Origin of the sequence: Microbacterium sp. SSM24, assembly GCF_025989145.1 — a bacterium.
GTDB lineage: Bacteria > Actinomycetota > Actinomycetes > Actinomycetales > Microbacteriaceae > Microbacterium.
On record NZ_JAPDNQ010000001.1, the window covers coordinates 961,950 to 1,192,073 of the forward strand.

Genomic DNA, 230,124 nt, shown 5'->3' on the forward strand with positions numbered 1-230,124 from the left:
GTCGATGACGTAGCCGAAGTCGAATCCGATCGAGGTGCCGGGGCGCAGCGGAGCCGTCTCCGAATGCCCCGCGATGTCCTCGCTCTCGGGCGCGCCCGTGTTGACGTACCGCGCCGTCGGAGGAAACGGCAGGTCCAGCAGCCGGCCTTCGCGAGCGACATCGATCATGGCATCCTCCACCTCGCGGGAGGAGATGCCGGGACGCAGGATCTCGACGATATCGGCCATCACGTCGTCCGTGAACGTCGCCACCCGACGCAGCCGCGCGATCTCGTTCTCGTCTTTGATCACGCGCAGCCGGTTGCCGTAGTCCTCGGCGTCGACGGCCGGGATCTCAGGGTTGATCTGACGGATCTGGCTGACGAGGAACGGCGCGCAGCTCTGGCCGTAGCCGACGCGGCGGTCCTTGAGGTAGGGGATGAGCCGGTCGGGGAACTCGGCGAAGAACGCGATGTCCTTGCGCACATCGATGTGCCCCATGTCACGCAGTCGCTCCCACGTGAGCAGCAGCACCGGCTCGTCGTCGACGGGGACGATCAGCAGGGCGTCCGGCAGGTTCATCATGTGCCCGTTGAAGGTGGGGTCCTCGAACAGGGGAAGGCCGCCGGTGTACATCGTCCGCTGCCAGAAGAAGGACGAGTCGTCGAGGAAGTACTGCAGGTTCGCGCTCGTCGCGTAGACGGCGACTTCGACCCCATCCGCGTGCATCAGGTCCTGCAGACGGCTGATTCGTTGCTTGTTCACGTCGATCTCAACTTTCTCTTGTAATACGTGCGCTCCGCGGACGAGGTGTCAGCGGGCATCCTGAAGGCGGCGGAGGAAGCCCGCCAGGAAGAGGCAGACACGTTCGAAGGATGCGACCTCCATCGCCTCGTCGAAGGTGTGGGCGCCGGTGATGTAGGGGCCGAGCGCCACCGTCTCGAGCCCGGGAAGGTTCGCTGCGAAGTATCCGAGCTCGACGCCGGCATGCGCCGCGAGCATGTCGATGTCTTTGCCCCACAGCTCTCGCATCGCCTCGGCGTAGCTGTCGCGGAAGGGCGAGACCGGCCGGAACGACAATGCCGGGTGGCTGGGACCGGCTTCGGCGTCGAATCCGAAGAGACGTGCGATGCGCACGACGTCGCTGACCACGTCGTCGAGCTGCGCCTCGACAGAACTGCGGGTCGAGACGATGATGCTGGTCTCGCCGGCTTCGGCATGGACGGCCGCCAGGTTGCAGCTGGTCTGCACGGCGCCCGCGAATGTCGGGCTCATCTGCAGAACTCCACTCGGGATCAGCAGGATGGCGGCGCAGAGCTCGGCCGTTACCGCGTGGGACATGACGTCTCGGCTCTGCTCGTCGACGTCGAACTCGATGAGCATGTCGGGATCCGTTGCCGTTCGCTGTCCTGTCTGAGCGTCGACGGCAGCGGCCAGAAGCGCACGGAGGCTCTCCTCAGGTACGCCGTCGGCGACGAAGGCGGCACGGCTCGCGCCGGGGATCGCGTTGCCTGCGTCGCCGCCATCGAGCTGCGCAAGGCGGATGTGGACTCCGTGCGCACGCAGGTGATCGAGGATGCGAGCAACCACTTTCACCGCGTTCGCGCCGCCCTTGTGGATCTCCACGCCGGGGTGCCCGCCGACCAGACCTGAAACCGACAGCGTCACGACGGTGCCCGCGGCCTGCTCCGGAACCCACTCGTGGGAGAGGGTGAAGCGGCGGCCGCCGGCGGTGGCGACGAGGCATTCGGCCTCGTCCTTGGCATCGAGCCCGACCATGCGGCGTCCGCGCAGCGACGAGTAGTCGAATTGGGCCGCGCCGCCCATTCCCGACTCCTCCTCGACAGTGAACACGCATTCGAGCGGGGGGTGTTCGAGGGTCGGGTCATCGAGAATGTAGAGCATCGCGGCGACACCGCAGGCGTCGTCCGAGCCGAGCGAGGTCCCCTCGGCCCGCAGCCATCCGTCTTCGACGCGGAGCTTCAGCGGCTCGGTTGCGAAGTCGTGCTCGACGCCCTCGCGCTTCACGCAGACCATGTCGGTGTGCCCCTGGAGGATCACCGGCGCCGCGCCCTCGTACCCGGGCGAAGCATCCTTCTCGATCACCACGTTGTTGATCGCATCCCTGCGGTGGCGAAGGCCCCGCTCACGGGCGAAGTCCACGATGTACTCGCTCACGGCTCGCTCATCGCCGGAGTTGCGGGGGATCGCGCTGATCTCCTCGAAGAATCGGAAGTACGGCTTGCTGTGATCCAGCACATTCGGCACGGCGGTCACCTTTCTCTGCAGACGGTCCGCCGGGCGGCGGAGGCGGATGGACGAAGCGGCTCTGAGGAGCGGGGCGACGGGAGGGCTGCCCGGACGCGGTCAGTACGCGAGCACGCAGGACACGACATGGCCGGGCTCCACCTCCACGGGTCTCGGGGTCTCGACGCGGCAGAGCTCCGTCGCGAACGGGCAGCGACCGGCGAAGCGGCATCCGACGGGTGGATCGATGGGCGAGGGGATGTCGCCGCGCAGGACCATGCGCCCCTCTGCGGACTTCTCGTCCGCCGTGAAGGCGGGAACCGCGGACAGCAGGGCCTGCGTGTAGGGGTGGCGGGCATCTCCGAAGATCTGATCGTTCGTCCCGCGCTCGATGATCTCGCCGAGGTACATCACCAGGACTTCGTCGCTGACGAAGCGCACGACGTTCAGATCGTGCGAGATGAACAGATAGGTGAGCCCCATGTCCTCCTGCAGGTCCTTGAGGAGGTTCACGATCTGGGCCTGAACCGACACATCCAGCGCCGAGACCGCCTCGTCGCACACGATGAACTCCGGGTTCGTCGCAAGCGCGCGAGCGATCGCTATGCGTTGCCGCTGCCCGCCGGAGAACTGATGAGGGTACTTGGTCGAGGCCTCCGGCCCCAGGCCGCATCGGACGAGCAGCTCGTCCACCATGTCACGCAGCTCGCTGCCACCCCTCGCCATGCGGTGGGCTGCGAGTCCCTCGCCGACGATCTCACGCACGCGCATGCGGGGATTCATCGAGGAGAACGGGTCCTGGAAGACCATCTGGCGTCGGCGAGTGAGCTCGAACGTTTCGCTGCGGCTGGCGTTTGCCACGTCGCGGCCGCCGAACGCGATCTCGCCGGAGTCCGAGGCGAGGAAGCCCATGAGGAGGCGGCCCACGGTCGACTTGCCCGATCCGGATTCCCCGACGAGGCCGAGGACCTTGCTCTTGGGGATCTGGAACGACACGTCGTCGACGGCGTGCACGAAGCTGCCGGACCTGCGGAACAGTCCGTCGCCGACCGGGAAGTGCTTGACGAGGTTCGAGGCGCGGACGAGAGGCTCGTCGGCGGCGGACGGCAGCGCCTCGCCTGCGGGGAGAACCGTCCGCTCGTGCGCGCGCAGGATGCGGATGTCGTCGGCGCCGGCCCTGCCGCCGGCGACGCCGAGGTCCACACCGGCTTCACCTCCGTGGGTGCGCAGATCGACCCCGGCCGGGCCGCCGTCGACGGCGTCCACGATGCGCACGAGCTCCGCGCTCGACGCGAACTCGGTGCTGCGCATGAGCTCGGGGCTGAACTCGAGGTCGACAGCGTGCATGAGCTCCGCCCCGAAGTCAGGCTCCGCGCTCTCGTCCCACTCGACGGCGAGGTCGGAGTCGGCCACGACCATCTCGGCCGGATCGTCGGCACGGGCGACCGCATCCAGGTTCCAGCACGAGACGACGTGCTCGCCGCCGAGATCCGTCGGCTCGGGGAACTCCTCCGCGCACTGCGCGGTGGCGAACGCGCAACGGGTCTGGAAGGGGCATCCCCCCGGCATGTTCGCGAGGGACGGCACCGTGCCGGGGATCGTCTTGAGCCGATCGCCCGACTGCGAAGCCCCCGGATGGGAATCGATGAGGCTGCGCGTATAGGGGTGGCGCGGATCGGCGAACAGCTCGGCCTTCGGCGCGGCCTCCACGATCCGTCCGCCGTACATGACGAGCACACGATCGGCCATCTCGTTCATCGCGCCGAGATCGTGCGAGATGAAGATGATGGAGCAGCCCTCCTCGTCCTTGAGCTCATTGAGCATGTCGAGGATCTGCGCCTGGATCGTCACGTCGAGGGCGGTGGTCGGCTCGTCGGCGATGATCAGCTTCGGCCCGGCGATGAGGGCCATAGCGATGACGACGCGCTGGCGCATGCCGCCCGAGAGGGTGAAGGGGTACCGCTTCATCACCAGTTCGGCGTTCGGGATGCCGACGCGCGACAGGTAGCCTACGGCGCTCTCCCATGCGGCAGCCTTACTCACTCTGCGGTGCAGATGAAGAGCCTCGGTCAGCTGGTCGCCGATCGTGAAGAGCGGGTTCAGGGCGGTCATGGGCTCCTGGAAGATCACGGAGATCTCCCCGCCGCGCAGTTGCTGAAGGCGCTTGCCCTTCATCGTGAGGGTGTCCTCGCCCTCGAACAGCGCAGTGCCGCCGACGATCTTGGCCGGCGTGTTGTTGAGCAGTTGCACGAGGGACATGCAGGTGACGCTCTTGCCACTGCCCGACTCGCCGACGATGCCGAGTGTCTCGCCGCGCCGCACGGTGAACGATACGTCGTTCACCGCTCGGTGCTCGGCGCCGTCGACATAGAAGTACGTCTTGAGGTTCTGTACGTCGAGAACCGTCTCTACCGGGGTGGAATACACAGGACCTCTACCTCATCCGGGGGTCGAAGGCGTCGCGGACCCCGTCGCCGACGAGATTCATGGACAGCGCGGCGAGCGTGATGGCGCCGCCGGCGAAGAAAAGAAGGTGCGGTGCTCGGCTGATGTACTCCGTCGCCGCGTTGAGCATGCTCCCCCACTCGGGGGCGGGCGGGTTCACCCCCATGCCGATATACGACAGCCCCGCCGCTCCGAGGATCATCGCGGCGAGCGCCATGCTCCCCTGAACGATGATCGGGCCGGCGGCGTTGGGGATCACGTGCTTGAAGATGATCCCGACCTGGTTGGTACCTGCGCCGCGCGCGGCGACAATGAAGTCCTGCTCGGATATGGAGAGGATCACGGAGCGGATCATTCGCGTGAACTCCGGGCTGCTGGCGACGGTCATCGCGATCATGAGGTTGAGCATGCTGGGGCCGAGCGCAGCCACGATCGCGAGCGCGAGGAGCAGAAAGGGGATCGAGGAGAGGATGTCGCACGTGCGCATGATCACGGTGTCGATCGCGCCGCCGTAGAGTCCCGCGATCGCCCCGAGGATCGTGCCGATGAGGAGCGAGATCGCGGTCGCACCGATCCCGATGGCGATCGACGAGCGGGCTCCATGGACGATACGTGCGAAGACATCCCGTCCGTACTCGTCCGCTCCGAACAGGTGCTCGAGGCTCGGGCCCTGGAGCCGGATGGCGGCGTTCTGCGTGATCCCGCTCTGGTACGGGACGATGAGGTCGGCCAAGAGGGCGACCATGATGACGATCCCGAGGATCACCAGGCCGACCACCGCGGGGCGATTCTTGCGGAACGCCCGGATGACCTGAGCGGCCACGCTCTGGCGGGCACCGTCGGTCTTGGGGACGCGAGTGCTGCGAGGAGATGTCACGCCTGTCTCCTGTTCTGGTAGCGCTGGCGCACCCGCGGATCGACGACGGCGTGCAGGATGTCGACGAGCAGCATGACGATGCAGAAGAAGACGGCGAGCACGACGGTGCAGGAGAGCACGATGGGCATGTCCTTCGCACGGATCGCGACCAGGAGATAGTTGCCGACACCCGGGAGATTGAAGATGTTCTCGACGATGACGCTTCCGCCGACGACGGCGCCGAAGCTCACTCCGACGAGGGTGATGATCGGAATCAGTGCGTTCTTGAGGGTGTGCTTGAGGATGGTGCGCGCCTCCGACGCTCCCTTGGCGCGTGCCGTGCGCACGTAGTCCTGTCGGATGGCGTCGAGCATCGTGGTGCGCGCGAAGCGCATGACGACGGCGACCGTGCCGGCGGTGAGCGTCAGCACCGGGAGGATGTATCCGGCCGGACTGCTCACTCCGCTCGCGGGCAGCCAGTGGAGGGTGACGGCGAAGACATAGATGAGGAGCAGGCCGACGAAGAAGGTCGGCACCGACGCGAAGAGGAGAGCGGTCACCGTCGACTGGACATCCAGAGCGGAGCCTTGCTTGACCGCGGCGAGCACGCCGATCAGAACGCCGATGATCGTCGACACCGCAAGCGCCCACAACCCGAGGGTGAGAGTGACCGGCAGGCGCGAGAACAGGTCGCCGGTGAAACTGGTGCGGGTGCGGTAGGACACCCCGAGGTCGCCTTGCGCGAGGTTGGCGAGATAGTCGAAGAACCGGATGAAGAACGGTCGGTTGTAGCCGAGCTCCTCATTCATCGCGTCGACAGCGGACTGGTCGGCGCTGAGGCCGAGCAGGAGCCGGCCGGGGTCGCCGGGGGTGAGCGACATGATGCAGTAGACGATGAACGCCACACCGACCACCGTCGGGATGATGTACAGCGATCGCCTGATCGCGTAGATGCCCATTCGCCCTCATTCTCGTGAGGATCGCTCTCCGCCGATGCGGCGAGCGATCCGGGGCCCGACCCGGCGACGGGTGCGTCTGCACTCATCGCCGGGTCGGGCGCGTGCGGTTCTCAGTTCCAGGAGAGGTTCTTCAGCTCCACCTTGAGGACTTCCGGCGTGGAGTAGTCCAGGTCCGCCTTCTTGACGATGGCCGTCTGCTGCGAGAGCACGGAGACGATCGGCTGGAGGTCGAACAGGTCGGTGTACGCCTCGGTGTACAGTTCGCGACGCTCGTCGAGATCAGTCGACGCTGCTGCACGGTTGAGCAGATCATCGAGCTCGGGGGTTCCGAAGGATCCCGTCGGGAACGGCATGCTGTCCGCGGCGGGGCTCATGAAGAAGCGCGCGGGGTAGGACATGTCGTAGATCTCGGTCGAGAGGGCGAACGGCAGGAGCTGGTAGTCCATCGCGAAGATCTTGTCGTAGAGCGCGTTCTGCTCGAACGTCTCGATCTCGAAGTCGATCCCGATCTCGGCCAGCTGCTGCTGAATGGCGACGGCGTACCCGTCCAGGCCCACCATGGTGGGAACGGGGCTGGTCAGCGTGATGCCGTCCGGGTAACCGGCCTCGGCGAGGAGTTCCTTGGCCTTGTCGACGTCGTACTCGTAGTGCGGGAGCGCCTCGTAGTCGGGCGCGCCGGCGGCCTTCTCCGAGTAGAAGTGGTCCCATGGGACATCCTTGCCCTCGCTCACCAGCGCGTTGACGCCCTCACGGTCGATGCCATAGGCGACCGCCTGCCGGACGAGCGGGTCGTCGAACGGCGCGACGTCCGTGTTCATCAGAGCGAGGTACACCGAGTCGGAGTCGACGTAGTCGACGGTGAAGTCGGGGTTGTCCTCGAACTGCAGCGCGCTGGACGCGTTGAGCTTCGCGACGAGGTCGAGTTCTCCCGCGGCGAGCGCGAGCGACATCGACTCCTCATCGGCGAACACCTTGTAGGTGGCCGTCTTGATGGGCGCCGGCTCTCCGTCCGCCCATCCGAAGTAGTCGTCGTAGCGCTCGAGCTCGATGGTGCCCGTGCCGTCATAGGACACGAACTGGTACGGACCGGTGCCCACCGGGAAGAACTGCTCGTCCGCCCCGTGCTCCTCGATGGCCTCCTCGTTGATCACCTCGGTGCCGGAGAGGACCACGAGGTTGTACGCGGTGGCCGCCGTGGTGTGGACGGCGACGGTGTACTCGTCGATCACCTCCGAGCTTGCGATGTAGGAGGAGTTCTCCTTCCAGAACGGGAAGTCCGGCATGCTGTCGAACGTGTACTTGACATCGTCAGCGGTGAGCTTCTCGCCGTTGTGGAAGGTCACGTCGTCGCGGAGATGGAAGGTGTAGGTGAGCTGATCGTCTGAGATCTCGTAGCTCTCCGCGAGCGAGGGAACGTACTCGCCGTCCTGGTACTCGACGAGGGTGTCGAAGATGTTGCCGATGACGACCTGCTCCTCGCGCGAGAACGCGCTCATCGGCTGGAGCGACGCCAGCGCGACGTTCAGGCCGATGGTGACGCTGTCGCGAATCTCCTCGCTGCCGCCGTCGTCGCCACCCCCTGTCGCACATCCGGTCACCAGGGCCGCGGTCGCGGCGAGCGCGATCACGGCTGATGCATGAGTTTTCTTCACGACTTCCTCCTGTAGTGCGGTCTGTACTGCGAATCGATCTGCCATGGATCACCGGCGTCTCGCCGGGCGGTTGCGCCCACACCGCCCCGCGCGGGTGAGCGGAGTGGATAGCCAGAAGCTACTCTCAAACTTTTACGGGTCACACGTGTGCAGCGTAATTTTCGCACGATTGTTGCGCAACTGAAACATTGGTGAGCGAAGCGCGGATCCTCGGACGTGCACGGAGTGGGTGCGATGATGAGTGGCGGTCACAAGACCTGACCTTCCGGAAGGGGACGGTGAACCTTTGCCAACGACGACGAGCTCGCGCGATCTCCTGCTGGCCCTGCCGGGGGCGCACCGGCATCAGGTGCCTGGCACTCTGATCCGCACTGAGCGCCTCATCCGGCTCCTCGGCGATCTGGGCATGACGCAGAATTCGGCGCAGGTGTACATCACTCGACTGGCCCAGTCGGGTCTGGTCACCCGACGGCCTCTCGAGGGGAGCCCCGCCGTCGCACTCACCGCCGTCGCGCACCGCCTGCTTCAGCGGATCGAGGAGCGCGTCCGGGAGTTCGGCCAGGAGTCCGCGGCCGATGGCAACTACACGTTCATCTGGTACGCGCTGCCGAAGTCGAAGCGCGCCGAGCGTTCGCGCCTGGTGCAAGAGCTGCGAACGCAGGGCTTCGGTTCGCTCCAGGACTCGACCTGGCTCGCGATGCACGATCGCCAGGTGACCATGATGGCGGTCATCGACGAACTCGGTCTCACCGGCGAATGCTCACTGCTGGTCGGCCGTCAGAGCGCGATGTCCAATCCGGCACTGCTCATCGAGCGCGGGTGGGACCTCGGCGCGCTGCGCCCGGCGTACGACGACTTCATCCGCGAGTACCGCGACTATGCCGCGCCCGCCGCCATCAGCGACCGGGACGCATTCGTCGTTCGGGTGCAGATGCTGGAGGCCTTCAAGTCGTTCTTCGGCATCGACCCCGAGTACGGTGACGTCGAAGTGGGCGAGCGCCGCCGCGAGGCGACGAGCCTGTTCTGGACCGCATATCGTGCGCTGGGACCGAGCGCAGAGGCCCACTTCGCGTCAGTCGTCCTCGACGACTGACGCGACATCCGGCGTCAGTCGATGACCAGGGTTTCACCGGTGTCGCCGAACGCGCCCCACCCCGGCTGATCCTCGCGGACGAACGCGCCGATCGCCCCCCTGAACCGCCCTGTCGCCGCTGTCAGCCGATCGACGTCGATGCCGTCGATCACCAGCGCCCCGGCGAACCGCTCGCGTCCGAACAGGAGGGGGAGGTCGATGCAGTGGCACGCGCCGACGGGGCCGGCCAGATCGACCCGGTACGTCCATGCCGCCCGAGCGACGCGGGCAGCGGCGAGCGAGGGCGCTGCGATGCCCGCGTGGGTCACCGCCTCGGTGATGAGGCGAGGGACGGGTGCCGAGCGATCGGCCGATTCGAGCCTCCGGTACGCATCCGCGCCCCCGGTGACGAACTCCTCGGCGAGGGCGGCGCCCTTGCCGCGCGGGGTCCCAGCGATCCGCTCATCGCCGTCGAAGAATGCACGCGTCTCATCGGCGTTCGATCCGATCAGCAGGCGTGTCGTCGCGGGGAACGCGGCGACCGCTTCGGGCAGGGACTGCCACCGCAGGGATCCGGCCACCGTCGGCCGGAACGGGGGCAGCAGGGACCCGGTGCTCCTCGGGTGCCGCATCGCGGTTGCGTGAGCACCCAGGATGTCGGGGATTTCGGCGGCACGCGCCACCAGATGCGGCGCGGGGTGGTCTCCGTCGAGGCCCAGCGCCTCGAAGAACACGGAGGTCGTTTCCGAGATCTGGTGCTCGGCGGGCTGCGCCCAGCCGGCTGGCGCGCTCTGGGCGATGACTCCGGTGATCAGATCGCGCGTCTCGGGCAGGGCGCCCAGGTGGATGGCGGCTTCGGCTCCCGCGGACTGACCTCCCACCGTGATCCGGTTCGGGTCCCCGCCGAAGTCGGCGATGTTCTCGACGACCCACTCCAGAGCCATCACCTGATCGGCGAGCCCGAGCGCGGATGCCGCGGGTCCGGATGCATCGGCGAGCCCGAGCCGCGCCGAGTGGAGGTAGCCGAGCGCGCCGAGGCGGTAGTTCGCCGTCACGACGACGATCCCTTCGGCAGCGGTGAGCGCCGCGCCGTCGTAGCAGTCCCAACTCGCTGACCCGGTAGTCCAGGCGCCTCCGTGGAACCAGAGGAGCACGGCTCTCGAGCCGGTGAGCCCCGGTGTCCAGACGTTGAGGTGGAGCGAGCCCGCCTCGGCAGTCGGGGTTGGCGTCTCCCCTGTGATGCGCCGGAGCCGGGAGGGGGGCTGGGGCACGGCGGGCCCGATCCGGGTGGCGTCTCGCGGTGCGTCCCATCTCGGCGCTCGCCGAGGTGCGGCCAGTCGCTGGCTGCCGGTGGGATCGACGGCGAACGGCAGACCTCTGGCGGCGATCACCTCGTCGTGCCGCACGGCCACGACCGGCCCGACCGCAGCATCGATGACTATCGTGTCGACGGGTGCGGTCGTGCGCCCGCCGCGATGCTCTGTGGTTCGCTTGCTCGTCATCGGTGCTCCCTCGCTGTCATCTTCGCATTCGGATCGTTCGCTTGGCATAGACGATCCGCGGTGGCCGTCGTGCATGAAGCACAGTCGTTCTTCGAGTCTCGCGCGTCCATCGCTTCTAAGGCCCCAGTCTGATGGGCCGCTGCGTTCTTGCGTATGTGTAACGGACGTCGTGAACACTCGATTCATCTCACAGAGGATGCCTGCCATTTCCAGCACTTACGCATTACCGGTTTAGCGTGTAATCTTCCATCAATCCACCCCGACGACACGGCGGGACGCACCCGAGAGGTACGTCCTGGACGGGAGCCCGATATGTCCCTCACTGCTGCGGAGACACCACACGTCAGTCCTCTGGACATGCGCACGGCCATGGCGTACATCCCGACGCCGGTCACGGTGGTCTCCGGAATGACCGTCGACGGCCCCGTCGCGATGGTCGTCGGGTCCTTCGTCTCGGTCTCGCTCGATCCGCCCCTGATCGGGTTCTTCGTCACGCACGGTTCGATGAGTTGGCCGGCGCTGCAGCAAGCCCACCGGCTGGGCGTCAGCGCGCTCGCGTCGCACCACGACGACCTCGCACGCAAGCTCAGCCGGCGAGCCCCCGACCGCTTCGCGCGCGCCCACTGGCACTACGAGGAAGGCATGCCGCCGTTCATCCGCGACGCGGTCGTGACCCTCACGTGCCGCGTCGAGTCGGTCACGCCGGCGGGCGATCACCGGTTTGTGCTGTGCCATGTCGAGAGCCTCGCGTCCGACACGAGCGCTCCGGGAATGGTCTTCCACGACAGGGCCTTCGCTCAGCCCGGACCTGTCACCGCGCGGCGGACTCCGGCGCGTGTGAGCTACCTCACCCCCCTCGAAACCACCGACTGACAGTACGTATGCACGTCCACAGTCGCCGCAAGGCGACAGCCGCATCACCCATCAGAATGCAGAGAAAGGATCCAGCGAGATGACGAATGACGCCGCAGCATCCACCGCTCCCCCGACCAACACCGTCGTGGTCACGGAGAGCGAACGCAAGAGCCTGTGGTTCCTGACGAACCTGGTTCGTGAGATAGCCACCGGTGCCGACACCAACGGCGCCTACTACCTGGCAGAGGTGACGGCGCCTCCCGGAGACCAGGCGCCGCTGCACATGCACACGCGCGAGGAGGAGGCGTTCCTGCTCCTCGAGGGCCAGGTCACCCTGTGGGTCGGCGACGAAGTCAAAGTCCTGAACCCCGGCGACTTCGGCCTCATGCCGAGGATGGTCCCCCACTGCTACGGAGTGACGTCCGACGTGGACGCGCGGTGGCTGATTCTGACCTCGCCGGCCGGGTTCGAGGGCTTCGTGCACGCGGTGTCGGTCCCTGCGGAAGAAGACCGGATCCCCGACGCGCAGGCACCCACGCCGGAGCAGGCCGGCGTGCTCGCCGCCATCGGCGCGAGCTTCGGCGTCGAGATGCTCGGCGCGCCGGGCATGCTCCCGACCGACCTGAAGGCGACGGACCAGTCATGACCGAGGTGCTGAACGCCGCCGACATCGATGAGATCCGGGGAAAGGCCTACGATCTGGTGCCCCTCCTCGCCGACCACGCCGCCGAGATCGACCGTTCCCGGCACATCCCGGATTCAGTGATCGACGCGCTCACCGAGGCGGGAATCTTCCGCATCGGTGTTCCGAAGCGCTTCGGGGGGCTCGAGTCCACGGTTCGGGCTCAGCTCGACGTGAACGCGATCCTCGCGCGAGGTTGCCCCTCCACTGCGTGGGTGGTGCAGAACATCAACGCGTCTGCGATCTTCGCCGGCAAGTACAGCGCGCAGGCGCAGCAGGACGTGTGGGGCGAAACCCCCGACGCCCGCGTCGTGAGCTCGCAGACTCCGGTGGTCGGCGTGGTGCGCGTGGAGGGCGGCTGGCGTCTGACCGGCCGCTGGGGATATGTCTCCGGCGTCGAGCAGGCGCAGTGGGCATCGCTGCAGTTCATGCACTTCGACAATCCCGGCGAGCCTCCGACCCCGCGATTCGCACTCGTGCCGATCGCGGACGGGGTCATCGAAGACACGTGGCATGTGGTGGGCATGCGCGGAACGGCGAGCAACACACTGGTTCTCGACGACGTGTTCGTCCCCGACTACCGCACGATGGACTTCCTGCCCGCGATGTTCGCCGGCGTCGAGCCCACCGAGTTCCAGGACGAGACGCTGTACCGCACGCCCATCGTCTCGCTGCTGACCACGGTGCTCGCGAGTTCGCCCGTCGGCATGGCGCAGGCCGCGTGGGACTATGTCGCTGAAAAGGCCGCAAGCCGCGTCCTCTCCTACAGCACCTACCCGACGCAGGCCGAGGCCGAGGTGTTCCAGGCGCAGATCGCACGTGCATCGCTGATGATCGAGGCCTCGCGCGCGATCATGGAGCGGATGGGCGACCTGCTGGATCAGGCGGCTGCCGACGGAGGCGTACTGGATCCGCTGGGCCGCGCCTACGTCCGCGGTGCCGTGGGCTACCTCTGCGAGAACCTCACCGACGCCGTGCAGATCCTGCTGGACGCGCACGGGACCTCGGGGATGGCCGACTCCAGCCCGCTGCAGCGGATCTGGCGCGACATCAACACGGCATGCCGCCACGGCATGCTCGTACCGGGGCTGGGCTACGAGGTGTACGGAAAGGCTCTGCTCGGTCGCGCGGAGCAGGCGACGATGGTCCTCTGACCGACGCCGCGCAGCCGGCGCGGCAGGCGCCGCGAAAGAGAGATCGGGATTCGCGTCCCGGTCTCTCTTTCGTTGCGCCGGCGTTCGAGAGGTGCGATGCGGCAACCTTCGCCCGGAATCGCCGACGAGGTGTGCCGCACTTCGCACCCGGCTCGCGCGAACGCGCACACACGCGCGACCGCCGGTCGCCTCTGAGGAGACGACCGGCGGCGCGATGTGCCGGAACCCGGGCTCAGCTGCCGACGACGGGGACCCGTCGGTCGTCATCATCGCTCTCGGCGGCCGCGGGAGCGGAGCCCTGACGGTCGACCGAGATCAGGGACTCGGCATTGGGTGCGACCTTGCGCTTGATCGCGTAGGCGATCAGCAGCAGCACGGCCCAGATCGGGCCGAAGATCAGCGCCGACTGGAACGGGGGGAGGAAGTACATCGCCACGATCACGCCGAGGAAGCAGATCGCCGCGAAGATGTTCGAGTACGGGTACCACGGCATCTTGAAGGTCAGCTTCGATACTGCGTCCGGGCCGATCGCCCGCCGGAAGTGCACCTGGGTGCGCAGAATGATCAGCCAGGTGACGATGGCTGAGAACAGCGTGACCGAGGCGAGCGTGAGGAACGGGTTCCCGGGGATCGTCAGCGCTCCCAGAAGTCCGATTCCGATGACGATCACCGAGGTCAGGATCGCGCGCGTCGGCAGACCCGACTTGCTCACCCGGGCGAGCGCCTTCGGCGCGTTGCCCTGCAAGGCGAGGCCGTGCAGCATCCGGCCGATGCTGTACAAGCCGCTGTTCATGGCAGACATCGCCGCCGTGAGCACGACGGCGTTGACGATCGAGGCGGCGGCGGGGATTCCCACGGCAGTGAACACCTGGACGAAGGGGCTGCCTTCGAGGCCGATCGTGCTCCACGGGACCACCAGCAGGATCACGCCGATCGCTCCCACGTAGAAGACGAGGATCCGCCAGACGACACCGTTGACCGCTTTGGGAATCGTCTTCCCCGGGTCCTCGGTCTCGGCGGCGGCGATGCCGACCATCTCGACCCCGCCGAAGGAGAACATCACGACGGCGACCGAGAGCAGGAGTCCACCGATCCCGTTCGGCATGAAGCCGCCGTCGGCGAAGAGGTTCGTCAGCCCGAGCGGATCACCGTCGTTGCCCACGCCGAACAGCACCATCGAGAGACCGAAGATGATGAAGAACAGGATCGTTGCGACCTTGATGCCGGCGAACCAGAACTCCGACTCGCCGAAGATCCGCACGGTGGCGATGTTCAGCGCCGTCAGGAGCGCGAGTCCCACGAGACCGGTCAGCCACAACGGCACGTCGGGCCACCAGAAGTTGACGTAGATGCCGACCACGCTGAGTTCGGCCATCACCGCGACGCTGTACGCGAACCAGTAGTTCCAGCCGGTGAAGAACCCCGGAAGGTTGCCCCAGTACTTGTACGCGAAGTACGTGAACGAACCGGGTCCCGGATCGGCGGTCGCCATCTCGCCCAGAGATCTGAGCATCAGGAAGATGATGCCGCCGCAGATCAGATTGGCGATCAGCACGGACGGGCCCGCAAGCTGAATCGCGAACGCCGATCCGTAGAACAGACCGGTGCCGATGGCGCCGCCGATGGCGATCATCTGCACGTGCCGGTTCTTCAGCCCGCGATGGAGCTGAGTGTCGACTGCCTTCGTTGCCATATCGAACGTCTCCTTCTCTTGGTTACTTGATGAGTTCGTAGTCGGACGTGAAGTGTGCGGTGCTGCGGACCTGGCCGCTGGTCACCTTGCGCACACCGTGGAAGTCGATCCCCGATGCGCGGATGGCGCCGAGACCCTCGGCGATCACATCCATGTGGCTGTTCGTGTACACCCGGCGAGAGATCGCCACGCGAACCAGGTCGATGCGCGGATAGTGCGTCACACCCTCGTCGTCGACATAGGTGAATGCGCTGGTGCCGAGCTCGACGCACCGCACGCCCGTGCGGATGTAGAGCTCGATCGCGAGCGCGACGCCCGGCAGGTTGCCCTGCGGGATGTCCGGGAAGAAGCGCGTAGCGTCGAGATACACGCCGTTGCCCCCGACGGGCTCGACGAACGGCACTCCGTATGCGCGAAGCTGCTCGGCGAGGTACTCGACCTGTCCGATGCGCCCCTCGAGATAGTCGAACTCCACGCCCTCCTGGATGCCCACCGCGATCGCTTCGAGGTCGCGTCCGGCGAGACCGCCGTACGTCTTGTACCCCTCGTACGCCATGACGAGCTCGGACGCGACGGCATACACCTCGGGGCTGTTCGTGCAGAGGAATCCGCCGATGTTGACCATTCCGTCCTTCTTCGCGCTCATGATGGCGCCATCCGCCAGCGAAAACATCTCGCGCGCGATCTCCTTGACGGTGTGATCGGCGTAGCCCTCCTCGCGCTGCTTGATGAAATACGCGTTCTCCGCGAAGCGGGCGGCATCGATGTAGAACGGGATGCCGTGGGCGCGGCAGATCTCCGACAGCCCACGAATGTTCGCCATCGAGACCGGCTGACCGCCGTTGTTGTTGCACGTCACCGTGATCATCATCACGGGGATGTTCTCGACACCCTCGGTCGCGATGAACTCCTCGACCTTGTCCAGGTCGATATTGCCCTTGAAAGGGTGATCCGTGACGGTGTCGTAGCCCTCCTCGGCGAGGAGGTCGACCGCACGCACCTGCGAGAACTCGGCGCGCACCCGCATCGAGTCGAAGTGCAGGTTGCCGCCGATGGCCTGACCCGGACGGAAGAGGATGTTCCCGAGCAGGTTGTCTGCGCCGCGCCCCTGGTGCGTCGGGATCACGTACTCGAATCCGAAGACGTCCCGGACGCTCTCTTCGAAGCGGTAGAAGCTCGTGGATCCGGCATACGACTCGTCGCCGAGCATGATGGCCGCCCACTGTGCCGAGCTCATAGCCGTCGTGCCGCTGTCGGTGAGGCAGTCGATGTACACGTGCTCGGCGCGGAGCTTGAAGAGGTTGTAGCCGGCTTCGGCGATCCACTCACGCCGTTCTGCCTCGGTGCTCTTCCGCAGCGGCTCGACCACCTTGATGCGGAAGGGCTCAGCGTACTTTGCGCTGGTCATCGGGAAGGTTCCTCTCGATCATCGCCCTTTTCCGCGTGCTCGGGCAGCACGGGTGGGGCCGGATATCTGTATGCAGAGTGTTTGACGTACGTCCCGTTCAGGCTATGATCCGTCGCAAAGTCACACGAGGTGCGTGGCGCCCCCCGGGTGGTGAATATCGGACAGATCGAGGAGAACGTGGACACTCGGCACACCGTAGACGTCGCGGAGATCTCGATCCTCGACTACCCGCCGACCTCGGAGATCGCGCTCAACGGCACCGACCTCACCGGCCGCGTCCGCCTGGAGGCACACCTCCTCCTCTTCATCGAGCACGGCGAGGCGTCGGTCGAGATCGAACTGGAGCAGAGGCGCCTGGCACGCGGCTCCTTCGCCTGGCTGCACCCGGGCGAGTGCGTCCAGGTCTCTCTGGACGATGGGGCGCACGCGGTCCTCGTCCTGGCGAGCCAGTCGATCGTCACGCACGCGACAGCCGGAGTGTCCCGCGTGGACGACCCGCTGCTGCCGAGCGTATGGGCCCTCGACGACGCGCAGTACGACGACATCCACGCGGCCATCCGGCATCTCCAGCACGAACTCACCGCGACGGGCCGGCCCGAGACGGCCCGTGCGCGCATCCTGCTCCACCTGCTCGCGGTGCTGATGATCCAGCTCGCCCTGCTCGGGGAGCCGCTGCCTGAGCGCGACGGCGATGTGAACGCCATCTTCCGCAGCTTCCGCGGCCTGGTCGAGGAGCACTACCGCGAGCGCCTCGCCGTGAACACTTATGCAGCGCGCATGGGCTACTCGCCCCGCACGATCACCCGCGCGACCTCGATCGCGGCGGGCGTGAGCGCCAAGGAGTTCATCGACCGGCGCCTCTACCTCGAGGCCAGGCGTCTGATCGCCTACACCGACGACGCCGTGGGATCCATCGCGGTGTCTCTCGGCTTCGACGACGCCACGAACTTCACGAAGTTCTTCCGACAGCGCTCCGGCGCCACCCCGACGCAGTTCCGCAGCGAGCACACCCTCCGCTGGTCGTAATCCGACAACGCACTCATCGAAGATTCGTATCGCAGCTGCACTCGTCGTCTCCAACACGATATGCACGTTCGCGAGAGGTGGGCTCTCAGGTAGGCTCCAGACATGGCGCCGCCCTTGACGAACGATGCTGACGGGCGGCGTCAGCCGGATGCGGGGCTGGCGCCGCTGATCGTCTCCCTCTTCGCCCTGTACGCGAGACCCGAGGGCAACTGGTTGTCGATCTCGGCCGTCGTCGCGCTGATGGCCGATCTGGGCGTCGACGCCCAGGCCGTGCGATCGGCCATCTGGCGACTCAAGCGGCGAGGCATCCTGCTGAGCGAACGCCGCGCGCGCGCCGCGGGCTACTCGCTCGCCACGTCCACGCTGGAGATCATCTCCGAGGGCGACGTGCGCATCTTCGAGAGGGCGCGCGCGACCGTCGACGACGGATGGGTGCTGGCAGTGTTCTCGGTGCCGGAGTCCGAGCGCCAGCGCCGCCACGAGATCCGCGTCGAGCTGACCCGACTCGGATTCGGCACCGTCTCCCCCGGCGTCTGGATCGCGCCTGCGACTCTCGTCTCCGAGGCGGATCACTCGCTGACCCGACGCGGGCTGTCGTCATACGTGGACCTGTTCATCGGCAGCTATGCCAAATCCGGCAGCCTGCGCGGGAGTGTCGACACCTGGTGGGATCTCGACGAGCTGCGAGAGCTGTACGGGGACTTCCTCAGCGCCTACCGCCCGGCCAGGCGGCGCATGTCGGCGAGGGCGTTCACTCCCCGGGAGGCCTTCGAGATCTATGTGCCGCTCCTGACGGACTGGCGTCGCCTGCCATACCGCGATCCCGGCCTGCCGCTCTCCCTCCTGCCGCCGAACTGGAAGGGCGAGATCGCGTCGGAGCTCTTCGTCGAGATGAACACGACCCTGCGGCCGCTCGCGCGAAAGCATGCCACCGCCCTGATCCACGGCACAGCCAAGGCGCCGCCCCTCGAAGCGAGCACGTAGCCGATTCAGCAGGGCCGCCCGCGCTGCGCAGCTGGATCCCGCACAGAGCGATCCATCGCAGCGCGGCCACGAGCCGTCCGCACGGTGTTCGCCGGTAAGGACGCCGCCCCGACTGAGCGAGCGGGCCAGCAGCCTTTCGGGACTGCTGGCCCGCTCGTCACGCTGGGCGACAAGGCCGAGATCACGGCTCGATCGGGGTCTCCTTGAAGTCGAACGTCTCCCACAGCGCATCCATCTCGTCCGGTGTGAACCGGCCATCCCCGCCCTCGAGCGTGACAACGTCGAACCCGGTCGCCGTCAGGTCGGAGAAGGTCGCGTCGTGACGGACGATCTGGTCGAGCACCTGGACGCCCTGATATCCCCAGCCGTAGTACTTCTGGCCCACCAGTGCATATGCGAGTCCATTGCGAACAGCATCCATCTCCGGCTGGATCGTGTCGAACGCGACGACCGTGATCTCGCCCGCTTCGGCCTTTTCGACCAGTGTGGGCAAGTTGGACTGGTCGACCAGGAAGGGCCAAGGTCCGTCGAAGTAGAAGCCATTGATCGTGGGATCGCCGCGCAACGTCGACTCGACTGCGTCGACAGACTTGGCGACATCGTCGTTTCCGGGCACCGTCTGGACGATGGTGAAGTCCACACCTGCTTCCTCGAGCGCATCCGTGAAGCCCTCGTCGCGCTGCGTGAGGTTCTCCGTTCCGAGCACACCCGTGAGGATGGCGATGCGCTGCGGCGTGGTGTCGCCTTCGATGGCCTCCGCATACAGTTCGCCGGCCAGCTGGCCGCCCGCGTAGTTGTCCGACCCGACATACGTGAGCCGATCGCTATCGGGGCAGTCCGAGTCGAAGGTGATCACCGGCGTGCCGGCAGCGATCGCCTGGTTGATCGCCTCGCAGACGGCGGGGCCGAGGCTGGACACCATGAGGCCGTCGACGCCGCGCTGCACGTACGACTCGATCAGCTGGACCTGCTGTGCGGCATCGGGAGTGGTCGGCGCGGTGACCTCGACCTTGATGTTTCCGATCTCCTCGGCGCGGGCTTCCATGCCCGTCTGCGCGGCGGTCACACCAGCGTTGCCGAGTGCCTTGAAGATGGCGACGAAGGTGAGTTCCTCATCCGCAGGATCACCGCCCGAGGACGCCTGGCCACCGGCACAGCCGGTGAGCAAGAGGCCTGCGACGATGCCGGCAGCGAGGGCGACGCTGCGAATGCGCCGCGGACTTTTCCCGCTTCTGATCATGGTGATGCTCCTTTGAATCGCTGTGTTGGAGTTGACCGGCCAGGGAAAGCCGGACAGTGGTGGCGGCGTCATCGGCTGACCGAGCGCGTTCGGAGCTTGTCGATGATCACCGCGAGGATGATCACAGCGCCGATGACGACTTGCTGCCAGAAGCTGTCGACGCCCAGCAGCGCCATGCCGTTGCGCACGATCCCGAGCAGCGCGGCGCCCCAGATGACACCGACGACACTGCCGATGCCGCCGAAGAAGCTGGTGCCGCCGATGACGGCGGCCGCGATGATGTCGAGTTCATAGCCGAAGCCGATCGTCGCGTCCGCGACGCCCAGCCGGGCAGTGAGAAGGATCCCCGCGATGCCGGAGAACACGGCCGACAGGATGAAAGCGATGGCGATGATGCGGCGCACCTTCACGCCCGAGAGCCGGGCGGCCTCTTCGTTCCCGCCGATCGCGTACACCTGGCGACCGAACACGGTGCGCGTCATGACCCACCACATCACGAGGGCAAGGATCAGCATGATCCAGACCGGCAGCGGAACGCCGAGGAAGAACCCTTGGCCGAGGTACTTGATCGCCGGGTCGATATTGGAGATCGGGTATCCGCGAGTGAGGGCGACGTCCAGGCCGCGGACGACGTTCAGCATGCCGAGGGTCACCATGAACGACACCAGGCCCAGGCCGGCGATCAGGGACCCGTTGGTCAGTCCGACCAGGAAGCCGGCCGCGAGACCGCCGAGGATCGCCAGGGGTGCAGGCACGCCGATGCTGGACAGAAGTGCCGTGACGATGCCGGTCAGGCCGATGACGGAGCCCGAGGAGATATCGATCCCTCGCGTGAGGATGACCACGAACTGGCCGATCGCTGCGATCGCGATGAACGAGAAGCTGCGCGCCACGTAGGTGAGATTCTCCACGGTGAGGAACTGCGGGCTCGCGAACGCCAGAAAAGTCGAGACGACGACGACGGAGATCACCGCGCCCGAAGAGGGCAGCGAGAAGAACCATCGCACCGCGCCAGATGCGCGGCTTCCTTTCGACATCGCGGCTTGAGGGCCGCGCGTCGTCTGCGTGTCGAGCATCATGCTTCCTCCAGTTGGCTCGCGAGCGCGAAGATGCGCGCCGCACTCACTTCGTCCTGTTCGAGTACGCCCCGTATGCGTCCCGAGGCCATCACGGCGATGCGATCGCTCATGCCGATGAGCTCTTCCATGTCGCTCGAGATCAAGAGAATGGCCACACCCCGACGAGCGATCTCATCGATCGTCCGGTAGATCTCCTGCCTCGCGCCGACGTCGACACCGCGGGTCGGCTCGTCGAGGATGATCGCCCGGCGTTCGGTCATCATCCATTTCGCGAGCACGATCTTCTGCTGATTTCCGCCGCTGAGGGTTCCGACCTCTTGGCGGTGAGTCCGCGTGCGCACACGGTACGAAGTGATCGCTTCTGTCGCCTTTCGGGCGAGTTCCCTGAGCGAGACCACGCCGAACCGGCTCCACTGCGGGAGGTTGGGGAGTGAGATGTTCTTCTCGACATCGAAGCCGAGGACGAGGCCGTCTCGCTTGCGATCCTCGGGGATGAAGCCGAGCCCGGCGGCCATCGCCTCGCCGGGACTGCGGATGGTCTTGTCCGCACCGTCAATCCTGATCCGCCCCGCGGTCTTGGGGTCGCATCCGAAGATGAGGCGGGCCAGCTCCGTGCGCCCCGCCCCGACCAGCCCACCCAACCCCAGGATCTCGCCTCGGTGGACGACCAGAGCGGCGTCTTCGACGATGCCGCCTGAGTAGCCCTCGACCTCGAGCACCGGATCGCCCCGGTTGCTGCGCTTGTCGGGAAAGAGCGCGTTCAGCTCCCGTCCGATCATCGCGGCGACGACGGCCTCCTTCGTCGCCTCGGGGTCATCAGCGAAGAACTCGACGACCTTGCGCCCGTCTCGCATGACGACGATCCGGTCCGCAACGGCGAAGGCCTCGGGGATGCGATGCGTCGTGATCACGATCGCGTAGCCGGAGTCGCGAAGTCGCCGAATGAGGTCGAGCAGCTGATGAGTCTGTTCCTCTGTGAGTGAGCTCGTCGGCTCGTCCATCAGAAGTACGCGGACCTCGTCCTGCGCGAGCGCCTTTGCGATCTCGACGAGCTGCTGGTCGGCGATGGAGAGGCCGCGAACGATGGTGCGCGGATTCTTCGTGCAGCCCACTTGCGCGAGCGCGAGCTCGGCCTGATCGCGGCTGCTGGCACGGTCCACAACCCCGATGATGTTCCTCGGCTCGCGGCCGAGTGCGATGTTCTCGCTGATCGAGAGGTTCTCGACCAGGTTGAGTTCCTGGTGGACCATCGCAATACCGTGACCGCGGGCATCGCTCACGGACCGGATGTCAACGGGATGGCCGAGAACGCTGATCTCCGCGTGATCGGGGGAGTACACACCTGCGATCACCTTCATCAGCGAGGACTTGCCCGCCCCGTTCTCCCCGAGCAGGGCGACGACCTCCCCTGGCCGCAGATCAAGATCGACAGCCGACACGACGGGAATCCCGCCGAACGAGACGGTGATCTGACGAGCGTCTACGAGCGACGTGGGTGCGGGCTCAGGCATCGACGTCATAGCTCACACCCACTTGCCGGCGGATCTCATCCATGATCCGGAGCGTCTTGATCGTGAGGGAATGGGGGACGACGGGACTTTCGAGCTCGCCGGCGGCGACTCGGCGGGCAACCTCGAGAGCTTCGAAGCGCCACCCGAGTCCGCCGTCCACACCGCCGTCGAAGTGGGTGAAGTCCACCCCGGCCGCGGGATTGCCGTCGCCGAACGTGACGACGCGCAGATCCGTCGGGATCATGTAGTTGTAGCCGAGTTCGATGCGCCCCTTCGTTCCGTTCACGCTCGCCCTATTGGGCAGCTCCGACGAGAGGGTGGTCACGATGGATCCGTGACGGCCCTGGCTGTCGCGCATGACGGCCGAGGTGACAGCATCGACGCTCGTGCTCGTGAGCGTCCCGAGCGCGGCGATGTCCAGATCGTCGTCGAGGAAACTGGCGACGAGCGACACGGCATAGATGCCGAGGTCGAGCAGCGCCCCACCGCCGAGGGCTGGGTCGTACAGACGATGCTCGGGGTGGTCTGGGTCGAATCGAAGCCCATGCTCGGCGATAACCGAGACGACCTCCCCGATGGCGCCGCTGTCCACGACGCGCCGGAGCTCGACCATATGAGGGAGGAACCGCGACCAGATCGCCTCCATCACGAAGACGCCCTCGCTCTCGGCGAGATCCAGTAGGCGCTGCGCGTCGGTGGCGTTGAGTGCGAACGGCTTCTCCACCAGAACCGGCTTTCCGGCACGGACCGCCAGCTCGGCCGCTCGCATGTGCTCACTGTGCGGCACGGCGACGTAGACGAGATCGACGTTCGGGTCGTTGACCAGATCCTCGTAGGAGCCGTGGGCCGCGGGGAGTCCGTGGCGTTCAGCGAAATCCTGCGCGCGCTCCGACGTGCGCGAGCCCACTGCGACGACGGACACCTCATCTGTGAGCGCAAGATCCTGTACGAACATGCTCGCGATGAATCCGGTGCCCAGAACACCCCAACGGTTAGACGACATCTGTCGATCTCCTTTGATCTCTTGCGGCCCTGGCCGGCCAGGCCGATCGGAAGTCTGTTATCTGGAATTGTCGCGGGTGCAGCATGCGTCGTCTTGCAGGGGGACGACTGCGGATTGACAATTCGTGTCACCTCGGTGGCACGCTCGGTCCCGCATGAGGTGCGATCGTCCGCCATCTCGCCCCGCAGGCCGACCACCAGCGGAAGTCGGCTGCCTCGATGAGCGGGAAGTGCTAGCTACGAGGCCCGCGCCTGCGTGCAGCGCGACTGACGGCGGGGCGGTCTCGGATATCGATCCGCGGAGGGTCGGGAACACCGAGTTGCACGTGACGAAGCGCTGAATCGGCCCGAACGGAGTCGGGCCGATTCAGCAGGTCGAGTCCAGCTGCTCAGAGTGAGAGCGAGATGCGCTCTCCGAACGCGCGTGAGCAGCAGGTCATCATCGTGCGACCGTCGGCTTTCTCGGCGTGGGACAGGACCACGTCGCGGTGGTCGACCGTCCCCGCCACGACCCGCACTTCACAAGCCCCGCAGAGGCCCTCCTCGCAGTCGCTCTGGACGTCGATGTTGGCCTCACGCAGCACCTGGAGCACCGTGCGATCCCGCGGCACGAGGAGCGTCTGGTTCGAGTCCACGAGCTCGATCTCGAATTCGTGCTCGTTGTCGGGGTCGAGCAGTGTTCCGGCTGACGCGAAGTGCTCGGAGTGCAGCGAGCCTTGCGGCCACGCCGCCATCGCGTCCTCGAGCGCACTGAGCAGCCGCTGCGGGCCGCACGCGTAAACCTGCGTACCGGGATGGGTAGTCCCGAACAGCTCCTCGACGGGCATCCGCGTGCCTTCGTCCCCGATATACAGGTGCACTCGGCCGGGGTGCTCCTCCAGCAGTTCGCCGACGAAGGGCATCGTCTGCCGGCTTCGGCCGGCGTAGAGAATGCGGTAGTACTTTCCCAGCCGCCGCGCTTCGCGCGCGAGGGCCATGACGGGAGTGATGCCGATGCCGCCCGCGACGAAGATGTACGACCCCGCCGACGGGTCAAGCCGGAAGTGGTTCCGCGGGCCTCGGACGACGACCTGGTCACCGGCCTTCAGCTGAGAATGCACCCATCGGGAGCCGCCGCGACTCTTCTCCTCCATACGGACCGCGACCCTCAGCGACTCCCTGTCTTCGGGGTCGCCGCACAGCGAGTATTGGCGCGAGAGCTCGCCGCACTCCAGGTCGATATGTGCGCCGGGACTCCACGCGGGGAGCCGGGAGCCGGGAGCAGGAACGAGCGTCAGCGCGACGACGCCGGCTGCGACCTCGGCTCGATCGGCAACGGTGAGCCTGTGACTCAGGAGCCGGCTCGAAGGCACGCCGATCTGGAGCTCGAATCGTCGGTCGCGGATGCGCGGGTCGGTGCGTTCGGGGTTGGCCTCGGGGTCCCACTCGACCCAGAGGTGCTCCGGCCCGCGGAACGACGTGTTCGGGAGATAGGTGAACTCCTGCTCGGCGATCCTCAGATGCGGGAGACGCGTCGTGAGTTCCTCGAGGAAGATCTGCATCTCCATCCGTGCGAGGTTCTTCCCCATGCACTGATGGCTGCCGAACCCGAAGCTCAGATGATCCCCCGCGTTCGGGCGACGGATGTCGAGAGTGTCGGGGTGGTCGAAATGCCGGTCGTCGTGGTTGGCGGAGGCTTGGACGATCAGAAGCTTGGCGTCCGCAGGAATCGGGACGCCGCCGATCGTGGTCGCGACAGTCGCCTTCCGCCTCCACGCGACGATCGATCCGGAGTGCCGCAGGCATTCCTCGACCGCGTTGGGTATCAGGGAGGGATCGCGACAGATGTCGTCCCATGCCTCCCTGTTCTCCAGCAGAACCCGGATGGCGTTCGCCGACGCATTCGCCGTCGTCTCATGCGCCGCGACGATCCCCGCCATCATGATCGAATGGACGTACGAGTCGGTCACGACATCCGGCATGAGCGCGTTCTGCCGGATGCTGTAGCGCATCCAACCCGGACCCTCCGGGTCGACTCGGATCTTGTCGACGATCTCGCCCGACAGCTGCCAGAATCCGCCCACCGCTTCGGCGACGGCCACCTGCTGCTCAGGTGCTGGGCGACCCCACGTGTTCACGGTGTGTGCCACGGAGTAGCGGCGCAGCCGCGGCATGTCATCCTCGGGCACGCCCAGGAAGTGGAGAGCGACGGTGAGCGGAACCTCCCAGAGCATCTGGTCCACGAGGTCGGCGCGCCCGGAGTCGACGAACCTGTCGACATACTCGCGCGTGATCCGGCGCACCATGTCCTCGTGGTGCGCAAGCTCGGCGGGTATGAACGATTCCATGAGCGCGCGGCGACGCGGCATATGTGCCGGCTCGTCCTCGTTGACCAACGTCCGTGACATCGCGTATCCGTAGGATTCGAGCACTTCTTCGGCCTCACGGCTGGTCGCGGTGATCTTCTCCAGCGCGATCGATGGGGAGAATGTGACGTTGTCGCGGAAGACTTCCTTCACATCGTCGTAACGGGTGACGACCCAGTAGCCGATCTCCGGGCTGAAGAACACGGGCTCATCGTCGCGCGACCACCTCAGTGATCCGGCGGGGTCGTTGAGGTAATCCGGGGAGAACGGGTCGAAGGCGGCGGCCGCCCCGGTGACAGGGCAGAGGGACGGCGCGCCCCCGGGGCTACCCACGATGGGGCATCCGCTCACGGCGTCGACTCCATCGGTCGCCGCCCGCCGGACCACGCCCACGCGTACATTCCGTCGTCGGTCGCGCGCCCGGCCTCTCCCAGCTCCAACGGACGGAACGTGTCGACCATGACCGCGACCTCGTCGAAGTACTCCGCGCCGAGCGACGCCTCGATCGCTGACGGCTGGGGTCCGTGCGCATGTCCACCCGGGTGGAGCGAGATCGACCCGCGCGCGATCCCGGAGCCCTTTCTGGCCTCGTAGTCGCCGTCGACATAGAACATGACTTCGTCGGAATCGACGTTGGAGTGGTAGTACGGGACCGGAACCGCGAGCTCGTGGTAATCGACCTTGCGGGGAAGGAAGTTGCAGATCACGAAGTTGTTGCCCTCGAATACCTGGTGCACCGGGGGCGGCTGGTGCAGCTTGCCTGTGATGGGCATGTAGTCGGCGATGTTGAACGCGAACGGATAGAGGCAGCCGTCCCACCCGATCACATCGAACGGATGCGTGTCGTAAACCAGGATCGATCCCACGATGCCGAGCGGCCCGTGGCCGCGGTGCTTCACGTAGACGGGGACGTCGGCACCCTCCTCGACGATGAGCTCCGACGGACCACGCAGGTCGCGCTCGCAGTAGGGCGCATGTTCGAGGAGCTGACCGAACTTGGACAGATAGCGCCGGGGCGGCACGATATGGCTGTTGGCCTCGATCGCGTACAGCCGGCTCTTCTGTGCGGGTACCCATCGATGAGTCGTCGCGCGAGGAATGACGATGTAGTCTCCCGCCCCGTATTCGAGCGCGCCGAACACCGTCTCCACGACGCCCGATCCTGCTTCCACATAGACGCATTCGTCGCCGATCGCGTTGCGGTACAGCGGCGACGCGACATCGGCGACCACATAGGAGATGCGCACGTCGCCGTTGGCCAGCACCAGGCGCCGCCCGCGGACCGCGTCGACGGGACCCGACGCGTCCGTGAACAGGTCGTGCAACCGGAGATGGATCGGGCGGAGCGGATGGTTCGCGACGGTGCTGAGATCGCCGAGTTCCCAGGCCTGGCTGTCGACGATTCCCGACGGCACACCCGTGTGATACAGCAGCGAGGAGTCCGAGGAGAATCCCTCTTCACCCATGAGCTCCTCGTAGTACAGGGCCCCATCGTCCGAACGGAACTGGGTGTGTCGGTGGCGAGGGACCCGCCCCATTTCGCGATAGAACGCCATTGTCTGCTCTTTCCACTATGTGCAAGTGCACGTTCACTATGCGTAAATGATCCGCTACGATTGTGCACATGTCAACCCAGGCGCCTCCCTTCCTCCGTGGCCTCATCGACGATGCCGCGATCTTCCCGCCGGGCGAGCTGCCCCTGGCCGACGCCGTGATCGCCCACGCCGCCTATCGCGCCGATCCGTGGCTGACGTCGATCGTCGGCCCCCTCACCGTTCCGACCGCCGCCCTGCACGACGCCGCCCTTCACGCGAGCGCCCTCGACGACCCGATCGACGTCAGCGTGATCGCCTCCACCGGTGTCGGCGCGGCGCTGCTCGAGGTGATGAGGCACCCGCGGCTCACCCTCGCCGCAGTCGAGCTGCCCACCGGTGTGCGGGCGTGGCGTGAAGCGGTGACCGCGATCGTCGACGCGCGCGATGCGCTCGACCGTCGAGAACCTGCGGGCCCGGCGCCGTCTCTCTTCGTCGAGCCGGGCTGGCCTCTCCTGCACGAGGCGCCCACGGCGACACTGGGCGCCCTCACGGACGCCCGCGCAGCCCTGAAACTTCGCACGGGCGGACTGGTGGCCGAGGCGTTTCCCTCCGTGGACGACCTTGCCGCCGTGATCTGGCGCGCCAATGCGCAAGGCGTGGAATTCAAATGCACGGCGGGACTGCACAGCGCGATTCGCCACCGCGACGATCGAACGGGCTTCGAACATCACGGCTTCCTCAACATCCTCTGGGCGGCGGCGGTCGCCCGAGACGGCGGGGACGTATCGGACATCGCGGCGGCGCTCTCACGGAAGGATGCTGCCGCCGTGGCATCCGCGGTGCGCGAGCTCGACCCTGGGGACGTGTCCGGCGCTCGAGCGCTCTTCGTGTCTTACGGCTCGTGCAGCATCAGTGAGCCGCTCGACGATCTGCGCGCACTCGGACTTCTCGACGAGGAGGTGGCGGCGTGAGCGATCCGACCTGGGTCCCCGGCGCGAGCGGATCGGGATTCGGGAGCGACCACCTCCCGTTCGGGCGATGGGCTCTGCCCTCGGACGAGGTGCGCGTCGGTGTCAGGGTCGGCGACTTCGCCCTCGATGCGGCCATCGCACTGACGGGAACCCCGTGGGAGGAGCTCTTCACGGAGCCGACGCTGAACCGCTTCCTCGAGGCGGGCACGCGCACATGGAGCGACGTGCGGGCGACACTTCGCCGAATCATCGCCGACGCCGACGAAGCACTTCGGCTGGAACCGGAGCTGATGCCCGTCGACGATGTGACGATGCTCCTCCCCGTCGATGTTCCCGACTACGTCGACTTCTACGCATCGCTTCATCACGCCGCGAATGTCGGTCGGCTGTTCCGCCCTGACCAGGAGCCGCTACTGCCGAACTGGCGCCATCTGCCGGTGAGCTATCACGGTCGATCGGGCACCATCGTTCCCAGCGGCACCCCGATCGTGCGTCCTCGAGGCCAGCGCAGAGGTCCGGACGGACCGATATTCGGCCCGTCCGAGTCGCTCGACATCGAGGCTGAGCTGGGGTTCGTCGTCGGCGTTCCGAGCGAACTCGGCCAGCGTGTATCGGTGGATGAGTTCGATCAGCACGTCTTCGGCGTCGTCGGAGTCAACGACTGGTCGGCGCGCGACATCCAGGCGTGGGAGTACGTGCCCCTCGGTCCCCACCTCGGCAAGTCCTTCGCGACCACGATCTCGACGTGGATCACGCCGATGGAGGCTCTGCTGGCAGCACGCTGCGAACTGCCCGACCAGTCTCCGGATCCGCTTCCCCACCTTCGAGGCACCGACGACGGCGGCCTCGATGTCCGGGTGTCCGTCGAGATCGGCGGTCACGTCATCTCGCAGCCGCCCTACCGTGAGATGTACTGGTCTCCGGGCCAGATGCTCGCCCACATGACCTCCAACGGAGCCTCACTCCGAACAGGCGATCTGTATGCCTCCGGCACCATCTCGGGTCCCGACCGCGACCAGCGCGGCTCTCTCCTGGAGTTGAGCTGGAACGGAGCGCATCCCTGGCCATCGGCAGGCGCCGACCGGTCATTCCTCCTGGACGGCGACGAGGTCGTGCTGCGCTACCAGGCACAAGGCGAGTTCGGAGGCATCACACTCGGAGAGGTCCGCGGCACGATCGTTCCGGCCGTCTGACGGCGGATGAGCGGATTCAGGTCAGGGCGGCGGACTCGCTCGCGGCGGTGAGCACCGCCGCAGCAGCGGCTGCGACGTCGATCCCCTCGAGTGCGACGATGCCGATGCTCAGTTCGGGGACGGTTTCCTCCCGACGCACGATCCACGTCGCGACGCCGACGGCACCCGGCTGCAACTGGCCCCGCGTCACACTGAATCCGTCGAGCCTCGCAGCCCGAACCGCGGCTGCATCGTCGGGCCCGGCAGGGCGTCCCGCAAGGATCGCGACGCCCGCAGCACCACGGTCGAGGGGATGCCGGCTCCCGACGCGATATCCGACTCGGAGGATCGGCTTGGACGGTTCTGCCGTTGCGACGACGATGCAGTCCCGGCCTTGAGCGATCGAAAGGAACGAGGTCGCCCCCGATGCCTCCGCGAGAGACTGAAGGACGGGGCGCACCTGCTCCAGGAAGCCCGGCCAGAACGCCGCCGCCAGCAGCGTGATGGACCCGCCGAGTCGGAGCGCACCATCCGCACCCCGACGGATCAGGCCATGTGCTTCGAGCGTGTTGACGATGCGATACGCGCTCGCCCGAGGGACATCGAGCTCGGATGAGAGATCGGCGATCGATATGCCGTCCGGGCGGGAGGCGATCACGAACAGCGCGGTGATGCCCCGGTCAAGGGTCTGCAGTGTCGACATCCGCCCTCCGCGTCCGACTCTACCGGCCGCGTGAAGCGCGGTTCGATCGCCGCGATCATCCCGCACCGGCGTCGGCGAGCAGCGCGAGTGTCGGGAGCAGCGCCAGCAGCACCGGGCTGGCGCCAGGCGCGGCGGGAAAGACGTTCGTGGTGAACGCCACCGCCAGCCCCGTCCGCGGATCGGCGAATGCCACGCATCCACCCGCTCCCTCGTGTCCGAACGAGGAGGGGCCGGTCATGGGGAGCCTGGCGAACGGCAGCTGTGGCCCGAGCCCGAACGCGGTGTCGACTCCGAGCACCCGATCGGTGCCCCACGACTGCGGTGCGGTCATGTCTGCGAGGGCGCGATCGTCGAGCAGACGGAATCCGTCGACCTCCCCCATGGTCGAGGCCATGAGCCGCGCGAGAGCGTCGGCTGAGGTCACCACCCCCATCGAGGGCAGTCCCGCGGCGAGGAAGCCGGCCGAGTTGAACGTCTGAGGATCGGACGTGAGCGCCTCGAGAAGTCCGTCGCGCAGCCCGATTCCGCGGAACTGCGCGATTGTCTCAACCGGCTGGGCGAATCTGATCGGCTCGACTCCCTCCGGTCCCGCCCCCAGCTGAATGCCTTCCCCCACGGGCCCGAGCTCCCGCGCGAGCCACTCTCCGACCTCCAGCCCGTAGCGAGCCTCGAGGACAGCGCCCATCAGCGTCCCGAACGTCACGGCATGGTAGCCGTGATCACGTGTCGCGCGCGCGAAGGGCGCGGCTGCGAGGACGGCCGCGCGGTCGCCGCCATCGAGGATCTCGGTGAGGGCCATGTCGACGTCGAGTGCGGCGAGCGATGTGCGGTGCGCCAGTACATCGCTGATGCGGATGCCGCGCCCTCCAGCATCCGCGAACGATCGCCAGATCGAGCCCACGTCTTCATTGAGGTCGAGATCTCCTCGGGAAACGGCCCGGTGCACCGCAAGCGAAAGGATCAGCTTGGAGACCGAGAAGACCACGAGGCGCGTCGCCGTCGACATCCCGCCGACACCCAGCCGCACCACTTCCCGACCGTGCTGGTAGACGCAGAGCGCGCCGCCCGACTGGGGATGTGACGCGGAGAGCCGGGCGAACACGTCGGCGATCGGCCCGTACTCGGCTTCGACGAAGCCGTCGACGACAACGACCGTCATCGCGATCTCACCCGTAGATCGGCGCGAGTTCGCGGTCGAAGAACTCGATACCCGCGCGGATCTCAGCGATCGGATCCGGGGACATGTCGATCTCCGCGATTGCCCACCCGCGCCATTGCGCACCCTTCAGGATCCGTTGCCACTCATGCCAATCCACACGCCCCTGCCCGAGGACGCGGAAGTAGGTGAGCATCACCGCGTGGCGCTCCATGATGGGGCCTGTGAGCGACGCGCCATCGAGCGGTGCCACGCAGTCCTTCCAATGCATGATGGGCACACGATCCACATGGGCTCGCAGTGTCGCGACCGCATCGGATCCGTCGAGCGTGAGGTGGCCGGCGTCGACGCACAGACCGACGTTCTTCGGCGACGTCCCGGCCAGGATCACATCGATGTCCTGCGGGCGGTTGCAGACGGAGTAGGCGTCGGTATGCAGGGCCAGGCGGACACCCGCCCTCGCCACCGCGCGCCCGAGGTGCTCGATCTCGTCGGCGACGCGCGCGATGTCGGCGCGCGCCACCTCGCCGTTGGGGTCACCGCCGGTGAAGTAGGTCCTCGGCACCGAACCGAGGACGATCACGTCCGCCCCGAGCGTGGCCAAGGTGTCGGCGTGACGTCCGAGCGCCGCCTCGCCGTCCGCCCGACGGGCACGATCCTCGAGGGCGGCCACGATGTGGGGGCCGCCGAAATCGAAGCTCGAACTGACGACGAGTCCGCGCGTCGCGAGGGCATCGGCCAGCGCCTCCACCGTCCCGAAGGCAGCGACCGCGGTCTCCAGGCCGCCGGGAGGCGGAGCGAACTCGATACCCTCGACTCCCGCCTCGACGCACCCGTCCAGCATCCTCTCGAAGTACAGTCGCGGGTTCGCCTCGACGATCGCGACCCACTCCTCGTAGCTCTTCGAAGGTTCGATGCCCCAGTAGGCGAGATCGAAGAAGGTGATGAGGTCGGTGCCCAAGCGGATGCGGCGCGGCTGCTCGGAGGACATCAGATCCTCGCGAGCTGGGACGGAATGACGACCCAGGCGTCCGACTTCGCCGCGAGCTCGACGGCATCGACCACCTGCTGAACGCGCACAGCCTCGCTGAAGTCGGGGTGCGCATCGCCGCCGGATGCAACCGCGTCGAGGAATCGGCGCAGCTGGGTGGCCATGCCGTCGATATACCCCTGCCCGAGGCCGGGCACGCCGTACCAGATCTCGGGCTGCTCGCTCTGGCTGATCTCGACCGTACGAGGTCCGGCCAGAGATGGATCGTCGTCGATCATGTCGATGATGAGCTGATCCGGGTTGTTCCAGTCGAAAGCGACGGAACCGCGCGTCGCATCGATCTCGAACGTGAGGGAGTTCTTCTTGCCTGGCGAGAAGAACCCGGCGGAGAACGTTCCGATCGTGCCGTTCTCGAACTCTCCGAGCCACGTGGCCGCTTCGTCGAGTCCCCCGCCCTCGCCGGCGCCGTCTCCGTCGAGCCACCCCGCGTCCGCGCTCGACCGATCGCGCGCCACCTGCAGTCCGCAGACTCGGCGGATGGGCCCGCACAGGTACTCGGCGATGTCGATCAGGTGCGACCCGATGTCCCCGGTCGCACCGGATCCGCCCGTGGCCTTCGACCCGCGCCATCCGAAGTCCTCGATGAAGAAGAGCGCATCGTGGAGGTAGGTCCCGCGGAACTGCAGGGGAGCGCCGAGCACTCCCGACTCGAGCAGCTTCCTCGCGTGCGAGATCGCGGCGATGTGACGGTAGTTGAAGCCCACCTGGTTGGTCACGCCCGCAAGACGCGCGCTGTCGGCCATCTCGATCGCGCCGGGCACGTCGTTCGTGATCGGCTTCTCGCAGAACACGTGCTTCCCGTGCGCGATGGCCGCGAGCGCGATCTCCTTGTGCAGGCCCGGCGGCGTGACGATGTCGATGACATCGATGTCGTCGCGTGCGATAACCGAGCGCCAGTCGCTGGCCGATGACTCCCACCCGAGCTGTTCTGCGGCGTGCGCAGCGCTCTGGGGATCGACGTCGACGAGCACGGCCTTGCGCACACGGAAGCCCGCCGTCGACAGTAGCGGAGCGACGGCGTATCCGAGACTGTGGGCCCGGCCCATGAATCCGCCGCCCCCGATGAGCGCAACGCTGATCTCCTTCATCGTGACCCCTTCTCTGTGTCGATCCCACGATCCCTCGTCGGCGCCGTCGGCTCTTGCCGTATCTCGCCTACTTCTTGAGAACGGGCGACCGCCCTGCGCTCGGCCTCATCGATGACCCGACCCACCGCGGTCGGATCGTGCCCGAATCGGCCCAGAAAGATGCCGTCGGCATCGGCACCGAGGAGTTCGAGCAGCCCCGGTCCCGCGCTTCCCCCGTAGATGAGAGCGGATTCAGGGAACCGGGACTTGATACCGCCCAGGACCGCGCGGAGATAGGCGACCGAGGGTGGCGCCTCGGCACCGATGGCCCAGACGGGCTCATAGGCGATGGTCGATTCCGATCCCACCGACCCGATGGCGGCGAGCTGCCTCGCACAGTGATCGAGCGCATCCGCGACCCCGCGAGCTTCGGGCTCACCGATGCAGATGACTGGCCGCATGCCTTCGTCGCGGAGCATACGTACTTTCTCGGCCACCACGGCGTCGTCTTCCCCCGCACGGCGCCGCCGGTCCGCGTGCCCCACGATGACCTTTCGGGTCCCCAGTTGAATCAGGTCCTTGACACCCACTCCCCCGGTGAACGCCGGCCCTTCGATCCGGTCGACGTTCTGGGCCGCGAGTATGACGGGCGAGCCGCGCAGCGCCTCGGCGACCGGAGCAAGGTACGGGACCGCCGGCGCTAGCCAGACTTCGACCGTGCCGTTCGTCACCGCCTCCCGCTGCAGGGCGATCGTCGCGATGGCGCTCGCGTACTCGCGCGTGCGCTGGAGATCGAAGTACAGCTTGAGGTTGATCCCCACCTGCACCGGTGTCACCGACGCATCCAAGGTCTACCGGACCTCCCCGATCTGAGCGACCTTCTTCGCCGAGGGCGAGTCGGCATCGAACTCGTACTCGAGCCATTCGCTCACGAGGCGGCGCGCAAGCTCCACGCCGATGACACGCTGTCCCATCGTGAGCACCTGTGCATCGTTGCTGAGAACGCCCCGCTCGACCGAGTAGGAGTCGTGGGCGGTGACAGCCCGGATCTTCGCGACCTTGTTCGCCGCGATGGCGACCCCGAGTCCGGTCCCGCAGATCAGGAGTGCGCGATCTGCTCCGCCCGACGCCACGATCTCCGCAGCGGCCCTGGCCACCGATGGGTAAGCCTCAGCGACGTCCGTTCCTGAGGAGACTCCGACGTCGACGACCGACGCCACGCGCGGATCGCCCTCGAGGTCGCGCTTCAGTATCTCCTTGTAGTCGTACCCCGCGTCGTCGGATCCGACGACGATCCTCCACTGCTTCATGTGTGTGCCTCCCACCAATCGGCGATCGCGTCGGCGATCGCGGCGAAGGACACGGCGCCGGGATCGGGGCTGCCGAGGCTTCGCGACTCGTGCGTCCGTGCCCGCCCGAGTCCGGGCTTCATCATTGCGGTCGCGCGAGCAGCTTCGTCGGCCGCAGCCGCGGCGGCTCGAAGGGCCGCTGCTGCTCCTCTCGGCGCTTCCCTAGCGAAAGTCGCCACGTAGGGATCCAGTGCATCCACCATCGTCTTGTCCCCGGGGCGCGCGCCACCCTTCGAAGGGATCGTGGCGGCCGCGATCGCCACGATCTCGGCGAACTGCTCGCAGCTGTCAGCGCCACTCTCCCGCATGCCCCGGGCCAGCTGCGAGAGCCCGGTCGCCCAGAGGGCACCGGACGTGCCGCCTGCTTTGTCTCCCCAAGCGTCCGCGGCGGCGGCCAGAGTCTCCGCTGCACTGAGCCCGGCACGGGCCGCACCCCGCGCTGCACTCGCGGCGGCGAAGGTGCCGCGGCGCATCCCGATTCCGTGATCGCCGTCACCCGCGACCGCGTCGAGTCGACCCAGCAGCTCCTCGATCGACGCGACTCGCTCATCCACGACCATCGCGATCGCGGCGACTGCGGAGGCAGCAGGATCGACCTGTGCAGCGTCGGAGTTCGCCGCCGCCGCAGCCGTATCGTCAGGTGGCGATCCTGTCGCGCGTTCCCGTGAGTCACCGACCGCCCCGCGTCGGAAGGCGGGGGCGGCCGCAGGGGCGAGCCAGAGGTCGAGCAAGTCCGGTGCCAGCCAGCTCAGAGTCAGGCTCACCCCTGCCATGTCGAAGCTTGTGACGAACTCTCCCACCTCGACCGACGCAACCTCCACGCCTGCAGACTCCAGCTCCCGTTCGACTGCGGCCCACAGAACGAAGAGTTCCTCGCTCTTCGTCGCTCCGAGCCCGTTGAGCAGTGCCACGACAGGACGACCTTCGGCCTCCGCCGGTCGCTCCGTGAGAAGGGACGTCACGAGGAGCTCACCGAGTCCCTCCGCATCGAGAGCCGCGACCTCCCTGACTCCGGGCTCGCCGTGGATGCCCATGCCCACAGCCATCACACCCTCCGGGATCTCGAAGAGCGGCTGGTCGGCTCCCGGGAGCGTGCACCCTCCGAAGGCGACTCCCAGGGTGCGGGTCGATGCGTTCGCCCGGGCCGCGGCATCGGCGACGCCCGCCAGCGACATTCCGCTCCACGCTGCGGCGCCGGCGACCTTGATGACGACCAGGTCCCCCGCGACTCCGCGGCGCCGATCCGTGACCGTAGCGGGCCCGCTCGACACGTCGTCGGTCACCCGTACGGTCGCGGCCGCAATACCCGTCGAACTGATGCGGGCCTGCGCGTCATCGAAGTTCAGCACGTCGCCGGCGTAGTTGCCGTATACGAACAGCACGCCGCGCCCTTCGTCCGCCGACCGGGCGACCGCCTCGATCTGACGGGTCGAGGGTGACGCGAAGACGTTGCCCAAGGCAGCTCCGCTCGCCATCCCCGGACCCACGTATCCCGCGAACGCCGGGTAATGGCCGGACCCGCCGCCGACGACAACGGCGACCGCCGGGGCGGGAGGGACACGTGCGCTCACGAGGCCGCCGACGACAGACACGACGACGTCGGAGTGCGCGGAGGCGAAGCCCCTGGCCGCCTCGTCCGCGAACGCGGTGGGATCGTTTGTCAGTCGCCGCATGCGCCCATGCTCCAGTACGCGGCCACTCCCCTCTTGCGCGTGCCGGACCCGAAGTTGGATCCGCTCGCCAGTGCGTACTTCAGGCGGAGGTGCGTCTGACAAGGCGCAGAATCTCGCCCGCTTCATGAGGCTCATCCGCAACTCCGAGGCGGTCGAGCACGCGCTTGGTGATCCTGGCCGCCACAGCATCCGCGAGCAGGGCGACCGTGGTGAGTTCGAGCTGCGCCAAGGGCACATCGTCGGAGCCGATGACGGCAAGATCCTGGGGCGCGGCTCCGCCCGAGGCGCGGAGCGCCTCGAGGATCATCAGAGCGACATCGTCGTTGTGACAGCACGCCCCGGTCACCCCCGCATTCCGCAGGTGCGCGACCGCGGCCCGGCTGCTCTGGAGATCGTCATGGACGGTAGCGACCTCGGGCGCCGCGATGAGAGCGTCGGCGCACGCTTCGCGCACTCCCGCCAGTCGATCGAGCGCATACGCCCGAAGGGCCGGATCCGCCGGCATGACATAGCCGAGACTCCGATGCCCAGTGGAAATGAGATGCTCAGCCTGCAGCCTGCCGATGCGATGATGCTCGACGATTCCGTAGTCGCTGACGACTGCTGCAGGAGCGTGCCGCTCCAGCAGTTCCGTCTCGCTGGGCGGAAGTCCCCCGATCGTCACGACGAGCTTCGGAGTCAGATACGCCCAGAGATCGCGGACCGTGGGCGCGTCGAGGCGATCGGCCGCTCGATGCACGAGGAGAGTGAATCCTCGAGAGCCCAGCTCTCGGGTGAGGGAGTCGAGCGATCGGTCGAACACGAAGCCGAGCGTCAACGCGGGAACGATGCACAGAACGATGTTGCTGCTGCCGGTTTTGAGAGCCTTCGCCTGCGGGTTCGGCACATGCCCGAGTCGGCGGGCGGTCTCGATCACCAGTTCGCGAGTCTTCAGCGAGATCTGCTTGTTCGGTGTGTCGTTCAGGACGTAGCTCACCGTCGCGCGCGACACGCCCGACTCCCTCGCCACATCTGCGCTGGTGGCTCGTCGCCCCGTGTGATCGGTACCGCTCATCGGCGCCCCTTCGCGCAATCGTCCCGCACACCAGCCTACGGATTCGGTGACCGCAAACGTGTGCAGGGGTGCCTCGAACTTGGATCCGCCGGTCCGCAGAGAGGACTTGACAAAGCAGGTTACTCGAGTAATGTCGAAACCAGGTTACTCCAGTAACCCACTACGAGGAAGTAGGGATCGACATGACGCACAGCAACATTGCTCAGTTCGGTCGGGGAGCATGGGCCTTGTCCGCAGACGACGGCGAGAACGCCGCACGGGTCATCCTCGTCGAAGGATCCACGGTCTCGGTTCGCGCACAGGGCCGGGCCGTCGATGTCGCCGCGGACTCTCTCCTCGTCTCACGCACAGCCTCGCCGGCCGCCCTCAGCATTCCGGACACCGGGCGCGCATTCGTCCTCACCATTCCCCTCACGGCTGCCGAGCGATCCGGGCTCGGGGAGGAGCTCATCGTCGAGATCGCACGTGACAGGGTGTCGGGAATCCTGGCTCACGTGATCCGCGGAATCGCCGCCGATCATGGCGGCGGAGCAAGCGCACCCTCCCGCCGCGTCCGCGATCAGCTGGCGGACATGGTGCGGGCGATGTGCACCGATGAGTCGCGGAGCGGCACCTTCGACCTGTCCACGATCTTCGACGCGGCGACCGACTGCCTCTACCGTCGCCTGTGGGACGCCGACATCAACTCCGAAGCGCTCGCACGGGAGTTGAATGTATCGACCCGCACCCTTCATCGCGCGTTCCGGGCAGCAGACACCACGGTCGGCAGCTGGACACGAGAGCGTCGTCTCGAGAAATGCCGCGACGACCTCATTGATCCCGAGCTGTGGCAGCTCGCCGTCAGCGCCATCGGCGCACGATGGGGACTGCCCGATGCGGCTCACTTCAGCCGACTGTTCAAGGCGAGGTTCGGCGTCTCTCCGCGCCGATACCGTTCCGACGCGAAGCAAGCGTCGACGTTCCCCGCGGCTATCGCCGTGCTGGCCGAGGCCGCGTAACCAGCAGGCCGCGGATCGCGGGGCAGTCGCCGGCCTGTCGATCTTCGCCGGCGACGATGGCGAAGCAGTCCCGCGAGGCTCGGCGCGCATCCGCGATTCGACTCTGCACGCCCGTTCGGCGCTGTCCGGACGGGCGAGCGGCACGCAAGACGTCCGGACCCATCGGGTGCCCTCGTTGACGGCCCCGAATCCCACGTGCTACAAATATGGGCCAACAGGCTCTTTTTTGTTACATGTGTCGTCTCTATCGCGATGAAGCGGAGGCGTGTGAAATCCACGGCACGTGATGAGTGCGGCGGGCCCGAATCCCGCCGTCCTCATGCTTCACGCATCGGGGCCCCTGATGCGGGGGGCGAGCCGAACCTCCGCACGATCCGAAGTGCACAGGGCCACGTCTTGGTCAACCACCACATCCCGGCGCCCTAGGGGTGGAACAACACGAGAAAAGGAAGATCGCAATGAAGCTTTCTCCACCGCTTCGAGTAGCAGCCGCGGCTGCTGTCGGTGTCACCGTCATCGCCTTGGGGGGATGCTCGCTCGGCGGGAGCTCCTCGGGATCCGACGGAGACACGATCAAGATCGGCTACGTCACTCCCGAGACGGGCTCGCTTGCAGCGTTCAGCGAGTCCGACGATTTCGTCCTCGAGCAGATGACGGCGTACTTCGACGAGAACGGCATCACACTCGCCGACGGCTCGAAACACGACGTGGAAATCATCAAGAAGGACACCCAGTCGGACTCGAAGCGTGCGGCAGATGTCGCCAGCGAACTCATCCTCGAGGACGAGGTGGACATGATCCTCGTCTCCTCGACGCCTGAGACGAACAACCCGGTTTCGGACCAGTGCGAAGCCAACCAGGTCGTCTGCATCTCCACGGTCGCCCCCTGGGAGACCTGGTACTACGGACGGGGCGGTACCGACACCGAGAGCTTCAAGTACACCTTCCACTTCTTCTGGGGACTCGGCGACGTCCTGCCGGTGTACGAAGACATCTGGAAGAAGGGCGCTCCCGGCGAGACCAACCTCGGCGCACTGTTCCCCAACGACGGCGACGGCGCCGCCTGGGCCGGAGCCGTTCCTCCGTTCGCAGAAGCCGCCGGCTACACGGTGAACAACCCCGGCGCATTCCCCAACGGAACCACGGACTTCTCGTCGCAGATCGCATCCCTCAAGCAGAACGATGACAGCATCCTCGTCTCGATCATGGTCCCGCCCGACTTCATCACCTTCTGGAAGCAGGCGGTTCAGCAGGGATACCAGCCGAAGGTCGCCACTGTCGCAAAGGCCATCGAGTTCCCCTCGGTCGTCGAGGCACTGGGCAACCTCGGCAACAACCTCTCGACCGAGGTCTGGTGGTCGCCTTCCTACCCGTTCTCGAGCAGCCTGACGGGTGAGTCCAGTGCTGAGTTCGCGGAGAACTACGAGACTGCCTCAGGAAAGCAGTGGACGATGCCGCTCGGCTTCGCCGAGGCACTGTTCGAGGTCGCCAACGCCGCCTTCTCGCAGTCCGAGTCCACGAGTTCCGAAGACCTCGCTGCGACCATGTCCACGCTCGAGGTCGACACGATCGTGGGCACCCTCGACTGGGCGAACGGCCCGATGCCCGGTGTCGCCATCTCGCCGGTGACCGGAGGCCAGTGGCGTCTGACCGGTGACGCCGAGTACACCATCGAAATCGTCTCGAACGTGGGCCACCCGGAGATCCCCACGACGAGCGAGGTCGAGCCGATCGACTGGCCGAAGCAATAATGTCCACCGAGCTGCTCGCCGCCAAGGGAATCGATGTTCGGTTCGGGCGCCTTCAGGTTCTCGTCAATCTCGATCTGACCGTCTACCGCGGCGAGCTGCTCGGCATCATCGGCCCTAACGGAGCGGGAAAGTCCACGCTGCTGTCCGTCCTGGGGGGAACGACTTCCCCCCAGGGCGGCACGATCGTCCTCGACGGTGTGGACATCACATCGAAGAGATCGAGCTGGAGATCTCGGCAGGGCGTGGCGACCAGCTACCAGATTCCTCGCCCCTTCCTGGGGATGACCGTCTACGAGAACGCCCTCGTCGCCGCGCGTTTCGCAGGCAACCTGAAAGGCCGCGACGCGCAGCGGTCCGCAGCCGAGGCGGTCTCCCTCGCCAACCTCGAACAGCTCGCCAACGTGCAAGGGAGAGACCTGCGTCTTCTTGACCGCAAGAGGCTCGAAGTCGCTCGCGCCCTCGCCTCCAAACCTCGCCTCCTCCTTCTGGACGAGATCGCCGGCGGATTGACGGAGAGCGAGGTTCCGGAGCTGCTCGATCTCGTGCGCGGTGTCCTCGACGCCGGCGTCACGGTGGTGTGGATCGAGCACGTCGTGCATGCGCTCCTGTCCGTCGCGACGCGCATGGTGTGCCTGACCTACGGCAGCATCCTCGCCGAAGGCGACCCCCACGAGGTGATGGCCTCACCCGAGGTCCGGCAGGTGTACCTCGGCATCGAACCCGACGACGACATTCTCGGTCTGGACGGATCGGACGACAGATGACACTCGTGGTCAAAGACCTCTCGGCGGGCTACGGCCAGCTGACCGCGCTGCGGAACATCTCGCTCAGTGTGGAAACCGGCGAGATCCTCGCCATCATCGGTGCCAACGGCGCCGGCAAGTCGACACTCCTGAAGACCATCGCCGGTCAGCTCAAGGCACTCACCGGCTCGGTGACCCTCGATGGTGAGGACGTGACCGCTCTCTCTGCGAGTGCCCGCGCCCGCCGAGGGATCCTCATGGTTCCGGAGGGCCGGCGTCTCTTCCCCTCACTGACCGTGAAAGAGAACCTTCAGCTGGGCATGTCGACCGGACGGAAGGGTCACTGGAATCTCGACACCGTGTGCGAGCTGTTTCCGCTCGTCGCCCAGCGCTTGAACCGGGTTGCAGGGCAGATGTCCGGGGGCGAGCAGCAGGCGACGGCGATCGCCCGTGCTCTGGTGGGGAACCCCGAGGTGATCATGCTCGACGAGATAAGCCTGGGACTCGCTCCGGCGATCGTGGTGGAGTTCTATGACCGTCTCGCTGAGATCACCCAACGGGGAACAGCGGTCCTCCTCGTCGAACAGGACGTGAGACGCGCTCTCTCTGTCGCCGACCAGGTCCACTGCCTGCTCGAAGGACAGACCTCTCTCGCCGGGACCGACCTCGACTTCGCCGATATCTCGGCCGCATACTTCGGGACGGGGGAACGGTGAACCTTCTGGATGCTGTCGCCCAGGGCCTGATGCTGGGGGGGCTCTACGCCATCTTCGCCGCTGGGCTGTCGCTCATCTTCGGCGTGATGAAGATCGTAAGCCTGTCCTACGGCGCCTTCGCCGTCATGGCGGCGTTCCTGGCACTTCACTTCACAGAGGCGACCGGGTGGTCTCCCGTCCTCTCGCTGCTGGTCGTCGTGCCGCTCATGGGAGCCTTCGGATGGGCCTTGCAGCGCTTCGTCCTGCAGCGCACGCTCGGCGACTCGGCGCTTCCGTCGATCCTCGTCACTTTCGGAATAGCGATCATCATCGAGAATGTGCTGCTCGTCACCGAATCGGCGGACCAGAAGCGCATGACGCTCGGTTGGATCGACACCGCCGCCTTGGACCTCGGTGTCATCCGACTCGGGGTCTATCCCCTGGGGCTGTTCATACTGTCGCTGCTGATTCTGGGCGTTCTGTCGCTCGTGATGGCGAAGACACAGTTCGGTCGAGCGGTGCGCGCGATCAGCGAGGATGCACCCACAGTCGAGCTCCTGGGCATTCGGCCCAAGGCGATCTATGCGTGGGCCGGTGCGATCGCGCTGGCGCTGGCTGCCATCGGGGGCGTCGCCTCGGGGATCCAGACGTCTTTCAGCCCGACCTCCGGCGGCATCCTCCTCATCTTCGCGTTCGAAGCCGTCATCATCGGTGGAATCGGCAGCCTGTGGGGAACATTCCTGGGGGCTCTCGTCCTCGGTGTCGCACAGACCGTGGGCGCCAGCTACTTCCCTTCGCAGGGGATTCTGATCGGAAACATCGTGTTCCTCATCTTCCTGGCGTTCCTGCCCCAGGGACTGAGCGGAAAGGTGAAGCGCTCATGACCGCCACCAGAACCGAGACGGCCCCGGTGACCATCAGCCGGTGGACCCGCACATCGAGATTCGGGACTCCCGCAGCGGTGGTGCTCTTCGCGGGCCTGTTCGCCCTGCCGTTCCTGACGGCTCTGTCGAACGTACGCTCCGTGACCGACCTCCTCGTGCTGATCATCCTGGCATCGATGTGGAACCTGATGGCCGGCTACGGCGGGATGGAGTCAGTGGGCCAGCAGGCATACATCGGCCTCGGGGCCTACGGGCTCGTCGTCCTGGCGGACCAACTGGGAATCAACATCTTCCTCGCTGTGCCCCTCGCGGGGGCGATCGCCGGCGTGATCGCCTTTCTGATCTCGTTTCTCGCGTTCCGGCTCATCGGGGGGTATTTCGCCATCGGAACGTGGGTCATCGCGGAGGTCGTCAAGCTCATCATCACGCAGTTCCCTTCTCTGGGATTGGGCAGCGGCATGTCCCTCTACGCGATGTCGCCCTTCGACAGGGATCTGCGGATCGCGGTCAGCTACTGGATCGCGCTGGGAGTCACCGTGCTCGCGCTCGTCACGTGCGTCTTCCTCGTTCGCTCCGGCTTCGGCCTCGGGCTGACCGCTGTCCGCGACGACCCCACCGCAGCTGCGACATCGGGGGTGGATGTGAACCGGGCCAAGCGGCTCGTATTCGTCATCTCAGGCATCGGAACGGGGATGGCGGGCGCCATCATCGCCATCTCGACGCTCCGGGTCCAACCGGATTCGCTGTTCTCGGTCCAGTGGTCCGTACTCATGATCTTCATGGTCGTCATTGGAGGCGTGGGTTCCATCGAAGGCCCCGTCATCGGCGCGATCATCTTCTGGGGCCTCCGGGAAGTTCTCGCCGACTACGGCTCGCTCTACTTAATTCTCCTGGGAGCCGTGGCCATCGTGTTCGCGCTGTTCTTCCGAGGCGGAGTATGGGGGCTGATCCAGAGGCGCCGGCGATTCTCCATCTTCCCCGTCGGCTACTCGGCCTCCTTCCGCACCTCCGAATAGCACAGCGGACCTCCGTCGCGCGCTCGATCCGTTCGCGGTAGACTGTTCGCACAGCGTACGTGCGTTCGCAGAGCGAACACCTTGGAGGTGGCTGAGTGATCGACAAGACCGTAGGGTCCGTCGATGAGGCTGTGGCCGGCATCCATGACGGAGCCGTCGTCATGATCGGCGGGTTCGGCCGAGCCGGACAACCCGTCGAGCTCATCGATGCGCTCATCGCGCAGGGCGCGCGCGACCTCACGGTTGTGAACAACAACGCAGGCAACGGCGATGCCGGGCTCGCCGCGCTCCTCGCGAGGAAGCGTGTGCGCAAGATCGTCTGCTCCTTCCCACGCCAGCATGACTCGTGGGTGTTCGACGGGCTCTACCGCGCAGGCGAGATCGAACTGGAGCTCGTCCCGCAGGGGAACCTGGCCGAGCGCATCCGCGCAGCGGGTGCCGGCATCGGCGCCTTCTATTCGCCGACCGGCGTCGGCACGCAGCTCACCGAGGGCAAGGAGATCCGAGTGATCGACGGACGCTCGTTCGCCCTGGAGTACCCGATCCGTGCCGACGTCGCGCTCGTGAGCGCGTACCGCGGCGACCGGTGGGGAAATCTCGTCTACCGAGAGACAGCGCGCAACTTCGGGCCGATCATGGCGGCGGCCGCCACGACGACCATTGTTCAGGTCGACACGATCGTGCCCCTCGGGTCGCTCGACCCGGAGACGGTAGTCACGCCCGGCATCTACATCGACCGCGTCGTCGCGGTCGGTGAGCGCCCCTGGCTGCAGGACGGCGTGTTCATCGGCGGAGTGGATCTCGAAGGTCAGCCGCTCGACGCGGGCGCCGCCTCAGGGACCGAGGTCGACCAATGAACGCCGAGGCAGAGCGGGTCACCCGGATCTCTCGAGAACAGCTTGCCAGGCGCATCGCCCGCGACATCCCGGAGGGGTCATTCGTCAATCTCGGCATCGGCGCACCCACGCTCGTTGCCGACTACCTTCCCGACGATCAGGAGATCATCCTCCATACCGAGAACGGCATGCTCGGAATGGGCGCCCGACCCGCCCTGGGCGAGATCGATCCGGACCTCATCAATGCGGGCAAGCAGCCGGTCACCGCCCTCGCGGGCGCCGCCTTTTTCCACCACGCCGACTCCTTCGCAATGATGCGCGGCGGACATCTCGATGTGTGCGTGCTCGGCGCGTTCCAGGTGTCGCAGTCGGGTGACCTGGCGAACTGGTCCACCGGAGCACCCGGCGCCATCCCCGCGGTCGGCGGAGCGATGGACCTCGCCATCGGCGCGAAGCAGGTCTACGTGATGACGGATCTGCTCACCAAGACCGGAGAGCCCAAGCTCGTCGAGGCATGCACCTACCCGCTCACCGGTATGGGTTGCGTGACACGCGTGTACACCGACCACGCCGTCTTCGATGTCACGCCGGAGGGCTTCTCGGTGCGCGAGGCATTCGGCGAGAACTCGGTCGAGCTCCTCGCCCGGCTGACCGGCCTGAGGTTGACGGATGCCGCGCTCAGCGGCATCCGGGAAGGCGAATGACGATGACCACCTTTGTGTACGACGCCGTCCGCACGCCCTTCGGCCGTGCCGGCGGCGCCCTGGCCGCAGTGCGTCCAGACGACCTGGCGGCAGTGGTGATGAAGGCGACGGTCGAGCGGACCGGCCTGGATCCCGCGCGAGTCGATGATGTGATCTTCGGCGACGCGAACCAGGCCGGCGAGGACAACCGCAACGTCGCGCGCATGGGCGCGCTGCTCGCAGGGTTTCCGACCACGGTGACGGGCGTCACGGTCAATCGGCTTTGCGCCTCGTCGGTCGAGGCGGTCATCCAGGGCTCGCGCGCCATCGACTCGGGCGACGTCGACCTCGTGCTCGCCGGCGGCGTGGAGTCGATGAGCCGTGCACCCTACGTCGTCGAGAAGTCGCCGCGTCCGTGGCCGAGCGTCGGCAATCAGACACTGTGGAACACGGCCATCGGATGGCGCATGACCAACCCGAGGCTGCCGGAGGACTGGACCATCTCCAACGGTGAGGCCGCCGAGCTGATTGCCCGCGAGTGGGGCATCACGAGAGATGCGCAGGACGCCTTCGCCGTGCGCTCGCACCGACTCGCGGCAGCCGCCTGGGCAGAGGGTCTGTACGACGCCGAGACCGTGCAGGTGCCCGGCATCGTACTCGCCCGCGACGAAGGCATCCGCGACGACACCTCGATCGAGAAGCTCGCCGGGCTGAGGGCGCTCTTCGCCGATTCTGAGGGCACCGTCACCGCAGGCAACTCATCGCCGATCAACGATGGCGCCTCCGCGGTGCTCCTCGGCCGCGAGCATGCGCTGACGGCCGAACCGCTGGCCCGGATCACCGGCCGGGCGTCGCACGGCGTCGATCCGGACAGATTCCCGATCGCGCCGATCGAGGCGGCGAACAAGGCTCTGACGCGGGCCGGCCGCACCTGGGCAGACGTGGACTTCGTCGAGCTCAACGAGGCATTCGCGTCGCAGTCGCTGGCCTGTCTGGCGGGCTGGCCCGAGCTCGACCCCGACAAGCTCAACATCCATGGCGGTGCACTCGCGATCGGACATCCGCTCGGGGCCTCGGGCGGGCGCATCATCGGCCACGCGGCGCACGAACTCGCACGTCGCGGCCGCGGCATCGCGGTCGCCGCGATCTGCATCGGCGTCGGGCAGGGCCTCGCCGTTGTGCTCGAACGCTGAACGGCCGACGCGCGGGTGGATACGGTGAGTCGGTGACCGAGAACAGCGAGAATCCTGGCGCAGGAGCGGGGAGAGACACCGTTCAGTCCCTGGTTCGCGGGCTTGCCGTGATACGCGCGTTCGATGCGGAGCATCCCGAACTCACGCTGAGCGAGGTGGCGCGCCGCGCGGGGATCACGCGCGCCGCCGCCGGACGGTTCCTGCGCACCCTCGAGCAGGTGAGCTACGTCCGCGGCTCTGCCGAGCCCGCGGGTGGAAGGACCTTCGCCCTCACTCCGCGCGTGCTCGAGCTCGGGTTCAGCTTCCTCTCCGCGCTGTCGATCCCGGACGTCGTGCAGCCCCACCTGGAGTCGCTGTCACGCGAGGTCGACGAGAGCGTGTCGGCCGCGGTGCTCGACGGCGACAGCATCGTCTACGTCGCTCGCGTGCCGACTCGGCGAATCATGAGCGTGCGAATCACGATCGGAACACGGTTCCCCGCCTTCGCGACCTCGATGGGGCGCGTCCTCCTGTCGTCGATGACGGAGTCCGCGCAGATTGCGCTGCTCACAGCATCCGTTCGCCCTGCCCTGACTGAGCGCACGGTGACCGACGTCGATGAGCTGCGGGCCGAGCTCGAGCGGGTGAGGATCAAAGGCTGGGCCCTCGTCGACGGGGAGTTGGAGCTCGGCCTGCGTTCGGTTGCCGTGCCGCTGCACGATAGTCGCGGCGCTGTCGTGGCCGCCATCAATGTGTCCACGAGCGCCACCCGTGACTCCGTCGAGCATGTGGTCGGGCAGCACCTCCCCCTTCTGCAGCGCACCGCCGCCGCGATCGAGGCCGAGCTCCGTCTCGTGTGAGATCGGCGTGCAGAGCATGGTGGAATCGACGGCCGGCCAGACGTGCGGGGAAGGAATGAGACGTGATTTCGATCACACGACGCCGCAGCAGCGGGTCGTTTTCGCACAGGGCCAGGCCGCCGCACGCACGCGATCGACGATCGACGAGAGCGAGGGGAGCCGTGTGCTCCTCATCGCGTCTGCGTCCTCACGCGCCCTCGCGGACTCCGTTGCCGGACACAGCCGGGTGGTCGCGCGAATCGACCAGGTGGCGCAGCATGTTCCCTCGGTCACGGCGGCTGCTGCGGTGAGCGCGTCGATCTCGAACAGCGTGGACACGGTGGTCGCCGTCGGGGGCGGGTCCGCGATGGGACTGGCGAAGATCGTCGGGGTGCGAACGGGCGCGGCTATCATCGCGGTCCCGACGACCTACTCAGGTTCGGAGGCCACCGATACCTGGGGAATCACAGAGAACGGTCGCAAAGAGACCGGAGCCGACCCTCGAGCGTTGCCGCAGATCGTGATCTACGACAGCATTCTCCTCGCGAGCCTGTCACCGCGGCAGAGGGGGATGTCGGGCGTGAACGCGATCGCGCACGCGATCGACTCTCTGTGGGCGCCGCGCGCAGACCCGATCAATCGCGCGCACAGCGCGGAGGCGCTTCACCTGCTCCTCGCCGGGCTGCGCGCGACGGCATCCCTGTCGGACGACGCTGCCGTTCGCGAGTCCATGCTCTGCGGCGCATATCTTGCGGGGGTGGCATTCGCATCCGCCGGCGCTGGCCTGCACCACAAGATCTGTCATGTGCTGGGCGGCATGTTCGACCTTCCCCACGCGGAGACGCACGCGGTGATCCTGCCCTACGTGGTCGAGTACAACGCCCCCGCGGCACCCGAGGCCGCAGCCGTGATCTCCCAATCGCTCGGGGGCACCGGTGCCGCGATCGGCCTGTGGCGGTTGCGTGGAGAGCTGGGAGGGCCGCCCTCACTCCGCTCGCTCGGCCTCGGCGAGTCTCAGATCGCGCGCGCCGTCGAGGCTGCCGCGGAAGCCGCCCCTGCATCCAATCCTCGCCCGGTGACGGCAGACGACCTGCGGATCCTGCTCCGGCGTGCCTGGCGCGGCGACCCGGTCGTGTGACTGCGCTGCGCCGACGGGCCGCCGACGCTCCTCGTGTGGCTTCTCAGCGGGTCAGCCGCGGGGAGAGGTCGAGTCGATGCCCCCGAGAAAGGCGTCGATCTCGTGCGCTGTCGCGCGCGGCTGTTCCGCCGGGGGGAGATGCGCCGCTTCGCCGATCCGCGCGATCCGCCCGTTCGCGACGCCGCGGGAGACCTCGTCCGCAGCCGCAAAGGGGGTGACCAGATCGTGCTCACCCCACACGGCGAGCACGGGGGCGGTCACCGAGGGGAGGCGCTCGCGCACGTCGTAGTCGGCGAGCGCCTCGCAGCATCGTGCGTAGCTTTCATCGTCGGCCTGCCGAAGCGACTCCAGCAGTGCTCGGCGGACATCCGGGTCCACGCGCGATCCGCCGTGAGCGAACCAGCGTTCGGTCGATCCCTCGACCAACTCGGAGGTCGACGTCGCACGCACCAGGGCCGCTCGCTCGTGCCATGCCGGCGCGGTACCCAGCCGGGCCGCGGAGGCGATGACGACGAGCGCCGCGACGTCATCCGGATAGCGCAGCGCCAGCTCGAGACCCACCGCCCCGCCGAGTGAGACCCCCGCGTAGCGGAACGACTCGACACCGATGCCGCGGAGGGCGCCGTGCACGGCATCCGCGATCTCACCGACCGTGAACGGACCGTGCGCGGCCGGCGATCGACCGTGTCCCGGCAGATCCCACATCACCAGTCGATGACCTGCGAGCTCCGCAGCGGCACGATGCCAGAGCGCCTCGGCAGAGGTGCCCAGCGACGGCCCCAGCACCAGCCAGGGGGCGTGAGCGGGTCCGAGCGGCGCTGACAGCGCGACAACCGGTCGGGTCATGCCATCCTTCCGAGGGAGAGCACGGGTGCGACGCGAAGGCGACGCACCCGTGCGGGTGTCACTCCGGGTCGAGAACGAAGTCGTAGTCGACCTCGTACCCGTCACCGCCGGCGCGCGGCCGCGGCGCGAGGATGAGTTCCGGCTTGACCGCCCCGGCGATGTCGTCTTCGTTGTGCGGGTCGCCCGGGAAGTAGAGCTGGGTGGTGAGCAGCTCGTGACCCGGGTGCGACACCTTCAGGTGGAGATGCGCCGGCCTCCAGGCGTGCCAGCCTGCCGCGGCGATCAGCTGCCCGCAGGCGCCGTCCGTCGGAATCTGGTACGGCGCCGGCTCGATCGTGTGGATCTCGAAGCGACCCTCGTCGTTGGCGATGAACGTGCCGCGCAGGTTCCACTGCGGAACCCCCGGCGCGAACTGGGAGTAGAAGCCGAGATTGTCGGCGTGCCAGAGCTCGACCTTCGCGCCCGCCAGTGGTGCGCCGTCCACCGCGCGCACCTGACCCTGGAACAGCAGCGGTCGACCGGGCTCGTCGTCGCGCATCGGAATCGTGCCGTTCCACGGTTCCGTGGGGGCATCCGGCACATAGTAGGGGCCCTCGATCGTGCCCTTGCTGCCGGAGCGGTGATCGTTGGCGACCTCCTCGACGGAGTGCTCGACCCACACGTCCATGAACAACGGCCACTCGCCGTCCTCCCCCACCTTGATGAGCCACGCCTTCAGGGCGTTGTACTCCTCGTAGGTGACGCGCTCCTCGATCACGGTCTCGTTGATCGCCTTGATCACTCGCGAGGCCAGCAGATCGACGCGCGCCTGATCGGTAGCGCCGCCTCCGCCGAGGCGCTGACGGAACTGCTCGGTGGCGGTCCGTCCTGATTCGGCAGCGCGCGCCGCCACTTCATCGACATAACTGGTGTCGCTCATTCCAACTCCTTCGTTGTTCCTTGGGGTGGTGCCCCGGCCGGCTGATCCGGTGGGGAGATGCGGGACGGATGCTGCGCCAACGGCGTGACGCGGATGCGCATGTAGGGGAAGAGGGGCAGCGCGCTGAGCAGCTCCTGCAGTTCGTCATTGCCCGAGACGTCGAAGATCGAGATGTTGGAGTACTCGCCGACGACGCGCCACAGTTCACGCCACCGACCGTCGCGCTGCAGCTCCTGGGAGTAGGCGCGCTCCCGATCCTTGATCTCCTGCGCGGTTGCGGGATCGAGATCGACCGGCAGATGCACATCCATCCGCACGTGGTACAGCATGATCAGGCCACCCGCGCATCGAGTCGGTAGAACGCGAGCTTGTCCTCGTCGATCCCCGCACCGACGCCGGGCACCGACGGCGCTTCAACGCGTCCGCCCGAGATCCGCAGCGGTTCGGCGATGAGGTCGTCGGCCATGTCGAGGAAGTTCGACAGCTCCGCCGCTCTGCGCGATGAGTGCGAGAACGCGGCGCCGAATGCCACCGTCGCGGTGCTGCCGATCTGAGTGTCGATCTGATTGCCCATGATGACCTCGATGCCGAGGCCCTCGGCAAGCGCCAGGATCTGCTGCGACTGGGTGAATCCGGTGCGCGCGGTCTTGATACTGAGCGCACTCGCCCCGCCGGTCATGAGCTCGCGCGCGGCATCTCCGAGCGTCGGCACGCTCTCGTCCGCCACGATCGGGATGCGGGAGTGCGTGACCAGACGCCGGCGTCCGAGCACCTCGGCGGCGTCGCAGGGCTCTTCGAAGAAGGTGATCCCGAGGTCGGCCGTGGCGTCGAGCACTTCCATCGCCTCCACTGCGGTCCAGCCGCGATTCGCGTCCAGGTACAGTTCGACGTCCGGGCCCAGCGCTTCTCTGAGGGCTCGGCACGCGTCGATGTCCAGCCGCAGCGGCCGGCGTCCCACCTTCACCTTGAAGACCTCGATGCCGTAGCGATCCCTGTGCTCGATGGCCTCGGCGACCATCTCCGGTCCGCTCGCGAATCCCACCATGTGCGACACCCGCAGCGAATCGGAGTGGCCGCCGAGCAGGCGGTGAACCGGCTGGCCCAGCGACGTGCCGATCAGATCCCACAGCGCGATGTCCACCCCGCCCTTGGCTGCGACGTTGCCCACCGTCCTGTGCAGCCGGGCATGGATCTGCCCGCGATCGAGCGGGTTCGAGCCGATCAGCGCGGGCGCGAAGACCGTCTCGATGACGGCCGCGACGGATGCCTGCGTCTCCCCGTAGGTGTAGGGACGCGGTGGGATGTCGGCGACACCGACGATGCCCTCAGCGGTGCCGATACGAAGAAGCACATGCTCCAGCTCGAGCACTTCTCCGCTGGCGAAGCGCAAGGGCTTCCGCATGGGGATCCGGTAGGGCACAGCCTCGACTCGGTCGATGATCATCGGATGCCCTTCTGCGACGCGAGAATGACTTTCTGAAGGAACGGGATGTAGCGCTGGAGCACGGGTGACTCGTCGCCCGTGCGCCAGGCGATCGCGAGCTGGACGGAGGGAGCATCGACGATCTCGCGGAACGACGTGTGCCCGAGGCTGAGCGCTGTGGCGGATTCCGGCACGATCGCGCTTCCGACGCCGGCGGCGACGAGCGAGAGCAGCGTCGAGGTCTCGGAGACCCTCTGGTCCACCTTGAGCGCGATCCCGCGGCGCAGGCACTCGGCGGCGACGGTCTGCGAAACGGACGATTCTTCCGGATAGCCGACGAGCGGGTGAGACGCCAACTCCGTCAGCGACAGCCTCTCCCGCCTGCTCATCGCCGACCGCGACGGGATGGCGGCGATCAGTCGTTCTTCGAGGATGGGCGACCAATCCACCCCCGCCGAGTCCACCGGCGGTCGGAGCACCGCGACGTCGAGGCGGTGATCCACGAGCCGCTGCGTCAACTCGGGTGTGAGCAGTTCACCGACCACCTCCAGAGCCAGTCCGTCGAAGGCGGATGCCGACTCCCGGAACACACGGGGCATGAGCCCGTAGGTCGCGGACCCGGTGAAGCCGATGCGCAGTGTGCCCTGAAGCCCCTGCCCCATCCGGCGTACGTCGGTTTCCAGCCGTTGAAGATCCTCGAGGAGTCGCCGGCCGCGGACGAGCAGGACCTCACCTGCTGCCGTCATGTCCACGCTCCTCGTTGTGCGATTGAGGAGTTTCGTCCCCAGCGAGTTCTCGAGCCGCCGAATCTGCTGCGAGAGGGGAGGCTGAGCCATCATCAAGCGCTCGGCCGCCCGTCCGAAGTGGCGTTCCTCAGCCACGGCGATGAAGTACCTCAGCGCCCTGGTGTCGAGGAGGGGAACAGCGACTCGTCCCGACGACTGCAACGGTAGGCCGTCACCCTCGGGAGCAGAAATACCGAATGAGTCACGTTTCATATTCAGAGAGTATCGATCCAGGACAGCAGCCGCTCCGGCGAGAAGACCTCCGCCCCGGCACCAGCGGGCGCCGGGCGGAGGCATCCACTGGGGGCGTCAGCGGACTCGCGCCTCGCCGGTCAGCCGGATGTCGTCGGACGATGAGCCGACGTACACCGGGAGCCGCCCGGACGGAGTGCGCCAGCGATCGCGGTCCACGTCCCAGTACGACAAGGATTCCGGCGAGAGCGTCACCGTCACGCGTCGGCGTTCTCCGGGTCGCAGTTCGACCTGTGTCCAGCCTGCGAGCGCCTTCCCCGCCGTCTCGACCTGACGCGTGGGGAGATGGCCGACGTAGACCTGCACGGTCTCGATTCCGGCAACCTTCCCGGCGTTGCGAACGGTCACCTCGACCTCCAGCTTCTTCCCCTTGCCATTCGATCCCTTCGAGGCCTTCACCTGCAGGTTCGCGTACTCGTAGGTGGTGTACGAAAGTCCGTGACCGAACGCGTACTGCGGCTCGATCCCGAATTCCTCGTACCCGCGATAACCGACGAAGATCCCTTCGGTGAACTCCTGATTCACGCCGTCTCCGGGATACTGCTCCGGCGAGCTGACCGGAGTGCTGCCTTCGTCGACCGGGATGGTGATCGGCAGGCGGCCGGACGGATTCACGTCACCGAACAGGATCCGCGCGATGGCGTTGCCCTGCTCCTGCCCGCCGTACCAGGCCTGCAGGATCGCCGGCACTCCGCTCTCCCACTCGGATGTCTGGATCGCCGCGCCCGAGGTGAGGACGACGATCGTGCGGGGGTTGGCCGCCGCGACCTGCCGGATGAGCTCCTCCTGACCGTTCGGCAGATCAAGATCGGGCCGGTCCCCTCCCTCGCTGGAGTAGTCGCGGACGACCACGATGGCCGCCTGCGAGTCGCGGGCGAGCGCCGCCGCCGCGACAGCCTGCGGCGCCACGACGCCTTCGGGCGGAGTCCAGCCGAGTTGGAACGTGGGTCCCGCGTCGGGCACCCCCGACTCGACGGGGTAGGCGAACTCCACTCGCAGGTCGTACTCGGTGCCGCCGGTCAGGTCCACCCTCGCGGTCGTGACCTGGGTCGTCGGGGTGCCGACCGTGGTCGCGACCGGCTCGTCGTCGAGGAACACGGTCGAGGACCCGTTGGTCGCGATGGACAGCTCGTACATGCCGTCGACCGGGGGCGTGAGCGTGCCCGTCCACCGCACCGAGGAATTGCCGTTGATCGACGCCGGTGGCGGGGACAGGTGCGGGGAGTTCGCGTTGAGCCCGCCGAACAGGAAGAAGCCGCCGTACAGGCCGGCATAAGGCTCGATGCGATCGAGAGCCGGTGTGCCGGAGAGCTCCGTGTTGAGGAAGTACTCCACCCGGAGGCCGTCACCCGTTCCGCTGGGCGGCGTCAGGTAGTCCGACGCAATCGGGTCCGGTCCCGGAAGCAGGGCGGCGGATGTGACCGGATCGGTGCCCGGAAGATGGTTCACTGCGACGCCGTCCGCTACGCGCGACTGGATTCCCTCGAGCGGACTCACGGTGTATGTCGGCTTGACGGCTGAGCTTCCGCCTCCTTGAACGACGACGTCGGCATCTGCACCGATGACGGCGATCGACCGCACCCGATCGTCGAGCGGGAGCGCGCTTTCGTTCTTCAGCAGAACCATCCCGCGTTCGGCGATGGCGCGCGCCTCGGCGCCATGCTCCGCCTCGGGCAGTGGTTCGATCACCGGCGGCAGATCGAACAGGCCCAGTGCGTACATCGGCCGCAGGATTCGCAGCACCGCATCATTGATGCGGGACATCGGCACCTCGCCCGCGTTGACCGCGGCAATGAGCGGTCCGCAGAAGAAGCAGTTGCCGGGCTGTTCGTTCGGACTGAAGTTCCCCGGCATCTCCTGGTCCATCCCGCCGAGAATGGCGGGCACAGTGCTGTGAGTTGCGCCGTAGTCGCTCATCACCCAGCCTTGGAACTTCAGCTGCTGCTTCAGGATCATGTTGAGCAGTTCGTCGTTCTCGCAGGCGTACGTTCCGCCGACCTTGTTGAACGAGCACATCGCCGATCCCGGTCGACCATCTCGGACTCCGATCGCGAACGGCCTCATATAGATCTCCTGCAGCGTGCGCTCGTCGATGACGGCGTTGCCGCCGAACAGCCGGTTGGTCTCCTGCGTGTAGACGTTGTAGTGCTTGATGTCGCCGATGACCGGATTGGACTGGATTCCCCGCAGTTGCGCGGCGCCGGTGGTTCCACTCAGCAGCGGGTCCTCGCCGAACGCCTCGAACGCTCGGCCGGCCTGCGCCACCCGCGCGATGTCGACGGCCGGTGACAGCAGCACGTTGTGACCCGTGCTGAAGGCCTCTTCGGCCGCGAGATCGCCGTACTGTTCGGCGAGCGCGGGCGCCCACGTGGCTGCCAGCGAGATGGGGGACGGCAGCTGTGTCGCGCGCTGTCCGTTCACATCCGGGTTGCCGATGCGGGTTCCTGCCGGGCCGTCCGCCATCGTGAGCGCCGGGATGCCCAGGCGTTCGATCGGTGCGTTGTAGAAGCCGAAGAAGTTGTTCAGCTCGCCGTGCAGCATGTCGACCTTCTCCTCGAGGGTCATCCGCTGCAGCATTGCCCGCGCTCGACGAGTCGCCTGCCGGTCCTCGTCCCAGCGGTCTCCCGGGGGCAGGGCCTGAGTGCGGCCGTCGATGAGCTCCTGAGAGGTGCTGGTTTCGTCGGGGGCCGTGTCGTCAGCGGCGATCGAGGCCGTCGGCAGACCCAGAACAGCGGCGGTGCACAGAGCCAGCGCGACGGTCGATCCGCGAGTGGAGGCGCGCAATCTCGATCGCCTTCTGAGCGGGGGCGCCGCCGTGTGTGCGCGTGCGGAATCGTATGAGAGCCTCATCGTCTCGTCCTTCCTTCTGCATGCACACCTGGGGGTGGTGCGCATTACATATGAGGAATAGGCGAGTATTCGATTCGTTGAGGCTCGTCGGGTTCTCGACTCGTGCGCGAGTGTACGCCGATCGGGCGAGACCGCAATCCCCCTGGACGACGCGACGAGGCACCGCGTGCTTCCGATGGGGCATCGGGCTGTCACGGAACTGCGGTCCGCCCACCGGCCCTACGTCCCGGCGCGCTTGTAGCGTGGGACCCATGACAGCTCGGGAGTATGACGTCGTCGTGATCGGAGCCGGCCCGGTCGGCGAGAACGTTGCGGACCGCGCAAAGCACGGCGGTCTGTCGGTCGTCATCGTCGAGAGTGAGCTGGTCGGCGGCGAGTGCTCCTACTGGGCGTGCATGCCGTCGAAGACCCTGCTGCGCAGCGGCGCCGCTCTGCGCGCCGCCCGCGATGTCGACGGCGCCCGTCAGTCGGTCATCGGATCCGTCGATGTGGCGGCCGCCCTTCGCCGGCGCGACGCGATCGTGCACGATTGGGACGACACGTCGCAGGTGGACTGGCTCGAGAAGTCCGGGATCGACCTCGTGCGAGGACACGGTCGCCTCACGGGAGAGCGGGAGGTCTGCGTCCACGGCGGCGACGGCACGGAGTCGATCACCCTCACGGCACGGCATGCAGTCGTCGTGTCGACGGGGTCGGCGGCGTTGCTTCCCGACATCGAAGGCCTGAGGGATGCCGCGCCCTGGACGAGCCGCGATGCCACGGCGGTGCGGGCGGTGCCGTCCTCCCTCGTGATCCTCGGCGGCGGCGTGGTGGGCTGCGAGATGGCGACGCTCTTCTCGTCGTTCGGATGCGCAGTCACCGTGATCGCACGCTCGGGCCTACTCGGCTCGATGGAGCCTTTCGCGGGCGAGGCTGTCGCCCGGGCACTGCGTCAGGTCGGAGTCGACGTACGTACAGGCGTCGATGTCGTGGCGGCATCGCGCGAGCCAGGGGGCGACGTCGAACTCACGATGTCCGACGGATCCCGGCGGCGCGCGGCCGAGGTCCTCGTGGCGACCGGGCGCGTTCCGCGGACAGCTGACCTGGGGCTCGAGAGCATCGGGATTGCTCCCGGATCATGGCTGGGTGTCGACGACACACTCCGCGTACGGGGTGTCGACTGGCTGTACGCCGTCGGAGACGTCAACCACCGCGCGCTCCAGACACACCAGGGCAAGTATCAGGCCCGCGCTGCGGGTGACGCGATCGTGGCGCGCGCCCGCGGAGCGGAAGTCGATGATGCACGATGGGGCAGGCACGTCGCCACCGCCGATCACGCCGCCGTGCCGCAGGTGACCTTCACCGATCCCGAAGTCGCCTCGGTCGGCCACACCGAGTCTTCGGCGCGCGCAGCCGGACTCGACATCCGCGTCCTCGACTACGACCTGTCGTGGGTGTCGGGCGCGAGCACTCACGCCGACCACTATCAGGGACGGGCTCGCGCGATCGTCGACACGGGCAGACGAGTTCTCGTCGGCGCGACCTTCGTCGGGCCCGATATCGCAGAGTTGCTGCACTCGGCGACGATCGCGATCGTCGGCGAGGTGCCGATAGATCGGCTGTGGCATGCCGTTCCCGCGTATCCGACCGTCAGCGAGGTGTGGCTGCGCTGGCTCGAAGAGCTCGGGCGCGAGCGCTGAACAGCGGTGGGTCGCCGTCTCCGGCACCCGCGGCCGTCGTGAAGCCTTCCTAGATGGCCGCGACACCGACGGTGAGACCGCCGCACACGTAGAGGGTCTGCCCCGTCACGAACCCCGAACGCCCGTCGAGGAAGTAGCCCGCGGCGTGCGCCACATCTTCGGGCGTCCCCAGCCGCCCCACCGGCACCGACTCGACGATCGCTCGCGTGCGCGGGGAGTCGGACGGGTTCGCCTTCATGAAAAGCTCGGTTGCGATCGGGCCGGGGCCGATCGCGTTGACGGTGATTCCGCGCGCACCCAATTCCAGAGCCCACACTCGCGTGACGCCGATCAGTCCGGCCTTCGCGGCGGCATAGGCGGTGCGCAGTTCCTTCCCGAGAACTGCGCGGGAGGACATGTTCACGATCCGCCCGAACCCCGCCGCGGCCATCCCCGGCACGAGCGCCTGGGTGCATTGGATCGCTGCTCGGAGGTTGAGCGCGAACGAGCTGTCCAGGTCTTCCAAGCTCTGGCTCTCGAGGGATGCCGGGAACACAGCCCCGACGTTGTTCACCAAGCGAGTGACCGGACCGTCCTCCAGCGTCTCCTTCAGCGCGGCCGCTGTGCTGTCGCTATCCGACAGATCCGCGATCACCGACCTGCCTGCGACGGAGGCGACGCGGTCGATGACCGTGACATCCCACCCCTGCGCGAGGCCGTGCCGAGCGATCGCGAGGCCGATGCCCGCGGCTCCACCCGTGACCAGCAGTCGCTCCACCATGTCAACACGCCCTCCTCGCGAACCGCCCTGTCCTGGCGGAAACGCTAGCCCGTTGTCCCAACCGAACCAGTGCACTCGTCGCTCGTCAAATACCAGTGGTCGCGGCTTTGATACGCGGGGGATAATAATGTCGACCGAATCGGGGAGGATCCGACGTGGAATTGCGAGACATCGAGGCATTCGTCGCGGTCGCCGAGGAACTCCATTTCGGTCGTGCTGCGGCCCGCCTGCACATCTCGCAGCCGCCCTTGAGCAATCGCATCCGACAGCTTGAGGCCGACCTGAAGGTCTCGCTCTTCACTCGCAGCACTCGCAGCGTCACCCTCACGGATGCCGGGCAGCGACTTCTCGGCCCCGCCCGGCAGGTCCTGACCCAGCTCTCCCTCACTCGCGCCGTCGCAGAGGCGATCGTCGCCGGCGAGACCGGCCGGGTCCGCGTCGGATTCGCCGGCGCCTCGACACAGCGATCCCTCCCGATCCTGAGCCGTGCGATTCGAGAGCTCCACCCGGGGATCGAGCTGCAACTGCAGTCGCAGGCGTACGTCTTCACAGCGATGGAGATGCTCCGAGACGGGTCACTGGATCTCGCCTTCGCCCGGTTGCCCTCCCCCGACCCCGACCTCGATTTCCGGGTGATCGAGGTGGAGGAGATCGTCTGCGCATTGCCGACGGGCCACCGCCTGGCACGGCGGGAGAGCGTGCGTCTGACGGACCTGCGCAACGAGGGCTTCATCAGCCTTCCCGACGACCAGGGCTCGATCCTCCAGGCCACGATGTCCGCGCTCTGCGTGACAGCCGGCTTCACTCCGCGGGTGACGCAGTACGCGCCTGACTCCGCGACGGCACTCGCACTCGTCGCCGCGGGGGTCGGCGTCACGATCACGCTGAGCACGGTGCAGCCCGTCCAGCCGATGGAGGTCGTGTACCTTCCGCTGGAGGACATCAGTCCCAGCCACATGTTCGCCACTCTCGCGTGGCGACGCGCGGATCCGTCCCCGGCGCTTCGCACCGTGCTCAAGGCTTCGGAGGGCTCACTGCCGACGCCTGACCTTTCCCGCTTCGCTAATAATCCCTTCCTTATCGGTATTGGACAGGAATAGATGAAGGTCCTTATTCTCGGGGGGAAGCAGCGGAGATCTCCGACTCGAGGACGAGGCGCCTGACGACGCATGGACTTTCGGGCTCACGGTCAGCTGCACGCGCGAGCACATCAACGGATGCGATCGGATCGCACCGAAAGGACACACCATGGCCACTCTGCGTCTCCATCACGTGAACGTCACCTCTGACGACATGAGTATCCTCACGAAGTTCTATGGGGAGGCTCTAGGCCTCACGCTTCTCCCGTCGCCGCCGATGATCGCCACCTCCGCGAGCGGTACCGACGACGGAGACGCAGCGTGGGACGACAGCGCCAAATTCTTCGAGGCCGGCGATCCGACGGAGCTCCAGATCCACGCCACCAAGCGCCAGCCGTACCTCGCCGCCCAGGAGGGGCATTCGGTCAACCCTCTCATCCAGGGCCACTTCGCGTTCCGCACCGACAACATCGAAGAGATCAAGCAGCAACTGACCGACAACGGCATCCCCTTCGACGACTGGGGGATCTGGTCGGTCGAGGGCTGGCACCAGATCTTCCTCACCGATCCTGCAGGCAACATGATCGAGATCCATCAGGTCATGCCTTCCGCCGGCGACACCGAGCCCGGGTGACGCCGGTCGCGCACGATCCGCCATGCCCTCCGACCAGTTCCCCTCCTACCGCGAACTCGGCGACCGCTCGGGCGCCCTCCGCGGCACGGCGTGGGGACTGTTCGGCGAGGGTGACCAGGTCGGCACGCTCAATTTCCTGACATCCGAGCGGGTTCGCGCCGCGCTCGGCTCGGTGCGCAAGGGGCTGCTCCTCAACCTGAACCTTCCGCTCGACGCGTTCGACCCGCCGCTCATCGCCCACCGGGGGGCGATCGAGCACCACGTGTTCGGGTTGAACGAGTTCCACCGGGACGAACGGATCGACAACCTGTTCACGCAAGCCTCGACGCAGATCGACGGGCTGCGGCATTTCGCCCACCCCGATCACGGGTTCTACAACGGCGTCCCGGGTGATCGCCTGATCGCCGGAACCGGGGACCTGGGAATCCAGGCGGTGGCGCAACGGGGAATAGTCGGCCGCGGAGTCCTCGCCGATGTCGCGCGCTACCGTGATGCCGCGGGTCGGCCGATCGAGCAGGATTCCCCCGAGCCCATACCCGTCTCCGACCTCACGGCAACCCTGCGCGAGCAGGGCACGACGCTGCTCCACGGAGACATCCTGCTCATCCGCACGGGGTGGCTCGAACACATCCGTCGCGCCGGGGCGACCCGCGCTGATCCCCTGGCGAGTCCGGGGCTCGCGGCACAGGAGGAGACGGCAGCCTGGCTGTGGGACAACCAGATCGCCTTGGTCGCCGCGGACAACATCGCGCTCGAGCCGTGGCCCGCCACGGAGTCGGCTCTGACGACCATCGCGGAGCAGACCGGCCGTCTCGCCCGGTCCTCGCACACCGGCATGCTCCACCGCATCCTGATTCCCCTGCTCGGGCTGTCCATCGGGGAGCTGTGGGATCTGGACGCGCTCGCGACCGAGTGCGCGGGCTCCGGGCACTACGACTTCCTCGTGACCGCGGAGCCGCTCAACCTCACCGGCGGGGTGGGCAGCCCCGCGAACGCCCTCGCTATCGTCTAACGCAGGCGCCGCACTCTCGGACGGCCGGCGTTGATCCTCGAAGCGCGCTCACGACTGCCGCGGCAGGACGGTCAGCACTCGCTGGATGTGGTCTCGGAACTCGGCCATGTAGTCGCGGAGGAACGCTTCGGTGCCCGCGTTGCGCACGGTGCCGTCCGCGCCGAACACCTCGGCTGAGAAGTGGATGTAGGCCTCCGGGGCGGTCATCTGACGTGCATTGCAGAAGCTGAGCACACCGCGAAGGCTCTGCTGTGCGACGGCCGTGCCGATCTGCCCGACGGATGCTCCGATCACTGCCGCGGGGATGTGATCGAACGAGTTCTTCCCCCATGGTCGCGACGCCCAGTCGATCGCGTTCTTCAATCCGCCGGGAATGGAGCGGTTGTACTCCGGAGTGACGAACAGCACAGCATCCGACCCCTCGATCGCACGCTTCAGGGCGACCGCCTCCGGCGGGAAGTCCTCGTCGTAGTCCTGGCTGTAGAGGGGCAGATCGCGGATCGGGATCTCCGTGAACTCCAGTTCCTCGGGCGCGAGCTTCATGAGCGCGATCGACAGCACCCGATTGATCGACGTCGAGGAGAGGCTCCCGACGAAGTATCCGACCTTGTAAGACATGTGATGCTCCCATCGCGACGTGATCTGACCAGAGTCGTGGCCAGTGTGCGCCGCTTCCTCCGAGTGCGCCACCCTCTTGCGTATCGCGTGCCGGTCACTCGTGTCGAGGTCGGGCGAACACGCTCCTCATCCCGCCCGGTCGTCGATGACGACGACCCCTTTGCCGCCGACCCGGCCCGCTTCCATGTCCTCGTGCGCGGTGACGATGTCGTCGAGGCGGTAGGTCTTGCCCACCGGGATCACCGCCCTCCCGGCCGCCACGGCGTCGAGGAAGTCCTGGAGCGTCTCCGGGGCGAGGTCGGCCGCCTCGCCGGAGTACGCCGTCAGGCGCACGCCGTTGGGGATCCAGTCCATCGGGTAGAAGTTCGGGATCGCCCAGTGGTTGGAGAGCATTCCCGTGAAGCACACGACGCCGCCGGGGCGTACCGCGCGCAGGGTGTCCTTCATCACGTCGACACCCACGAGCTCCACTGCTCCGTCGACCCCGTCGGGACACAGCCGGCGCACCTGAGCGGCGATGCTCCCGTCGTCGATGAGCACATGATCCGCACCGATCGACCGGAGCCGCGCGACCGCCTCCGGCCGGCGGGTCGTGGAGTAGACCGTCATGCCCCGCATCTTGGCCAGGACCGTGAGGGCCAGTCCGATCGACGACGTTCCGCCTCGGATGAGTAGCGACTGCCCTGTCTCCGCCCGGAGGCCCACTCTCAGAGATCCATCGGCAGTCTGGAGCATCTCCGGAACGGCGCCGAGCTGCGCCCACGGCAGAGCACTGGTGAAGGCGATCACCTGGGCGGCCGGGACCGTCACGTACTCGGCGTAGCCGCCGTCGAAGGAGCGCCCCATCCCCCCCATCATCGTGACCACCTGCTCCCCCGGCGCGAACTGGCCACCGGGGGCGGACTCGACGATCCCGGTCGCTTCGATTCCGGGAATCCGCGGGAACGAGCCGCTCGACGCGACGCCGCTGCGGAAGTGTATCTCCGAGCGGTTCAGACCGAACGCCTTCACACGAATCAGCACCTGACCGCTCGACGGCTCCACGATGGGTGCGTTCCTGAGCTCGAGGACACTCGCGGGACCGGGCTCCGGCGCGACGACGGCGCGCATCGTGCGACTCATCGACCCGTCGCGATCGTCGTGCTGGCATCGACCAGACGCTTCTCCAGCTGCGCAAGGGTCGCCTCGGCCGCTGCGAGGTCCTCCGGACCCGGCAGGAGTTCGCCAAGGACGGGATCGACCACCTGGACCGCTTCGTTCAGCGCTCGGCGACCGGCTTCCGTGAGCGTGATCAGAGACGACCGCCGGTCTGCGGGATGAGGGCGCCGCAGGGCGAGACCCGACCGCTCCAGGCGGTCTGTGAGCTTGCTCGCAGCACCCATCGTGATTCCGAGTTCGTCACTGAGTTCGTGGACTCGCCCGCGACCCCCGTGACGATCCAGGATGCGCAGGGCCATCACGTTCGCCATCGACTCGCCACCCGCTGCGATCAGGGCGCGCTCGAGCCGATTCCACAGGTGAGTTTCGTAGCTGACGAGGCGAGAGAAATAGTCCATGGACATGGCGAACCTCCCGATGCCCGAAGTGTATTCCTCGGAACCAACTTCCGGGAAGAGCTCGGTCGCTCCTATGATTTCAATGTCGGGGAAATAGGTTCCAGGGAATGAATCTGACTCCCGCCCCGTTTGGAGTGAGCATGCAGCCTGCTGTATCCCCCGCGATCCGCTACGACCATCTGAGCGTGAGCTATGGCACGCAGCCGATCCTGCAAGACATCGATCTCACCATCGAGGGTGGCAGCTTCGTCGTGCTCCTCGGACCCTCCGGCTCCGGCAAGACGACGCTGCTGCGCACGGTCAACCGCATGGTCGAGCCGTCCGAGGGTCGCGTTCTGCTGGGCGGCACGGACGTCCGAGAGCGCAACCCCGTCGAACTCCGACGGGAGATCGGATACGTGATGCAGGCCAGTGGCCTGTTCCCGCATCGCACCGTCGCGGAGAACATCACGACCGTCCCCCGGCTGAATGGCATGAGCAGGAAGGATGCCGCCCAGCTGGCGACGACGATGCTCAGCCGGGTCGGACTCGACAGCGAGCTGGCGTCGCGGTACCCCGCACAGCTGTCGGGAGGTCAGCAGCAGCGCGTCGGTGTCGCCCGCGCACTGGCAGCCGACACGCGGGTCCTGCTGATGGACGAACCGTTCGCAGCCGTGGATCCGATCACCCGTCGTGCTCTTCAGCGCGAGACGCTGGCGCTCCATCAGCAGACCAAGGCCACCATCCTGTTCGTCACGCACGACGTGGACGAGGCTCTGGCCCTCGGGGATCGGATCATCGTGCTGGCGCAGGGCGGTCGGATCGCGCAGGACGGCACTCCCGGCGAGCTGCTCACGGCGCCGGCCGACCCCTTCGTCGCGGATCTGCTCGGCATCGCCACCGGCGACCGCAGCCTGCACGTGCGAGGGGACGCCGGCTCCGAGCTGGTCGTCGATGGCAGCGGCCGACCGATCGGGATCCTCGAGCGATGAACTGGATCTCGCAGAATCTCGCGCAGATCGGCACGCTCCTCGCAGCGCACCTCGCCATCAGCATTCCCGCGATCCTGCTGACGGTCCTCATCGCCGTTCCTCTCGGCAGGTTCGCGCAAGCCTCGGGACGCGGTCGCGGTGCGCTGCTGGCTGTCACCGGGATCCTCTACGCGATTCCCTCGCTTCCTCTCCTCATCGTCATCCCGATCATCACCGGGCTGCCACTGCGCTCGGCGGCGACGATGATCCTGGCGCTCACCGTCTACGGGGTGGCCCTCCTCGCACGAACGACGGCGGACGCATTCGCGGCCGTTCCCGCCGAATCACTCGAAGCGGCCACGGCCACAGGTCACAACCCGACGGCCCGCTTCCTTCGCGTCGAGCTGCCCCTGGCCGCACCCGTCCTCGTGGCCGGCACCCGAGTCGTGGCGATGAGCACGATCGGTCTCGCGACGATCGGCGCCCTGATCGGCATCCCGTCACTCGGCACCCTGTTCACCGACGGATTCCAGCGAGGGATCGCCGCGGAGGTCGCCACGGGAATCGTCCTGACTCTGGTCGTCGCGCTCGTCGTCGACGCGATCCTGCTCGGTATCGGCCGTGCGACGCAGCCGTGGACCCGCACACTTCGGCGCGAGGGAGCATTCGCATGAATCTCTTCGCCGAGACGATCGCCTGGTTCGCCGATCCCGCGCACTGGGTGGGGCCGTCCGGGATTCCCGCCCGAACCGCTCAGCACATCGCGGTCACCCTGATCGTGACGGTGATCGCGATCATCGTCGCCGTGCCCGCCGGCGCATGGATGGGCCACAGCCATCGCGGACAGGGCACCGTCGCGGCGATCGCCAATGCCGCGCGAGCGCTTCCCACTCTCGGCCTCGTCACCGTGTTCGCGCTGTGGCTCGGGATCGGCCTGCGGGCTCCCCTCATCGCGCTCGTCATCCTCGCCGTGCCCTCGATGCTGGCTGCCTCATACTCCGGCGTGGCCAATGTGCCGCGGTCGACCTCCGATGCCGCTCGCGCGGTCGGCCACACGTCTGTGCAGACGCTGACGAAGGTCGAGCTGCCACTCGCACTCCCGGTCATCGGAGGCGGCATCCAGTCCGCACTTCTTCAAGTCGTGGCCACCGCGACCGTTGCGGCGTACGTCGCCGACATCGGCCTTGGTCGGTACATCTTCGCCGGACTGAAGTCCAGGGACTATCCCGAGATGCTGGCCGGCTCCATCCTGGTCATCCTCCTCGCACTCTCGTTCACCGCGGCCGCGACCGGCCTCGGGAAGCTCCACCGCCATATCATCCGCACACAAGGAGACACCGCATGATCCGCCGTCGTCCGACAGCTCTCGCCATCCTCGTCCTCGGCACCGCTGCCATGCTCGCGTCGTGCGCGTCGGCGGACCCGCTCGGCGCGGGATCCGAAGAGGACGCGGCGATCGTCATCGGCTCGCAGGACTACTACTCCAACGAGATCATCGCGGAGATCTACGCCCAGGCGCTCGAGGAGGCCGGCTACGACGTGCGGCGGGAATTCCGGATCGGACAGCGTGAGGTCTACCTCCCCGAGATCGAGTCAGGTGCCATCGACCTCTTCCCCGAGTACACCGGACCCCTTCTGCAGGTCTGGGAGCCCGACACCCCCGCCCGAAAGGCGGACGACGTCTACGCGGCCCTCGTGGAGACCGTGCCCGACGGTCTGCAGGTCCTGGATCAGTCTGCCGCCACCGACGAGGACAGCTACGTCGTCACGAAGGCGTTCGCCGAGCAGTACGGGGTCAAGAGCATCGCGGATCTCGCGGACGTGCCCGTTCCGCTCACCCTGGGTGGGAACTCCGAAGGCGAGGACCGACCGAACGGGCCCAGCGGCCTGAAGAAGAGCTACGGAGTCGACGTCGGCTTCGCTCCCATCGAAGACGGCGGCGGCCCGCTCACCGTGAAGGCGCTGCTCGATGACCAGGTACAGCTCGCGATCATCTACACCGCCAGCCCGTCGATGTCGTCCTCCGAGCTTGTCGCCCTCGACGACCCCGCCGGCCTCTTCCTCGCCTCGCACGTCGTTCCGATCGCATCAGCCGACCTTCCCAGCGGTGCCGCGGACGTGATCAATCGGATCAGCGCCGCTCTCACTCCTGCGGGCCTTGTGGCGCTCAACACCCAGAGCATCGAGCAGGAGGCTCCGGCCGCGACGATCGCGGCCGCCTGGCTGGCCGAGAACGACTGACCGCCCGGACCTCTCAGTCCGATCATGAGGATCGACGCGGACCCGCCCTGCCGGTGACCTGCTCGGTCCCCGTGCGGATCAGCCGCCCGGCACCGGAGGCAGCTCGGTGATCTCGCCGAGCCGGGTGTAGCGAGGACCGGCGAGCCGCCCGAGGGGGCGGACCAGCTCGGTGTCGATTCGTCCTCCGGTCATGACGTCGTCAGAGACGTGCCAGCCGACGACCCGGCCGACGACGAACTCTCCTCCGGTCGGACTGAAGACGATGGTTCGTTCGTGGACGCACTCCATGCTGATCGGCACGCGCGCAAGCCGTGGGACACTGACGAGTCGCGATGGCGAGAGCTCGAGGCCAAGCAGTTCGGCCTCACTCTCCTCCGGGCCGAGCCAGGTCGAGCTGGAATGCAGCTGCTCGAGCATGTCCTCGCCGGCGATGTTGACGACGTACTCTCGGTCTTCCTCGATGTTGCGGACGGTGTCTTTGCGTCCCGTCGGCCGGCGATTGATCGTGAAACCGAGCATCGCCGGGTGCTGACTCACCCAGGCGAACGAGCTGAACGGTGCGAGATTGACCGGCTTCGGCGCGACTCCCGACGTCACCCAAGCGATCGGGCGCGGGATGACCGAACCGACCAGGAGCCGGTACGTCCCTGCGGCGTCCAGAGTCGAGGCATCGATGAACATCGAGCGCCTCTACAGCCAATCCGGGGGGCGCGGCGGTTCTCCCCCCGATGCCGTGGCCACCCCTCGCATCGATCGCCCGATCCCCCAGCCCACGACATCCGCCGCAGAGCCCACGATGACCAGCGGTTCCGACGCGGCAGCCCCGCCCTCGCTCAGGAGCGAGAAGGTCTCAGCCCGATCCGTCGGTGCCAGGATGATGTCGGGCGTTGTGGCGGTCCGCTTGCGCGTCCACACCTTGATGAGATCTGCCAGCAGCAGATCGTGCAGGACATCGGGAAAGTCCCGCACGCTCGCCCCGTTGCGCAGGTCGACCGCGTGGATCCACACCTCGCGGGTGCGCATCCAGACCGTCTCCGTGGCCGGGACGAGGCGTCCCTGCGCCGTGCGCACCTGGTGGAGCCACGCGGCTTCCGGAAGGTCGCGCCACTCCACGTCCAGATGCACGGCGGCGTGCGCGGCGAGGTGGCGCAGCGCCTCGACCGGGAGCGTCGCACCGAAGGCGATCTCCTCGGCACGCTGCGTGTCGGAGCTGTACATAGGGTTCTCCACCCCAGTGCGCGCCCACTCGACGAGGCGTGCGACCGCGCGCGCGTTGAATCCCACATGAGCCACGAGGTGTCGACGGGTCCACCCCGGAAGGAGGGATGGCTCGTCGAATCGATCGTCAGGGAGTTCGGCGAGCTGACGCGCCCAGACCGCCTGACCCCGACGCATCAGCAGAAGCGATGCGGCCAGTTGCGGGTCGGTGACGTTGTCCGTGCGGGCGGGCATGGCTCACGAGCTCGCGATCACTCGGTTCCGCAAGGTCCCGATACCCTCGACCGCGGTGACGAGGGTCGAGCCGGGCCGAAGGTATCGCGGGGGCTTCCGGGCGTGTCCGACGCCTCCCGGCGTGCCCGTCGCGATCACGTCGCCCGGCTGCAGCGTGAAGATCTGGGAGATGTAGGAGATGAGCGCGGCGGGCCCGAAGACGAGGTCGTCGGTGGGAGTCTTCTGCACCACTTCGCCGTCGACCTCCGCGCTCAGGATCCCGCCCGGCTCGAACTCGTCAGGAGTGACGAGGACGGGGCCGAAAGGTGCGGTGGCTTCGAAGGTCTTGCCCTGGAACCACTCCGGGGTTCGGTACTGATAGTCGCGCATCGTGACGTCGTTCATGATCGAGAAGCCCGCGATCGACGCCGCCGCCTCGCTCTCGTCGACGTTGCGCACGGCCCTTCCGACGACGACGGCGAGTTCGGCCTCCCAGTCGACGGCGTCGGCGGCGTGAGACGGCAGCATGAGATCGTCATAGGGGCCGATGAGCGCCTCGGGGTACTTCGCGAACAGCGTGGGGAACTCGGGGAGCTCCCGGCCCATCTCGAGGATGTGATTGCGATAGTTCAGCCCGACGCAGACGATCTTGCCGGGCTGGGGGATCACCGGGGCCCATGCCGCGCGCGCGAGAGTCTCAGCGTCGTGGACGCGGCCTGATGCCGACGCAGCCACGTCCGTCCAGTCGGGGCGCTGCAGCAGCGCTCCGACGTCCGCGACTCCGTCGATCTCGACGGCTGTATCGTCATCCAGTCGGACCGCGACGGTCGCGCCGTCCACTCGGAGTGTTGCCAGGCGCATCAGATCTCGTCCTTACTCGGGATGTACACCCGGGAGAAACCCAGGCGGTCGATGATGGGGCCATCGTTGAAGCGGAAGAGGTCGAACTCGGTCTCGGCACGAAGCGACCAGGGAACCCAGCTGGGCACGACGAAGAGATCGCCCTTCTCGAGCCGGTGCTCGACATCGCCGAGTATCACCGATCCCCGCCCGTCGAACACCTGCCACACCGAAGATCCGACTTCGTGGCGAAGCGGCGTCTCGGATCCCTCGCGAACTCGGTGGAACTCGCACCGGATGGTCGGCATCACATCGCCACCGGTCGTCGGGTTCACAAACCGGATCGCTGCGTGCCCCTGGTCGACGGTCGCCGGATACCCTTCATCCTCGAGCTTCAACTGCTCGCGGAGCGCCGCATCCGTATACTCCCACCGGTACGCGGCAAGCGGTGAGCTGGTCTTGTCGTCGAGCACCGACAGCGGACGCAGGCCAGGATGAGCCCAGAGTCGCTCGGATCGCGAGATCTCCGGCGAGGCCTCGTCGGTCACCCGCTCGGCGCCGAACTCGAAGAATCCGACGTCGGTGTAGCTGGAGAACGGGATGTCGAGGCCGTCGATCCACGCCATGGGTTCGGCGGTGTCGTTGTGGTGACCGTGGAAGTGCCAGCCGGGCGTGAGCAGCAGGTCACCGCGGCTCATCCGCACCGGATCACCGTTGACCACGGTCCACACGCCCTCGCCCTCGACCACGAAGCGGAACGCATTCTGACTGTGGCGGTGCTCGGGGGCGGTCTCGAATCCGCCCAGGTACTGGATCGCGCACCACAGCGTGGGAGTCGCGTAGGCGGTGCCGGGCAGGCCGGGGTTGACCAGCCCGATCGCGCGCCGCTCGCCACCACGGCCCACGGGCACCAACTCGCCGGAACGCTCGGCGATGTCGAAGAGGGTCTTCCATCTCCAGACATGAGGTCGCGCCACCGGAGCAGGGGTGAAGGGCATGAGGTCGTCCCTCTGCGTCCACAGCGGCGCGAGGCCGTTCGCGTCGAAGTCCCGGTAGAGCTGTTCGAGTTCGGGGGTGTCGGCTGCGCCGTCCATCTGCTGCACGGGTGGTTCCTCTCTGCTGTACGCGGCCCCCGCGGGGGTCCGGACATGGTGCGGGCGGGATCCGACGTGCTCGACGCCGGATCCCGCCCGGGTCTTGCTAGAAGACGACGACCGGCTTCACCGTCGTCCCGGCCGCCGAATCCGCGAATCCCTGATTGATGTCGGCGAGATCGTAGTTGCGCATCAGCTTGTCCATCGGGAAGCGGCCGTCGCGCCACAGCTCAATGAGCTTCGGGATGAACACCTGCGGGACCGAGCTACCCTGGATGATCGTCTTGAACGTCCAGCCCTTCACCAGGGACAACCCGATCTCGAAGGTGGCCTCGGTACCCGGAGCAGCCGCTCCGACGAGGGCGAGGGTTCCACGGAGGCCGAGGCCGTCGGCGGCCTTCCGCAGCAGCTCGGGTCGCGCCGTCGTGTCAAGGACGTAATCCGCACCCGCGTCACCGGTGAGACGCATGATCTCCTCGGTGAGGTCGTTCTCCCGCGTGTTGATGGTGTCGGTCGCCCCGATCTCCTTCGCGAGAGCGAGTCGGTCGTCATGGATGTCGACCGCGATGATGCGACTGCACCCGGCGACCTTGCCCGCCATGATCGCCCCTGCGCCAACGGCACCCGTGCCGATGACGACCAGCGTGCTGTTGAGGGCGGGCTTCAGCTCGTTCAAGATCGATCCGGCGCCGGTCTGGATGCCGCACCCCAGCGGAGCGACGATCTCGAGCGGCACATCCGCGTCGATGCGCACAACGCTCTCCTCGACCACATTCGCGTAGGTCGCGAACGAGGACTGGCCGAAGAAGTGGGACGAGATGACTTCACCGTCGCGGCTCAGCGCGGTGGTGCCGTCGGCTCGTCGACCGGCGAAATCAGCGGCGAAGAGGTTCTCGCAGTAGGCCATCTGACCCGACCGGCACCGCGAGCAGTAGCCGCAGTACGCGGCAGCCAGAAGCACATGGTCTCCGGGCTGCACGGTGCGCACGGAACTCCCGACCTTCTCCACGACGCCGGCGCCCTCGTGGCCGAGCACGGCCGGAAGCGGCGTGGGGTAGACCTGATCGCGCACGATCGCGTCGGTGTGGCACACACCGGTCGCGACCATGCGCACCAGGACTTCGTTCGGTCGCAGGTCGTCGAGCTCGAGCTGCTCGATCACGAGGTCGGCCCCCGCTTCGCGCGCAACGGCGGCCGTCACAGTCATACTCATCAGACTTCACTGTCTCCTGTCGAAAGGCGGGTTCAGAACGGGTACTGCTGGTCGGACGGCTCGATCGTGATCCACTTGAGCTCGGTGAACTCATTGATCACCGCACGACCGTCGAAACGCCCGTAGCCGCTCGCCTTCGTCCCGCCGTACGGAGCCTGGGCCTCGTTCTGGACAGTGGATCCATTGACGTGGACGTGACCAGCCTGGATGCGGTTCGCCACCGCGAGCGCGCGGCTGACGTCGCGTCCGAACACAGCAGCGGCGAGACCGTACTCGGTGTCGTTCGCGACCTGAACCGCCTCTTCGACGCCGGAGACGCGGACGACGGTGGTGATCGGGCCGAACGTCTCCTGGTCGTAGATCGCCATGTCGGGCTTGACGTTGTCGACGATCGTTGCCGGCATCGACGCGCCGTCGGCACGGCCTCCGACCGTCACATCGGCACCCTTCGCGAGGGCATCGTCGATGAGCCCGTTGATGCGACTCCCCGACTCGGGGCGCACCATGGGACCGACCACGACGTTCGGGTCGGCGAGCGGGTCTCCGCTGATCAATTCACGCGTTCGGGCGGTGAACTTCTCGACGAACTCGTCCGCGACCTTCTCATCGACGACGAACCGCTCGGTCGACATGCAGATCTGGCCCTGGTACATGAACGAACCGAAGACCGCCGCGTTCACAGCGCCGTCGATGTCGGCGTCGTCGAGCACGACAAGGGGCGCCTTGCCGCCCAGCTCGAGCAGCGCCGGCTTGAGGTGTCGTGCTGCCTTCTGCGCGATGATCCGGCCGACCGGCGTGGAACCGGTGAAGTTCACACGGCGCACGGCCGGGTGGGCGATAATGGCGTCCACGACGCGGTCGGCGTCGTCGGGGCTGCTCGTGAGGAAGTTCAGCACTCCGGCGGGCACTCCGGCCTCGTGCAGCACCTCCGCGATGATCGCGTGAGTGCGCGGGCTGGTCTCGGACGCGCGGAAGACCACCGTGTTGCCGCACACGATGGGATACGCGATCGCTCGCGCGGCGAGCACTCCGGGACCGTTCCACGGCGCCATGCTGAAGATCACGCCCACGGGCTGACGAACGGTCATCGACAGCGTGCCCGGCTTGTCGGTGGGCAGCGTCTCGCCCTGGATCTGCGTGGCGATACCGGCGGCTTCGCGGAAGAGCTGCGCGGTCAGGAAGACGTTGAAGCCCGCCCACAGCTGTGCCGCTCCCACCTCGGACATCATCGTCTGGATGAACTCGCCCGCGCGTGCCTCGATGATGTCCGCGGCCTTGAGCATGATCGTTCGGCGCTCGGTCGGTCCGCTTTGGGACCACGACTCGAACGCCTTGGACGCCGACTCGACGGCATCGATCGCGTCGTCGACGTCTGCCGCCGCTCCCTCGGTGACAACGTCTCCCGTGAGCGGGTTCGTCCGCGAGAAAGTGCGGCCCTCCCGTGCTCCACGCGCTTCGTTGTCGATGATCAGTTGGGTCTGCATCGGGTGTCCCTTCGTCTTCTTTGACAGGAGATCGTCGTCGCCGTCGGGCGGCTCCGGTGTAACGATAACACGTTGATGCGAGAAAGTGTGTTACATGTTTTGAGTGCGCAGTTCGGTGGTTTCCACGGCCATCCCGACGACCTCGCTCACGTAGGCCACGGCCGCCCCGGCGAGGGCTCGATGGACCGCGAGGAACAGGTCGTGCGCCTCTGCACCCGACCATCCGTCCGGGCGCAGCGCGACCGGCAGAGACGGATCGCGAAACGGGAAGTGCCGGTACGTGCTGACGATCTCGGTGCGCACGGCGAGCGCTGACGGCCCCTCCAGGGTCGGAGCAGACTGCAGGAGGTCGCGGTGCCCTTCGATGAACTCCCGGTAGTCGGTCTCGAGCAGCGAGAGGTCCCAGCACCGTGCGACGAGCGCGCGGTCACGGGCAGGGTCGTCGGTGCGGCTGGCCAGCACGTCGATCGTGGCCGTGGCGAACTCGGCCTGCAGCTTGAGGGCATCCGCCTTCGCGTTTCGGGGCGACAGCCATGTGGAAGGAGTCAGAGGGCCGAAGCCGAGCCACGCCAGCTGCTTCTTCACCTGCTCCCTCACCGTGCGGTCCGACTCGGGCGTCTGGAACACGACCTGGGTCCACCAGCCGTCCCAGTCCTCCTCGTACTCGGCGAAGATACGGGACCTGCCTTCGTCCAGAATCTCGAGCAGGTGATCGCTCAGCCGGTAGATCGTCTCACGTCCGACCTTTCGCGTTGTGAACCATCCCTCCTGCTTGAGGCGGGAGAGGGTCATCCGTGTCGCTGCCGGCTCCACGCCGAGCACGCCGAGCAGGGTGACCAGATCTCCGGCCTTGACTTCGGAATCGACGTATCTCAGATAGTCCCCGAAGATGTCGAGGATCAGCGCGCGCGGTTTCATCAGCATTGCCCTCCTTGGTGACGGCGTGCCCATCGTAGGCCGCCGCTCACCCGATCGCCGTGAGCTTCTCCGCGATCACCTCGCGCAGCGCGCGCTTGTCGATCTTCCCCACCTTGGTCAGCGGGAGCGAGGAGACGACCTCGAGTCGCTCAGGCAGCTTGAACGCGGCGAGACCCTGCGACGTCATGAACTCGCGGAGGTTCTCGAGGCTCAGCTCCTCGGACGAGAGGAGCGTGACGAAGAGGCAGAGTCGCTCGCCCAGCACCGGGTCGGGCATGCTCACGGCCGCGGCGAGATCCACGGACGGCAGCCGATACACGATGTTCTCAACCTCCTCAGCGGAGATCTTCTCGCCGCCGCGGTTGATGATGTCCTTGTCGCGGCCGTGCACCACGAGGTTGCCGTCCGGACGTCGCACGACGATGTCGCCTGAGCTGTACCACCCGTCGACGAACGCCCTGGCGTTGTGCTCGGCCGCCCGGAAGTAGCCTCGCGGCGTGTACGGCCCACGCGTCAGGATGGAACCGCGCGTGCCATCGGGCACATCCCGCCCGGACGAGTCGACGACGCGGATCTCGTCCTCGTCCGAGACGGGCCTGCCCTGCGTGGTGACGATGACGTCTTCGGGATCGTCCAGTCTGGTCATGTTGATGAGACCCTCAGCCATCCCGAACACCTGCTGCAGGGTGGCCCCGAGCTCGGGCTTGACGCGAGCGGCGAGTTCGTCAGGCATCCGCGAGCCTCCCACCTGAAGCACTTGGAGGCTCGCGGGCGCAGCGCCACCACGCTCGCGCTGGTATTCGATCCACCTCTGCGCGACGGCGGGAACGGCAGCCGCGAGGGTCACACCCTCTTGTTCGATCGCCTCGAAGGCGCGAGTGGGCTCAGGGCTGGGGAGCATCACGCTCGTCCCGCCTGCGAAGAGGGCCCCCAGCACGCCCGGACAGGCGAGCGGGAAGTTGTGGCTCGCAGGCAGCGTTCCGAGGTACACGGTCTTCTCGTCGACGCCGGTCACCCGGGATGTGGCGCGGACGTTGTACGCGTAGTCGTTGTGAGTGCGGACGATGAGCTTGGGAAGGCCTGTGGTGCCGCCCGAGAGCAGGAAGCACGCGGGCGAATCGGGATCCGGCCGCCGGTCATCCATGCGCGCGCGCACCCCGTCGTCACCCTCGGTGCGCAGCAGATGCCGCAGGTCGAGGGCGTCGCCTCGCGGTGGGCCGTCGACGAGGATCATTCGGACCGACGGCGTCTGCTGCGCGATCTGCTCCGCAAGCGACTGATGATCGAAGTCCTTGATCACCGACGGCACCACGAGCGCCACCGCATCCGAGTGCCCGGCGAGATAGGTGAGCTCGTGGGATCTGTGTGCGGGCAGCGCCATCACGGGCACGATGCCCGCCCGGAAGCACGCGAGGGTGAAGACGATGAACGGCCAGTCATTCGCCAGTTGGACGAGGACCCGATCGCCGGGTTCGATGCCGAGCGAGAGGAGACGCTCCGCCCCCTCGTCCATGCGCGCGATCAGGTCGGCGTACGTGAGGCGCGTGTCCCCGCTCACGACGGCGACCTTCTCGGGGCGCGCGTCCGCTGCGTCCAGCACGTATTCGCCGAGGGGCCGTCCCTCCCAGATGCCGAGCGCGCGGTAGCGCGCGACGTCCAGCGGTGGCCACGGCGTGATATCCGATGTCTCAGTCACCTTCGGTTCCGTTCTTGCCCACTACCGCAGGAAGGACGACAGCGTCCAATGCGATGAGTCCGTGTGAGGTGGCACGCAGCGGGTTGATCTCGACTTCGGACACCTTCCCGCTCGCCACCAGTCTGCCGATGGTCGCGACGATCTCGCCGAGTGCGCGTCGGTCGATCGGCGGCGCGCCGCGGTGCCCGTCGAAGAGCTCCGCCGTGGCGAGGTCGTCGATCATGTCGGCGACGGCGGCCGGATGCACGGGCGCGGAGCGGATCGAGACATCACCCAATACCTCCGTGGCGACCCCGCCCAGGCCGAGCACGACCACGGGACCGAAGACATCGTCGTGTCGGGCGCCGACGACCAGCTCGATCCCGGGCGCAGCCATCTCCTCGACGAGGAACTCGACCGCTCCCCGCGCCTCCAGGGCGCTCAGTGCTTCATCCATCGCCGTCGCCGAGTCGACGCCGAGCACGACGCCGCCGATGTCACTCTTGTGCATCACGGTCGCGTCGACGAGTTTGACGGCGACAGGGCGATCCAGCGCGCGGAGGGCCGCCTGGGCCGTGTCCCGGGTGCCGCACCGCGATCGTGCCGGTGTCGGGATCCCGAGAGAGTCGAGCAGGTCCTTCGCGCGGACCTCGTCCCACTCGCCGCCCCAGCCACCTTCCGGCTCGGGCAGGGGGACGTGCACAGCGGGCGAGGGGTCGGCCGTGACCGCCTGCAGGCGAGCATCCTCGACGACGGCGGCGAGCGCCCGCGCGAGTGCGGTCGGCCCCCGCACGATCGCGACCTCGGCATTGCGTGCGGACTCCCGCGCGAGGCTCACGTCGGCGAGAGTGCCGTCGACGGCGACGATGATCGGCTTCGACGCAGGAGTACCACTCGCGGCCACCGAGCGCGGCAGATCGACGACCGGCTCGGTGATCGCGTAGACGCCGACGACGTCGATTCCGGGATCACTGCCGACCGCGCCCACGACCTGGGCGAAGGTGTCCCCCGGACGGCCCGTGTCGACGGGGTTGTCCTGATAGGTCAGCGGTGGGAGGAGCTCGCTCAGTCGTGCGCGCGTGGAGCCGGAGAGCTGCGGTAGACGGGCATGGCCGTCGAGGAGACCGTCCGCGATGATCAGACCCGGTCCTGCCTGCGCGGTGACGAGGCCGACACCCGAGGAACGGTTCGCGCGAGCTCGGCCTCGAGACAGTCCGATGGCCGCGGCGACGGCGTGCGACTCGTCGTCCACCATGATCGCGCCGGCCTGCCGCAGGAGGAACCGTGCCGTCCGCCACGACGTCGTGAGGGCCCCGGTGTGGGATCTCGCGAACTCGGAGACGTCGCTGCGTCCGACGATCAGCGCGACCACCGGCTTGACGGCGGCGAGTTGAGCGACCGCCTCCATGAGCTCCCTGCCGTCGGGAATCGATTCGACATGGAGGATGACAGCTCGCGTCTGCTCGTGACCGACCAGGTAGCGCAGCACGTCGGGAGCGGTGACGTCCTGACCTGCGCCCAGCCCGACACCGAGGCTCACACCCGCTCCCTCCTGCTGCAGACCGAACGACAGCACGTGGTTGATGCCGCCGCTGGCGGCGACCACGGCGACAGAACCCGGCCCGAACTCGCGCACGCCCGGAACGAAGCTGGCGAACAGGGATGACCCCGGCACGAAGAACCCGGAGGTATTGGGGCCGAGCACGCGGATACCCGTCTCCGCCACGACACGATCGACATCGTTCGCATAGTCGAGCCCCAGCCCGCCCACCTCCGCGAATCCGCCTGCGCACACGAGCGCCGCCCGGACACCGGCGTCCGCACTCTCTCGCAGCGCGCTCGCCGTCACCGGGGCCGGCACGCACATCACTGCGAGGTCGATCCCGGAGGAAGCGCCCACGGCGTCGGCCACGGATCCAAACATCCCCGGCGCGGGCTTGGCATTGACCAGGCGGACGCCTCCGGGATACGACTCGAGCGACTGGGCCATCGCATGACCCAGCTTGTCCGGACTCGTCGATGCACCGACGACGACGACTCCTCGCGGCTCGAAGAGCGCGCCAAGATCAGACGACGACATCGGCGGCCTCGGTTCGCGCGATCGCGTCAGCCCGACCGGAGAGGATCAGGGTTGCCGCACCAGCATCGTCGAGGTCGTCGTCCAAGATGATCGACGGGATGCCGTACTTCAGGCGCGCCCGCTCCGAGACCAGGTTGCGACTCAACGCGCTGCCACCGACGATGAGCACGGCATCAGCCCCGGGTTCGATCGGCACCGCCGCGGCCAGATGGCTCTCTTGCGGTGCCGTGACCACGAGGACGTCCTCACCGATGGTGAGCGCTGAGCCCGCGGTGTCTTCGACCGTCTTCCGTCCGTGATGATCTCGAACCAGCAAGCCTCTCCCCCTGAGCGTTGCGGCGCCCGCGCGGAGCGGGCTCGTGAGCGGAGGAGCGCCGTGCTCTCTCAGCCAGGAGTCGGTCACGGTGTCGGCGAGACGGGGGTCGCGGCGCCGAACCCGCTCGATGTCGATGCTGCGGGAGAAGAAGTGGAAGGCGAAGTCGAGCGGCTTCAGCGCGTCGTAATAGAAGGAGAAGTGCTCCCACCAGCTCAGGCTCGGTGCCGCGGCCGACTGTATCCGCGCGACGTCCGGCTGCCGCTCGGACTCGTACGAGGTGAACGCCGTGTCGAGGTCGCCGGGCGAGGCTGCGATCGCTTCGGCGAGGGCGACCGCATCCTCCATCGCCATCTTCGTACCCGAGCCGACCGAGAAGTGGGCCGTGTGGACGGCGTCGCCGAGCAGCGCCACGTTGCCCCGATGCCAGTGAGCAGTCCGGCGAGTGCGGAAATTGCCCCATCGCGAATTGTTGGCCACCAGCGGGGCGCCGTCGATGTCGTCCGCGAAGAGCGTGCGCAGATAGTGCTGCGATACGTCGTCGGACGCGCCCGGCGGCGTGGACATGTCGAACCCGTCGAGCTCTGCGCCGCGCCAGGTCGATTCGTCCGTCTCGACGATGAACGTGCTCAGCCCCTGGCCGATGGGGTAGGCATGGGCGGCGAAGTTGCCGTGCTCTCCTCGCCGGTGGAGAAACGTCAGGCCGTCGAACTGATGGGTCGTGCCGAACCAGATGAACTTGGCGTCCGCGGTCTCGATCTCGGAGTGAAGATGAGCGGCGAGGTCCTCACGGATGCGGGAGTTCGCTCCATCAGCCGCGACGACGACATCGAATGTCGAACGGAGTTCGTCGAGCGGAGGAGCCTCCTCCCCGAAGCGCATCTCGACTCCGGCGTCGGCGCACGCCTCCTGGAGGAAACGGAGGAGCACGCGCCGATGGATCGCCGCCATGCCGTTCCCCGCGAACGTGAAGCTCTCGCCTCGGAGCCGCACGCTGATCGACTCCCAATGAACGCCCTCGCGCTCGAGCGCTGTATGAAGGACCGGATCCGCCTCATCGATCTTCTGCAGCGTGCGGTCCGAGAACACGACCCCGAAGCCGAACGCATCCGTCGGCTGGTTTCGCTCGAACAACACGACCTCGATGTCGGGCCGAGCGCGCTTGAGCAGGGTGGAGAAGAACAGCCCGCCGGGTCCGCCACCGACGCAGGCAACACGAATCGTCATTGATTATCCGTCCTGTATATCCGTCCATCATGCAACAGAATGTGGTCGAACATCAAGAACTTGTTATACAAAGACGGACTACTGCCCGGTGCGCGCCGTAGCGAGCGAGGACGCGACAGCGCGCGCGTGCAGCATAACGGAACCACGCCGGCGACCGTCATCGAGGTCGCCGTCCGCAATGACGCGGGAGAGATTCGGCATCACATGCCAGGCGTGGCACAGTGTCACGATCGTGACGAAGAGTTCCTGCGCAGCCCCTCGCTCCACACCCGGCAGCGCGGACATGATCTCGTCGACAACGCGTGTTGCGCGCCGCGAACGCTCCGCGAGCGCGACGATCTCCGTCCCTTCGAGGCCCTCCCACGCCACCAGCCTCGCGAGATCCGGGTCGGCCGCGATCGCGTCGAAGTATCGACCCGCGAAGTCTCCGACGCCCGCCGCGCCCACCCCGCTCACGGAGACGGCGTCGAGTGCGGCGTCGAGTCGCTGTGCGAGAACGGTCTCGAACAGCACGGCCTTGCTGCCGAAGTACGAGTAGATCCGTTCGCGATTCACACCCGCACGGCGGGAGATCTCTTCGATCCTCGCGCCCGCGGGCCCATGCGCGGCGAACTCGGCCGACGCCGCATCCAACAGCAGTCGACGCGTCCGCTCCGTATCCCACGCCACGTCGCGATGGTAGCGACTGCGCGGACTCGATGTCGGGAATAGAATCTCCAACTGAACGATTGGAGATCGTATGGAGCATGACGGACGAGCCTTCGCGGCCGATGAGACGGACTCGCAACATCATCGGCCGGCGGGGGTGGCGTCGGTGCATGTCCGCGCCGTCGTCACCTGGTGCGCCATCTTTCCGCTGGTCGCTGCCGGGATGTCGATCATGGCGTGGGCAGCGCACGACTGGAACCCCCTGCTGCGGGCGCTCATCCTGACCGCGGTCGTCGTCCCCCTGGCGGTCTATGTCCTCGTGCCGCAGCTGCTACGCGCATACACCACCCTCATCCGAGGGCGAGGCTCGCGCGCCGGCCGCGCGCGGCGAGCACGCCGCTCCTCTCGTCCCACAGCCTGATTCCGTCCGATTTCCCAGGGAGGCACACCCATGCAGATCACCGCTGCCGTCGCTCGCGAGCACGGCGCACCATTCACCATCGAACAGCTCGAGCTGGACGACCTCCGCGACAACGAGGTCCGCGTCCGGCTCGTGGCGACCGGCATCTGTCATACCGACGCGATCGTGCGCGACGGGATGTACCCCACGCCGCTGCCAGCGGTACTCGGACACGAGGGCGCAGGCGTGGTGGAGGCGATCGGTGCGTCGGTGACCTCGGTCGCGCCCGGTGATCACGTCGTCCTCGCCGCCGCATACTGCGGCCACTGCCGGCGGTGCCGCAACGGCGAGATGGCGTACTGCGAGAACCTGTTCGCCGCGGACTTCGGCGGCCGGCGCAATGACGGCACCTCCGCCCTGAGCAAGTCCGGCGAGGTCATCGCGTCGCACTTCTTCGGGCAGTCGTCGTTCGCAACCTTCGCGAACGTGGTCGAAGAGTCTGTCGTTCGAGTGGACCCCACCGTTCCGCTCGAGCACCTCGGCCCTCTCGGGTGCGGCATCAACACGGGCGCGGGCACGGTGCTCAACGAGCTCCGCCCCGCGATCGGCAGCTCGCTCGCGGTGTTCGGCACCGGGGCTGTCGGCAGTGCCGCAGTCATGGCCGCGCGTGTGGCGCACTGCGCCATCATCGTCGCGGTGGACATCCACGATTCTCGCCTCGAGCTCGCGCTGGAACTGGGGGCCACCCACACGATCAACTCGCTCACCGAGGACGTGGAGGCGCGCCTCCTGGAGATCACCAACGATGCCGGGGTCGACTACGTCGTCGACACCACCGGGCGTCCGGAGCTTCTCCGGCACGCAGCGGATGCGATAGCGGTGCGCGGCACCATCGCCCTCGTCGGGGCAGCCCGCCCCGGCACCGAGGTCGCATTCGAGATCGGCGCGTCGCTGGTGCGCGGATGGACGTTCAAGACCGTCGTTCAGGGAAGCTCCGTTCCCCAGGTGTTCATCCCCCAGCTCATCGAGCTCTGGAAGGCGGGCCAGTTCCCCTTTGAGCGGCTCGTCTCCAACTACTCGCTCAGCGAGATCAATCAAGGTTTCGCCGACTCCAAGGACGGCGTCACCGTCAAGCCGGTCATCGTCTTCTGACGAACAGGCGAAAGCAGAACAGGGAACACCATGCCGACAGCATCCATTCGATCGACCACCGCCGTCCTGGTGATCGACATGCAGAACGACAACCTTCACCACGACGGAGCGTTCGCGTCGTCGGGCGCTGCCCAGCATGCGATCGATCAGAACGTGGTCGCGAACGTCCGCGCGGTTCTGGCCGCCGCGCGGGCGGCAGGCGCTCCGATCTTCCACAACCGCATCGTCTCGTACCCCGAGCCTGCGGGTGTCGGGGGATCGAACGCGCCCATCTTCCGCATGATCGGCCCGGAGAGCCTGCGCTTCGGGACCTGGGGCGCCGAGATCGTCGACGGGCTGGACCTTCGCGAGGACGAGATCGTTCTCGATCGAGTGCGCATGAGCGCCTTCCACGGCAGCGCTCTCGACGTGATGCTGCGCAATCTCGGGGTCACGGACGTGATCATCGTGGGCGTATGGACCAACATGGCCGTCGAGCACACGGCGCGCGACGCCGCCGACTTCGGGTATGCAGTGACGGTGGTCTCGGATGCCACCTCCAGCATCAACGCGGATTGGCAGCGGGTCGCACTCGGCTATGCACTGACGAACATCGCCACGATCGCCACGACCGAGGCGACGGTCGCCATGCTGTCCGAGGTGGCCGCAGACGGCTCATCTGCCGCTGAGGGCACCTGGGCGTAGGCGCACCTGGCTGCCGGGAGCACGCACGTGTCAGGCGGCGAGGAATCCGATCAGGTCGTCGTTGAACTCCCGATGCTCGTTCCAGTGGGGACAGTGACCGCTGCTCGGGTAGATGCTCAGCGTGCCGTGGCGGGCGCTGTCGGCGAACCAGTGCATGCTCTCGACCGGGAAGGACGGGGAGAGCGCACCTGTCACCACCCAGGTGGGAACGTCGAGCAAAGTGACGGCGTCCCGCCAATCGGAGACGAAATGGTCGAGGGCGAGTCGACGCAGGGGCTCCTCGGTGAAGCTCTGGAATGCGCCCGCAGCGCTCACCATCTCAGCGACCTCTGCCGGCATCGCGGGCTCTCGGCCCGGGTCGCCCCACGGCGTCCGCCCGGCAAGCTGATCCTCCAGCGCCTCCCACCTGACCTCGCGAACGCCCCACTCCCACGATGCGTCGTTGACGATGCGCGGCGTCTGATCGATTGCGACGAAATGCGAGAGCCGACGCGTGCCCGCGAGGCTGACGTACGCCAGGGCAACCGACACGCCGAGGGAGTGTCCGATGAGCGCGACCTCGGTGAGGTTCTCCGCATCCATCAGCTCGGACAGATCCTGACCAAGGCGCGACACCCGATGCCCGAACGCGGGCCGGTCCGACTCGCCGTGCAGCCGCAGGTCCGGAATGATGACGCGGAAGCCGGCGTCCACCAGGGGCTGCCGCTGGAACTCCCAGTGCGCGCGATTGCACCCGAGGCCGTGCACGAGGACAACCGTGCGGCCGGCGCCCTCGTCGAGGTAGCGCAGCACCGCGCCGTCCGTCGTGGTGAATGACTTCTCTGTCATGTCATCTCCCTCATGTCCTCGACGACCGTGTCCCGATGCGGCCTTCGGCCGGGCCTCGACGGAGGCTAGCATCAATTTCAACCAAGTGGTAGATTTTCAAGGATGTCTCTGGCGGCTGAAGGAGCGGAAGACCCAGCCGGGGCCCCGCGAGGGGTCGACGGCGGGCGGGCCCCCGCACGCGAGGGGCGTGCCCGCGGGCCGTATCGGAAGACAGCCGGCACACGCGAAGCGATCCTGAACGCGGCCCTGGAGGTGTTCGCGGAGTCGGGGTTCCACTCCGGCTCGCTTCGCGACGTGGCACGTAGGGTCGGGATGAGCAACGCGGGCGTGCTCCACCATTTCGCCGACAAAGGCGCGCTCCTCGAAGCGATGCTCGAACAGCGCGACAACGGCGACGCGGACACGCTCCGAGGGCTGAGCGCGGATGGTCGGACGGCGTTGGCGGCACTCGTGCAGCTCGCTGCGACGAACGCCCGCAAGCGCGAGATCGTCAAGCTGTTCTCGATCCTGTCGACCGAGGCGACGTCGGTCGACCACCCTGCCCACAGCCACTTCATCCACCGCTACGCACAGACCAGAGCTTTCGTACGGGACGCCTTCGAGACACTCGCGGCGCAGGGCCACCTCGCGCCGGGCATCAGTCCCGCTTCGGCTGCCATCGGCACGCTCGCGATGATGGACGGGCTCCAAGTCCAATGGCTCCTCGACCCGAGCACGGTCGAGATGCCCGAAGAGCTCGCCACCTACCTTCAGACGATCACCGACGTCGACCTGACGGATGTCCGTCGCACCGGCAGCGTCGCGCCCTCCTGACGGAAGGCGTCGTCTCAGCCGGCGATGACGGCGCGCCGGGCTGCGGCGGCAAGCGCGAGCCCCCGGGGATCTGCGCCCCCTGGTTCGGTGAGCCGGCTCGGCACGTAGCCCACAGCGAGCCGGAACTCGGGGTCGGCGACGCCGAAGGCACCGCCGGCGCCATCGTGACCGAACGCGCGATGGCTTCCGTATGCCAGACGCTCGTCCGCCTTCTGCCATACGACGGCGTATCGAGCAGGCAGCCCGAGGACGAGGTCCACCGCGGCGACCTGCAGCTGCGACATCTCGGCCACAGTGGCGGAAGACACCAGCGGTCCCCGACCGTCGATGTCCTCGGTGATCGCTGCGTACAACCGCGCCAACCCGCGGGCGCTGGCGGCACCGCCGACCGCTGCGTGACCGGCGGCGCGCGCGGCGCGCAGATTCGCCAGGGGAGGGTCGAACGGGTCGAATCGCGCCGCGTTGAACGCGACACCGGTCAGCGAGGCCGGTTCGACGAAGGGCTGCTGCGGAACCTCTGCCGGCTGGGCGTCCATGGTCCGCACCGGCAGCACGGGATCCACTCGTGACTCCATGACGTCGGGTACCGCGATGTACGCATCGATCGCTCGCGGGCCCGCGACCTGGTCGCGGAAGAACTCTGCGGCGGTCGCACCGGTCACTCGACGGATCAGTTCGTCCATGATCGTGCCGATCGTGAGCGCGTGGTATCCCATTCCCGCCCCGGGCCGCCAGAACGGCATCTGCCGCGCGACCAGGCGCGCCATCTCATCGTGGTCGAGCGTGACAGCCAGAGAGACTTGAGGATCGACGCCGACAACACCCGCTTGATGCGACAGCGCCGAACGCACCGTGATCGCAGCCTTCCCCGATTGCGCGAACTCCGGCCAGTACCGCCCGACCGGCGCATCCAGGTCGATCAGTCCGCGGTCGACGAGGATCGCGATGCAGGCGCCCGCCATTCCCTTGGTCACGGAGAAGACACCGTGAATCCGGTCCGGGCCGGCGTCCGAACCCGCCCAGATGTCCACGACCGGCACGCCCCGGTGATAGGCGCAGAATTGCGCCGAGTAGTCCGAGGACTCGGCCGCGAGGGCCGCCATCGCATCGGCGACGCCCTCGAAACCAGCGGCGACCGACCCGTTGACACCGTCCGTGCGCGAGAGATCGATCATGTCAGCGCCCCACCCGCGTCGTGCGGGCTTTCCGCGTCGGCGATCCACTCGATCAGGTCGTCCAGTGTGCGCCTCGCGCTCGGGTCGCCGGGCAGATCGAGGTAGCCATGCTGGGTGCCGAGCGCGGTACGCGACGAGTGAGGATGGCGCAGTGCGGCGAGCTTCGCGCCGAAGTCCTCGCCCGATGCGCGCATCTCGTCTGCCTCTGCGTTGACGATCAGGATGGGCGGGAGTCCGGCGAGGTCGCCGTCGGCGGGAAACGCGTACCGGGCCTTCCCGAGCGGTTCGCCCGCGTAGTTCGTGTTGAATCCGCGCACCACTCCCGGCGTGAATCTCACCGGCGGCGGGTTCTCGTCCAGGGCCGCTCGCAGCTCGTCGCTCAGCGCCGGCAGCTCCGCATGCAGCAGCGGGTAGACGAGCACGAGCGAGCGCGGCCCTGCAGCCCCCTCGTCCCGCAGTCTCTGCGCCACGGCGGTGGAGAGGTTGGCGCCCGCACTCGCTCCACCGAGGTGCAGTCGTTCTGCGTCCACCCCGAGCGGGCGATCAGGTCCCGCAGCCCACTTCCACGCCGCCAGGACATCATCGACGGGCACCGGGTACTTCACGCCGTGCAGCGCCTTGCGATAGTCCACCGACATCACGGGCACCCCTCGGGACGCGATGTACAGCGACACCCAGTGCGCTTCCGGCATATCGAGACTGCCCCCGACGAACCCCCCGCCGTGCACCCAGACCAGTCCGTCGACCGGATCTGCGGTCGAGCCCGTATAGATCCTCGCCACTACGGCGCCGTGCGGCCCGTCGATCGCCACATCCTCCACGCGCACGCGGGCGAGTGATGGATCGGCCCCGACCAGCGCGGCGGTGTCGAGCCCAGGGCGTGGGTCCGTCGGAGGACCATTCACCTCGAGATTGCGAATGAACTCCGCGACGTCGAACTCGACCATGTTTCGCATTCCTCCTCGACACCGAACCGATCGGACCGCTGGCGCCACGCGCGACAGCGGGCGGGGCGGGCGGCCGTGAGTATCCGCCCGCCCCGCTCACTCTGGACTATCCGACGGGCGTGATGTCGAACAGCGACGGCACGATGTTCGTCGCGTTGAGAGTCACGTCCGTGACCTCGGGGTTGTTCGCGTACCCGGCGCTGACCCGGTAGTAGGGAGCGAACCAGCCCTGCTCGACGATGTACGCGTTGAGCTCCTTCGCCTTCTCCACCTGAGTCGCCTCGTCGCCATTCTGGATCTCGGAGATCAGCTGATCGGTCGTCTCGTCGCCGTACTTGAAGGGGTTGAACGGCGCCGTGCGCGAGATCATGAACTGGATCAGCTGCCAGTCGGCGTTGGTCTCGAGCTGCATCGGGACCGCGGCGTACTTCGGGGCCGTCAGATCGGCGATGTAGTTCTCAACCGGCGTGTCGACCCAGGTCACGGTGATCCCGACGTCCTCGAGCTGCTGCGCGATGAGGGGGAACTGGGCAGCTCCCAGCACCGCCGTGCTCGACATCTCGATGCTGAGCCCGTCGCCGTAGCCGGCTTCGTCCAGAAGCTCGCGCGCCTTGTCGGGGTCGTACGTGTAGAACTCGTCCAGCTCCGGGTCGTAAGCCCCGGAGGCCTTGTTGAAGACCTGCGTCGTCACGGTGCCGTGTCCGAGCTGGAGCGCCTCGAGAAGCCCCTCCCGGTCGAGGGCGAAGTTGATCGCCTGACGCACCTTCACATCGCCCAGGGCTGGGTTCATCTCGCCCGCGCGATCGAGCAGGAGCAGACCCTGGAAGTTCAGCTCGCTGGACTGGATCTCGAAGCCCGCCGCCTCGATCTGGTCGAGATTGTTGTTGTCGGTGAGGACCATCGTGTCGACCTCGCCCGCCTGGACGGCGTTGACGCCGGCCGTCGGGTCTGCGAGCACGTTCATGGTGACCGTCTCGTAGTGCTGCACGTCGGGGTTCCAGTAGTCGGGGTTCTTGGTGAACACGTAGCTTGTCCCCGTCGTGGTGGCATCCTGATCGAGGATGTAGGGTCCCGAGCCGATCGGGTTGGTGTCGGCATCCTCGGCGTCGAACATCGCCGGGGCGGCGATCAGACCCGCTTCACGGCTGAGGTACGCGAGCAGGGCGGGATCGGGTGCGCTCAGCGTGAGCACGACGGTTGTGTCGTCCGGCGCTGCGATCGACTCGACGTTGGCGAGATCTCCCGCGTACGCACCCCCGCCGTCCTTGAAACGCTCGAGGTTCTGCTTGACGACGTCGGCCGTCAGATCCGTGCCATCGGTGAACGTCACGTCGTCCCGAAGGGTGAGGGTCAGCTCCTTGTTGTCATCCGAGTAGGTGTACTCGGTGGCGAGGTTGGGCTCGACGCTGCCGTCGGATGCGTTGTAGAGCAGAGTGTCGTACACGGCCTGGTAGTAGAGCGCCCGGTTTCCCCACTCGGCCTGCGTCGTGTCGAACGTCGCGGGAGCGAGGAACTGGCCGATGACGACGGAATCGGGTGCCGTGTCATCGTTCGGCTCTGAGGTGGCGGAGCAACCCGCCAGCGCAAGGGAGGCCACCACAATGGCAGCGGCCATGGTCTTCCAGCGGAGCATCTTCGGCCCTTCTGACGTCGGCGATCCACCATGGACCGCGCCTTGGGAGACAAGCTACCCGAATTCCGACCAAGTGGACTGTATTCGTGATGGATTCGTGATGAAGGGTGTTCGGCTGGCGACCGTCGATCGGTCCGGATACGGTGTGGGAGCCATGACTGATTCTGCTCGACAGCCGCTGAAGACGCGGGGACCCTACCGCAAGACCGCCCAGACGCGCGTCGCGATTCTCGAGGCGGCGCTGGACGTGTTCTCCGCGTCCGGATATCACTCGGGCTCGCTCCGCGACATCGCCAAGCGCGCCGGCATCAGTCACTCGGGCCTGCTGCATCATTTCCCGGACAAGATCTCACTCCTGGACGCGATGCTCGATCATCGCGACGAGATCGATGCGGCCACCATCCGTCAGTTCACCCGTGACAGTGCCAGCGCTCTGCACACGCTGGTGCACATTGCGGCCATCAACGCCTCCAAGCCGGGCATCGTCAAGCTCTATGCGGTGCTGTCCACCGAAGCGGCGGCCGAAGACCACCCGGCGCATCAGCACTTCGTCACCAGGTACGCACGTACCCGGGAGCTCGTTCGCGAAGCCTTCGCAGGATTGGCCGACGAGGACCGTCTCGGGCACGGGATGACGCCCGAATCAGCGGCGATCGGAACCCTTGCCATCATGGACGGTCTGCAGATCCAGTGGCTTCTCGATCCCGCGGGAATCGATATGCCTCAGGAACTCGCGAAGTACCTTTCCACGATCACCGACATCGACTTCACCGTCGAGCCGTCGGCGCTCAACGCCTGACGACCGCCCGCTTCCTTCCGGCCCGTCAGCCGACCCTCCACTCCAGCGCGAGCGGCAGGTCCTCGACCGATGCGCCGACGCGAAGATCGTAGGCCCCGGGTTCGACTGTCCACCCCTTCGACCAATGCGCGAACCGACGGTCGGGGAGCCGAACTGTCGCGGTGGCGGTCTCTCCTGCGCCGGCTGTGACGCAGGCGAAGCCCACGAGCCACCGCTGGGGGCGCTCTACCGCGGAGTCACTGCGCTCGGCGTACACCTGGATGACCTGTTTGCCCACGCGGTCACCAGTGTTCGAGACCGAGACGACGACGGCGTCACCTTCACGCCGCGCGGTCTCCCAGGACCACGTGGTGTAGCCCAGCCCATGCCCGAACGGGAAAGCCGGAGCCGCCCCCGACCTCAGCCAGGCACGGTATCCGACGTGCAGGCCTTCGCCGTACTCGAGCACGCCGTCGACCGGTGCGACCTGTGACACAGGCACATCCGCGAGCGCGGTGGGCCACGTGGTCGGCAGGCGACCGCCGGGTTCTGACGCGCCCATGAGCACGTCGGCGATGGCGTGTCCGAACTCCTGCCCGCCGAAGTACCCCTGCATGATGGCCGCGACCTCGCCCGCCCACGGAAGCGCCACGGGCGACCCGGCGTTCACCACCACGATCGTCGGGGTGCCGGTGGCTGCGACAGCGTGCACGAGATCGTTCTGGCGCCCCGGGAGGTCGATGCTGTCGCGGTCGTATCCCTCCGACTCCACCTTCGAATTCGTGCCGACGACGATGACAGCGACATCGGATGCCGCCGCGATGGCCACAGCACGGGCGATGAGCTCGTCCGGGTCGGCCCGCTCGGGCGCGGTACCCAGCGTCACGCTCAGAGCGTCGATGGGCGAGTCCTCCGCGGTCGCCAGCGAGACCTCGACGCGCAGGTCATAGGTCACGCCCTCGATCACGTCGAGGGCCGCCGTGGCCGAGGGAGGGCTGAGGAACGCGGCGCCGAGATCGGTGCCCTCCACCACGGGGGCCTCGTCGACGAGAAGCGCGTCGTCGACGAAGATCTTGGCGGGACTCGCGCTGGCGAATCCGAGTTCGATCGCCGTAGTGGCATCAGCGGTGTAGCGGGTACGCAGCACGACGGTGTCCGTCGGTCCGAGCGGCACGTCACCGCCGAACCACACCAGAGCGGTCGAGCGGCGATCCTCGCTGAAGATCTCGCTCCCCGCTGCGTCGTGGAATCCGACGCGAACGCCGGCCTCGCCGGTGACGGGGTTGGTGAGTCGCTCGAGCGGAATCTCCACGACACCCTCCTGCACGATCGCACCGATCTCGTACCGTACGTCCTCGCCGGATGCTGCAGCCCGGATGGCCTCGAACGGCGAGACGACGGCTTCGGGGATCACGGTCGCGCTGCCGCCGCCCTGGGTTCGCGCCTCGCGCGCATTCTGGCCAATGACCGCGACGTGTCTCAGGGCCGCGGCATCCAATGGCAGCACGCCGTCGTTCTGCAACAGCACGACGCCCTCGATCGCGGCCTCGCGTGCGAACGCTCGACCGTCGAGGGCAGCGGGTTCCACCGGGGTCGAGATGCCCAAGGCGCCGACGCGCTCCGCGAGCAGGAGAAGTCGCAGCACCTTCCGGTCGACGTCCGCCTCATCCGCGCGACCGTCTCGGATCGCAGCGGCGAGCTCGCCCCACGCTGCGGAAGGCCCCGGCATCGCGAGATCCTGCGCCGCGGCGACCGCGCCCAGCGACCGGACCGCCGTCCAGTCGCTGATGACGACGCCGTCGAAACCCCATTCCGAGTTGAGCGGAGTCTCGAGCAGGTCGCTCTCGGTCATCGTGGTGCCGTTGACGGCGTTGTAGGCGCTCATGATCGACCAGGCGCCCGCCTCGATGGCGCGCTCGAACGGAAGGAGGTAGAGCTCGCGCAGCGCTCGCTCATTGACCCGGACATCCACCGTGAAGCGGTCGGTCTCGGAGTCGTTGGCGACGTAGTGCTTCGGAGTTGCGGCCACCCCGTTGTCCTGCAACCCGCGCACGTATGCGGCGGCGAGTTCGGCGCTGAGTTCGGGATCCTCGCTGAAGCACTCGAAATGACGGCCGCCGAGTGGCGAGCGGTGGAGGTTGATCGTCGGCCCGAGCACCACATCAACGCCCTTCCGGCGCGCTTCGGATGCTGCGGCCGCACCGTAGCGGTAGGCGAGCTCGACGTCCCACGACGCCGCGAGAGCGGAGCCCGACGGGAGGTTCAGCGACGGCTCGCGCTCGTCCCACCGGGGACCGCGGACGCCGGCTGGCCCATCCGACAGCGTCATCGCACGGAGGCCGATCTCGGGGATCGGCACGGTCGTCCAGAAGTCCGCGCCCTGTACGAGCGCCACCTTCTGCTCGAGGGTGAGGCGCTCGAGCAGCGGGACGAGATGCTGCACGGTTCGGGGATGGGCGGCAGCGTGGGTCATAGGAAGAGAGCGCTTTCTGAGAACGGGCCGCCGACGGGGCGGACGGGCTGCGGTTCGGCGACGATCAGGCGACGTCAGCCGTCGCCTCGGCGTCGATCAACGCGCGTCGGGCGAGGCGGCGCTCCGCCTGCTTGTCCGGGTCGGGGACCGGCGAGGCCATGAAGAGTCGCCGTGTGTACGGGTGCTCGGGCTGCGAGGTGACGCGGTCGCCGTCGCCGGTCTCGACGATCTCCCCTCGATACATCACGGCGACTCGATGACTGATGTGCCGCACCACCGCCAGGTCGTGGGTCACGAACAGATACGCCACCCCTGTGCGGTCCTGGATCTCGATGAACAGGTCCAGCACGCGGGCCTGTGTCGACAGGTCCAGAGCCGACACCGGCTCATCGCACACGATGAGCTTCGGATCCAGCGCAAGCGCTCTCGCGATCGCGATTCGCTGCCGCTGGCCGCCGGAGAACTCCCGCGGCAGGCGCCCCGCTGCGTTGGAGGGAAGTCCCACGCGGTCGAGGAGGTCGTGAACACGCGCCTTCGCCTCCTTTGCGACGACACCCCGCGCGGTGAGGGGCTCGCTCAGGATCTGCTCGATCGTCAGCGACGGGTTCAGCGACGAGTACGGATCCTGGAAGACGACCTGGATCTCGCTGGACAGCTCCCTGCGCTGCCGCCGGCCGAGGTGGGTGATGTCCTGCCCGTTGTAGACGATGGAGCCTCCGGTGACGGGCGCGAGCCCGAGCACGGCCCGCCCCAGCGTGGTCTTGCCGGATCCGGACTCGCCGACGAGGCCCACCGTCTCACCCGCCCTGATGTCGAGGGAGACGCCCTTGAGGGCCTGGAACGGCTTGGCCCGGAAGCCCTTACCCGGGTACGCCACTTCGAGGTCCGCCACATCGAGCAGCATGCTCATGAATGTGCTCCTTCCGAGCGCGTCGTGATCAAGGGCGAGCGGGCGGGACCTTCTTCGAGGATCGCGTCCAGCAGCGACTGCGTGTACGGATGCGAAGGCGTGCCCAGAATCGTGCGTACGGGCCCCTGCTCGACGAACAGACCCTGCTGCATGACCGTGACCCGATCGCACAGGTCGGCAACGACGCCGAAGTTGTGGGTCACCAGAAGCATCGCCATGTGACGCTCGGCCTGAAGATCACGCAGCAGATCGAGCACCTCTGCCTGCACCGTCACGTCCAGGGCGGTGGTGGGCTCGTCGGCGATGATGAGATCGGGGTCGGTCGAGACCGCACCCGCAATGAGCACGCGCTGCGCCATCCCGCCGGAGACTTCGAACGGGTACGCGTCGAACGTGCGCCGCGGATTCGGGATGCCGACGCGTTCCAGTAGCGCGAGCGACTTGTCGGTCGCGTCCTTCTTGCTGAGTCCGAGGTTCTTCCTCAGCGGCTCGACCAGCTGGTACCCGATGCGGAACGACGGGTCGAGGTTCGACATCGGCTCCTGCGGAATGTAACCGATCCGCTTGCCACGCACGCCGGCATAGACGCGTTCGGCAGCTCCTGCGAGCTCGGAGCCCTCGTACCGGATGGACCCGCCCGAGACGTGCCCACCACGGGGAAGCAGGCCCAGTACCGCGAATGCGGTCTGCGTCTTGCCGGACCCTGACTCGCCGATCAGACCATGGATCTCGCCCCTGCGCACGTCGAGCGAGACTCCGTGTACGACCTCGATGTCGCTGCCTTCGGTCTGCTGGTAGGCCACGCGAAGATCGCGAATCGCGAGCACCGGCTCCTGCGGTCGCTGCGACGTCTGCTCGTCGTCGGCGTGGACGACGGTTCCGGGGACGACGGGCAGCTCCGACGAATCGTCGATCGGCTCGGAGTCGGCACCCCCCGTCGCGAATGAGGTGGTGACCGCCGCGATCGATCCCGTCGCCGTCGTCACGGCGCGTCGGCGGCGCCGCCGGACGTTGGTGGTCCGCTCCAGCACGTCCCGCATCGCGTTTGCGAGCAGGGTCAGCGCGATCGATGTCGTCGCGATCGCGAGGGATGGCCACAGCATGAGAATGGGCGCGCGGTAGATGTTCGTGAAGCCGTCGTTGAGCATCGAACCCCACGTCGGAACAGTCATGTCACCGAGGCCGAGGAATTCCAGGCCCGACTGGATGGCGATCGCGATGCCGGCGATGATCGCCGTCTGGATGATGATCGGTGCCCTGACGACCGACAGGATGTGACGTCCGATGATGCGCACGTCGGACAGACCCGACACTCGAGCGGCGTCGACGTACAGCTCGCTGCGCACGCCGACGACGGTGGCGTACACGAGGCGGTAGTAGGCGGGCGCCAGGATGATCCCGAAGATCAGCATGGCCCACCACACCGATGGCCCCAGCACCGCCCGCGCCGCGATCAGGATCACGATGCCGGGCAGTGCCATGACGAGCGCGGTCACCCAGGATGCGACGCTGTCGAACCAGCCCTTGAAGTACCCGGCGACAAGACCGCCGATGACGCCGATGACAAGAGAGGTGACGACGGCCACGGATGCTGCGGCGAGTGTGACCGACGTGGCCCAGAGCAGCCGCGACAGCACGTCACGACCCGCGCTGTCGTTGCCCAGGGGGTGCTCCGCGCTGGGTGGCGCGAGCACCAGCTGGATGGATGCCTCGTTCGGATCGTATGGGGCGATGAACGGTCCGATGATCGCCATCAGCACGACGAACCCGAGATAGAGCAGCGCGACCAGACCCACGGGCTTGCGGATCAGGCGACGGAACAGCGATGTCGTGACGTGAGGAGTCGGGATCGCCGGAGGCACTTCGATCGCGGTCATGACAGTCGCACCTTCGGGTTGAGCGCAGCCTGCGCGAGGTCGATCAGGAGATTGACGATGATCACGATCACGGCGAACGCCACGACGAGGCCCATCATGACCGGGATGTCGCCCTGCACCCCCGCCTGGACGGTGAGCTGGCCCATGCCGGGGAGGGCGAAGACCTGCTCCACGATGACGGCACCGCCCAACAGGCCGATGAACTGGACCGCCAGGATGGCCAGGGCCGGTCCGCCGGCGTTGCGCAGGACATGCCTGTATACGACACTGTTGGCGCTCAGCCCTCGACTGCGCAGCGTGCGCACGTAGTCGCGCGACATCGCGTCGATCATCGAGCCGCGGATCTGCTGGGTCACCGCGGCGATCGCCCCGAGGGAGAGAGCGGCGATGGGGAGCGTGACCGACGAGAGCCATCCGGTGAAGGACTCGGTCAGCGGCACGTAGCCGGTGGCTTTGAACCAGTGGAGGTCGATCGCGAAGATCAGCACGAGGTACAGCGCGATCAGGAAGCCCGGGATCGCGAAGCCGAGCACGGAGATGACCTGCACCGTCGCATCCACACCCCCGCCGCGGCGCGCGGCGAGCACGCCCAGGAGGACCGCGAGGACGGCCGTGACCAGCGTCGTTCCGATGACGATCGACAGGGTCACCGCCACCCGGCCCGAGAGGCTCACCGTCACCAGCTGGCCGTTGAACCAGGACCGGCCGAGGTCACCGGTGAGGGCATTGGTGAGCCAGTCCCAGTACTGCACGACGAGCGGGCGATTCAGACCGAGCTCCTCAGTTCTGCGCTGAACCTGCTCGGGCGTCGCGTTCTGGCCGAGGATGCGGCGGGCGACGTTCGCACTGTCGAGATAGAGCAGGCTGAAAGCGAGAGCCGAGATGACGAAGAGGAGCACGACGCCGGCGATCAGGCGCCTGACGATGAAGATGAGCATGCGGGGTCCGCTCCTGGTCAGCGAGCTGCGTGCTCGACGCGCGAGTCCGGCTCGTTGATCCATCGAGCCCGGAGAGCGGTCGCCTGCTCGGCATCGGTCTGGGTGCGGATCATCCTCGGTCCCCTCGATTCGACGACGCCTCTGTGCGTCGGATAGGGCGAAGGTAGCATCAATTCCGGTCAGTCGGTAGGTTTTCGACGTGAAAATCTACCAGGCGGTCGTTATTTGCTTTTCGAGGACTGCGGAAATGATCACGGCGTGAGCCCGGACTGCGCCGGGCTCACGCCGCATGTCGGATGCAGCATCCGTTCGACAGTGCCGAGGTGGGGCACTGATGGGATGTGCGCGAAGGTGTCGTCGATCTCTCAGCGCACGATCGCGAAGCCGGCAGTCCAGGGGAGCTGCTCTCCCACGGCGAGCGTCAGCTGCAGGAAGCCCATCGCCTCGAGTTCGTGCGCGCGCGCCAGCGAGCCGGCGTCGATTGCACCGAGACCTCCCGCAACGATGGCCGCGGAGAGAGTGGCCTTCGCGGCCGCGTCATCCCCCGCGACCAGAACGGTCGTGGGCACACCGCCGACCTGTTTGGTCGAGATCGTGCCGGCGAAGTTGGTGTTGAAGGCCTTGAGTACGGACGACTGCGGAAGTGCGGCCTGGAGTTCGGCGGCTGCCGAGCTGCCGACAGGGACGACCAGCGAGTCGAAGGTCTCGAAGTCGAGCGGGTTGGTGATGTCGACCACGACCTTGCCGGCGAGCTGCTCGCCGGCTCGCGAGACGATGTCGGCCACAGCAGGGTACGGGACGGCGAGGATCACGATGTCGCCCACGATGGGCGCGGTGCCGACCTGGTCGCGCGTGACGTGGATCACGTCGTTGCCGCCGGCGGCGAGCATCCCGCCGATCGCGTCGCCCATGCTGCCTGTTCCGATGATCGTGAAGCTGCTCATGTCAAATCCTTCTCCGTGTAGTTTGGTTGTACCTGCAACTATACCCTAGATACTTGTAGGTGCAACTTTTGGGATAGAGTGGTCCCATGGACGCGCTCAGGTATGACGAACGCGTGGCGGTGGCGCGCCTGCGGGCACTGCTGGAGCTGCTTCCCACCGCGCTCGACCGCCGGCTGGCCGACGCCGGCATCGGCTCCTTCGAGTTCACGCTCTTGGAGGCGCTGCACGAAGCGGAGCTGCGGCGACTTCGGCTGACAGCCCTGGCCGCCCGCACCAATGCCACCCTCCCCCGGCTCTCCCGAGTCGTCACGGGACTCGAACGTAAGGGGTTGGTCACGCGCGCCGCGTGCGAGGAAGACGGCCGCGCCACGAACGCCGTTCTGACGGATGCCGGCGAGGCCGTCTACTCCGAGGCTGCGCCGCTGTACGAGCGGGCCGTGCGGGAGACGATCTTGGACGGGCTCGACGGTGACGGGGTGCAGCAACTGGCCGGCATCTCGTTCGCCATCCTCGACAAGCTCGATCCCGACCGACGGCTGGCCGTGAGCGCGCCCGGGGGCGAAGCGGTCGACCGCGCCTCTCAGAACACAAGTGCATCCCGTGACGACAGCGAGTGCGCGGCGGATCCCGCTGCGACCTGACGCCGCCACCAGCGCACGCCTCCGGCGTGTATGTTCCTGAGTCGGCGCTCGAATCGAAGAGCCACGCGCGCGAGAGGTCGTCTTATGCGAATCCTGATCGGTGTCGACGGATCGGCCACCCATCCCCGACCTCAGCGGTGGGTGAGGTGAGCGAGCCGATCGTTCCCGAGCTCGTTCGGGCTTTCGACGTCACCGTCAGGCTGGGACCCGTCGAGGATCACGGCGCCACCCGGGCCGGACATCGGCGAGTCATTCCGATCGTGGGCGGTGAGATCAGCGGGGCGATCGAGGCGACGATCCTGCCCGGTGGAGCCGACTGGCAGCTCGTACGCACCGACGGCGCGCTCGAGATCGACGGCCGCTACTCGGCCCGCACGGCCGACGACGACCTCCTGTTTCTGCAGGTGTCCGGCGTTCGCAGCGGGCCCCCCGACGTTCTCGCAGCATTGCTCGCCGGGGAGGACGTGGCGCCGACCGAGTACTACTTCAGAACGGCGTTGCGGATCGAGACATCGGCACCTGCTCTGGCGTCACTCGAGCACGCGGTGTTCGTGGCATCCTGCATCAGGCACGCGGCGACCGTGCGGTACACCGCGTTCCGCGTGACCTGATCGACGAACGGGGCGCACCCGCGTGAATGCTTCGCGATGAGTTTGGGCGCGAGACCACGGGTCACGTCGGTGTAGATCGCAGCGGCCGGTGGTTGCGCCACGCCTGCTGATATGTCCAGAAGCCGTAGCGCGCGAAGCCTGCCATGATCACGAGTCCGACCAGCAGTCCGACGACGATCGCCCAGCCGATACCTCCGCCCAGCGCGACGATGATGCCGCCCGCGAGCAGGCCGACGACGCAGGCATTGACGACGATGATCAGCATGAATGAGCTCCCGAACAGGTGACTGAAGCTTCGTCGGCGCAGGAACGAATAGGTGAGCTGCGAACCCGCCATGTCGTCTGCTGTAGCCGCGAGGAAGTACTTCTCAATGGGCGGGTCCATGTCGACGTATGCCCCGCGCAGCCGGTTCATCGCCACGACGTACATGAGGTCCTCTTCGGCCACATTGAACACACGCGCCTGGGTCATCAGTCCCAGTACCGCGAGGAACCCGAGAATCACCAGCGCCGCACCGGCGAACCACCCGTCGAACCGGGTCGCCTGCCCGAGCAGCCCGATCGTCACCAGGCCGGCGGACACGAGCGTCAGGAAGATCGTGATCCGGGTGAGCACCTCGCCCTGCGCCGTGCCGCGGGCCGCGAGCAGTCCCCAGTGCTCCGTTGCGAGCATCTGCGCGCGCCGTGCGAGCACCGCGTCAGACTCCGCCGCGTCCGGCGCGGCCGGGGTCTCGTCGGCGGAAGGGTCGACAGGCACGTCCACAGCCATGAGCCATTGTCTCTCCGGGTGAGCCGGCGCGCCAGGCCGGCGCATCCTGCGGGGCTCACGGGAGATGATCTCGGCCGAGCGTCCGAAGCCACCGAGGCGGTACCCCCGCCCCCCGAACCCAGCGATCGCCCGCCGTGCGATCACGTCGCTGAACGTGTTGCCCCAGAATGTGCTGCGAACTCCGTCGGCTCGGTCGTGGCTGCAGACTGCGCCAGACGGAGAACGAGACGAGCGGCCTGTTCAGCGAATGGTTCTCGATGGGCTGCCGTGAGCTGAACGGGGCCCGATCATCGGCGATCGAGGTGCGCAGGGAGCTGAGCACCCTGTGGCGGAAATGGGTCCGTGAGATCCGATGAGACGCGATGTCGCCCGCCGCCGTGGGATCGGTTCCCCATGTAGTTCACCGCGCTCGGCTATCGTCGTGCGTAAGAACCCAGTTCAGGATATCCGCCCCGCCTCGGTCAGCGCGGGTCGACGCGCAGCGTGGTCTGCCGGGCAAGCGAGGTGGTGATCGAACGGGTGGCCGATCCCTGGCCGTACTTGGCGAAGTAGGCCGCGTCGATCGCGTCATCGTGCGACACGTCGAGCGTGTACGCGACAGCCCGGGTGGTGCCGTCCCAGCGGAGGAAGCCCTCGAAGTGGCGGGCGACACCTTTGAACCACGCGCCGTCCGGCCCCTTGACCGACCGCAGGTAGAGGTCGCCGTCGACGACGACGTGCCACACGATGGTGAGGGTGCGACTCGAGCCGTCGGCACGGCGTCCCGCGACTCTCACCTCACCGGCGCGGTGCAGTTCTCGCAGCTCGGCGTCAGTCCATCCGGTCATCGTCGGCTCCTTCGCTCGCCGTGCCGCGGTACTCGGCGTCGGTGATGTGCTCTTTCCAGATCGTGGTCGTCGCCGGGTCATCGCCCGCTTCGAGCATCGCGATGTGCTCCATGAAGCATCCGGGCGCAGCGGCATGCCAGTGGTCCTCCCCCGGCGGGGTGTACAGAGTCTGGCCGGCCGGCACGTCGATGATCGTGCCGTCGCGGTGCCCGAAGCGCGCGACGCCCTGGGTGACGCGCACGTACTGGCCGCGGGCGTGAGAGTGCCAAGCGGTGCGGCCGCCGGGCGCGAACCGCACCGTCGCCACCGTCATCCGCTGATCCGCTTCATGCGGGGTGGCGATCGGGTCGAGCCACACGTCTCCAGCGAACTTGTCCGGCGGGTTCTTCACTGTGGGCGCCACGGGTTCGATGTTCATCGGATCCTCTTCCTTACGTCAGCGGGTCATCGGATGCTGCCGCGTCGCCGTGCAGCCGGGAGCAGCTCGTGCGCGCCGTAGCTGTTGTCGTCGGGGTTGATGGTGACGCCCGGCGCGACGATCCCGTCGATCCGGTCCAGGACGGCCGGGCTCAGCACGACACCGGCCGCCGGCAGGTACGACTCGAGCTGCTCCATCGTGCGGGGCCCGACGATGGCAGCGGTGACCCCCGGGTGGTTGATCACGAAAGCGATCGCGAGCTCGATCATCGACAGACCCGCCTCGTCGGCGACCGCGGCGAGGTCCTCGACGATGTCGAGCTTGCGTTGGTTCGCGGGCGAGGTCATGTCGAATCGCGCGGACGGTCGAGCGCTCGAGGTCGGCGCCGACGGGGAGTCCTTCCGCCACCGCCCGGTGAGCCATCCCCCCGCGAGCGGGCTGTACGTGAGCGTGCCCATCCCGTGACGCCGGGCCGTGGGGAGCACGTCGTCCTCGATCCCCCTCACCAGGATCGAGTACGGGGGCTGCTCGGTGACGAATCGCTCGAGGTTCCGCTGCTGCGACGCCCACTGCGCCTCCACGATCTGCGACCCCGAATACGATGAGCTCCCGATGTAGCGGATCTTGCCCTGGTGGACGAGGTCGGACAGGGCGCCGAGAGTCTCCTCGACGTCGGTATCCGGGCTCGGGCGGTGCACCTGGTAGAGGTCGATGTAGTCGGTATCCAGGCGCCGGAGCGAGTCCTCGACCGCGCGGATGATCCATCTGCGAGACCCGCCGCGCTGGTTCGGGTCGTCCGGATCCATCGGCATGAAGAACTTCGTCGCCAGCACGACCTCGTCGCGGCGTCCCTTCAACGCTTTGCCGGTGATCTCCTCCGACACCCCGGCCGAGTAGACGTCGGCGGTGTCGACGACGTTGATCCCGGCATCCAGTGCGGCGTGAGTGATGCGGATGCTGTCCGCCTCGTCCTGGTTACCCCAGGGGCCGAACATCATCGTGCCCACGCAGAGCGGGCTGACTTTCACCCCTGTGCGGCCCAGCGGACGGTACTCCATGATTCGATTCCCTTCGATTCAAACGACATCGCGATAGCCGGCGCGCGCGGCCTGCCACGACGGGTTCCCTGCCCGGATCGGCGCTGAGTCCGCGGCTCTGCTCCCTGCGCGGGTGGCGGCCAGGCTTCCGAGAAGGCGCAGTCGCTCCTCGGTCGGGGTGTCGACGGCAGGAGTCATGGTGAACATGATCAGCCCGTTGTCGGCGGGAAGCTCGAGGGCTTCGTAGTCGAACGCCAGGTCGCCGACATCGGGGTGGTGGAGGCGCTTGCTCCCGGTGCGGTGGAAGCGGACGTCGTGTGCCGCCCAGCGGGCCCGGAAGACGTCGCTGCGGGTGACGAGTTCGCCGATGAGGTCGGTGAGCGGCTTGTCATGAGGGTTGCGGCCGGCCTCCACGCGGAGGGACGCGACGATGCTGTTCGCCCCCGCCTCCCAGTCGGTGTAGAAGGTTCGAGCGGCGGGGTTGAGGAAGGTGAAGCGCGCGTTGTTCCGCCCGTTGGCCGGGTCGTCGATGATCGGCGAGAACACCGCATGCCCGATGTCGTTGGTGGCGAGGAAGTCCTTGCGGGTGTTGGCGATGTACGCCGGCGCGGTGATCGCGTCGAGCAGTCGCTGCAGCTCGGGACGGATCGTGACGTTTCCCGCGCGCGGACGCTTTCGCCTCGGGCCGGCGGGAGCCGCAGCGTGTGCGAGGTCGTGGAGGTGTGCGGTCTCGGCCTCGTCGAGCTGCAGCGCACGGGCGAGGGCGTCGAGCACCTCGGGGGAGACGCCGGCGAGGTTGCCGCGCTCCATGCGCGCGTAGTAGTCGACGCTCATTCCCGCGAGCATCGCGACTTCCTCGCGGCGCAGCCCTTCGACGCGGCGGCGGCCTCCGCCGATGATGCCGGCCCGGTCGGGCGTCAGTCGTGCTCGGCGGGTGAGGAGGAACTCCCGCACCTCTGCCTGCTGGTCCATGCCCGTCACGCTAGGCCCCTTCGCGGCGTTGTCGATAGAGCACGTCAGTCCTCTGGGATGTCGCGGCCGAACGTCTCGAGGGTGACGACCTCGGGCTCGGGTCCGCCTCGCACGCCGGTGTCGAGCGCGTCGATGCGGGCGATCTCGTCGGGGGTGAGCTCGAAGTCGAACACGTCGAAGTTCTCGGCGATGCGAGCGGGCTTGACGGACTTCGGGATGGCCTGGACGCCGTGCTGGATGTGCCACCGGAGCATGACCTGCGCAGCGCTCTTCTCGTGCGCCTGGGCGATCTCGACGATGACCGGGTCGTTGAACGTGCTCTTCGAGTCGTCGCCCCGGTACGAGGTGATGCCGCCGATCGGAGACCACGCCTGCGTGAGGATGCCGTGCCGCGTGCCGAAGTCCTGCAGGTCGCGCTGCTGAAAGTAGGGGTGGACCTCGATCTGGTTCACGGCAGGGACCACATCGGTCTCGTCGAGAAGGGTCGTGAGGTGATCGATCATGAAGTTGCTCACACCGATGGCTCGCACCTTGCCGTCAGCGAGCAGCGTCTCGAGCGCCTTGTACGCGGCGATGGTCTTGTCGAACGCTCCCGGAAGCGCCTGATGAAGGATGAACAGGTCGATGACGTCGACATGCAGCTTCCGCGAGCTCTTCTCGAACGCATGAAGCGTCTCGTCGTAGCCGTAGTCGCTGATCCAGACCTTCGACTCGATGAACACGTCGTCGCGAGCAGAACCGGATGCCTTCAGCGCATCTCCGACGCCGCGCTCGTTGGCGTACGCGGCCGCCGTGTCGATCAGACGGTAGCCCGTCGAGAGAGCAGCCGCAACCGCCTCGGCCGTCTCAGCGGGCGGGGTCTGGAAGACGCCGAAGCCGAGGGCGGGGATGTCGACGCCGTTGTTCAGCGTGAGGGTGTTCGTCATGCCATCGACGTTACGGGCGGTACCGCAGGGAAGGGAGTGACTGTCATTACACCGATAGCCGTCCTCTCGGTGCTCATCGATTGGATGGGCCCCATTGTGCGAAGACGCGCTTCGCGACCTGGGCGGCGGACATCGCCTTCGGCCAGCTCTCGCTCGGTGCTGCATTCTCAACTCTCTTGGGCCGGTCTGGCGGTCAGCCCTCGTCACCGTGTCGCAGGCAGTCGTACGCTGCGTGCGCATAGATGCGCGGGGCCGCCATTCTGTGCACGCGTCGACCGGCGCGCGGAATCGACGTCGAGGCAGCCGCATTCGGACTCTCGCACCGCGCTCGGGGCAAGGTCGGATTCGCTCACGGCCGAGGAGGCGGGACCGACCTGGCGTTTCTCGGCAAGAAGAGAGCCCCGCGATCCCCCTGTTTCCAAGGGTTCGCGGGGCTTCGACGTGGCGGTGACGGTGGGATTTGAACCCATACCGGATGAGGTCACAGGGATCACATGAGGTCTCGGGAACGCGTGAAATCAACGATCTGGGTTCTCATGCGCTGCATCGAGTCACACTCGTTTCATTGCGTCTGTTCCCGCTTCTGTTCCCACTAGGAGACCGTGGGAACGAGTCCATCGCGCCAAGGATCACCGCAGCGGGGAGATCGCTGACTCGACGATGTGGTGGATGGTCTCGACCGCGACTTGACCAGGGTCTGGCCTGCGCGCCCACGGACAGGCGGGGCACATGGTCGAACCCCGCCCCGTGTCGGTCAGCCGAGCTGCGCGAGAAGCGCCCGAGCGACCGACGCCGACGACTGAGGGTTCTGACCGGTGATGAGATTACCGTCAACGACAACGTGGTCCGCCCACGGGCTCGCGTTGTCGAGTACGACTCCGCGCTCACGAAGAGAGGACTCGAGGAGGAACGGCGCGCGGGTAGCAAGACCTGCCTGCGTCTCCTCCTCGTCTGTGAACGAGGTTACGGTGCGGCCGGCGGCGACGAGCGTGCCGTCTTCGCGGATTGCTGCGAGGAGCGCGGCGACACCGTGGCACACGAGGGCGACGGGCTTCGGCGAAGCAAGCGCCGAAGTGAGGAGGGCGCCGGAGGCGGCGTCGTGAGACAGGTCCTGCATGGGGCCGTGACCGCCGGGGTAGTACACGGCGTCGTACCCCGACAGGCCAACCTCGTCCAGGGTCAGCGGAGCGCCAAGACCCGCGATGGCGCCGAGCTGCGCACGCTCCGCCTCGCCGTTGTCGCCGAACGAGGCCTCGTCTGCGAGCGGGGCGATGCCGCCGGGGGTCGCGAACTCGACCGTGTGCCCGGCCTCGCTCAGGAGGCGGTAGGGGGTGAGCAGCTCCTCAGCCCAGTAGCCGGTTCTGTGAGCGGTGCCGTCGGACAGGGTCCATGTGCGGGCGGCGGAAACGACGAACAGGACGGTTGACATGAAATCTCCTTCTCTCGCGAATGCGCGACATCGGTTCAAACCGGGTCAGGCTCGGCACTCTTCCGATAGCTTCATGATGTGGGGTATCAGGATTTTGATGGTCTGGCGCACCTCCAGTTGTGGCGAACGTTTCTCGCCGTGTACGAGTCCGGTTCGCTTTCTTCCGCCGCGCGAATCGTCGGCCTGACCCAACCGGCCGTGTCCGCCCAGCTGAACTCCCTCGAGCGGCTCGTGGGCGAAAGGCTTTTCATGCGGACCGCTCGCGGTGTCGTTGCCACCGCCACGGCCGATGACTTGGCGGCACGGCTCTCCTCGCCATTCGAGGCGATATCGCGAGCGCTCGCAGGCTCAGCGGACTCGGCGCCGCAGCCGCCGGTACGGCTCGGAGGAGCTGCCGAGTTGCTCGCCGAAGTGGTCACTCCCGCACTTGCTCCGTTGATTGCAGACGGAGTGCGGGTCCATGTGGTTCCCGGGTTGCCGAACGAATTGTTCGACGCGCTGCGCTCCGGGACTCTCGACGTGGTCATCGCGTCCGAGCGCCCCCGTGGCCGAGCGCTGACCGCGGAGCCACTCGTCGATGAAACCTTCATCCTCACCGCGAACCCTGAGATCGCGACCTCCTTGCCCCGCACTGTGGAGGCAGCGGGCGCATCCGCACTCGAGCGCATTCCCCTGCTCGCGTACGCGAGCGATGTGCCCGTGCTCCGGCGGTATTGGAGGCAAGTGTTCAGTACCCGGCTCGAGCGTGAGCCGGCCCTCGTCTTTCCCGACCTGCGGGCGCTGCGCGATGCTGCGGCGGCCGGAGCTGGCGCGACCGTGCTCCCGAGCTACCTGTGTCGCCGAGAACTCGACACAGGAGCACTGGTCGACCTCGCACCGCACGTGACTTCACCCACGAACACTCTGCACTTGCTGCGTCGGCCAGCCAGCGCCGGTCGACCGCATGTGCAGCTACTAGTGGGAGTGCTGGACACGGCGGTGCGCGAGATCGTTGCCGACGGACGCGACAAGGGCAATCGGTGACACTCTCCCGCCCGGTCCCGATGCGCGAGGAGTAGAGGTCGCAGCGGTCTGGGGAGACAGCTCAGCTGCCAGGGACGAAGGCGTACTTGGTGTCCAGGTACTCGTGGATGCCCTCGTTGCCGCCCTCTCGGCCGAGGCCGGACTGCTTCGTCCCGCCGAACGGGGCGGCGGGATTGGAGATGGCGCCGGAGTTCACCCCGAGCATGCCCGCGTCGATGGACGCCATCAGCCGATGCCCGCGTGCAAGGTCCGCTGTGTACGCGTACGCGGCGAGCCCGTACTCGGTGCTGTTGGCGAGATCGACCGCTTCAGCTTCGGTTGTGAACTTCGTGATGGACACCACGGGACCGAAGATCTCCTCGCGGTACAGCCGCGAGTCGGTGGGCACGTCGGTGACGATGGTCGGCGGGAAGAACGCCCCGTCTTCCGCGCGCGGGCCCCCGACGATCTCGTACCCACCGGCGGCGACGGCCTCATCGACGAGCCCTCCAATGCGGATCGCGGCGTCACGGTTGATGAGTGGCCCGATGTCCACTCCCGCATCCAGGCCGGGACCGACCCTCAACGCGTGCACGCGCTCGGCGAGCCGCTCCACGAAACGGTCGTGGATGTCTTCCTGCACGAGGAACCGGTTCGCGGCAGTGCACGCCTGACCGACATTGCGGAACTTCGCAATCATCGCCCCATCGACGGCGGCGTCCAGGTCCGCGTCGTCGAACACCAGGAACGGGGCGTTGCCACCGAGCTCCATAGACGTACGCAGGATGTTGTCCGCGGCCTGCTTGAGCAGGGTGCGCCCCACCCCCGTCGAGCCGGTGAAGCTCACCTTGCGCAGCCGAGGGTCCCGCATGAGCGCGTCGGAGACGGCCGCGGAGCGAGTGGAGGGGATCGCGTTGAGGACGCCCTCAGGGAGCCCGGCCTGTTCGAACAGCGACACCAAATAGAGCGTCGTCAGCGGGGTGAGCGCGGCCGGTTTGATCACCGCTGTGCAGCCTGCTGCCAGGGCCGGTCCGATCTTGCGGGTCGCCATTGCCAGCGGGAAGTTCCAGGGAGTGATGAGGTAGCACGGGCCTACCGGTCGGTGGGTGACCAGCATCGCGCCCGTTCCCTCCGGGGTGCTGCCGGTCCGCCCGCCGGCGCGAACGGCTTCTTCCGCGAACCAGCGGAGGAACTCCCCGCCGTAACGGACTTCGGCCGCCGACTCGCTGAGCGGCTTGCCCATCTCGAGGGTGATGAGCCGGGCGATGTCGTCCGCGTGCTCGACGACCAGTTCGAACGTGCGAAGCAGGATCCCGCTGCGCACCCGGGCTGGTGTCTTCGCCCACGCATCTGCTGCCGCAGACGCCGCGTCCAGCGCCCGCAGCGCATCAGCCGGGGTGGCGTCGGCGATCTCGGTGAGGACTCGGTCGAAGGCGGGGTCGTGCACAGGGAAGGTTGTGCCGTCGGCGGAGTCCCGCCACTGCCCGTCGATGAACAGCTGCAATGGCAGGCCAGGGAGCGCACTCATGCTCTGCCTCCCGCGACCAGCGTCACCGGGGAGTTGAGATAGCCACGGACCTGCTCCGCGACACGCTCCGGCGAGAGCCCGTACTTGTCGAGCAGGAAGTCGTTCGGACCGGACTCTGACCACTGATCTTCCAGGCCCAGCCGTGCCACCCGGGGAGCACCCTCCAGTTCGCTGAGGGTTTCGCTGATCAGCCCGCCGAGACCACCGATGGTCGTGTGCTCCTCGATGGTGATGACCAGGCGAGCGCCGTCAACGGCGGCCAGCAAGGAGTGCACGTCCAGCGGCTTGATCGTGGGTACGTGGATGACTCGCACGTGGATGCCCGACTCGCTGAGAATGGCCGCGGCCTCGTTCACCCGTGAGCTCTGCACGCCGGTGGATACCAGCGCCACCACACCACCCGGATGCAACGTGACCACCTCGCCGAGGCGGAATTGGTAGTTCTCGGGAAGGACGGCGGGGACAGCATCCCGGGCAATTCGGACATAGACGGGACCGTCGTGCGCTGACGCCCACCGGGTCATCTCAGCGATCTCCACCTCATCGGCCGGCGCGAGCACGGTCATGTTGGGCATCGCCCGCATGATGGCGAGGTCCTCGATGTCCTGGTGGGTCTTTCCGGAGCTTCCGTTGAGGAGGCCGCTGTAGGAGCCGGCGATCCGGACCGGCGCGTGAGTCTGCGAGACGAGCATGCGGATCGGGTCAAGGGCGCGGTGGGTGAGGAACACCCCGAAGGTGGACAGCCAGGGACGGAACCCGGCGGTGGTCAGTCCGAAGGCGATGCCGACCATGTTCTGCTCGGCGATACCCACTTCCACGAACCGGTCCGGGAACGCCTCGGCGAACTTGTCGGCCTTGGTGGAGTTGGCCAGATCACCGTCGACGACGACGATGCTCGGGTCCTCTGCCCCGATCTCCACCAGGGTGTCGCCCCAGACATCTCGTTGCGCTTTCACAGCACGGCCTCCTCGATTGCCAGTTCACGGCGGGCGATGGCGAGCTGCTCATCCGTGGCCACGCCGTTGTGCCACTTGTAGGTCCCGCGGGTGAAGGACACACCCTGCCCCTTGGCGGTGTGCGCGAGGATGACGGTGGGCCGGTCGGTGGCCGCAGCGTTCTTCTCCGCCGCGCCGTACGCGGTGAGGATGTCGTCGAAGTCGTGCCCGTCGACTTCGAGCACGTTCCAGCCGAACCCGCTGAGGATCGCGCGCAGGTCGACGTGTGCCCACGGTTCGCTGCGGTCGAACCGGTCGCGATTGGGGACGGCGGGCCAGCCGAACTGCTGGAGGCCGTTGAGGTCGATGATGGCGATGAGATTGCTCAGCCCGTAACGGCTGGCGGAGTTGAACGCCTCCCAGACCATGCCTTCCTGAAGCTCCCCGTCGCCGAGCATCACCCAGGTGCGGTAGTCCGCGCGGATCTTCTTCGCACCCAGCGCGATGCCGACACCGGCCGACAGGCCTTGGCCGAGGGAGCCCGTGGACACGTCGATCCCCGGAGTGAGCTTCATGTCGGGGTGCCCCTGCAGACGGGAGTCGCCGTGATCGAAGGTGGCCAGCTCGTCCACAGGGAAATATCCCCGCAGTGCCAGCACACTGTAGAGACCGATGGCGGAGTGGCCCTTGGAGAGCACGAACCGGTCGCGACTCGGGTCCTGGGGGTTCTCCGGGTCGATGCGCAGCTGCTGGAAGTACAGCGCCACCAGAAGATCGGTCATCGACAGCGGTCCGCCGATGTGTCCGGCCTTGCTCTGCGCGACGGTGTTGACGATGTGCCAGCGCACCAGGCGCGACAGCCGCGCTAGCTCCGCGTGCTGTTGCGTCGTGCCGGACGGGGTGTCCAGACCGGGCCAGGCGTCTTCGCTCATGAGAGAATCCTACCTATTTACGGACAGATTGTCCATTTTATGTACGTTTTTTGGGAGCGCAGAACCGCTGGATGCGGCTCAAGCGTTCAGACGGCGGCGGTCAGTTGATGAACCGGTCGTCTCGGAGGGCGGTGAGGTGGTCGATGAAGCTCTGATGAGAGTCGATGCAGTCCGCGAACCCGGCCTGCCGGATCTTGATGGTGCTCTGCACCATGTCGTAGTCCGTCCGCCACCACCCCTGCACGAACGGCCACGACACGAACTGATCGAAGGCAGGCTGGCGAAGTCCGCGCTCGAGGACGAGATCGGCCCAGTCCGCATCCCGCCCGAGCATGTGCGCCTCAAGCTCCATCGGCTGCGGTTCGTCGAAGGGCATGTCGAAGAACTCGGCGATGACCGGCCACAGATGGACCCAACGGAAGTGGTCGCCGTTGGTGACGTTGAAGACTTGGTTGCGGGCTGTCTGCGCGCCGTAGGCCCATTCGACGGCCCGGGCGAGAATGCGGGCATCGGTCGCCTGGTGCAGTGCCCGCCACGCTCCCCACGATCCCGGGAAGCGCAACGGCGCGTTCTCCCGTTTGCTGAGCATCGCGTACGCGGCAACGCCGGAGAGGATGTTCATCGGTGACCGGGCGCCGAAGCCGATGACGCCGTCCGGCCGCAGAATCGTCCACACGGCGTCCCGGCGGGCTGCCCACTCCCAGATCGCGTCCTCCTGGGGGTTGTAGAGGATGGGTCCCAGCAGTCTGCGGTCGGTCTCCTTCGCGGGTGTGCGGTACGGGCCGAGGTGCTCGCCATAGGACTTGCCACCGCCGATGAGCTGGAAGTGCTCGACCTCGGCACCGTCGCGGTCCAATGCGTCCAACAGGTGGACCACCATCTCGGCGTTGAGGGCGGTGGTCTCCGCGTGGGAGGCGCCCTCGACGTACCCGGCGTACACGACATGGGTCACGCCGGCGAGCGCCCCCTCGGCAATCCCGCCAGCGACGGACAGGTCGCCACGGAGGACCTGCTGGTCGGAGGTATCAACACGCCGCGGGCCGCTGCGTGAGAGCGCCGTGACCGCCAGCCCTCGGCTTGCCAGGTGGCGTGCGACGGCGCCACCCGTGACACCGCTCGCGCCCACAACGAGGTACTTGTTCTCACTCATGCGCACACTCCTGCCGGCGGATGCCCGATAGTCGGAAGACCCAGCGGAACCGACCCCGCCCTCACCCCGAGCCGCCGGCGAATGCTGGCGAGGGTCTGCGGTGAGGCATGGATCTGCGGGGCAGTGACCGAACGCACCCCGGGAACGGCTTCGACGTACGTCTGCACCAGCCCCGCGTAAGTGACCGCCATGGACGGGCAGTTCTCGCAAGCGCCGTGGAACTCGATGACGACGTCGCCTTCGTCACTGACAGTCGCGGTCATGTCGCCGGCGTGGCCGCGCAGCCGCGGCCGCACGAACTGCAGCGCCTGCTGCAGTCGCTCCGGATCGACGGTCATGACCCTTCGCCTCCCGTGTACTGCGAGGGGATGTCGTAGCCGAGGGCGCGGGCGAAGTTCAGGCCGAACACCTTCTCCTTGATCTCGCGGGTGAGCTCCGGGTACCCGTACCGGTCCTGCAGCTCCTCGGGCATCTCGAGGTTTGCCCACATGTCGATGTAGGCCTGGATGTCCGGCCAGATGAAGCCCTCGGAGCCGTACGCGAGACGGTCCGGGCCGATGAACAGCAGCGCCTGACCGATGCGGTGCAGCATCGGGTAGGGCTGCAGGAAGTACTGGTTGAACCACAGCGGCAGCATCAGGTGCATGTTCGGGAACCGGCCGACGATGGAGATCGTCTCGTCCACGTACGGGTCGCCCATGTGGTGGATGCCGAAGTTGAGCTCCGGGAAGTCGTACGCCGCCATCTGCAGGTCGTTCGGCTTGAAAGCCTCCACGGGGTGCATGCCCAACGGGTAGCCCTTGTGGAACTGGATCATCTTGATGCCCAGTTCGAGCGCCTTCTCATACAGCGGGTAGGCGATCTCGCGGTCATCGGCAGCCCAGGAGTGGTTGCGGTCCTGGTAGGTGTAGAACTTGAAGCTCTTCGCTCCCCACTCGTGCACCTGCCGTTCCATCTCGCGCAGCGCGAAGTCCACTCCCTGCCAGCTCGGGTCGACGCCGCCGCAGAAGATCAACCGGTCCGGGTTCACGCGGGTGAGGTCGTAGCACAGCTGCGCCGGACCCAGTGAGTCCTTCCACGGTCCGAACAGCGGAACGGTCTGGACCATGGCGATGTCGGTGTCGGAGCGTTCGAACAGCTGCGCGTTGGCCCACTCCGGGTCCACCGGGTCGTAGAAGTCGGGCTTGTCGGTGGGTCCGCCCTTGCTGGCCATCAGCTTGTTGAAAGAGGCCTGGTTCTCCCGGTGCGCCGTGACGTTGCGGCCGTCCGTTCCCGGGGCAACCTGCCGTTCCGTGAAGTCCTGGGTGTGCACGACGCAGTCGAACACGAACATTCCGTCTTTCATCTGTCTCTCCTCTTCACCTGCGAATCACTGAACGAAGTCGCCGTTGGGTTGACCATTCCAAGCCGTCACTCCGCCGTCAACGGGCACGATGGCACCGGTGATGAACGAAGCACCAGGCGACGCGAGGAACACCGTCGCATCGGCGACTTCAGCGGGGTCGGCAATACGGCCCAGCGGAATGAACTTCCCGAACGCGTCCTCGAGCCCCGGGAGCGCCTCAAGGTTCTTCACCAGCAGCGGGGTGCGCACGGGTCCGGGGGCGATGGCGTTCACGCGGACACCGGCTTTGCCGTAGTCGATGGCCATGCTGCGGGTGAAGTTGACGATGGCGCCCTTCGCGGCGTTGTACGCCGCGTAGTTGAAATCCGCACGCACCCCGGACACCGACGCGGTGTTGATGACGTTGCCGCCGGACGCTGTCAGATGCGGCAGGGCGGCCCGGGAGACGTAGAACACTCCGTCTACATCCACCGACATCACCTTCCGCCACAGCTCGTCGGTGGTCGCAGTGACCGAGCCGACCGGGGCGATGCCGGCGTTGTTGACGAGCACATCCAGTCGTCCGAGCTTTCCGGCGACGGCCGAGATGTACGCGTCGGCAGACTGCGAATCCGACACGTCCACAGCCAGCGGCACCAGTCGGCGACTGAGCTCGGAGCCGAGCTCGTTCTGCAATCCTGTGAACAGCTCCGTCTGCAGGTCGCCGGCTGCGACCGTGGCGCCCGCTTCCAGGAAGCGGCGGGTGATGGCGGCGCCGATGCCGGAGGCGGCGCCGGTGACGGCGACGACCTTCCCGTCGAAGAGGTCAGATGCCCACATGGCTCGTCGTTCCTTCCTTCCCGGTCAGTGTGCGGAGCGGCCGCGGGAGCGGATCATCGCGAACAGGCGACCGTCGCTGAGCACCGCGAGGATGATGACCGCGCCGATGACGACCGGCTGCAGGTGAGGGGAGACGTTCAGCAGCGTCAGCCCATTGTTGAGGACGCCGATGATGAGCAGGCCGACAAAGGTTCCCCACATCGACCCGATGCCGCCCGCCAGGCTGGCGCCACCGATGACGACCGCGGCGATGACGCTGAGCAGGTCGCTGGAGTTGCCGGCGCCGGGCTGAGCGGCGTTGAGGCGAGCACCGACGACGAGGCCGGCGACTGCGGCGAGGAATCCGGCAAGCGCGTAGACGCGCAGCTGCATGGCCTTCACTCGGATGCCGGAGAGTCGAGCGACCTCCTCGTTGCTGCCGATGGCGTACAGCGAGCGCCCCGCCGGACGGTAACGGAGCCACAGGCCGGCCACGATGAAGACAGCGAGCATCAGGTAGACCTGCAGGGAGATCCCGGCGAGACGGATCTGCGAGAGTCCCTGGAACCAGTCGGGCAGGCCGAGGATGGGCGTGCCGTTGGTGAGGTACAGCGACAGGCCGGTCGCAGCGAACATGGTGGCCAGCGTTGCGATGAACGGCTGGATGTTGCCGAATGCGATGAGCACACCGTTGAGCAGTCCGATGCCAGCGCCGACGGCAAGACCGACGATGATGGACAGCCAGAACGGCCAGCCGAGGTTCTGGTAGGTGACAGCGACCACCATGAAGCTGAATCCGAGGACAGCAGCCACGGACAGGTCGATGCCGCCGAGGATGATGACCAGCGTCGCCCCCGCCGCCATGATGCCGATGTAGGACACCTGCACCATGATGTTGACGAGGTTGTTCGGGGTGAGGAACACCGGCGACAGCAACGACATCACGATAATGAGCAGGATCAGTCCGATGAGCGGTCCCGAGAGGATCTTCAGACGGTTCTTGACCTGGGCGACACGAATCGCTGAGGTGGTTGCCAGGCTTGCGGTAGTGGGCTTGGTGGCCGCAGTATCCGTGACTGGGGTGGACATGAGTTCTCCTTGAGGAATGTTGTTGAGGCGGGTCACGACACTGACAGCTGCATGACGCGCTCAGGGGTTGCTTCTTCGCGTGACAGCACCGCCCGCTGGCGCCCTCCGGCCACCACCATCACGCGGTGGGACAGCATCAGGACTTCCTCCAGTTCGGAGGAGACGACGATGACGGCCACGCCCTGGGAGGCGAGGTCGCGGATGATCTCGTAGATCGCTTCCTTGGCGCCGACGTCTACACCGCGGGTGGGTTCGTCCAGGATGAGGACCTTCGGGGTGCGGACCAGCCACTTCGCTAGCAGCACCTTCTGCTGGTTGCCGCCGGAGAGCAGCCCGACGGGCTTGTCGAGGTTGCCGCGGATGTCGAGTTCCTTCGTCATCCGCTTCTTGAGCCGGTTGAGGAACCGGACGGTGACAAACCCGCGGGGAACCAGCCGGGACTCCCACGGCAGGGCCATGTTCTCCGCACTGGTGCGGTTGAGGTTCAGGCCCTGGGTTTTGCGGTCCTCCGGCACCATGTAGATGCCCGCAGCCACCGCGTCGGGCACGGAACGGATCTTCACCAGGCGGCCGTCGACGGTCACCTTCCCCGACATGGATCGGTCGGCGCCCGCGAGGGATCGGACGATCTCGGTCCGTCCTGCGCCGACCAGGCCCGACATCCCGAAGATCTCGCCGCGACGCAGCTCGAAGGAGATGTTCTCGAAGCGGTCGGAGCAGAGTGCGTCGACGGTGGCGACCACCTCGTCGTCGTGGTCCGGCGGGGGAACGTCGCGCTGCGAGAGCTCACGGCCGACCATGGCGCGGATCATGCCGTTGCGGTCGATGTCCTTCGCGGGCCACTCGCCGACTTTGTGGCCGTCGCGCAGGCAGAACACCCGGTCGGCGATGGCGGAGATCTCGTCGAGGCGGTGGCTGATGTAGACCACGCCGGTGCCGCGGGAGCGGAGCACTTCGATCTGCTCGAGGACACGCTTCGTCTCGTCCTGACCGAGGGAGGCGGACGGCTCGTCGAAGATGACGAACGAGGGCTGGCGCAGGATGGCGCGCGCGATTTCGATCTCCTGCTGCGTCGCGGTGGACAGCCCGGCGACAGGCCTGCGCGGGTCGAGGGTCACGCCCAGGTCCTTGAGGACGGCGCGGGCCCCGGCGACCATCTGCCGTGTCGCCACCCGGCCACCGCGGGTGGGCAGGCGTCCCAGGAACATGTTCTCGGCGACCGACAGCTCAGGGATCATCTTGATCTCCTGGTGGATGATGGCCACCCCGGAGTTCAGTGCTTCGAGCGGACCAGCTGGCGCGTACGGCTCACCGTCGATGGTCATCGACCCGCCGTCGGGCCGCTTGATGCCCGCGATGATGGAGCTGAGCGTGGACTTGCCGGCGCCGTTCTCTCCAATCAGTCCGACAACGGAGCCTGCCTCAATCGAGAAGTCGATGCCGTGCAGGACTGTGTTGTCGCCGTACCGCTTGGTGATGCCGGTTGCTGTGAGAACTCGTTTGTTCGTCGGTTCGCTCATGAGTTTCTACTCCTCTGGCTTGCCGTCCCCGGCAGGAGACCCGGAGCCGGCAAGCCATTGATGGGATGGGGGCGTCAGCCCTGTGAGCCGAAGTACTTCGCAGCTCGTGCTTCCTCGAGGTTGTCCTTCGTGACCAGGATCGACTCCTGGATCTGGTCCTTCGGGATCTCCGACTCCTCGCCGTTCATCGCCTTGATGGCGTTCTGCACGGCGAGCTGGCCCTCGAGGTACGGCTGCTGGCTGATGGTCGCGGAGATCTGCCCTTTCTCAATGGCGTCGTAGGCGGCCGGGAACCCGTCGATGGTGACGATGGCCAGTCCGCTGCGACCGGCGGTCTCAGCGGCGCTGGCAACACCGAGGGCCATGTCGTCGTTCTGGGCGAACACGCCCTGCAAGTCTTCGTTGGCGGTGAGGACGTTAGCGAACACGCTGACCGCCTTGTTCTGATCCCAGTCGGCGCTGGTGGTGCTGACGACGTTGAGGTCGGGGTTCGCGTCCAGCGAGGTCTGGCAGCCCTCGGTGCGCTGCATCTGCGTGGACGAGGCCGGGATGCCCTCGACGAGGGCGATGTTGCCCTCTCCGCCGAGGAGTTCGGCGAGGTAGCCACACGCCTGCTCACCCATCGCCACGTTGTCGCTTCCGATGAACGTCACGTAGTCGCCGCCGGCAGGCAGCTGGTCCACCGCGATGACGGGGATGTTGGCGGTGTTCGCCTGGCCGACCGACGCTCCGCCGGATGCTGCGTCCAGCTGGATGAAGATGAGCGAGCCGACGCCCTGGCTGACCAGGTTCTGGACCTGGTTGACCTGTGTCGAGCTGTTGCCCTGAGCGTTCAGGATGACCAGCTCATAGCCCTGCTTCTCCGCCTCGTCTTCCATGCCTTCCTGCACGGCGGCGTAGAACTGGTTGACGAAGGACATCGACACCCCGATGGTCTTCTTCTCGCCGTCGCCGCTGTCGCCACCGTTGCCAGCGTCTGCGTTGCCGCTGGAGCATCCGGCGAGCATCAGCGCCGTTGCCGTTACGAGTGCGCCGACAGCCGCGGCGGCCGCGCGACGCCGCTTGGTTGTGATCTGAATCGACATCGACTCTCTACCTTCCTTGGTAAGGGACCTCACCGTAGTGGTGAGCTTGTGCGGACGCGTGGCGCGTCCAAATCAGAGGAGTGTGAACCCGCCGTCCACGACGAGGTCCACACCGGTGCAGTAGGAGCCCGCGCCTGAGAGGAGGAAGACGGCGGGGCCTACCATCTCCTCCGGCTCAGCGAAACGCTCCAGCGGAATCTGGCGGCTGATGTCGGCGCGCATCGAGGCAACCTCTTCGCGCGCGTTCATCGGCGTGAGTGTGAACCCGGGGGCGAGCGAGTTCACGCGGATGGCGTGGGGTGCCCACTCGGTGGCCAATGACCGGGTGAGGTGAGCCACGGCGGCCTTGGCGCTGTTGTAGTGGGCCTGGAGCATCTCCCGGTGGGAGACGAGTCCGCTGATGGAGGCGAGGTTCAGGATCGAACCGCGTCCCGTGCGGATCATCGCGCGGGCCTCCGCCTGACAGCTGCGGAAGAGCCCGGTGACGTTGATGCGGTACATCCGCTCGAACTGATCGGTCGTCAGCTCGAGCGCCGGGACCGCGTCGGCGATGCCGGCGGCGTTCACCGCGAGCGAGAGACCACCGAGGGTGGCCTCGACAGCTGCCACAGCGTCGGTCATGCCGTCTTCGCTGGTGACATCCGTTTCGATGGCGACCGCTTCGCCGCCGGCAGCGCGGATCGCCACAGCCGTCTGCTCTGCGCCCTCGGCAGACGCGTCGGCGATGCCCACGCGGGCACCGCACTCGGCGAGTCCCAGGGCGATGGCGCGTCCGATCCCGGAGCCACCGCCGGTGACGATGGCGACCTCGCCCGTCAGCGAGAATACGGACCTCCCTGCGGCCGGCGGCGTCTCAGGCACCATCGCGTTCTCGCTTCCTTGCGACGCGTAAAGTGCCCGAGTGGAAGAGCCGCTGTACGCATAACGGGTATTTGACTCGCCAATATACGCCCAGCGCTTCGTTCTTGTCTAGTTCTACGGACAAGATGTTCGCAAAATGCGATTAGACCGTTTCATCTAGTGGCTAGCAAGTGTCTGCCACCTTCTGTAGAGTCTGTCCAGAAAACGGGAGGATGCAGTGATGCAGCCAATGACAGACGCCGACGGCTCGGGAATGAGCGCGGTAACAAAGGCGACCCGTGTCCTCGAGTGCCTGGCGGAGGCCGGTGAGCTCACCGCAGCGGAGCTTGCAGCGAACCTCGGCGAGCCCATCACCACGGTGTATCGGATGCTCGGAAACCTCGAATCCATCGGCTGGGTCGAGCGAGGCGAACGCAAGGGGGCGCCCGTGCGGCTGGGGATCGATCTGGTCGCGCTCGGTCACGCCGTTGAGACTTCGCTCGACCTGCGAGCAGCCGCGCGGCTGTCACTGGCGCGGCTCGCCGAGGAGACAGCGGAGACGGCCTATCTCTGCGTGCCGGACGGGCAGCGCGGCGTGTGCATCGAGCGGGTGGACGGCAAGTACACCCGCACCGCAGAACTGACAATCGGCGGCTCCCTGCCACTGCACCAGGGCGCGGGCCCGAAAGCGATCCTGGCGTTCTCGCCCGCGGACGTTCGCGACAACTATCTGCGCGCGTTGCGCGGGTCGCAGTCCAACCCCATCACCGAGCCCGAGGCGGTCAAGCTCGAACGGGAGTTGGACGCCATCCGGGAAGCCGGCGCCGTGCAGTCCGACGGGGACATCACCCCAGGGGTGTTCAGTGTCGCTGCGCCTGTCGTGGACCACCGTGGCCAGGTGATCGCCTCCATCACCCTCAGCGCGCTCAACGCGAGAGACGACGCGCGCCATCGAGAGTTCGTTCAACTGGTGCGCCGGGAGGCCGCGGCCATTTCGACCACGCTGGGACATCACGATGCCGACCACTGACAAGCCGAGCCGCGTACTCACCTCACTTCGCACCGCAGTGGAGACTCTCGCCCGATCCGGCCCGCTCACCGCCCCGGAGCTGGCCAAAGAGATCGGCATCCCCCGTCCGAGCGCGTACCGGCTGATGGGTGCGCTCATCCAGGACGGGTTGGCGACGCAACAGCCCGACGGGGCGGTATCCCTGAGCACGAAGTGGTTGCACTTCGGCGACCAGGCACTGGCCACCGCGACGCCGTGGTTTCACCATGAAGAGCTGCTCCGCTCGCTGCGGGACAGTTCCCGCCTCACCGTCTACCTGAGCGTGCCGCGTCCGCAGCGCACCGTCTGCGTGCGGCGTCTGCACGGTCAAGGCGTCCAGGTCCTCGTCCTCCACCCCGGCGGCAGCCTGCCGTTGCACCTGGGTGGCGTAGGCCGCATCACGCTGGCCTTCGGGGACGAGGAACCGGAAGAGTACCTGGCCGCCCACCACCCCGAACGCTTCACTCCGCGCTCACTCGAGACCCGGAAGGCCATCCTGGACGATGTCGCCCTCAGCCGGGAGCGTCACTACTGCATCTCCGACGAGGACGTCACCGTCGGAGTCGGCGCCGTGGCCGCGCCCGTGCTGACTCCCGATGGCCAGTTCCTCGCGGCGCTGTCCATCGCCGGCCGCCGCGATGACATCGTGGGCCGCGAGAAGGACCTGGCCCGGCAGGTGCAGACGACCGCGGCGAAGATCGGTGATACCGCCGAGGTCTGAATCATGGCTCGGCGGCCCACCGACAGTTAGGGGAGGATCGCGTCCACGTAACCGCCGTCGACGCGCAACGCGCCTCCCGTGGTCGCAGACGACAGCTCCGAGCTGAGATAGACGACCATGTTCGCCACCTCCTCCGGCCGGATGAGCCGCTGGGGATGGCTACCGCGGCATCACTGGCGATAAACAGCACCGTCCCCACTTGCGTCCGAGCATCCCGGGGAGTGCCCGCCTGGTCAGACGGACCCCCGTGAGGACATTGGCGTCGTAGTGCTCCGCCCACACGTTCTCGGGCGTGCTGAGAACATTGCCGGACTGGTAGATGCCGATGTTGTTGACCAGGATGTCCACCCCCGGGAACTGGTCGAGAGCAGACTGGGCGCCGTCATCGGTGCCCACATCGGGGACGACGCCCACGAACGTGCCGTCGGCGACCTCGCCCCGGAGGCCGGTCACCGCCGTCGCGACCGACGCCTGGGAGCGGCCGCTGACGCCGACGACAGCCCCGGCTTGGGCAAGCCGGACGGCCATGGCGTAGCCGAGACCGCGGGTGTCTCCTGTGACCAGGGCGCGCTTGCCGCTCAGGTCGAGGCTGATCACCGTCAGTGCTTCGCGACGTGGTCGTGTGGGTCGCCCTTGCTGGCCCAGATCCGCTTGTACGAGCCGTGGACAAGGTCCTCCAGCAGGGTCGGCCCCACAGGATTCCAGCCAAGCTCGGTGCGCGCAAGCGTGGAATCCACGCGGCTGTTGCTGGCCAGGGCGACATCGACCCACCGCGCACCGAGGGTCTCGCGGGCGGTGTCCAGCGACACGCTCACCCCGGCACCCTGTCCCAGCACCTGCGCGATGCCGTCGGCGATCTCACGCAGCTCGCACTCGCCGGACGCGATGTTGTAGACCGAACCGGCCGGCGCCTTCTCCAGCGCCAGCAGGTACAGCTCGGCGAGGTCGTAGAGGTACACGTTCCCCCACCGGTTCTCGCCGGTCTCGGCGAAGATGGACCGGCCGGAGCTGAGCGCTTGGCGCAGCAGCAGCGGGAGCTGCTCTGAGGCGCCGTCGCCGTAGACCATCGCGGGGCGGATGACGACGGTGCGCACACCATCGTTCTTGGCGGCGAGCACCAGTTCATCCGAGCGGTACCGGGCAGCGACGACCTCTGCGGGGGTGAACTCGTCGTCCTCGCGGTAGACGACCTCCGAGGCAACGCCTCCGGCGAGATCGGTGTACACGCCGGTGCCGCTGGTGCGGACGAAGGTGCGGTCGGTGCCGGCGAGTGCCGCGATGAACGCCGCCGTGGACGGGGCGTGGTCTGCGGTGGCCGTGTCCACGATGGCGTCGTAGCCGGACAGGTCCAGGCTCGCGACGTCGTCGAGGCCGCCGATGACCGGGGTGATGCCCTGCGCGGTGACCGACTTCGCGGCTGCGTCGGAGCGGACCAGCCCGGAGACACGGTGACCAGCCCGCAACAGTCGCTGCGCGATGGCCTGCCCCAGATAGCCGGATGCGCCGGTGATGAAGATGTGCTTGGTCATGTCAGTGTTCCTTGTTGATGAGTGGCTCTTTGGCCTGAGCCGAGGTCTGCGAGAACTGGTCGACGGCGACCACGTCGACGCCGAGCGCCTCAAGGTCTGCAAGCAGCGTCGCCACCGCCGGAGAATCATCGTGCTGCCGCACCGCGTCCGGATCAGCGAACAGCTCCACCACGGTTCGTTCTCCAGGGCCGTCGGAGTCGTAGACGTCCCAGTGCAGGGTTCCCGCCTCGGCATGGAACGCCTCACGCGCACGGTGCAGAACCCGGTCTAGCGCGTGGGCGTTATCTACCTCGACGCGCAGTCTCACCACTTTCGCGATTGGCACCATCGCTCCACTTCACGGTCGTCGGGGGCACAATCAGTCCCTAGATGCGGATCTTCCGGACCCAGGTCCACCACGCTACACTATTTTCGGACACAACGTCCATTTTATGGTTGGAGCAATGATGCCTCGGTTTGGGATTCTCACGAGTGGCGGGGACTGCCCGGGCCTCAACGCCGTCATTCGCAGCGCGTATATCCGTGTCACCCGCGAGTACGGCGGCAGTCTCGTAGGCTTCCGAAACGGATGGCGCGGCGTGCTGGACAACGACGTTGTTGAAGTCACCGAAGACATGACGCGCGGCGTCGCCGGGCAGGGGGGCACGATCCTCGGCACCTCACGCACGAACCCGACCGAGGGCGAGGATGCGCTCGAGCGTGTCTGGCATGCGATTGAGGCGAACGATTTGGACGGGGTCATCGCCATCGGCGGTGAGGGCTCGCTCAGCGCCGCTCATGCGCTCAGCTGCGCCGGCATCAAGGTGGTCGGCGTTCCGAAGACGATCGACAACGACCTCAATGGCACCGACTACAGCTTCGGCTTCGACACGGCCGTGCAGATCGCCACGGATGCCATGGACAGGCTGCTGACCACGGGCGCGTCCCACGGACGCTGCATGATCGCGGAGGTGATGGGACGAAACTCCGGATGGATCGCATTGCACTCCGGCATCGCTACCGGCGCCCACGCCGTGCTCATCCCGGAGCATCCGGTGTCGCTGGACCAGGTCGTCGAGTGGGTGGAGTCCGCCAGGGACCGAAACCAGCCACCTCTCGTGGTGGTAGCCGAGGGCTTCCCGCTCGACGACGGCGAGGTGTACAACCCACGTGGCGCGGAAGCATCCGGACGGCCACGGCTAGGTGGCATCGGCGAGCGGCTCGCACCACTGGTCGAGGCGCGCACAGGTATCGAGACCCGCGCCACCACCCTGGGCCACATTCAGCGCGGCGGGACACCCACCGCATACGACAGGGTCCTCGCCGCCCGGTTCGGGGCGGCTGCCGTCGACGCTGCCGCGTCCGCGCAGTGGGGCCAGATGGTTGCACTGGCGGGCGAGCAGATCGTCCGCGCAGATCTTGTCGATGCCATCGGGTCTGTCAAGCGCATCACGGCCGAACGGTACGGGCGAGCGGCAGTCTGTTTCGGTTAGTCCGGGACTTCGCTCAATCCAACCAGTCGCTGCCAACTGACGTCATCCTCGAATACGACGAAGGCGACAACGCGCAGCGCAATGCCGGAACGATCCGCCTCGCCTGTTCGGCTGCAGCTGACTCCGGCGGCGCGGCACCTAGGATGGTGCTCCAACCCACGGTAAGTCGCGGCCGATTTCCGCGAGAGTGCGAGCCTCGAAACGACCAAGCGGGAACAGAACGGGACAGAAGTGTTCCCGTTTCTGGCCCGAAACACCGATCAGCGCCACTCGCGAGTAGCGCTGATCAGGTATTTAACGTGGCGGTGACGGTGGGATTTGAACCCACGGTAGGGGGTTACCCTACACAACTTTTCGAGAGTTGCACCTTCGGCCGCTCGGACACGTCACCGCCGAAGAGTTTACGTCACGCCGGTCGAACCCGCCAATCGAGCGGACACCCGGCGGCCGCGGCCCGGGCCGCATCACGCCGGCAGGAACTCCCGGTGGTGGTACCCGTCCGGATCGAGCACGGCGACCGTCGATTCGGGCACCTCGAGGAACACGCCCGGCAGGTCGTTGAGGGGCTCCGACACGACGACCTGCGCCCGGTCTCCGAAGGAGTCGAGGCGCGCGGCATCCGGATACATCTTCCGCAGCGTCGGCACGTCGGCCGAGTGGAACAGCGTGCGCGATCGGCCCTGCGTCGAGTACCGGATCGCCCACACGGTCGCCCCGTCGGTGACCGCGACGGTCCCCTGCATCGGGAACTGCACCCCCGCCGCGTGCCCGGCCTCTTCGACCCGGCGGATCGCCGCACCGACCGCGGCCACCGGATCGTCCATGAGCCCGTAGGTGAGCGCGAGGTGGAACAGCACCTCGGAGTCCGTCGTCCCCTGGATCGACGGGTACAGCTCCGGGTCCACGTCGAGCACCAGGTCCCGCTTGTACGACGAGAATCCCGAGATCGACCCGTTGTGCATGAAGAGCCAGCGGTCGTGGCGGAACGGATGGCAGTTGGTCTGCTGGATCGGCGGCCCCGCCGCCGCCCGCACGTGCGTGAAGAACAGCGGCGTGCGCACCGCGCGACTGAGCTCGCGCAGGTTCTGGTCGTGCCACGCGGGTTCGATCGACCGGAACACCGCCGGCTCGACGCCGGGCGCGGCATCCGGATACCACCCCAGACCGAAGCCGTCCCCGTTGACCGTCTCGGCACCCAGCGGCGAGTTCAGCGACATCGCCACGACCGAGTGCTGCGGATCGAGAATGAGGGTCGACGGCTGCAGCGCCTCGCCCGTGTACGCCAGCCATCGGCACATGGTCCGTCCTTCCGCAGCGGTCGCGACTGCCGTCATCGTAGGGCTGCGCCTGCGGCGAGCGCATGGCCCCTTCGGGGTGATTGTCACGGTCGGATGCCTGGCCCGAGGCATCCGCTCACTGCAAGACTGGCGGCATGGCCGTCATCGAGAACTCGAAAGTCACCATCGTCGGCGCGGGGAGCGTCGGATCCAGCGCCGCATACGCGGCGTTGATCCGCGGCTCGGCGCGGCACGTCGCCCTCTACGACATCGCGACCGAGAAGGCCGAGGCCGAGGTGCTCGACCTCGCGCACGGCACGCAGTTCACCGGCACGAGCGACATCGTCGGCGGCAGCGACCTGTCGGTCGTCGAGGGCTCGCACGTGGTCGTGATCACCGCCGGCGCGAAGCAGAACCCCGGCCAGACGCGCATCGAGCTCGCCGGCGTCAACGCGGGGATCATGAAGAAGATGATGCCGCAGCTGCTGAGCGTCGCCCCCGACGCGATCTACGTCATCGTCACGAACCCGTGCGATGTGCTGACCGTGCTCGCGCAGGAGGAGACCGGCCTGCCCCCCGAGCGCATCTTCGCCTCGGGCACCGTGCTCGACACGTCGCGCCTGCGGTGGAAGCTCGCGGAGCGCGCCGGCGTCTCGACCTCGAGCGTTCACGCCTACATCGTGGGCGAGCACGGCGACACCGAGTTCCCGCTGTGGTCCGCCGCGACCATCGGGGCGGTGCCGATCCTGGAGTGGGTGACCCCTGCGGGCGACCGGATGACCGTCGAGGAGCTCGACCAGATCGCGATCGACGTGCGTGACGCCGCCTACAAGGTGATCCAGGGGAAGGGCGCGACGAACTACGCGATCGGGCTCTCGAGCGCCCGCATCATCGAGGCGATCCTGCGCGACGAGCGCGCGGTCATGCCGGTGTCGCCCGTGCTGCGGGACTTCCACGGCGTCGACGGCGTGGCGCTGTCGGTGCCGGCGGTGGTGAGCGCGGCGGGTGCGGTGCCGATCCGCGAGACGCCCTTCGCCGCGAACGAGCTCGAGCTCTTCCACCGTTCCGCCGACGCGCTGCGCGAGGTCGCCGACTCGCTGCGCTGAGGGTAGCTCGCGCCGGGCGTCGCATAACTCCTGCAGAATCGTCGGTCGCGCCGCCCGCCGGCCCCTTTCGTGGCCGTTTCGGCAGGAAGTGCAGGAGTTATGCGCCGCGCCGTCCCGGCAGGAAGTGCAGGAGTCATGCGCCGGGCCGTTCGGGATCGAACGATGGCCCGATGTCTCACCCGCCCTCGACGAGCCGCGCGAGGTTCGCGAGCGACGACGCCATGCCGGCCGCGTGGTCGCGAGGGTCGATGCCGGGCGGCACGTTCATCGCCTCGACGTCGACGTAGGTGCCGCCGTCGCCCTCGGTGAAGACCCACGTCATCGTCATCGTGCCCGAGTACGCGGGATCGTCCGAGGGGAAGTCGACCTCCTCGACGATCGCCTCCGGCGCCTCGACGCGCACGCGGCGCACCACCGCGAGGTCCTCGTCTGCGGATGCCTTGCCGCCCCCTGCCGGCGGCTCGAGGTAGCGCAGCACCATGCGGTAGCCGGTGCCGGCATCGAAGTGCTCGAACCGGCCCGACATGCCTGCGGGCGGCATCCATGCGAGCAGGAGCCCCGGATCGACGAACGCCCGGAAGACGTCGTCGGGCTCCGCCGCGATGAATCGGGATGCCGCGTCCACGCGCATGCCGTCAGGCTACGCCGCGCCGCAGGGCGATGTCGCGGGCTCGACGTACGCTGATCGCATGGCCGCCACCCGACGACCCACGCAGACCGCGCCGTACCGGTGCACCGAGTGCGGCTGGACGACGATCAAGTGGGTCGGCCGCTGCGGCGAGTGCCAGCAGTGGGGCACCGTGGTCGAGGCATCCGAGTCCACCGGACTGGTGCGGTCGGTCACCCCCGTCGCGCCCGGCGCAGGCCGTGCGGCCCGCCCCATCACCAGCATCGACACGACCGACGCCCCGCGACGCACGAGCGGGGTCGGCGAGTTCGACCGCGTGCTCGGCGGGGGTGTCGTGCCGGGTGCGGCGATCCTGCTGTCGGGCGAGCCGGGGGTCGGCAAGTCGACGCTCCTGCTCGAGGTCGCTGCGCAGTCGGCGAAGGCGGGGCGCCGCGTGCTCTACGCCTCGGCCGAGGAGTCCACGGCGCAGGTGCGACTGCGCGCCGAGCGCACCGGCGCGCTCCACGACGAGCTCTACCTCGCGAGCGAGACCGACCTGGCGACGATCCTCGGCCACGTCGACGAAGTGAAGCCCGATCTGCTGATCGTCGACTCCGTGCAGACGGTGGCGTCATCTCTGTCGGAGGGCATGGCGGGGCATCCGTCCCAGGTGCGCGAGGTCGCATCGACGCTCATCCGCGTCGCGAAGGACCGCGGGCTCCCCGTCATCATCGTCGGGCACGTCACGAAGGACGGGTCGATCGCCGGCCCGCGCATCCTCGAGCACCTGGTCGACGTCGTGTGCCACTTCGAAGGCGACCGGCAGACGTCGCTGCGGTTCGTCCGGGCGCTCAAGAACCGCTTCGGACCGACGGACGAGGTCGGATGCTTCGACATGACCGGCGCCGGCATCTCCGAAGTCCCCGATCCGAGCGCCCTGTTCCTCGGCCACGGCTCACCTGAGCCGGGCACGTGCGTGGCCATCGCGCTCGAGGGTCGTCGCGCGATGCCGGTCGAGGTGCAGGCGCTCACGATCGCCGCAACGAGCCCCAACCCGCGCCGTATCGTGAACGGGGTCGATGCGGCCCGCGTCGCGATGGTGCTGGCCGTGCTCGAGAAGCGCGGCGGCATCAAGACGAGCGACAAGGACGTGTACGTCTCGACCGTCGGTGGCGTGCGCTTCACCGAGCCGGCCGCCGACCTCGCGATCGCCATCGCCGTCGCGGGCGCGGTGAACAACGAGTCGACGCCCAAGACGCTCGCGGCCGTGGGCGAGCTGAGCCTGGCCGGCGAAGTGCGACCCGTGGCGCAGGCGTCGCAGCGTCGCTCCGAGGCCGCGCGTCTCGGCTACACCGACGTCATCGACAACCGCTCGGGCACGCTCCGGGGAGCGCTGGGCGATGTCCGCACGCGCATCCGTCCGGGCCGGGGCGACGACATCCCGGAGTTCTGAGGCCGGTTTCCCCGGTCCCGACGCACCCGGTCCGTCCGAGCACCGCTCGTACGCGGACTGGTCACCCCTCCGGGGGCGGAGCGGCACCCCACAGCACAGCGTCGGGGCAGCCGCCGGGGACGTACCAGTCCGCGCCGGCCTTCGGCGCCTCACCGCCCCCGATGTCGATGGCGTCGCCGTCCGACCAGTGGTGGCCGTACACGAGCTTTCCCGCCTCCATCCGGGCCGAGCCCACCGGGAAGACCGGCACATAGGCGGCATCCGGCGTCTCCACCCACACGCAGTCATCATCGATGTGCAGCGTGCCCGTGAGCAGCGCATCGTGCCACGCCTCCGCGCGGGGCTGCATCGCGAGCGGCCCCCCGGTCGGCACGCACCCCGCCAGCACGAGCGTCACGCCCGCGAGCACGGCGACGAGGAGAGCACGGCGCATGGCCCGAGCGTAGCGGCGGCCGCCGCACCGGTCTCGGAGGATCCGTCGATTCCCGGAGCTGTGGCGCCGATCTTCCGAGATTCGCGCGACGCTCGCGGGTCCACTGGTACCCGCGACGCCCGCCGATCGGCCGGCGCACACGCCGCCTCAGGCGTCGAGCGCGGCGATCAGGTCAGCGGGCGTCGCCTGTAGCGGATGCGGACCGGCGAGGTCGAAGAAGACGGTCGTGATCTCGTCTTCGTGCGCACCGAGGAACGAGCGCAGCCACGCCGGCGACTGCAGCGCGACACCCGGGGGAAGCGTCTCGGGCTTGTTGGCGGCGTCGCTGAAGAGCAGGAGCGCGATGTCGCCGTTGCGCGGATCGCGGTACGTCCACACCTCGCCCACGTCGAGCGGGTTGTCGCGCTGCCCGACGCGGACCAGCGGCACGACGGTCGGTCCGTGCCGCAGCGCGAACGCGACGGCGGCCATGTCCTGCGTCTGCAGGGCGTCCGCGAGCTGCGTGTTGCGGAACTCGAGCTCCTTCTTCGCGCGCTTCTTGCCGGCCATCGCTCCAGCGTAGACGTCTGCCGCGACCGTGCGCCGCAGCGTTCTCGCGAGCGCTGCACCGGCAGCCGCAGCGGTTGCAGAAGTCTGTCGAAACGCATGTGAATTCAGGCTCACTCGCCCCCCCGCGGCGTCCGCGGCCCCCAGGGCCTCCGCGATCGGCCCATCGGTATGTGAGCGCGAAGTCACATGCAAAATCGACAAGGTATCGACGGCAGGCACCGCCGGAACCGAGCAGCCCGCCCCCGTCAGAGCAGGAAGCCGCGCAGCAGGGCCTCCGACCCGGCCATATGGTCGAGGATCGCCGCTTCGGCGGCATCCGCTCGCCCTGCCAGGATCGCGGTGACGATGGACTCGTGCTGCGCGTTCGAGTGCTCTATGTTGCGCGGCAGCAGCGGGAAGGTGTCGAGCCACGCGTTCACCTGCGCGCGGTTCTCGGCGGCGAGCGCGACGAGCGACGGGATGCCGGCGACCTCGGCGATCGCAAGGTGCAGAAGCGTGTCGAGCCGGCGGTAGTCGGGCTCGGATGCCGCGGTCACGGCCTCGTATCGCGCCCACAGCTCGTCGCGCTGCGACGGATCGAGCGTCCGCGATGCGGCGGCGCGGGCGGCACCGGCTTCGAGCACGCGACGCAGTCCGAGGACGTCGGCGAGCTCGGCGGGGTCGACCTCTCCGGGATGCGGCGGCTGAGGCAGCGGATCCGCGACGAAGGTGCCTCCGTACCGTCCGCGGCGGCGCACGAGGTAGCCGGTGTCGGCGAGCTCGCGGATCGCCTCCCGCACTGTGTCTCGGCTGACCGCGTACAGGGTCGCCAGTTCGCGCTCGGGCGGCAGCGACTCCCCCGGTGCGACGACGCCGAGTCGGATCGTCTGCACGAGACGGGCGACGGTGTCTTCGAGCGCATTGCCCCCGCGCACCGGCCGGTACACGGCCCGGCGCACTTCCCGCAGCGACGTCTCGGTCATGGTCAGAGCGGGGTCACGTAGGCGTTGGTGATGCCACCGTCGACGACGAACGCGGTCGCGGTGATGAACGAGGCGTCGTCCGAGGCGAGGAACGCGACGGCGGCCGCCATCTCCTCGGGTTCGGCGAAGCGTCCGACCGGCACGTGCACGAGGCGTCGCTGCGCGCGCTCCGGGTCCTTCGCGAACAGCTCCTGCAACAGTGGCGTGTTGACCGGTCCGGGGCACAGTGCGTTGACGCGGATCCCCTGCCGCGCGAACTGCACGCCGAGCTCGCGCGTCATCGCGAGCACGCCGCCCTTGGAGGCCGTGTACGAGATCTGCGACGTCGCCGAACCGAGCAGCGCCACGAACGACGCCGTGTTGATGATCGAGCCCCTGCCCGCCGGGACCATGTGCCGCAGCGCCGCGCGCGAGCAGAGGTAGACGCTCTTGAGATTCACGTCCTGCACGCGGTCCCACGCCGGCAGTTCGGTCGTCTCGATCGAGTCGTCGTCGGCGGGCGAGATCCCGGCGTTGTTGAAGGCGATGTCGACGCTGCCGAGGTCCGCGGCGACGCCATCGAAGAGCGCGTCGACGGATGCCTCGTCCGCCACGTTCACGTGACGGTAGACGCCGCCCACCTCAGCGGCGGCCGCCTCGCCGCTGGTCGGGTCGAGGTCGGCGATCACCACGCGAGCACCCTCGGCGGCGAACCGGCGCGCGGTCGCCAGGCCGATGCCCGATGCTCCTCCGGTGATGATGGCGACCCGGTCCTTCAGGCGCTGCGTCAGATCCATGCTGTGATTCCTTTCTGGTGCATGTCCCGAATCCGGTCGGCGGACGTGTGAGCAGGCGCGCTCACGAGGCATCCGTCGCGAAGAAGACGTTCTTGGTCTCGGTGAAGTGCTCGGCGGCATCGGGCCCGAGCTCGCGGCCGAGGCCGGAGGCCTTCATGCCGCCGAACGGGGTCCAGTAGCGCACGGACGAGTGCGAGTTGACCGACAGCACACCGCTCTTCACGGCACGCGAGACGCGCATCGCGCGGCCGAGGTTCTCGGTCCAGATCGAGCCCGCGAGTCCGTAGACGGTGTCGTTGGCGAGTCGGATGCCGTCCTCCTCGTCGTCGAACGGCAGCACCGCCACGACGGGGCCGAATATCTCGTCCTGCGCGATGCGGTCGCCCGGCTCAGCGAGCACCACGGCGGGCGCGAACCAGAAGCCGTCACCCTCGGGCGCCGTGCCGCGGAATGCCACGTCGGCACCGTCGAGGAACCCTGCGACGGTGTCGCGGTGCGCCGCCGAGATCAGCGGACCCATCTGGGTCGTCTCGAGCGTGGGCTCGCCCACGCGCCAGTCCCGCACGGCGGGCTCGAGCAGTTCGAGGAACCGGTCGTACACCGACCGCTGCACGAGGATGCGGCTGCGGGCGCAGCAGTCCTGCCCCGCATTGTCGAACACGGCACCCGGCGCAGCGGCGGCGGCCTTCTCGAGGTCGGCGTCGTCGAACACGATGTTCGCGCTCTTGCCGCCGAGCTCGAGCGTGACCGGCTTCAGCCCGCGCGCGCAGCCTGCGGCGACCTCGACCCCGACCTCGGTCGACCCGGTGAACACGACCTTGCGCACGTCCGGGTGCTCGACGAAGCGCTGCCCGACGACCGAACCCGATCCGGTCACCACGGCGAACAGACCTTCGGGGAGTCCCGCCTCGACGGCGAGTTCACCGATCCGCACCGCCGTCAGCGGCGTGAGCTCGGCGGGCTTCAGCACGACGGCGTTGCCCGCGGCGAGCGCCGGCGCGAAGCCCCACGACGCGATCGTCATGGGGAAGTTCCACGGCACGATGATCCCGACGACGCCGTACGGCTCGTGGAACGTCACGTCCAGCCCGCCCGCGACCGGGATCTGCTGCCCGCTCAGGCGCTCAGGCGCACCGGCGTAGAAGTTCAGCACCTGCGCGACGTGCGAAGCCTCCCACCGCGCAGACTCGATCGGATGCCCCGAGTTGAGCACCTCCAGCTGCGCGAGCTCCTCGACATGGTCCTCGACCACGCGGGCGAACCGGCGCAGCGCATCGGCGCGGACGAGGGGAGCGGCGCCGGCCCAGGCACGCTGCACCTCGACGGCACGGGCGATGACGGCATCCACCTCCGAGGCCGTCGCGCGCGGCATGTCCCGGAATCCGCGACCCGTCGACGGGTCGGTCAGGGTGAACGTCGCACTCATGCGTGCACCTCGCTGCGGTGACGGGCGGCCCGGAACGCGGATGCCTCGCCCACGATTCCCGCGAAGAGGCGGCGGTCCTCGGCGTTCTCCTCGGGGTGCCACTGCACGCCCACGAGGTACTGCTCGCCGTCGGACTCGAACGCCTGCACCAGTCCGTCGTCGGTGCGCGCGCTCACGACGAGGCCGTCGCCGAGCCGGTCGATGCCCTGATGGTGGTAGCTGTACACGTCCAGCGCGCCAGCTCCGACGAGGGCCGCGAGTCGCGAATCGTCGTCGACGGTGACCTCGTTCGTCGCGAAGACGCCGCCGCCGATGCGGTACCGCTCGGTGCCGAGCGCGTCGGGCAGGTGCTGGTGCAGCGTCCCGCCCTTGGCCACGTTCACGAGCTGCAATCCGCGGCAGATGGCGAGCACCGGCATCCGTCGCTCTTCTGCCCCTCGGAACAGCGCGAGCTCCCACGCGTCCCGGTCGGGACGTGCGGGATCGGTGAGCGGATGCCGCTGCGCGCCGTACAGCTCGGGCTGCACGTCGAGCCCGCCGGTCAGGATGAGTCCGTCGAGGCCTTCGAGCACGGCCGGGGCGGCGGCATCCGCCTCCGGCTGCGGCGGGAGCAGCACGGCGATGCCGCCCGACGCCGTCACGGCATCGAAGTACTGCTGCGGCAGGAACGCCGCACGGACGTCCCACACCCCCTGCTTCGCCTGCTCGAGGTAGGTCGTCAGGCCGATGACCGGCCTCCCGCCACGCATACTAGAGCCGCTCAAAACCGCGCACCCTCTCCCAATCGGTCACGGCGGCGTCGTAGGCCTCGACCTCGATGCGCGCCTGGTTCAGATAGTGGTCGACGACGTCGTCGCCGAACGCGGCGCGCGCGATCGCGGACTGGTCGAAGAGGAGCGCCGCCTCGCGCAGGGTGGTCGGCAGGTGGTCGACCTCCGACGAATACGCGTTGCCCGCGAGCGGGTCCGGCATCGGCAGCTCGTTCTCGACGCCGTAGAGTCCGCCCGCGATGATGGCCGCCGTGGCCAGATACGGATTCACGTCGCCGCCCGGCACCCGGTTCTCGGGGCGCAGCGAGTGCCCGTGACCGATCACGCGCAGCGCACAGGTCCGGTTGTCGAGACCCCAGGCCACTCCGGTCGGCGCGAACGAGCCCTTCGCGTAGCGCTTGTAGGAGTTGATCGTCGGCGCATAGAGCAGCGTGAACTCGCGCAGGGTGGCGAGGATGCCCGCGATCCAGTGCTCCATGAAGGGGCTGAACCCGTGGGCGCCGTCGCCCGCCATGACCGGTGAGCCGTCCTCGCCGCGCACCGACAGGTGGATGTGACAGCTGTTCCCCTCGCGCTCGTTGAACTTCGACATGAACGTGATCGACTTGCCGTGGGCGTCGGCGATCGCCTTCGCGCCGCTCTTGTAGATCGTGTGCTGGTCGGCCGTCTCGAGCACCTCCGCGTAACGGAAGGCGATCTCCTGCTGACCGAGGTTGCACTCCCCCTTCACGCCCTCGGTGTAAAGGCCCGCGCCGTCCATGCTGAGGCGGATGTCGCGCAGCAGCGGCTCGAGGCGACCCGACGCGAGCAGGTCGTAGTCGACGTTGTAGTCGGTCGACGGCGTGAGGTCGCGGTAGCCCTTGGCCCAGGCATCCCGGTACGTGTCGTCGAAGACGATGAACTCCAGCTCCGTGCCCGAGTAGGCGACGAGCCCGCGGTCGGCGAGGCGCGTCCGCTGCTGCTTCAGGATGTCGCGCGGCGACTGCACGACCGGGTCGCCGTTCTCCCACCCGAGGTCCGCCATGATCAGCGCGCTGCCGGGGACCCACGGCACGCGGCGGAGCGTCGTCGGGTCGGACAGGAGCACCATGTCGCCGTAGCCCTTCTCCCAGCTCGACATGGCGTAGCCGTCGACCGTGTTCATGTCGACGTCGACCGAGAGGAGGTAGTTGCACGCCTCGGCCCCGTGGTCGCGCACCTCCTCCTGGAAGAGCCGCGCCGAGACGCGCTTGCCGACGAGCCGGCCCTGGGCATCGGCGAAGGCGACGATGACGGTGTCGATCTCGCCGGCAGCGATCGCGGCATCCAGTTGCGCAAAGGTGAGATTTCCCGGCATGCGTGCATCCTCCTGACCGGCGCGGCGCGAGCGCGGTCGGACCGACCACGCTCCGCTCCACTGTAACGAGAATTTCTCACCCAAAGGTAGACACAGCCCACCAATAAGCGCCACAATCATGCGCAAGACGCACCCCCCGCGTCCCACCCGAGTGCACGGAGGATCGATGTCGCAATCGAGCGAGAGTTCCGCGAAGGTCGCCGGCGCGACCTATACGCGAGCCGGTCAGGAGTACTTCCAGAAGCGGACGCTGAAGCGATCGGCCGGCGTGTGGGGATTGTGGGGACTCGCCGTCGCCGCCGTCATCTCCGGCGACTTCTCGGGCTGGAACTTCGGCATCGGGTTCGCCGGCTTCGGAGGGATGCTGATCGCCTTCGCGATCCTCGTGGTCATGTACTACGGCATGATCTTCTCGATCGGCGAGATGGCAGCCGCCATGCCGCACACCGGGGGCGCCTACTCGTTCGCCCGGTCGGCCATGGGTCCATGGGGCGGCCTCATCACCGGTGCCGCGGAGACGATCGAGTACGTGGCCACCACGGCGGTGATCGTGTTCTTCTCCGCCCAGTACGTCAACGGCATCCTCGATCCGCTGCTGGGCGTCACGCTTCCCGGGTGGGTGCTGTACATCATCCTGTACCTCGTGTTCATCGGCCTGAACGCCGCCGGAGCCGCCATCTCGTTCAAGTTCGCGATCGTGGTCTCGATCATCTCGATCGGCATCCTGCTCGTCTTCAGCGCGATGGCGCTGTTCTCCCCCGCGCTCGACTGGAGCTCGCTGTGGAACATCCCCGCCGATCCCGGCTGGAACGAATTCCTGCCCCACGGCGTGCTCCCGATCCTCTTCGCCCTGCCGTTCGCGATGTGGTTCTTCCTCGGCATCGAGGAGCTGCCGCTCGCCGCGGAGGAGTCGCACGACCCGGTGCGCGACATCCCGCGCGCCGGCTTCTGGGCACGCGGCACGCTCATCGTCACGGGACTCCTCGTGCTGTTCTTCAACACCGCACTCCTCGGCGCGGAGGAGACCGGCGCCGCCACGCAGGGCGAGCCGCTCCTCAACGGGTTCCGCGCGATGGTCGGCGACCAGGCGGCCGCGGTGCTCGCGCTGTTCGCGCTCATCGGTCTGCTCGCGTCGCTGCAGGGGATCATGTTCGCGTACGGACGCAACATGTACTCACTGTCCCGCGCCGGCTACTACCCGCGGTTCCTGTCCCTGACGGGCAAGCGGCAGACCCCGTGGGTGGCCCTGGTCGTGGGTGCGGTGATCGGCTTCCTCGCGCTCGTTGTGCTCGACGTGCTCGCCGGCCTCAACGAGGACGCGAGCGCCCTCGCCGGTGCGATCGTCCTCAACATCGCGGTCTGGGGCGCGGTGCTCGCCTACTTCCTGCAGATGGTGTCGTTCGTCATCCTGCGGAGGAAGTTCCCCGACGCCAAGCGTCCGTACCGCAGCCGCTGGGGCATCCCGGGTGCAGTGATCGCGGCGGCGATCTCCGCGCTCATCTTCCTCGGGTTCCTGCTGAACCCGACCTTCCAGCCGGCCATCATCGCGATCGGCGTCGTGTACGCGATCATCCTGATCGGGTTCGCCGTGTTCTTCCGCCACCGCCTCGTCCTCTCGCCGGAAGAGGAGTACGCGATCTCGGGCGGCGAGCACCGCGATCCGCAGGCTGAGGGATACGACGCCATGGAGTCCGACGTGTTCGGCGGCGACAAGCCCTAGCAAGGGGGCCCAGCGGGGTCGGGGCGGTCCGGGGGGACGCTTCGGCCCCGCACTCTTGTGCGGGCGCGAGTGCATCGGCTCCGGTCGATCTGCCCAGGTCCGGATGCCGCCCGCCGACCCCTCCGCTGGGCAGGCGAAATCCGCTCCACAGGACGAATCGGCGCAGAAGCATCCTGCAGGGAGGATTTCTCCTGCAGAGCGTCGCGGGCGTCAAGCGGCCCCCTCGTGTGGTGATGACATCAACCGACTCGAGAGGGCCCTCTGCTCCCATAAGGCCCGACTGCTCGTAGGGGATCGAGACTGCTGCTGGGGACAGCCGCCAAACCCGAAGAGGGAGCTGACTTCAGAGTACGCCCGAGCGTATCTACGGTTCTGTCCCCCGTTTGGGGGACAGCTTTGCAAGAACCTGCGGCAATCCTGAGCAATTTGTCCACCAAAGTGGGGACAGACAAGTCAGGAGTTGGAACGTAACGTTGTACGCGAGGTGTCCCCAGCACCTCAGAGAGTGGTGTCCCCAGCACCTTCTCAAGCATTGTCGAAGATCAGCGCCTTGGGGGCGCAGTCTTACATCGACGATGGCAGGCCCCCGGGAGTCCCCAACCCCGGGGGCCTTTTCCGTGCCCGGAGTTCGTGGCCGGGGAATCTGCCCCGCCTCGCGGCGTCAGTACAGCAGGAACTGCGTCGTCTGCGCGGACTCGATCCCGCCGATCGACACCGACAGGTGGTACGACGCTCCCCCGCCCGCGGCGCGCGGTCGCGAGTCATCTCCGCAGGTCGCGACAGCCGAACGCGTGCGATCCCATATCAGCGGGGCGGCACTCGAGACGGTCTGGCCCGCCTCGAGCGTCACGATCATGTCGCTGGGCTTGCTCTGACAGTCGGTGGAGCGCCACCACGTGTCGCTGCCGCTCGTCACCGTGTAGACCTGGCTGCTCGTGCCGACATTGAGCGTGCAGTCCGAGCCGCCGTTGTTCGTCAGCCGGATCGTGAAGGCGGGTTGCTGGTCCGACGCGTACGAGGTCTTGTCGGTGACCGCCTCGACGGTCACATCGCTCGCCGAGCACGCCGCGACGGTCGTGCCCGGGGTACCCGAGGGGCTCGGGGTGGCACCGTCGTCCGCCGAAGCGTCGCCGGTCGGCGTGGCGCCGGGTGTTGCGCCGGGTGTCGGGACCGGGAGCGTCGAGGTGGCCGGCGTCTGCGACACCTCGGGCGCGGAGGATTCGGATGCCGCGCCCCGCCAGGGCTGCGCCACGAGAAGCCACACGACCACGGCCACCGCCACGAGGAGGGCGATGAGCAGGAGCAGACGCCGGCGCCGATACACCGCCGGGGACTGCCGCCTGCGGGGGGACGAGCCGGTCATGCTTCCAGGGTAGGTTGCGGCATCCGTCCCGCCCGCCCGGCGCGCCCGCCCGCTCGACCTCCGGCTATGCGATGGCCAGGACGATGACGAATTCGAGGACTCCCGAAACCATTGCCAGGGCGATCACGGACAGCACCGGCATCGCCAGCACCCAGGCGGGCGACATCCGCATCAGCCAGATCGCGAACGCCAGGAGCCCGAGCCACGCGAGCGCCAGGATGATCAGGCACCACGGGGGAAGCATGTTCGCCGCACTGACGTAGAGCGGCACGGTCGCGAGGAACGCGATCAGACCGAGGGAACCGAAGACGTACGACCAGACCCCCGGCCTCACTCGAGGACCTTCAGCATGCGGGTGTTGCCGAGCGTGTTCGGCTTCACGTGTGCGAGGTCGAGGAACTCGGCCACGCCCTCGTCCGGGGAGCGGATCAGCTGCGAGTAGACGTCGGGATCGACGACCTGTTCTCCGATTGGCGAGAACCCTCTGCGGGTGAAGAACTCGACCTCGAACGTGAGGCAGAACAGGCGGGTGAGACCGAGACGACGCGCGTTCTCTTCGAGGGTCTCGACGATGCCGCGGCCGACGCCGTGGTGCAGCCATTCGTCGACGACGATGAGCGTGCGGATCTCGCCGAGGTCCTCCCACATGACGTGGAGCGCGCCGCACCCGACGAGCTCGCCGTCGGCATTCTCGGCGACGACGAACTGCTGCGTCGCCTCGAACAGCACGACGAGGTCCTTGCCGAGCAGGATGCGCCGCTGCACGAACGGCTCCAGCATCGCCTGGATGCCGCGCACATCGCGCGTCGTCGCCGGCCGCACCGTGAACTCGCTCATCCGTCCAGGGTAGGGCCCCAACCGAGTCGCCAAGACACGCCGGACGGGAAGCACGCGCAGCGGCGTGTCTTGGCGACTCGGTGCGTGTGCACCCGGAAACGACGAAGACCGGATGCCGCGCGGCATCCGGTCTTCGATCGTTGGGTCGTTACGCGTTCGCCGCGAGGTCGGGCGTCGCGGTGATCTCGCCGCCGTGGACGACGCCCACCGCGACCTTCTCGCCGCGCGGGCCGTGCTCGAACGCGAACTCGCCGTTCTCGACATCGACCTTCACGTGGTCGCCGGGGTTGAGCTCGCCGTGCAGGATCTTCTCCGACAGGCGGTCCTCGACCTCGCGCTGCATGGCACGACGCAGCGGCCGGGCGCCGAGCGCCGGGTCGAACCCGATGTCGATGAGCTTGTCCTTCGCGGCATCCGACAGCTCCACCGTCATGTCGCGGTCGAGCAGACGCTCACCGAGGCGCTTGGTGAACAGACCCACGATCTGGCGCAGCTCGTCCTTGTCGAGCTGCGGGAAGACGATGATGTCGTCGACGCGGTTCAGGAACTCGGGCTTGAAGTTGCGCTTGAGCTCTTCGTTGACCTTGCCCTTCATGCGCTCGTACGTCGTGCCGCTGTTGCCCTCGACCTGGAAGCCCACGGGGCCGCCGGCGATCGCCGACGAACCGAGGTTCGTCGTCATGATGATCACCGTGTTCTTGAAGTCGATGACGCGACCCTGACCGTCGGTCAGGCGACCCTCTTCGAGGATCTGCAGCAGCGAGTTGAAGATGTCGGGGTGCGCCTTCTCGATCTCGTCGAAGAGCACGACCGAGAACGGCTTGCGCCGCACCTTCTCGGTGAGCTGGCCGCCCTCTTCGAATCCGACGAATCCGGGAGGGGCGCCGAACAGACGCGAGACGGTGTGCTTCTCACCGAACTCCGACATGTCGAGCGAGATGAGCGCGTGCTCGTCGTCGAAGAGGAACTCGGCGAGCGCCTTGGCCAGCTCGGTCTTTCCGACGCCGGTCGGGCCGGCGAAGATGAACGAGCCGGAGGGGCGCTTGGGGTCCTTGAGGCCTGCACGCTGACGGCGGATCGTCTTCGAGAGGGCGGCGATCGCCTCTTCCTGGCCGATGACGCGCTGGTGCAGCGCCTTCTCCATGAAGACGAGCCGGCTGGACTCCTCCTCGGTGAGCTTGAACACCGGGATGCCGGTGGCCTGGGCCAGGACCTCGGCGATCAGGCCCTCGTCGACCACGGCGTGGGTGGCGACGTCGCCGGAGCGCCACTGCTTCTCGAGACGCAGCCGCTCGGCGAGGAGGGACTTCTCCTCGTCGCGCAGGGATGCGGCCTTCTCGAAGTCCTGCTCCTCGGAGGCGACTTCCTTCTGCTCGCGCACGCTGGCGATCTTCTCGTCGAACTCGCGCAGCTCGGGCGGGCTCGACAGGATCGACAGACGCAGGCGGGCGCCGGCCTCGTCGATCAGGTCGATCGCCTTGTCGGGCAGGAAGCGGTCGGAGATGTAGCGGTCGGCGAGGTTCGCGGCGGCGACGATGGCGCCGTCGGTGATCTGCACCTTGTGGTGCGCCTCGTAGCGGTCGCGCAGCCCCTTCAGGATGTTGATCGCGTGGGGCAGGCTCGGCTCCGCGACCTGGATCGGCTGGAAGCGGCGCTCGAGCGCAGCATCCTTCTCGAAGTGCTTGCGGTACTCGTCGAGCGTCGTCGCACCGATCGTCTGCAGCTCGCCGCGAGCGAGCAGCGGCTTGAGGATGGATGCCGCGTCGATGGCTCCCTCGGCAGCACCCGCACCCACCAGGGTGTGGATCTCGTCGATGAAGACGATGATGTCGCCGCGCGTGCGGATCTCCTTGGTGACCTTCTTGAGGCGCTCCTCGAAGTCTCCGCGGTAGCGGGAGCCGGCGATGAGCGAACCGAGGTCGAGCGAGTAGAGCTGCTTGTCCTTCAGCGTCTCGGGCACATCGCCCTTGACGATGGCCTGCGCGAGCCCCTCGACGACGGCGGTCTTGCCGACACCGGGCTCGCCGATGAGGACGGGGTTGTTCTTGGAGCGGCGAGACAGGATCTGCATGACCCGCTCGATCTCCTTCTCGCGCCCGATCACCGGGTCGAGCTTGTTGTCGCGCGCGGCCTGCGTCAGGTTGCGGCCGAACTGGTCGAGCACCTGCGACCCGCCCTGGGTGGTGCCCTGGGTCTGCTCGCCGGCGCCGCTGGCGACACCCGCGGGCTCCTTGCCCTGGTAGCCCGAGAGCAGCTGGATGACCTGCTGGCGCACCTTGTTGAGGTCGGCGCCGAGCTTGACCAGCACCTGGGCGGCGACGCCCTCGCCCTCACGGATGAGACCGAGGAGGATGTGCTCGGTGCCGATGTAGTTGTGGCCGAGCTGCAGCGCCTCGCGCAGGGACAGCTCGAGCACCTTCTTGGCACGCGGAGTGAAGGGGATGTGGCCGGTCGGCTGCTGCTGACCCTGCCCGATGATGTCCTGCACCTGCTCGCGCACGGCGTCGAGCGAGATGCCCAGGCTCTCGAGGGCCTTGGCTGCGACACCCTCGCCCTCGTGGATGAGACCGAGCAGGATGTGCTCCGTGCCGATGTAGTTGTGGTTGAGCATCTTCGCCTCTTCCTGGGCGAGGACGACCACACGACGGGCACGATCGGTGAATCTCTCGAACATCGTTCACTCCTCCGGGGCGCCTCGGGTCCGTTCACCCATTGCGCCTTACAACGAGGGTAACGACGCGACGATGGCCGCATGCCCGTGTTCGCCAGGGGCATAGTGCGACGGATGCTTGCGCTGCGGCATCCGCTCGGTTTATCGTTTTTCGATAACAACGTTTATCGATATGCAGCGAAGGAGTCGCACATGATCGTCCACCCCGTCGATGCCCTCCCCTCCCACGCCGACCGCATCACGATGCGGGTGATCGGCGGACTCGTGGTCGCGATGGCCCTCGCGCTGGCAGTGGGTCAGGCGGTCCTCGCCGCGAACTTCATCTGGGCGGAGTCCGTCACGCTCTCGCTCCTCGCCGACGCCCCGCTCCCGGCGGCAGGCGAGGGCGTCAGCGTGGCGTCGATCGAGACGGTCACGATCACGACCGACGCGCTGACCGGGGTCCCGCGCGGCCTCTTCGCCAGCGCGGCCGTGCTGCTCGGCATCACCGCGCTGATCGTCGGTCTCGCGTTGGCGTGGCTCGTGCTCGCCGCCGCGAGCGGGCGTCCTTTCGGTCCTGCGCTCTTCCGGTTCAGTCTCGTCGCGGGGCTCGCGCTCGTCCTCGGGCCGCTGCTGGCGACGGCGCTGAGCGGATTCGCCTCGATGCAGGCGGCGATCGAGCTGGGCGATGCCGTCGACGGGATCCTGCTGGTCGGATTCGGCGTGACGTCGTGGGGCTTCGCGATCCCGATCGTCGGCCTCGGCGTCGTCGCTCTCGCGTTTCTGTTCCGTCGCATGGAGGCTCTGCAGCGCGAGACGGCGGGCCTGGTATGACCCCCGCGGAGGACGAAGGTCCGTCCGGGGTCCACTGCCGCCTCGACGAGCTGCTCGAGGATCGCGGCATGACGCTCACGCGCCTGTCGGAGCTCGTCGGCGTGTCCGTGGTGAACCTGTCGATCCTCAAGAACGACCGCGCCCGCGCCATCCGCTACTCGACGCTGTCGGCGATCTGCCGCGCGCTGGACTGCGAGATCGGCGACCTGCTCACCCGCGCCGACTGACCCCGCTCGCCCCTCGCCCCTCGCCCCTCGCCCCCTCGGCCCGCTCGACGATCCGCAGTCACAACACGCCGGTGGTGGGAGCGGGCGCGCGCCGAAAGTGACTGCGGACGGATCGCGTCACCGGGTGAGAGCGCGACGCACGCGACGGACGAACTCCGCGCGGCCGTCGAAGACGTCGGTCTTCGTGATGCGCACGACGAACCAGCCCATCGCCGCGAGAGTCTCATAGCGCCGGATGTCACGGGACCACTGCCGCGGATCGGTCAGATGGTGCTCTCCCTCGTACTCCATCGCGACGCGCTGCTCAGGGTAGGCGAGGTCGACGCACGCGACGACGGCGCCCGTCCGGTCACGGATCATGTGATTGAGCTCCGGCTCGGGCAGGCCCGCATCCACGAGAATGAGACGTGAACGCGTCTCCATGCGGGACGCCGAGCGTGTCCGGATCCTCTCGCACGCGCGGCGGAGCGCAGGGCCGCCCACCCGCCGCGCCGCATCCATCGCTTCGCGGAGGTCGGGGAGCGTCGCGAGGGGCGGGGGATCGTTCGCGAACATCTGCTCTCGAACGAGGGCATCGCCGAGCGCGACCAGGTCGTACGGGTCCCGGACGTGGCTCCCCAGCAGCGCCCACGTGCTCGCCGGCGACGTGACCCGCACCCCGAGAACCGGGTGCGAGACGACCCGGAGGCCGTCTGGCCGCACCTGGTGCCCCTTCACCCCGACGTGGCGCGGGTGCCGAAGCGGAGCGTAGACGCCGATGTCCAGATCACGGGGACCACGCCCGTGATCCACGAGCAACGAAGCGGGCACTGGAAGACCCCACAGCACCGCAGCGGTCAGGTGGCTGAAGAACTGGTTCGCCGGCAGAGTCGGCCCGATCGCAACCGCTCGAGCCCGCACGACGCCCTCCGTCGTGCCCGCCGCGAGATCGACTCCGGCGAGCGCAGCGTCCTTCGTGACGCGGGCCCCCCGGTACGGCGCGATCAGATCGCTCGCTCGCAGGCGCGACGGCGAGACGCCGGCGGCCCGCGCACCGCCCACGCTGAAAACCGGCCCGAGGTTCGGGGGAAGCGGGTCGCGCGGCATCCCTCGACCCTGACTCCACCCGCGACCATGCTCAGGTGCGCGCAACAATCTGTGCACAGCGAGCTCCATCGCCGCCGGTGTGGAGAACCCCGCACACGCAGGTCCGCAGTCAGGACACGCCGATTCGCCGACGCAGAACACGCGGAAGGTGACTGCGGAACACAGAGGGGCGCGGGGCGCGAGGGACGGATGCCTCGGGGGCGAGGCATCCGTCAGCTCGGCGTCAGTTGGGGTAGATCGGGATCCGGATGTTGTCGAACTCGGCGCCCGTGAGGATCGCGAAGACCTCTGCGTCTTCGTCCTCGACCTCGAGCACGGCCGCGACGGTGCCGCGCGGTGCCATGTCCATCGTGCAGACCTGGTCGGCCGGGGGCGTCGCGAAGGTCACCGTGATCTCGGTGGCGCTCGTGGCCTCGGTGTTCTCGACCACGGGGACGCACGACGACGATCCCCACGTGAGGATCACGAACTGGCCGTCGACGTCGGTCCAGCCGGCGCTCGGCAGGTAGTCGGTCTCGCCTCCGACGGCCAGGCCGGGAACGCCCTCGAGATCGGTGTCGCCGCTCCAGCCGTCACCGGTCACCTCGATCTCGACGCCCGCCGCAGGGTCGACACCCTCGGGCGTCGCCACGAGCGAGACGCGCGGGACGAGGTCGCGTGTGCAGGCGGTGTCACCCTCGGCCTCGGTGAGCGTCACCGTCAAGACGTCGTTCGCGTAGGTCGCCTCCGCCGTGGGGATGCACGTCGAGCTGCCCTGCGTGACGATGCCGATCATGCGACCGCCGTCGAGCCACGCGGCGCCGACCTCCTGCGACTCGCCGCCGTCGTCGTCGGACGGCGTTCCCGCCGTCGTCGGGGTGCCGCCGCTGCCGGTGGCGCACGCGGTGAGGACACCGGTGAGAAGAACAGCCAGACCGAGTCCGGCGAGGGTGGTGCGGGTGCGAGGTGCCATGGGAGACCCTTCTGTGAACGGGGCGGACGCCGAGGCCGCGGCATCCGTCGTCACTATGGTGTCCCCATCCCCCCGGGAATCTCAGGGACACCGATCACGGTCGGGTCACAATCACCTGCAAGATCACCTACTGCAGAGCGGAGGTCAGCCGCGCGAGATTGTCGAGAACCGTCGACCGCAGCGGCTGCTGCTCCCACTCGTCGAGGGTCAGTTCGCGGCTGAGGGAGCGGTAGCCGTCCTCGACGGCACGCATCTCGCGGACGAACTCCTCACCGCGCACGAGCATCGAGATCTCCATGTTGAGACCGAACGAGCGCATGTCCATGTTGCTCGACCCGACGATGGCGACCTCGTCGTCGATGGTCATGGACTTCGAGTGCAGGATGAAGGGCCGCTGGTACATCCAGATCTTCACTCCCGCGCGAAGCAGCGCCTCGTAGTAGCTGCGCTGCGCGTGGTAGACGAGCGCCTGATCGCCCTCTTCCGAGACGAACAGCTCGACGTGGATGCCGCGCTGGCACGCCGTCGTGATCGCGAGCAGGAGCGCTTCGTCGGGCACGAAGTACGGGCTCACGACGATGATCTTGCGTTGCGCCGAATAGAGCAGCGCGGCGAAGAGCTTGAGGTTGTTCTGGAACTCGAAGCCCGGTCCCGAGGGGATGATCTGGCAGTCGAGGTCACCCGGGCCGGACGTCACGTCGAAGAGGTCGATCTCATCGGTGAGCACCTCATCGGTCTCGCTGTACCAGTCCGACAGGAAGACGGCGTTGACGGATGCCACGACGGGACCCTCGATGCGGACCATCAGGTCGACCCAGTGCAGGCCGCGGCGGATGTTCTTCTTCAGGTTGTACGTCGAGTCGGTGACGTTCTGCGAGCCGGTGTAGGCCACGCGGCCGTCGACGACGAGGAGCTTGCGGTGGTTGCGCAGATCGGGCCGCTGATACTTGCCCTTCAGCGGCTGCACCGGGAGCATCAGGTGCCACTGCGCGCCCATCGCGTCGAGGCGCTTGAGCGTGGCCTTGTAGAACGGCTTGCCGCGATTGGCCCAGTGGTCCAGCAGCACACGCACCGTGACCCCGCGGGCGCAGACCTCCTCGAGCGCCGTGAAGAAGTTGTCGGTCGCAGCATCCGTCTGGAAGATGTAGAACTCGACGTGCACATAGCGGTCGGCCTTGCGGATGGCGTCCGCCATCGCGTCGAGGCTCTCCTGGTAGCCGCCGATGATGTGCGCGGAGTTGTCGCCGGCCAGCGGCATGGCGCCGAGATTGCGGTTGAGCGTCACGAGCGAGGTGAACCAGTCGGGCGCGTGCGGGCGCAGCGTGCCGAAGTCGAGGGACGCCGAGGTGTCGTGGATGTACTCGTTGATGTCCTCCTGCTTGCGGCGGCGCTTGCGGGGCAGGCGCGGGTTTCCGATCAGCAGGAAGAGGAAGACGCCGACGAGCGGGATGAAGTAGATCGCCAGGAGCCAGGCCATGGCGGCCGTCGGACGCCGATTGCGCGGCACGATGATGATCGCGGCGATGCGGATCGCCAGGTCGACCACGAAGACGAGCACCAGCCACCACGTCGCGTCGAACGTGATGCTGATCACCCTTGCTCCTCGCGTTCCCCGGACGGCGTGTGCCCAGCGTAGTGGGGGCCGGGGTCAGTGCTCGGCGACCGGGGACTTCTCGGTGGATGCCGCGGCCGGCGGGAGTCCGCGCTTGGCGCGCTCCTCGGCCTCGATGCGGGCGTACTCGCGGCGCTCGGTGCGGTCCGCGCGGATGACGCTGCGCAGCACGAAGAAGAAGATCGCGCTCACGACGATCGTCGGAAGCAGCGTCCAGAGGACGGCGACCCAGTAATCGTCCATACGTCCAGGATACGTGGGTTCCCGGGGGCATCCGCGCCGCCTTCTCCACAAGCAAGGTCTGCCACCGGTGACTCCCAGATCGCCGGCGGCGACCCCACCGCGATGGCCGACCCCGCAGAGTCGATCGACATGAGCACGATCGTCAAAGCGGCGGATGCCGCAGAGTTCCTGTCCCTCGTCCCGCGCATGCTCGGGTACGTTCCCGCGCGCAGCCTCGTGATGATCCCCTTCGCCCGGTCCCGCAGCCTCGGGGCGATGCGATTCGATCTCCCGGCCGACGCCGATATCGACGCCTTCGCGAGCAGCGCGATCGGACTGGTGTGCCGCCTTCCCGACGCCGACGCCGTCGCGGCGGTCGCGTACACCGACGCGCGTTTCGACGGTGAGCGGATGCCGCATCCCGCCCTCTTCGAGGCGCTCGAGCGTCGCGCGGATGCGTCGGGGCTGCGCATGACCGATGCGCTGTGCGTCGCGGCCGACGGGTGGGGGTCGATGTTCGACCCGGGCCTTCCGCGCGGAGGACGACCGCTCGCGGAGCTCGAGGTCGCGCCGCCGGGCGCGGAAGACATCGACGACGTCGACGGCGATCAGTCCAGTGGCGCGGAGCTCCCCGCGCCAGGGCTCGTCGAGACCGAGCGCGTCGGGCGGGCGCTCCTCGCCTTCGCGCGGGCCGCGGAGGTGCTGTGCGGGGACGACATCTCGACAGCCGAACCTTCCGATTCCGTCGACGACGCGCGAGTCGATCCGCAGGCGCTGGCCGCGGTGTGCGGATTGGAGGACCTGCCCGGCTTCTTCGAAGACGCCCTCGAATGGCGGGTGGACGACATCGTGCCGTACGACGCCGCCGCGATGGTGTGGTGTTTGGCGCGACCCTCGCTGCGAGATGTCGCCCTGGTGCAGTGGAGCGGCACGTTCGACGACGGCGACCGCGCTCTCGACGCGCAGCTGCGCTGGGAGTCGGGCGAGGAGTACCCCGCGCAGCTCGCCATGCGCATGTGGGGCGAAGGCGACCGGCCCGACCCCGACCGCCTCGAGCGCGCGCTCGCTCTCACACGACGCATCGCGGCTCTCGCACCGCGCGAGTCACGGCCGGGCGCGCTCGCGATGTGCGCGTGGCTCGCATGGGGACTCGGCCTCTCGACGCACGCTGACAGCTATGCCCGCGAGGCATGCGCCATCGAGCCCGAGCATGGTCTCAGCGAGATCGTGCGGTCGTTCGTGCAGGCGGGCCACCTGCCCGACTGGGCGTTCCGGCGACCGGCTCCGGCGCGATGATCGCGCTACTTGACCAGCGGGAAGAGGATCGTCTCGCGGATGCCGAGTCCGGTGATCGCCATCAGCAGTCGGTCGATCCCCATGCCCATACCGCCGGTCGGCGGCATCCCGTGCTCGAGCGCGCGAAGGAACTCCTCGTCGATGCGCATGGCCTCGAGGTCGCCGCGGGCGGCGAGCTTGGCCTGCTCCACGAAGCGGTCACGCTGGATGACCGGGTCGACGAGCTCGGAGTAGCCAGTGGCCAGTTCGAAGCCGCGGACGTAGAGGTCCCACTTCTCGACGACCCCTGCGATGGTGCGGTGCTCGCGCACGAGGGGACTCGTGTCGACCGGGAAGTCCATCACGAACGTGGGTCGGGTGAGGCCCGGCTTCACGAAGTGCTCCCAGAGTTCCTCGACCAGCTTGCCGTGGGTCGCGTGCGGCGGAACATCCGCGCCGACCTCGTTCGCGAAGGCGACGAGCTCGTCGAGCGCGGTCTCGGGGGTGATCTGTCGACCGGATGCCTCCGACAGCGAGCCGTACATCGACAGGCGCTCCCACTGTCCGCCGAGGTCGTACTCGGTGCCGTCCGCCCACGTGACCGTGGTCGATCCGGCGATCGCGCGAGCGGCGTTCTGGATCAGCTCCTGCGTCAGGTCGGCGATGCCGTTGTAGTCCGAGTACGCCTGGTAGGCCTCGAGCATCGCGAACTCGGGGCTGTGCGTGGAGTCCGCGCCCTCGTTGCGGAAGTTGCGGTTGATCTCGAAGACCCGGTCGATGCCGCCGACCACGGCGCGCTTGAGGAACAGCTCCGGTGCGATGCGCAGGTAGAGGTCCGCGTCGAAGGCGTTCGAGTTGGTGATGAACGGCCGGGCGGATGCTCCGCCGTGCTGCACCTGCAGCATCGGCGTCTCCACCTCGAGGAAGTCATGGCTCGCGAAGGTCTCGCGCAGGCTCGCGTTCGCTTTCGCGCGGGCGATGACGGTCTCGCGCGCACGATCGCGGACGATCAGGTCGAGGTACCGGCTGCGCACCCGGCTCTCCTCGCTGAGCTCGGAGTACATGTTCGGGAGCGGCAGGATCGCCTTCGCAGCGATCGTCCACTCAGACACCATGATCGACAGCTCGCCGCGACGGCTCGAGATGACCTCGCCCTTCACGAACAGGTGGTCTCCGAGGTCGACGAGCTCCTTGTACGCCTGCAGGGACTCCTCGCCCACCGCAGCGAGCGACACCATCGCCTGGATGCGGCTCCCGTCACCGGACTGCAGGGTGGCGAAGCAGAGCTTGCCGGTGTTGCGGCTGAAGACGACGCGGCCCGCCACGCCCGCGGTCACACCGGTCTCCGCGCCGGCCTCGAGGTCGCCGAATCGCTCACGCAGGGCGGGGATCGTGTCGGTGATCGGCAGGCTGACCGGGTACGGGCCGGATGCGGCATCCGCTCGCTCGGCGATGAGTCGCTCACGCTTGGCCAGGCGCACGGCCTTCTGCTCGAAGATGTCCTCTTCGGTCGGCTCGGGCGCGGTCGCGTCGCTCACGGGGGTGCTCCTCGGTGGGGTGATCTCCGCAGAACGCGGACCCTCAAGTCTACCGACGCGGTCGGCCACGACCGAGTGCCGCCGATCGGCCGCCGCCGCAGGCTGCCCGACGGTCGACCCCTGGCCGGATCCACGGGCCGCCCGGGTGTGGCCCGGGTGACCTCAGCCCAGGTCCACCGCTTCGCCGAGCGGCGCCCACCTCACTCGATCGCGAACGGGCGGTTCCGCCGCGTCGAAGATGCGCGCGGCCGCCTCCTCCTGCTCGGAGAAGTGGCTCCAGCCTTCGACGTGGGCCGGCACGGCGACTCCCGGCTGGACGAGCCCGATCAGCTCGACCGCATCGCGGGCGTTCATCGTGTACGCGAGCGGGCCCGAGATCGGGAACTTCACGGCGCCGACGTGCACGAGCATGACATCCGGCCGCATCCCCGTGACCGCGGCGCGGAGCGCGCCGTAGAGCACGGTGTCGCCGGTCATCCACAGACCGGGCCGCTCCGCGCCCTCCCGCGTCAGTGCGAATCCGACCGCCGGGCCGACGATCGGCCGCGTGAGCGGAGCGCCGTGACGACCCGGCGTGGCCGTCACGCGCAGCGCGGGCCTCCCGGGCGCCTGCAGCGTCGTGCTCTCGCCGGCCGCGAGCCCTCGGATGTCGGGATGAGTGATCGCCTTCGCGCCGGCGCGCGTCGTCAGAACCGTTGCGGCGCGGCCGAGCACCTCCGCGCCGGCGTCGTCGAGGTTGTCGGCGTGCTGGTGGTGGCTGAGCAGGACCGCATCGATCCGGCCGAGATCCTCGAGCGCGACCGCCGGCCCGGCGGTCTTGGTCGAGGTCGTGCCGAACCCGAAAGAGTAGGTGCGCCCCGGCGGATCGAACGTGGGATCCGTGAGGATGCGCCACCCCTCCCACTCCACGAGGACCGTCGGTCCGCCGATCCGTGTGACCTTCATCGCCGCCGCCGCGTGTCAGCTGATGTAGATCAGCGCGTTGTCGATGAAGCGGTGGCCGGCGACGCTCGCCGCGATGAGTGCGAGTGCGGGGCCCTGATGACCCTCGTCGACAGGAAGGAAGGTCGTCGGATCCACGACGCTGAGGTACTCGAGTCGGATGCGCGGTTCGCCCATGAGCGCCGACTGCGCGGCCGCGATGCACGCATCGACGCCTCGATCGGCGTTCGAGGCGGCGGCGTCGAGCGCGGCGGGAAGCATGCCGGCTGCTGCGAGGTCGCGGTCCTCCAGCATGCCGACGCGCGTCGACACCGGAAGACCGTCGTCGCCACGGACCGTCTCGACCGTCGCGACCTCGACGTCGAAGAACAGGTCGCGGATCATGCGGCGGACGAGGAAGACCCGCTGCGGATCGCGTTCGCCGTAGATCGCGACATCCGGTCTCACCAGATTCAGCAGCTTCGCCTCGACCGTGAGCAGCCCGTCGAAGTAGAAGGGACGCATGCGGCCCTCGTAGCGGAGGCCGAGGTCTCCCGCACTCACCTTCGTGGTCGCGGTTCCGTCGGGGAGCAGTTCCGCCGCGCCGGGGGCGAACACGAGATCCACACCGAGGGATTCGAGCAGTCGCCGATCATCGTCCGGCGTCCGCGGGTAGGCGGCGAACTCCGCTGTGGTGGCGAAGCGCAGCGGGTTGACGAACACCGAGACGACGACGAGGTCGGCCACCTCACGTGCGCGGTGGACGAGGTCGATGTGGCCGTCGTGGAGTGCGCCGATCGTCGAGATGAGCGCAATCCTGGCTCCATCCGGAGCGGCGGCTCTGGCCTCGGCCAGACGGGTGCGCAGCTCGACGACGGTGCTGATCATCCGTCGATCGTAGCGGTGGGGTCGCCCGGTGCACCGGAACCCGCTTCGGCGAGCGCATGGTCGATCGTCGAGTGCACCAGCGCCGACAGATACGCCCCCGGATTCGGCACGCCCGCCTCGGCCAGCAGACCCGCCGACTGGCGCACGATCGAGCGCGAGAACTCCGTCGCCGCGCCGACGCCCTCGGCGTACACCGGGCGGTCCGCTTCGGCGATGACCACGGGCTCGCAGCCCAGCTCGACGGCGAGCGCCTGGGCGATCGGAAGAACGGGACCCGGCGCCGTGACCGCGGCGTACGCCGTTGCGAGCTGGCGGAGGTCCATCGACGTGCCCGTGAACACGAGAGCGGGATGCACGGCCAGGGGAATCGCGCCCTGGGCCACCGCGGGTGCGAGCACGCCCGTACCGAAGGCCGGATCGGTGTGCAGCACCAGCTGGCCCGGCTGCCACGCATCCAGCGCGGCCAGCCCGGCGACCAGCCCTTCGAGCTGGTCGTGCGGCACGGCGACGATCACGAGCTCACTGCGCCGCACCACCTCGGCCGGCTCGAGAGTGGGCACACCGGGGAGCACCGCCTCGACCCGCTCCGGGTCGGACCCCGCGGTGATGCCCACGACCGCATGGCCCGCGCCGCCCAGCGCCGCTCCGACGACCGGACCGACCTTGCCGGCGCCGATGATCCCGATGCCGAGACGGCCGTCCCGGTTCATCCGCGCTCCTCAGGTGCAGCGGGGTAGCGGGCCGCTTCCGCCGGCACGGACGCTTCGGGCTCGGGCCCAGCATCCGCGCCCTCCTCCGCGGGCCGGGAGTCCGAAGTGCGCTCCCCGTCCACGGACCCGTCCTCGGCCCATCGATGCGTGCGGTCGCCGGATGCTGCGAGCACGGCCGCAGCGGACGCATCGGCGAAGAGCGCGAGCGCGCTGTCGCGGTCGATCGCGGAGAGGTTGGCGTAGACCGGGCCGGTGACGACGTGCGCGCGGAGCGTCGCGACCCGCGACATCCGGTCCAACGGGCCCTGGTGGAGACCGAGGCTCTGCAGCCGGGCGAGCGGGAGGAGCGCGAGCTTGCGCCAGATGAGACCGCGCCGCAGCAACAGCAGATCGGGGGTGAGGCGGAAGCCGTTGCGGCGGTACGACAGCGGCCGGATCCACCACGCCCTGCGTGGAGTGTTCGTGAAGGTATCTGCTTCTCCGGGACCCAGTACGCCCTCACGGAGGATGAGCGGCCACTCGGACTCGGGGACGTGCGGCTGCAGGAGGCGCAGCACCCGCTCGACATCGGCCGCGGTGCCGACGGGCAGCACCGTCGTGAACTGATCGGTCGTGGTGTCGCCGGCGCTGCGGCCGGTGAGGCGGTTGATCCGGATCATCCACCAGCCGGCGGGGCGCCACAGGATGGGCTGGGTCACCTCGACGGCGTGCACGCGGCCCGGAGGGACGATCTCGGTCACGGTCGTGAGCAGGCCGAACGTGATGCGGACCCCGTCGGGTGTCGGCGCGATCGAGTACCGCAGCGACCGCACGATCGAGCGCACCCAGTACGCGCCGAAACCGATGAGGGTCGGCACCATCGCGAACAGCAGCCACGTCACGCCCATCGAGACGCCGATCCCGACCGCGACCGCGGCTGCGATGAGCGCGATCGTCGACAGGCTGACGACGTGGGATGCCACGAGCCGGCCGACCGGGATGTTGACGACGGACTCCGGCACGTCGACGGGCGCCTCCGGGCCTTCGATGAGGCCGGTGATCTCGCGCCCGACGGTGTGACCGAGCGCCGCCAGGCGGCCGTCGGGCCGCAGCGACGGGTCACTGCTCTGAGGGGCCTTGGCCGCGGCATCCGCCAGTCGCCTGCCCGACGCGAGCCGCAGGATGTCGGCACGCACCGCCTCGGCGTTGGACGTCGACAGGTACTCGAGCTTCACGTTCGCGTCGGCACCCGCACCGACGACCTCGAGCTTGGCCATGCCGAGCAGGCGCGCGATCATCGGCCGCGTGAGGTTGACACCCTGCACGCGATCGAGCGGGGCACGGCGCTGCGTGCGGAACAGGATCCCGCTGCGCACCTCGACGTCGTCATCCGTGATCCGGAACGTGTGGAACCGCCACGACATGTAGAACACCGCGATGAGGACGATGAGCACACCGAGCACCGCGAGCACCGCGACGAGGTACAGGTTGTTCGCGATGATGAAGTCGATCGGGTCGCCGCCGGAGCCCTCCCACTCGGACAGGTCCTCGTCGAGATCGCCCCCGAGGTCGGGTGCGAGCCATGGCAGGAAGATCACGAGCAGCCGGTCCCTCAGGTTCGCGACGACGATGCCGACGATGACGATGAGGAACAGTCCGCCGCGCAGCAGCGGCGTCAGCGGGTGCAGGCGATGCCAGACTCCGTCGCTGAGCGGCGAGCGGACGAGCCCACGGGGCGGAGCATCGGGCGAAGGAACGGGATCGGTCATAGGCCCGTGCGCCGGCTCTCGGCGACCGCGACGAGGTGGTCGCGCAGAGTCTCGGCCGTCTGCTGCTCGAGACCGGGGATGACGACGCCGGTGGAGGCCGCGGCCGTCACGAACTTGAGCTGCGCGATCCCGAAACCGCGGTCGAGCGGGCCGTGGGTGATGTCGACGAGCTGCATGCGCCCGTACGGCACCGCGACGAAACGCTGCCACAGGATGCCGCGACGGAACACGAGGTCGTCGTCGCGCAGCTGGTACCCGATCGAGCGAGCCTGCCGCGGCAGGATCGCCAGGGTCCAGACCATGATCACGGTGAGGATGCCGCCGGGGATCCACGCCCAGACCTGATGGAACGCGAGCGCCAGGACGAGCGTGGCGGCCACGATCAGCAGCAGGAACGATCCCGTGGAGATGAATTGCACCCGCACATACTTCGGCGAGATCTGATGCCACACGCCCGCCTCGAGCACGAGGCGGTTGTCCGAGCGCGGCTCGGCGAGGCGCTCGTACGTGGACCCCGCCGGCTCAGTGGCCGTGGATGCGGGGCTCGAGTCCGGGGTCGCCTCCGGGCTGTTCGTCATCGTCGTCCTTCCGGATCGTGCACAGGTGCTCCGCGACGAGACCCGCTGCCACCAGCAGCGCAGCGCACACGGCGGTCGCGATCACCGTCCCCATCGAGCCTAGCGAGGGTGTGACCGGACGGGTCGCGAGGAAGACGAGCAGCCCGACCGCGAGACCGCCGAACGCGGCGCCCAGGATGCTCGACGCCTTCGCGAGCATCGCGACCCTGATCGCGCGGAACGGGTTGACGGGCGACCCGCCGCGACCGCGGGTAGCGCGCCGGATCGGCACGGCCAGCGCGACGACCACCCCGCCGAGGAGCACGAGGAGGATCGGCAGCGTGACCGCGGGGGTGAAGGTCGGGCGACCGGCGGCGGTCAGCATCTGGTCGATCAGGAAGCCGGCGGCCACGCCCAGCACCGCGGCGACGACGAGGACTCCCGCACCGGTGCGCCTCATCCGGCGTCCTTCAACCGGGCGAGTGCGCCATCCACGCGCCCCACGCCGGGAAGGGTCGCATCGGGATCGAGCGACAGCCACGGCGCCAGCACGAAATCGCGCTCGGCGGCACGCGGGTGGGGCAGCAGCAGCGTCGGCGCGTCACTCGTGAGATCGGCGTACGCGATGAGGTCGAGGTCGAGCGTGCGGTCGCCCCACCGCACGCGACGTTCGCGACCGTGGCGCTCCTCGATCGCGTGGAGGTACCCGAGCAGCACCGACGGCGCGAGCCGGGTCGTGACGATCGCGACCGCATTGAGGTAGGCCGGGGCGGAAGCATCCGGACCCTCGAGCGTCACCGCGATCGACTCGACCGGCTCCGACGCCCGCACCTCGTCGACCAGCGGCAGCCGGCGCAGATCGTCGATCGCCGCCGCCATCGTCTCGGCGCGGTCTCCGAGGTTGGCCCCGAGCGCCACGACGGCGTCGACCGGAGCGTGATGCGTGTGCTCCGCGTCGCCGTGGAAGCCCTGTGCGAGACGCCGGTTCATCGGACACCTCGCCGGCGGTCGATCGTCACGGACACATCGGCGAACGACAGCGGGATCGGCGCCTGAGGCTTGTGCACCGTGACGCGCACGCCATCGACGAGCTCGAACCCGAGCAGGTGATCGGCGATGCGCGCGGCGAGGGTCTCGAGCAGATCGACCGGCTCACCACCGACGATGGCTGCGATCTGCTCGGCCATCTCGCCGTAGTGGACCGTGTCGGCGACGTCGTCGCTCGCAGCCGCCCGGCGGGTGTCGAGGCGGAGCGTCACGTCCACGACGAAGTCCTGCCCGTCGCGACGCTCGTCGTCGTAGACGCCGTGGCGGCCGAACACGCGCAACCCGGTCAGGGTGATCTCGTCGGCGACGTCCATCGGCCCTCCCCCTCCCATGCCCGCGCGACCCGGAGCGCGTCCACCGTCGAGGCGACGTCGTGCACGCGAACTCCCCACGCGCCGGCCTGTGCCGCGAGAACACTCGTGACCGCCGTGCCGACATCGAGTCGGCCCTCGCCGACCTCCGCACGCTCGCCGCCGCTCTGCGCGGCCAGCGTCTCGGCGAGGAAGCGCTTGCGGCTCGTGCCGATCAGCACCCGCGGGCCCAGGCCCGCCAGACGCCTCGTGCCCCGCAGCGCGGCCCAGTTCTGGTCGCCCCGCTTGCCGAACCCGATCCCCGGGTCGAGGATCACCCGCGACGGTGCGATGCCCGCCGCCGCAGCGGCATCCATCCGCCGCGCGAGCTCGCCGAGCACCTCGGCGACCACGTCGCCGTACTCGGCCTTCGCGTACATGTCGGCAGAGGGCCCACGCCAGTGGCCGAGAATCACGTCGGCGCCGGTCGGCGCGACGGCCGCCAGCAGCCCGGGGTCGGCCATCCCGCCGGAGACGTCGTTCACGATGCGCGCCCCGGCCTCGACCGCCGCGAGCGCCGTCGCTGCGTTCATCGTGTCGATGCTGACGACGCTCCCCGCAGCGGCGAGGGCGCGCACGACGGGCAGCACGCGATCCTGCTCGACCGCGGGCTCGACACGCTCCGCGCCAGGACGCGTCGACTCGCCGCCCACGTCGAGGATGTCGGCGCCCTGCGCGCGCAGCGACAGCCCCTGCGCGATCGCGGCCTCGGCATCCAGGTACCGTCCGCCATCACTGAACGAGTCGGGCGTGACGTTGACGATGCCCATCACGAGGGTCATTCGCGCCCCCCGTGGCCCGCCGACAGCAGGGCGATCAATTCGGCACGCGCCACCGGGTCCGCGAGCTCGCCCCGCGCCGCGATCGTCACGGTCGAGGCATCCGACTGCTGCCCGCTGCGCATCGTCACGCACTCGTGCGACGCGTCGAGCACCACGAGGACGCCACGGGTGTCGAGGGATGCCGCGATCGCATCCGCGATCTGCTCGCCGAGTCGCTCTTGCACTTGCGGGCGCGACGAGAGCACGTCGACGACCTTCGGCAGCGCGCCAAGACCGACGACCTGCTCGCCCGGAAGGTACGCGATGTGCGCGTGCCCGCGGAACGGGAGCAGGTGGTGCTCGCACACAGAGCGAAAGCGGATGTCGCGCAGCATGACCGCCCCGGACGGCAGCGTGTCGGGGGCCGGGCCGCGCGTCACCGAGATGGTGTGCGCGAGCGGAGCCGAGGCATCCGCTCCCACACCCGAGAAGAACTCGGCGTAGGCGTCGGCAACGCGCTCGGGCGTCAGACGGAGTCCGGGACGGTCGGGGTCCTCTCCGATCGCCTCGAGCAGTTCACGCACGAGCGCGGCGACGCGCTCACGATCGACGGCCACGGGCCGAGCCTACGCGGTCGCGGGACGCGCCTGACCGGTCGGGCGGCGCTTGGCGGCCTTCTCGGCGGCCGGCTGCTCGGCCTCGGCCTGCGCCACCGCGCCGACGGGCTCGCCGCGCACCGGAACCTGGACGGGAGGCAGGACCGAGACCGGACGCTGCTCGCTCGAGAGCCACTGCGGACGAGGGGGGAGTCGCTTGACGTCCTCGAAGATCTGGGCGATCTCGAGGTGGTCCAGCGTCTCCTTCTCGAGCAGCTCGAGAGCGAGCCGATCGAGGACCTCGCGGTTCTCGTTGAGCACGTGGTACGCCTCGTTGTGCGCCTGCTCCAGGAGTGCGCGCACCTGCGTGTCGACGCGCTCGGCCACGCGCTCCGAGAAGTCGCGGCCGTGACCCATGTCGCGGCCCATGAAGACCTCGCCCGAGGACTGGCCGAGCTTGACCGGCCCGACCTCGGTGGTCATGCCGTACTCGGTCACCATGCGCCGCGCGATGCTCGTCGCCTTCTCGATGTCGTTCGAGGCGCCCGTCGTCGGGTCGTGGAACACGATCTCTTCCGCGACACGGCCGCCCATCGCCCACGCGAGCTGATCCTGCAGCTCGTTGCGGGTGATCGAGTACTTGTCGTCGAGCGGCATCACCATCGTGTAGCCGAGCGCCTTGCCGCGCGGAAGGATCGTGATCTTCGTCACCGGATCGCTGTGGTTCATCGCGGCCGCGACCAGGGCGTGCCCGCCCTCGTGGTACGCGGTGATGAGCTTCTCCTTGTCCTTCATCACCCGCGTGCGGCGCTGCGGACCCGCGATCACGCGGTCGATCGCTTCGTCGAGGGCGCGGTTGTCGATCAGCTGCGCGTTCGACCGGGCGGTCAGCAGGGCGGCCTCGTTGAGGACGTTCGCGAGATCCGCGCCGGTGAACCCGGGCGTCTTGCGGGCGACGACCTCGAGGTCGACACCGTCGGCGAGCGGCTTGCCGCGACCGTGCACCTCGAGGATGTGCTGGCGGCCGCGCAGATCGGGCGCGTCGACGCCGATCTGGCGGTCGAAGCGGCCAGGGCGCAGCAGCGCCGGGTCGAGGATGTCGGGGCGGTTCGTCGCCGCGATCACGATGACGTTCGCCTTCGGGTCGAAGCCGTCCATCTCGACGAGCATCTGGTTCAGCGTCTGCTCGCGCTCGTCGTGGCCGCCGCCCATGCCGGCGCCCCGGTGACGGCCGACCGCGTCGATCTCGTCGATGAAGATGATCGCGGGCGACGTCTCCTTCGCCTGGTTGAACAGGTCGCGCACGCGGCTCGCGCCGACGCCGACGAACATCTCGACGAAGTCCGAGCCCGAGATCGAGTAGAAGGGCACGCCCGCCTCACCGGCGACTGCGCGGGCGAGGAGCGTCTTGCCGGTTCCGGGAGGGCCGTACAGCAGCACGCCCTTCGGGATGCGGGCGCCCACGGCCTGGAACTTGGCCGGATCCTTCAGGAAGTCCTTGATCTCCTCGAGCTCCTCGATGGCCTCGTCGGCGCCGGCGACATCGCCGAAAGTCACCTGAGGCATCTCCTTCGTCACGAGCTTCGCGCGGGACTTGCCGAACTGCATGACCTTGCTCCCGCCGCCCTGGGCGGACGACAGCAGGAACCAGAACAGCAGACCCAGCAGCAGGATCGGCAGAAGAAGGGAGATGAAGCCGTCGAACCAGCTCGCGCGCGGAACGGCGTCGTCGAAGCCGTCCTTCGGATCGGCGGCGTCGATCGCCTGGACCACCTCGTCGGCTCGCGCCTGCACGTAGTAGAACTGCACGTCCTTCGCGCCATCGTGCTCGGCGGACAGCTTCATGTCGACGCGCTGGTCGCCGTCGGTGTTCAGCACCTCGACGACCGTGTCGCCGGCGAGCAGCTCGAGACCCTCCTGCGTCGAGATCTGCTTCGCGCCGTTCAGGCTCGAGATGAGCGAGAACCCCACGATGAGAAAGACCCCGATCAGGAGGACGTAGAAGAGCGGGTTGCGGGTGATCTTCTTGAAGTCCATGGTGCGGGCGCGCGCCCGGTCCCTTTCGTCGACGAACCCGCGTCGAGACGGACGGATGCCTCGGCGACGGTGGATTCAGGGTATCGCGGCGTCCCTAGGCGCTGACTGTGCATTCGCCGACGGCGTAAGCGTCGCTGCTCACAAGCCGCCGCTCCCGGGGAGCTCGCCCGACGCCCACCGGTCGAAGTCATCGATCTTGGGGGACGGCCGAGATGCGACGAACGTGACCCACCGATCCGGCCTCGTCGTGCAATTCAACTCCCAGGGCACGCTCATGAAGGGATCCACGATCGGGATGACCACGTACCACTCGCCATCGGGGCGGAACGCGAGCCTGGCCTCTTCGCGGGGGACGTCGGACCGCATGAGCTGGTCGTACAGATCCGGTCGCGGCTTGTTCCGCGGCCGACTGGCGTTGTACAGACAGGTGTTGATGAGGTCATCGGCGTTGAAGGCCGGGGTGACGATCGGTGTCGGGATCGGCGCCGGGGCTTTCGTCGGAGACGGCGCCGGGGCTTTCGTCGGCGCCGGCGCAGGCGTCGGCGTGGCGATTGGCGTCGCCATGGCGCTCGGCGTCGGCGTGGGACTGGGCGTCGAGGTCTGCGTCGGCGTGCTGGAGGGCGTCTCCGCGGCTGGCGACAGCTCGGGCGCGGCCGTGCATGCGACCAGCCCCACCGCGAGCGTGAGTGCGAGGACGACGGCGGCAGGTCGGATCAGAGACACTCCACGAGTGTAGGTCGACCGCGTCACGAGTAGACGTGGGGGGCGAGGACGGCGACGTCGCGCAGGTTGCGGTACTTCTCGTCGTAGTCGAGGCCGTAGCCGACGACGAACTCGTTCGGGATGTCGAACCCGACGTACTTGCAGTCCACCTCGACCTTGGCGGCATCCGGCTTGCGCAGAAGTGCGAAGACCTCGATCGATGCGGCGCCGCGCGACTCGAAGTTCTCGAGCAGCCAGCTGAGGGTGAGGCCGGAGTCGATGATGTCCTCGACGATCAGCACGTGCTTGTCGTGGAGGTCGGTGTCGAGGTCCTTGCGGATCTGCACGACGCCGCTCGACTTCGTGCCGGCGCCGTACGACGAGACGGCCATCCAGTCCATCGGGGCGCTCTTCGGAAGTGCGCGCGAGAAGTCGGCCATCACCATGATCGCGCCCTTGAGCACCCCCACGAGCAGGAGGTCCTTGCCCTCGTAGTCGACCGCGACGCGTGCACCGATCTCCTCGAGCTTCGCCAGGATCTGCTCCTCGGTGACGAGGATCTCGGTCAGTTCGCTCTGGATGTCGGCCGCACGCATGGGGAGAGTCTAGGCGGATCGCGCAGACGCGCCGTCAGCCGTCCACTCGCCGGGCGGTGAACTCGACGCGCCCGCCGACGCGTCGCGCGCGGCATCCGGGCAGGTCGATGGGTCCCTGCCCCGACCAGTCGGTCACCAGGCGCGCGACCTCGAGCGTCTGCGTGCGGCTCAGGCTCTCGTGGAACTCGCTCGCGACGACGTGCCGGATGATCCGGTGACGCAGCGCCGCGGGGTTCGCCGCGAGCGCGCCGACCGACACCGAGATGCCCGCCTCGACGTGCTCGACGATGTCCTCGATCGTCTCTTCGATCATCTCGTCGAAGGCCTCGGCGTCCTCCCGCAGCTGGGCCGCCGTGCGCGCGAGCGCCTCGGCGATGCCCGGGCCGAGCTCCGCCTCGAGGACGGGCAGCACCGCCTCGCGCACGCGCACGCGGGCGAACCGGAGCTCGGAATTGTGCGGATCGTCCCACGGCACGAGACCCTCCGCCGCGCACGCGGCGCGCGTGGTCGGGCGACGCACGCCGAGGAGCGGCCGCACCAGCGCGACGCCGTCGAGTTCGCCCGCGGGGGACATGCCCTGCAGACTGGCGGCGCCGGCGCCCCGCGCCAGGCCGAGGAGGACGGTCTCGGCCTGGTCGTCGAGCGTGTGACCGGTCATGATCGCAGCGGCGCCGAGAGCGGATGCCGCGTCACGGAGCGCGGGGTACCGCGCCGAGCGCGCCGCGGCCTCGGGACCGCCGTCCGCACCGACCTCGACCCGGACGACCTTCGCCTCGATCCCGAGATGCCGGGCCTGCGCGGCGGCGGCGGCGGCCGCATCCGCGGATCCCTCCTGCAGACCGTGGTCCACCGTCACCGACGCGACGGCGACGCCGCGCTTCGGAGCCTCGAACGCGGTCGCTGCGGTGAGCGCGAGCGAATCGGCTCCGCCCGACAGTGCCACGACGACCGTCGAGCCTTCGGCGAGTCCGGCGAGCGCCGCCCGCACGGCGAGGCGCACCTCGGCGACGGCGGGGTCGAGTCCGGGTCGGCGGTCGTCCATGCGCCCACCGTACCGGCGAGGCGCGGCGCATAACTCCTGCAGGTTCGCGCAGATCCCGGCGAATCAGGCCCGGTACGGCCGGGAGCCGACAATTCTGCAGGAGTTATGCGCCCTGCCGCCGCGACTAGGCTGGTCGGCGGCATCCCACCGTTTTCCGAAGGAGCACCAACATGGGCGCGTACGACGCCGTCATCGAGATCCCGCGGGGCAGCCGCGTGAAGTACGAGGTCGACCACGGCACCGGCCGCGTGTTCCTCGACCGCATCCTGTACACGCCGATGGGCTACCCCACCAACTACGGATTCTTCGAGAACACCCTCGGCGAGGACGGCGACCCGCTCGACGTGCTGGTCATCCTCGACGTCGACCTCGCGCCCGGCATCCTCGCGAGCGTGCGCCCCGTCGGCGTCCTGAAGATGAGCGACGAGGCCGGCGGCGACGACAAGGTCGTGGCGGTGCTGGCCAAGGATCCGCGCTGGGCGCACATCCAGGACGTCGGCGACATCTCCGAGTACCTCCAGAAGGAGATCGCGCACTTCTTCGAGCACTACAAGGACCTCGAGCCGAACAAGTGGGTCAAGGTCGACGAGTGGGCGGATGCCGCCGAGGCCGAGCGCCTCGTCGGCGAGGCGTTCGAGCGCTTCCAGCAGCACGAGGGCCAGACCGCCACCCAGGGCGAGGGCATCGCCCCCAACACGCTCGACTAGTCAGAACGCGAGAAGAGCGGATGCCGCGGCATCCGCTCTTCTCACGTTTCAGGTCGTGGCGTCAGACCGAGATGCCCCGTGCCGACATGAACGGGACCGGGTTGATCGCGTAGCCGTTGCTGTACACCTCGAAGTGAAGGTGGCAGCCGGCTGAGGCTCCGGTGTTGCCGACGCTGGCGATGAGCTGGCCGGCGCGGACGGACTGGCCGGGGCCGACGAAGATCCCGCCGGGTCGGATGTGCGCGTAGCCGGTGCCGATTCCGCCGCCGTGGTCGATCCGGATGTAGTTGCCGTACCCGCCGGCGTTCCATCCCGCGTACTGCACCCTGCCGGCGCTGGCCGCGTAGATGCCCGCGCCGCAGCCGGGCGCGAGGTCCACGCCGCGATGGAAGCCCGATGTGCACTGGCCGTTGCCGCAGATGACGGCGCGGGGCCCGTAGCCGGAGCTCTGCCAACCGGCGCTCGGACGCGCCCAGCCGGAGCCGCCGACCCCGCCGCCACCGCCTCCGCCGCCCTGGTTGAGCTTCTCGGCCTCCTCGCGGGCACGGCGCTCGGCCTCTTCACGTGCCTTGCGCGCGGCTTCCTCGCGGGCGCGAACGCCTGCCTGGTACTGGGCGACCGTGCGGCGGGTGGTGTCGCTGAGTGCGGCGAGCTGCGCCTCGAGCTCGACCTGCTTGCTCTGCTGCGTCTCGAGCGCCGCCTGAGCCGCCTCGGCCGCGCGCTGAGCGGCGACCATCTTGTCCTGCGCGATGGTCTGGAGTCGGTCGCGCTCGGCGCGCTGCACCTCGGCCTGATCGGAGAGGCTCTGGGCGGAGTCGCGTGCCGTCACCGCGTCGGCGTAGACCGCCTGATTGCGTTCGACCAGCTTGTCCATCGTGCCGAGGCGGGCCAGCAGGTCGTCGGCGCTCGCAGCGGATCCGGCGAAGAAGAGCTGCAGCGACGTGTCGTCGCCTCCGTTGCGATACAGCTGCGCGGCGACGCGTCCGGCCTTGTTCGCCGCGTCCACGGCGGTCTGGGCCTGCTCGTCGGCCTGCAGCTGGAGCTGCTCAGCCCGGTAGGCCGCGTCGAAGAACTCCTCCTGCGCGACGAAGAACTCGTTCGCGGCCTGCTCGGCGAGCGCCTGCTTGGCAGCGACGTCATCGGCGAGGGCGGCGATCAGGCCTTGAATCCTCGCGACCTGCGCCTTCTTCGCCGACTCGTTCGACTTGGCGCGCACCACGTCGTCCCAGGACGGGTAGTCGACCGCGAAGGCGGGGGCGATGAGCGGCCCGCCCAACGCACCCAGCGTGGCGATGCCGATCGCGCCGAGGCCGAGCGCACCACGGCGGCTCAACTGAGGCCAGAGCTGTCGGCGTTCACGCGGGGACGGTGCGCAGCCGCACTCGTCGAAGGCGTCATCGGTTTCCACCGGACCTCCCCTCGTGACGTCGACGTCGTTCACATTAGCAACATCAGTCACATTCGCAACCGACTCGCGGTCATGCGTGTCGCGGCGTCGGCAGCGCGGTCACTCAGCCAGTGTCATCCGGGACCGGCGGCCGCACAAGCACACCACGCCCTCGATTGGCGCATTCGAGATCCATTGCGTATGCTTGACCCTCGGTAAGCGTGAGCCTCTGGGTTCACCCGGCCCCATCGTTTAGCGGCCTAGGACGCCGCCCTTTCACGGCGGTAGCACGGGTTCGAATCCCGTTGGGGTCACTCCGAACCACACAACTTAACAGCATGGCCCTGTAGCGCAGTTGGTTAGCGTGCCGCCCTGTCACGGCGGAGGTCGCGGGTTCAAGTCCCGTCAGGGTCGCTCCACAGCGACGGGCCCTTTTCGAAGGGCCTTTCGTCTCGGACACGGCGATCGAGATTCATGCCGTGCGGCTCTGTAGCTCAGTTGGTAGAGCGTTCGACTGAAAATCGAAAGGTCACCGGATCGATGCCGGTCGGAGCCACTGAAACCCTCTCCTAGCTTCTACATGGAGGGGGTTTCTTCGTTCCCTCCCCCGCTCCGCCGGCCGCTCCGAACGGCCGCATCTGCGTGTGATGAACCCCCTTTGATCGGGTGTAGCGTGAGGCATTCGATCTGGGGGATCACATGCGGTCACTGGGGGCCACGTTCGACCCGAAGCGCAACGGGCTCAATTTCGTGCGCCTCCTGCTCGCCGTCACGGTGATCGGGTGGCACAGCTTTCCCCTCACCGGACACGACATCGAGTACGCGCCGCTCCGGCAACTCGTCGGCGAGATCGGTGTGGACGGGTTCTTCGCGATCAGCGGGTTCCTGATCGTCTCTTCGTGGGTCCGCGATCCGAACTGGGCGCGCTACCTCCGCGCCCGCGCTCTGCGAATACTGCCGGCATTCTGGGTCTGCCTGCTGGTCACGGCCTTTGTGATCGCGCCACTCGTGGCCGGCGTGCTCGGTGGAGACAACATCACCTACGTCGTGTACAACGCGGGACTGCGGATCTTCCAGGAGGACATCGCCGGGACTCCGCTCGGAGTCCCCTACGAGGGCGTGTGGAACGGGTCGCTCTGGACGCTCTGGTGGGAGTTCCTCTGCTACCTCGGCGTGATGACTCTGGGACTGTTCGGGATGCTGAGATGGCGTTGGACGACGACGGTCCTCTTCGGAATAGCGCTCGCCGCAGCAGCAGCCACCACTGCGGGCGTGGTGGACAACTGGTATGCCGCACAGGGGGCGAGGTTCGGTCTGATGTTCCTGGCGGGGGCGATGGTGTGGCAGTGGAAGGACCGCGTCCTCGTCAACGCGTGGACGGTCGTCGGCGCCGCCGTGGTGCTCATGGGTTCCTTGCTGATCCCGAACTATCGACTGCTCGCCGCACTTCCCGTGGCGTTCCTCGTCATGGTCGCCGGCGCCAACATCCGGACGCCGCGACTCGCGCTGCGCAACGACGTGTCGTACGGCGTGTACATCTATGCGTTTCCGGCACAGCAGGTCGTCGCATACGCGGGGGTGGATCAGGTCGCGCTCATGGCCGTATTGGCGACTCTCCTGACGTTCCCCCTCGCGATTGCCTCGTGGTTCTTGGTCGAGAAGCCCGCGATGAGGCTCAGGGCGCGGCGGCCGGAGCCTGCACCCCGGGTCGACGCGTTCTAGCAGCGACTCGGGAACCTCAAGAAATGCTGAAATTCTTTGGATTTGGGGTGTCCCCCATATGGGGGACAAGGTACATTGTCCTTGATGCGAATCCCGGGCATCTGGGGACATGACTTCTGGGGAGTCGGCCCGAGATTCGCATTAAAAAGGGGGAACGCGGTCTGGGGCCGCGCGACTTTCCGCATGGGGATGCGGACGGCCCCCTCGAGGGCTCGGAAACGACCGGCCTCCGAGGGGGCCGACACCTTTTTCAGCCGAGGGTGATGTCGACCTGGATCTCCGCGGCCAGGCGCTCGATCTCCGCCGCGACCGCTGCGACATCGACATCGACGGGCGCCGCCGCCACGACCGTCGCCTCGAAGAGACGACCGCCGGCCATCGCGGCATCCCGCGTCTCGGTTGTCATGCGATCGATGCTCACTCCGTGCGCACTCAGCGCTGCGGACAGCTCGCGCACGATGCCCGGGTGATCATTGCCCAGCACACGCAGCACCAGAGACTGTCGAGGCGACGCGGAGACCTCCACCCCCGCCTGCACCGCGACCGTGTGCAGTCCCTCGAGGCCCGACAGCGCGGCGCGCAGAGCGTCGGCCCGGTCGGCGGGCACCGACACCTCGACGATTCCTGCGAACGCACCGGCGAGCTCCGCCAGCTCGCTTGTCTCCCAGTTGCCGCCGTGCGCGGCGACGACGTCGGCGACCGCCGCGACGATCCCGGAGCGGTCGCTTCCGACCACGGTGAGCACGAGAGTAGTCATGCGGCACAGCGTAGCGACAGGCGCGCGCCGCGGTCAGGCCCGCGGTCGAAGCTCCTCCGGCGCGGGGAACGGCAGCCGGAACGTGTCGAGCACCGCGCCGACCGCCGACGCGGCACCGAACTCGTCGCCGACGACGGTGATGCCACGCGCGCTCGCCTCGGTGATGCGCACAGGCCGCTCCGTCCCGTCGGCGAAGCGCATCGTCCAGCGGTCGGCGAGGTAGCCGATGCCGAGCCGGTCGAGCAGCTCTTCGGCGTCGAGCCAGTCGACGGGCGCGTCCGTGCGCTCGCGACCGAGCAGGTCGAAGACGCGGAAGCCTTCGCCGTCGGCCAGCATCCATCCGAGCACCTCGCCGTCGGGGCGGCGGTGTTCTATCCAGTCGGCGGGAAGCACGGCGCGAGCCTAGCAACGGCCGCGGACGCGCCGCCCGCCGATTGCCTCTTCCGGCATATCGGTTTCTCTGGCTAGAATCGACTCACGTTCACTGATCGTTCATGGTTGCGCGTTATTCGACTTGGGGCCGAATGACGCACTGATGTATCACCGTCGCAACCGATGGGCTCAGAGAACGTAGTTCGTAGGGGGGCCTACGAACTACTGGGGAAAAACATTCTGGGGATGCATCGATGATTCGATGGTTGCGCTTTGCGCATTTGCACAATGAGGGCAGGCTGTGAGCGCCGTCGAGAGCGCTCTGCCGACGGCATTGCGGGCGCTTCCGGTGCCCACGCTGACCGCCGTCGCGCCGCCGCTTCCGCTCGTTCGAGAGCTCACGGATGCCCGCGTATCACCGCGGTCGACTCCGACGCTCGAGCGACGGCTGCTGTGGGAGCGCCGCTACGTACGACGTCTGCGATTCACGGACGCCGCGATCGTGGTGCTCGCGACGGCGCTCACACCTGTCTTCCAACTCCTGCTGGTCGCGCCGGGTCTGCTCGTCAGCGACCCGTGGATCGTGGCCCGCATCCCTGCGGTGACGGCGGTGTTCTGGCTGTTCGTGCTCGCCGCGTTCCACACGCGTGACCGCGAGATCACGGGCTCGGGTGCCACCGAGTACAAGCGAGTCGCGCACGCGTCGGGCCTGACGTTCGGCATCCTCGCGATCGCGTTCGTCGTCTTCCAGTGGCAGGGCATCCGCGCCCAGCTCATCATCGCGGCGCCGATCGGACTGCTCGCGCTGCTGATCGGGCGGTGGTCATGGCGCCGCTGGCTGCACCGGCAGCGCCGCTTCGGTCACTACGCGTCGCGCACCCTCGTGGTCGGTGGTCGCGACGACGTGGACTACGTCATCCGCACGCTGCAGCGCGACGGTCAGCTCGGCTACCTCGTGGTCGGAGCGACCATCGCCGATTCGCCCGAGCGCTCGATCACGGTGGGCGACATGTCCTACGACGCCGTCGGCAGTCTCAACAGCGTCGCGCACACGGCGAACGCACTCGGTGCCGACACGATCATCATCGCGAGCCGGCCCGACGCCGACCCGGAGTACATCAAGCGACTCAGCTGGGAGATCGAGGGCACGGCGGCAGAGCTCATCCTGTCGAGCCGGCTGGCGGATGTCGCGGGCCCGCGCATCTCCCTGCGACCCGTCGACGGCCTGCCGCTCATCCACGTGAAGATCCCGCGGTTCGAAGGCGGCAAGCTCGCACTCAAGCGCACGATGGACATCGCGGCCGCAGCGCTCGCGCTGACCCTCTTCGCACCGTTCGCGCTGATCATCGCCGCGGCGATCCTCCTCGAGGACCGCGGTCCGGTCTTCTTCTCGCAGTCGCGCGTGGGCCGGGACGGTCGCGAGTTCCGCATCCTCAAGTTCCGCTCGATGCGCACCGACGCCGAGCAGCGTCTCACGGCGCTGCTGGATGCGAACGAGGGCGCCGGTCCGCTCTTCAAGATGAAGGACGACCCGCGGGTCACCCGCGTCGGACGGATCCTCCGCAAGTTCTCGCTCGACGAGGTTCCCCAGTTCTGGAACGTGCTGATCGGCGACATGAGCATCGTCGGACCTCGTCCCCCGCTGCCGCGAGAGGTGCGGGCGTACGATGGGACCGTCTCCCGGCGCCTGTACATCAAGCCCGGGATCACCGGCCTCTGGCAGGTCAGCGGACGCAGCGACCTGTCATGGGAGGAGAGCGTCCGGCTCGACCTGCGGTACGTCGAGAACTGGTCCGCGATGAACGACCTCATGATCATGTTCCGCACCGCGCACGTCATGGTCCATCCGAATGGAGCGTATTGACCAATGGAGTCGGAGAAGACGGGGCTTCACACCGACTCTGAGGAATCCTCGCTGACGATCGCCATGATCGGGACCCGCGGCGTGCCCGCCGCATACGGCGGCTTCGAGACGGCCGTCGAGGAAGTGGGACGCCGGCTCGTCGAACGCGGCCACCGGGTGATCGTCTACACGCGGGGATCGGAGTCCCGCGAGCCGGAGTACCTCGGCATGCGCGTGGTACATCTGCCTGCCCTGTCGCAGAAGCAGCTCGAGACTCTCAGTCACACCGGCTTCTCGACGCTCCACGCGACGGTCAATCGCCGTCCCGATGCGGCCTTCGTCTTCAATGCGGCGAACGCGCCGTTCCTGCCGGTGCTCCGGGCACGCGGCATCCCCACGGCGCTCCACATGGACGGACTCGAGTGGCGACGGTCGAAATGGGGTGCGCGCGGCAAGGCCTACTACCGCTGGGCGGAGCAGTTCGGCGTGCGAAAGGCCGATGCGCTGATCGCGGACGCCCCCGGGATCTCCGACTACTACGCCGACCAGTTCGGAGTCCCGACCGAGCTCATCCGGTACGGTGCGCCGATCCTCGACGCCGCGCCGACCGACGGCATCCACGAGCTCGGACTGGAATCGAACGGCTACCACCTGGTCGTCGCACGCTTCGAACCCGAGAATCACGTGCTCGAGATCGTCGAGGGCTATCGCCAGAGCGACGCGCAGAAGCCGCTCGTCGTGGTCGGCTCCGCGCCCTACAGCGCCGGCTACACGCAGGCGATACGCGACGCGGCGGGCACCGACGAGCGCATCCGCTTCCTCGGCGGGGTCTACGACCAGGACCTTCTCGATGCGCTCTATTTCCACGCGATGACCTATGTGCACGGCCACTCGGTGGGCGGCACCAACCCGTCTCTCCTGCGCGCGATGGGCGCCGGAACGGCGACCATCGCGTACGACGTGCCCTTCAACCGCGAGGTGCTGGCCGACGACGCGTGGTTCTTCGAGAACGAACGCGACATCGCCATCCATTTCGCCGCGGTGGAGTCGGATGCCTCGCGCGTCGCGTCGCTCGCAGACAAGGCCCGCGTGCGCGCACGCGACAGCTTCCGCTGGGACGACGTGGCGAGCGCCTACGAAGACCTCGCGCGCCGCCTGGCCGCCGGCGAGTCGGTGCACCGCACCGCGCGTCGCGCGACCCGCCGCGCCGAGGAGTGGGACTTCGGCGTGCGGGCGCCCGTGACGGCGAGCTGACGACCCGGGCGACGCCGGTCGGCGGCATCCGCTCCTCAGCGGGGCACGCCCGGCTTGCCTGATCGAGTGGAGCTGTACCCCTAGGCTCGGAGCGCGGCGGGTCGCGGACTCGCGGAAGAAGGAGTGGCACGCGTCATGCAGACCGACAGCGAGGGGCGGAAGCCACTCACGTTCGTCACCATCACCTACCGCGCGGAGGACACTCTCCTTCTGCTTCAGGCGCGATCCCTCGCGCTCTACGCCCGGCCCGACGACGTGGCGTCCGTCATCGTCATCGACAACGGAAGCCCGCGGATGTCGCGCCGCACCCGACGCCGTCTGCTCGACGCCTACGGGCCCCTCGCCGATCGCGTGCGAATCGTCCGCCGGTCCGAGCTGGGCAGCGACGTGGCGGCGTCGGGATGGATGAGCCAGCAGGTCATGAAGCTCGCCGCGCACCGACTCGTCCAGACGCCGACGTACGTGCTGCTCGACGCCAAGAACCACCTGATCCGCCCGGTCTCGGTCAGCGACTTCCTCGCGGCCGACGGGCGCGCACGCACCGGCTTCCAGAGCTACCTCAGCCACCCCCTGCTTCCTCGCCTGCGTCGGGTGCTGGACTACCTCGGACTCGATCAGGCCGCGGCCGATCATTTCCCCCCGACGTCCACGCCGTTCGTGGCGCATCGTGAGGTGGCCGCGGCGCTCATCGACGACATCGAGAAGTCGTCCGGACGGCCGTTCGCCGTCGAGTTCGTCGAGGCCGACCTCACGGAGTTCCCGCTCTACTCGGCCTGGCTCCTCCGCCGGGACGGCAGCTGGGACGCGACCTACGTCGACGACGCCATCCAGGCGCCGACGGTCTGGGGAGGCAACGCCAGCCGCAGCGGCGTCGACCGGGCGATCGAGCAGGCGGAGGAATCGGATGCTCCCGCATTCGGCGTGCACCGCCGGGCTCTGCATCGTCTCGGGGGTGACGGCCTCGACGCCCTGGCCGCGTTCCTCAGCGAACGCCGGCTCGTCTCGGGACCCGCGGAGTTCCGCCGTCTGCGCCGCACGTTCGAGCGGCAGTACGGCGCGGAGATCCTCCGAGCCCGTTTGGCTTCGCGGCTGCGGCCTTCACGTTCCTGACAGGGCGGGAGGCCTCACTCCGCGGCGACGAGGTAGTGACTCACCTGCGAGTGCAGGTCGCGGACGAGCTCGCGCGACTCCTTGAGGATCCGCGTGTGGCGGCGGGTCGAGTCGTGGTGCACGTCGGGGACGTCCCTCGGATCGTCGTGCGCGGACCACGGGAGGCGGAGGCCCGTCTGCTGCGGCACCCGGATGCGTCCCCGGCGCTGATCGAGGAACTCCGCGTAGCCCGCGAGGGTGGGTGACGCCTCGGCGAGGCCGCGGCTGCGCTCGCCGGCGTCGAGGGGCGGAGCGCCCAGGGCGACCGCCTCCTTCAGCGTGAAGGTGCGTCGGCGCGTGCTCGGCTGCATGCGCGCAAGACGCGCACGCTCCTCCCGAGAGGCGGCGATGATCAGATCGTGCTCGTCCAGCTCGACCTGGGCGATCTGCGTCGACACGTGGCTCGCCGCCGATGACGCGTCCTGCGTGCCGGGGTCGAGCAGCGACACGGCCAATCGGCACATCGGATGCTCGCGCACGACCGAGATGCCCCGGCTGACGACATCCCACTCGATGCCGTCGCCCCTGCGAACCGCCGCTTCGGTGAAGGTCGCCGCCATGAACGGTGATCGGCAGACGTTGGCCGCGCAAACGAAGAGCACCCGGTTCGACATCTTCCTCCTCCACGATGTATGACGCCCACCGTACCGGCTGGTCGGCCGGACGCCGATGCTCTGTCACACTGAATCGATGACGTCGTCCACCGTGCTCGTCGCCCATCCGGGGTCCGAACTCTATGGATCCGACCGCGTCCTGCTCGACAGCGTGATCGGCCTCGTCCACTCCGGGGAGCGCGTCGTGGTCACCCTTCCGGAGGGGGGTCCCCTCCAGGATGCGCTGCACGCCGCCGGCGCCGAGGTGGTCGTCGCTCCGGCGTTCGTCCTGCGCAAGCGCCTGATGCGGCCCGCCGGATGGGGGGAGCTGGTGCGCACGGGCTGGAACGGGGCGCGCGCGGCCTGGACCCTGCTCAGCGGCACGCGCCCGGCGACCCTGTACGTCAGCACGATCACGCTGCCCCTGTGGCCGCTGCTGGGCAGGCTGCGCCGCGTGCCGGTCGTGCTGCACGTGCACGAAGGGGAGGCATCTGCCGGCCGCCTCACGAAGGCCGTGCTGTACGCGCCCGCACTGGCTGCGAATCGCATTCTCGTGAACAGCTCCTTCAGTTCCGCCGTGATGACCTCGACGTACGGACGGCTCGGCTCGCGGGCGGAGGTCGTCCTCAACGCGGTTCCCGGGCCCCCGTCGCCCTCCGCGCCGCGCGAGGAGATCTCCGACGGGCTGCGCGTGCTCTTCGTCGGCCGACTGTCGCCCCGCAAGGGCGCCGACCTCGCGGTCGAGGCCGTGCGGCTCCTGGACGAGCGCGGCATCCGCACGACGCTCGACATCGTCGGGTCGACGTTCGAAGGCTACGAGCCCTACGAGGAGTCGCTGCGCGAGGCGATCGAGTCGTCGGGGCTCGGTGACCGGGTCACGCTCCACGGGTTCCAGACGGACATCTGGGGCTTCCTGGACCGCGCCGATGTGCTCGTGGTGCCGTCCCGTTTGGACGAGCCGTTCGGCAACACCGCCGTCGAAGGCATCCTCGCGGCACGCCCCGTGATCGCCAGCGACACGTCGGGGCTGCGGGAGGCGACCGACGGCATCCGCACGGCCTGGCGTGTCACGCCCGACTCCGCGTCCGCGATCGCGGACGCGCTGGTCGACGTCGCCGAACGGTGGCCGGACGTGCGGGGTCAGGTCGAGGAGTCGCGCAGCATCGCCGCCGAACGGCATTCGCCGCAGCGATACCAGACCAGGGTGGCCGAGCTCGTCACGAATCCGACCGGTCGGCGCTGATCCGCTCGTCGTCTTCGACTCGGCTGAGGTCGAGGGCGTTGTCGTCGACCTCGGGCTCGCGCTCGACCTCGCGACGGTCGCTCGACGCGTCCGCTTTCGAGTCGACGACCGCCCGCTCGACGGGTGATGCCTCCTCGACGCCCAGCTCGGCGACCTCGACCTCGGTGACGACAGAGGGCGTGCTCTTCGCGGGCGCAGGCGCGTCCCCGACGGGCGCGATGTCGAGAGGGACCGAGGTGGGCGTGACCGAGACCCGACGCTCGCGTCGCGTGAGGGGAGTACCCGTCCGCTGACGCTTGCCGCCCGAGGGACCGTAGTAGTAGTTGTAGTCGTCGCCGCGCTGCCGCTTGACCCGGCTGAACAGGATGCCGGCGACCTGCGCGCGAGCCCGGTCGAGGGCCTCGAGGGACTTGGCGAGCTGGGCCAGGTGAACCTTGCTCACATCGGCGACGACGATGGTGGTGTCGACGCTCTGCGCGATGATCGTGGCATCCGACACGCTCAGCAGCGGGGCGGTGTCGACCACCATCACGTCGAACTTCGTGCGCAGCTCCCGGAGCAGCTCCGTCATGCGTGCCGACGCCAGCAGCTCGGCAGGATTCGGGGGAACCTCGCCAGCGGGGAGCACCCACAGCGACGTGTCGCCCCACGGAAGGCTCGCCTCCTCGAAGTCGACCGCACCGACGAGCATCGTCGTCAGACCGACCGAGTTCTCGAGCCCCAGGGTCTCCGCCACCATCGGACGACGCAGATCGGCGTCGACGAGAAGCACTCGGAGCCCTGCCTCGGCGTAAGTGAGCGCCAGGTTCACCGCGGTGGAGGTCTTGCCCTCCCCGGGAATCGACGAGGTGACGGCGATCGCCCGGATGTCGTGCTCGACGGCGGCGAAACGCAGACTCGATCGCACACGCCGGTACGCCTCGGCGCTCGTGCTGTTGGGCTCGGAGACGACGAGCGCCCGCCGCTGGGCGTCCTTGCGACGAGGGATGCCGCCGAGCACCGGGAGGTCGGTGATGCGCCGGAGCGCATCCTCCGACCGCACGCGTGTGTCGAGCAGCGTCCAGACCACGATCGCCAGAACCGCGAGGAGCGCGCCCGCGAAGGCACCGAGGACGGCGTCGCGCTGCTTGTTCGGCGAGGACTGGAAGGCGGCGGGCGTCGCCGGCTCGATGACACGCGCCACGACGGTGGCGTTGCCGGCGTCGTCCTTGGGTGAGATCTCGTCGACGACCTGCGCGAGGTTCTCGGCGACGCTGTTCGCCAGTTCGGCCGCGAACTCGGGATCGGTCGACCCGGCCGTGACGTCGAGGATGACGGTGTTCTGCGGGATCGTCACCGTCGTCATGTTGCGGATCTGGGAGTTCGTGAGGTCGACGTCGAGGTCGTCGCGCACGGCGTCGAGCACGACGGACGACATCGCGAGCTGTGCGAACGACAGCATCTGGCTCTGCGTGTAGGCGGAGCCCTGGTTGATGTCCGAGCCGCTGCTCGCCGATCGCATCGAGAAGTAGGTCGACGCGGTGGACTGATAGATGGGCGACAGCGTGCTCGAGTAGCCGAACGCGGCGAGTCCGCCCACAAGGGCCGCCAGCAGGATCACCCACCACGCACGGAGGAGCACCCCGAGGATGCGCCCCGGGGTCACCTGAGATCTGATGTCGGCCACTCGCTCCCGCTCATTCCACGCGTCTCTCGAGTACGCGAACCGATCCGGCGACGCAACATCGCCTCTTCATTGAGATACAGGGTACCGACTCCGGCGATTCTTGCTCTCATCGCGCCATTCCCGCCGTCAGCCGATCGCCGCGCATCCCGGGCGGGGGTGCCGTCCGCGCGACGGCGGCCGCGAGCTGATCGGCGTCGCGCCCGTACCGCAGCGCGTAGGCGCTGACTGCGAGTCCCGCCGCGAACCACACGAACGCGGCGTACTGGGTGATGAGCGCGACCGTCGCGAACGCGGGGATCTGCGCCACCAGCGCGACGCTGGCCGGCGTGGCGCGTCCGATCACGACGCTGCCGATGAGGATCGCCAGGAGGACCAGCACCACGCCGAGCGGAAGCAGCCCGAACCGCAGCCCGATCAGGATGAGCGCGCTGTCGATCGAGCGGAATCCCGCCCAGTAGTCTTCGCCCGTCGGCAGCACCTCGCGTTCGGGTGAGACGCCGAGCAGCACCATCGAGTTCGTGAGCCCGAGAAGGTCGACGCGATAGTTGGCGCTCCCCTCCGCCTCTGAACCTGCTTCCCCGAACACATCGAGGATCGTCGGCACGACCGCTGCTGCTCCCACCAGGAGGATGGACAGCACGGCTATTCGGAGTCCTCGCCCGACGTAGGCCCCGAGGAAGATGACGCCGAGCACGAGCGTGAGCGCGAAGCCGATGATGCCCAGGCGACTGAACGTGACCACCGTGGCGGCGCCCACGACCACCAGCGCCGTGGCACGCAGCCAGGGACGCCACCGCACCGTGAGGAGGAAGGCGGCCGAGATCGCCAGCGCCCCGCCGAGCGCGATCGAGTGTCCGAACGCCCCCTCCACCCGGAGCAGGCCTCCTCGCTCCTGCAGGTTTCCCCAGGTGGACGATGACGCCCCGGGCGTGAGGAGGAAGAGGTTCTGGCTCGTGACGAACTCGAGGAGTCCCAGGAGCGAGGCGCCGACGGCGGCCGTCGCGATGCACGCGGCGACCCAGTCCTCGGTCACCCGCGCGAGGACCATGCGGCCCCAGACGTACGGCAGGAACCACATCACGACGCTGTCCTGCACATGGCCCTGGATCGATCCGCCGACGGCGTACGCGAGGAGGATCACCAGGAGCAGGACCGCCATGACGGTGTCGACGTTCGACCACCGCAGGTTCGGACTGAATCCCGAGATGATCGCGATCACCGTCATCGCGGTCAGAGCGCTGACGAACACTCCCATCGCGCCGGCACCGAGCCAGATGGGCGTGAAGAAGAAGGCGAGCGTCCACAGGGCCATGCCCCACCGCGGGTGCCGCCGGATCAGGAGCACGAGTCCGAGCACGGCGACCATCGCCGCTGCGGCGAGCGCCACGAGCTGTATCGGATTCGATCCCACGCCGGGCCCCCTGAAGTCCGTCGCCCGATTCTACGCGTGGACGAGCTTCGCGAGGGAGTGAGACGCGCTCCCATAGGATGAAGGGGGGTAGGGCTCGGGTGGACCGGGCGAAGGGGGATCGATCGAGTGCGCGTACTCGTCGGCTGGGCGGGGGATTCGTCTCCGAATCTCGGCGTCCGTGTGCTCGGCCGCGGATCGGCCGATCTTCTGAGCGCGACGCTGCCCGATGCCCGCATCGAGTTCATGGACTTCGGCGCCCGCCCGGAGGCGCTTCCCTGGGGTCGTCCCCGGTCCCTGGTGCGAGAGCGCTTCACGGGCCGCGCCGGGATGATGGAGTGGCTCAGCCAGTTCGACCTCTACTGGGACACGCGCTCGGGCGACAGCTTCGCCGACATCTACGGCATCCAGCGCCACGCCAAGATGTCGCTCGTCCACGAGTTCGCCGTCCAGGCGGGTGCGACAGCCGTGCTCGCCCCTCAGACGATCGGCCCGTTCGGCACGGCGCGCGGGCGTCTCCTCGCGCAGCGCAATCTTCGACGCTCGACGCTGGTCTTCGCGCGCGACCCCGCCAGCGCACGAGCCGCAGAAGGACTCGGCCGCCCGGCGGACCGCACCACGACCGATCTCGTGTTCGGCATCTCCCAGCCCACGCCGTCCGGCGACCACGACGTGCTGATGAACGTGTCGGGACTCCTGTGGAAGACCAGCGACCATGTCGATCACGGCTCGTACCGCACGGCGGTGCGGACGATCATCTCGCGCCTCCTGGCCGACGGCCGCAGGGTCACGCTGCTGCCGCATGTGCTGGACAGCCACGACGCCGACAACGACGTCCCCGTCTCGCACGCGCTCCAGGACGAGTACGACGGTCGCATCGGCGTGCACGTGCCGCTCGATCTCGATGATGCGCGATCGGTGATCGCCGGCGCCCAGCTCGTCATCGGGGCGCGCATGCACGCGTGCCTCAATGCGCTGTCGACCGGTACTCCGGCGATCGCCATGGCGTACTCGCGCAAGTTCCAGCCGCTCATGGCCGAGCTCGACTGGCCGCACGTCGTGTCGCTGGCGGAGTCGCCGGATGCCGCATCCGACGTCCTCCGCGCGGTGGACGCACCCGCGCTCGCCGATCGGGCGCGCAGCGCGATGTCGCGGGGCCAGGAGCTGCTCGCTCCGGTGGGCGACCTCGTCGGGAGCGTGGTGTGACCGAGCTGCGCGACCGGGTCCAGGACGTTCTCGCGCGAGACGCCTGCTCCGGATGCGGCCTGTGCGCCCAGCTCGACCGCGGATTGCAGATGCGCCTCGACGCCGGCGGATACGCGCGACCGGTCGAGATCGGGGCGCCCGACGAGACGCCGGATGCCGCGCGCGTCTTCGCGCGCTCGTGCCCCGGCGTGCGCATCTCCGCGCAGGATCCGGCCGGCTCGCGCCGCCACCCTCTGCTCGGTTCGTACTTCGCCGCGTGGGAGGCCTGGGCGACCGACCCCGAGATCCGCCTGGCCGGAAGCAGCGGCGGCGTCCTCACGGCGCTGCACGCGTGGCTCGTCAGCAGCGGACGGGCGGCCAGGATCGCCGGCGCGGCCGTCGACCCGAGCGAGCCGCGGCGCAGCATCCCGGTCACGATCACGACGCGTGAGCAGGCGCTCGCCGCTGCGGGCTCGCGGTACGCCCCCGTCGCCGCGCTCACCAACCCGGATGCCTTCGCCGCCGGGAGCGCCGTCACGGCCAAGCCCTGTGAGATCGCCGCGCTGCGGGCCTCCGGCCTGGAACCCGGCGGCGAAGCCCCCCTGCTGCTGTCGTTCTTCTGCGCCGGCACGCCGAGCCAGGGAGCGACGGATGCTCTGCTCGAAGGCCTCGGGATCGGCCCCGACCGCACGGTCGACGCGATGCGCTACCGGGGCAACGGCTGGCCGGGCCGCTTCGCGGCGCGCGCCGGAGACACCGAGGTGAGCGCCGACTACGAGGAGTCCTGGGGCAGCACGCTCGGACCCACCACGCAGTGGCGCTGCAAGGTCTGCCCCGACGGCGTCGGGGAGTCGGCCGACATCGTCGCCGCCGACTCCTGGGCCACCGACGAGCGCGGGTACCCGCAGTTCGCCGAGGGAGCAGGAGTGAGCGCCCTCATCGCGAGGACGCCGCGCGGGCTCGAGGTGATCGAGGCTGCCATCGCCGAAGGCGTCATCGAGGTCCGCCCGCTCTCGATGGACGGGCTCGCGAGTGCGCAGCCCCTGCAGACGGCCCGGCGCCGCTACCTGCTCGCGCGGCTGTGGGGATCGACGCTCGCGGGCCGCACGCCGCCACGCTATCGGGGCTTCGGGCTGGCGCGCCTGGGCCTCGTTCACCCGCGGCGCTTCGTGCAGGTGCTGCGGGGCACGGCGCGCCGGGTCAGGGCCGCTCGCGGACGGCGCCGATGACCTCCGACCTCGCACACTCCGCGGCACGAGGGGTCTTCTTCACCCTCGCGGCCCAGATCGCCAAGCTGGTGCTGCAGCTGCTGTCGGTCGTCATCCTGGCGCGCCTGCTCACGCCGCACGACTACGGTCTGCTGGCGATCGTCCTCGTCGTGGTCGGCATCGGCGAGATCTTCCGCGACTTCGGCCTGACGACGGCATCCATCCAGGCTCCTGTTCTGACCACGGGGCAGCGCGACAACCTCTTCTGGATCAACTCGGCGATCGGCGTGGTCCTCACGGGAGTGATGTTCCTGCTCGCGTGGCCCATCGAGGCCGTCGTCGATGAGCCCGAGATCGTCGGCATGGTCCACTGGCTCTCACTGCTGTTCCTGCTCAACGGGCTCGCGACCCAGCACCGCGCGAACCTCGCACGCGAGCTCAAGTTCAAAGCGCTGGCGGCGATCGACATCACCGCGGCCGCCGTGGCGCTGGCCGTCGCGGTGGTCGCGGCACTCGCGGGCGCCGAGTACTGGGCGCTCGTCCTGCAGCAGCTCGCGAGCGGCATCGTGGTCCTGGTGGGCTGCGTGATCGCCGGTCGCTGGCTTCCGCGCTGGTACTCGCGGGCCGACTCCGTACGCCAGCTCATCAACTTCGGCTGGAACATCGTCGCCACGAACCTGCTCGTCTACGCCGGCTCGCAGATCGACACCATCCTGGTGGGGCTCAAGTTCGGCACGACGCCGCTCGGCCTGTACAACCGCGCCTATCAGCTCGTCATGACCCCGCTCAGCCAGGTGCGCTCCCCCACGAAGAACGTCGCCCTGCCGGTCCTGGCGCGCGTGCAGGAGGATCCCCCGCGCTTCAACAACTACCTGACGTCGGCGCAGCTGATGCTGGGCTACGGGCTCGGCATCCCGCTGATCCTCGTCACGGCGCTGGCGGACCCCATCGTCCGCATCATGCTCGGACCGAAGTGGCTCGACGCCATCCCGATCGTCGCACTGTTCGCGGTGGCGGGACTCCTCACGACGCTCGCGTTCGTGGGCTACTGGGTGTACCTCTCGCGCGGGCTCGGCAGGCAGCTCTTCCTGTACACGATCGTCACGACCACCATCAAGATCACCTGCATCGTCGTCGGCTCGTTCTACGGGGTGCTCGGCGTGGCCGTCGGCTTCACCATCGCGCCCGCCATCTCGTGGCCCCTGTCGCTGTTCTGGCTCTCGCGCATCACCCCCATGCCGACCGCCCGCCTCTACGCGGGAGCCGGACGCATCCTGGCCGTGTGCGCCTGGACCTGCGCCGCGGCGTGGGGAGTGTCCCTCCTGGTCGCGCCGTGGGGCACGTGGGCGATGCTCGTCGCCGGGGTCGCGGCCGGCCTCGCCGCCGCGGCATCCGCCCTGGTCATCCCGATCTACCGCCGCGACGCGCGCAACCTCACGGCGTTCGCTCGTCTCATGGTCAAGCGCCGTCCGCGCACCTGACGGGTCAGCGGACTTCCAGGGCGTCCACGCTCACGATCACCGGGACGTTCGTCGTGGACCCGGACAGGTACGAGAGCACCCCGACCTGCCCCGCGGCCTGCAGCTCGGCCTGGGAGTCGGTGGTCGTCACGAACCAGCCGGCAGGCTCCGTCGCGCCGTCCGGCCACACGTTCGCGTTGAGGGTCGTGACACCGCCGACGGTCGACGTGACCAGGTGCAGCTGGAGCTTGCCGCCCGCGGTGTGCGTGTACCCGCCGAGGGTCCGGCTCACGAGCAGGGTCTCGGTCGTGCCGACCAGTTTCGCCAGAGAGACCGTCACCACGCCGCTGGCCGCGACCCGCAGCTTGAGCCGATAGTCGCCGGCCGCCGTCTTGTGCACCTGATAGTTGAAGTGCACTCCGCCGCCGTTGGCGACGCTGGCGGTGCTGAAGAGAGCGCGCGCGTCGACATCCTGAGCGGACACGCCCGCCAGCGTCGCGTTGCGCGTCTGCCCGGCGCCCAGCGAGATGAGCCCGGTGCTGCCGTCGACCGAGAAGGCCGGGGCGCTGTTCACGGTCCACGCTCCGCCGACGGTCGCCGATCCCCATCCGTTCGCCACCGTGCGGGCGAACGCGTCCTGGGCGACGAAGGTCTGCGGAGACACCGTAACGGTCTGCGTGGCAGGACCGCTCGTGGACCCCATGCTGTCGGTCACCGTCAGCGTGGCCGTGTATGTGCCGGCTGCGCCGTAGGTCTTCACGGGATTCGCCTGTGTGGACGTCGTCCCGTCGCCGAAGTTCCACGCGTACCCGGTCACGGTCGCGCCACCGGAGGCGGAGGAGCCCGTGCCCGTGTAGTTGACGGTCAGCCCGGAGGCGCTCGCCCCGATCACCGCGACCGGAGCCTGATGCGGACCCGACGCGTTCACCGTTCGGGTGGTCGAGCCCGTCATGCCGGCGCTGTCGGTCACCGTCAGGGTGACCGTGTACGTGCCCGGCGCGGCGTACGTCCTGTTCGCCGTGACGCCGGTCCCGGTGGATCCGTCGCCGAAGTTCCAGGCGTAGGACGTGATCGTCCGCCCGCTCGGAGCGCTGGACGCACCGGCGTTGAACGACCAGGACAGATCGGAACCGGATGTCGTGAACGACGCGGTCGGCAGGCTCTGGCCGCGCCCGATCGCATAGTGGGTCGAGATCTGCGAGGCCGTCAGGATGTGCGGGTAGATCGCCACCTCGTCGAGCGCGCCGTTGAACATGTTCGACGTGGGCCGGTTGGGCCAGCTGTTGAGGTTGTCACCGCCGATCCTCCAGAAGCCGGAGAACAGCTGCCCCGCGGTCCCCGACGGATCGGTGGCCACGAGAGTGCCGTCGACGTAGAGCTGGATGCCCGACCACGGGTTCAGCTGCGCGACGGCGTGGTGCCACTGGTTGTCGCGATAGGTCGCCGGCGACGTGATCACCCGCTGGGCGCCAGGATTCACGCCGAACGCCAGGGATCCGTCATTGCGCATGTAGAGATGCCGGTCGTAGGTGCTCGAGTTTCCGGACGCCCCGTTGCCGTACCCGATGAGCTTCCCGCCGGTCGTGGTCGAGGTCTTGAACCAGAGCTCGAGCGCGAACGCTTCCTCGACGACGGTGGTGTCGGTCGCGCGGGCGAATCCGCTCGTGGACCCGTTGAAGGTCGAGGAGCCGTTGGCCTCGGCGCCGAGCGCATCGTCGGAGGTCGTGCCTGCTCCGCCGAACGAGACGAGGTTGTTGTTGCCGGCGAGGTCCGTTCCCCCGCCGGACGGTCCGAGACGCCAGTACGTGGTCGCGCCGTCGTCGAGAACGGTGTCGGCGTAGGACGACGACGAGCTTCCGTTGACGGTGAGCGTGACGTTCGCGCTCGTCGCGCTGTTGCCGTCGCCGTCACGGGCGATGACGCGATAGGTGCGGCTGGAGCCTGCCGGGATCCCCTCCGCGACGAGTGTGACGACCGGCGTGAACCAGTAGGTCGACTGCACCGTCTTCGTCGCGATCGGCGCCGCGCCGCCCTGCGCCCACAGCTCGTACGTCAGGTCGAGGTCGTCGCGGTCCCAGTTCGCCGGGATCTGCACGTGCGCGGTTCCGGTGCTCACCGAGCGCGCCGTGGGAGTCCAGTTCGCGCCGGAGAGCCGCGGCCCCTGGTTCGCCCCTGTCGAAGGGGTACGGGCGAATCGGGCGATCCCCTGGTTGCGCTGTCCGTTCACGAGGGGGAACTCGCCGCCGAACACGACGTACTGGCTGTTGCCGGTGACGGTCCACGCCGCCTGCCCGGATCCGGATGCCGTGCCCGTCGTCCAGTCCGGGTACCAGTTCACCGCGGCAGGCGCGGGATAGCCGGTCCAATCGGAATAGATGCTGTTGACGTACGGGCTGCGCGTGAGCGTGCCCTTCGCGGCCGCCGTGTACACGCTCGAGTTCCGCATGTTCCCCGGCGACGGGTAGGCCTGCGGCATCCCACCGGCCGTCTGGCAGTCGTGCTCGTGTCCGGTCGAGTACACGTTCGTGCCGTCGGAGAAGACCCCGTAGTGGTCGCCGTGGCAGTCGGCGATCCAGCTGACGTCGCCGGTCTGGCCGTCGGCGGCGAACAGACCCTCGAGGTTGCCGATCGTCTTGTTCGAGTACACCCATCCCGTGCCGTAGACCTTCGAGCTGTCGGCGGCCAGCGCCCAGATGCCCGCGCGCCCGGCGAGCGAGCCGGTGGCCATGCCGTTCTTCACGACGGAGGTGACCGCCCAGGGAAGGAGCGCACCCGAGGTGAGGTCGAGCGCACCCAGACCGCGGGAGGACGTGCCGTTGATCGTCTCGAAGCGACCGGCGACGATGAGCTTTCCGCCGCCCGGGGCCAGGACCATGGAATCGACCTGCAGGTCCGGCGTCGGAGCCCAGCCCAGTACCGCGCCGTTGGAGGCGTTGACGGCGGCGAGGTTCTTGCGGGTCACGCCGCCGGCCGCGCCGATCAGACCGCCGACGTAGACGGTGCTGCTCGTCGCCACGATGGCGTTGATGTACGAGCCGCCGATGGCCGGCTTGACGCTCTCGAGCAGGGCTCCGGTGGAGGTGTCGAAGACGGCGAAGTTCCACCGCGTCAGGCCGTTGACGTTGTTGAAGGAGCCGCCGACGTAGAGGCGGGTTCCGTCGGGCGAGACGGCCAGCGCTTTGACGGTTCCGTTGATGGTCGGGGCGAAGGACGTCGCGACGCCCGTCGTGATGTTGTACGCGAGGATGTTGCTGCGCGGCATGAGGCTCTGCCCGGCGCTGGTCCCGGCGGGACGCGCATTCGAGAAGCTGCCACCGGCGAAGACGGTGTTCCCCGCGACGACCTGCGCCCACACGATTCCCGAATCGATCTGCACCGTCGGCAGCGGATCCGCCGTCACGGTCTGCGCGCTGCGCTGTTCGATCGGTCCCGGCCCCGGGGCTGCTGCGGCCGGATCGGCCACCGTCGCCACCAACCCTGCTGCGATGAGCACGCCGACGGCGAGAAAGCTCGCCACCCGACTGCGCGGCCGCGAAGACGTCGTCGATACTGCGTTCTGCATCAGGAACTCCCCTAGTTCCGGTGCCGCACGCAGCGGCAACCCCAGACTGCTCGCTAGCTCAAGAGTCGCGGATCCTCCCAGAAATACCGCGACGCTCTTCGGGCCGAGGCTAGCACCGGACCGTGCCGTGCGCGAGGGGGTCAGTGCGAAGGCGGCGTATTCCCGCCAGGGAATAAGACACCCGCCTCCGGCGTGGGACGGAGGCGGGTGCCTGGGTGCTCGATGCGCGCTATGGGGGGTCAGCGCACCTCGAGGTCATCGACGCTCACCACGAGGGGAGCGTTCGTCGCGGAACCGGACAGGTAGGCGAGGACGCCGATCTGTCCTGCGCCCTGCAGTTCGGCCTGCGCATCCGTCGCCGTCACGAACCAGTCGGCCGGCTCGGCGGAACCGTCTGCCCACACCTTGGCGTTGAGCGTCGTGGAGCCGCCGGCGGTCGTGGCCTGGAAGCGCAGCCGCAGCTTCGACCCTGCGGTCTGCGTGTAGCCGGTCAGGGTCTTGTTCGAGATGATCGTCTCGGTCGTGCCGACGACCTTCGAGACCGACACCTGCACGACACCCGTCGCCGAGATCCGCAGCTTCAGGCGGTAGTCGCCCGCTGCGGTCTTGTGCACGAGGTAGTTCAGGTGCAGCCCGCCGCCGTTCGCGACCTTGTCGGACGAGACCACGAGCCGCGCGTCGACGTTCTGCGCGTTCACTCCGGTGAGGAGGTTCGTGCGGGTCTGGCCTGCCGCCAGCGACACCTTGCCGGCGCCGTCGGCGACCGAGAACCCGGCGGCCGTGCCCCAGGTGCCCCCGGTGACCGCCGCGCCCCAGCCTGCCGCCACCGTGCGCTCGAAGTCGTCCTTCGCGATGAAGGTCTCCGCGCTCACCGTGACGGACTGCGACGTGGTGGCGACGGCGCCGAGGCTGTCGGTCACCGTGAGGGTCACCGTGTAGGTGCCCGCGGCGCCGTAGGCGTGCGACGCGGTCGCGCCGGTGCCTGCGGCGGTCCCGTCGCCCCAGTTCCAGGAGTGGGACAGCGTCGCGCCGTCGGACGCCTGCGAGCCGGAACCGTTGACCGACACCGTGAGGCCCGAGCCCGAGGCGGTGAAGGCGGCCACCGGGTTCGCGTGGCTGGCGCTGACGGCAGCGGTCTTAGCCGCCGACGATGCCCCCGTGCTGTCGGTCACGACGAGCTTCGCGGTGTAGTTGCCGGCTGCGTAGGTGTGCGTCGGCTTGGCCTCGGTCGAGGTCGTCCCGTCGCCGAAGTCCCACGCGTAGCCGGTGATCGTCGCGCCGCCGGACGCCGTCGATCCGGTGCCATCGAACGCGGTCGTCAGACCGGTCGAGCTCGCGCCGATCACCGCGACCGGAGCCTGGTGCGGCTGACCCGCGCCGAGCGAGGTCACCCGGATCTCGTCGACCGAGACCACCACGGGCCCGTTCGTCACCGTGCCGGTGGCGTAGGCCACCACCCCGATCTGACCAGCGCCCTGCAGCGAGGCGACCGAGTCGGAACCCGTCACCGTCCACGCCGCGGGCTCAGCGGTGCCGTCTGCCCAGACCTTGCCGCGCAGCGTCGTGCTGGCGCCCGCGCCCCCCTCGGTCTCGAGGCGGACCCGGAGCTTCGCGCCGGCGGTGTAGGTGTACCCGTTGAGGTTCTGCGTGGCGAACGTGGTCTCGGTCGTGCCGACCAGCTTGGTCATGCTGACCTGGACGGCTCCCGTCGCGAGCGTGCGCACCTTGAGGCGATACTCGCCCGCCGCGGACTTGTGCACGACGTAGCTGAAGTGCAGTCCGCCGCCGTTCGCCACCTTGTCGGCGGAGAAGACGAGGCTCGCGGAGAGGTCGTCGGCCGAGGTGGCCGCGAGCGCCGGAGCGCGCGTCTGGCCGGCGACGAGGCTGATGCGCCCCACGCCGTCCGCGACCGACGTCGACGTCAGCGACGTCCACGCGCCACCGACGGTCGCGCTGCCCCAGCCGGACCCGATCGTCCGGGTGAAGTCATCGCTCGCGACGACGGTCTGCGACGCCACGGTGACGGTCTTCGACGTCGTGGCGGTGCCGCCGAGGCTGTCCGTGATGGTCAGCGTGATCTCGAACGTGCCCCCGGCGGTGTACGCGTGGGTCGCCGTCTTGCCTGCTCCCGCGGTCGTACCGTCACCCCAGTTCCACGAGTACGCGAGCGTCGCGTCGTCTGCAGCGGCGGACGCCGAGGCATCCACTGCGACATCCAGCATGCTCGTCTGAGCCGTGAAGGAGGCCGTCGGGTCGGCGTGGGTCGCCGTGACCGAGGCGGTCTTCGTCGTCGTCGCGCCGAGGCTGTCCGTCACCGTGAGGGTGACGGTCCGCACTCCTGCCGTGTCGTAGCGGTGCGTCGCCGTCTTGCCGGTGCCGGCAGCCGATCCGTCGCCCCAGTTCCACGCGTAGGTCAGCGTCGCGCCGTCCGAAGCCGCGGATGCCGAGGCATCCACCGACACCGAGAGGCCCGAGGCGTCGGCGGTGAAGGACGCGGTCGGAGCGGCGTGCTCCACCGTGACCTCGGCCGTCGCCACCGTGCTGGTGGCGCCCTCCGAGTCCGTCACGGTCAGCGACACGGTGAAGGTGCCGGGCACGCCGTAGACATGGGTGGGGTCCGCCTGCGTCGACGTCGTGCCGTCGCCGAAGTTCCACGCGTAGTCCGTGATGGTCGCGCCGCCCGACGCCGTCGAGTCGTCGGAGTCGAAGTCGACGGTGAGGCCGTGGACGTCGGATCCGATCTTCGCGACCGGCGCAGCGTGCGGCGGCAGGATCACGACGCTGGACGTCGAGATTCCGGTGCGGCCCGCCGAGTCGGTGACCGTGAGGGTCGCCGTGTAGGTGCCCGGCAGGTCGTACGTGTGCGACGCGGTCGCGCCCGTGCCCGTGGTGCCGTCGCCGAAGTTCCACGCGTAACCCGTGATGGTGCGTCCCGGCGTCGGCGTGGAGGCCGTGCCGTCGAACGTGCGTGACGGTCCGGTGCCGGTCACCGAGAACTGCGCCTGCGTGGTGGCAAGGCCCTTGGCGAGGCGGTAGTGGTCGTCGACCTCGTTCGCCGACAGCGTGCGGCTGTAGGCGGCGAAGTCGTCGAGCTGACCGTTGAAGTAGTACGAGTTCGGCTGACCCGGCCATCCGCCGATGTTGTCACCGCCGAGGCGCCAGTAGCCGTCGTACTCCTGGGCGCCCTGGATGCCGCCGTCGGATGCCGCGAGCGCACCGTCGACGAACAGGCGCTCGCCGCCGTCCGGGCCGACCTGTGCCACGACGTGGTGCCACTGGCCGTCGTTGAACGAGGTGCTCGTCTCGACGATCGCCGCCCAGCCGAGCCACACGCCGAACACCAGTCGCCCGTCGTTCGTCATGTAGAGGTGACGGTCGTAGTTGCCGGAGTTGCCCTCGGAGGATCCGCCGTAGCCGAAGATCTTGCCGCCGTTGGTGGTGGTGGTCTTGAACCAGACCTCCGCCGCGAACGGCGTGCTCGCCGAGATGGTGCGCGACGTCCGGCCGAATGCCGATCCGCCGTCGAAGGTCGCCGAGCCGCCCGTCGTGACGGAGTCCGCCGACGAGCCGACACCGGCGGTGCCGACCATGTCGCGGTCGCTCACCCAGTCGACGTTGCCGACGGGGCCGCCCAGACCCCAGTAGACCTGGGCGCCGTCGTCGAGCACGCGCTGCGTGTACTTCGCGGCGGCCGTCGCCGGAGCGGCGATCGCGAGCTGCTTGGTGGTCACCGCGCTCACCGAGCCCTGCGAGTCCGTCACCGTGAGGGTCACGGTGTAGTCGCCTGCGCTCGGGTAGGTGTGCGTCGGTGTCGTCTCCGTCGAGGTCGCGCCGTCGCCGAAGCTCCAGGCGTACGACGCGACATCCGCGTCACCCGAGGAGGTCGATCCCGCACCCGTGAACGTCACCGTCTGGCCCGCGGCCACCTGGTCGATCACGGCGACGGGCGGCAGGTGCGGCCCCTTGCCGATCTCGTAGTGGTTCGCGACCTGCGCCGCCGTCAGGGCGGAGCCGTACACGGCGAACTCGTCGATCGAGCCGCGGAAGTTGAACGACGCGGGCTGGTCGGGCCACCCGTTGAGGTTGTCCCCGCCCAGCTTCCAGTAGCCGGTGTAGCCCTGGGCGCCCGTCACGTTCGACGACCCGACGAGCTGACCGTCCACATAGAGGGCCTGTCCGTCAGCGCTCTGCTGAGCGACCAGGTGGTGCCACTTGTTGTCGTTGTACGACTTCGTGCTCTGCACCGTGGCGGCCCAGCCGGGGTAGGTGCCGAAGATGAGCTGACCGTTGTTCTTCATGTAGACGTGGCGGTCGTAGCTGCTCGAGTAGTCGTTCGGGTTGTCGCCGTAGCCGACGATCTTGCCGCCCGAGGTCGTGTCGGTCTTGAACCACAGCTCCGCTGCGAAGGCCGAGCCCACCGCAGACGCGCTGGTGGTCGTCGCGAAGCCGTTGCCGCCCGGCGTGGTGGCCGAACCACCGGTCTCGCCGACGATCGCGGTGTCCGTCGTCGTCCCGACGCCGTTCTTGAACTGGGCGTCGTTGGTGCCGGCCCAGTCCGCGCCGCCGTCGGTGCCGCCCAGGCGCCACAGGAGCGAGGCGCCGTCGTCGAGCACGGCGTTGGCGTAGGCGGATGCATCAGCCGAGCTGACCGTGACGGTCACCCATGCGCTGTTGGCCGTGTTGCCGTCGCCGTCCTTCGCGACGACACGGTACGTCTTGGTGGCGCCGGCGGGAAGGCCGGTCGCGGTGAGGACGACGTTCGGGGTGTCCCAGAACGTCGACTTCTTCGTGGTCGTCGCGACCGGTGCGGCCTTGCCCTGCTCGTACAGCTCGTACGTGAGGTTCAGGTCGTCGCGATCCCAGTTGGCGGGGATCGCGATGCGAGCCGTGCCCGCGCTCACCGAGCGCGCCGACGGCGTCCAGTTCACGCCGGAGAGACGGGGAGCCGACTTGGGGCCGCCAGCGGGCGTGGTCGAGAATCGCGTGATGCCCTGGCTGCGCTGCCCGTTGACGAAGGTCTGCTCGCCGCCGACGAGAAGGTACTTGCCGTTTCCGGTCGCGGTCCAGCCGGCCTGGCCGGAGCCCGATGCGGTGCCGGTGGTCCAGTCCGGGAACCAGTTCACGGCTGCCGGAGCGGGGTAGCCGCCCCAGTCCGCGTAGATGTCGTTCACCGAGGGCGACGTCGTGAGCGTGCCTTTCGCGGCGGCCGTGTAGGCCGTCGCGTGACGGATGTTGCCCGGTGCCGGGTAAGCCTGCGGAAGTCCGCCGGCGGTCTGGCAGTCGTGCTCGTGACCGGTGGTGTAGACGTTGGTGCCGTCGGAGTAGACGCCGTAGTGGTCGCCGTGGCAGTCCGCCACCCAGCGGATGTCGCCGCTGCCCGCCTCGGCGGCGAACATGCCCTCGAGGTTTCCGACCCACTTGTTGGCGAACACCCAGCCGGTGCCGTAGACCGCGTTCTCGTCGGCGTTCAGCGCCCAGATGCCCGCCTTGCCCGCGTTGCCGTCGGTGGCGGGAACGCCGTTCTGCACGGTGGCCGGGGCCGCCCAGGGCAGAACGGTGCCGTCGTTGAGGTCGAGGGCCGCGAGGCCGCGCTGGTTCGCACCGTTGACCTGGCCGAACCGGCCGCCCACGATGAGCTTCGCGCCGCCCGGCTCCAGGACCATGGTGTCGACCTGGAGGTCGGCCGTGGGAGCCCACGCGACGACCGCGCCGTTGGAGGCGTTGGCCGCGGCGAGGTTCTTGCGGGTGTTGCCGCCGGCGGCTCCGATGAGCCCGCCGAAGTAGACCGTGGAGCCGGTCGCCACGATCGCGTTGACGTACGAGCCGCCGATCGCGGGACGGAACGTGGTGAGCAGCGCTCCGCTGGCGACGTCGAACGCCGCGACGTTGAAGCGGCTCTGCCCGTTGACCTGGTTGAACGAGCCGCCGACGTAGAGCGTCTTTCCGTCAGGCGAGACGGCGAGCGCCTTGACCGTGCCGTTGATCGTGGGCGCGAAGGACGTCGCCACGCCGGTCTCGATGTCGTACGCGAGGATGTTGCTCCGCGGCATGAGGCCCTGGCCAGGGCTCGCGCCGGCGGGGCGGGCGTTGGAGAAGCTGCCGCCCGCGAACACGGTGCGACCGGCGATCACCTGCGCCCATACGATGCCCGAGTCGATCTGCACGGTGGGAAGCGGATCGGCGGTGACGGTGGCGGCGCTCCGCTGCTCGATCGGCGCGATCCCCGGAATGGGACCCGCCGCCGCCGCGGGCGCGGCAGCGCCGATCGCGAGTCCGGCGACGACGACAGCCGAAACCGTCACCCCCGCGACGGTGCTGCGAAGTCTCGATCCCCAGGTCGAGGCAAACGTCTTCCCACCCATGTGACTGCTCCCAAATTCCTCGGGACGTCTCCCCAGACGCCCATATCCCAAGACTGCTAAGTCGTGCTTGCGGCAGAGACGGACCGCCGAGATCGGCTCGGCGGTCCGCCTCGTGCTCGTTTACTTCACTTCGAGGTTGTCCACGTTCACCGTCACCGGCACGTTGGTCGCCGAGCCCGACAGGTACGTCAGAACCCCGACCTGGCCGGCGCCCTGCAGCTCCGCCTGCGCGTCCGTCGTCGAGACGAACCAGTCCGTCGGCTCGGTGGTGCCGTCGGCCCACACCTTGCCCTTCAGTGCGGTGGTGCCACCCGAGGTGACCGCCTGAATCCTCAGCTGCACCTTGGCGCCCGCGGTGTGCGTGTAGCCGCTGAGCGTCCGGTTCACGATCAGCGTCTCGGTGGTGCCCACGACCTTCGCGAGCGACACCGTGACGACGCCTGTGGCGGAGATCCGCAGCTTGAGCCGGTAGTCGCCGGCCGCGGTCTTGTGCACGAGGTAGTTCATGTGGAGACCGCCGCCGTTGGCGACGACGTCCGAGCTGAAGACGAGCCGCGCATCGACATCCTGCGCCGACACCGTGGTCAGCAGGTTCGTCCTGGTCTGGCCCGGGTTGAGCGTGACCTTGCCGACGCCGTCCGCCACCGAGAAGCCCGTGGTCGTGCCCCAGGCGCCGCCCGTCACGGCCGTTCCCCAGCCGGTCGCGACGATGCGCTCGAAGTCGTCCTTCGCGATGAACACCTCCGGCGGAGCGGTCACGGTGACCTGCTGCGCGCTCGAGGAGGTCCCGCCCAGCGCGTCGGTCAGGTTCAGCGTCACGGTGTAGTCGCCCGCCGTCGCGTAGGTGTGCGAAGCAGTCGCACCGGATCCGGCAGCCGTCCCGTCACCCCAGTTCCACGAGTAGGTCAGCGCGGCGCCCTCCGAAGGAGTGGAACCGGAGCCGTCGACGTTCACGGCGAGGTTGCTCGTCGTTGCGGTGAACGATGCCGTCGGATTCGGGTGCACGTGCTCGTTCACGGTCACGGACTGCGTCTTGGTGGCCGTTCCGCCCAGGCTGTCCGTGAGGGTCAGCGTGATCGTGTACGTGCCCGCGGCCGCATAGGTGTGCGAAGGCGAGACCCCCGTGCTCGATGCCCCGTCGCCCCAGTTCCACGCGTACGTCAGCGTGGCGCCGTCGGATGCCGTGGATGCCGAGGCGTCCGCCGCGACGGCGAGCTCGTTCGGCGTCGCGGTGAACGAGGCGACCGGGTCGGCGTGCACCGGAGTGGCCGAGGCCAGGGTGTCGACGATGACCAGGTCGTCGAGCGAGACCGTGACCGGCACGTTCGTCGTCGAGCCGGAGAGGTAGGACAGGGCTCCGACCTGCCCGGCGCTCTGCAGTTCAGCCTGGCTGTCGGAGGTCGACACGAACCATCCGGCCGGCTCCGTGGCGCCGTCCGACCAGACGTTCGCCTTGAGCGAGGTCGTCCCGCCGGTCGTCGACACGGTCCAGTGGAGGCGGAGCTTGGCGCCGTCGGTGTAGGTGAACCCGGTGAGGTTCTTCGTCACCAGCGTCGTCTCGGTGGTGCCCACGAGCTTCGTGAGGCTGGCGGACACGACTCCGGTCGACAGCGTGCGCACCTTGAGGCGGTACTCGCCGGCGGTCGACTTGTGCGCCGTCATGTTGAAGTGCAGACCCCCGCCGTTCGCGAGCTTGTCGGCCGACACCGTCGCCGTGGCGTCGATGTCGCGGACGGACACGCCGGTGAGGGTGCTCGTCCGGGTCTGGCCGGCGTTGAGCGCGATCTTGCCGGCGCCGCCCGAGACCGAGAAGCCCGTCGTCCCGTTCCATGCCCCGCCGGTCTGCGCCGCGCCCCATCCGGTGGCGACGGTGCGCTCGAAGTCGTCGCGCGCTGCGAAGACCTGCGATGCGACCGACACGTTGAGGCTCTTGGTCGCTGTCGCGCCGAGGCTGTCGGTGAGCGTGAGGACGACCTGATAGATGCCGTTCGCCGCATACGTGTGGGACGGGCTGACACCCGAGTCCGCGGGCGTTCCGTCACCCCAGTTCCAGGAGTACTGCAGGCTCGCCCCGTCGGATGCCGACGAGGTCGCCGCATCGAACGAGACGGTCAAGCCTGCGGTCGACGTGGTGAACGCGGCCACCGGCGCGGCGTGGCTCACCGTCACGTCGTGGCTCACGAGCGTGCTGGTCGCACCGATGTTGTCGGTCACGGTGAGCGTCGCGGTGTACGTTCCGGCCGCCGCGTAGGCGTGCGTCGGCGTGGCCTCGGTCGAGGTCGAGCCGTCGCCGAACGTCCACGCGTAGCCGGTGATCGACGCGCCGCCCGACGCCGCCGACGCGGAGGAGTCGAAGGTTGCGGAGAGTCCCGCGACGTTCGGCGTGAACGCGGCCGTCGGAGCCTGGTGCGGCGGCGACGCCGTCACAGCCTGCGTCGTGGTCGCGGTGAAGTTCGCGCTGTCCTTGACCGTGAGGGTCACCGTGTAGGTGCCGGGGGTCGCGTAGGTGTGGTTCGCGGTGACACCGGTCGCTGTCGCGCCGTCGCCGAAGTTCCACGTGTAGGACGAGATGGTGCGGCCGGCGGGCGCGGTGCTCGTGCTCGCGTCGAACGCCTTGGCCATCTCGTTGCCGGTCGTCGTGAACGCCGCCGTCGGCATCGCGAGGCCGGCGCCGAGGGCGTAGTGCTCGGAGACCTGCGCGGCCGTCAGAGTTCCGGGGTACACCGCGAACTCGTCGATGCGGCCGTTGAAGTAGCTCGAGCTCGGTGCGCTCGGCCAGCCGCTGACGGTGTCGCCGCCGACTCGCCAGTAGCCCGTGAGCGAACGAGCGGTCGCCGTCGTGGTGTTGTCCGACGCGACCAGGGCGCCGTCGACGAACAGCTGCATGCCGGCGGTCGGGCTCAGCTGCGCGACGGCGTGGTGCCACTGGTTGTCGCGGTAGGTCGCCGGCGACTCGATGGTCCTGTTGCTGCCCTGCCAGACGCCGAACACGAGCGCGCCGTTGTTGCGCATGTAGAGGTGGCGATCGGGATTCGACGAGCTGCCGGACGCGGCGCTGCCGTAACCGACGAGCTTTCCGCCGCTCGACGTCGAGGTCTTGAACCAGAGCTCCGTCGCGAACGACCCGCCCAGCGGAGTGGCCGCCGAGCGCGCGAGGCCGTTGGAGCTGCCGTTGAAGGTCGCAGATCCGTTGGCCTCGCTGGCCAGTGCGTCGTCGGAGTTGGTGCCGACGCCGCCGCTCATCACGGCGTTGTTGCTGCCCGCGATGTCGGCTCCGCCGGTGGCGTTGCTGCCGCCGAGGCGCCAGTACAGGCTCGCGTTGTCGTCGAGCACGGTCTTGGCGTAGACGGATGCCGCGGCACCGCTGATCGTCAGCGACACGTCGGCGCTCCGGGCGGAGTTGCCGTCGCCGTCCTTGGCGATGACGTAGAACGTCTGCGTCGAACCGGGGGTGAAGCCGCCGGCCGACAGCGCCTGGATGGGACGGTTCCAGAACGGCGCCTGCGCCGTGCTGGTGGCCAGCGGCTGCGTGCCGCCCTGGACCCACATCTCGTAGGTGAGGTCGAGGTCGTCGCGGTCCCAGTTGGCCGGGAACTGCACGCGGGCCGAGCCGGACTCGATCGACTTGGCGGTCGGCGTCCAGTCGACACCGCTGAGCACGGGTCCCATCTTCGCCCCGCCGGCCGGGTGCGCGGAGAAGCGCGCGATGCCCTGGCTGCGGATGTTGTTCACCAGCGGGAACTCGCCGCCGATGAGGAGGTAGTCGCTGTTTCCGGTCGCGGTCCAGCCGGCCTGACCCTGTCCTGTCGCGACGCCGGTCATCCAGTCCGGGTACCAGTTGATCGCGGCGGGCGCGGGGTAGCCGTTCCAGTCGGAGTAGATGGAGCCGGTGGACGGCGAACGCGTGAGCGTGCCCTTCGCGGCGGCGGTGTAGGCCGTGGCGTTGCGCATGTTGCCGGGGTTTCCGCTGGCCTGCGGGAGGCCGTTCGCGGTCTGGCAGTCGTGCTCGTGACCGGTGCTGTAGACGTTCGTGCCGTCGGAGAAGATGCCGTAGTGGTCGCCGTGGCAGTCCGCGATCCAGCGGACTGCGCCGGTCTCGCCATCGAGCGCGAACAGACCCTCGAGGTTGCCGACGCTCACGTTCGAGTACACCCACGCCGTGCCGTACACGCCGCCGGCAGTGTCGGTGGAGATGGAGTAGATGCCCGCCCGTCCGGCGAGCGAGCCGGTCGCGAGGCCGTTCTTGATGGTCGCGTTCGCGGCCCACGGCACAAGGGCGCCGCTGGTCGGGTCGAGAGCAGCCATGCCGCGCGAGGTCGTGCCGTTCACGGTCTCGAAGCGACCCGCGGCGATGATCTTGGAGCCCGAGGCGTTGACCACCATCGCATCGACCTGCAGATCGGTCGTCGGAGCCCACGACAGCACAGCGCCGTTGGACGCCTGGACCGCCGCGAGGTTCTTGCGGGTGATGCCGCCGGCGGCTCCGATCAAACCGCCGAAGTACACGGTCGAGTTGGTCGCGACGATGGCGTTGACGTACGAGCCGCCGATCGCGGGCTTGAAGGTGGTGAGCAGGGCTCCGGTCGCCGTGTTGAAGGCGGCGACGTTGAACCGAGCCTGTCCGTCGACCTGGCTGAACGAGCCGCCGACGTAGAGCGTGCTGCCGTCCGGCGAGACGGCGAGCGCCTTGACGGTGCCGTTGATGACGGGCGCGAACGATGTCGCGACGCCGGTGTTGATGTTGTACGCGAGGATGTTGCTGCGCGGCATCAGGTTGGTGCCCTGACCCGCGCCGGCGGGACGCGCGTTGGTGAAGCTACCTCCGGCGAACACCGTGTCACCCGCGATCACCTGCGCCCACACGACACCCGCGTCGATCTGGACGGTCGGCAACGGGTCGCTCGACACCGTCGACGCACTTCGCTGCTCGATCGGTGCCGGCCCGGTGGTCGATACGGCGGACGCAGGTGCCGTGATCCCCACCACGGCACCGGCGGCCACGACGGCCGAAACCGTCACCCCTACGACGAACTTGCGCAGATTCCACGCCCCAGCGTTCATCTTCATTCCCCTCACCCCAGTGTGGAAGCTTCTTCGCCTACACGTTGCCCGTGAAGAGCGCGATCGGCGCTCCCGCAACGTATTCGACGGTGACCTGCAGAGAATCCCGCTCTTCAGCGGGAAGCCGGAACACATAGATCCCGGAAATCGTCTTGCCCGGCTCGACGGTGCCGAGGAACGGGCTGTACGGCTCGGACGTGGTCGGCTGTCCGAAGGAGTTCTTCGAACCCGTCACCGACACCATCGCCGTGCTGAGGTCGACCGGCTCGTCGGAGCCGTTCTCGACCGTCAGCGTGAGCGCGACCGCGGGCCCGGCGATCTCGCCGGGCGTGGTCGCCTTCACGTCGAGCTGCTCGACCTCGGAGACCGTGACGTTGACGCCGCCCTCGAGCTCGGCGGTGTCGCCCAGCTTCGCCTCGAGCGTCTCGCCGGGCGCGACCGGCGCGACCGTCTCGTCGATGGATCCGCCGTTGGGCGCAGGCACCGTCGCGCTCGGAAGAGGATCGGAGTTCTGGCTGCCGGGCGTCGGCTCCGGCGCGCATCCGCTGATCGCGAGTGCGCACAGTGCGGCCCCCGCGACCACGGCACTCAAACGAATAGAAAGACGCCTCAGCGTCGCTTGGTTCCCCACGCTCATCCCCCAGATGTGCACCTTCACCGCAAACGCACCCAACGCACGCGGCGAATCCCAGATGTGACGCAGAAGCCAGTTCCCAAACTGGCGTCCGCCGATATAACCCCGCGTTGACTCTATCAGCGGGTGACACCCCGCGAACCTCAGGGTTTGCTCAAGGAATCGGCGGTCAGCCCCTCGCGCGGATGGACGGACGGAGCGGATCCGAGACCAGGCTCGGCCGGTCGTCGGCGCCGAACCGCGTGTGCGGCTGCGTCATCGAGGTCTCGAGGCGCAGTGACGGACCGGCGAGCTGCTGCGCGATCTCGGGGAAGCTCGAGTAGTGCGGCGCGAGCAGATGCGTGCTCCCCGCAAGGAGGTAGAGGTCCACGACGGAGGAGACGAGCGCCGCCTTGGTGTTGTAGCCGCCCTTGTCGTCGAGCGCGACGGTGCCGGGGACCGCGTCGATCACCTCGGCCTGCGCCTGCGCGGTGTCTGCCGAGAGGAAGAACCGCATGCCGGGATGCTCCGCGCCGACCTCTCTCATCCGCTCGATGTACCAGCTGACGGGAGAGTGCCGCAGCGTCTCGGTATTCGAGATCGCGTGCGCACGCACCATCACTCCGATGTACGGCTGCTCCGCGAGGTGCTGCGAGAAGAAGGACTCCACGCGCCCGGCGATCGCGGGAACCGGTGCCAGCGACTGCAGCTCCTCGCCCCACGGCGTCGCGCCGGGTGGGAGGTGCAGTGCATGAGCGGTGCGCACCTGCCAGATGCGGTCATCGCGGGCGCTGTCGAGCCACTCGAGGTCATGCCGGCGATACGGATGCCGCAGCGCGAGAGCTCGCGAACGCGCGGTGCTGATCCGCTTCTCGCCGAACTGCCACAGTTCGTTGAAGGTCGCCCCGAAGGCCGCACCGGTCGGCCAGGTGTAGGCGAAGTCGCGCGATGCCCACCGAGCGAGCGAACGGGAGCCGAGCGTCACCCGGAGGCGGTTGCCGAGGCCGTGGAGCTTCTTGGTGACGGCGATCACCGTTCCCTCGCTCATGGTGTCTCCGCCGCGGCGCGCCGACGCCGCCGCAGGTAGGCGAGTCCCGACAGCGTTCCTCGAACGGCGGGGACGATCGTGCGCGTCGGGTGGAGCAGCTGGCGCCGGCCGCCCCGCATCAGAATGTCCCATGCGGCCGGGACGCTCCGCCTCGACCACCGGCGCTGCCGGCGGCGATCGAGATGCTGCGCGGCGAAGACGAGACGGTTGCGCACGTTGTAGAAGTAGTACACGGCGGACTTCCCCTCGGTCTCGCCGTCGTGGGTCTGGGTCCCGCCGGCGCTGTGCACCGCGCGCGCCTCATGATCGACCCGCAGCGTGGCGCCGGCGTGCGCGGCGCGAACGGACAGATCGATGTCCTCCCAGTAGAGGAAGTAGTCGTCGTCGAAGCCGCCGACGCGCTCCCACATCCGCCGGTTGATCGCCAGGCATGCCCCGCTCAGCCACAGCGCGGAGTCCGGGTAGCGCCGGCCCTCACGCACGCGGCGCACGGAGCCGGAGTCGAGATCGAGCTCCATCTCTGAGGCGAAGTGGCGTCCGTCGGGACGGACCACCAGGGGCGCGATCACGGACTCCGGGTCGGCGAGGACGGCGTCCGAGAGCCGCGCGACCCCGTCCTCCTCGAGGAAGGCGTCGGGATTCAGGAGGACATAGGTCTCGGCATCCGATTCCGCCGCTCTCTCCGCCGCGGCGTTCATGCCCGCACCGAACCCGAGGTTCTGATCGGGACACACGAGCTGCCAGCCCTCCCGCGCGGCGATCGCGCGGATGGCGGCCCGCTCGCCCTCGGTCGTGAAGTTGTCGACGACGACCACGATCGCCCCCTCCGGCAGCGCGGTGCGACGCAGGTTCTCCGCCACCATCGCCGACGAGCCGTAGCTCACCACCAGCACGGCGGTCCGTCCGCCGTTCACGAGGCGATGGTCTCGCGGTCGAGTCGAACCATCTGGCGGAACCAGGTGATCGCGGCTGCCACGAGGAACGCCGCGCACGCGAGGAACAGCAGCGAGTAGATCCCGAAGAAGAGGAGGGGCCAGCCCCACAGGACGAACGTGAGCATCAGGACGCCGTAGTCGGTCGGCAGCAGCAGCAATGAACGCAGGATGCCGCCACCGCCCGTGCTGTGCGCCGAGGCGACACCGCGCTTGCCCTTCAGCAGATCGTTGAGGATCATCGCGAAGAACGTCGTGCTGCCGACGATCGTGAAGAGGATGGGCACCAGGAGCCACGCCTGCGGGATGTCGGTCGATCTGCTCAGGCCCACCAGCACGGCGAGGTGCAACGAGGTGATCTTGGCGGCATCGACGAAGTGGTCGAGCCATTCGCCCGCGAGCGAACCACCGCCCCGCAGACGCGCCACCTGGCCGTCGGCGGAGTCCCACGCGTAGCCGAGGGCGAGCAGCAGCCAGATGACCACTCCGATCACGGCGGACGCGGGAACGATCGCGATCAGCGCGATCGCCGTGAACGTGAAGACCGCGCTGATCAGGGTGACCTGATTCGGTGTGAGCCCGATGCGGTAGGCGACGGCTGCCAGCATCCTCCCGACCGGCCTGTTCACGAACACCGAGTACGCCGGCGCGCCCCGCGCCCGACCCTTCTGTGCAAGCCGCAAGCGCGAGTACGTCTGTGAGATCGATTCCACCCGGTACCTCCCCGAAGATGACGGGCGTTCTATCGTGCCAGTATGCCTGTCGCGCGCATGACCTCGCGTCACCGCTAGATTTGGGCGGGGGTGGTGCGGATGCGGCGGATCAGGGTCATGCAGTCGTTCGGCGCACCCCGTCCCACCACGAATCCGTACATCGTCATGCTGCAGGATGCGCTGCGACGGACACCCGACGTCGAGCATCTTCCGTTCTCGTGGCGCACCGCGATCTTCGGACGCTACGACGTCTTCCACGTGCACTGGGGCGACACGCTCCTGGCGGCCGGCAGCCGTCGCACGCGTGCCGGCAAGCGCGCGGCGATGGCCGTGCTGCTCGCCCGCCTCGCCCTCACCAGGACTCCCGTCGTGCGCACGGTCCACAACATCACGCCGCCCGAAGGCGGCCGGATCGACGTGACGCTGCTGACCGCGCTGGAGCGGCTCACGACGCTGCGCATCCGGTTGTCGCCGACGACCCCTGAGGTCGCCGGCATCCGTTCCGCGTTGATCCTGCACGGCCACTACCGCGACTGGTTCGCCCCGATGAGCAAGAGCGCCGCCACGCCGGATCGCCTGGCGTACGTCGGCCTCATCAAGCCCTACAAGGGCGTGGAGCAGCTGCTGGTCGCGTTCGAGGAGCTGTCGGCCGATCGCGGGGAGATCCGGCTGACGGTCGCGGGGCGCGCCTCCGACCCCGATCTCGCTCGGACGATCACCGAGGCGGCGGACCGTCTGCCCGCGCTCGAGGCCGACCTCCGCTACCTCTCCGAAGAGGAGTTCGTCGCGATCGTCTCGGCCGCGTCCGCGGTCGTCCTGCCGTACCGCCACATGCACAACTCCGGTTCCGCGCTCGCGGCGCTGTCGCTGGATCGACCCATCCTCGTTCCCGACAACGAGACCACGCGCCTGCTGGCCGCCGAGGTCGGAACCGAGTGGGTCCACTTCTTCGGCGACGAGCTCACGGCCGGCGCGCTGGCCCGCCTGGCCGATGCGACGGCCGGCGGCATGAGCGGCCGTCCCGACCTGTCGGCGAGGGAGTGGGATGCCGCGGGCGCCGCACACGCCGATGCCTACCGTGACGCGCTCGGGGCTGTGCGCCGACGTCGCAGCGCACTGCCTGATCCGGAAGGAACCTGATGCTCGTCGTCGTCGCGATCCCGACCTTCAAGCGCCCCGCCGCTCTCGAGACAGCACTCGCCACGGTCACCGCCCAGGCGCGCGCGGTGTCCGACGACCGTGTGACGGTTCGCGTCCTGGTCGTCGACAACGACGCGAACGCCACCGGGCGCGCGGTGGCGGAGGCGTTCGACGTGTCGTACTCCGTCGAGCCCAGCCCGGGGATCGCCGCGGTGCGCAATCGCGCCATCGACGATTCCTCCGACGCGGATGCGGTCATCTTCATCGACGACGACGAGGTGCCCGAGCAGTCATGGCTGCGCAATCTCCTGAGCGCGCACGCGGAGACCGGCGCGCACGCCGTCGCGGGGCGCGTCGTGACACGGTTCCCGGACGACGTCGAGGAGTGGGTGCGCGCCAGCGGCGCGTTCATCCGTCCGGTGCGCACCGACCGTCAGGTCATGACCGAGGCGGCGACGAACAACCTTCTGCTGGACCTCGCCCGCATTCGACCGCTCGGGCTCCGGTTCGACGAGCGGTTCGGACTCACCGGCGGCAGCGACAGCATGTACACGCGCCTGCTGGTCGCCCGCGGCGGGACGATCCGGTGGGCGCAGGACGCCGTCGTCGTCGAACAGGAGGATGCGGCGCGCTTCACCCGTGCCTGGGTGCTGATGCGCACCTTCCGGTTCGGCAACACCGCGGCGCGTGTGAGCATCGCGCTCGCAGGATCCTCCTCGGGGCGGCTGATGGCGCGCGTCCGGATGTGCGTGCGCGGCGGGGCACGCGTCGCGGGGGGTCTCGTGCGCTGGCTGTGGGGGACGCTCTCGCGCTCGCTGAGGCACAGAGCGAGAGGCCTTCGCACCGCGTACCGCGGGGCGGGGATGATCGGAGCGGCGATCGGATACGCGCACGACGAGTACGGCCGCCGCCGAGCATCCGCCTGATCTCGGATACGCAGAAGGCCCCCGCTCTCGGAGAGCGGGGGCCTTCTGCGGTGGATGCGGCTACTTCACCAGGGTGTAGGTCGACATCGCGAGACCGGTCGCGCCCCAGACATTCGCCTTGAGCACGGGCGCGTTCGCCGCCGGGGCGATGACCGCGCACGCCTTGTGCTGGCGCTCGGGTCCGAAGACGTTCCCCGTCAGCGCCGGAGCGACGACGCTGGGGGTCGGTGCGATGTTCACGGTGCACGCGCCGCCCTGCAGGTAGTTGCCCGTGATGCGGATGGTGCCGAGCTTCGTGCGCGAGGTGTCCTGCGAGATCATGATCCCCGCGTTGTGGGCGTCCTCCATGCGGTTGCCCTCGAGCACGATGTTCGTGCCGGCCTGGATCTGCACCGAGTCGTCGTGCGTCGGCGTGCCGTCGCGCAGCGGATCGGTCGCGGAGTACGTCGTGTCGTGCAGCCACGAGTCCTTGACCGTGACATTGCTGCCCAGGACACGGATCGGGTCGACGACGCGGTGCACCTCGACGCGCAGCGCGGTGAAGTTGCTGCCGAAGATTCCGTTCCACGTGGTGCTCTCCACCGCCGCGGCGATCTCGGAGTCGACGATCGTGAACGATGCGCCCGAGACGACGTTGTTCACCAGACCGACGGAGCGCGCGGTCGAGGTGCCGACGATCTTCGAGTTCTTGATGACCGCGCCGGGAGCGTTGACCGTGATGATCCCTCGCACCTCGAGTCCGTCGATCACCGTGTTGGGCTCGTCGATGGTGATGTCACCGTTGTGCACCTTGAGGACCACGCCGGCGGGAACGCCGGTGTTGGACGCATCCGGATACCCGGTCGACGGAGTCGGCGTCGGCGTGGGAGTCGGCGTCGGCGTGGGAGTCGGGGTGGGAGTCGGCGTCGGAGTCGGCGTCGGCGTCGGAGTCGGCGTGGGAGTCGGCGCGGGGGCCGGCTTCGCGGGGGTCGTCGGCTCCGGAGTCGGCGTCGGGGTGGGCGCCGGGACGGGCGCGGGGTTGGACGGTGCCGGCGCAGGTGCGGGTGCCACCGGCTTCGTGGTCGTGACGGGCGTGGAGAGCGTCGCCGCGCGCTGGGTCACGGTCGCCGACATTCCGGGCGTGGCCGACGAGATGTAGAAGCTGTAGTCAGCTGCACCGGCCGTCGTGAGCGGACGGCTCGAGTCGGAGTACGCGACCGAGACCGCCTGGCCGCCGACCGTGACCGTTCCGGTGAGCACCGTCGTGAACGATCCCGAGATGCGGAACGAGAGCCCGATGGGCTTGCCGGCCGCGAGCTTGGCGGGGGCCACCTTGGTGGTGCCGAGCTGCGTGAGCGTCTCGACCTTGCCGTCGCGCGTGGACTTCTTGAGCGAGACCTGGACGACTCCGGTCGGGAAGACCCGCGACTGCAGGACGTAGGCACCGGCCGCGTTCGACCGGAGCCGGAGCGCGGTGTAGGTCCCACTGCCGGAGGACGGGAGCTTCGGGAGGACGTAGGTCATCGACGCCGTACCCACCGTGCCGTTGCCCCCGATGGAGACGACCTGCGTCGACCCGGGCTTCAGCGTGAGGGACGTGTTGGCAGTCGCCACGCTCGAGATGCCGAACACACCGCCCGCCGCGAGTGCGACGGCAGTGAGGAGGGCGAGAACGCGGGACTTTCTTCTGGTCTTCTTTTCGAGTTTGCGAAGGGACGTTCGAGTATGCACAGGCCACCTGGGGAGTGTCAGTACACGCGGGGCTTAGGTACTGCCTGGGGGGCAGACCTCACGTGTTGTTCGGGTCCGGAAAGCGTAACTGAATCGTGACTATTTTTCCATTATCTGAGAGGAATCTCATTGTCAAGTAGCGTCACGGCGCGTCGCGCCGCGTGTGCGAGCGCCCCCCCTTGGCGGCCCGTTCGGCCGGTGCTACGTTGAGCCAACCGGCATCCGATCACCCTGGGGAGGTGGGTCGATGCGAACGCATCGCAAGTGGCGTGACCGTGCGGTGGGAGTCCTGGGGACCCTCGCTCTGTGCGTGGCGATCATCGCCGTGCCCACCGTGGCGCAGGCGAGCGGCGCACCGCCCGCCGCGCCGTCTCTCGTCGCCCCGGCCAACGGCGGCACCGCCGCCACCGGCACGTCGCTCAGCGTGCGGGCGAACGATCCCGACGACGCATCGCTGCAGGTGACGTTCCACGCGGCCCCGCGAGGCAGCGTCGAGCCGGGCGCCGGCGGGGCGCCCTTCACGTTCCTCGTGATCCCCGATACCCAGAACTACGTGCTCACGGCCGCGAACACTCCGCTCCTGCAGTCGCAGTTGCAGTGGATCGTCGACAACCGCTCCACGCTCAATCTCGCCTTCGCCGCCGGACTCGGCGACATCGTCGACAACCGCACGTCCGATGCCCAATGGGCCCGGGCCACCACCAGCATGGCGATCCTCGACGACGCCGGCATCCCTCATTCGGTCATCCCGGGCAACCACGATTACGATCTGGCGACCGGCGACTACGCGAAGTACAACCAGTACTTCCCGGTGAGCCGCTACCGCGACGCGTCGTGGAACTCGGCGAACGCCTCCTACGGCGGCTACTACGGGCAGAACCAGTTCGGGCCGGATGCCGCCGACCGGCAGAACATGAACAACTACGCGCTGTTCCAGGCGGGCGGCATGCAGTTCCTCACGCTGAACCTCGAGCTCAACCCGCCCGACGATGTGCTCGCGTGGGCGCAGCGAGTCCTCAACGCGTACCCGGACCGACGGGCGATCGTCAGCACGCACAGCTACCTCACCGTGACCGGAAGCCTCAGCGGCCAGCAGCTGCGCACGGATGTCGTCGGCAACAGCGGCGCGCAGATCTGGCAGAAGCTCGTCCGGTCCAACTGCAACATCTTCCTCGTGGTGAACGGCCACTTCACCGACGGACTCGACGGCGAGGCGAACCGCTCCGACCTCAACGACTGCGGCAACCCCGTCCAGTCTGCGCTCAGCGACTTCCAGGGCCGGCCCAACGGCGGCGACGGCTGGCTGCGCTGGTACACGTTCACCCCGTCGGCCGGCACGGTCACCGCGACCACCTACTCGCCGACGCTGAACCAGTACGAGACCGACGCGGACAGCGCGTTCAGCTGGAACTACGACATGGCCCCGCCGGCGGACCTGCCGGTCGTCGGTCAGCAGACCGTGACCGCGGGCGCTGTCTCGTCCGTCCCCCTGCCCGACGTCCCGGTCGGCACGGTGCTGGACTGGTACGCGACGGTCGGCGACGGCACGAGCGTCACGCGGGGTCCGACCTGGTCCACGACGGTCCAGGCTCCCGCGGCGGCACCGCTCGCGGCCGACACCTTCACCCGCTCGGTCGCGGCGGGGTGGGGGACCGCGGAGACCGGCGGCGCGTGGTCGGTCAACTCGACCGCGAAGCTGTCGGTGGCCTCGGGCGTCGGACGCATCTCGTCCAACGGCGGGTCGACCCTCACGGCCACCCTTCCGGTCGTCGACACCGCCTCGGTGGACGCGCGGGTGACGGTCGCCTTCGACCGTGTTCCCGATCGATCCCTGACCTTCACGACGGCAGCGCGTCAGGTCGGCTCCGCCGCGTATGCGGCGCGCATCGTGACCAATCCGAACGGCACCTTCACGCTCCACGCGATGCGCGACGGCACCGCGCTCGCCGGCGGCACCGTCGTCGGCTCGACGCTGACGCCGGGGGCGAAGCTCCGCATCCGCATGCAGGTCGAGGGGACGAGCCCCACCACCCTCCGGGCACGGGCGTGGCTCGACGGCGCGACGGAGCCGACCTCGTGGGCGGCCACAGCCACCGACTCGACCGCGGCGCTCCAGCAGCCCGGCGGCGTGCGGTTCACGAGCTACCTGAGCTCGTCGGCGACGAACGGCCCGGTCATCGTCTCAGTCGATGACGTCTCGGTGAACCGGATGGGCGTCGCGCCGCCGCCGAACACGCCGCCGACCGCGGACTTCACGTGGCAGGCCGACGGGCTCAGCGTCACGGCGAACTCCGCCGGCTCCACCGACACCGACGGCACCATCACGGCACGCACCTGGTCGTTCGCCGGAGCACCCGCGACGGGAACCACCGCGACCTACGCGTTCGCGGCATCCGGAACCTACCCCGTCACCCTCACCGTCACCGACGACGACGGCGCCACCGGCACCGTCACCAAGAACGTCACCGTCACCGCACCGCCACCGCCGAACACGCCGCCGACCGCGGACTTCACGTGGCAGGCCGACGGGCTCAGCGTCACGGCGAACTCCGCCGGCTCCACCGACACCGACGGCACCATCACCGCACGCACGTGGTCGTTCGCCGGAGCACCCGCGACGGGAACCACCGCGACCTACGCGTTCGCGGCATCCGGAACCTACCCCGTCACCCTCACCGTCACCGACGACGACGGCGCCACCGGCACCGTCACCAAGAACGTCACCGTCACCGCACCGACACCGCCGGGGGCGCTCGGAGCCGACCAGTTCGGGCGGACCGTCGCCGCGGGGTGGGGCACCGCCGACACAGGCGGCGCCTGGACGGTCAACTCCACCGCGAAGCTGTCGGTGAGCGGCGGAACCGGGCGGGTGTCGGCCAATGCCGGCTCGACGCTCACGGCCACGCTCGGGGGAGTCAGCTCGTCGAGACTCGACACCACCGTCACCCTGTCGCTGGACCGGCTTCCGAACCAGTACCTCGACATCGCGGTGCTGCCGCGCGTGGTCGGGACCTCGTTCTACGGCACGAGGGTCCGCGTGAATCCCAACGGGAGCGTCGTGCTGCAGAACGTGCGAGGCTCCACAGCCCTCCCGGGCACATCGACCGGGGGCGGGCTCGTCGTCGCGGCGGGCGCGAAGGTGAAGGTCCGCGTCCAGGTGGAGGGAACGTCGCCCACGACGATCCGAGCCAGGGTCTGGCTCGACGGCACCGCCGAGCCGGCGACGTGGCAGCTCTCCGGCACGGACGCCGCCGCAGAACTGCAGACCGCGGGGTCGCTGCGACTGTCCGCCTACCTGAGCTCCTCCGCGTCGAACGGCCCGGTGATCGTGTCGTTCGACGATCTCACGGCCGCGGCGCTTCCGTGAGCGCAGCGGCGGAGGGAAGTGTCGGGATCATGCTGGCGGGAGGGCGCACGCACCCGCTAAGCTAGGGGGCAGCCGCGGTGGGGACTGCGGTGTTCTGGGGAAATACGGCGATGGGGATCGCCGACTTGAGTTCTGGGGGCTCACACGTATGGCGCAGCGTATTGGTTATGCAGCCGGTGCTTTCGACCTTTTTCACGTCGGGCACCTCAACATCCTTCGACATGCGAAGGAGCAGTGCGACGTTCTCATCGCCGGTGTCGTCAGCGATGAGATGTTGCGAGCGGTGAAGGGCATCGACCCGGTCATCCCGACCCTCGAGCGCGCGGAGATCGTGCGGCACGTCCGCTTCGTCGACCGCGTGCACGTCGAGACGGTGCCCGACAAGATCGACGTCTGGCGAGAGGTGGGCTTCACCCACTTCTTCAAGGGCGACGACTGGCGCGGCACCGAGAAGGGCGACCGGCTCGAGCGCGAGTTCGCAGAAGTGGGCGTGGAGGTCGTGTACTTCCCGTACACCGTCCACACGTCGAGCACGGCCCTGCGGCGCGCGCTCGACTCCCTGTCCGGGTCCGAACGCGGGGAGTTCGCGACCGTGGCCGGACACCGATAGTCCGCATTGCGGAAAGCCCGTGGCGCGAGTCTCTTCGAGACGGCGTTCACGCCCGGGCGGCTCCACCCCGATGCCAGCACGTCGACCCCGAGCGCGTGTGGCAGATACCCCCATCAGGGGTGGGGCCGTCCTCCGGCGCGCGACGGCGCGCCAGCCGTGCGGATGCCTCCACGAGGCATCCGCGCGGCTACAACTCGCCCGGTGACATCGCCTGCGCGTCGAGCTCTTCGACGATGCGGCGCGTCCGCGTGGGCTCGACGCCCGGTCGGCGCGGGGCGTAGACCACCAGCGAGTGGAAGACGAACCGCACGAAGAACGCGACGATGAGCGTGAGGCCGGTCGCGACGACCGCGGAGATGTGCCACGTCTCGACGAGGAGCGCCATGATCGGGATGCGGATGAGCGCCTCGGCGTTGTTGAAGCCGAAGGACTTCGCGAATCGCACCCAGACGCTCGACGCCGCCTCGCGCATGTCGTGGAAGACGAAGCGCTCCAGCAGCAGGAAGTTGCCGACGATGGTGACTTCTGCGGCGATGATCGCGGCCACGATGTAGTCGACGCCCATCATCGTCAGCGCCCAGACGATCGCGAGGTTGACCACGGCGCCGAGGCCGCCGATGAGCGCGAAGAGCGACATCTTCCCGAAGCGCAGCGCGGTGAGCTGCGTGATGAAGTGCAGCCCCTGGTGCACGGAGGCCTTCGATTCGCCCGCGTGCCGGCCCGCGAAATCGAACGGCACCTCGGCGACACGCAGGTTCTTGCGCGCGAGGATCTCGAGCAGGATCTTGAAGCCCCGCGGCCGCAGCGTCGCGGCGTCGATCGCCCGGCGGTCGACGATGAAGAACCCGGTCATGGGGTCGGAGACGTCGCGCAGCCGGATCGGGAACATCGAGCGGGTCACTGCCGTGGCCGCCTTCGACACGAGGACGCGGGAGCGGTCGGCGAGGCCCGTGGCAGTGCCGCCGCCGATGTAGCGCGACGCGATCACGACGTCGGCATCGCCGCGCTGGAACCGCTCGAACAGCAGCGGGATGTCCTCCGGCGGATGCTGCAGATCGCCGTCGATCACGAGGCAGGTGTCGGACTCCGCGAGCGCGAACCCCTCGACGACGGCGCCGCCGAGCCCGCCCGCGCGCGAGGACCGGTGCACGAGGCGCACGGGAAGGGAAGCGGATGCCGCGACCTCGCGGATCACGTCGGGAGTCTCATCGGTGCTGTCGTCCACGAACACGACCTCCGCGTCGATGCCCACGACCGCCGCCGAGACACGACGGATCAGCTCCGCGACGTTGGGAGCCTCGTTGTACGTGGGAACGATGATCGAAAGCTGCACTGCGTTCCATCGTCGCACGGCGGGACCGGAGTGCGAATTCCTCGCCGCGTGCGGCATCCGGCGTCCGGCCCTCACCCAGGTTGCATCCGGGAGAATGGAAGCATGTCCTCCCCCTCGACGATCACGATGTTCGGTGCCGACTGGTGCCGCGACTGCGTCCGCACGAAGCGTCAGCTCGACTCGCTCGGCATCCACTACACGTACGTGGACCTGGTCACCGACCCCGCAGCCGCTGACGTCGCGCGCGAGATCTCCGGCCGCACGAACATCCCCGTGGTCGTCTATCCGGATGCCTCGCACCACGTCGAGCCGTCGAACGACGACGTCGAGGCCAAGCTCCGCGAGCTCGCCCTCATCTGACCCGTCGCGGGTCGCGAGCGCGTGGTCGCGACGCTACGGAATCGAGACCTCGCACATCTCTCCGGGGCCTGACGAAGCGGCATCCGCTGTCGTTAGGCTGACGGCGTGAGCGAAGGCGTCGAAGGCAACACCCGCACGATCGAAGGCTCGGTCGTCACCGACTTCCAAGGCCGCATGAGCTACGGGGGCTATCTCGAGCTCGACACGCTGCTCGCGGCGCAGCATCCGCTCAGCGATCCCGAACACCACGACGAGCTGCTGTTCATCATCCAGCACCAGACCACGGAGCTGTGGCTGAAGCTGGTGCTCCACGAGCTCTCCGCCGCGTGCCGGCTGCTGCGCTCCGACCAGCTCGCGCCCGCGCTCAAGTGCATCGCGCGCGTGAAGCACATCCAGAAGACGCTGACCGAGCAGTGGTCGGTGCTCGCGACGCTCACCCCCGCCGAATATGCGCAGTTCCGCGGCGTGCTGGGCAACGCCAGCGGCTTCCAGTCGGCGCAGTACCGCGCTGTCGAGTTCACCCTCGGCAACAAGAACGCCGCCATGCTGCGCGTGTTCGAATCCGACCCGGCCGCCCACGCGCTGGTGAAGCAGGCGCTCGAGGCGCCGAGCCTCTACGACGAGTTCCTCCGGATGCTGGCACGGTCGGGATATCCCATCCCGACCGAGGTGCTCGAGCGCGACGTCACGACGGCGTGGACGTTCACCCCCGGGCTCGTGCCGCTGTTCGCCGACATCTACGCCGATCCGCAGGCGCACTGGGCCGCCTACGAGACGTGCGAGGAGCTCGTCGACCTGGAGGACAACTTCCAGCTGTGGCGCTTCCGGCACTTGAAGACGGTCGAGCGGATCATCGGCTTCAAGACCGGTACCGGCGGCTCGAGCGGCGTGCCGTTCCTGCAGCGTGCGCTGCAGCTCACCTTCTTCCCGGAGCTGTTCGCGGTGAGAACGGAGATCGCATGATCGGGGTCAGTCCGAGGCGGTTGTCGAGGAGCGCCGCCAGGCGCGTATCGAGACACGCGGTGCGCACCGAGATCGGTCGCTGACGTGCACGCCGACCCGTTCGCCTTGCGGGACCTCCTCGGCCCTGCGGCGCAGGTGTGCCGCGGCGCCCTCACCGGCGAATCCGGGGTGTCGCTGCCGCCGTTCACCGACCATCACGTGCACCTGCATCTCATCGACGAGCACCGGCTCGCCGATGGCGGGCTCGCGGGCGTGGTCGACCTCGGGGGCGATCCGGTCGAGCTGGCGCGACGGGGCGACGGGATCCCGCACGTCGCCTACGCCGGGGCGTTCCTCACACGCGTCGGTGGGTACCCGTCGGGGCGCGGCTGGGCGCCCGACGCCATCGTGCGCACCGTGACCGACCCGTCGCAGCATCCTGGCGTGCCCGGCGGCGCCGCCACCGCCGTCGACGAGCAGGCCTCGTTCGGAGCATCCGTCGTGAAGGTCGCGCTCAACGCGGCGGTCGGCCCGGTGTTCGACCCGGAGACGCTCGACGCGATCGTGGCCGCCGCGCGCGTGCACGGCATGCCGGTCGTCGCCCACGTCGAGGGCCCGGGAATGACCGCGCTCGCGCTCGAGGCCGGGGTGGACGTGCTGGCGCACACGCCGTTCAGCGAAGTGCTCGACGCCTCGGTCATCGCGCGGGCGGCGGCATCCGGTCAGCGGTGGATCTCGACGCTCGACATCCACGGCGGGGATCCCGTGGGCGCCCGCACGGCGTCCTCGAACCTCGCCGCCTTCGTCGCCGCCGGAGGATCGGTGCTCTACGGCACCGACCTCGGCAACGGCGACCGCCGGGTCGGGGTCCTGGCCGGCGAGCTGGCGGCGCTGGACCGCGCGGGTGTCCGCGGAGCCGCACTTGTCGCCGCGCTGTGCGACCCGTGGCCGGGGGCTTCGATCACCGGAGTCGCCACCTTCATCCCCGGCCCGCCGCCCGCCTCGCTCGACGATGTCGCCGCGTGGCTCGGCGGCGCGACCGTCGTCCCCTCCGAGGAGCTCATCCATGACGACCACTGACCCGCACGCCGCCGTCGGAGCGCAGCTCGAGTCCGAGGCATCCGCCCTCGACGCCGCCGACCCGCTGCGGCATCACCGCGACGCGTTCGTCGGCGCCGAGACGTCTCTCGTCTACTTCGACGGCAACTCGCTCGGACGTCCGCCGCGCGCCAGCGTCGAGCGGCTCTCGCGGTTCGCGACGCAGGAGTGGGGCGGCCGCCTCATCCGCGGATGGGACGAGTCGTGGATGCAGCTCCCGTTCGAGATCGGCGACACGATCGGCCGCGCGGTGATCGGCGCCGCGCCCGGCCAGACCGTGGTCGGCGACTCCACGACGGTGCTGCTGTACAAGCTGGTGCGAGCGGCCTTCGACGCGCAGCACGCCGCCGATCCGGCCCGCGTGGAGATCGTCGTCGACCGCGACAACTTCCCCACCGACCGCTACCTCGTCGACGGCATCGCCCGCGAGCGCGGCGGGCGCGTGCGGTGGATCGACGTCGACCTCTCGTCGGGCGTCACGGCCGACGCGCTGCGCGCGGCGGTCGGGCCTGCGACCGCGGTCGTGCTGCTCAGTCACGTCGCGTACCGGTCGGGATATCTGGCGGATGCCGCGGCCTTCACCGAGATCGCCCACGAGGCCGGAGCGCTCGTCGTGTGGGACCTGTGCCACTCGGCCGGGTCGGTGCCGGTGCGGGCGGACGAGTGGCGCTTCGACCTCGCCGTCGGCTGCACGTACAAGTACCTCAACGGCGGTCCCGGCTCCCCCGCGTTCGCCTACGTCGCCACCCGGCATCAGGAGGCGCTCGCTCAGCCGATCCAGGGCTGGATGGGCACGGCCGACGTGTTCACGATGGGGCCGGAGTACCGGCCCGCCGACGGGATGCGGCGGTTCCTCTCCGGCACACCGCCGATCGTCGGGATGCTCGCGATGCAGGACACGCTCGCGCTGATCGAGGATGCCGGGATCGACGCGATCCGCGCGAAGTCCGTCGCGCTCACCGACTTCGCCGTGCGCGTGTCGGACGTGCTGCTCGCCCCGCTCGGCGTCGAGGTGGCCTCGCCTCGCGATGCCGGAGCGCGCGGCGGGCACGTGACGCTGTCGCACCCGGCGATGCGCGCGGTGACCGCACGGCTGTGGCGCGACGACGTCATCCCGGACTACCGCGACCCGGGCGGGCTGCGGATCGGCCTCTCGCCGCTGTCGACGCGCTTCGCCGAGACCCTGTCGGGCCTGCGTGCCGTCGAGGAGGCCGTCCGCCTCGTGGCCTGAGCCTCTGGCTCGGTCCGTTTGTGCGGGCAAATGCGCGCTCAGGTCAGCGTGTTGGCGCACATTCGCCCGCACAAACGGCTTCGTTCACAGGGGGAGTGACGGATGCCGCGCCGGCCGTACACTGGCGCGATGAGCAATGAGGCTCCCGGCCTGCCCGAGGCCGCAGCATCCCTCGCCCCTGCCCGGCTCTCCCGCGGCACGATCGCCCGTTACGCCACCGGATCCCTCGGCACGGGCGGATTCGCCACGCTGCCGGGGCTGGTGCTGACCTACTACCTGACGGACTCGCTGGGCGTCGCCGCCCTCGCGGCCGGTCTCGTGATCGTCCTCGCCAAGGTGTGGGACGTCGTGATCGACCCGGTCATCGGCGCCCTGACCGACCGCGACCTCGCGCGCCACGGCACCCGCCGCCGTCTGATGCTCGTCGGCGCGTGCAGCCTGCCCGTGCTCTTCGCCCTCACGTTCGCGGTGCCGCCCGCCGTCGGACCGGCCGTCGCCGCGATCTGGGTCTTCCTCGCGTTCACACTCACTGCGACGGCGTTCAGCCTCTTCCAGGTGCCGTACATCGCGCTCCCCGCCGAGCTCACCCCCGACTACGACGAGCGCACGCGCCTGCTGACCTGGCGGGTGGTCGTGCTGACGCTCGCGATCCTCCTCTTCGGCGCCGGCGGTCCGGCGCTGCGGCGCACGAGCGACGACCCCGTCACCGGCTACCTCGTCATGGGGGTGGTCGCGGGAGTCGTGATCGCGCTCGGGATGCTCGTCGCGACTACCGTCGCGCGGCGCGCCCGCGCAACCGCACGGACCGATTCCCCCGAGGCGACGCCGTCGATCCGCGAGCACTTCAGCGAAGGCATCCGCTCGCTCCGGCGCAGCGCGCCGTTCCGGGCGCTGCTGTCGACGTTCGTGCTCCAGGCCCTCGCGACCGGCCTCATGCTCGCGGGCGCGCAGTACGTCGCGACGTGGGTGCTGCACTCCGAGGCCGCCGTCGAGCTGCTGTTCGTCGCGCTGATCGCCCCCGCCCTGTTCGCGGCGCCCGCGTGGGGCGTCGTCGCCCGCCGCATCGGCAAGGAGCGCGCCTTCGCGATCGCGAGCGTCGTCTTCGGCCTCGCGGCGCTGTCGATCCTCGGGGTGCTGTGGGCGCCCGGCGACTGGATCTACGCGCCGGTCGCCGTCGCGGGCATCGCGTACGCGGGCATGCAGTCGCTGCCGATGGCGATGCTGCCCGACGTCATCTCGCACGACGAGCGCACGAACGGCCCCGGTCGGGCGGGAGCGTTCAGCGGCGTGTGGACGGCGGGCGAGACGGTCGGCTTCGCGCTCGGCGCCACGACGCTGTCTCTCATCCTCGCGGCGACGGGGTACGTCTCATCCACGGCCGGTGAGACGGTGGTGCAGCCGGATGCCGCGATCACCGGCATCGTCGTGAGCTTTAGCCTGGCTCCCGCCGTGCTCATCGCGATCAGCCTGCTCGCCCTGCGCCGGTACCCGCTGCGTCGCGGCGACATCCAGTCGCAGCAGGCATGAGATCGCGTTCCAGCAACGCCGACGTAGACTGAGACCCCCCGCCCGAAGGAGAGCGCTCGTGCCCCAGGCCGCCCCTGCGAAATCGTCCGCCCGCACGTCCGCTCTGCCCGACGAGGAGTCCACGGCCCTCGATGCCGCGATCGCCGAGCTCGAGACCGGCTCCCGCACGTGGTCCCACCTGACGCTCGACCAGCGCGCTCGCCTGATCGGCCGCGTCCGCGCGTCGGTCGCCGTCGTCGCCGAGGAGTGGGCCGACGTCGCCGCATCGTCGAAGGGGCTCGAGCCGGGGCATCCGCTCGCCGGCGAGGAATGGCTCTCGGGACCGTACGCGACGCTCGTCGCCCTCGACGCCTACCGCGATGCGCTCGCGGCGCTGGCCAAGGGCGAGAGCCCGATGAAGAGCGTGAAGACGGATGCCGCGCCCGGCGGCCGCCTCCGCGCGCAGGTGTTCCCGCTGACCGCGATCGACGGCATGCTGCTGTCGGGCTACACCGGCGAGGTGTGGTTCCAGCCCGGCGTGACGGAGGCCGCGGTGCGGCGCGATGCCGGACTCGCCCAGCTCACCCCGACCGAATCCGGCGGAGTCGGCCTGGTGCTGGGCGCGGGGAACGTCACCTCGATCCCGGTGCTCGACGTGATGTACGAGCTGCTCGCCCACAACCGGGTCGCGATCCTCAAGGTCAACCCGACGCAGGACCCCCTGGTGCCCGTCTTCGAGCGGGCGCTCGCGCCGCTCATCGAACCCGGCTTCGTGCGCATCGTGCGCGGCGGCGGCGACGTCGGCGCCTACCTCGCCGAGCACCGCGGCATCGCCCACGTGCACATCACCGGCGCAGCGCCCACCTTCGACGCGATCGTGTGGGGTCCGTCCTCGGGTCCGGGCGCCGCGGCGACGACCCGTCGCCGGCGCGAGGACCGTCCGAGGCTCAAGAAGCCGATCACGGCCGAGCTCGGCGGCGTCTCGCCCATCATCATCGTTCCGGGCGAATGGAGCGACGCCGACCTCGTGTTCCAGGCCGAGCACGTCGCGACGATGCGGCTTTACAACTCCGGGCACAACTGCATCGCGGGCCAGGTCGTGCTGCTCAGCGCCGACTGGCCGCAGCGCGAGGCCTTCCTCGCGGCGCTGCGCACAGCCCTCGACGCGGCGCCCGCCCGGCCGGTCTGGTACCCGCGGAGCGCCGCGAAGCTGGCGGCCGCGGCATCCGATTATCCCGACGCGACGTGGTGCGCAGACGGCACGCGCGCACTCGTCGAGACCGAGCCCGGCGAGGCGGCGACGGCCATCGAGACCACCGAGTACTTCGCCCCGGTTCTCGGTGTCGTGGCGCTGCGCGGCAACGGCCAGGAGTTCCTGGATCGCGCGGTCGCCCACGCGAACGACGAGCTCGTCGGCACCCTCGGCGCGAACGTGCTGATCGACCCGGTGACGCAGGCCGCCCTCGGCGACGGCTTCGAGCGGGCCATGTCCGACCTGCGCTACGGCACGATCTCGATCAACTCCTGGACCGCCTTCGGCTTCCTCACGCCCACGCTGCCGTGGGGCGGGTTCCCCGGCGCCACCCTGCAGGACGTGCAGAGCGGCCTGGGCGTCGTCCACAACGCGCTGCTGCTCGACCACATCGAGCGAGCCGTCACGCGTGGGCCGTTCCGTCCGTTCCCGCGGTCGCTCGCGCCGAGGGCGCTGAACCGCTCGCGCGGCCGGGCGTTCTCGGTGCTGCCGAAGCCCCCGTGGTTCGTCACCTCGCGCACCGGTGCCGCGGTGTCGGAGGGATTCACGCGCTTCCGCATCGACGGGAACTACGCGAAGCTCGCCGGCACGCTCGCGCAGGCGTTCCGGGCATGAGCCCGCGCCGGTCCGCCGAGCTGGTCGCGGACTACATCGTCGTCGGCGCGGGATCCTCCGGGGCGGCGCTGGCCGCACGCCTCAGCGAGGACCCCGCGGTCTCGGTGCTGCTGTTCGAAGCGGGCGGACCCGACTCCGCGCTCGAGCTGCACGTCCCTGCGGCCTTCTCCAAGCTGTTCCGCGGACCCTACGACTGGGGCTACGACACGGTGCCCCAGGAGCGCCTGGAGGGTCGCACCGTGTTCTGGCCGCGGGGCAAGACGCTCGGCGGCTCGTCGTCCCTCAACGCGATGATGTGGGTGCGGGGCTTCGCCGCCGACTACGACGAATGGGCCGAGACAGCGGGTCCGACGTGGTCGTGGCAGGCGCTGCTCCCCCGCTTCCGCCGCGTCGAGCGCACGGAGGGTCCGGCTGACGACGACCACGGCACCGCAGGACCTCAGGCCGTCGAGCACCAGCGCGACCCCCGGCCCCACACAGCGGCATTCCTCGAGGCTGCTCGTGAGGCGGGGCATCCGATCACCCCCGCCAATCTTGCGGAAGGTCAGGGCTTCAGCCAGACGATGGTGTCGCAGCACCGAGGCGCCCGCGCTTCGACGGCTGACGCGTACCTCAAGCCGGCGCGCCGGCGACGCAACCTGCGCGTCGTCACGAACGCGCTCGTGCGCCGCGTGACGTTCGTACCCGGCGACGACCAGCCGCGCGCATCCGGGGTCTACGTCGACATCGCCGGCGTCACCCGCCAGGCGACGGCGCGCCGTGAGGTGATCCTGTCGGGCGGCGCCATCAACACCCCGCAGCTGCTCATGCTCAGCGGCATCGGCCCGGCCGGTCATCTCGCCGAGCACGGCATCGACGTCGTGGTGGACGCGCCCGAGGTCGGCGAGAACCTGCAGGACCACCTCGTCGCGGGTCTCGCCCCCGAAGCGCGCGGCGGCACCCTGTACGGCGCCGAGAGTGTCGCCCAGCTGGGCCGCTACCTCGCTGCGCGCAAGGGCATGCTGACCTCGAACGTCGGCGAGGCGTGCGGGTTCCTGCGCACCGAGGTCGCGGACCGTGCCGGCGTGCCCGGCGTCCTCCCCGACATCGAGATCATCTTCGCGCCCGTCCCATATGTCGGCGAAGGACTCGTGCCGACCCCGGCCGAGGGCATCACGGTCGGCGCGATCCTGCTGCGCCCGAAGAGTCGCGGCACGATCCGTCTCGCGTCGGCCGATCCGGCCGAGAAGGCGGTGATCGATCCCGGCTATCTCACCGATCCGGACGGCCTCGACGAAGCGACGATGCTGGCCGGCCTCGCCGAATGCGAACGACTCATCGCGACCGACGCGCTGCGCGCGCTGACGACCGGCGGCTGGATCCAGCCCGAAGGCGGCGAGAGGATGTCGCCGACGGAGCGCGCCGAGCTCTCGCTCCGCCGCTACTCCCACACGCTCTACCACCCGGTGGGCACCGCGCGTATGGGAACGGATGCGACGTCCCCCGTCGACCCCGAGCTGCGAGTGCGCGGCGTCAGCGGACTGCGCGTGGCCGACGCGTCCGTCATGCCGACCGTGATCCGCGGCCATACGAACGCCCCCACGATCGTCATCGGCGAAGTCGCCGCGGAGCTGATCCGCGCCCGCTGAGCCGCTGCCGCTGATCCGCGCCCGTCGGCCGCGCCCGGGTGCCAGAGTCCCGGGTGCGGCCGGACGGGTCACTCCGCGTTGCGGGCCCGCGTGCGCTGCAGCAGGGAGATCCCCACGACGCCGAGCAGCACGGCCAGCGCCGCGAACGGGGCGACCGGCATGCCGAGACCGGTGTTCGCCAGGGTCGGCTGCCCCTCCGTCTTCACGACGGGCGGGGTGGCGGTGATCGGATTGGTGAGAGTCACCTCGACCTGCGTGTCGCGCCCGATAGTGACCGTGCTGGTCGACAGCCGGGGTGTTCCCCAGACGGCCCCGGTGATGAACTCCGGGGCGACCTCGGCCAGCGTGAGGATCGCACCGACCGGGAGGGGATCCGACTCCACGACGGTTCCGTCCGCGGGGAGGGTGAGCTCGCCGCTGCCCGCGGGGAAGCCCTCGCCGGCCGGGTAGGTGTACGACAGGGTGAACTCCGCGTCGTCGGGAACCAGATCCGCGCCGGTGCCCTCGAGCACCTTGGATGCCGAGAAGACCCCCGTCGCGAGGACGGCCTCGTTCGTCAGCGTCACGGCGGTGACGCCGCTGGCGGAGATGGCGAAATCATTGGCCGAGAAGACCGGTGTCGCCCAGTCCATGCCGGCCGGCTGCGTCGGGGTGAACTCCTCGAGATGGACGATCGAACCCTCAGGGTAGGACGGGCTGGTCCACGTTGAGCCGTCGCCGACGGTGAACGTGCCGCTGCTCACCGCTCCATCGGGCGCCGTCACGGTGAACGACCCCTCGAAGACGAGTCCGGGAACCGGATCGGCCGGCCACAGCACGTCCTTCGTGATGTCGAAGCGACCGACGCGGTCACCGCTGCCGGTGCCGCCGCCGCCCGTGCGCGTCGTCGACCCCGTCACCGTCACGGTGCGCTGCCCCTCGATCGTGATGTCGGCATCGTTGGTGTAGGTGTGTGCCGCCCCGCCGTCGGTGATGCGCGTCGTGTAGATGACGCGGTAGAAGTACCCGGGCTGGCTCTCGAAGGTGACCGTGGCGTTGTCGGCGGAGACCGAGTATTCGCCCGCAGGCTTGTTGCGCCATCCGATCGGCTGCACCTCCCCGACGGGCAGCCGGCCCGTCTGGTCGGTGTGCCGGACGATCGTGCCCGGGAGGATCTCGATGCCCGGGCCGGGCCGATCGACCACCGTGACCGTCTCGCCGCCCACCATGCCGGTCGCCGGCGCCTTGATGCCGACCGTCCAGGTGATGGTGTCGCTGTCGCGGTTGTAGACGCCGCGCTTGTTGTTACTGCTGCCGTTGAAGACGCAGTCCGGGCACGCGGCGGGAGTGACGGTGATCGCGGCGGAGACTCCGTCGAGGTCGTACGTCACCTCGGTCGCCTGGGTGACCGTGGTGGTCACCCTCGCCCAGAAGTCGAACGTGCCGGAGAGGCCGCGGGGGTGCTCCGCCAGGTAGGCGGCATCGAAGTCGCAGACGATCTGCGTCTCGGTGACCGTGCAGTGCCCCATCTCGGTCACCCCGTCGGGCGCCAGCAGGGAGAACGCATCCGCATTCCCCTGGAGTCCTTCCGGCAACGGGACGACGAACCCGGCGGGCGTCTCCGGATCGTCGGGAAGCGACCACGTGCCCTGGAGTTCGGCGAGCGACCCGGATTGCACCGTGGACTGCGCGAACGCCATCGACGTGATAGTCGCCTCCGTCGCGTACGGTGGCGCGGCCTGCGCCGCGCCGGCTCCGGCCACTGCTGCGGCGAAGCCCAGGAGCGCCGCCAATGCCGCGGCGGTCCCGCGGCGTACTAGGGAAGACATGAAGGCCCTTCTACGGGGTGCCTTCTGCACCCCACAGCCTCATAGACGCTCCCGACCCCCCGATGATGACGCCGCGGTGGAAAACCGTCAGCGACCCGTGCGGCGGTTCCCGCCGTTCTGACGCACGACCGAGCCGACCATCAGCTTGCCGGTGCCCCCGGAGGAGGCGCGGCGGCCGGGCGTGCGCGGGTTGCCCTGCGCGGGCTGCGAAGAACGCGAGTGACCGGCGCTCTGGTCTGAGCGCTGGTGGCCGGACTGCGCGCGGTCCGCGCCCTGCGGACGACCGCCCTGGCCGCGACCGCGACCGGAGCCCTCGCCCTGCGAGCGGGACGAAGCATCCGCTCCCCGGCGCTGACCGCCGCGACGCTCGCCGCCGCCGTTCTGCTCGCGCGCGGCGCGCTTGCGCTGCGCGTTGGCACCCTGGCTGCGTCCGCCGCCCTGGACGGGCTGCTGCACCGGCTCGGGCTTGACGTACGGCGCGACCTCGCCGACGAGCGCGGCGACCTGCGCCGACTCGGCGGTCACGGCGACCGGCGCGACCGTGATGGCCGCCTTCCGGAGGAGGTCCTTGACGTCCTTCTCCTGGCCGGGCAGCACGAGCGTCACGACGGCGCCTTCTGCGCCGGCGCGGGCCGTACGGCCGGATCGGTGCAGGTACGCCTTGTGCTCGGTCGGCGGGTCGACGTGGATCACGAGCTCGACGTCGTCGACGTGCACGCCGCGCGCGGCGACATCCGTGGCCACCAGCACCTTGGCGGTGCCGGCCGAGAACGCCGCGAGGTTGCGGTCGCGCTGCGGCTGCGACAGGTTGCCGTGCAGGTCCACCGCCGGGATGCCCTGCGAGGTCAGCTGCCTGGCGAGCTTCTTCGCGTGGTGCTTGGTGCGCATGAACAGGATGCGGCGGCCCATGCCCGAGGCGAGGGCGGTGACGACGTCCTTCTTGGAGTCGGTGTCGGTCATCGTGAAGACGTGGTGCGTCATCGCGGCGACGGGCGAGTGGGCCTCGTCGACGGAGTGGAGCACCTCGTTCTGCAGGAAGCGGTTCACGAGCTTGTCCACGCCGTTGTCGAGCGTCGCGCTGAACAGCAGGCGCTGACCGCCGGACGGCGTCGCGTTGAGGATGCGCGTGACGACCGGCAGGAAGCCGAGGTCGGCCATGTGGTCGGCCTCGTCGATGACGGTGATCTCGATCGCGTCGAGGTGGGCGTAGCCCTGCTTCATGAGGTCTTCGAGGCGGCCGGGGCACGCGACGATGATGTCGACGCCGGCGTTGAGCGCCTGCACCTGGCGGTTCTGGTTCACACCGCCGAAGATCGTGGTGGTCTTCAGGCCGTACGCGCGGGCGAGCGGCGCGAGGACCGCGTCGATCTGCGTCGCGAGCTCGCGCGTCGGGGCGAGCACGAGGCCGAGCGGGCGTCCCTTGCGGCGCGAGCCGCCGGCGAGCGCGCCGCCGAGGCGGGCGATCATCGGGATCGAGAAGGCGAGGGTCTTGCCCGAGCCGGTCTTGCCGCGGCCGAGCACGTCGCGCCCGGCGAGGGTGTCGGGAAGCGTGTCGACCTGGATCGGGAACGCAGTGGTCTTGCCTTCGGCCGCGAGGGCGGCGACGAGGGGCTGGGGCACGCCGAGCGTGCCGAAGGTGACGTCAGTCATGGATCGGATGTCTCCGGGCGCGAGGACGCGCCCTGGTCGGTGGCCGGTGGCGGATCTCGCCCACGGGTCGCCGTACGAAAGTTTTCAGCCGACGGCGTCTGCGCGGGACGGGTGCCCGGGTGACGGCGGCGAGGGAAGCGTTCTACGACGCAAGAAGCGCGAATGCGCTGCAAGTGCTTCCACCCTATCAGTGCGTGTCGTGCGCTTCCTGAACGTCGGTCGCGGCGAAGCGGTCGGTGGCGGCGCGGAGCGCGCGGGCGATCCCGGGTTCGGAGGCCGAGTGCGCGGCATCCGGAACCATCACGAGCTCCGCCTCCGGCCAGGCGCGGTGCAGATCCCATGCGGTCATCGGCGGCGTGCACATGTCGAAGCGGCCCTGGACGATCACGGCGGGGATGCCGCGGATGGCGTCGACGCCGGCGATGAGCTGCCCCTCGTCGAACCAGCCTCCGTGCAGGAAGTAGTGGTTCTCGATCCGGGCGAACGCGGTCGCGGCGGCGGGCTCGGTCATGGTGTCGACGAGTGCGGGGTCGGGCAGGAGCGTGAGGGTGGATGCCTCCCACTGCGACCAGGCCACGCCGGCGGGGGTGTGCACGGCAGGATCGGGATCGAAGAGCCGCCGGTGATACGCCTCGATCAGGCGCGAGCGCTCGAGCACGGGGATCGGCGCGATGAAGTCCTCCCACAGGTCGGGGAACACCGCCGCGGCGCCGCCTTCGTAGAACCACTCCAGCTCGTGACGGCGGAGGGTGAAGATGCCGCGCAGCACGAGCTCGGTGACGGCCTGCGGATGCGCCTGCGCGTACGCGAGCGCGAGCGCGCTCCCCCATGACCCGCCGAACACCTGCCACTGCGCGATGCCGAGGTTGCGGCGCAGGAGCTCGATGTCGGCGACGAGGTGCCACGTCGTGTTGTGGCGCAGGTCGGCTCCCGGCGTGCTCGCGTGGGGGGTCGACCGGCCGCATCCGCGCTGATCGAACAGCACGATGCGGTACCGCTCGGGATCGAAGAAGCGTCGATGCCAGGACGATGTGCCCCCGCCGGGGCCGCCGTGGAGGAACACGACGGGCTTGCCGTCGGGATTGCCGCTCTGCTCCCAGTAGACCCGGTTGCCGTCTCCGACGATCAGCTCTCCGGTCTCGTACGGCTCGATCGGCGGATAGAGGATCTCGTCGAGGTGTTCGTTCATAGGCTTCCCCCCGGAATCCCGAAAGTCTGGCAGGCGCTCACCCCGCTCCGATAGCCGGTCTCGAACCACCGCTGCCGCTGCTCGCTCGACCCGTGGGTCCAGCTGTCCGGATTCACGACGCCGCCCGACTCCTGCTGGATGTGGTCGTCGCCGACGGTCTGCGCGGCGTTGATCGCGTCGGCGATCTGCTGCTGCGTGGGCGCCTCGAGGAAGGGTACCCCGTTCTCGTCGACCTGTTCGGTCATCGCGCCCACCCAGGCGCCGGCGAAGCAGTCGGCCTGCAGCTCGAGGCGCACGCCGTTGCTGTCCGGTCCCGTGCCGTTGCTCGGGTTCTCCTGCATGATGCCGGCGAGGTTCTGGATGTGATGCCCGTACTCGTGAGCGAGGACGTACAGCTGCGCGAGCGGTCCCGCCGTGGCGTCGAACTGCTGCCGCAGCAGCGCGAAGAACGTGGGGTCGACGTAGACGTTCTGCTCCGGCGGGCAGTAGAACGGGCCGGTCTGGTTCGAGGCCGTCCCGCACTGCGTGCCGGTCGAGCCGTCGACGATGATCAGCTGCGGCGCCTGGTAGCCCTGCACCTCGCCTTCCCAGAAGTCGTCGAGGGCGAGGGATGCCGCGGCGAGGCGGCAGTCGTCGCGCGCGTTGGCGTCGGCCCCGGTCTGGCAGTTCTCGATCGCCGTGCCGGAGTCGTCGCCGCCCGCGGGGGCACCGCCGCCTCCGCCGACGAGGCCGGAGATGTCGGTGCCGGTGAACAGCTGGAACAGCAGCACCGCCAGCGCGCCGAGGCCGGCGATCCCGCCTCCGGCGATGGCTGCTCCGCCACCGCGTCGACGCGCCGTGTTCCCCCCGACGCTGGCGTTGTCGTTGAACGTCATGCGCTCACGGTACCCCGGGCCACCATTGCGGGCGAGGAGCCTTGACACGGCAATAGGCTCTGGGCATGACGAGCGAACCCACCACCGTCACGATCACCGGCGCCGGCGGACAGATCGGCTACGCGCTCCTCTTCCGCATCGCGGCCGGCGACATGCTCGGAGCGGACCGGCCCGTGCGCCTGCGCCTGCTCGAGATCCCGCAGGGCATGCGGGCCGCCGAGGGTGCGGCGCTCGAGCTGCAGGACTGCGCGTTCCCGCTGCTGCGCGGGGTGGAACTGGCAGACGACCCGCGGGTCGCGTTCGCGGGTGCGGACATCGCGCTCCTCGTCGGCGCACGGCCCCGTGGTCCCGGAATGGAGCGCGCCGACCTGCTCGCCGCGAACGCCGGCATCTTCGGACCGCAGGGCGCGGCCATCGGCGAGGTCGCGGCGGATGATGTGCGCGTCGTCGTCGTGGGCAACCCGGCGAACACGAACGCACTGATCGCCGCATCCGCCGCGTCGCCCGGCGTTCCCGCCGACCGCTTCACCGCGCTCACGCGCCTCGACCACAACCGCGCCGTCGGTCAGCTCGCCGAGGCCCTCGACGCCCAGCCCGGCGACCTCGCCGGTGTCGTGATCTGGGGCAACCATTCCGCGACGCAGTTCCCGGATGCCGCGCACGCGACGGTCCGCGGCGAGCCGGTGATCGACGCCCTCGCCGCACGCCTGGGCGGCGTCGAGCAGGCGCAGGTCTGGCTCGACGGCGTCTTCATCCCTCGGGTCGCGAAGCGCGGTGCGGAGATCATCGAGGTGCGCGGGTCTTCGTCGGTTGCCTCCGCCGCGAACGCGGCCATCGAGCACGTCCGCGACGAGCAGCTCGGCACGGGCGGGAAGGCGACATCCGCCGCGGTGGTCTCGCGCGGCGAGTACGGCGTTCCCGAGGGCCTCGTGTGCTCGTTCCCCGTGGTGTCGGACGGCGACGGGTACCGCGTCGTCGAAGGGCTCGACCTCGACGACCGCGGACGCGCGCGGTTCGCGGCATCCGTCGCCGAGCTCGTCGCGGAACGCGAGGCGGTCGACGCGCTCGGGGTGCTGTAGCCGTCATGGAGATGCTGGTCCTCGCCATCCTGGGCATTGTCGTGATCGCCCTGGCGACGGCGGTCGCGCCGAAGATCAACATCGCCGGGCCGCTGATCCTGGTGCTGATCGGGATCGGCGTGGGCCTGCTCCCGTTCGTGAGCGTGCCGCAGGTGAACCCCGACTTCATCCTCGTGGGTGTGCTTCCGCCGCTGCTCTACTCGGCCGCCGTCGCCCTGCCCGCGATCGAGTTCCGCCGCGACTTCGGCCCCATCGCGGGGCTGTCCTTCCTGCTCGTGATCATCAGCTCGATCGTGATCGCGGGGTTCCTGATTCTCATGATCCCCGGGCTGAACCCGGCGATCGCCGTCGCGGTGGGCGCGATCCTCAGCCCCACCGACGCCGTGGCCACGTCGATCGTCAAGCGCCTCGGGGTCTCGGGCCGCGTCGTGACGATGCTCGAAGGCGAGAGCCTGCTCAACGACGCCACCGCGCTCGTGCTGCTGCGCACGATGGTCGCCACCGCGGCGATCGCCACCGCCGGATCTGCGACGGAGGATGCCGAGGTCGGCGTGGGGTTCCTGCCGGCGTTCGCGTGGGGCGTGCTGGTCGCCGTCGTCGTCGGTGCGATCGTCGGGTACCTCAATCTGCGGCTGCGCTCGCTCATCGGCCACTCCGCCGCGAACACCGCAATCGGATTCGTGATCCCGTTCGTCGCCTACGTGCCCACGGAGGAGCTGGGCGGCTCGGGCCTGGTCGCCGCGGTCGTCGCCGGAATCGTGACCGGACAGGGTTCCGCGCGCTGGTTCACGCCGGAGCAGCGGATGTCGGACGAGCACAACTGGCGCACGATCGAAGTGATGCTCGAGGGTGCCGTCTTCCTCCTCATGGGACTCGAGCTCAAGGAGATCGTCACGAGCAACATCGAGGAGCACAACGGACTCGGCACGGGCATCGGAGTCGCCGCGGGCGCGCTCGGCATCCTCCTGGTGGTGCGCGCTGCGTACGTGGCCGTGCTCGTGTGGGCGCAGAGCAGGCGGGCGCGCGATCGCCAGCGCAAGCGCCTCGAGCAGATCGGCGAGCGCATCGACCAGATGGCCGCCGGCGACACGATGCCGGAGCGGCGTCGCGGCCGCCGGGGGGGCCGTGGCCGCGAGCTCTCGACCGACGACCCGCGGTCGCAGCGCGTGATCGCGTCGGGGCGCAGCCGTGTCGCCCGCGCGCTGCGCGACCTGAACTACTACCAGGCGTCGCCCCTCGGATGGAAGCACGGCGCGGTGATCGTCTGGGCGGGCATGCGCGGCGTCGTCACCCTCGCCGCCGCCCAGACGCTGCCCTCGAACACGCCCGAGCGCGGCCTCCTCGTCTTCGTCGCGTTCGCCGTCGCGGTCGGCAGCCTCATGCTCCAGGGGTTCACGCTTCCGTGGCTGGTGCGGATGCTGCGCCTGAAGCCGGCCGGCGACAGCCCGCTCGATCGCGCGGAGCAGACCGATCTCGACGAGCGGCTTCGGGAGGCGGCGGCATCCGCTCTGGCCGACCCGGGTCTGCGACGCCGCGACGGCCGCCCGTTCCCCGAGGAGCTGGTGGAGTTCGTGGGAACGAAGCTGCTCGACCCGCCCGACGACGAGACGACGGCCGCAGCCCGCGATGCGCTCGAGCTGCGGCTGGTGCTCATCGAGGCGATGCGCCGGCGGCTCAACGAGCTCTCGTCGGGCGGCGCGTTCAGCACCGCGGCGCTGCGCCACGCGCTGGCCGAGCTCGACGCCGACCAGCTCAGCCTCGAGCTCCGGCTCGACGACGAAGCCTGAGCCGGTCATCCGCGGGTTTCAGCGACTCGTGGCCGTGTGAGAATGGGCTCAGCGAAGGGGCGTGGAATGAGCGGTACGGGCGGGCGTGCGGAGCCGTCGGCGACGGTGCGGGCACCTGACGCCGCATCCGGTCAGACGAGCCCCCTGCACCTGCCGCACGCGGCAGCGGAATGCCCGAAATGCTTCACCGAGCTGCAGCGCGATCGTGACTGGTGGCTGGCGCGCCCCGCCGGTGCCCGGCTCGTCGGGCTGGTCGTCTCTCGTGAAGACATGCCGTCGGTCGTGGAGCAGCGCGGCGACCTGACCCGGTTCGGTGTGCCGATCGATGGGTTCCGGCATCCGGCTCCCGAGACCCTCGAGTCGTGGGAGGAACGCCTGGTGCGCCTGTTCGGCACACTCGGCCGCGGCGATGTGCTCGTGGTGACCAACGTGCACGCCCTCGGTCGCGACATCGACGAGGAGACGCGCACCGTCGCGGAGCTGCACCGCCGCGGCGTCGTGGTGAAGGTGCTCAGCCACGGGGCACGGCACCTCTTCGACGCCGGTCGCTGACCGGATTGAGGCGCCTGCCCGCGTCGATACCTTGTCGATTTCGCATGTGACTTCGCGCTCACATGGCGATACGCCGGACGTGGGCCGGGGCAGGGCGTGGCGGGGCGTGGCGTGGCGGGGCGTGTGAGCACGAACTCACATGCGTTTCTGAGAAGGTGTCGATCCGGCGAGCGGGCCACAACGCGCCGTCGATGGCGCGCGTCGCGTGGTTCAGGCGTCGTCGTCGGCGCTGGACTCGCGCTCGAGGTCGAGCAGGGGCAGGTCCTCGCGAGTGACCAGGCGCGCGGCGATCGCGTGCTCGACCAGTCGCACCCGCCGGTTCGTGGCGTACGAGCGGACTCCGCCGCGCATACCGGGAACGCCGATGCGGTCGAGCTTGTCGCACACGTTGTCGAGCTTGCGGTTGAAGCGTGTGAGCGTCCAGCCCAGACGCTCGGCCGCCTGCGCCGACGTGGGGAGCTCGCTCATCCCGGTGCCCTCGCGCCGCAGCACCGGCTCGGCCAGTGCCAGGATCATGACCCGCTGGGACTGCGTGAGCGGCACGTCGCCGATCGTGCTGAGACCGTCGTCGTCACCGAAGGACTGCGTCTCGCGGAACGCCGGCTCGGCCACGTGAATGGTCAGCTCGTACGTCGTCGGTCCAGCGCTGAAGATCACCGCCGTGGCCGCGAAGACGAGGGGGAGGCGTGCGCCGGGGGCGAGCCACGCCTGGACGCGTCCGCCGGTGTCGGTCACCGTGGCCGACAGGCGGCTGCCGACATTGGAGAGCAGCCACAGACCGCCGACGTTCTCGATCGTGAGGAAGTGGCGGTGCAGGAACAGGTTGTCGTCGATCGCGAGATCGCCCTCGCGTCCCACCGTGAACATCGACCCCGGTTCGACGGTGAACGCCTCCCCCGCGAATTCGACGGTGAGCTCGTCGGTCACGCTGGCGGTCACGGCGTGCACCCCCTCACAGGATCGGACGACTGGCCGTTCTGTCTCACGAGCAGCACCTCGACGCACGTCGTCCCCGACGCGTCGGCAGGCACCGTGACCTCGGTCTCGGTGATCGGCTCGAACTCCGGCTCCTCATCGGAACGCGTGACGACGCCGACGAGGTAACGGTCGCCCTCCTGCGGATCGGGGTTCGTCCACGTGAACCGCACGCCCCCGGTGACAGCGGCGCCGGCCAGATCCTCGGGCTCCGGAACGACGGCCGACACCGGGTCCTTCGGGTCCGACGAGGCGGCGGGGGTCGGTACCGCGTTCGCACCGCCGAGGATGCCCGGCAGCGACACCCCGACGATGATCGCGACGACCACGACGAGAGCGGCGGCACCGAGGCCGATCCACAGACCGGTGCGACCGCGCTTCGGACTCGACACCTCCGACGCCGGCGCTGCCGCCGGGGCCGCGGGCTCCGCGGAGAGGGATGCCGGGGCACGAGCGATCGTCCGGTCGCCGGCGGCCGGCACCTCGACGGGGCCGCGCACCCGCGTCTCCGCCGCCGCTGCGGGCGGCACGGATCCGCGCAGCACCGTGTGGTCCTCGGCGGGCTCGTAGACGGGGGGAGTCGCGGGCGGTCGAGCGGCGGTCACGGCCGAGGGGCGCGTCGCCCCGGCGGCGGGGGTCGTCTGGGGGTCGATGCTCACCACGCCGCGCACGCGGGTGAGGCCCTCGTCCTCGTCCTCCACGACATCCTCGGCCACGCCGTCGTCGAGGATGTCGATCGGGGTCACCGAGTGCGACAGCTCGATCTGCACCTTTTGCAGGGCACGCGCGAAGGCGATCGCCGACTCGTACCGGTCGCTCGAGGTCCTCGCCAGCGCACGCTCGAGCACGCGCTCGAGGGATGCCGGAGCATCCGGCCTCTCCAGCGGCGGGAGCGCCGCCGTCTCGATCCGCTGGATCAGATCGGCCGCGCTGTTGCGCTGACCCGGGAGCTCGAACGGCGACCGGCCCGCGAGGAGCGTGTAAACCGTCGCGCCCAGTGCGTACACGTCGGAGCGGGGATCCGAGCGCGGCACGTCGGCGAACGACTCGGGCGGCGACCACGGGATCGACAGACCCGCGGACTCCGCCGCAGCGCTCGTCGTCGACGCGATGCCGAAGTCGGTCAGCGCCGGCCGGTTGTACTCGGTCACGAGGATGTTGGCCGGCTTGATGTCGCGGTGCAGCACGCCGGCGCGGTGCGCGGTCTCCACGGCCGCCGCGACCTGCACGCCGACACGCAGGGACTCCGCCACCGAGAACGGCTCGCGGCGATAGCGCACCTGCAGGTTGGGCTTGGGGCAGTACTCCATCACGAGGTACGGGCGTCCGTCGCGCGCCACCCCGGCCTGGTAGATCGTGACGATGGCCGGGTGCGTCGACAGCATCGCCATGACGTTGGCCTCGGCCGTGAACTCGGCGACGGAACCGCTCGACATGCGCTCGGTGAGCAGCACCTTCACCGCGACCCGGCGCTTGGGCAGCGCCTGCTCGTAGAGGAACACGTCGGCGAACCCGCCGGATCCGAGCACGTCGACGTACGTGAAGCCCGGCAGGTCCGGCGGGGCCATCGGCGTGCGTCTGGTGCTCACGACAGCTCCTCGATCGCGACCGTGATGCCGTCGCCGAGGTCGATCACGTCGCCGGGGACGACGACCGTGCCCTCCCCGGGATGCAGACGCACCGGGTCCACGCCGGGTCGCAGCAGCGTCGTGCCGTTCGTCGTGTTGAGATCCGTCGCCAGGATGCTGTCGCCCTCGACGCGCAGCTCGACATGGCTGCGCGAGATGTCCTGCAGCGGGCTGTCGACCGCGACCAGGTGCGGCAGGTCGGTGCCCGACACCCGCGTCGAGCGCGGGCGGCGGCCGATCACGACCGTGCGGTCGAGCAGCAGCACCTGCCCCGTCGAGACGCGGACGCGCCCCGGAGCCGGCGGGCGCGGGGGTGCGAGCGGCGGCGGCGCGGAGTCCCCGGTGCGCATCGCCCGAGCCTCGGCGACCGACACGGTCTCGCCGTCGTGGTCCCCGAGGGGAACGGCCGCAGGCGTCGGGCGCGCGACCGTCGCGTCGACGCCGTCTTCCGCGTCGAGCAGGCCGGCGGCGTCCTCGGATGCCCCGGGCCCGGCCTCCCGCTCGTGAGAGGGGATCAGCGTCGACTCGGCCGGAAGCAGCGTGTCCGCCACGGACAGCACCGCCGCGGAGTCGATCAGGCCGGGGGTCGCGACCGGCGCCGCAGCCGGCGCGGGAACGACGGCCGGCGGGACGACGGCGACCCTGGCGGGAGGAGCGGATGCCGCGACCCCTCGCGCCGGCGTGGGCGTGGCATCGGAGGGCTCGGCCTCGGGCTCGGGGTCGACCTCGGGAGCGACCTCGGGCTCGGGCACGGCCTCAGGCTCGGCCTCAGGCTGGGCGTCGGGCTCTGGCTCGGGCTCAGGTTCGGCAGGTTCGGCGGGCGCGGGCTCGGCCGCCGGCGCGGCGCTCGCCGCGGGCCGGGGCTTCGCGGGCGCCGCGGGCGCCGCGGGCGCAACGGGCGCAACGGCGCTCGCTCCCGACGGAGCCCAGGCGAGGGCGTCGGCGAGCACGACGCCGTCGCCCACGGGCAGCTCTGCGGGCGCGGCATCCGGCACTCCGACGAGCTCGACTCGGCTGACGTCGGCGATCACGCGCTCGGTCCAGGTGGTCACGCCCTCGCCTGAGATCCGTTCGGAGGTCCCGGCCGTCACCTCCAGCGCGAACGACCCGCGCACCGCGAGGCGCACGGCGTCGCGCTCCGCAAGGACGACCGCGAACGGCGGCACCGCGGAGAGCGACGTGCCGTAGGCGCCGGTGAGCGCCTCGAGCACGCCGCCGAGTCCGCGGCCGTCGGCGAGGAGTGCGTGGATGCGCGCGGCGAGCGCGGGGGACGTGTCGCCGGCCAGCACCGCGAAGCCGTGCGGAGTCACGGCGACCGGGTGCGCACCCGGCGAATAGTGGACCGACATCAGAACCCCCCTGCGGCGACGGCACGGGGCAGCGTGTCGCCGTCGATCTCGTCGGCGAACGACATCGACGGAGCCGTGTCATCGCCCGGGTGGTTCGCGCGTGAGCTCACCGTCGTCGCGTCCACCACCAGAGCCGTGATGTTATCGCGTCCGCCGCGCAGCATCGCCTCGTGCACGAGGCGGGTCGCGGCGGATTGAGGGTCGCTCTCGGCCAGGAGGATCGCGCGGATCGTGTCGTCGTCGAGCTCGCTCGAGAGCCCGTCGGAGCACACCAGGATGCGGTCGCCGGCCTCGGCGGGAATCAGCCAGTAATCGGCGTCTCCGTCGCTCCCGGCGCCGATCGCCCGGGTGATCACGTTGCGCCGGTTGTCGCGCGCCGCGGCGACCGGGTCGAGCTGGCCCGCATCGATCAGCTCCTGGACGACGGAGTGATCGACGCTCACCTGCTCGAGCTCGCCATCGTTCAGACGGTAGGTGCGCGAGTCGCCCAGGTTGATCGCGAGCCAGTAGCCCTCGCCGTGGACGTCGGCGATCACGACGCCCGTGAGCGTCGTACCGGCCCCCGCACCGGTGCCCTCGCCCAGCGGGAGCGCCTCCACGCGACGACGCGCGGTCGCGAGCGCGCCGCGCACGTCGTCGATCCCGAGGCTCGGCCGGCCGGCGAAGGCGGAGAACTCCTCGATGACCGTGGCGCTGGCGACCTCGCCCGCGTGATGGCCGCCCATGCCGTCCGCGACCAGGAACAGGGGCGGCTCCGCGATGTGCGAGTCCTCGTTGATGCGGCGCCGCAGACCCGGGTCCGTCGCCGCCCCGTACACCACCGTCATGGGCGAGGTCATGACCGGATCCCCACGACAGCCGTGCGATCGCCCAGCTCGAGCCGGTCGCCGGCGCGCAGCATCGTGGGCAGTCCGGCGACGAGCGGATGCCGTCCGCCGTCGCGCACGAGGACGGTTCCGTTGGTCGAGGAGCGGTCGGCGATCCATGCGCCGGTGGCGTCACCGCCGATCTCGAAGTGGGTCTTCGACAGCGAGAGCGTCTCGTCGCGCACGGGCACGCTCGAGGTGCCGGACTCGGCCGCGGGGTTGCGCCCGTAGAGGGTGCGGCCGTAGACGGCCATGCGCGATCCGTCGTCCCACGTGAGCACCGCCAGCATCGGCGGGAGGGTGCGGGTGACGTCCATCCGCGAGTCGGCGTGCCGAGCGAGCGCGGACGACGGGTGCGCGGGCCGCCAGGCGGTCGTCCGTGCGCTCTCGACGAGCGGGGGGAAGGGCACACGAGCGGATGCCGCGGCCTCGGTCGGGCGGGCCGTCGAACCGACGCGCCGAGTGACGGCGACGACGACGGTCAGCAAGAGCGTTCGGGCGCTCATTCGGTCTCCTGGGGGCGAGGGTCGGACTCGGGCGCCTCGGTGCGCGACGAGCGAGCGGAGCGGGATGCGCGCGGCGGGCGCGGCTCACGGGGAGGGCGCGGCTCACGGGGCGTGCGGTCCGGCAGGGCGAATCGCGTGCCCACGAGCAGGGAGCGCACGTTCAGCCGCGCCGCGAGGCGAGCCCATACGGAGCGGCCGTCACCCATGCCGCCGACGATCTCGTCGACCTGGCGCCAGAACTCCGTCACGTCGTCGGCCGTCGGCTCGGTCGGACCGAACACCTCGAAGTCGGCCCTGTCGGCCAGGGTCGCGACCCGGGGCTCGGCGAACGCCGTGCCGACGACGCCGGCGTCCTCGCGCCGGGTGCCGCCGGGCCGAACCGGCGTGCCGTAGTCGGTGGCCCGGTCGATCAGCTCGTTCCATCCGCCGCTGATGCGATCCGCCGCACGCTCGGCGTCGCGCCGCTTGCGGCGGCGGGACGCCTTGAGCGCGCCGATCACGATGAAGGGTGCGGCGAGCAGTGCGAGCAGACCCGCGACACCGACGACGATCACGACGATGAGTCCCAGGAGTGCGGCATCGAAGCCGCTCTCGTCCTCGGACTCGCGGTCGTCGGGCACCGTCGGCGGAAGATCGACCGGCTCCTGCGGCGGCGGAGGAGGCTGGAGCACCTGCGGCTTCGGGTCGGCTCTCGGCTTCGTGGTCTGGTCGTTGGGGACCTTGTCGTCGGGCGGAGTCGGATCGAAGGTCACCCAGCCGTGCTCCGCGAAGGCCACCTCGACCCACGCGTGCAGCGTGTCGCCCGTCGCGGTGAACACGCCCTGGCCCGCCAGGTCCTCGTCGGGGTAGAACCCCATCACGACGCGGGCGGGGATGCCGAGCTCGCGGGCGAGCAGCGCCATCGCCGTCGCGTACTGCTCGTCGTCGCCGACCATCTGGTCGCTGCCCAGCAGCGTCGAGATGCGCTCGGCGCCGTGACCGGCCCGCGAGAGGACCTCGCCCTCGAGTCCGTGGCTGAAGAATCCGCCCTCCGCGAGCATCGTCTGCAGCGCGCGCACCTGCTCGACCGGCGTGGTCGCCTCGGCGACGGCCTGCGATGCGATCTCGACGAGGTCCTGCGGCACTCCGGCCTGGTCGGGCAGCGAGACGGGTGCGAAGTCGTCGTCGGCGAGCGCGTCATCGCTCGGAGAGGCGGGGATGACGGTCTCGAGCGTGTACGCGTCGCCCGCGCCCAGGCGCTGGGTCACGACGGCCGTCTCGGTGCCCTCGTTGTAGTACGCGGAACGCCGCAGGTCTTCGGCGCGATCCCCGTCGAAGGCGATGCTGCGGACGGCGCCGACCTCCGGCATCCACACCCCCTCCAGCGCACCGACCTCGACCCGCACGGTCGCGGGCGTGCCCTCCGCCTCGGCCGACATGTTTCCCCGCACCGGCCCGAACGCGCTCGAGGTTCCCGCACCGGCATCCGACACGTTGTAGACGGTGCCGTCGTAGGCGTCCATCGTCGCGAGGCGCACGCGCGCCTCCTTCGGCAGGCCCGTGGCGGTGAACAGCGGCTCGTCGGGGAAGTCGCGCACATACGCGCGGAAGGACTGGAGCGGGCTGGGGTACTCGCGCACGTCGAACGGCGGGATGACGACGTCGCGCAGCACGTACCGCGGGCTCTGCGGAGCGGCGAACGCGCTCGCGCCGACGCCGATCAGCGTGGCGACGACGACCACGGCGCCCCCCAGCAGGATCCGGCGCATCGCGATGCCGCGTGCCGGAGTCTCGTCCGCGCCGAGCGCGATCGCCCCGGTGCCGTGCTCCCAGCTCTGCCGCACTGCCAGCCAGACGGCGGCGACCAGCGCGAACACGACGCCCTGCACGACCGGCACCGCCGGCTGCGACGTGCCGAGGGCGATCTGCACGGCGAGGAACGCCGCTGCCGGGATCAGCGCCCATGCCGGCGTGCGCAGCCGCAGCGCGAGCGAGGTCGTCAGCACACCGGCGACGAGGGCGAGCGCGAACGGCACGAGGAGGTGACCGTCGGATGCCGCCACCGGCGCCACGGTGGTGAGCAGCTGCTTCCACGACGTGACGATCCCCGTCGCCAGCCTGGCGAGCGTGTCGAGGGTGGGAACGAATCCGAGGACGGTCGTGTGCGGCAGCGCGAGAGCACCGCCGAAGAGGAAGTAGGTCAGCACCGTGAGGCCGGCGAGCGGGAGGATGCCCCAGCGCAGCCACGTGCAGAGGGCGGCGAGCCCCATGCCGAGCAGAGCGCCGCCGACGGCCGCGGCGAGATAGACCGGGCCGCCGAAGGTCGGCCAGAAGCCCACGATGGGAACGGCGAGTAGCGCGGCCACGGCGCCGAGGTCGAGGATCCAGCGCCGCGTGGACAGGGCGGCGGTCGCGCCGCTCATGCGAGCACCTTCCGCAGCGCTGCCGGGAGCTGCTCGAGCGATGCCACCGTCACCACGTCGGCGTCGGCGATGCGGCGAAGCGTGGGGGCGTCCGCGGACGAGTCGGCGACGACCGCGAGGGTGCGGGCTCCGAACGGCAGACGCGCGCACGCCGCGCGGAGGCTGTTGGCCTCGACACCGCTTCCGCAGACCAGCACGACCACGCTCGCCAGCGGCAGCGTTGCGGCGATGACGCCCGCGAGGTCGACGACGCCGCCCGCGCGCGGACGCGAGTGCACGATGCCGCTCAGCGAGTCGAGGAACTGCTTTCCGGTCCCCGAGGGGAGCGAGCGCTCCTGCACGCGCACCTCGACGCGCTGCGAGTCGCGCAGTGCGCGCAGGCCGAGCGATCCCGCAGCCGAGACCGCCAGCTCGAACTCGTCATCGTCGCGGTACTCGCCCGGATGCGTCGACAGCCCGATCACGAAGTGCGAGCGACGGGTCTCCTCGTACTGACGCACCATGACGCTGCCCGTGCGGGCGGTCGACTTCCAGTGCACGTGACGCAGGTCGTCGCCGGGCTGATACTCGCGCAGGGCGTGGAACGAGACGTCGTCACGCGACAGATCGGTCGCCGGCAGACCCTCGAGGTCGCGGAGGAAGCCGAGCGACTGGCCGTCGAACAGCACGGTGCGCGGATGCACGAACAGGTCGACCGGCTCGTCCTTGCGGTGCACTCTCTCGAAAAGGCCCAGGGGATCGCCGCGCACGACGCTCACCGGTCCGACCGCGACGACGGCACGGCGCGTCGTCGGGATCGCGAAGAGCTCCTCCGCGGCTGCGCCCGGAGCGAGGCGGGACACCTGGAACTCGCCGCGCCCCGCACCGACGGGCAGCACGACGCGGGAGGGCAGGATGGCGCGCCCGCCCGAGTTCGAGAGGGTGAGCGCGCCGACCGCACGCTCGCCCACCACCACGCGCGTGCGCGTCAGGTCGAGCGTCACGTCGTACGCCGTGCGGCCGATCAGGAACAGCGCGCACAGCGCGAGCAGCACCGTGAGGATGATCGCCGCGACCGTGAGCTCCCACCAGCCGAGCGAGGCACCCGCGATCCACAGCACAGCGGCGCCGGCGATGAGCACCCAGGCAGCGGGGCGGACGACGGCCAGCACGGCGCGCAGGCGTCGCCAGACGCGCGCGGCGAGCTCGCCCCACCATTCCCGGCGGTCCCCCGCGGGAACCGCCTGTCCGAGTGCTTCCGTCGTCATCAGGCGGCGGACCTCGCCTGCGGAGCGGGGACGTCCTCGAGCACGCGCGCGATCACGGTGTCGGCCGTCGTACCGGCGAACTCGGCCTCGGGGTCGAGCACGAGGCGGTGCGTCCACACGGGGGCCGCGAGCGTCTTGATGTCGTCGGGCGTGACGAAGTGGCGCCCCTGGGCTGCGGCCCACACCTTCGCGATGCGGATCATGGCGAGCGAACCGCGCACCGACACGCCGAGGCGGGTGGCGGCATCCGCTCTGGTCGCCTCGGAGAGCTGAGCCGTGTACCGGAGCACCGCGGCCTCGGTGTGGACGGTGGCGGCGAGGTCCGCCATGTCGGCGACGGCGCCGGTCGTGATGATCGCCGAGAGGCTCGCCGACGGGTTGCGGTCCGCGGCACCGGCGAGGATGCGCTCCGCCGCGGCGAGATCGGGATAGCCGATCGACGTGCGCACCAGGAAGCGGTCGAGCTGCGCCTCGGGCAGCTTGTACGTGCCCGCCTGCTCGATCGGGTTCTGCGTCGCGATCACGAGGAACGGGCGGCCCGCCTCGTGGGTCACGCCGTCGACGGTGACGCGCGACTCCTCCATGACCTCGAGGAGTGCCGACTGCGTCTTCGGCGAGGCGCGGTTGATCTCGTCGGCGAGCACGATCGAGGCGAAGACCGGTCCCTTGTGGAACTCGAACCGGTGCGACGTCTGGTCGTAGATCGTCACGCCGGTCACGTCGGAGGGCAGCAGGTCGGGCGTGAACTGGATGCGGCTGCTCGTGCCCTGCACGGTGGCGGCGAGCGCCTTCGCGAGGCTCGTCTTGCCGGTTCCCGGAGCGTCCTCGAGCAGTACATGACCCTCGGCGAGCATCGCCGACAGCACCAGGCCCACCACCTCGCGTTTGCCGAGCAGCGCACGGTCGACGTTGTCGACGAGGCGCGTGAAGGTCCCCTGGAACCAGGCGGCCTGTTCGGGGGTCATCGTCATCGTGGTGTCTTCCTTCTCTCGGCGGCGCGCTCGCGCGTCACCATTGCGTCGTCTCGTATCTCGTGCCGTTGAGGACCACCCAGACATTCGCCCCGGGCGTCCCGTAGTAGCACTGCAGCTGGGTCCTGCCGTTCGCGGGGAAGTTCACCGGACCCTCCCAGCTGTTGAACTGGCTCCCGTTCGCCCAGCACTCGTATCGGTAGCTGCCGGCCGCGAAGTCCTGCGTGTTGACCACGAAGAATGCACACGACGAGTGCGAGCAGTTCGGCTGCCCGACCGCGCTCGCCCCGCGGGACACGTACGCGCGCGGCTGGGGCGGGTCGACGGTGGTCGCGGCGTCGGACGGGATGCCGGACCACTGGCCCGCGGCATCCTGCGCTCGCGCCTCGATGGTGTGACGCTCGCTGTAGCCGTAGCGATTCGTCCGCGACCCGTTGTTGGCGACGTTCTGCCAGCCCCCGCCGTCGATGCGGATCTGCACCTGCGAGATCGTCCGGCCGTTGGGTGCGGGGGCATTCCACGTGAAGGTGATGTCGCGGCCGTCGCCGCTCCGCGTCGCCGTCACCGAGGGGTTGGCCACCGGACCGTAGGGGATCGCCTGGTTCGAGGCGGCGGAGGGGGCGCCGTCGTAGCGCACGCCGTCCAGCGCGGTGTAGGCGCGCACACGCACGGTGTAGGTCTGGCCGTTGGAGAGGCCGCCGATCGTGCGACCGTCCCAGTCCGCACGCCACGCGTTGCCGTTGAGGGAGAACTCGTAGCGCAGCTCGGACGCGTTGGCACCGTTGCCCGGCGCCCCGTTGTAGGTCACGACGATCGCGGAGTTGCCGCTCGGGGTCGTGGCCTGCACATTCGTGGGCGCTCCGGGTGCGACGAACGCGCGGCGCGGCGCGGACGGCGCGCTGTCGGCGCCCCAGCCGGCCTTGTTCCGCGCGGCGACGGTGAACGTGTAGTCGCTCGTGGACGCATCGATCGCGAGAGCCTGCGACGTCTGACCGCCCGGCACGCTCAGCGTGTTGACGACCGCTCCACCGCGCAGGACGTTCAGCCGGTATTCGGCGATCGCATCGCCGTTGTTGGCCGGCGCACCCCACGAGACGCGCATCTGCGCCTGGCTGCCGACCGGGTCGAGGCGCTCCGTCGACGGGGCGGCTGCGGCATCCGGAGCCCTCGCGGGGACCTCGGTCGCCGACCATGCGCTCCAGCTCGACGGCTCGGGTGCGCGGTTGTGGGCCTGGACGCGCACCTGGTACGCGACGCCGTTCTCGAGGCCGTCCCAGACCGTGCTGTTGCCGGTGAGGGCGGTCTTCTGCACGATGCCCGACGGCGGGGCCGGCGAGATCTCGAGCGTGAACGTCTCGACGGGCGAGCCGGGGGTCGAGGGTGTGACCCACGCCACCTGCAGGCTCCGGTCGCCGAAGACCAGAGTCGGCG

General features: G+C 68.7%; 202 protein-coding genes and 4 tRNA genes (2 of these 206 running past the window's edge). 70 read left to right on the forward strand and 136 right to left on the reverse strand.

Annotated features, from left to right (window positions below):
• The 6 genes from OL358_RS04485 to OL358_RS04510 form a co-directional block, all read right to left on the reverse strand.
• A protein-coding gene (locus OL358_RS04485; protein ID WP_264708741.1) for a M24 family metallopeptidase crosses the window boundary here: on the reverse strand, window positions 1–744 show its 5' portion. 429 nt of this gene lie to the left of the window's left edge; only the first 744 of its 1,173 coding nucleotides appear in the window; its start codon is at window positions 742–744; its stop codon lies off the left edge, out of view.
• A 48-nt stretch (window positions 745–792) separates the two neighbouring features.
• Window positions 793–2,247 (reverse strand): beta-Ala-His dipeptidase, encoded by a 1,455-nt coding sequence (gene pepD / locus OL358_RS04490; protein WP_264708743.1) that lies wholly within the window; start codon window positions 2,245–2,247, stop codon window positions 793–795.
• Between the two features lie 99 nt (window positions 2,248–2,346).
• Entirely contained in the window at window positions 2,347–4,653 is a 2,307-nt protein-coding gene (locus OL358_RS04495; RefSeq protein WP_264708744.1) for an ABC transporter ATP-binding protein, read from the reverse strand.
• Window positions 4,654–4,660: 7 nt separating this feature from the next.
• Window positions 4,661–5,548: an ABC transporter permease gene (locus OL358_RS04500; protein WP_264708745.1), complete on the reverse strand. Its 888-nt coding sequence runs from the start codon at window positions 5,546–5,548 to the stop codon at window positions 4,661–4,663.
• Entirely contained in the window at window positions 5,545–6,486 is a 942-nt protein-coding gene (locus tag OL358_RS04505) for an ABC transporter permease (protein WP_264708746.1), read from the reverse strand. Before OL358_RS04505 ends, OL358_RS04500 begins: the two co-directional genes overlap by 4 nt.
• Window positions 6,487–6,596: 110 nt before the next feature.
• Complete coding sequence (locus OL358_RS04510; protein ID WP_264708747.1) at window positions 6,597–8,138, reverse strand: ABC transporter substrate-binding protein; 1,542 nt, start codon at window positions 8,136–8,138, stop codon at window positions 6,597–6,599.
• Between the two features lie 406 nt (window positions 8,139–8,544).
• Between OL358_RS04510 and OL358_RS04515 the strand changes: the two genes are divergently transcribed.
• Window positions 8,545–9,231, forward strand: a complete 687-nt coding sequence (locus tag OL358_RS04515; RefSeq protein WP_264708748.1) for a PaaX family transcriptional regulator C-terminal domain-containing protein — start codon at window positions 8,545–8,547, stop codon at window positions 9,229–9,231.
• A gap of 14 nt (window positions 9,232–9,245) precedes the next feature.
• Here OL358_RS04515 and OL358_RS04520 read toward each other — a convergent pair whose 3' ends face one another.
• Window positions 9,246–10,712, reverse strand: coding sequence for a carboxylesterase family protein (locus OL358_RS04520; RefSeq protein ID WP_264708749.1), 1,467 nt, complete (start codon window positions 10,710–10,712; stop codon window positions 9,246–9,248).
• 369 nt (window positions 10,713–11,081) lie between these two features.
• Here OL358_RS04520 and OL358_RS04525 point away from each other — a divergent pair, with 369 nt between their 5' ends.
• The 3 genes from OL358_RS04525 (at window position 11,082) to OL358_RS04535 (ending at window position 13,403) form a co-directional block, all read left to right on the forward strand.
• Window positions 11,082–11,585 (forward strand): flavin reductase family protein, encoded by a 504-nt coding sequence (locus tag OL358_RS04525; RefSeq protein ID WP_264708750.1) that lies wholly within the window; start codon window positions 11,082–11,084, stop codon window positions 11,583–11,585.
• Between the two features lie 79 nt (window positions 11,586–11,664).
• Window positions 11,665–12,213: a quercetin 2,3-dioxygenase gene (locus OL358_RS04530; RefSeq protein ID WP_264708751.1), complete on the forward strand. Its 549-nt coding sequence runs from the start codon at window positions 11,665–11,667 to the stop codon at window positions 12,211–12,213.
• Window positions 12,210–13,403 carry an acyl-CoA dehydrogenase family protein gene (locus OL358_RS04535; protein ID WP_264708752.1) on the forward strand — a complete coding sequence of 398 codons (1,194 nt, stop codon included), beginning with the start codon at window positions 12,210–12,212 and terminating at the stop codon, window positions 13,401–13,403. The genes OL358_RS04530 and OL358_RS04535 overlap by 4 nt, the downstream gene beginning before the upstream one ends.
• Before the next feature lie 232 nt (window positions 13,404–13,635).
• On the opposite strand, the gene OL358_RS04540 is transcribed toward OL358_RS04535, so the two are convergent.
• Both OL358_RS04540 and OL358_RS04545 read right to left on the reverse strand, forming a co-directional pair.
• Window positions 13,636–15,096, reverse strand: a complete 1,461-nt coding sequence (locus tag OL358_RS04540; RefSeq protein WP_264708753.1) for an amino acid permease — start codon at window positions 15,094–15,096, stop codon at window positions 13,636–13,638.
• Window positions 15,097–15,118: 22 nt separating this feature from the next.
• A complete protein-coding gene (locus OL358_RS04545) occupies window positions 15,119–16,504 on the reverse strand; it encodes a tryptophanase (protein ID WP_264708754.1) in 1,386 nt (461 codons plus the stop codon).
• A gap of 177 nt (window positions 16,505–16,681) precedes the next feature.
• Here OL358_RS04545 and OL358_RS04550 point away from each other — a divergent pair, with 177 nt between their 5' ends.
• Window positions 16,682–17,530, forward strand: a complete 849-nt coding sequence (locus tag OL358_RS04550; protein ID WP_264708755.1) for a helix-turn-helix domain-containing protein — start codon at window positions 16,682–16,684, stop codon at window positions 17,528–17,530.
• A gap of 102 nt (window positions 17,531–17,632) precedes the next feature.
• Window positions 17,633–18,514, forward strand: a complete 882-nt coding sequence (locus OL358_RS04555) for a PaaX family transcriptional regulator C-terminal domain-containing protein (protein ID WP_264708756.1) — start codon at window positions 17,633–17,635, stop codon at window positions 18,512–18,514.
• Window positions 18,515–18,695: 181 nt separating this feature from the next.
• On the opposite strand, the gene OL358_RS04560 is transcribed toward OL358_RS04555, so the two are convergent.
• The 6 genes from OL358_RS04560 to OL358_RS04585 all read right to left on the reverse strand — a co-directional run bounded on the left by OL358_RS04560 (window position 18,696) and on the right by OL358_RS04585 (window position 27,247).
• Window positions 18,696–19,826 (reverse strand): substrate-binding domain-containing protein, encoded by a 1,131-nt coding sequence (locus tag OL358_RS04560; protein ID WP_264708757.1) that lies wholly within the window; start codon window positions 19,824–19,826, stop codon window positions 18,696–18,698.
• Window positions 19,823–20,830, reverse strand: coding sequence for an ABC transporter permease (locus OL358_RS04565; protein ID WP_264708758.1), 1,008 nt, complete (start codon window positions 20,828–20,830; stop codon window positions 19,823–19,825). Before OL358_RS04565 ends, OL358_RS04560 begins: the two co-directional genes overlap by 4 nt.
• A complete protein-coding gene (locus tag OL358_RS04570) occupies window positions 20,830–22,344 on the reverse strand; it encodes a sugar ABC transporter ATP-binding protein (protein WP_264708759.1) in 1,515 nt (504 codons plus the stop codon). The genes OL358_RS04565 and OL358_RS04570 overlap by 1 nt, the downstream gene beginning before the upstream one ends.
• Complete coding sequence (locus tag OL358_RS04575) at window positions 22,337–23,347, reverse strand: Gfo/Idh/MocA family protein (RefSeq protein ID WP_264708760.1); 1,011 nt, start codon at window positions 23,345–23,347, stop codon at window positions 22,337–22,339. Before OL358_RS04575 ends, OL358_RS04570 begins: the two co-directional genes overlap by 8 nt.
• A gap of 388 nt (window positions 23,348–23,735) precedes the next feature.
• Window positions 23,736–26,024, reverse strand: a complete 2,289-nt coding sequence (locus OL358_RS04580) for a cytochrome P450/oxidoreductase (protein ID WP_264708761.1) — start codon at window positions 26,022–26,024, stop codon at window positions 23,736–23,738.
• Window positions 26,025–26,038: 14 nt separating this feature from the next.
• Complete coding sequence (locus OL358_RS04585) at window positions 26,039–27,247, reverse strand: homogentisate 1,2-dioxygenase (RefSeq protein ID WP_264708762.1); 1,209 nt, start codon at window positions 27,245–27,247, stop codon at window positions 26,039–26,041.
• A gap of 68 nt (window positions 27,248–27,315) precedes the next feature.
• Between OL358_RS04585 and OL358_RS04590 the strand changes: the two genes are divergently transcribed.
• Window positions 27,316–28,197 carry a hypothetical protein gene (locus OL358_RS04590; protein WP_264708763.1) on the forward strand — a complete coding sequence of 294 codons (882 nt, stop codon included), beginning with the start codon at window positions 27,316–27,318 and terminating at the stop codon, window positions 28,195–28,197.
• Window positions 28,194–29,390, forward strand: a complete 1,197-nt coding sequence (fahA, locus tag OL358_RS04595) for a fumarylacetoacetase (RefSeq protein WP_264708764.1) — start codon at window positions 28,194–28,196, stop codon at window positions 29,388–29,390. Before OL358_RS04590 ends, fahA begins: the two co-directional genes overlap by 4 nt.
• A gap of 16 nt (window positions 29,391–29,406) precedes the next feature.
• Here fahA and OL358_RS04600 read toward each other — a convergent pair whose 3' ends face one another.
• The 8 genes from OL358_RS04600 to OL358_RS04635 all read right to left on the reverse strand — a co-directional run bounded on the left by OL358_RS04600 (window position 29,407) and on the right by OL358_RS04635 (window position 37,422).
• Entirely contained in the window at window positions 29,407–30,072 is a 666-nt protein-coding gene (locus OL358_RS04600; protein ID WP_264708765.1) for an IclR family transcriptional regulator, read from the reverse strand.
• Between the two features lie 55 nt (window positions 30,073–30,127).
• Window positions 30,128–31,231: a serine hydrolase domain-containing protein gene (locus tag OL358_RS04605; RefSeq protein WP_264708766.1), complete on the reverse strand. Its 1,104-nt coding sequence runs from the start codon at window positions 31,229–31,231 to the stop codon at window positions 30,128–30,130.
• A gap of 7 nt (window positions 31,232–31,238) precedes the next feature.
• Window positions 31,239–32,219, reverse strand: a complete 981-nt coding sequence (locus tag OL358_RS04610) for a sugar phosphate isomerase/epimerase family protein (protein ID WP_264708767.1) — start codon at window positions 32,217–32,219, stop codon at window positions 31,239–31,241.
• Window positions 32,219–33,367, reverse strand: a complete 1,149-nt coding sequence (locus OL358_RS04615) for a Gfo/Idh/MocA family protein (protein WP_264708768.1) — start codon at window positions 33,365–33,367, stop codon at window positions 32,219–32,221. Before OL358_RS04615 ends, OL358_RS04610 begins: the two co-directional genes overlap by 1 nt.
• Window positions 33,364–34,182 carry a triose-phosphate isomerase gene (locus tag OL358_RS04620; RefSeq protein ID WP_264708769.1) on the reverse strand — a complete coding sequence of 273 codons (819 nt, stop codon included), beginning with the start codon at window positions 34,180–34,182 and terminating at the stop codon, window positions 33,364–33,366. The genes OL358_RS04615 and OL358_RS04620 overlap by 4 nt, the downstream gene beginning before the upstream one ends.
• Before the next feature lie 15 nt (window positions 34,183–34,197).
• Window positions 34,198–34,656, reverse strand: a complete 459-nt coding sequence (locus OL358_RS04625) for a ribose-5-phosphate isomerase (RefSeq protein ID WP_264708770.1) — start codon at window positions 34,654–34,656, stop codon at window positions 34,198–34,200.
• Window positions 34,653–36,368, reverse strand: coding sequence for a dihydroxyacetone kinase family protein (locus OL358_RS04630; RefSeq protein ID WP_264708771.1), 1,716 nt, complete (start codon window positions 36,366–36,368; stop codon window positions 34,653–34,655). The genes OL358_RS04625 and OL358_RS04630 overlap by 4 nt, the downstream gene beginning before the upstream one ends.
• A 79-nt stretch (window positions 36,369–36,447) precedes the next feature.
• Complete coding sequence (locus OL358_RS04635) at window positions 36,448–37,422, reverse strand: LacI family DNA-binding transcriptional regulator (RefSeq protein ID WP_264708772.1); 975 nt, start codon at window positions 37,420–37,422, stop codon at window positions 36,448–36,450.
• Window positions 37,423–37,649: 227 nt separating this feature from the next.
• Here OL358_RS04635 and OL358_RS04640 point away from each other — a divergent pair, with 227 nt between their 5' ends.
• The 11 genes from OL358_RS04640 to OL358_RS04690 all read left to right on the forward strand — a co-directional run bounded on the left by OL358_RS04640 (window position 37,650) and on the right by OL358_RS04690 (window position 48,177).
• A complete protein-coding gene (locus OL358_RS04640; protein WP_264708773.1) occupies window positions 37,650–38,420 on the forward strand; it encodes a helix-turn-helix transcriptional regulator in 771 nt (256 codons plus the stop codon).
• A gap of 458 nt (window positions 38,421–38,878) precedes the next feature.
• Entirely contained in the window at window positions 38,879–40,171 is a 1,293-nt protein-coding gene (locus OL358_RS04645) for an ABC transporter substrate-binding protein (protein ID WP_264708774.1), read from the forward strand.
• On the forward strand, window positions 40,171–40,935 hold the full coding sequence (locus tag OL358_RS04650; RefSeq protein WP_264708775.1) for an ABC transporter ATP-binding protein: 765 nt from the start codon (window positions 40,171–40,173) through the stop codon (window positions 40,933–40,935). Before OL358_RS04645 ends, OL358_RS04650 begins: the two co-directional genes overlap by 1 nt.
• Entirely contained in the window at window positions 40,932–41,630 is a 699-nt protein-coding gene (locus OL358_RS04655) for an ABC transporter ATP-binding protein (RefSeq protein ID WP_264708776.1), read from the forward strand. The genes OL358_RS04650 and OL358_RS04655 overlap by 4 nt, the downstream gene beginning before the upstream one ends.
• Window positions 41,627–42,493: a branched-chain amino acid ABC transporter permease gene (locus tag OL358_RS04660; RefSeq protein ID WP_264708777.1), complete on the forward strand. Its 867-nt coding sequence runs from the start codon at window positions 41,627–41,629 to the stop codon at window positions 42,491–42,493. The genes OL358_RS04655 and OL358_RS04660 overlap by 4 nt, the downstream gene beginning before the upstream one ends.
• Window positions 42,490–43,509: a branched-chain amino acid ABC transporter permease gene (locus tag OL358_RS04665; protein WP_264708778.1), complete on the forward strand. Its 1,020-nt coding sequence runs from the start codon at window positions 42,490–42,492 to the stop codon at window positions 43,507–43,509. The genes OL358_RS04660 and OL358_RS04665 overlap by 4 nt, the downstream gene beginning before the upstream one ends.
• 95 nt (window positions 43,510–43,604) lie before the next feature.
• On the forward strand, window positions 43,605–44,366 hold the full coding sequence (locus OL358_RS04670) for a 3-oxoacid CoA-transferase subunit A (protein ID WP_413631336.1): 762 nt from the start codon (window positions 43,605–43,607) through the stop codon (window positions 44,364–44,366).
• Window positions 44,363–45,049 (forward strand): 3-oxoacid CoA-transferase subunit B, encoded by a 687-nt coding sequence (locus OL358_RS04675; protein ID WP_264708779.1) that lies wholly within the window; start codon window positions 44,363–44,365, stop codon window positions 45,047–45,049. The genes OL358_RS04670 and OL358_RS04675 overlap by 4 nt, the downstream gene beginning before the upstream one ends.
• 2 nt (window positions 45,050–45,051) lie before the next feature.
• On the forward strand, window positions 45,052–46,221 hold the full coding sequence (locus tag OL358_RS04680; RefSeq protein WP_264708780.1) for a thiolase family protein: 1,170 nt from the start codon (window positions 45,052–45,054) through the stop codon (window positions 46,219–46,221).
• Between the two features lie 32 nt (window positions 46,222–46,253).
• Entirely contained in the window at window positions 46,254–47,060 is an 807-nt protein-coding gene (locus tag OL358_RS04685; RefSeq protein ID WP_264708781.1) for an IclR family transcriptional regulator C-terminal domain-containing protein, read from the forward strand.
• 55 nt (window positions 47,061–47,115) lie between these two features.
• Entirely contained in the window at window positions 47,116–48,177 is a 1,062-nt protein-coding gene (locus tag OL358_RS04690) for a maleylacetate reductase (protein WP_264708782.1), read from the forward strand.
• A gap of 51 nt (window positions 48,178–48,228) precedes the next feature.
• Here OL358_RS04690 and OL358_RS04695 read toward each other — a convergent pair whose 3' ends face one another.
• The 6 genes from OL358_RS04695 to OL358_RS04720 form a co-directional block, all read right to left on the reverse strand.
• The gene (locus tag OL358_RS04695; RefSeq protein ID WP_264708783.1) at window positions 48,229–49,023 is read right to left on the reverse strand and encodes an alpha/beta hydrolase; all 795 of its coding nucleotides are present in this window, start codon (window positions 49,021–49,023) and stop codon (window positions 48,229–48,231) included.
• A gap of 58 nt (window positions 49,024–49,081) precedes the next feature.
• On the reverse strand, window positions 49,082–49,942 hold the full coding sequence (catA, locus tag OL358_RS04700) for a catechol 1,2-dioxygenase (protein ID WP_264708784.1): 861 nt from the start codon (window positions 49,940–49,942) through the stop codon (window positions 49,082–49,084).
• Window positions 49,939–50,271 (reverse strand): muconolactone Delta-isomerase, encoded by a 333-nt coding sequence (gene catC / locus OL358_RS04705; protein WP_264708785.1) that lies wholly within the window; start codon window positions 50,269–50,271, stop codon window positions 49,939–49,941. Before catC ends, catA begins: the two co-directional genes overlap by 4 nt.
• 2 nt (window positions 50,272–50,273) lie before the next feature.
• The gene (locus OL358_RS04710; protein WP_264708786.1) at window positions 50,274–51,386 is read right to left on the reverse strand and encodes a mandelate racemase/muconate lactonizing enzyme family protein; all 1,113 of its coding nucleotides are present in this window, start codon (window positions 51,384–51,386) and stop codon (window positions 50,274–50,276) included.
• Window positions 51,383–52,312 carry a LysR substrate-binding domain-containing protein gene (locus tag OL358_RS04715; RefSeq protein ID WP_264710235.1) on the reverse strand — a complete coding sequence of 310 codons (930 nt, stop codon included), beginning with the start codon at window positions 52,310–52,312 and terminating at the stop codon, window positions 51,383–51,385. The genes OL358_RS04710 and OL358_RS04715 overlap by 4 nt, the downstream gene beginning before the upstream one ends.
• 147 nt (window positions 52,313–52,459) lie before the next feature.
• On the reverse strand, window positions 52,460–55,186 hold the full coding sequence (locus tag OL358_RS04720) for a beta-glucosidase H (RefSeq protein WP_264708787.1): 2,727 nt from the start codon (window positions 55,184–55,186) through the stop codon (window positions 52,460–52,462).
• A gap of 317 nt (window positions 55,187–55,503) precedes the next feature.
• Between OL358_RS04720 and OL358_RS04725 the strand changes: the two genes are divergently transcribed.
• Entirely contained in the window at window positions 55,504–56,931 is a 1,428-nt protein-coding gene (locus OL358_RS04725) for a dihydrolipoyl dehydrogenase family protein (RefSeq protein ID WP_264708788.1), read from the forward strand.
• Between the two features lie 49 nt (window positions 56,932–56,980).
• Here the strand turns inward: OL358_RS04725 and OL358_RS04730 are convergent, their stop codons facing one another.
• Window positions 56,981–57,691: an SDR family oxidoreductase gene (locus OL358_RS04730; RefSeq protein WP_264708789.1), complete on the reverse strand. Its 711-nt coding sequence runs from the start codon at window positions 57,689–57,691 to the stop codon at window positions 56,981–56,983.
• Between the two features lie 155 nt (window positions 57,692–57,846).
• On the opposite strand from OL358_RS04730, the gene OL358_RS04735 reads away from it, so the two are divergent.
• From OL358_RS04735 to OL358_RS04745, 3 genes are all read left to right on the forward strand, one after another.
• Window positions 57,847–58,791, forward strand: coding sequence for a LysR substrate-binding domain-containing protein (locus tag OL358_RS04735; RefSeq protein WP_264708790.1), 945 nt, complete (start codon window positions 57,847–57,849; stop codon window positions 58,789–58,791).
• 148 nt (window positions 58,792–58,939) lie between these two features.
• Entirely contained in the window at window positions 58,940–59,404 is a 465-nt protein-coding gene (locus tag OL358_RS04740) for a VOC family protein (protein ID WP_264708791.1), read from the forward strand.
• A 22-nt stretch (window positions 59,405–59,426) separates the two neighbouring features.
• Window positions 59,427–60,416, forward strand: coding sequence for a cyclase family protein (locus tag OL358_RS04745; RefSeq protein ID WP_264708792.1), 990 nt, complete (start codon window positions 59,427–59,429; stop codon window positions 60,414–60,416).
• A gap of 48 nt (window positions 60,417–60,464) precedes the next feature.
• Here the strand turns inward: OL358_RS04745 and OL358_RS04750 are convergent, their stop codons facing one another.
• The 3 genes from OL358_RS04750 to OL358_RS04760 form a co-directional block, all read right to left on the reverse strand.
• Complete coding sequence (locus OL358_RS04750; RefSeq protein ID WP_264708793.1) at window positions 60,465–61,034, reverse strand: NADPH-dependent FMN reductase; 570 nt, start codon at window positions 61,032–61,034, stop codon at window positions 60,465–60,467.
• 126 nt (window positions 61,035–61,160) lie between these two features.
• Window positions 61,161–62,144, reverse strand: coding sequence for a zinc-binding dehydrogenase (locus OL358_RS04755; RefSeq protein WP_264708794.1), 984 nt, complete (start codon window positions 62,142–62,144; stop codon window positions 61,161–61,163).
• 8 nt (window positions 62,145–62,152) lie between these two features.
• Window positions 62,153–62,590 (reverse strand): MarR family winged helix-turn-helix transcriptional regulator, encoded by a 438-nt coding sequence (locus OL358_RS04760; protein ID WP_264708795.1) that lies wholly within the window; start codon window positions 62,588–62,590, stop codon window positions 62,153–62,155.
• Between the two features lie 140 nt (window positions 62,591–62,730).
• Between OL358_RS04760 and OL358_RS04765 the strand changes: the two genes are divergently transcribed.
• The 4 genes from OL358_RS04765 to OL358_RS04780 are packed head-to-tail and all read left to right on the forward strand — an operon-like array spanning window position 62,731 to window position 65,781.
• Window positions 62,731–63,561: an ABC transporter ATP-binding protein gene (locus tag OL358_RS04765; protein ID WP_264708796.1), complete on the forward strand. Its 831-nt coding sequence runs from the start codon at window positions 62,731–62,733 to the stop codon at window positions 63,559–63,561.
• Window positions 63,558–64,214: an ABC transporter permease gene (locus OL358_RS04770; RefSeq protein ID WP_264708797.1), complete on the forward strand. Its 657-nt coding sequence runs from the start codon at window positions 63,558–63,560 to the stop codon at window positions 64,212–64,214. Before OL358_RS04765 ends, OL358_RS04770 begins: the two co-directional genes overlap by 4 nt.
• The gene (locus tag OL358_RS04775) at window positions 64,211–64,885 is read left to right on the forward strand and encodes an ABC transporter permease (protein WP_264708798.1); all 675 of its coding nucleotides are present in this window, start codon (window positions 64,211–64,213) and stop codon (window positions 64,883–64,885) included. Before OL358_RS04770 ends, OL358_RS04775 begins: the two co-directional genes overlap by 4 nt.
• A complete protein-coding gene (locus tag OL358_RS04780) occupies window positions 64,882–65,781 on the forward strand; it encodes an ABC transporter substrate-binding protein (protein ID WP_264708799.1) in 900 nt (299 codons plus the stop codon). The genes OL358_RS04775 and OL358_RS04780 overlap by 4 nt, the downstream gene beginning before the upstream one ends.
• 78 nt (window positions 65,782–65,859) lie before the next feature.
• Here the strand turns inward: OL358_RS04780 and OL358_RS04785 are convergent, their stop codons facing one another.
• From OL358_RS04785 to OL358_RS04835, 11 genes are all read right to left on the reverse strand, one after another.
• Window positions 65,860–66,462, reverse strand: a complete 603-nt coding sequence (locus OL358_RS04785; protein ID WP_264708800.1) for a flavin reductase family protein — start codon at window positions 66,460–66,462, stop codon at window positions 65,860–65,862.
• 9 nt (window positions 66,463–66,471) lie between these two features.
• Complete coding sequence (locus tag OL358_RS04790) at window positions 66,472–67,233, reverse strand: maleylpyruvate isomerase family mycothiol-dependent enzyme (RefSeq protein WP_264708801.1); 762 nt, start codon at window positions 67,231–67,233, stop codon at window positions 66,472–66,474.
• Between the two features lie 3 nt (window positions 67,234–67,236).
• Window positions 67,237–68,073, reverse strand: coding sequence for a fumarylacetoacetate hydrolase family protein (locus OL358_RS04795; RefSeq protein ID WP_264708802.1), 837 nt, complete (start codon window positions 68,071–68,073; stop codon window positions 67,237–67,239).
• Entirely contained in the window at window positions 68,073–69,146 is a 1,074-nt protein-coding gene (locus OL358_RS04800) for a cupin domain-containing protein (protein WP_264710236.1), read from the reverse strand. Before OL358_RS04800 ends, OL358_RS04795 begins: the two co-directional genes overlap by 1 nt.
• A gap of 106 nt (window positions 69,147–69,252) precedes the next feature.
• Window positions 69,253–70,359, reverse strand: a complete 1,107-nt coding sequence (locus tag OL358_RS04805; RefSeq protein ID WP_264708804.1) for an NAD(P)-dependent alcohol dehydrogenase — start codon at window positions 70,357–70,359, stop codon at window positions 69,253–69,255.
• A 32-nt stretch (window positions 70,360–70,391) separates the two neighbouring features.
• Window positions 70,392–71,843: an aldehyde dehydrogenase gene (locus OL358_RS04810; RefSeq protein ID WP_264708805.1), complete on the reverse strand. Its 1,452-nt coding sequence runs from the start codon at window positions 71,841–71,843 to the stop codon at window positions 70,392–70,394.
• Window positions 71,844–71,933: 90 nt separating this feature from the next.
• On the reverse strand, window positions 71,934–72,767 hold the full coding sequence (locus OL358_RS04815; protein WP_264708806.1) for a PaaX family transcriptional regulator C-terminal domain-containing protein: 834 nt from the start codon (window positions 72,765–72,767) through the stop codon (window positions 71,934–71,936).
• Window positions 72,768–72,807: 40 nt separating this feature from the next.
• Complete coding sequence (locus OL358_RS04820) at window positions 72,808–74,457, reverse strand: (2,3-dihydroxybenzoyl)adenylate synthase (protein WP_264708807.1); 1,650 nt, start codon at window positions 74,455–74,457, stop codon at window positions 72,808–72,810.
• On the reverse strand, window positions 74,450–76,516 hold the full coding sequence (locus tag OL358_RS04825; protein WP_264708808.1) for an acetate--CoA ligase family protein: 2,067 nt from the start codon (window positions 76,514–76,516) through the stop codon (window positions 74,450–74,452). Before OL358_RS04825 ends, OL358_RS04820 begins: the two co-directional genes overlap by 8 nt.
• Window positions 76,503–78,056 carry an FAD-dependent monooxygenase gene (locus tag OL358_RS04830; protein WP_264708809.1) on the reverse strand — a complete coding sequence of 518 codons (1,554 nt, stop codon included), beginning with the start codon at window positions 78,054–78,056 and terminating at the stop codon, window positions 76,503–76,505. The genes OL358_RS04825 and OL358_RS04830 overlap by 14 nt, the downstream gene beginning before the upstream one ends.
• Before the next feature lie 78 nt (window positions 78,057–78,134).
• The gene (locus tag OL358_RS04835) at window positions 78,135–78,725 is read right to left on the reverse strand and encodes a TetR/AcrR family transcriptional regulator (RefSeq protein WP_264708810.1); all 591 of its coding nucleotides are present in this window, start codon (window positions 78,723–78,725) and stop codon (window positions 78,135–78,137) included.
• A 136-nt stretch (window positions 78,726–78,861) separates the two neighbouring features.
• On the opposite strand from OL358_RS04835, the gene OL358_RS04840 reads away from it, so the two are divergent.
• Genes OL358_RS04840 through OL358_RS04850 form a run of 3 tightly spaced genes read left to right on the forward strand, consistent with a single transcriptional unit; the run spans window position 78,862 to window position 80,940 of the window.
• The gene (locus OL358_RS04840) at window positions 78,862–79,125 is read left to right on the forward strand and encodes a hypothetical protein (protein ID WP_264708811.1); all 264 of its coding nucleotides are present in this window, start codon (window positions 78,862–78,864) and stop codon (window positions 79,123–79,125) included.
• 30 nt (window positions 79,126–79,155) lie between these two features.
• Window positions 79,156–80,256, forward strand: coding sequence for an NAD(P)-dependent alcohol dehydrogenase (locus OL358_RS04845; protein WP_264708812.1), 1,101 nt, complete (start codon window positions 79,156–79,158; stop codon window positions 80,254–80,256).
• Window positions 80,257–80,286: 30 nt separating this feature from the next.
• Window positions 80,287–80,940: a cysteine hydrolase family protein gene (locus OL358_RS04850; RefSeq protein WP_264708813.1), complete on the forward strand. Its 654-nt coding sequence runs from the start codon at window positions 80,287–80,289 to the stop codon at window positions 80,938–80,940.
• 30 nt (window positions 80,941–80,970) lie between these two features.
• On the opposite strand, the gene OL358_RS04855 is transcribed toward OL358_RS04850, so the two are convergent.
• Window positions 80,971–81,768: an alpha/beta fold hydrolase gene (locus tag OL358_RS04855; RefSeq protein WP_264708814.1), complete on the reverse strand. Its 798-nt coding sequence runs from the start codon at window positions 81,766–81,768 to the stop codon at window positions 80,971–80,973.
• A gap of 102 nt (window positions 81,769–81,870) precedes the next feature.
• On the opposite strand from OL358_RS04855, the gene OL358_RS04860 reads away from it, so the two are divergent.
• Window positions 81,871–82,581 (forward strand): TetR/AcrR family transcriptional regulator, encoded by a 711-nt coding sequence (locus OL358_RS04860; protein WP_264708815.1) that lies wholly within the window; start codon window positions 81,871–81,873, stop codon window positions 82,579–82,581.
• 14 nt (window positions 82,582–82,595) lie between these two features.
• On the opposite strand, the gene OL358_RS04865 is transcribed toward OL358_RS04860, so the two are convergent.
• The 3 genes from OL358_RS04865 to OL358_RS04875 all read right to left on the reverse strand — a co-directional run bounded on the left by OL358_RS04865 (window position 82,596) and on the right by OL358_RS04875 (window position 86,318).
• Entirely contained in the window at window positions 82,596–83,756 is a 1,161-nt protein-coding gene (locus tag OL358_RS04865) for a serine hydrolase domain-containing protein (protein WP_264708816.1), read from the reverse strand.
• Entirely contained in the window at window positions 83,753–84,703 is a 951-nt protein-coding gene (locus OL358_RS04870; RefSeq protein WP_264708817.1) for an alpha/beta hydrolase, read from the reverse strand. Before OL358_RS04870 ends, OL358_RS04865 begins: the two co-directional genes overlap by 4 nt.
• Before the next feature lie 106 nt (window positions 84,704–84,809).
• Window positions 84,810–86,318: an ABC transporter substrate-binding protein gene (locus OL358_RS04875; protein ID WP_264708818.1), complete on the reverse strand. Its 1,509-nt coding sequence runs from the start codon at window positions 86,316–86,318 to the stop codon at window positions 84,810–84,812.
• Here OL358_RS04875 and OL358_RS04880 point away from each other — a divergent pair.
• Complete coding sequence (locus OL358_RS04880; protein WP_264708819.1) at window positions 86,305–87,135, forward strand: TetR/AcrR family transcriptional regulator; 831 nt, start codon at window positions 86,305–86,307, stop codon at window positions 87,133–87,135. The two genes, OL358_RS04875 and OL358_RS04880, sit on opposite strands and share 14 nt — an antisense overlap.
• Before the next feature lie 25 nt (window positions 87,136–87,160).
• Here OL358_RS04880 and OL358_RS04885 read toward each other — a convergent pair whose 3' ends face one another.
• The 5 genes from OL358_RS04885 to OL358_RS04905 all read right to left on the reverse strand — a co-directional run bounded on the left by OL358_RS04885 (window position 87,161) and on the right by OL358_RS04905 (window position 94,256).
• Complete coding sequence (locus OL358_RS04885; RefSeq protein ID WP_413631337.1) at window positions 87,161–89,587, reverse strand: beta-glucosidase; 2,427 nt, start codon at window positions 89,585–89,587, stop codon at window positions 87,161–87,163.
• Between the two features lie 64 nt (window positions 89,588–89,651).
• Complete coding sequence (locus tag OL358_RS04890; RefSeq protein WP_264708820.1) at window positions 89,652–90,497, reverse strand: ATP-binding cassette domain-containing protein; 846 nt, start codon at window positions 90,495–90,497, stop codon at window positions 89,652–89,654.
• Window positions 90,494–92,374: a dipeptide/oligopeptide/nickel ABC transporter permease/ATP-binding protein gene (locus tag OL358_RS04895; RefSeq protein ID WP_264708821.1), complete on the reverse strand. Its 1,881-nt coding sequence runs from the start codon at window positions 92,372–92,374 to the stop codon at window positions 90,494–90,496. The genes OL358_RS04890 and OL358_RS04895 overlap by 4 nt, the downstream gene beginning before the upstream one ends.
• Window positions 92,371–93,312, reverse strand: a complete 942-nt coding sequence (locus tag OL358_RS04900; protein ID WP_264708822.1) for an ABC transporter permease — start codon at window positions 93,310–93,312, stop codon at window positions 92,371–92,373. Before OL358_RS04900 ends, OL358_RS04895 begins: the two co-directional genes overlap by 4 nt.
• A 365-nt stretch (window positions 93,313–93,677) precedes the next feature.
• Window positions 93,678–94,256 carry an NADPH-dependent F420 reductase gene (locus OL358_RS04905; protein WP_264708823.1) on the reverse strand — a complete coding sequence of 193 codons (579 nt, stop codon included), beginning with the start codon at window positions 94,254–94,256 and terminating at the stop codon, window positions 93,678–93,680.
• Between the two features lie 86 nt (window positions 94,257–94,342).
• Here OL358_RS04905 and OL358_RS04910 point away from each other — a divergent pair, with 86 nt between their 5' ends.
• Window positions 94,343–94,897, forward strand: a complete 555-nt coding sequence (locus tag OL358_RS04910) for a MarR family winged helix-turn-helix transcriptional regulator (protein WP_264708824.1) — start codon at window positions 94,343–94,345, stop codon at window positions 94,895–94,897.
• Between the two features lie 146 nt (window positions 94,898–95,043).
• On the forward strand, window positions 95,044–95,508 hold the full coding sequence (locus tag OL358_RS04915; RefSeq protein ID WP_264708825.1) for a DUF3237 domain-containing protein: 465 nt from the start codon (window positions 95,044–95,046) through the stop codon (window positions 95,506–95,508).
• 61 nt (window positions 95,509–95,569) lie between these two features.
• Here OL358_RS04915 and OL358_RS04920 read toward each other — a convergent pair whose 3' ends face one another.
• The 7 genes from OL358_RS04920 to OL358_RS04950 all read right to left on the reverse strand — a co-directional run bounded on the left by OL358_RS04920 (window position 95,570) and on the right by OL358_RS04950 (window position 101,886).
• Window positions 95,570–96,277, reverse strand: coding sequence for a hypothetical protein (locus OL358_RS04920; protein ID WP_264708826.1), 708 nt, complete (start codon window positions 96,275–96,277; stop codon window positions 95,570–95,572).
• A 461-nt stretch (window positions 96,278–96,738) separates the two neighbouring features.
• Window positions 96,739–97,104: a DUF2255 family protein gene (locus tag OL358_RS04925; RefSeq protein ID WP_264708827.1), complete on the reverse strand. Its 366-nt coding sequence runs from the start codon at window positions 97,102–97,104 to the stop codon at window positions 96,739–96,741.
• On the reverse strand, window positions 97,088–97,522 hold the full coding sequence (locus tag OL358_RS04930; RefSeq protein WP_264708828.1) for a cupin domain-containing protein: 435 nt from the start codon (window positions 97,520–97,522) through the stop codon (window positions 97,088–97,090). Before OL358_RS04930 ends, OL358_RS04925 begins: the two co-directional genes overlap by 17 nt.
• A gap of 26 nt (window positions 97,523–97,548) precedes the next feature.
• On the reverse strand, window positions 97,549–98,580 hold the full coding sequence (locus OL358_RS04935) for an aldo/keto reductase (RefSeq protein ID WP_264708829.1): 1,032 nt from the start codon (window positions 98,578–98,580) through the stop codon (window positions 97,549–97,551).
• An 18-nt stretch (window positions 98,581–98,598) separates the two neighbouring features.
• Complete coding sequence (locus OL358_RS04940) at window positions 98,599–99,531, reverse strand: helix-turn-helix transcriptional regulator (RefSeq protein WP_264708830.1); 933 nt, start codon at window positions 99,529–99,531, stop codon at window positions 98,599–98,601.
• A gap of 44 nt (window positions 99,532–99,575) precedes the next feature.
• Window positions 99,576–100,457 carry an aldo/keto reductase gene (locus OL358_RS04945; RefSeq protein ID WP_264708831.1) on the reverse strand — a complete coding sequence of 294 codons (882 nt, stop codon included), beginning with the start codon at window positions 100,455–100,457 and terminating at the stop codon, window positions 99,576–99,578.
• A 754-nt stretch (window positions 100,458–101,211) separates the two neighbouring features.
• The gene (locus OL358_RS04950; RefSeq protein WP_264708832.1) at window positions 101,212–101,886 is read right to left on the reverse strand and encodes a type 1 glutamine amidotransferase domain-containing protein; all 675 of its coding nucleotides are present in this window, start codon (window positions 101,884–101,886) and stop codon (window positions 101,212–101,214) included.
• A 78-nt stretch (window positions 101,887–101,964) separates the two neighbouring features.
• Here OL358_RS04950 and OL358_RS04955 point away from each other — a divergent pair, with 78 nt between their 5' ends.
• On the forward strand, window positions 101,965–102,909 hold the full coding sequence (locus OL358_RS04955) for a LysR family transcriptional regulator (protein WP_264708833.1): 945 nt from the start codon (window positions 101,965–101,967) through the stop codon (window positions 102,907–102,909).
• A gap of 61 nt (window positions 102,910–102,970) precedes the next feature.
• Here OL358_RS04955 and OL358_RS04960 read toward each other — a convergent pair whose 3' ends face one another.
• The 11 genes from OL358_RS04960 to OL358_RS05010 all read right to left on the reverse strand — a co-directional run bounded on the left by OL358_RS04960 (window position 102,971) and on the right by OL358_RS05010 (window position 114,131).
• Window positions 102,971–104,416, reverse strand: coding sequence for an NAD-dependent succinate-semialdehyde dehydrogenase (locus OL358_RS04960; protein WP_264708834.1), 1,446 nt, complete (start codon window positions 104,414–104,416; stop codon window positions 102,971–102,973).
• A complete protein-coding gene (locus OL358_RS04965; RefSeq protein ID WP_264708835.1) occupies window positions 104,413–105,372 on the reverse strand; it encodes a transketolase family protein in 960 nt (319 codons plus the stop codon). Before OL358_RS04965 ends, OL358_RS04960 begins: the two co-directional genes overlap by 4 nt.
• Window positions 105,369–106,283 carry a transketolase gene (locus OL358_RS04970; RefSeq protein ID WP_264708836.1) on the reverse strand — a complete coding sequence of 305 codons (915 nt, stop codon included), beginning with the start codon at window positions 106,281–106,283 and terminating at the stop codon, window positions 105,369–105,371. Before OL358_RS04970 ends, OL358_RS04965 begins: the two co-directional genes overlap by 4 nt.
• A gap of 100 nt (window positions 106,284–106,383) precedes the next feature.
• On the reverse strand, window positions 106,384–107,433 hold the full coding sequence (locus OL358_RS04975; protein ID WP_264708837.1) for an SDR family oxidoreductase: 1,050 nt from the start codon (window positions 107,431–107,433) through the stop codon (window positions 106,384–106,386).
• Window positions 107,430–107,771, reverse strand: a complete 342-nt coding sequence (locus tag OL358_RS04980; protein ID WP_264708838.1) for a NifU family protein — start codon at window positions 107,769–107,771, stop codon at window positions 107,430–107,432. Before OL358_RS04980 ends, OL358_RS04975 begins: the two co-directional genes overlap by 4 nt.
• Window positions 107,768–108,778 carry an amidohydrolase family protein gene (locus OL358_RS04985; RefSeq protein WP_264708839.1) on the reverse strand — a complete coding sequence of 337 codons (1,011 nt, stop codon included), beginning with the start codon at window positions 108,776–108,778 and terminating at the stop codon, window positions 107,768–107,770. Before OL358_RS04985 ends, OL358_RS04980 begins: the two co-directional genes overlap by 4 nt.
• 24 nt (window positions 108,779–108,802) lie before the next feature.
• Window positions 108,803–109,597 carry an SDR family NAD(P)-dependent oxidoreductase gene (locus OL358_RS04990; protein WP_264708840.1) on the reverse strand — a complete coding sequence of 265 codons (795 nt, stop codon included), beginning with the start codon at window positions 109,595–109,597 and terminating at the stop codon, window positions 108,803–108,805.
• A gap of 24 nt (window positions 109,598–109,621) precedes the next feature.
• Window positions 109,622–110,665, reverse strand: a complete 1,044-nt coding sequence (locus OL358_RS04995; protein WP_264708841.1) for an ABC transporter permease — start codon at window positions 110,663–110,665, stop codon at window positions 109,622–109,624.
• A gap of 32 nt (window positions 110,666–110,697) precedes the next feature.
• Window positions 110,698–112,185: a sugar ABC transporter ATP-binding protein gene (locus tag OL358_RS05000; protein WP_264708842.1), complete on the reverse strand. Its 1,488-nt coding sequence runs from the start codon at window positions 112,183–112,185 to the stop codon at window positions 110,698–110,700.
• 74 nt (window positions 112,186–112,259) lie between these two features.
• Window positions 112,260–113,270, reverse strand: a complete 1,011-nt coding sequence (locus OL358_RS05005) for a sugar ABC transporter substrate-binding protein (protein ID WP_264708843.1) — start codon at window positions 113,268–113,270, stop codon at window positions 112,260–112,262.
• Window positions 113,271–113,342: 72 nt separating this feature from the next.
• Window positions 113,343–114,131, reverse strand: coding sequence for a glucose 1-dehydrogenase (locus tag OL358_RS05010; RefSeq protein WP_264708844.1), 789 nt, complete (start codon window positions 114,129–114,131; stop codon window positions 113,343–113,345).
• Between the two features lie 229 nt (window positions 114,132–114,360).
• Here OL358_RS05010 and OL358_RS05015 point away from each other — a divergent pair, with 229 nt between their 5' ends.
• Together OL358_RS05015 and OL358_RS05020 are read left to right on the forward strand one after the other, a co-directional pair.
• Entirely contained in the window at window positions 114,361–115,140 is a 780-nt protein-coding gene (locus tag OL358_RS05015; protein ID WP_264708845.1) for an IclR family transcriptional regulator, read from the forward strand.
• Entirely contained in the window at window positions 115,127–115,879 is a 753-nt protein-coding gene (locus tag OL358_RS05020) for an IclR family transcriptional regulator (protein ID WP_264708846.1), read from the forward strand. Before OL358_RS05015 ends, OL358_RS05020 begins: the two co-directional genes overlap by 14 nt.
• Window positions 115,880–115,905: 26 nt before the next feature.
• Here OL358_RS05020 and OL358_RS15845 read toward each other — a convergent pair whose 3' ends face one another.
• The 4 genes from OL358_RS15845 to OL358_RS05035 are packed head-to-tail and all read right to left on the reverse strand — an operon-like array spanning window position 115,906 to window position 117,736.
• Window positions 115,906–115,998: a hypothetical protein gene (locus tag OL358_RS15845; protein WP_413631338.1), complete on the reverse strand. Its 93-nt coding sequence runs from the start codon at window positions 115,996–115,998 to the stop codon at window positions 115,906–115,908.
• A gap of 40 nt (window positions 115,999–116,038) precedes the next feature.
• The gene (locus OL358_RS05025) at window positions 116,039–116,476 is read right to left on the reverse strand and encodes an SDR family NAD(P)-dependent oxidoreductase (RefSeq protein WP_264708847.1); all 438 of its coding nucleotides are present in this window, start codon (window positions 116,474–116,476) and stop codon (window positions 116,039–116,041) included.
• 2 nt (window positions 116,477–116,478) lie between these two features.
• Complete coding sequence (locus tag OL358_RS05030; protein ID WP_264708848.1) at window positions 116,479–117,408, reverse strand: NAD-dependent epimerase/dehydratase family protein; 930 nt, start codon at window positions 117,406–117,408, stop codon at window positions 116,479–116,481.
• Window position 117,409: 1 nt separating this feature from the next.
• The gene (locus OL358_RS05035; RefSeq protein ID WP_264708849.1) at window positions 117,410–117,736 is read right to left on the reverse strand and encodes a putative quinol monooxygenase; all 327 of its coding nucleotides are present in this window, start codon (window positions 117,734–117,736) and stop codon (window positions 117,410–117,412) included.
• A 118-nt stretch (window positions 117,737–117,854) separates the two neighbouring features.
• On the opposite strand from OL358_RS05035, the gene OL358_RS05040 reads away from it, so the two are divergent.
• Window positions 117,855–118,880 (forward strand): 6-phosphofructokinase, encoded by a 1,026-nt coding sequence (locus OL358_RS05040; protein ID WP_264710238.1) that lies wholly within the window; start codon window positions 117,855–117,857, stop codon window positions 118,878–118,880.
• A 300-nt stretch (window positions 118,881–119,180) separates the two neighbouring features.
• On the opposite strand, the gene OL358_RS05045 is transcribed toward OL358_RS05040, so the two are convergent.
• Window positions 119,181–119,271, reverse strand: a tRNA-Ser gene (locus tag OL358_RS05045).
• Window positions 119,272–119,344: 73 nt separating this feature from the next.
• Window positions 119,345–120,178 carry a class II glutamine amidotransferase gene (locus OL358_RS05050; protein ID WP_264708850.1) on the reverse strand — a complete coding sequence of 278 codons (834 nt, stop codon included), beginning with the start codon at window positions 120,176–120,178 and terminating at the stop codon, window positions 119,345–119,347.
• A gap of 134 nt (window positions 120,179–120,312) precedes the next feature.
• Between OL358_RS05050 and OL358_RS05055 the strand changes: the two genes are divergently transcribed.
• Window positions 120,313–121,263, forward strand: a complete 951-nt coding sequence (locus tag OL358_RS05055; RefSeq protein ID WP_264708851.1) for an L-lactate dehydrogenase — start codon at window positions 120,313–120,315, stop codon at window positions 121,261–121,263.
• Between the two features lie 175 nt (window positions 121,264–121,438).
• On the opposite strand, the gene OL358_RS05060 is transcribed toward OL358_RS05055, so the two are convergent.
• Entirely contained in the window at window positions 121,439–121,894 is a 456-nt protein-coding gene (locus tag OL358_RS05060; RefSeq protein ID WP_264708852.1) for an SRPBCC domain-containing protein, read from the reverse strand.
• A 58-nt stretch (window positions 121,895–121,952) separates the two neighbouring features.
• Here OL358_RS05060 and radA point away from each other — a divergent pair, with 58 nt between their 5' ends.
• A complete protein-coding gene (radA, locus tag OL358_RS05065) occupies window positions 121,953–123,323 on the forward strand; it encodes a DNA repair protein RadA (protein ID WP_264708853.1) in 1,371 nt (456 codons plus the stop codon).
• Between the two features lie 61 nt (window positions 123,324–123,384).
• Here radA and OL358_RS05070 read toward each other — a convergent pair whose 3' ends face one another.
• The 7 genes from OL358_RS05070 to OL358_RS05100 form a co-directional block, all read right to left on the reverse strand.
• Complete coding sequence (locus OL358_RS05070) at window positions 123,385–123,756, reverse strand: hypothetical protein (protein ID WP_264708854.1); 372 nt, start codon at window positions 123,754–123,756, stop codon at window positions 123,385–123,387.
• Window positions 123,757–123,903: 147 nt separating this feature from the next.
• Entirely contained in the window at window positions 123,904–124,305 is a 402-nt protein-coding gene (locus OL358_RS05075) for a dehydrogenase (RefSeq protein ID WP_264708855.1), read from the reverse strand.
• Between the two features lie 245 nt (window positions 124,306–124,550).
• Window positions 124,551–125,267: a FadR/GntR family transcriptional regulator gene (locus OL358_RS05080; protein WP_264708856.1), complete on the reverse strand. Its 717-nt coding sequence runs from the start codon at window positions 125,265–125,267 to the stop codon at window positions 124,551–124,553.
• 2 nt (window positions 125,268–125,269) lie between these two features.
• Complete coding sequence (locus tag OL358_RS05085; RefSeq protein WP_264708857.1) at window positions 125,270–126,043, reverse strand: 3-oxoacyl-ACP reductase; 774 nt, start codon at window positions 126,041–126,043, stop codon at window positions 125,270–125,272.
• A 61-nt stretch (window positions 126,044–126,104) separates the two neighbouring features.
• The gene (locus OL358_RS05090) at window positions 126,105–127,469 is read right to left on the reverse strand and encodes an aldehyde dehydrogenase family protein (RefSeq protein ID WP_264708858.1); all 1,365 of its coding nucleotides are present in this window, start codon (window positions 127,467–127,469) and stop codon (window positions 126,105–126,107) included.
• A complete protein-coding gene (locus tag OL358_RS05095; RefSeq protein WP_264708859.1) occupies window positions 127,466–128,218 on the reverse strand; it encodes a gamma-glutamyl-gamma-aminobutyrate hydrolase family protein in 753 nt (250 codons plus the stop codon). Before OL358_RS05095 ends, OL358_RS05090 begins: the two co-directional genes overlap by 4 nt.
• Before the next feature lies 1 nt (window position 128,219).
• Complete coding sequence (locus OL358_RS05100) at window positions 128,220–129,575, reverse strand: glutamine synthetase family protein (RefSeq protein ID WP_264708860.1); 1,356 nt, start codon at window positions 129,573–129,575, stop codon at window positions 128,220–128,222.
• A gap of 166 nt (window positions 129,576–129,741) precedes the next feature.
• On the opposite strand from OL358_RS05100, the gene OL358_RS05105 reads away from it, so the two are divergent.
• Window positions 129,742–131,295, forward strand: coding sequence for an amino acid permease (locus tag OL358_RS05105; protein WP_264708861.1), 1,554 nt, complete (start codon window positions 129,742–129,744; stop codon window positions 131,293–131,295).
• A gap of 661 nt (window positions 131,296–131,956) precedes the next feature.
• On the opposite strand, the gene OL358_RS05110 is transcribed toward OL358_RS05105, so the two are convergent.
• The 4 genes from OL358_RS05110 to OL358_RS05125 all read right to left on the reverse strand — a co-directional run bounded on the left by OL358_RS05110 (window position 131,957) and on the right by OL358_RS05125 (window position 136,169).
• Window positions 131,957–132,658, reverse strand: a complete 702-nt coding sequence (locus tag OL358_RS05110) for a hypothetical protein (protein ID WP_264708862.1) — start codon at window positions 132,656–132,658, stop codon at window positions 131,957–131,959.
• Window positions 132,659–132,722: 64 nt separating this feature from the next.
• Entirely contained in the window at window positions 132,723–132,992 is a 270-nt protein-coding gene (locus OL358_RS05115; RefSeq protein ID WP_264708863.1) for a hypothetical protein, read from the reverse strand.
• Window positions 132,989–133,495 (reverse strand): amino-acid N-acetyltransferase, encoded by a 507-nt coding sequence (locus OL358_RS05120; RefSeq protein ID WP_264708864.1) that lies wholly within the window; start codon window positions 133,493–133,495, stop codon window positions 132,989–132,991. The genes OL358_RS05115 and OL358_RS05120 overlap by 4 nt, the downstream gene beginning before the upstream one ends.
• 148 nt (window positions 133,496–133,643) lie before the next feature.
• Window positions 133,644–136,169 carry an ATP-dependent Clp protease ATP-binding subunit gene (locus OL358_RS05125; RefSeq protein ID WP_264708865.1) on the reverse strand — a complete coding sequence of 842 codons (2,526 nt, stop codon included), beginning with the start codon at window positions 136,167–136,169 and terminating at the stop codon, window positions 133,644–133,646.
• Window positions 136,170–136,358: 189 nt separating this feature from the next.
• On the opposite strand from OL358_RS05125, the gene OL358_RS05130 reads away from it, so the two are divergent.
• On the forward strand, window positions 136,359–136,979 hold the full coding sequence (locus OL358_RS05130) for a hypothetical protein (RefSeq protein ID WP_264708866.1): 621 nt from the start codon (window positions 136,359–136,361) through the stop codon (window positions 136,977–136,979).
• On the forward strand, window positions 136,976–137,206 hold the full coding sequence (locus OL358_RS05135; protein WP_264708867.1) for a helix-turn-helix domain-containing protein: 231 nt from the start codon (window positions 136,976–136,978) through the stop codon (window positions 137,204–137,206). The genes OL358_RS05130 and OL358_RS05135 overlap by 4 nt, the downstream gene beginning before the upstream one ends.
• Before the next feature lie 117 nt (window positions 137,207–137,323).
• On the opposite strand, the gene OL358_RS05140 is transcribed toward OL358_RS05135, so the two are convergent.
• From OL358_RS05140 to OL358_RS05155, 4 genes are all read right to left on the reverse strand, one after another.
• Window positions 137,324–138,292, reverse strand: a complete 969-nt coding sequence (locus tag OL358_RS05140; protein WP_264708868.1) for an endonuclease domain-containing protein — start codon at window positions 138,290–138,292, stop codon at window positions 137,324–137,326.
• A 223-nt stretch (window positions 138,293–138,515) separates the two neighbouring features.
• On the reverse strand, window positions 138,516–139,244 hold the full coding sequence (locus OL358_RS05145) for a hypothetical protein (protein ID WP_264708869.1): 729 nt from the start codon (window positions 139,242–139,244) through the stop codon (window positions 138,516–138,518).
• A gap of 127 nt (window positions 139,245–139,371) precedes the next feature.
• Window positions 139,372–140,838 carry a cardiolipin synthase gene (cls, locus tag OL358_RS05150; RefSeq protein WP_264708870.1) on the reverse strand — a complete coding sequence of 489 codons (1,467 nt, stop codon included), beginning with the start codon at window positions 140,836–140,838 and terminating at the stop codon, window positions 139,372–139,374.
• Window positions 140,839–140,892: 54 nt separating this feature from the next.
• Window positions 140,893–141,099 carry a hypothetical protein gene (locus tag OL358_RS05155; protein WP_264708871.1) on the reverse strand — a complete coding sequence of 69 codons (207 nt, stop codon included), beginning with the start codon at window positions 141,097–141,099 and terminating at the stop codon, window positions 140,893–140,895.
• A 129-nt stretch (window positions 141,100–141,228) separates the two neighbouring features.
• Here OL358_RS05155 and OL358_RS05160 point away from each other — a divergent pair, with 129 nt between their 5' ends.
• Complete coding sequence (locus tag OL358_RS05160) at window positions 141,229–142,374, forward strand: DUF4192 domain-containing protein (protein ID WP_264708872.1); 1,146 nt, start codon at window positions 141,229–141,231, stop codon at window positions 142,372–142,374.
• Window positions 142,375–142,379: 5 nt separating this feature from the next.
• Here OL358_RS05160 and lysS read toward each other — a convergent pair whose 3' ends face one another.
• From lysS to tilS, 15 genes are all read right to left on the reverse strand, one after another.
• The gene (gene lysS / locus OL358_RS05165; protein ID WP_264708873.1) at window positions 142,380–143,891 is read right to left on the reverse strand and encodes a lysine--tRNA ligase; all 1,512 of its coding nucleotides are present in this window, start codon (window positions 143,889–143,891) and stop codon (window positions 142,380–142,382) included.
• 162 nt (window positions 143,892–144,053) lie between these two features.
• A complete protein-coding gene (locus OL358_RS05170) occupies window positions 144,054–144,836 on the reverse strand; it encodes an MBL fold metallo-hydrolase (RefSeq protein WP_264708874.1) in 783 nt (260 codons plus the stop codon).
• A 15-nt stretch (window positions 144,837–144,851) separates the two neighbouring features.
• Entirely contained in the window at window positions 144,852–145,700 is an 849-nt protein-coding gene (panC, locus tag OL358_RS05175) for a pantoate--beta-alanine ligase (protein ID WP_264708875.1), read from the reverse strand.
• Window positions 145,697–146,410 carry a DUF2520 domain-containing protein gene (locus tag OL358_RS05180; protein ID WP_264708876.1) on the reverse strand — a complete coding sequence of 238 codons (714 nt, stop codon included), beginning with the start codon at window positions 146,408–146,410 and terminating at the stop codon, window positions 145,697–145,699. Before OL358_RS05180 ends, panC begins: the two co-directional genes overlap by 4 nt.
• On the reverse strand, window positions 146,407–148,158 hold the full coding sequence (locus OL358_RS05185; RefSeq protein ID WP_264708877.1) for a PH domain-containing protein: 1,752 nt from the start codon (window positions 148,156–148,158) through the stop codon (window positions 146,407–146,409). The genes OL358_RS05180 and OL358_RS05185 overlap by 4 nt, the downstream gene beginning before the upstream one ends.
• Window positions 148,155–148,736 carry a PH domain-containing protein gene (locus OL358_RS05190; protein WP_264708878.1) on the reverse strand — a complete coding sequence of 194 codons (582 nt, stop codon included), beginning with the start codon at window positions 148,734–148,736 and terminating at the stop codon, window positions 148,155–148,157. The genes OL358_RS05185 and OL358_RS05190 overlap by 4 nt, the downstream gene beginning before the upstream one ends.
• Complete coding sequence (locus OL358_RS05195) at window positions 148,681–149,175, reverse strand: DUF3180 domain-containing protein (RefSeq protein ID WP_264708879.1); 495 nt, start codon at window positions 149,173–149,175, stop codon at window positions 148,681–148,683. Before OL358_RS05195 ends, OL358_RS05190 begins: the two co-directional genes overlap by 56 nt.
• Window positions 149,172–149,705, reverse strand: coding sequence for a 2-amino-4-hydroxy-6-hydroxymethyldihydropteridine diphosphokinase (gene folK / locus OL358_RS05200; RefSeq protein ID WP_264708880.1), 534 nt, complete (start codon window positions 149,703–149,705; stop codon window positions 149,172–149,174). Before folK ends, OL358_RS05195 begins: the two co-directional genes overlap by 4 nt.
• Window positions 149,702–150,076 (reverse strand): dihydroneopterin aldolase, encoded by a 375-nt coding sequence (gene folB, locus OL358_RS05205; RefSeq protein WP_264708881.1) that lies wholly within the window; start codon window positions 150,074–150,076, stop codon window positions 149,702–149,704. The genes folK and folB overlap by 4 nt, the downstream gene beginning before the upstream one ends.
• Window positions 150,049–150,894, reverse strand: coding sequence for a dihydropteroate synthase (gene folP / locus OL358_RS05210; RefSeq protein WP_264708882.1), 846 nt, complete (start codon window positions 150,892–150,894; stop codon window positions 150,049–150,051). The genes folB and folP overlap by 28 nt, the downstream gene beginning before the upstream one ends.
• On the reverse strand, window positions 150,891–151,490 hold the full coding sequence (gene folE / locus OL358_RS05215; RefSeq protein ID WP_264708883.1) for a GTP cyclohydrolase I: 600 nt from the start codon (window positions 151,488–151,490) through the stop codon (window positions 150,891–150,893). The genes folP and folE overlap by 4 nt, the downstream gene beginning before the upstream one ends.
• 9 nt (window positions 151,491–151,499) lie before the next feature.
• Window positions 151,500–153,506: an ATP-dependent zinc metalloprotease FtsH gene (gene ftsH / locus OL358_RS05220; RefSeq protein ID WP_264708884.1), complete on the reverse strand. Its 2,007-nt coding sequence runs from the start codon at window positions 153,504–153,506 to the stop codon at window positions 151,500–151,502.
• Between the two features lie 138 nt (window positions 153,507–153,644).
• The gene (locus tag OL358_RS05225; RefSeq protein WP_264708885.1) at window positions 153,645–154,229 is read right to left on the reverse strand and encodes a hypothetical protein; all 585 of its coding nucleotides are present in this window, start codon (window positions 154,227–154,229) and stop codon (window positions 153,645–153,647) included.
• A 23-nt stretch (window positions 154,230–154,252) separates the two neighbouring features.
• Window positions 154,253–154,804, reverse strand: a complete 552-nt coding sequence (gene hpt / locus OL358_RS05230; protein ID WP_264708886.1) for a hypoxanthine phosphoribosyltransferase — start codon at window positions 154,802–154,804, stop codon at window positions 154,253–154,255.
• 34 nt (window positions 154,805–154,838) lie between these two features.
• A complete protein-coding gene (gene tilS, locus OL358_RS05235; RefSeq protein WP_264708887.1) occupies window positions 154,839–155,846 on the reverse strand; it encodes a tRNA lysidine(34) synthetase TilS in 1,008 nt (335 codons plus the stop codon).
• Window positions 155,847–156,016: 170 nt separating this feature from the next.
• On the opposite strand from tilS, the gene ppa reads away from it, so the two are divergent.
• Window positions 156,017–156,553, forward strand: a complete 537-nt coding sequence (gene ppa / locus OL358_RS05240) for an inorganic diphosphatase (protein ID WP_264708888.1) — start codon at window positions 156,017–156,019, stop codon at window positions 156,551–156,553.
• Window positions 156,554–156,614: 61 nt separating this feature from the next.
• Here ppa and OL358_RS05245 read toward each other — a convergent pair whose 3' ends face one another.
• Window positions 156,615–157,961, reverse strand: a complete 1,347-nt coding sequence (locus tag OL358_RS05245) for a M23 family metallopeptidase (RefSeq protein WP_264708889.1) — start codon at window positions 157,959–157,961, stop codon at window positions 156,615–156,617.
• Window positions 157,962–158,181: 220 nt separating this feature from the next.
• Between OL358_RS05245 and OL358_RS05250 the strand changes: the two genes are divergently transcribed.
• From OL358_RS05250 to OL358_RS05265, 4 genes are all read left to right on the forward strand, one after another.
• A tRNA-Glu gene (locus tag OL358_RS05250) sits at window positions 158,182–158,254 on the forward strand.
• Between the two features lie 26 nt (window positions 158,255–158,280).
• A tRNA-Asp gene (locus OL358_RS05255) sits at window positions 158,281–158,354 on the forward strand.
• A 69-nt stretch (window positions 158,355–158,423) separates the two neighbouring features.
• A tRNA-Phe gene (locus tag OL358_RS05260) sits at window positions 158,424–158,496 on the forward strand.
• A gap of 143 nt (window positions 158,497–158,639) precedes the next feature.
• Complete coding sequence (locus OL358_RS05265) at window positions 158,640–159,662, forward strand: acyltransferase family protein (RefSeq protein ID WP_264708890.1); 1,023 nt, start codon at window positions 158,640–158,642, stop codon at window positions 159,660–159,662.
• A gap of 250 nt (window positions 159,663–159,912) precedes the next feature.
• Here the strand turns inward: OL358_RS05265 and OL358_RS05270 are convergent, their stop codons facing one another.
• Together OL358_RS05270 and OL358_RS05275 are read right to left on the reverse strand one after the other, a co-directional pair.
• A complete protein-coding gene (locus tag OL358_RS05270; RefSeq protein ID WP_264708891.1) occupies window positions 159,913–160,419 on the reverse strand; it encodes a glycine cleavage system protein R in 507 nt (168 codons plus the stop codon).
• Between the two features lie 33 nt (window positions 160,420–160,452).
• A complete protein-coding gene (locus OL358_RS05275) occupies window positions 160,453–160,812 on the reverse strand; it encodes a hypothetical protein (RefSeq protein ID WP_264708892.1) in 360 nt (119 codons plus the stop codon).
• 280 nt (window positions 160,813–161,092) lie between these two features.
• Here OL358_RS05275 and OL358_RS05280 point away from each other — a divergent pair, with 280 nt between their 5' ends.
• From OL358_RS05280 to OL358_RS05290, 3 genes are all read left to right on the forward strand, one after another.
• Window positions 161,093–162,655, forward strand: coding sequence for a sugar transferase (locus OL358_RS05280; RefSeq protein ID WP_319805428.1), 1,563 nt, complete (start codon window positions 161,093–161,095; stop codon window positions 162,653–162,655).
• Window positions 162,656–162,658: 3 nt separating this feature from the next.
• Entirely contained in the window at window positions 162,659–163,888 is a 1,230-nt protein-coding gene (locus OL358_RS05285; RefSeq protein ID WP_264708893.1) for a DUF1972 domain-containing protein, read from the forward strand.
• A 135-nt stretch (window positions 163,889–164,023) separates the two neighbouring features.
• Window positions 164,024–164,998, forward strand: coding sequence for a DUF6492 family protein (locus tag OL358_RS05290; protein WP_264708894.1), 975 nt, complete (start codon window positions 164,024–164,026; stop codon window positions 164,996–164,998).
• 14 nt (window positions 164,999–165,012) lie between these two features.
• Here the strand turns inward: OL358_RS05290 and OL358_RS05295 are convergent, their stop codons facing one another.
• Window positions 165,013–165,651 (reverse strand): hypothetical protein, encoded by a 639-nt coding sequence (locus tag OL358_RS05295; RefSeq protein WP_264708895.1) that lies wholly within the window; start codon window positions 165,649–165,651, stop codon window positions 165,013–165,015.
• A gap of 76 nt (window positions 165,652–165,727) precedes the next feature.
• Between OL358_RS05295 and OL358_RS05300 the strand changes: the two genes are divergently transcribed.
• On the forward strand, window positions 165,728–166,873 hold the full coding sequence (locus tag OL358_RS05300) for a glycosyltransferase family 4 protein (protein WP_264708896.1): 1,146 nt from the start codon (window positions 165,728–165,730) through the stop codon (window positions 166,871–166,873).
• Here OL358_RS05300 and OL358_RS05305 read toward each other — a convergent pair.
• Window positions 166,848–168,539 carry a polysaccharide biosynthesis tyrosine autokinase gene (locus OL358_RS05305; protein ID WP_264708897.1) on the reverse strand — a complete coding sequence of 564 codons (1,692 nt, stop codon included), beginning with the start codon at window positions 168,537–168,539 and terminating at the stop codon, window positions 166,848–166,850. The genes OL358_RS05300 and OL358_RS05305 overlap by 26 nt on opposite strands.
• A 106-nt stretch (window positions 168,540–168,645) precedes the next feature.
• Entirely contained in the window at window positions 168,646–169,950 is a 1,305-nt protein-coding gene (locus OL358_RS05310; protein WP_264708898.1) for a hypothetical protein, read from the reverse strand.
• A 126-nt stretch (window positions 169,951–170,076) separates the two neighbouring features.
• Here OL358_RS05310 and OL358_RS05315 point away from each other — a divergent pair, with 126 nt between their 5' ends.
• The 3 genes from OL358_RS05315 to OL358_RS05325 are packed head-to-tail and all read left to right on the forward strand — an operon-like array spanning window position 170,077 to window position 173,821.
• Window positions 170,077–171,153 carry a polysaccharide pyruvyl transferase family protein gene (locus tag OL358_RS05315; protein ID WP_264708899.1) on the forward strand — a complete coding sequence of 359 codons (1,077 nt, stop codon included), beginning with the start codon at window positions 170,077–170,079 and terminating at the stop codon, window positions 171,151–171,153.
• Complete coding sequence (locus tag OL358_RS05320; RefSeq protein WP_264708900.1) at window positions 171,150–172,361, forward strand: Coenzyme F420 hydrogenase/dehydrogenase, beta subunit C-terminal domain; 1,212 nt, start codon at window positions 171,150–171,152, stop codon at window positions 172,359–172,361. Before OL358_RS05315 ends, OL358_RS05320 begins: the two co-directional genes overlap by 4 nt.
• Complete coding sequence (locus OL358_RS05325; protein WP_264708901.1) at window positions 172,358–173,821, forward strand: lipopolysaccharide biosynthesis protein; 1,464 nt, start codon at window positions 172,358–172,360, stop codon at window positions 173,819–173,821. Before OL358_RS05320 ends, OL358_RS05325 begins: the two co-directional genes overlap by 4 nt.
• 4 nt (window positions 173,822–173,825) lie before the next feature.
• On the opposite strand, the gene OL358_RS05330 is transcribed toward OL358_RS05325, so the two are convergent.
• The 7 genes from OL358_RS05330 to OL358_RS05360 form a co-directional block, all read right to left on the reverse strand.
• Window positions 173,826–177,362 (reverse strand): PKD domain-containing protein, encoded by a 3,537-nt coding sequence (locus tag OL358_RS05330; RefSeq protein WP_319805429.1) that lies wholly within the window; start codon window positions 177,360–177,362, stop codon window positions 173,826–173,828.
• A gap of 239 nt (window positions 177,363–177,601) precedes the next feature.
• A complete protein-coding gene (locus tag OL358_RS05335; RefSeq protein WP_319805430.1) occupies window positions 177,602–183,664 on the reverse strand; it encodes a PKD domain-containing protein in 6,063 nt (2,020 codons plus the stop codon).
• Window positions 183,665–183,844: 180 nt separating this feature from the next.
• Complete coding sequence (locus OL358_RS05340) at window positions 183,845–188,791, reverse strand: PKD domain-containing protein (RefSeq protein WP_264708902.1); 4,947 nt, start codon at window positions 188,789–188,791, stop codon at window positions 183,845–183,847.
• A 31-nt stretch (window positions 188,792–188,822) separates the two neighbouring features.
• Complete coding sequence (locus OL358_RS05345; RefSeq protein ID WP_264710240.1) at window positions 188,823–189,368, reverse strand: DUF4352 domain-containing protein; 546 nt, start codon at window positions 189,366–189,368, stop codon at window positions 188,823–188,825.
• Between the two features lie 220 nt (window positions 189,369–189,588).
• Window positions 189,589–190,446 carry a hypothetical protein gene (locus OL358_RS05350; RefSeq protein WP_264708903.1) on the reverse strand — a complete coding sequence of 286 codons (858 nt, stop codon included), beginning with the start codon at window positions 190,444–190,446 and terminating at the stop codon, window positions 189,589–189,591.
• A complete protein-coding gene (locus OL358_RS05355) occupies window positions 190,443–191,360 on the reverse strand; it encodes a glycosyltransferase (protein ID WP_264708904.1) in 918 nt (305 codons plus the stop codon). Before OL358_RS05355 ends, OL358_RS05350 begins: the two co-directional genes overlap by 4 nt.
• Window positions 191,357–192,007, reverse strand: coding sequence for a CDP-alcohol phosphatidyltransferase family protein (locus OL358_RS05360; RefSeq protein ID WP_319805431.1), 651 nt, complete (start codon window positions 192,005–192,007; stop codon window positions 191,357–191,359). Before OL358_RS05360 ends, OL358_RS05355 begins: the two co-directional genes overlap by 4 nt.
• A gap of 201 nt (window positions 192,008–192,208) precedes the next feature.
• Here OL358_RS05360 and OL358_RS05365 point away from each other — a divergent pair, with 201 nt between their 5' ends.
• Both OL358_RS05365 and OL358_RS05370 read left to right on the forward strand, forming a co-directional pair.
• A complete protein-coding gene (locus OL358_RS05365; protein ID WP_264708906.1) occupies window positions 192,209–193,231 on the forward strand; it encodes a glycosyltransferase in 1,023 nt (340 codons plus the stop codon).
• The gene (locus tag OL358_RS05370) at window positions 193,231–194,157 is read left to right on the forward strand and encodes a glycosyltransferase family 2 protein (protein WP_264708907.1); all 927 of its coding nucleotides are present in this window, start codon (window positions 193,231–193,233) and stop codon (window positions 194,155–194,157) included. Before OL358_RS05365 ends, OL358_RS05370 begins: the two co-directional genes overlap by 1 nt.
• A gap of 60 nt (window positions 194,158–194,217) precedes the next feature.
• On the opposite strand, the gene OL358_RS05375 is transcribed toward OL358_RS05370, so the two are convergent.
• The gene (locus tag OL358_RS05375; protein ID WP_264708908.1) at window positions 194,218–195,750 is read right to left on the reverse strand and encodes a hypothetical protein; all 1,533 of its coding nucleotides are present in this window, start codon (window positions 195,748–195,750) and stop codon (window positions 194,218–194,220) included.
• 364 nt (window positions 195,751–196,114) lie between these two features.
• Between OL358_RS05375 and OL358_RS05380 the strand changes: the two genes are divergently transcribed.
• Window positions 196,115–199,234 carry a PKD domain-containing protein gene (locus OL358_RS05380; protein WP_264708909.1) on the forward strand — a complete coding sequence of 1,040 codons (3,120 nt, stop codon included), beginning with the start codon at window positions 196,115–196,117 and terminating at the stop codon, window positions 199,232–199,234.
• A gap of 148 nt (window positions 199,235–199,382) precedes the next feature.
• Window positions 199,383–199,844 carry an adenylyltransferase/cytidyltransferase family protein gene (locus OL358_RS05385; protein ID WP_264708910.1) on the forward strand — a complete coding sequence of 154 codons (462 nt, stop codon included), beginning with the start codon at window positions 199,383–199,385 and terminating at the stop codon, window positions 199,842–199,844.
• A 187-nt stretch (window positions 199,845–200,031) separates the two neighbouring features.
• Here the strand turns inward: OL358_RS05385 and OL358_RS05390 are convergent, their stop codons facing one another.
• Window positions 200,032–201,177, reverse strand: coding sequence for a glycosyltransferase (locus OL358_RS05390; protein ID WP_264708911.1), 1,146 nt, complete (start codon window positions 201,175–201,177; stop codon window positions 200,032–200,034).
• Between the two features lie 102 nt (window positions 201,178–201,279).
• On the opposite strand from OL358_RS05390, the gene OL358_RS05395 reads away from it, so the two are divergent.
• The 7 genes from OL358_RS05395 to OL358_RS05425 all read left to right on the forward strand — a co-directional run bounded on the left by OL358_RS05395 (window position 201,280) and on the right by OL358_RS05425 (window position 209,809).
• Window positions 201,280–201,537 (forward strand): glutaredoxin family protein, encoded by a 258-nt coding sequence (locus tag OL358_RS05395; protein ID WP_264708912.1) that lies wholly within the window; start codon window positions 201,280–201,282, stop codon window positions 201,535–201,537.
• A 105-nt stretch (window positions 201,538–201,642) separates the two neighbouring features.
• A complete protein-coding gene (kynA, locus tag OL358_RS05400; RefSeq protein WP_264708914.1) occupies window positions 201,643–202,500 on the forward strand; it encodes a tryptophan 2,3-dioxygenase in 858 nt (285 codons plus the stop codon).
• 84 nt (window positions 202,501–202,584) lie between these two features.
• Window positions 202,585–203,559, forward strand: a complete 975-nt coding sequence (locus tag OL358_RS05405; protein WP_264708915.1) for a hypothetical protein — start codon at window positions 202,585–202,587, stop codon at window positions 203,557–203,559.
• A complete protein-coding gene (locus OL358_RS05410; RefSeq protein ID WP_264708916.1) occupies window positions 203,546–204,808 on the forward strand; it encodes a kynureninase in 1,263 nt (420 codons plus the stop codon). Before OL358_RS05405 ends, OL358_RS05410 begins: the two co-directional genes overlap by 14 nt.
• 129 nt (window positions 204,809–204,937) lie before the next feature.
• Window positions 204,938–206,335 carry an MFS transporter gene (locus OL358_RS05415; RefSeq protein WP_264708917.1) on the forward strand — a complete coding sequence of 466 codons (1,398 nt, stop codon included), beginning with the start codon at window positions 204,938–204,940 and terminating at the stop codon, window positions 206,333–206,335.
• A gap of 58 nt (window positions 206,336–206,393) precedes the next feature.
• The gene (locus OL358_RS05420) at window positions 206,394–208,181 is read left to right on the forward strand and encodes an aldehyde dehydrogenase family protein (protein WP_413631339.1); all 1,788 of its coding nucleotides are present in this window, start codon (window positions 206,394–206,396) and stop codon (window positions 208,179–208,181) included.
• On the forward strand, window positions 208,178–209,809 hold the full coding sequence (locus tag OL358_RS05425) for a GMC family oxidoreductase (protein WP_264708918.1): 1,632 nt from the start codon (window positions 208,178–208,180) through the stop codon (window positions 209,807–209,809). Before OL358_RS05420 ends, OL358_RS05425 begins: the two co-directional genes overlap by 4 nt.
• A 68-nt stretch (window positions 209,810–209,877) precedes the next feature.
• Here the strand turns inward: OL358_RS05425 and OL358_RS05430 are convergent, their stop codons facing one another.
• From OL358_RS05430 to OL358_RS05445, 4 genes are all read right to left on the reverse strand, one after another.
• Window positions 209,878–211,617: a DUF5979 domain-containing protein gene (locus OL358_RS05430; RefSeq protein ID WP_264708920.1), complete on the reverse strand. Its 1,740-nt coding sequence runs from the start codon at window positions 211,615–211,617 to the stop codon at window positions 209,878–209,880.
• A gap of 87 nt (window positions 211,618–211,704) precedes the next feature.
• A complete protein-coding gene (locus OL358_RS05435; RefSeq protein WP_264708921.1) occupies window positions 211,705–213,267 on the reverse strand; it encodes a DEAD/DEAH box helicase in 1,563 nt (520 codons plus the stop codon).
• Window positions 213,268–213,454: 187 nt separating this feature from the next.
• Window positions 213,455–214,456, reverse strand: coding sequence for a prolyl aminopeptidase (gene pip / locus OL358_RS05440; protein ID WP_264708922.1), 1,002 nt, complete (start codon window positions 214,454–214,456; stop codon window positions 213,455–213,457).
• Window positions 214,453–215,331 (reverse strand): neutral zinc metallopeptidase, encoded by an 879-nt coding sequence (locus OL358_RS05445; RefSeq protein WP_264708923.1) that lies wholly within the window; start codon window positions 215,329–215,331, stop codon window positions 214,453–214,455. The genes pip and OL358_RS05445 overlap by 4 nt, the downstream gene beginning before the upstream one ends.
• 65 nt (window positions 215,332–215,396) lie before the next feature.
• On the opposite strand from OL358_RS05445, the gene OL358_RS05450 reads away from it, so the two are divergent.
• The 3 genes from OL358_RS05450 (at window position 215,397) to OL358_RS05460 (ending at window position 218,749) form a co-directional block, all read left to right on the forward strand.
• A complete protein-coding gene (locus OL358_RS05450; RefSeq protein ID WP_264708924.1) occupies window positions 215,397–216,410 on the forward strand; it encodes a malate dehydrogenase in 1,014 nt (337 codons plus the stop codon).
• Window positions 216,411–216,415: 5 nt separating this feature from the next.
• Window positions 216,416–218,197 carry a cation:proton antiporter gene (locus OL358_RS05455; RefSeq protein ID WP_264708925.1) on the forward strand — a complete coding sequence of 594 codons (1,782 nt, stop codon included), beginning with the start codon at window positions 216,416–216,418 and terminating at the stop codon, window positions 218,195–218,197.
• Window positions 218,198–218,263: 66 nt separating this feature from the next.
• The gene (locus tag OL358_RS05460) at window positions 218,264–218,749 is read left to right on the forward strand and encodes a recombinase family protein (RefSeq protein ID WP_264708926.1); all 486 of its coding nucleotides are present in this window, start codon (window positions 218,264–218,266) and stop codon (window positions 218,747–218,749) included.
• A 210-nt stretch (window positions 218,750–218,959) separates the two neighbouring features.
• Here the strand turns inward: OL358_RS05460 and OL358_RS05465 are convergent, their stop codons facing one another.
• The 9 genes in view from OL358_RS05465 to OL358_RS05505 are tightly spaced (at most 37 nt apart) and all read right to left on the reverse strand, a layout consistent with a single transcriptional unit that may run on beyond the window.
• Entirely contained in the window at window positions 218,960–219,688 is a 729-nt protein-coding gene (locus OL358_RS05465) for a hypothetical protein (protein ID WP_264708927.1), read from the reverse strand.
• On the reverse strand, window positions 219,685–221,313 hold the full coding sequence (locus tag OL358_RS05470; RefSeq protein WP_264708928.1) for a serine/threonine-protein kinase: 1,629 nt from the start codon (window positions 221,311–221,313) through the stop codon (window positions 219,685–219,687). The genes OL358_RS05465 and OL358_RS05470 overlap by 4 nt, the downstream gene beginning before the upstream one ends.
• Entirely contained in the window at window positions 221,310–222,701 is a 1,392-nt protein-coding gene (locus OL358_RS05475) for an FHA domain-containing protein (protein WP_264708929.1), read from the reverse strand. The genes OL358_RS05470 and OL358_RS05475 overlap by 4 nt, the downstream gene beginning before the upstream one ends.
• On the reverse strand, window positions 222,701–223,540 hold the full coding sequence (locus tag OL358_RS05480; RefSeq protein ID WP_264708930.1) for a PP2C family protein-serine/threonine phosphatase: 840 nt from the start codon (window positions 223,538–223,540) through the stop codon (window positions 222,701–222,703). Before OL358_RS05480 ends, OL358_RS05475 begins: the two co-directional genes overlap by 1 nt.
• Window positions 223,537–224,073, reverse strand: a complete 537-nt coding sequence (locus OL358_RS05485; RefSeq protein WP_264708931.1) for an FHA domain-containing protein — start codon at window positions 224,071–224,073, stop codon at window positions 223,537–223,539. Before OL358_RS05485 ends, OL358_RS05480 begins: the two co-directional genes overlap by 4 nt.
• Window positions 224,070–226,475, reverse strand: a complete 2,406-nt coding sequence (locus OL358_RS05490; RefSeq protein WP_264708932.1) for a transglutaminaseTgpA domain-containing protein — start codon at window positions 226,473–226,475, stop codon at window positions 224,070–224,072. Before OL358_RS05490 ends, OL358_RS05485 begins: the two co-directional genes overlap by 4 nt.
• Window positions 226,472–227,722, reverse strand: coding sequence for a DUF58 domain-containing protein (locus OL358_RS05495; RefSeq protein ID WP_264708933.1), 1,251 nt, complete (start codon window positions 227,720–227,722; stop codon window positions 226,472–226,474). Before OL358_RS05495 ends, OL358_RS05490 begins: the two co-directional genes overlap by 4 nt.
• Complete coding sequence (locus tag OL358_RS05500) at window positions 227,722–228,693, reverse strand: AAA family ATPase (protein WP_264708934.1); 972 nt, start codon at window positions 228,691–228,693, stop codon at window positions 227,722–227,724. The genes OL358_RS05495 and OL358_RS05500 overlap by 1 nt, the downstream gene beginning before the upstream one ends.
• Window positions 228,694–228,730: 37 nt before the next feature.
• Window positions 228,731–230,124 carry the 3' end of an Ig-like domain-containing protein gene (locus OL358_RS05505; protein ID WP_264708935.1) on the reverse strand. The gene runs 4,672 nt beyond the window's last position, so 1,394 of the gene's 6,066 nt are visible here — the last part of the coding sequence; the start codon falls outside the window, past its right edge; it ends in the stop codon at window positions 228,731–228,733.

Bases quoted from the DNA above. Each gene is read 5' to 3' on its own strand.
- OL358_RS04505 (WP_264708746.1), bottom strand. From the start codon at position 6,486: ATGGGCATCTACGCGATCAGGCGATCGCTGTACATCATCCCGACGGTG.
- OL358_RS04515 (WP_264708748.1), top strand. From the start codon at position 8,545: ATGACGCAGAATTCGGCGCAGGTGTACATCACTCGACTGGCCCAGTCG.
- OL358_RS04520 (WP_264708749.1), bottom strand. From the start codon at position 10,712: ATGACGAGCAAGCGAACCACAGAGCATCGCGGCGGGCGCACGACCGCA.
- OL358_RS04525 (WP_264708750.1), top strand. From the start codon at position 11,082: ATGGCGTACATCCCGACGCCGGTCACGGTGGTCTCCGGAATGACCGTC.
- OL358_RS04530 (WP_264708751.1), top strand. From the start codon at position 11,665: ATGACGAATGACGCCGCAGCATCCACCGCTCCCCCGACCAACACCGTC.
- OL358_RS04535 (WP_264708752.1), top strand. From the start codon at position 12,210: ATGACCGAGGTGCTGAACGCCGCCGACATCGATGAGATCCGGGGAAAG.
- OL358_RS04540 (WP_264708753.1), bottom strand. From the start codon at position 15,096: ATGGCAACGAAGGCAGTCGACACTCAGCTCCATCGCGGGCTGAAGAAC.
- OL358_RS04545 (WP_264708754.1), bottom strand. From the start codon at position 16,504: ATGACCAGCGCAAAGTACGCTGAGCCCTTCCGCATCAAGGTGGTCGAG.
- OL358_RS04555 (WP_264708756.1), top strand. From the start codon at position 17,633: ATGGCGCCGCCCTTGACGAACGATGCTGACGGGCGGCGTCAGCCGGAT.
- OL358_RS04560 (WP_264708757.1), bottom strand. From the start codon at position 19,826: ATGACGCCGCCACCACTGTCCGGCTTTCCCTGGCCGGTCAACTCCAAC.
- OL358_RS04565 (WP_264708758.1), bottom strand. From the start codon at position 20,830: ATGCTCGACACGCAGACGACGCGCGGCCCTCAAGCCGCGATGTCGAAA.
- OL358_RS04570 (WP_264708759.1), bottom strand. From the start codon at position 22,344: ATGCCTGAGCCCGCACCCACGTCGCTCGTAGACGCTCGTCAGATCACC.
- OL358_RS04575 (WP_264708760.1), bottom strand. From the start codon at position 23,347: ATGTCGTCTAACCGTTGGGGTGTTCTGGGCACCGGATTCATCGCGAGC.
- OL358_RS04585 (WP_264708762.1), bottom strand. From the start codon at position 27,247: ATGGCGTTCTATCGCGAAATGGGGCGGGTCCCTCGCCACCGACACACC.
- OL358_RS04590 (WP_264708763.1), top strand. From the start codon at position 27,316: ATGTCAACCCAGGCGCCTCCCTTCCTCCGTGGCCTCATCGACGATGCC.
- OL358_RS04600 (WP_264708765.1), bottom strand. From the start codon at position 30,072: ATGTCGACACTGCAGACCCTTGACCGGGGCATCACCGCGCTGTTCGTG.
- OL358_RS04605 (WP_264708766.1), bottom strand. From the start codon at position 31,231: ATGACGGTCGTTGTCGTCGACGGCTTCGTCGAAGCCGAGTACGGGCCG.
- OL358_RS04610 (WP_264708767.1), bottom strand. From the start codon at position 32,219: ATGTCCTCCGAGCAGCCGCGCCGCATCCGCTTGGGCACCGACCTCATC.
- OL358_RS04615 (WP_264708768.1), bottom strand. From the start codon at position 33,367: ATGAAGGAGATCAGCGTTGCGCTCATCGGGGGCGGCGGATTCATGGGC.
- OL358_RS04625 (WP_264708770.1), bottom strand. From the start codon at position 34,656: ATGAAGCAGTGGAGGATCGTCGTCGGATCCGACGACGCGGGGTACGAC.
- OL358_RS04630 (WP_264708771.1), bottom strand. From the start codon at position 36,368: ATGCGGCGACTGACAAACGATCCCACCGCGTTCGCGGACGAGGCGGCC.
- OL358_RS04635 (WP_264708772.1), bottom strand. From the start codon at position 37,422: ATGAGCGGTACCGATCACACGGGGCGACGAGCCACCAGCGCAGATGTG.
- OL358_RS04645 (WP_264708774.1), top strand. From the start codon at position 38,879: ATGAAGCTTTCTCCACCGCTTCGAGTAGCAGCCGCGGCTGCTGTCGGT.
- OL358_RS04650 (WP_264708775.1), top strand. From the start codon at position 40,171: ATGTCCACCGAGCTGCTCGCCGCCAAGGGAATCGATGTTCGGTTCGGG.
- OL358_RS04655 (WP_264708776.1), top strand. From the start codon at position 40,932: ATGACACTCGTGGTCAAAGACCTCTCGGCGGGCTACGGCCAGCTGACC.
- OL358_RS04665 (WP_264708778.1), top strand. From the start codon at position 42,490: ATGACCGCCACCAGAACCGAGACGGCCCCGGTGACCATCAGCCGGTGG.
- OL358_RS04675 (WP_264708779.1), top strand. From the start codon at position 44,363: ATGAACGCCGAGGCAGAGCGGGTCACCCGGATCTCTCGAGAACAGCTT.
- OL358_RS04680 (WP_264708780.1), top strand. From the start codon at position 45,052: ATGACCACCTTTGTGTACGACGCCGTCCGCACGCCCTTCGGCCGTGCC.
- OL358_RS04690 (WP_264708782.1), top strand. From the start codon at position 47,116: ATGAGACGTGATTTCGATCACACGACGCCGCAGCAGCGGGTCGTTTTC.
- OL358_RS04695 (WP_264708783.1), bottom strand. From the start codon at position 49,023: ATGACCCGACCGGTTGTCGCGCTGTCAGCGCCGCTCGGACCCGCTCAC.
- catA (WP_264708784.1), bottom strand. From the start codon at position 49,942: ATGAGCGACACCAGTTATGTCGATGAAGTGGCGGCGCGCGCTGCCGAA.
- catC (WP_264708785.1), bottom strand. From the start codon at position 50,271: ATGCTGTACCACGTGCGGATGGATGTGCATCTGCCGGTCGATCTCGAT.
- OL358_RS04710 (WP_264708786.1), bottom strand. From the start codon at position 51,386: ATGATCATCGACCGAGTCGAGGCTGTGCCCTACCGGATCCCCATGCGG.
- OL358_RS04725 (WP_264708788.1), top strand. From the start codon at position 55,504: ATGACAGCTCGGGAGTATGACGTCGTCGTGATCGGAGCCGGCCCGGTC.
- OL358_RS04730 (WP_264708789.1), bottom strand. From the start codon at position 57,691: ATGGTGGAGCGACTGCTGGTCACGGGTGGAGCCGCGGGCATCGGCCTC.
- OL358_RS04740 (WP_264708791.1), top strand. From the start codon at position 58,940: ATGGCCACTCTGCGTCTCCATCACGTGAACGTCACCTCTGACGACATG.
- OL358_RS04745 (WP_264708792.1), top strand. From the start codon at position 59,427: ATGCCCTCCGACCAGTTCCCCTCCTACCGCGAACTCGGCGACCGCTCG.
- OL358_RS04750 (WP_264708793.1), bottom strand. From the start codon at position 61,034: ATGTCTTACAAGGTCGGATACTTCGTCGGGAGCCTCTCCTCGACGTCG.
- OL358_RS04755 (WP_264708794.1), bottom strand. From the start codon at position 62,144: ATGCGCGCCGTCGTCGCGCCGGAGCCCGGTCCCGCGAGTGTCCTCGAG.
- OL358_RS04760 (WP_264708795.1), bottom strand. From the start codon at position 62,590: ATGGACTATTTCTCTCGCCTCGTCAGCTACGAAACTCACCTGTGGAAT.
- OL358_RS04765 (WP_264708796.1), top strand. From the start codon at position 62,731: ATGCAGCCTGCTGTATCCCCCGCGATCCGCTACGACCATCTGAGCGTG.
- OL358_RS04770 (WP_264708797.1), top strand. From the start codon at position 63,558: ATGAACTGGATCTCGCAGAATCTCGCGCAGATCGGCACGCTCCTCGCA.
- OL358_RS04775 (WP_264708798.1), top strand. From the start codon at position 64,211: ATGAATCTCTTCGCCGAGACGATCGCCTGGTTCGCCGATCCCGCGCAC.
- OL358_RS04780 (WP_264708799.1), top strand. From the start codon at position 64,882: ATGATCCGCCGTCGTCCGACAGCTCTCGCCATCCTCGTCCTCGGCACC.
- OL358_RS04785 (WP_264708800.1), bottom strand. From the start codon at position 66,462: ATGTTCATCGATGCCTCGACTCTGGACGCCGCAGGGACGTACCGGCTC.
- OL358_RS04790 (WP_264708801.1), bottom strand. From the start codon at position 67,233: ATGCCCGCCCGCACGGACAACGTCACCGACCCGCAACTGGCCGCATCG.
- OL358_RS04795 (WP_264708802.1), bottom strand. From the start codon at position 68,073: ATGCGCCTGGCAACACTCCGAGTGGACGGCGCGACCGTCGCGGTCCGA.
- OL358_RS04800 (WP_264710236.1), bottom strand. From the start codon at position 69,146: ATGGACGGCGCAGCCGACACCCCCGAACTCGAACAGCTCTACCGGGAC.
- OL358_RS04805 (WP_264708804.1), bottom strand. From the start codon at position 70,359: ATGAGTATGACTGTGACGGCCGCCGTTGCGCGCGAAGCGGGGGCCGAC.
- OL358_RS04810 (WP_264708805.1), bottom strand. From the start codon at position 71,843: ATGCAGACCCAACTGATCATCGACAACGAAGCGCGTGGAGCACGGGAG.
- OL358_RS04815 (WP_264708806.1), bottom strand. From the start codon at position 72,767: ATGCTGATGAAACCGCGCGCGCTGATCCTCGACATCTTCGGGGACTAT.
- OL358_RS04825 (WP_264708808.1), bottom strand. From the start codon at position 76,516: ATGTCGTCGTCTGATCTTGGCGCGCTCTTCGAGCCGCGAGGAGTCGTC.
- OL358_RS04830 (WP_264708809.1), bottom strand. From the start codon at position 78,056: ATGACGATTCGTGTTGCCTGCGTCGGTGGCGGACCCGGCGGGCTGTTC.
- OL358_RS04845 (WP_264708812.1), top strand. From the start codon at position 79,156: ATGCAGATCACCGCTGCCGTCGCTCGCGAGCACGGCGCACCATTCACC.
- OL358_RS04850 (WP_264708813.1), top strand. From the start codon at position 80,287: ATGCCGACAGCATCCATTCGATCGACCACCGCCGTCCTGGTGATCGAC.
- OL358_RS04855 (WP_264708814.1), bottom strand. From the start codon at position 81,768: ATGACAGAGAAGTCATTCACCACGACGGACGGCGCGGTGCTGCGCTAC.
- OL358_RS04860 (WP_264708815.1), top strand. From the start codon at position 81,871: ATGTCTCTGGCGGCTGAAGGAGCGGAAGACCCAGCCGGGGCCCCGCGA.
- OL358_RS04865 (WP_264708816.1), bottom strand. From the start codon at position 83,756: ATGATCGATCTCTCGCGCACGGACGGTGTCAACGGGTCGGTCGCCGCT.
- OL358_RS04870 (WP_264708817.1), bottom strand. From the start codon at position 84,703: ATGGTCGAGTTCGACGTCGCGGAGTTCATTCGCAATCTCGAGGTGAAT.
- OL358_RS04880 (WP_264708819.1), top strand. From the start codon at position 86,305: ATGGCAGCGGCCATGGTCTTCCAGCGGAGCATCTTCGGCCCTTCTGAC.
- OL358_RS04875 (WP_264708818.1), bottom strand. From the start codon at position 86,318: ATGGCCGCTGCCATTGTGGTGGCCTCCCTTGCGCTGGCGGGTTGCTCC.
- OL358_RS04885 (WP_413631337.1), bottom strand. From the start codon at position 89,587: ATGACCCACGCTGCCGCCCATCCCCGAACCGTGCAGCATCTCGTCCCG.
- OL358_RS04890 (WP_264708820.1), bottom strand. From the start codon at position 90,497: ATGAGCATGCTGCTCGATGTGGCGGACCTCGAAGTGGCGTACCCGGGT.
- OL358_RS04895 (WP_264708821.1), bottom strand. From the start codon at position 92,374: ATGACCGCGATCGAAGTGCCTCCGGCGATCCCGACTCCTCACGTCACG.
- OL358_RS04900 (WP_264708822.1), bottom strand. From the start codon at position 93,312: ATGCTCATCTTCATCGTCAGGCGCCTGATCGCCGGCGTCGTGCTCCTC.
- OL358_RS04905 (WP_264708823.1), bottom strand. From the start codon at position 94,256: ATGAGCAGCTTCACGATCATCGGAACAGGCAGCATGGGCGACGCGATC.
- OL358_RS04910 (WP_264708824.1), top strand. From the start codon at position 94,343: ATGGACGCGCTCAGGTATGACGAACGCGTGGCGGTGGCGCGCCTGCGG.
- OL358_RS04920 (WP_264708826.1), bottom strand. From the start codon at position 96,277: ATGGCTGTGGACGTGCCTGTCGACCCTTCCGCCGACGAGACCCCGGCC.
- OL358_RS04925 (WP_264708827.1), bottom strand. From the start codon at position 97,104: ATGACCGGATGGACTGACGCCGAGCTGCGAGAACTGCACCGCGCCGGT.
- OL358_RS04930 (WP_264708828.1), bottom strand. From the start codon at position 97,522: ATGAACATCGAACCCGTGGCGCCCACAGTGAAGAACCCGCCGGACAAG.
- OL358_RS04935 (WP_264708829.1), bottom strand. From the start codon at position 98,580: ATGGAGTACCGTCCGCTGGGCCGCACAGGGGTGAAAGTCAGCCCGCTC.
- OL358_RS04940 (WP_264708830.1), bottom strand. From the start codon at position 99,531: ATGGACCAGCAGGCAGAGGTGCGGGAGTTCCTCCTCACCCGCCGAGCA.
- OL358_RS04945 (WP_264708831.1), bottom strand. From the start codon at position 100,457: ATGACGAACACCCTCACGCTGAACAACGGCGTCGACATCCCCGCCCTC.
- OL358_RS04950 (WP_264708832.1), bottom strand. From the start codon at position 101,886: ATGTCAACCGTCCTGTTCGTCGTTTCCGCCGCCCGCACATGGACCCTG.
- OL358_RS04960 (WP_264708834.1), bottom strand. From the start codon at position 104,416: ATGAGTGCGCTCCCTGGCCTGCCATTGCAGCTGTTCATCGACGGGCAG.
- OL358_RS04970 (WP_264708836.1), bottom strand. From the start codon at position 106,283: ATGAGCGAAGACGCCTGGCCCGGTCTGGACACCCCGTCCGGCACGACG.
- OL358_RS04975 (WP_264708837.1), bottom strand. From the start codon at position 107,433: ATGAGTGAGAACAAGTACCTCGTTGTGGGCGCGAGCGGTGTCACGGGT.
- OL358_RS04980 (WP_264708838.1), bottom strand. From the start codon at position 107,771: ATGACCGTCGATCCGGAGCGACTGCAGCAGGCGCTGCAGTTCGTGCGG.
- OL358_RS04985 (WP_264708839.1), bottom strand. From the start codon at position 108,778: ATGAAAGACGGAATGTTCGTGTTCGACTGCGTCGTGCACACCCAGGAC.
- OL358_RS04990 (WP_264708840.1), bottom strand. From the start codon at position 109,597: ATGTGGGCATCTGACCTCTTCGACGGGAAGGTCGTCGCCGTCACCGGC.
- OL358_RS04995 (WP_264708841.1), bottom strand. From the start codon at position 110,665: ATGTCCACCCCAGTCACGGATACTGCGGCCACCAAGCCCACTACCGCA.
- OL358_RS05000 (WP_264708842.1), bottom strand. From the start codon at position 112,185: ATGAGCGAACCGACGAACAAACGAGTTCTCACAGCAACCGGCATCACC.
- OL358_RS05005 (WP_264708843.1), bottom strand. From the start codon at position 113,270: ATGTCGATTCAGATCACAACCAAGCGGCGTCGCGCGGCCGCCGCGGCT.
- OL358_RS05015 (WP_264708845.1), top strand. From the start codon at position 114,361: ATGACAGACGCCGACGGCTCGGGAATGAGCGCGGTAACAAAGGCGACC.
- OL358_RS05020 (WP_264708846.1), top strand. From the start codon at position 115,127: ATGCCGACCACTGACAAGCCGAGCCGCGTACTCACCTCACTTCGCACC.
- OL358_RS15845 (WP_413631338.1), bottom strand. From the start codon at position 115,998: ATGGTCGTCTATCTCAGCTCGGAGCTGTCGTCTGCGACCACGGGAGGC.
- OL358_RS05030 (WP_264708848.1), bottom strand. From the start codon at position 117,408: ATGACCAAGCACATCTTCATCACCGGCGCATCCGGCTATCTGGGGCAG.
- OL358_RS05035 (WP_264708849.1), bottom strand. From the start codon at position 117,736: ATGGTGCCAATCGCGAAAGTGGTGAGACTGCGCGTCGAGGTAGATAAC.
- OL358_RS05040 (WP_264710238.1), top strand. From the start codon at position 117,855: ATGCCTCGGTTTGGGATTCTCACGAGTGGCGGGGACTGCCCGGGCCTC.
- OL358_RS05050 (WP_264708850.1), bottom strand. From the start codon at position 120,178: ATGTGCCGATGGCTGGCGTACACGGGCGAGGCGCTGCAGCCGTCGACC.
- OL358_RS05055 (WP_264708851.1), top strand. From the start codon at position 120,313: ATGGCCGTCATCGAGAACTCGAAAGTCACCATCGTCGGCGCGGGGAGC.
- OL358_RS05060 (WP_264708852.1), bottom strand. From the start codon at position 121,894: ATGCGCGTGGACGCGGCATCCCGATTCATCGCGGCGGAGCCCGACGAC.
- radA (WP_264708853.1), top strand. From the start codon at position 121,953: ATGGCCGCCACCCGACGACCCACGCAGACCGCGCCGTACCGGTGCACC.
- OL358_RS05070 (WP_264708854.1), bottom strand. From the start codon at position 123,756: ATGCGCCGTGCTCTCCTCGTCGCCGTGCTCGCGGGCGTGACGCTCGTG.
- OL358_RS05075 (WP_264708855.1), bottom strand. From the start codon at position 124,305: ATGGCCGGCAAGAAGCGCGCGAAGAAGGAGCTCGAGTTCCGCAACACG.
- OL358_RS05080 (WP_264708856.1), bottom strand. From the start codon at position 125,267: ATGACCGAGACGTCGCTGCGGGAAGTGCGCCGGGCCGTGTACCGGCCG.
- OL358_RS05085 (WP_264708857.1), bottom strand. From the start codon at position 126,043: ATGGATCTGACGCAGCGCCTGAAGGACCGGGTCGCCATCATCACCGGA.
- OL358_RS05090 (WP_264708858.1), bottom strand. From the start codon at position 127,469: ATGAGTGCGACGTTCACCCTGACCGACCCGTCGACGGGTCGCGGATTC.
- OL358_RS05095 (WP_264708859.1), bottom strand. From the start codon at position 128,218: ATGCGTGGCGGGAGGCCGGTCATCGGCCTGACGACCTACCTCGAGCAG.
- OL358_RS05100 (WP_264708860.1), bottom strand. From the start codon at position 129,575: ATGCCGGGAAATCTCACCTTTGCGCAACTGGATGCCGCGATCGCTGCC.
- OL358_RS05105 (WP_264708861.1), top strand. From the start codon at position 129,742: ATGTCGCAATCGAGCGAGAGTTCCGCGAAGGTCGCCGGCGCGACCTAT.
- OL358_RS05110 (WP_264708862.1), bottom strand. From the start codon at position 132,658: ATGACCGGCTCGTCCCCCCGCAGGCGGCAGTCCCCGGCGGTGTATCGG.
- OL358_RS05120 (WP_264708864.1), bottom strand. From the start codon at position 133,495: ATGAGCGAGTTCACGGTGCGGCCGGCGACGACGCGCGATGTGCGCGGC.
- OL358_RS05125 (WP_264708865.1), bottom strand. From the start codon at position 136,169: ATGTTCGAGAGATTCACCGATCGTGCCCGTCGTGTGGTCGTCCTCGCC.
- OL358_RS05130 (WP_264708866.1), top strand. From the start codon at position 136,359: ATGATCGTCCACCCCGTCGATGCCCTCCCCTCCCACGCCGACCGCATC.
- OL358_RS05135 (WP_264708867.1), top strand. From the start codon at position 136,976: ATGACCCCCGCGGAGGACGAAGGTCCGTCCGGGGTCCACTGCCGCCTC.
- OL358_RS05140 (WP_264708868.1), bottom strand. From the start codon at position 138,292: ATGCCGCGCGACCCGCTTCCCCCGAACCTCGGGCCGGTTTTCAGCGTG.
- OL358_RS05145 (WP_264708869.1), bottom strand. From the start codon at position 139,244: ATGGCACCTCGCACCCGCACCACCCTCGCCGGACTCGGTCTGGCTGTT.
- OL358_RS05155 (WP_264708871.1), bottom strand. From the start codon at position 141,099: ATGGACGATTACTGGGTCGCCGTCCTCTGGACGCTGCTTCCGACGATC.
- OL358_RS05160 (WP_264708872.1), top strand. From the start codon at position 141,229: ATGAGCACGATCGTCAAAGCGGCGGATGCCGCAGAGTTCCTGTCCCTC.
- OL358_RS05170 (WP_264708874.1), bottom strand. From the start codon at position 144,836: ATGAAGGTCACACGGATCGGCGGACCGACGGTCCTCGTGGAGTGGGAG.
- panC (WP_264708875.1), bottom strand. From the start codon at position 145,700: ATGATCAGCACCGTCGTCGAGCTGCGCACCCGTCTGGCCGAGGCCAGA.
- OL358_RS05180 (WP_264708876.1), bottom strand. From the start codon at position 146,410: ATGAACCGGGACGGCCGTCTCGGCATCGGGATCATCGGCGCCGGCAAG.
- OL358_RS05185 (WP_264708877.1), bottom strand. From the start codon at position 148,158: ATGACCGATCCCGTTCCTTCGCCCGATGCTCCGCCCCGTGGGCTCGTC.
- OL358_RS05190 (WP_264708878.1), bottom strand. From the start codon at position 148,736: ATGACGAACAGCCCGGAGGCGACCCCGGACTCGAGCCCCGCATCCACG.
- OL358_RS05195 (WP_264708879.1), bottom strand. From the start codon at position 149,175: ATGAGGCGCACCGGTGCGGGAGTCCTCGTCGTCGCCGCGGTGCTGGGC.
- folK (WP_264708880.1), bottom strand. From the start codon at position 149,705: ATGAACCGGCGTCTCGCACAGGGCTTCCACGGCGACGCGGAGCACACG.
- folB (WP_264708881.1), bottom strand. From the start codon at position 150,076: ATGGACGTCGCCGACGAGATCACCCTGACCGGGTTGCGCGTGTTCGGC.
- folP (WP_264708882.1), bottom strand. From the start codon at position 150,894: ATGACCCTCGTGATGGGCATCGTCAACGTCACGCCCGACTCGTTCAGT.
- ftsH (WP_264708884.1), bottom strand. From the start codon at position 153,506: ATGGACTTCAAGAAGATCACCCGCAACCCGCTCTTCTACGTCCTCCTG.
- hpt (WP_264708886.1), bottom strand. From the start codon at position 154,804: ATGCGTGCGGCCGACATCCAGAGCGAACTGACCGAGATCCTCGTCACC.
- tilS (WP_264708887.1), bottom strand. From the start codon at position 155,846: ATGGACGACCGCCGACCCGGACTCGACCCCGCCGTCGCCGAGGTGCGC.
- ppa (WP_264708888.1), top strand. From the start codon at position 156,017: ATGGGCGCGTACGACGCCGTCATCGAGATCCCGCGGGGCAGCCGCGTG.
- OL358_RS05265 (WP_264708890.1), top strand. From the start codon at position 158,640: ATGCGGTCACTGGGGGCCACGTTCGACCCGAAGCGCAACGGGCTCAAT.
- OL358_RS05270 (WP_264708891.1), bottom strand. From the start codon at position 160,419: ATGACTACTCTCGTGCTCACCGTGGTCGGAAGCGACCGCTCCGGGATC.
- OL358_RS05285 (WP_264708893.1), top strand. From the start codon at position 162,659: ATGGAGTCGGAGAAGACGGGGCTTCACACCGACTCTGAGGAATCCTCG.
- OL358_RS05290 (WP_264708894.1), top strand. From the start codon at position 164,024: ATGCAGACCGACAGCGAGGGGCGGAAGCCACTCACGTTCGTCACCATC.
- OL358_RS05295 (WP_264708895.1), bottom strand. From the start codon at position 165,651: ATGTCGAACCGGGTGCTCTTCGTTTGCGCGGCCAACGTCTGCCGATCA.
- OL358_RS05300 (WP_264708896.1), top strand. From the start codon at position 165,728: ATGACGTCGTCCACCGTGCTCGTCGCCCATCCGGGGTCCGAACTCTAT.
- OL358_RS05325 (WP_264708901.1), top strand. From the start codon at position 172,358: ATGACCTCCGACCTCGCACACTCCGCGGCACGAGGGGTCTTCTTCACC.
- OL358_RS05330 (WP_319805429.1), bottom strand. From the start codon at position 177,362: ATGCAGAACGCAGTATCGACGACGTCTTCGCGGCCGCGCAGTCGGGTG.
- OL358_RS05340 (WP_264708902.1), bottom strand. From the start codon at position 188,791: ATGAAGATGAACGCTGGGGCGTGGAATCTGCGCAAGTTCGTCGTAGGG.
- OL358_RS05350 (WP_264708903.1), bottom strand. From the start codon at position 190,446: ATGAGCGAGGGAACGGTGATCGCCGTCACCAAGAAGCTCCACGGCCTC.
- OL358_RS05365 (WP_264708906.1), top strand. From the start codon at position 192,209: ATGCAGTCGTTCGGCGCACCCCGTCCCACCACGAATCCGTACATCGTC.
- OL358_RS05370 (WP_264708907.1), top strand. From the start codon at position 193,231: ATGCTCGTCGTCGTCGCGATCCCGACCTTCAAGCGCCCCGCCGCTCTC.
- OL358_RS05380 (WP_264708909.1), top strand. From the start codon at position 196,115: ATGCGAACGCATCGCAAGTGGCGTGACCGTGCGGTGGGAGTCCTGGGG.
- OL358_RS05385 (WP_264708910.1), top strand. From the start codon at position 199,383: ATGGCGCAGCGTATTGGTTATGCAGCCGGTGCTTTCGACCTTTTTCAC.
- OL358_RS05395 (WP_264708912.1), top strand. From the start codon at position 201,280: ATGTCCTCCCCCTCGACGATCACGATGTTCGGTGCCGACTGGTGCCGC.
- OL358_RS05410 (WP_264708916.1), top strand. From the start codon at position 203,546: ATGACGACCACTGACCCGCACGCCGCCGTCGGAGCGCAGCTCGAGTCC.
- OL358_RS05415 (WP_264708917.1), top strand. From the start codon at position 204,938: ATGAGCAATGAGGCTCCCGGCCTGCCCGAGGCCGCAGCATCCCTCGCC.
- OL358_RS05425 (WP_264708918.1), top strand. From the start codon at position 208,178: ATGAGCCCGCGCCGGTCCGCCGAGCTGGTCGCGGACTACATCGTCGTC.
- OL358_RS05430 (WP_264708920.1), bottom strand. From the start codon at position 211,617: ATGTCTTCCCTAGTACGCCGCGGGACCGCCGCGGCATTGGCGGCGCTC.
- OL358_RS05435 (WP_264708921.1), bottom strand. From the start codon at position 213,267: ATGACTGACGTCACCTTCGGCACGCTCGGCGTGCCCCAGCCCCTCGTC.
- pip (WP_264708922.1), bottom strand. From the start codon at position 214,456: ATGAACGAACACCTCGACGAGATCCTCTATCCGCCGATCGAGCCGTAC.
- OL358_RS05445 (WP_264708923.1), bottom strand. From the start codon at position 215,331: ATGACGTTCAACGACAACGCCAGCGTCGGGGGGAACACGGCGCGTCGA.
- OL358_RS05450 (WP_264708924.1), top strand. From the start codon at position 215,397: ATGACGAGCGAACCCACCACCGTCACGATCACCGGCGCCGGCGGACAG.
- OL358_RS05455 (WP_264708925.1), top strand. From the start codon at position 216,416: ATGGAGATGCTGGTCCTCGCCATCCTGGGCATTGTCGTGATCGCCCTG.
- OL358_RS05460 (WP_264708926.1), top strand. From the start codon at position 218,264: ATGAGCGGTACGGGCGGGCGTGCGGAGCCGTCGGCGACGGTGCGGGCA.
- OL358_RS05475 (WP_264708929.1), bottom strand. From the start codon at position 222,701: ATGTCGGTCCACTATTCGCCGGGTGCGCACCCGGTCGCCGTGACTCCG.
- OL358_RS05480 (WP_264708930.1), bottom strand. From the start codon at position 223,540: ATGACCTCGCCCATGACGGTGGTGTACGGGGCGGCGACGGACCCGGGT.
- OL358_RS05485 (WP_264708931.1), bottom strand. From the start codon at position 224,073: ATGAGCGCCCGAACGCTCTTGCTGACCGTCGTCGTCGCCGTCACTCGG.
- OL358_RS05490 (WP_264708932.1), bottom strand. From the start codon at position 226,475: ATGAGCGGCGCGACCGCCGCCCTGTCCACGCGGCGCTGGATCCTCGAC.
- OL358_RS05495 (WP_264708933.1), bottom strand. From the start codon at position 227,722: ATGACGACGGAAGCACTCGGACAGGCGGTTCCCGCGGGGGACCGCCGG.
- OL358_RS05500 (WP_264708934.1), bottom strand. From the start codon at position 228,693: ATGACGATGACCCCCGAACAGGCCGCCTGGTTCCAGGGGACCTTCACG.